Consider the following 216,699-nt stretch of genomic DNA (forward strand, 5'->3'; position numbering starts at 1 on the left):
CAGCATCTCTTCGGCACGTTGCGCTTCCGTTTCGCCGCGCCCCGACAGCAGCACCAGCCGGCGCACACCACACTGCACGGCAAGGCGAGAGAAGACGCCGACCGTGTCGGCCGCGCCGGGCACCGCAAGATCAGGATAGTAGCTGATGTAGACGGCGCCGACACCATCAAGGGCGGGTTCCCAAGTGGCTTTGTTTTCCCAGTCGAAGGGTGGCGTGCCCGAGCGCGAGCCTATCCGTACCGGTAGGCCCCGCGCCGTCAGCCGCTCGGCGAGGCGACGGCCGGTCTTGCCGGTGCCGCCGAGGATCAAAGTTGGTCTCGTTACAGTAGGGTTCATGTCGATTTTCCTCAGTTTGAAATGTGAGTAATCCTCACATTTGCAAAACGTGATAAACCCTCGTATTTTGCGAGTCAAGCCAATTTGTTGATTGTTCGTCGGGAGACAGTGATGGAAGGCTCTGCCGTATCGGATTCACAGGACGGCCAGATCGCATCGCCGCGCCGGGCACCGAGCCAGCAGCGCAGCCGCGAGCGGGTCGAGCGCATGCTGGCCGCCGCCTCGGCGCTGATCGCCGAGCAAGGCAGCGACGCCATGCGCATGGGAGTGGTGGCCGAGAGGGCTGGCGTGTCGATCGGCTCGCTCTACCAGTTCTTCCCGGACAAGCGGGCAATCATCTGGGCGCTGGCCGAGCGCTACACCGCGGAAAGCCAGGCCTGCATTGCCACGGCATTGGCGGAGGTCAGTGACGCCGAAGGCCTGTGGAAGGCGTTTTCGGAACTGGTGGATACCTACTACGGAATGTTCCTGGCGGAGCCGGTGATGCGCGATATCTGGTCGGGCACGCAGGCCGACAAGGCGCTGCGCGAGCTTGAGCTTGCCGACAGCCGGGCCAACGCCGAATTCCTCACTGCGGTGCTGAAAAGGCTGCGGCCGTCTGCCGATCCGGCGGCGCTGGAAGCGACGGCATTTCTCATCTGGCAGCTGGGCGAAGCCGCCATGCGGCTGGCGATCTCGGTCGGGCGAGAAGAAGGCGACAGGCTGGTTGCCGCTTACAAGCGAATGGCGCTGCGCGAGCTGGTGGACGGGTAGGCCGCCGTGCTCGTAGGGACAGGCCGTTAGGTGGTGGCGATCAACTGCGGAAGCGGGGCGCTGGCCCTCATCTGCCTGCCGGCACCTTCTCCTCGTTAGAGACGGGAAGAAGGGGGAACTCCAGCGCCGGCGACCCCTCGCCCCGTTCTTCACGAGGAGAGGGTAAGGGTGAGGGGCAGCGCCAAACCTGAGATGATTGCCGCTGAGGCCCAATCAATAAAAAACCCGCCACGAGGGCGGGTTTCTCGATCAGCGAAACGCCAGTGCTTAGAGGCCGAAACCTTCGAAACGCTTCTTGAACTTCGACAGGCGGCCACCGCGGTCGAGCAGGGTCTGCTGGCCGCCGGTCCAGGCCGGATGAGTGGTCGGGTCGATATCGAGGTTCATCGTATCGCCTTCCTTGCCCCAGGTCGAACGGGTCATGTATTCGGTACCGTCGGTCATGACGACCTTGATGGTGTGATAGTCGGGATGGATGTCGGTCTTCATGGTTCTGTTCCTGGCTGCCGGGTGCTGCCGACGGGCTGAAGCCTGCGTCGATGCGCCCCTTTTTAAAACTCGAAGCCGCAGCTATTGAGGAGCCACGGCTTCTAAAACGGTCGGCGAGCCTATACATCAGCCGGAATTGAATCACAAGGCCGCGGCAAGCGCATATTGATGGCGCAAACCTCAAAGGGCCAAAGGAAACGGGTCATGGCGAACATCAGTGGCGATGCAGACGAGCGCAGGCGCTCGCTGAGGCCGCTGCAGCGCCTGTTTCCCTATATCATGCATTACCGCAAAATGGTCATCGGCGCGATCGCCTCGCTGGCCGTCGCGGCGGCGACGACACTGGCGCTGCCGCTGGCCGTGCGGCGGATGATAGATCACGGCTTTTCCGCTTCCGATTCCAGCTTCATTGCCGAATATTTCGCCATGCTGGTGGTGATGGCCGCCGTGCTGGCGGCGGCGTCTGCCAGCCGCTACTATTTCGTCATCACGCTCGGCGAGCGCGTCGTTGCCGATATCCGCCGCGATGTCTTTGCCCATGTCACCACGTTGTCGCCCTCCTTCTTCGATACGGCCCAGTCGGGCGAGATCGTCTCGCGGCTCGCCGCCGACACGACGCAGGTCAAATCGGCCGTCGGTGCCACCGCCTCGGTGGCTTTGCGCAACGTCATCCTTGGCCTCGGCGCCGTGGCGATGATGGTCTTCACCAGCCCAAAACTGTCCGGCCTGGTTATCGCGGCCATTCCGCTAATCGTGCTGCCGCTGGTCGCCTTCGGCCGCTCGGTGCGGCGCAAGTCACGGCTGGCGCAGGATACTCTGGCCAATGCCACCGCCTACGCCAGCGAGCAGATCGGCGCGGTGCGCACCCTGCAGGCCTTCACCAACGAGAAGCTTGTAACCGGGTATTTTTCATCCGCCGTGGAAGCAGCGTTCGAAGCGGCGCGGGCCTCGATCTTTGCCCGCTCCTTTCTCACCTTCTTCGCCATCTTCATGATCTTTTCGTCGGTCGTGGCGGTGCTGTGGTTCGGTTCGCGCGACGTGCTCGACGGCACGCTGTCGCCGGGCACGCTTGGCCAATTCCTGCTCTATTCGGTGTTCGCCGCCGGCGCGCTCGGCGCCCTGTCGGAAGTCTGGGGCGAACTGTCCCAGGCAGCGGGCGCCGCCGAACGGCTGACCGAGATCCTGGCCGAGAAACCCGCGATCCAGGCGCCCGCCGATCCGAAGCCGCTGCCGGCAAAGGCGAGAGGCGCGGTCAGCTTCGACGATGTCTCCTTCTCCTATCCGGCCCGGCCCGACCGCGCCGCCGTCCATGGCCTGAGCTTTCAGGTCAAACCCGGTGAGACGGTGGCGATCGTCGGGCCATCCGGCGCCGGCAAGAGCACGGTGTTTTCGCTGCTTCTGCGCTTCTACGATCCGGAGGCCGGCAGGATCGTCATCGACGGGGTCGATCTGCGCGAGGCCGATCCGGCCGCGATCCGCGCGCGCATCGCCATCGTGCCGCAGGACGTCACCATTTTTGCGGCGAGCGCGCGCGACAATATCGGCTTTGGCCGGCCCGGTGCTAGCCAGGCCGAGATCGAGGCGGCGGCGAAGGACGCGCTTGCCGACGAGTTCATCCTGAAGCTCGAAAAAGGCTATGACAGCCAGGTCGGCGAGCGCGGCGTGACGCTGTCGGGCGGCCAGCGCCAGCGCGTGGCGATCGCCCGCGCCATTCTGCGCGATGCGCCGATCCTTCTGCTCGACGAGGCGACCTCGGCACTCGATGCCGAAAGCGAGACGCTGGTGCAGACGGCGCTGGACCGGCTGATGCAGGGCCGCACCACGATCGTCATCGCCCATCGGCTGGCAACCGTGCTGAAGGCCGATCGCATCCTGGTCATGGACGGCGGCCGCATCGTCGAGGAAGGCACGCATCAGAGCCTGGTCGCCAAGGGCGGCATCTATGCGCGGCTGGCCAAGCTGCAGTTCGATACCGGTGCGAATGCTTTCAGGGGCGCGGCCGAGTAGGTCTGCCCGCGACGGCCGGGATTCTTCAGCTACCGAAAGCTCGGCGTTTGCCGCGTCGATAGGCGATGAACAGGGGAACGCCGACAAGCAACGACAACAAAAGCATGCTGGCGACGGTCTGTCGCTGCTCCTTTGCCGGATCGCTGAGCTGCACATCGGCGGGCGGCTCTTCATAGGTAAAATCGTACTGCCAGCGAATTTGGTCTGCGACGTCATCGACGGTTTTCAGATAGTCGGCAATCGCCTTGGCCGGCACTTCGCTTGCCAGCGTCTGAAAGTTCCATTCAACTTGAAATTCGGTGGGCGTGTTGGACCAGGACGCCTTGAGAGACAGATAGGGCGTCACGACGTTTTTCATCGATTCGCCGGAAAATCTCGCCTTGAGGTTGCGCACGGTCACCTTGTGGCGGCGGTAGAACTGGGAGCCGAGGGAGACGGGCCCGGTTCGGTCGACGATTGTCGGGGTTGGAAGAGAGTTGTTGCCGAGATCGGCCGCGCGGATCGGGAAATTCTTTGCCAGATCGTTGGCCGCCAGCGCCTCCGCCGGCAAGCGATAACTTTCCTTCACGCTCACTATGTTGCCGTCGCGGCGATCCACGATTTCCGGCTTGGCGATAGTTTGGATGCCTGGATATTGCTTGTTGTAGTATTTCAGGTAGGCGTCCGACACCTCGCTCAGCGACCGGCTGGCGAAATTGCCGCGCATCCAATCGGCATCGGCGTCCTCATATGTCGAGAAGACCGTCAGTACCAGAGGATCGCCCGGTTTGCGCGGAAAGTCGAATTCCTCGGCGATCTGGATCGATGGGCTGGTGAGCACAGGGCTCGGCATCTTCTCCAACCCGCCGGTGCTGGAAAGCGGCAGCGCGAAGCCGTAGTCCGGCTGTGCGAGATTGTGCGCCGTGCCGCCCTGAAGATAGTTCGTGGCGTCCAGCCAATATGTCTTTGCTCCGATCCTTGCCTTGACTATGGCATGGTCGAAATCGCGGAGCGCCGGCAGATGCTGGTCCAGGGCTCGTCCCTCGTCGAGATCGGCCAAGGCGACCTCGGCAGCAATGCCAAGCCGCACAAGCGACGAGACCAGCAGCAGGGCCTTGTCCTTGCAGTCACCGAACCCGCTCAAGATGACCGTCGCGGGATCACGCGGAACGTAGGAACCGGCACCCATCGACAGGCTTACATAGCGGATCTGGTCCTGCACCAACCGCATTGCCTCGACCATTCGGTCCTCCGGCACCGGATGTCGCAGAGCGATGTCGTCGAGCTTTGCGGCAAAAGCCGGGGGGAAAACGGTCGCTGGCTTGTAATAGGGCGCAACGGCATCGACCACACTTTGCCAATTCGCGGTAGACGCGACATCGATGGAGCCCCAGCCTGGATAGGTTACGGGCAGGTTATCCTCGACATTGACCGGTTTCGGGTTTGGAATTTCCCATAGATAAGTGGTGTCCGGCCCAGTCGGGGAGATTGAGGGCTTAAGTCGGGTTCCCCTTGTCTTGATCTGGAGCAGCTGGCCCGAAGGCCAAATGATGCTTGTGCGGATAAGCGCTACCGGCTCTTCCCATTCGGTGGCGAAATTCTTGAAGAAAAGGTCCTTGCCGACCAGCGGTGTTACTTCGTAGGTCGACCCGTAATCGACGATGTCGCCGGCACGCACGTCATCGATGTTGACATGTGCAGTCAGCCAGCCGTCGAAGACGCCTTTCTCGGCGTCTCTTTCCCTGCGGAAGATGTCGAATTCGACGCCTTCCAGCCGGTCCAGAACGGCGCCATCGCGGATGATGTGAAGATGGTTGAGCGTGACCTTGTGCCGGGACGGATCGAACTGCAGATCGATACTCGCGCCACGATCCAGGCCGGGACGGTCGACGATCTTATAGACGGTGCGCGAGTACTCGACATAGCCGCCGGCGCAATGCTTGATCTGGTCGTCCGAGAGCAGCCATGAAACGCCATTCTTGATTTGATCCGATCGGGCGGGATCGGCAGCCGGAATTTCAAGCTGCTCTACCCAGCTTTCTGCCGGACCCTTGAAAACCATGTCGTCGGACATGGCCGGAGAACTCAGACCGACCAATAAGATGAAAATTACCAAGCAGGGCCAGAAAGACTTCATCCTATGAAAACTGTAACAGGCAGACATCTACGCTCGCCCAACTTGGAAGAACTCCTTTTTCAGAGGCTTTCCCACCAAAGTAAAGGCCAGTTTCGCGGATTTCTGCGGTCACCGCGGCAAGAGCCGGGAATAGACGGAACGGCTCACTTCCCGTACCGCTTCTTCAAGTGATCGGTGAAATGTACGGCATTGAGCTTTTCGCCGGTGGCGCGTTCGAGCAGTTCCGGCGTCGACCAGCGCGAGCCTTGCGACCAGATCCTTTTGCGGCGCCAGTCGTTGATCGCGGCGAAATCTCCCTTGGCGAGGTCTTCGTCGGCTGAAGGATGATCCCTTGTCAGCGCCGCCCATTGCTGCGCCGCCATCATGGCGCCGAGCGTGTAGGAGGGGAAATAGCCAAAGGCGGCACCCGGCCAGTGGACGTCCTGCATCGGACCATCAGCCGGATTGTCTGATGTCGACAGCCCGAGATAATCGCGCATCTTGGCATCCCAGGCCTCGGGCAGGTCGGCTGCTTCCAGCCGTCCCGAGACAAGCTCCTGCTCCAGCTCGTAGCGCAGGATGACGTGCAGCGGATAGGTGACCTCGTCGGCATCGACACGGATCAGGCCGCGCTCGACCCGGTGCACATGCGGCAGGATGTCGTCGATCGTCCAGCTCTCGCCAAGGTGTCTTTCGACCACCGGCAGCGCCCAGCGCCAGAATTCTGGATTGCGGCCGATCTGCTTTTCGACGAACAGGCTCTGGCTTTCATGCACCGCCATGCCGCGCGCTTTGCCGAGCGGCCAGTGCGCCCATGCCTTCGGCAGGTTCTGCTCGTACAGCGCATGGCCGGTCTCGTGCAGCACGCCCATCAGCGCCGACAGGAAATCCGAGGTCTTGTAGCGGGTGGTGATGCGCACGTCGCTCGGCACGCCGCCGCAAAACGGATGGTGCGAAACCGACAGCGAGCCGTGGGTGAGGTCGAAGCCGACTGCCGTCATCATGGCGAGGCCGAGCTCGCGCTGCTTGTCCAAGGGGTAGCTGCCGGAAAGTGGCTTCAGCGGATGTTTCGCCAGCCGCTCTTCCTGCACGGCCAGTGCCTCCGGTACGAAGCCTTTCAGGAAGGCCTTCAACTCGGCAAACACAGGCGTGATGTCGGCGGTGCGATTGCCCGGGTCATATTGCTCCATCAGCGCGTCGTAAGGCTCGAGCCCGAGCACCGCGGCGCGAAGTGCCGCCTCCTCGCGGACCAGCGCCACGACGCCTTCCAGCGCCGGCAGGAAGCCGGCCCAGTCGTTCTTGGCGCGCAGGTCGCGCCAGAGCTGCTCGGAGCGCATGCGCGCTGTCGTCTGGCGCTCGACGAATTCGACCGGCAGGCAGGTCAGGTTGGTGTATTGCCGGCGAAATTCCCTGACCGCGGCCTGCTGCTCTTCGTTCAGCGCTTCCTGCTCGGCCGCCGCGATCCAGTCGGCAATCTCCGGCGCAGTCGCCCGGGCATGGTGCATGCCGGCAAGCGCCGACATTGCCTCCGCGCGCTTCTCGCCGCCGCCGACCGCCATATGGGTCGCTTCATCGGCGCCGAGGATGGCGAGGGCGTGTTCCAGTGCTTCGAGTTTGTGGCCGAGGTCGTCGAGTTTTTGAAAGGACATTGTGGGTTCCGCTGATTTGACGGCGAGAAAAGATATCAATGCAAAACTGTTGGCAACCCCGAAAGCCGCCCGCGACCGACGCATTGAATGCCGGCCGCAACGGCCGGTTTTCAGTTCAAAGCCTTCGTCCTGGTCTGCGTCGCCGTCGCCGGCCTTTACGGCGCGGCAACGGCGGGCCGTAAAATCCTGTTCATCCGAACAGTGCCGGCAGTGCTGGCGCTGATTGCGCAGGCGTTGGGCTAGCGCATGATCCCTGAACCGAAAGCTGGACAAGGATCATGCGCAAAATCAATTGCCACAGCGCCGGGCATTGCGGCCGGTTTCAGCCGCCTGGATAGATTGGGCCATAGCCGTTCGGATAGTATCCGCCATCGGCGCCGTTGCCGATGAGGAAGGCACTGCCGGTATCAGCGCGCAGCTTTTGGCTGACATCGTCGAGCTGCGCCAGCAACTGCTGATCTTGCGTGCTCGGCATCGTTCCCTCGCGTGCGGCCCTCTCGGCGGCCTGGTCGAGTTGAGCGACCTGCGTGCGCAAGTCACGCGCCTCGCCCGGCTCGAGCTTGTTCGCCTGGATGGCGCCCTGGATAGCTGTCTCCACGCTCTGGATCTGATTGATCAAGGCCGTCTCGCGTGGGCCGGCGTAAGCGCCGGCAAACGGAACGAGGAGAAGTGTGGCGAGCGCAGCGGTCCTAAGATTCCTGGGAGCGAAGAAGCGCATGGTTGCATCTCCTTTACTGGGGAAGGCGGTGGTTGGGAGGGGGCGCTGCCTTCCGGCCGCGGGCCGTCAGGTTCCGTCGCGTCGCGATCAGCGGTTCCACGCCGGCGGCTCTAGGCCCATGACCAAGGCCAAAAAGGTCACGGCGGCAAAATGTAATTAAAAAAAGGTAATTTTTTCAGCTCTTGCCGCTGCCGCACCAGTGCCCTAAATGCCGCCGACTTGAGCCGGCTCGCCCTGGCGCATGATATAAGCCAAAGGCTTGCAGATCACCGCTCGGTCAGCTTCAACTCGATACGGCGGTTCTTGTTGCGCGCCTCTTCGGTATCGGCGGGGTCGAGCGGCTGGAATTCGCCGAAGCCGGCCGCGACCAGCCGGTTGGCCGGCACGCCGTTCTCGATCAGGAACTTGACCACCGAGGTCGAGCGCGCCGTCGACAATTCCCAATTGTCGCGGTAGCGGCCGGTGCCGGAGAGCGGCTTGTTGTCGGTGTGGCCATCGACGCGCAGCACCCAGTTGATCTCCGGCGGGATTTCCTTTTGCAATTCGATGATGGCATCGGCAAGCTTCTTCATCTCGACCTTGCCAGCATCGTTGATCACTTCAGAGCCGGTCGGGAAAAGCACTTCCGACTGGAAGACGAAGCGGTCGCCGACGATACGGATGTTCTCGCGATCGGCGAGAATTTCACGCAAGCGGCCGAAGAAATCGGACCGGTAGCGGTTCAGCTCCTGCACGCGTTGCGCCAGTGCGACGTTGAGGCGGCGGCCGAGATCGGCGATCTTGGTGTTGGATTCGCGGTCGCGCGTTTCGGACACGTCGAGCGCTTGTTCGAGCGCTGCGATCTGCTTGCGCAGCGCCGAAATCTGCTGGTTGAGGATCTCGACCTGGCTTAGCGCCTGCTGGCTGATCTGGCGCTGGCTGTCGAGTTCGCCGGAAAGGGCCGTTGCGCGCTGGTTGGCGGCATCGCCGGCACCGGCGCCTTGCGCCAGCAATTGCTCGAGCCGGCTTTTTTCGGCCTCCGATGCGGATAGCGATGCCTGCAAATTGGCAAGGGTGTCTTCCTTGTCCTGTGTCGTCGAGCGCTCCAGCGCCAGAAGCTGGGTCAACTCATTGATCTGCGAGTTGAGGCGGTTGAGCACCGTGTCCTTGCCGGAGATCTCGCGGCCGAGCAGGAATTGCGCCAAAACGAAAACCGTGAGCAGGAACATGATCGCCAACAGCAGCGTCGACAGCGCATCGACGAAGCCCGGCCAGTAATCGATGCGGCGGTCGGAGCGCCGGCCTCGCGCCAACGCCACGTCAATGCACTCCGGGCTTCTTCAAGGCGTCGGCGATCTTCTCCAGGGTGTTGCGCATCGCCTTCTGCTCGTCGGACTGGGCCTCGACCCAGTCGCGCATGATCTGCTGTTCCGAGCGCATGTTCTTGACCAGGCCGGAAATGCCGTCGGCGAGATTGGCCATGGCAGTGGCCACGCGCGGATTGGAGCCGCCGCCATTTTCCTGCAGAGTGCGCAGTTTTTCCGACAACAGCCGGATTTCCTCGGAGGGTTCGGTCCTCGCCGCGTCGGCAACGACGATGTCGGAGGACAGGTCGGTGACCGAGGACAGCCAGTTTTCGAGTTCGGTATAGAAGCGCGTCTGGGCGCGGCCGGCCTGCAGGTCGAGGAAGCCGAGCACCAGCGAGCCGGAGAGGCCAAACAGCGAGGACGAGAAGGCGGTGCCCATGCCGGCCAACGGCGCGGAAAGCCCCTGCTTCAGGGATTCGAGCACGGCGGCGGCATCGCCGGTGCCGGGATCGAGCGACTCGATGGTTTCGCGGATCGAGCCGATCGTGTTGAGCAGGCCCCAGAAGGTGCCGAGCAGGCCGAGGAACACCAGCAGTCCGACAAGGTAGCGCGACGTGTCGCGGCTTTCGTCGAGGCGGGTGGCGATCGAATCCAGCATGGTGCGCATCGAACTGGTCGAGAAGGCAATCGTCGAGGAGCGGCCGATCATCGCCTTCATCGGCGCCAGCAGCACCGGTTCGGTGGTCTCGGAACCGGCGCGGAACGAGTTGACCCAGCGCACCTCGCGGAACAGCCGGCCGACCTGGACGAAGGCTAGCAGGATGCCGACCGCAAGCACGCCGATGATCAGGCCGTTGAGACCGGGATTGGTGACGAAGGCGGTCGAGATCTGGCGCGTCAGGATGGCGGCGATAAAGGCCACGATGAACAGAAAGATCACCATGGTCAGCAGAAACACCTGCGGGCTCGACAATTTGTGCGGATCGTAGATCAGAACGTCGGAGCGCCTGCCCATGCCGAAGGATCTGAGAAGAGTCATCCGTGCCCCGTTTCCGATGCCGTCGCCGCCGATCAATTTGTGTTTGCGACTCTAAACGGAATTGTGACGAAATTGAATGGCGCTTGGCAATATTGCCACTGTCCGCGACCGGAGGTCAAAGCCGGTTGATGACCAGGCAGTCGACCATGGCGGCCAGATGCAGGCCGGCGCCGGTGACGACAAAGCCATGCCACAGCGCATTGTGGAAGCGCAGGCCCCTCCAGGCGAAGAAGATCACGCCGCAGGAGTAGACGATGCCGCCGGCAACGATGAGCGCGATCGATGTCGCCGGCAGCGTCCGCACGAGCGGCTCCACCAGAACGAGACCGCTCCAGCCGATGGCTAGATAGAAGACGATCGCCAGCCGGTCGAAACGGCCGGGAAGAAAGACCTTGATGGCGATGCCGACCGCCGCGGCGGTCCAGACCAGGACGATCATCGAAACGGCCAGCGGCGAGCCGCCGAGCTGGGCCAGGAAAGGCGTGTAGGTGGCAGCGATCAGCAGGTAGATCGCGGCATGGTCGAAGCGCCGCAATATCCATTTTGCCGGCGACGACACCGGCCAGACATTATAGGCCAGCGAAATCGACAGCACGGTGAGCAGCGAGACCACATAGAATGCGGCGGCGACATATTCGCCGGGGCCGGTTCGATAGGCGGCCAGTGCCAGCAGCGTCGAGCCGGCAGCGATCGCCAGCACGATGCCCACGGCGTGGACAACGCCGTCGGCGATGATCTCGGCGCGCGAGTAATGCCAGCGCCCCATAAAAGGAATGTCGAGCTGGGAGAATTCGCTCTGGGATTTGGGCCGGCTGTTCGTCATCGATGATCCTGCGTCGCCTTATCTGGGCGGCCGCGGGCGAGTATTTCAAGCTTTGGTTGCGGTTTTGCGACTGCGGCGCTTCAGCGCGGCGCGCCTCTATCAGTTGGCTGAGAGTGGCCTTTTGATGGTCTTCAACAGCGCGCGCTGGATGAGTTCGTTGCCGGCAACCAGCGAACCGGCGTTCAGCACGTCCTGTCCCCCGGCGAAATCGGAGACGAAACCGCCCGCCTCGCGGATCAGCAAGATGCCGGCGGCGACATCCCAGGCCGACAGGCCGGTTTCCCAGAACCCGTCCATGCGGCCGGCGGCGACGTAGGCGAGATCGAGCGAGGCGGAGCCGAGACGGCGGACGCCAGAAACCTCGGCCATGACATTGCGGAGCTCGATGAGGAAATTGCCGTGCTGGCCACGCCCGAGATGTGGCATGCCGCAGCCGATCACCGCATCGACCAGCTTGGTGCGGCCGGCGACGCGCAGCCGGCGGTCGTTCATGAAAGCGCCGCCGCCGCGCTCGGCGGTATAGAGTTCATCCATGGCCGGATTGTAGACGACCCCGGCGACGATCTGGCCCTGGCGCTCCAGCGCGATCGAAACGGCAAAGAGCGGAATGCCGTGCAGGAAATTGGTGGTGCCGTCGAGCGGGTCGACGATCCAGCGGTGCTGGCCGTCGTCGCCCTCGATCACGCCGCGTTCCTCCATCAGGAAGGCGTAGCCGGGCCGCGCCTTCGACAGTTCGGCAAAGACGATGTCTTCGGCCTTGCGGTCGGCCTGGCTGACATAGTCGCCTGGCCCCTTCATCGAGACCTGCAGGTTCTGCACTTCGCCGAAGTCACGCGACAGGGAGCGGCCGGCCTTCATTGCGGCCTGGACCATGACATTGAGGATCGCGGAACGCGCCATTGTGTTTCTTCCTGCTGCCCGCGCTTTAGTCGGCGCGGCGCACGTAAGTGATTTCGTTGGTATCGACGATGATGCGCTCGCCCGAGCCGATGAACGGCGGCACCAGCACGCGGATGCCGTTTTCGAGTATCGCCGGCTTGTAGGACGAGGCTGCCGTCTGGCCCCTCACCACCGGGTCGGCCTCGGTGATGGTCAGCGTCACCTGGTCGGGCAGCGAAATACCGATCGGCCTTTCGTCATAGAGCTGGACCGTCACCATCATGCCGTCCTGCAGGAAGGCGGCGCGATCGCCGACGAACTCCTTTTGCAATTCGAGCTGCTCGTAGCTTTCGGTGTCCATGAACACCAGCGCGTCGCCCTGCTCGTAGAGGAAAGAAAAATCCTTCAGATCGAGCCGGATCTGCTCGACCGTCTCGGCCGAACGGAAGCGCTCGTTGAGCTTGGTGCCGTTGATCAGGTTCTTGAGTTCGACCTGGTTGTAGGCGCCGCCCTTGCCGGGCTTGACGGTGTTGGTCCTGACCGCCACCCAAAGGCCGCCATCGTGCTCGATGACGTTGCCGGGACGGATTTCGTTGCCATTGATCTTGGCCATGGTGAGGTGATCCGGAAATGAGATGATCGCCGCAAAGGGCAATTTGGCGCCTCCAAGACCACAAATCGCCAGCAGAGGCAAGGAGCGCCTTCCGATGAAGCGGGAACGAAGCTGGCCCGGCAGCGCGGCGTGGCGGCCTCAGTCCGTCCTGACAGTCGCGGTGACGGCCTCGGTCACTGCGTCGGCGACCTCTCTCAAAAGATGCAGGTGCGGCGAACGCAGGACGACAATTCGCAGCGACAGCTCGAGGCCGGGAGCGTCGACCAGGGCAATGCCCTGCGGCAGCTTTTCCCGCAGCAGCCGCCTGGGCAGCAGGCCAAGGCCTTGGCCTCGACGAACCCAGTCGATCTGCAGCGCGCTGTCCTGAATCTCGGCGCCGACCATCAACCTGTGGCCGTCCTCGGCCAGGGCAGCCGCCAGCCGCCGGCGCGCGTCGCAGGGTTCAGGGCTGAGGACCCAGGGCGTGGTCTTGACGTCGGCTTGCCGGCTGGTGTTTTCGGCAGCGATGATGCCGAGGGGCTCGGTTCCGACAACGCCGTCTCCAGTTTTGGAATTGCTGCCGTCCAGGATGAAGGCGAGGTCGAGCTGTCCGCGCTTGTGCTGGTCGGCCAGCTCAAGGCTCCAGCCGCTCTTCAGACGCAGCGAGACCTTCGGAAACCGCGCCACGGCATCACCAATGGCGGCGGCCACGGCTTTGTCGCAAAGTCCATGCGCGAGGCCGAGCCGCAGCAGGCCCCCCGGCTCGTCGCCCTTGGCGAATGATCTCAGCGCGTCGACGGCGGCGAGAATGTCCTTGCCGCGTGCCAGCACCTCTACGCCGGCCGGGGTCAGTCGCGACGGCTTTAGCCGGCGGTCGAGCAATTCCGTGCCGAGCATCTCCTCCAGCCGCTGGATCTGGCGGGTGACGGCCGGCTGCGTCAATGGCAGGCGTTGCGCCACCTTCTGAATCGAACCCTCCTCGGCAAAGAGCGCCAGTGTTTTCAGTTCTTCAAGCACGACACACCCGAACATGTCAGATAAGCATAATTATCCTGAACATTATGAATTTGAAATCCGATGGATGGCAAGCGATTTTCCTCTGGCAGGACCCAGCTGAAAAGGAACGACGATGAAAGCGATCGAATTGCAGAGCCCGGGCGGCCTCAAGAGCCTCAGAATGGTCGAGCGGCCGATGCCTGAACCGGGGCGCCAGGAGATGATTGTGAAGGTCAAGGCGACGGCGCTGAACTACCGCGATGCCGAGATCGTCCGCGGCGGCTATCACACGAAGTTTGCATTGCCGCTGGTGCCGCTGTCGGACGGCGTCGGCGAAGTCGTTGCCATCGGCGCCGAGGTCAGCCGGTTCAAGATCGGCGACCGGGTCTGCGGCACGTTCTGGCAACGCTGGGTCGGCGGCAGTTTCGCGATGGCCGAGCCCTCCTATCAACGTGGCGGCCCGATCGACGGGCTGCTCAGCGAATTTGCCCGGCTCGACGAACAGGCGGCGGTGCTGGCGCCGGCCAATCTGAGCGACCTCGAGGCGGCGACGCTGCCATGCGCCGGCGTGACGGCATGGCACGCGCTGTTTACGGAAGGCAGCGTCAAACCCGGCGACACCGTGCTTTGCCTCGGCACCGGCGGCGTTTCGCTGTTTGCGGTGCAGTTCGCCGCCGCTGCCGGGGCGCGCGTCATCGTGACGTCGAGCAGCGATGAGAAGCTTGCGCGGGCAAAGCAACTTGGCGCGCAGGATGGCGTGAACTATCGCAGCGTCCCCGATTGGGCATCGGCCGTGCTGGGATTGACGGATGGCCGCGGCGCCGACCATATCATCGAGGTTGGCGGACCGCAGAGTTTTGCACAATCGCTGAGGGCAACGGCGCGCGGCGCCCAGATCAACGTCATCGGCTATCTCGGCGGCAGTGACGGCGCCATCAACCCGCTCGACATCTTCCGCCGGCAGGTCCGGGCGCGAGGCATACCGGTGGGCTCACGCGAATCCTTCGAGGCGATGAACCGAGCCATTGTCGTCAACCGGTTGAGACCGGTGATCGACCGGGTCGTGCCATGGAGCCGGGCCGCCGAAGCCTTTCGGTACCTTGAACACGGCTCGCCCTTCGGCAAGGTCGTGCTCGATCATACCCAATGAGCCCGCCTGACGAGCCCGGTGCGATGAGTCTCGAGACCGCGGTCAGGGCAGGCGGTTGGCCCGTTGCAGCGCCTGCTGCGTCTGGTCGTCGGTCAGGCCCTGCAGGAAATCGTCCATCTCTTGGTCGATGAGCCCGGCGCGGCGGGCGACAACATACCAGGCGCCGGCGAGGATCAGATCCGGGTCGGTGCCGATGCCGTTCATGTAGAGCTTGGCGAGACGGTTCTGGGCGGCGACATTGCCGCCCTCGGCGGCCTGCTTCATCCAGTTGAAGCCGGATTTCAGGTCGCGGGCGCCGCCGCGCCCCTCGATCATCCAGGTTGCGAGATCGATCTGTGCCGTGTCGTAGTTCTGCCGCGCGGCCTGTGCCAGCAGGCTGCGGGCGCGGACATCGTCGCGCGGCTTGCCGCCGGCGCCATTGGCGTAGACCTGTGCCATCGCATATTGTGCGTCGGCAAGCCCGGTCGCGGCAGCGCGCTCGTAATAGGATACGGCTTTGGCAATACCGGCATCGCCGGGCTCTTGTTCGACCATCAGCTGCGCAAAATTGAACTGCGCCAGGCGGTTGCCGGCCTCGGCGGCGGCCTGCATCAGCGCATAGGCCTCCTTCTCGTCCTTTTTGACGTAGCGGCCGTCGAGCAGCATCAGTGCATACTGGAATTGCGATTCCGGGACGCCCTGCTCGGCGGCAAGCGCATACCACTTCGCCGCCCCTGCCGCGTCGACCGGCACGCCGAGGCCGCGCGACAATATCTCGGCCACCAGCGTCTGTGCCGCCGGATCGCCGTTTTGAGCGCGCGAAAGCGCAAGGTTGTAGGCCGTCTTGTAGAGCCCGCGCTGAAAGGCGCCGTAGGCAGCATCGGACGGCTTTGCGCCGAAGCGGTCGGGGTTGATGGTGTCGGCCGACGGCAACGGGGTGGTGGTGGCGGGCTGCGGCAATTGTGCGGCGATCGGCTTGTCGGCAGGTTCGCTGGAATCCGGCCTGGGCTGCGGCAGCGGAACGGGTTCCGCCGCTATCGCCTGCGTCACGGCCGTTGCAAGAAAGGCGCTGAAAAGGATTTTCCGCGAGAGCACGTCAGTCCTCGAAGCGCGGCGCGGTTTCGTCGAGCAGCGCGTTAGCGGCGGCGACCGCCATCTTCGGATCGACGTCGTCGGCGAAGACGGCGCTGGACAGCGCCACGAATTCAGCGCCGGTGGCGGCGACCGCTTCCACCGAGGCAAGATCGGATCCGGCCATGACGATGCAGGGGATCTGGATGACGTCCGCCCACCATTGCCCGAGCGACAGGTTGCGCGGGTGCGGCTCAGGCTTGTTGTCGTAGCCGAAACGGCCGAAGAAAATGTAATCAGGCCTGACTTCGCCGAGTTCCAGCGCATCGTCGCGGGTCTTGGCGCCGCCGGTGCCGACCATCATCCTGGCCTGGAAGTGTTGGATCGTTTCGGCGAGCTCGTCCTTGCCGACCTCGACATGAATGCCGTCGGCCTGGACGCGGCCGGCGATGCGGGTGTCGCCGGCAATGATGACGGCAATGCCGGCCGCTTGCGCCACCGGCACGATCTGCTCGGCAAAGGCTTGGAAAGAGGCCTCGTCCATACCGTTTTCCGGCAGGATAAGCGAGGCGACGTCACCGCCCTCGAAGGCCGCGGCGATGCGCTCGGCCGGCACGTTCGGCGGCGCGATCAGCACGATACGGCAGCGGTTGGGCGGCGTTGCGTCATTCATTGGTGTTCGATCCCGGTTATCGCCTATGCCGGGCGAAGATGGTTGCATTGCGGCATAGAGCAAAGTGCGGGGATTGAACAGGCGGCAGGGGGATCACGATTGCCGTCAACGATTCCATAGGGCTCGGCGCATGACTGCCGTTGGCCGAAATTCTCCTCGCCTGGTCGCCTGCGGCCCTACGCAGGCACCTTCGATTTCCACAGCGACCAGCCGAGATTCATGCCGGCCGCGGCGACCAGGATGGCGGCGGCGCCGACGATCTGCGCCGGATGCAGCCGATGGCCGAAGGCGACGACATCGACGAGGATGGCGACGACGGGATAGATGAAGGACAGCGATCCCTGCAGATGCGTCGGCAGCTTCTGGATGGCGCCGTACATGAGGATGTACATCAGGCCGGTATGGACGATGCCGAGCGTCGCCAGCATGACCCAGCTCCGCGCATCGGCGGGAAGGTGGGTGAGATTGGCGAAAGGTGCCAGCATGAGAACGCCGACGCAGACCTGGATCAGGGCGATCAGGTGCGGCGGCGTGCCTTTGAGCTTCTTGGTGACGATAGCCGCAACGGCCCAGAAGAAAGCCGCGGCCAGCGCCATCGCAATGCCGGTAAAGTAATCCGTACCATGATCGCCTGCATCGGGCGCGGCCTGCACGATCAGCAGCATGCCGGCAAAGGCGATGCCGAGCCAGGTCAGCTTGGTCACCGTCAGCCGTTCGGAGAAGAAGAGCGCGCCAAAACCTACCAGCATGAAGGGCTGCGTGTTGTAAACGGCCGTGGCGATCGAGATCGACGCGCGGGAAAACGCGCTGAACAGCAACAGCCAGTTGATAACGATGGCAGCACCGCCGAGAGCCGCGATCGCGACGATGCGAAGCGACAGCCTGCCACGCAGCAGTCCCAGCGCCGCGCAGATGATCAGCAGCGTTACCGCCCCGAAAGCACAGCGCCAGAACACCACGTCCATGATGGGCTGGCCGGAAAGCACGACGAACCAGCCGATCGTGCCGAGGATCGCCATCGCCGCCGTCATTTCGATCGTGCCGCGTACCGTGTTGTCCATGGATGCTCCTGAAACCCGTTGAGATTTTATAATCCCACGGCGGATCGGGTATTTCCATGACTTGCAGCTGGTGATATGCAGGACGAACCTCATTTAATTAGGTAGACATCGGCTTTTTCTTGGAATTGTAAAATGCTGGACGAACTCGACAGAAAGCTCCTCGATATCCTGGTCAAGGATTCACGGACCTCGCTGAAGGAACTGGCGCTGCAGGTCGGGTTGTCGTCGCCAAGCGTTTCGGAGCGGCTTCGGCGGCTTGAGGATCGCGGCGTCATCCGCGCGTTCACCATTGACATCGATCCGCAGGCGCTCGGCTACGCCTTGCAGGCGATCGTTCGCATCCGGCCATTGCCGGGCAAGCTGCACATCGTCCAGAAGCTGATCGAGGAAATCCCGGAATTCGGCGAATGCGACAAGGTGACGGGCGATGACTGCTTCGTTGCCCGGCTGTTCGTCCGCTCGATCGGCGAGCTGGACGGGATTCTCGACCGCATTGCCGACAAGGCCGAAACCAGCACCGCCATCATCAAGGCGCAGCCGATCCGGAGACGCCCGCCGCCGCTCGACATGCCAAACATGTGACGGGTTTCGGTGGCGTGGCCCACATATTTGCGGTCGCGGTCTGGCCATTTCTGGTCTATTCCAGAGTTCAACTTTCCCTCCAGCGTCCCTTCCCCATGTCAGGCCTGCTCGTCGATCCCTGGTTCTATGCCGCGGCCATTCCGGCCGTCATCCTCGTCGGCCTGTCGAAAGGCGGCTTCGGCGGCGCCGTCGGCTTTGTCGGCGTGCCGTTGATGGCGCTGACCATGCCGCCGGTTCAGGCTGCCGCAATTCTTCTGCCAATTCTGTGCCTGATGGACATTGTCTCGGTATGGACGTGGTGGGGCATCTTCGACCGCAAGATGCTGGCCGACATGATGCCGGGCGCCGTGATCGGCATCGCCCTTGGCTGGCTGACGGCGGCACTTGTAACCGAAGAGATGGTGCGGCTGATCGTCGGCGCGGTTGCCCTGATCTTCGTGCTGCGCTGGCTCTATTTGCAACTCCGCCACGGTGCCGGCCACGCGGCGGAGCCCAACCGCGTCGCCGCCGGCTTCTGGGGTACTGTTGCCGGGTTCACCAGCTTCGTCGCCCATGTCGGCGGCCCGCCTTTTCAGGTCTATGCGCTGCCGATCAGGCTCGATCCGAAGGTGCTGTCGGGCACCGCGGCGATCTTTTTCGCCGTCACCAATGCGCTGAAGCTCATCCCCTATTTCGCGCTCGGCCAGTTCGACACCACCAATTTGACCGCGTCGGCGGTGCTGATGCCGCTGGCGCCGCTGTCGACCATCGCCGGCGCCTGGCTGGTGCGGCGGATGCGGCCGGAGCTGTTCTATCCCTTCACCTATGCGACCGTGGCGGTCGTCGCGGTCAAGCTTCTGTGGGACGGCATCGCCGGCCTCCTGTAAGACGGCGGCCCCATTCGGCCGCCGCCGGATATCCTTACACCTCAGGCGGCACTCGGCAGCAGCTGCCGCGTCCTGCCAAGCGCCAGGGCAATGCCGGTTGCGAGTACGAGCGCCATGCAGCCCAGAATGGTGATGTCGTGCAGCGTCGGCTTCAGCACCATGTCCGCGATGATCACCAGCATCACCGAATAGTCGAAGCGCGCGGCGCTGAGGACGCGCTGGCCCTGGGCAAGCACTGCCGGCGTCACGCCATCCTTGGCGATCATGCCTGCCATGCGGTCGGCAGTCGGCTTGAAGATGAACATGCCGATGCAGAAGGTCGTCGCATAACCGGCAAGGCCGATCAGCACCCACAGATCGGAAAAGCCGACCCAGAAGCCGCACATGATGAGGCCGAAAAGCAATGTCAGCATCGACATCGGCGCGAAGAACCGGTTGCCGAGCTCGCCGGTGGCGCGCATCGCCTGCAGCATGCCTTCGACGTTCCCGGCGCGGTCGGCGCGTACCGCGAGCAGCATCAGCGTGAAGCCGCCGCCGACCCAGAGGATCGCCGAGACGATATGCAGAAATTTAACGGCCGAGTACCAGTCCATTATTCGCTCCTTGAGAGATTTGATGATTTGCCGGAGCGCAAGGTTTGCTCCGCCTCGTTGCGAGGAGCGGGCGTTTACCGCGGCGCCTGTTTCGGAACGATGTCGCGCGGCGAGCGGATCTGTTTCGATATGTCGGTCACGATCTGGAGGAAACATGGCGCAAGCGCGTCGCCCCGACTTTCCAGCCGGTAGTGGGAACGGGTGCCGTGGCCAGTCAGCTGTGCTGTTACGGCACAGATGCTGGGCGCTTGATCGAAAAATATGCCCTGCGTTAAGGCTTCGTTAAGCTTTACAGGCGTTTACTATGTCCATCCAGTGATCTGGATTCTTACCGAGTGGTTGGAGCCACTTTGTTTGACGCCTCCCTGTTAAACTCCTGAGAGCCGCCTTATCCGCGGCTCTTTTTTTGTCCGCCGGCATGGGCGTCCTTCCGGCTAAATGCGGCCGTTAACCGTTTGTTAAACATGTGCTTGCCTTCGCTGGCAGCGAAGCGCATTTTCAAGCTTCAGTCGTTTAGGCTGCCGGATATGGCGGCCAAGAGCCGAATCGGCCGGCTGTCAGGCAAGTGCAGGGGCGTAGCGATGAACGAGCCTTCGAAGGCGAGCGCGAAAACCATCAAGCTGGCGGAGCGCCGGGTTTTCTCCCAATCCTTCAAGCCGCTCTATCAGGAAGGCATGGGCCTGGTCGAGCAGGCGGCCGAATATCTCGACGGCAAGGGCCGCGCCGAGGCCAAGAAGCTGTCGAGGCTGGCGGCGACGCTTTATGCGGCCGAATCGATGCGGCTGACCACCAGGCTGATGCAGGTCGCCTCGTGGCTGCTTTTGCAGCGGGCGGCGAATTCCGGCGAGATGACCCGCGATCAGGTGGCCTCAGAAAAATCCAAGGTGCGTCTCGACACTGCCTCGGCGCATGACGAGGCGCCCGGCTGGGCCGAGCTGCCGAAGGATTTCATCGACCTCGTCAACCGTTCGCTGCGGCTGCAGGCGTTGGTGCGCCGGATGGACGAGGAGATCTATGGCGGCCTTGCCGAGGTGCCGCCGTCGAGCCGTCGCCTCAATCCGGTCTCCGACCAGATCACGCTGCTCAACACGGCTTTCGCCCGCGGCTGAGAGACCGTTTCATAATTCTACTCCGGCGGCCATCTAGACTAACCGCGAAGGGACGGGCTCGCGATCATCAGGCGGGGAGAATCACGCAGCAGCAGGCGCGATCCGACCTCCACGATAGACCTGATCGCTGGGAGCAGCTCCTGCCCCAATGACGTCAGCTCATACTCCACGGTCGGCGGCGATGTCGGCATCACGTGGCGTGCGAGGACGCCACGCTCCTCGAGATCGCGCAACCTGCCGGTCAGCACCTTCGCCGAAATGGCTGGGATATCGCGGCGCAATTCGGAGAACCGGCGCGGGCCGTCGCTCAAGGACCAGAGCACCTCGGGTGTCCAGCACCCGCCAAGCAGCGCCATGCACCTCGACATGGGGCAGCCGGGAAGCGCCTTCACCTTCGTTCGCATCCTGAGGACCATCGCGCATCTTCCATGAGAGTTTCCAGTTGGTTACCGGAAAATGATGGTAACTACAAGATACGTGGTTTCCGCGGGTAACGAGAGCCGTTATCTGAGGCTCTCAATCCATCCAACCACGAAATGGACAGAACGATGTACGCAATAACTGGAGCAACAGGACAGCTTGGCCGTCTCGTGATCGACGCACTGCTGAAGACAGTTCCGGCCAGCCGGATCGTTGCGGCGGTTCGTGATCCGGCAAAGGCCCGCGATCTTGTCCAACGCGGCGTAGTCGTGCGGGAGGCGGACTATGATCGTCCCGACACGCTCCCGATGGCGCTGGCCGGCGTCGATAGACTGCTGCTGATTTCCTCGACCGAAGTCAGCGGCCGCTTGCCGCAGCATCGGTCAGTGATCAAGGCCGCCCAACGGGTGGGGGTTTCGCTGATCGCTTACACGAGCATGCTGCATGCGGACACGTCTCCCGCGAGGCTCGCGGTCGAACATCGGCAGACGGAGGAGGTCATCGCGGCCTCCGGCCTACCCGCCGTCATCCTGCGCAACGGCTGGTACACCGAGAACCATCTGATGGCGCTCCCGGCGGCTCTGGAGCACGGCGCCTTCATCGGCGCCGCAAATGAGGGGCGCTTCTCGTCCGCGGCGCGGCAGGATTATGCCGAGGCCGCGGCCGTGGTGCTGACAAGCGAGGATCAAGCAGGGAGGATTTACGAGCTCGCCGCGGACCGAGCGTTCACGCTCGCCGAGCTTGCGGCGAAGGTCTCGCGGCAATCGGGCAAGGCGATCGCCTACAACGATCTTGCCGGGGCGGCCTATGAGGGCGTGTTGACAGGCGCCGGGCTGCCCGCCGATCTCGCCGCTATCCTGGCCGATGCCGACATTGCAGCCTCACGCGGAGCGTTGTTCGATGACGGCGGCGCCATGAGCCGGCTGATCGGTCGACCGACAACGCCACTGGAGAGCGTCGTTGCGGCAGCATTGCGCGGTTGAAACCGAGATGGCTGTCACATCCGCCAAAGGATCAGAGGACCGTCTGTCGCTCGCGCCAACAGTTATTCAAACGACAAGACTAGCGCAGCTTTCCGCGCTTCCGGTGCTCGCGTACTTATGTACGCTCCGCTCCGGTCTCGAAAACCACGCTATCTGTCTCGCCAGAGCGATTCTCAAACATTCTCTAAACAGACTCGGCTTGCTGTTTCTGGTTTGTTTCACATTTCGCTGGCATCGCTGTCCCCCGAAGGTAGATTTGACGGATGGGGGAAGCGATTCGCATCATCGGCATCGATCCGGGGCTGAGGCGCACCGGCTGGGGCATCGTCGAGAGCCTCGGCAATTCGCTGCGCTTCGTCGCTTCCGGCACGGTGCGGTCCGACGACAAGGCCGCCCTGGCGGTGCGTCTTTGCCAGTTGTATGACGGGCTCGCCGAGGTCCTGCATGCCGCGATGCCGCAGGAGGCGGCGGTCGAGCAAACTTTCGTCAACAAGGACGCCGCAGCGACGCTGAAACTCGGCCAGGCACGCGGCATCGCCATGCTGGTGCCGGCGCGTGCCGGCCTTGTCGTTGCCGAATATGCGCCAAACGCCGTCAAAAAGGCGGTGATCGGCGTCGGCCATGGCGACAAGAAGCAGATCCACATGATGGTCAAGGTGCTGATGCCGAAGGCGACGTTCGACAGCGATGACGCCGCCGACGCGCTGGCTATCGCCATCTGTCACGCGCATCACCGGCAGAGCATCGCCTACAGGATGGTGGCGCTGGCCGGATAAGGTTGTTCTTGACTTGTTCTCCAGTGGGCAATAAGTAATACCAACGAGGTATTACCATGCGCGTTACCACCAAGGGCCAAGTGACTATCCCGAAGGAAATACGGGATCATCTGGGTATCGGCCCGGGCTCGGAGGTGGAGTTCGTCCCCACCGAGGACGGGGCTCGTGTCATAGCCGTCGACGAAAACATGTCGGAGGAGGAAGCCTCGCGCAGATTCAGCCAGATGCTCGGCCGTATGGCCGGTACGCTGGATCTGGGAGGCATGACGGCGAACGAATATATGGAATGGCTGAGGGGCCCACGTGAAGATCTCGACATTGATTGACACAAATGTCCTGATCGACGTTTGGGGTCCTGCCGGACGGGAGACGAAATGGTCGGCATCCGCGATTACCGCATGCCGGCGCGACGGCGCACTCGTAATCAATGCAATCGTCTGGTCCGAGCTCGCGCCGTTGATTGCGACCGAACAGGCCCTTCGCCAAGCAGTCGACATGCTCAAGATGGATCGCGAATTCCTGCCGTGGGAAGCAGCCTTCCTCGCTGGTGTCACGCATTCCCGCTATCGCCGCCCCGGCGGCATTGGCGAACGAACGCTGCCGGATTTCTTTATCGGCGCCCATGCGGTTGTCGCCGGGCATCGGCTGCTGACGCGCGATGCCGCGCGCTATCGCAGCTACTTCCCGGATCTCGATATCATCTCTCCGGAAACCCACCCGGCATGATCGGCAAGCTCAAATGATCGGCAAGCTAAAAGGCACGCTGGACGAGATCGACGAGGATTTCTGCGTCGTTGACGTGCATGGCGTCGGCTACGTCGCCTATTGCTCGGCGCGCACGCTTGCCGCGTTGCCGCCGCCCGGCGAGGCGGTGGTGCTGTTCATCGAGACCTATGTGCGCGAGGACATGCTGCGGCTCTATGGGTTCCAGTCGGTGCTGGAGCGCGAGTGGTTCCGGCTGCTGATGAACAATGTGCAGGGCGTCGGCGCCAAGGTGGCGCTGGCCATCCTGTCGACGCTGGCGCCGGCCGACCTCGCCAATGCGATTGCGCTGCGCGATATCGCCATGGTCAGCCGCGCGCCCGGCGTCGGCAAGAAGGTCGCCGAGCGCATCGTCACCGAATTGAAGAACAAGGCGCCGGCCTATGCGGGCACTGCCTCCGGCACCATCGGCCTGAAGCAGGAGCTCGGTGAGGGCGTTGCCTCGGCGCCGATTACCGACGCCGTCTCGGCACTGGTCAATCTCGGCTATTCGCGCGACACCGCCGCCAATGCGGTGGCGGCAGCGCTGAAGACGGCAGGCGAGGAGGTGGACGCCTCGAAGCTGATCCGCTTCGGGCTGAAGGAGCTGGCACGGTGAGACGTTGCTTGTCCGGTCCCTTGCCATATGCAAGGAAGGCGGCATGAGCCTTTCGCCACGCCTCATTGCTCCCGACAGACGCGGCGAGGACGCCGAGCAGACCTTGCGGCCGCAGACGCTCGGCGACTTCGTCGGCCAGGCGGCGGTGCGGGCCAATCTCAAAGTGTTCATCGAGGCCGCCAAGGGCCGCAGCGAAGCGCTCGACCATGTGCTGTTCGTCGGCCCGCCCGGCCTCGGCAAGACGACGCTGGCGCAGATCATGGCGCGCGAGCTCGGCGTCAATTTCCGCTCGACCTCGGGTCCGGTCATCGCCAAGGCCGGTGATCTCGCGGCGCTGCTCACCAACCTCGAAGACCGCGACGTGCTGTTCATCGACGAGATCCACCGGCTCAACCCGGCGGTCGAGGAAATCCTCTATCCGGCGATGGAGGATTTCCAGCTCGACCTGATCATCGGCGAGGGGCCGGCGGCGCGCTCGGTCAAGATCGACCTGGCCCGCTTCACGCTTGTCGCCGCCACCACCCGGCTCGGCCTTTTGACCAACCCGCTGCGCGACCGCTTCGGCATTCCGGTGCGGCTCAATTTCTACTCGGTCGAGGAACTCGAGCAGATCGTGCGGCGTGGCGCCCGCATCCTTGCCATGCCGCTCGGCGACGACGGTGCCTTGGAGATCGCCCGGCGGGCGCGCGGCACGCCGCGTATCGCCGGCCGGCTGTTGCGCCGGGTGCGCGACTTCGCCAGCGTTGCCGGCGACGGTCATGTCGACCGCAAGGTCGCCGACGAGGCGCTGACGCGGCTGGAGGTCGACGGGCTCGGCCTCGACGCGCTCGACCGCCGTTATCTGTCGATGATCGCCCGGAATTTCGGCGGCGGGCCGGTCGGCATCGAGACCATCGCGGCCGGGCTTTCCGAGCCACGCGATGCCATCGAGGACATCATCGAACCCTTTCTGATCCAGCAAGGCTTCATCATGCGTACCCCGCGCGGCCGCGTGCTGGCGGCCAATGCCTGGCGGCATCTCGGCCTCGACGCGCCAAAGGACCTGGCGCAGCAGCAGATCAGCCTGTTCCAGGAAGAACCCTAGGTTCCGCTGCTTATGGCTTCGGTGCTGGCAGTCCCCGGCCCAGCCCTCCAGGTCTTGATCATCGCCGGTCTATGCGCAAAACAGGTGTTGCTTGAAACAGGGCCTGTCGGGCCAAAAGGACAGCGCAATGGACGATCACGGTGAATCGGCATTGTCCGCCGGACTTTCCGGCGCGCTGACGGAATTCGGCCATCGACTGATGGCGCGGGTCTATTATGCCGACACCGATTTTTCCGGCGTCGTCTACCACGCGCGCTATCTCGAATTCTTCGAGCGCGGCCGGTCCGACTATCTGCGGCTGGCCGGCGTCCACCACACCGAGCTTGCCGACGGCAAGCATGGCGAGAAAATAGTCTGGGTGGTGCGGCGCATGGAGATCGATTTCCGCGGTTCGGCCCGCATGGATGACATCCTGACCATCGATACGCGCACCGAAGACATTTCCGGCGCCCGCATCGTCATGGCGCAGCAGTTGAAACGCGGCAGCGAAGTGCTGGTCGAGGCGCGGGTCGAAGCGGCGATCGTCGGCGAGAACGGCCGGCCGCGGCGCTTTCCCAAGGATTGGGTGGCAGCCTTCATGCCCGGAACGCGCAAATAAGAGTTCAGAGGCGGAAGATCCGGAGCTCCCGTCCGGGCGAGGATCGCCGGGCTGGTCGTCGGGGCGCGGCAATGCGCCGCGCTGTACGTCCTAACCCATCCTTAACCATAACGGTCCATGAAGGGATTGGTTAAGATTGGAAGAATCCAAGCGCCTTCCTTTCACCAATATTTGCCCCGAAAAGGCCGCCAACGGTGCATTTGGGGTTATTCCGCAAGCTTAACGCGAACGGACCACAAGGGATGCCCATGGGCCAGCCGCCAGCCACGCCCCGAAAATCTTTAAGGACGTAACATGGAAAACATCGCTCTCGCCGACCCGGGCGCGCATTTATCGATTTGGGCCTTGTTCATGCAGGCCGGTTGGGTGGTCAAGCTGGTCATGATCGGCTTGCTCTGCGCCTCGATCTGGACCTGGGCGATCATCGTCGACAAGCTCGTCGCCTATGCCCGCATGCGGCTGGCGCTCAACCGCTTCGAGCAGGTGTTCTGGTCGGGACAATCGCTGGAAGAGCTTTACCGCACGCTCGCCGACCGCAAGACGACCGGCATGAGCGCGATCTTCGTCGCCGCCATGCGCGAATGGAAGAAAAGCTTCGAGAAGGGCGCGAAATCGCCGCTCGGCCTGCAGACCCGCATCGACAAGGCGATGGATCTGGCGTTGACCCGCGAAATGGAAAAGCTGGAAGGGCGGCTCGGGTTTCTCGCCACCACCGGCTCGGCGGCGCCCTTCATCGGCCTGTTCGGCACCGTGATCGGCATCATGACCTCGTTCCAGGCGATCGCCGCCTCGAAGAACACCAGCCTGTCGGTGGTCGCGCCCGGCATCGCCGAAGCGCTGCTGGCGACAGCCATCGGCCTGCTCGCCGCCATCCCGGCCGTCATCGCCTACAACAAGCTGTCGTCGGACGCGAGCAAGATCGCGGTGCGCATGGAAGGGTTTGCGGATGAGTTCTCCGCCATACTCTCGCGCCAAATCGATGAAAAAGTCGCGCAGAAGGCCTGAGGAACGATCATGGGAATGTCCGTAAGCGCAGGTGGCGGAGGACGCGGCGGGCGCGGCCACAGGCGGCGCGGCCGCCATCACGCCTTGATATCGGAGATCAACGTCACGCCGATGGTCGACGTGATGCTGGTGCTGCTGATCATCTTCATGGTCGCAGCACCCTTGCTGACGGTCGGCGTGCCGATCGACCTGCCGGATACGCAGGCCAAGGCGATGAACGCCGATACGCAGCCTATAACCGTGTCCATCAACCCGGCCGGTCAGATTTACCTCCAGGAAACCGAGATCCCTGTCGAGGAGCTGGTGGCGAAGCTGCAGGCGATCTCGAAGACGGGCTATGACGAGCGCATTTTCATCAGGGGTGACAAGGCGACGGATTACGGCACGGCCATGAAGGTGATGGCCCGCATCTCGGCTGCCGGCTACAAGAATATCGGCCTGGTTTCACTGCAGGAACAGGATCAGTAGACGCAAGATGAGGACCGGCCTCACCACATCGGTGATCTTGCATACGGTGGCGATTGCCTTCGGGCTGTTCACCTTGTCCTCGCCGCCCGCGATGCCTGCGTCCGATGCGGAATCGGTGTCGGTCGAGATCGTGCCGATGGAAGCGACGGCACAGGTCCTGCAAGGCGACAAGAAGTCTGTGATGCATGACAAGCCGGCGCCGCTGCCGACACAGCGTCCCGACATCGTTCCCGATGCCCAGAAAGTCGGCGATAACAGCGTCGATACCGACAAGCCGCCGACACCTGAGCCCAAGCCCCAGCCAGTCGACATGACGGCGGCTCCGCCACCCGCGCCGACGCCGGTCGAAAAGCCCAAACCCGAGGACGTGCCGAAGCCGAAGGAAGAGCCGAAGCCTATTCCCGCTACGGAGGTCGCGCCGGTGCCGCAGCCGAAGGAAGAGGTCAAGCCCGAGCCGGTCAAGCAGACCGAGCCCAAGCCGACGCCGGCCACGGAGCCGACGCCCACGCCACCGCAGGACAAGACCGCCGCGATCGATCCGCAGCCCGAGGTCAAGCCGGATGCCGTCGCCGAGGCGATTGCCAAGCAACCGCCGACCGAGGAGGCGCAGCTTCCGGACTCGGCGCCAGCACCCGAGGCTCGGCCGAAGCCGCAGCCGGCCCAGGCCGAAAGCGCCAAGGCGCCCGAGCGCAAGGATGCCGACAAGCCGGTCAAGGAAGCCTCGTCCAGGCCGAAATCTGAAGACAAGCAGTTCAACGCCGACGAGATTTCGGCTCTGCTCGACAAGCGGAAGCCGTCCGGCGGCGGCGCCAAGCGCTCGACCCAGCAAGCATCGCTCGGCGGCGACAAGGATCAGGGCCAGAAGCTTTCGAAATCGGAGCAGGGGGCATTGGAGGCCCAGCTTAGTAATTGCTGGACCCTGCCGGTAGGGCTCGAGGGTTCGGAGAATTTCGTGGCTGTGATCCAGTTCAACCTGGACGCCTCCGGCAAGCTGGATGGCCGGCCTACTGTCGAAAAATCGAGCGGAAACCGCCCGTTTGACGAAAGTGCAGTGCGCGCGGTTCAGAAATGCGACATGGCCGGCCTGCAGGTTCCGGCGGGCAAGCAAGACATCTGGTCCGACGTTCGGGTCACTTTTGACCCTAGGGAGATGCTCGGCCTTTAGGCCCGGCGCTCACAGAATCAGCGAAAGAAGCGAGAAGACATGAAATCCATCCTCAAGCCGCTCCTGACGATCGCAGCGATGGCGCTGGGTATGACCGTTGCCGTCACCCTGCCGGCGCGGGCGCTCGTTGAGCTCAACGTCAATAAGGGCAATGTCGAGCCGTTGCCGATCGCCATCACGGACTTCCAGGGCGGCGATGCGCTCGGCGCCGAGATTTCCGGCATCGTCAGTGCCGACCTGAAACGCTCCGGCCTGTTCGCGCCGATCGACAAAAGCGCTTTCATTGAAAAGATCTCGAGCCCGGATGCCACGCCGCGCTTCGAAGACTGGAAGGTGATCAATGCGCAGGCGCTGGTCACCGGCAGTGTCGGCAAGGAGGCTGACGGCCGCATTCGCGCCCAGTACCGGTTGTGGGACACGTTTGCCGGCCAGCAGATGTCGGGCGAGCAGTTCTTCGCCAACGACGCCAATACCAGGCGCGTCGCCCATATCATCGCCGATGCGATCTACGAGCGGCTGACCGGCGAGAAGGGCTATTTCGACACGCGCGTTGTCTTCATCGACGAGTCCGGTGCCAAGAATGCGCGCAAGAAGCGGCTTGCCATCATGGACCAGGACGGCGCCAACGTCCGCTATCTCTCGAACGGCAAATCGATCGTGCTGACGCCGCGCTTCTCGCCGAACCGGCAGGAAATCACCTACATGTCCTATGAAAGCGGTCAGCCGCGGGTGTACCTGCTGCAGATCGAGACGGGGCAGCGCGAGCTGGTCGGCAATTTCCCCGGCATGACGTTTGCGCCGCGCTTTTCGCCCGACGGCCAGAAGGTGATCATGAGCCTGCTGCGCGATGACGGCAATTCCAACATCTTCGCCATGGACCTGAGAAGCCGCTCGACGACCAGGCTTACCAACTCGACCGCCATCGACACCTCACCGTCCTACTCGCCTGACGGCAGCAAGGTGGTGTTCACCTCGGATCGCGGCGGCCGCGCGCAGATCTATGTGATGGGCGCCGACGGCTCGGGCCAGACCCGCATCTCGTTCGGCGACGGCGTCTATTCGACGCCGGTATGGTCGCCGCGCGGCGATCTCATCGCCTTCACCAAGCAGACCGGCGGCGAATTCCAGATCGGCGTCATGCGCACCGACGGTTCGGGTGAGCGCATCCTGTCTACCGGCTTTCAGCAGGAAGGGCCGACCTGGGCACCCAACGGCCGGGTGCTGATGTTCTTCCGTGATTCCAATGGCGGACCAAAACTTGTTTCGGTCGATCTCACCGGCCGCAACGAACAGCCGATCCCGACGGCGAACTTCGCCTCGGATCCGGCCTGGTCGCCGCTGCTGGAATAGGCGGGAAGAGGAATTGAGGAATTGAAGAACTGACGAACTGACGAGTTGAAGAACTGAAGAGTTGAAGAACTGAAGAATGGAGAAGGCAGAGGTCACATCGAGCACGCGAGGGATTTAGAAGTCTATAAGCGTGCCTATGCGGTTTCCCTTGGGGTACACAGAGCCACGCTTGCCTTTCCGAAAATGGGAGCAATACGCGCTCGCCGATCAACTACGTCGTTCCAGCAAGGCGATCTGCGCCAATTTGGCCGAAGGCTTTGCCAAACAGACCCACTCCAAGCCCGAATTCGCACGGTTCACTTCGATGGCCATAGGATCGTGCAGTGAAGTGGAGACCTGGATTTCGTATGCGTTCGACCTCGAGTACATCACACAGGCGCAACGCGACGATTGGTTGCAATCCTATGCCCGCGTCTATGGAATGCTGGTCAATCTCAGAGAGAAGCTGAGGTGATCTCTTCCTCAATTCCTCAATTCCTCAATTCCTCAACTCCTCAATTCCCTCTTTTCATGTTTTGGCCGCATTTCCGCCTACGGTCCGCGCTCATTGTCGCCCTTGAGTAGCCCTCGGCAGAACGGTTGCGGACGGCAGCCGAAACCAAATTTTAACCGTGTTTCTTGAGCGTCGGTTAACCCAAACGTGGTTACTGGACGATCAATGAAATCACTCGAATTGCGAAGGAGAGGCGGCATGGGCCGTATCGCAGCACTTACCACAAACCCGGTCATGATCGCGCTCGTCGCGATGCTCGCGATCACCGGTTGCGCCTCGAAGAAGACGCCGAACAGCGCCGCCGATCTCGGCCTCAACGGCGCCGGCGCGGCAACGCCCGGGTCGGCCCAGGACTTTACCGTCAATATCGGCGACCGCATCTTCTTCGATACCGATTCTTCCTCGATCCGCGCCGATGCGCAGACGACGCTGTCGCGCCAGGCGCAGTGGCTGAACCAGTACAAGCAGTATGCCATCGTCATCGAAGGCCATGCCGACGAGCGCGGCACGCGCGAATACAATCTGGCGCTCGGCGCCCGCCGTGCTGCCGCCACCCGCGACTTCCTGGTCGCCAAGGGTGTTTCGGCGCAGCGCCTGAAGACCATTTCCTACGGCAAGGAGCGTCCGGTCGCGGTTTGCGACGACATCTCCTGCTGGTCGCAGAACCGCCGCGCCGTGACCACCCTGAGCGGCGCCGGCTCCTGATCGGCAAAAATGCAACACTTAGTGCGAAAGGCGGCCGCAGGGCCGCCTTTTTCGTATCTGCTCGCTCCAAACAAAATTTGGCCGAAGTCTCACGTCCTGTTAAGAGCCGAGAGCGTCTGGCCAGTCCCCAGTTGGCTGGTCTACTTCGAGTGAGAGGCGCGCAACAATGGTTTCACGGCGAGAGGCACATGCATTTCAGATCGGTCTTGAGCGGCACGCTTGCGCTGCTGCTCGTATCAAGTATCGCGGCACTTGCTGACGGTATCGGGGCAAACGCCACCGAGCAGTCATCGGAAAGCGGTTTTTCCTTCCATCTGCCGACGATCAAACTGCCCGCCATTTTCGGCGAAAGGAAAAAGCCGGATCAGGTTCAATTCGCACAACAGGATGGCACCGGCACTCCGGCGCTGGAGGAACAGCTCCGGCAGATGAACGGCAAGATCGAGGAACTCAATTTCCAGGTTCTGCAGATGCAGGAGCAGATCCGCAAGCAGCAGGAAGACAACGAATTCCGTTTCCAGCAGTTGGAAGGCGGTCCGCAAGGCGCGCAGCAGCCGGCCGGACAGAAGAAGTCCGAGGCCGCGCCCAGCAGCGACGGTAACGTGGCGGAGGTCCCGGCAACGCAGGCTCCGGCCGACGCGGGCAAGGCAGCAGACGGCGGCAAAAGCGTCGAAGACGTCATCATCGAATCGCCCAACGGCGATCCCGGCAAGCTGATCCCCGGCGCGCCGCCCAAGACGTTCGGCACCATCACCGTCGACAAAAACGGCAATGTCGTCGAAGCCGATGGCAATGCGCAGGCGAACGCGCCGTCGCAGAATACGGCCCCAGCCAACGGCGCCAGCGCGGCCGGCAACAAGGCCGGTAAATCCGACGACACGGTGGTCGCGGCACTCCCATCGACCAACGACCCGGAGGAGCTTTACCGCAACTCTTACCAGTTCATCCTGTCGGGCGACTACAGCACCGCCGAACAGGGTTTCCGCGATCACATCGCCCGTTTTCCCCGGGACGCCAAAGCGGCGGATGCGCATTACTGGCTCGGTGAATCGCTGCTCGGCCAGCAGAAATACCGCGATGCGGCCGAGATTTTCCTCGCTGCCAGCAAGGACTATCCCAAGGCCAAGAAGGCGCCCGACATGCTGCTGAAGCTCGGCGTTTCACTGGTCGGGCTGAAACAGCGCGACGTGGCCTGTGCCACTTTCAGCGAGATCGGCAAGCGCTACCCTGATATTTCCGGCGCGCTCAAGGAGCGGGTCAAGCAGGAAAGGGCACTCGCGGCGTGCTAGTTTTTCCGTTGCGTGTCGCTGCCGCAAAACCGGGCCCACGCTTGGGCGACATGCATGACGCTCGACACCGGGCCTGACCTTTCGGATTTTTCGCGGATCGACTTTTCCAACGGCGCTGTTGCGGCCGTGTCCGGCGGCAGCGACTCGACCGCCCTTCTCCTCCTCCTCAAAGCCCATCTCGACCGTAACGCCCCGGCAACGAAATTGCTGGCGGTAACGATCGATCATCGATTGCGGCCGCAAGCGGCAGCGGAAGCGCAAGCCGTGGCCAGGCTGTGCGCGGCGCGCGGTATTGCCCATCGCGTTCTCGCCTGGTCGGGGCGCAAACCATCGACCGGCCTCCCCGCCGCCGCGCGCAAAGCCCGACACCGGCTGCTCGCCGAGGCCGCCGAAGCGGCAGGCATCGGCCTGATCCTGACTGGCCACACCGCCGACGACCAGGCCGAGACCGTGCTGATGCGGCAAACGCGGGACGAGTGGGCGCGTGACGAGCGGCCAACTGACGAGCGGCCAAGTGACGAGCGGCCAAGTGATGGCGGGCAAAGCGACGACGGGCGGCGCGAGGAAGGGCGGGGTCTTGCCGGGATGGCGCCGGCAACCCTCTACGACTGGCGGCACTGGATCGTGCGGCCACTGCTCGGCGTAAGGCGTGAGGCACTGCGCGAATTCCTGCGGCGTGAACAGGTTGCCTGGATCGAAGATCCGACCAATGCCGACACCGCTTTCGAGCGGCCGCGCGTCCGCGCAGCACTTGCCGAAGGCGATGGTGCGCCTCGTGTGGCTGAAGCGATAGCGCTGGCCAGAAAGGTGGCGGCCGAGCGTGAGCAACTGGGACGCCGCGCGGCCATGCTGATCCGCAGCTTGGCCTCCAGGCCAGCCGCCGGCCTCGTCCGCCTCGACCGGGATTTTGCGACTGAAAGCGACAGCGGGGCGGCTATTTATGCGCTGCGCATTCTGCTGGCGGCGACCGGCGGCACAGCTTTCCTTCCCGACCAGGCCCGCAGCGAAGCCCTTTTCGGCCGGCTCCGCACCGGGCCGCTTTGTGCCACATTGTCGCGGACCGTGATCGATGCCCGGCGTACCGGTATCTTTTTGCATCGCGAATTGCGCGATCTGCCGCCCGCTGTCGAGGTTTCCGACAATGCCCTTTGGGACGGCCGCAGACGGATCACATTGGGCGACAGTTCAGGTGCATTGTTGATCGCGCCGCTGTTGGTAGCACCGCTCGGGGCGGCTCTTGCCGCAAAGCGGGCAATTGCCGGGCATGGCACGCCGGCAAGCCTTGTACGCGCGGCCCTGGCCGCCGAGCCGGCGCTATGGCGGGATGGCGAATGCCTTGGTCTGCCTGGGGAAGGCCCGGGTTTGCCCGGGGAAGGCCCGATGCCGGCTGCTGTCGCCGCATATCCGGCAGTCGCGCCCTTCGCCCGTTTCCTGCCGTCCTTCGATCTGGCGCCGGCCGATGCCGTCGCCGCCTTGCTTGGCGCGGCGCCGGTTCCAGCCTCGCCATTCGGCGGCCACAGTGCCGGCCTACCACGGGCGAAAGCTTAACCGAGACCTGCTGTTATGCTTGGCAAGGGGAGACGCTCTCCCTATGTTAGGGCCAAGTTTCCTCTCACGACGCGTGTCCGCCCAGCGGCGCCAACGGGACAATTGATGAATCCGAATTATCGCAACCTCGCGCTCTGGGCGATCATAGCGGTCCTGCTCATCGCTCTCTTCAATCTTTTCCAGACGCCGCAGACGCGTGGGGCCTCGAGCGATGTCCCCTATTCGCAGTTCCTGCAGGAAGTCGCCGCCGGACGGATCAAGTCGGTGACCATCGCCGGCGCCCGTATCTCCGGCAATTACACGGACAGCTCCAACGGTTTCCAGACCTATTCGCCTGGGGACCCGTCACTGGTTTCGCGTCTGCAGGACAAGAACGTCACCATCAATGCGCGTCCTGAATCCGACGGCTCCAATTCGCTGTTCGGCACCCTGATCTCCTGGCTGCCGATGATCCTCATCCTCGGCGTCTGGATATTCTTCATGCGCCAGATGCAGTCCGGTTCCGGCCGTGCCATGGGCTTCGGCAAGTCGAAGGCCAAGCTGTTGACCGAAGCGCATGGCCGCGTCACCTTTCAGGACGTCGCTGGCGTCGACGAAGCCAAGCAAGATCTGGAAGAGATCGTCGAGTTCCTGCGCGACCCGCAGAAATTCCAGCGGCTCGGCGGCAAGATCCCGCGCGGCGTGCTGCTCGTCGGTCCTCCCGGAACCGGCAAGACGCTGCTCGCCCGCTCGGTCGCCGGTGAAGCCAACGTGCCGTTCTTCACCATTTCGGGCTCGGACTTTGTCGAGATGTTCGTCGGCGTCGGCGCAAGCCGCGTCCGCGACATGTTCGACCAGGCCAAGAAGAATGCGCCTTGTATCATCTTCATCGACGAAATCGACGCGGTCGGCCGCCATCGCGGTGCCGGCCTCGGCGGAGGCAATGACGAACGCGAGCAGACGCTGAACCAGCTGCTGGTCGAGATGGATGGCTTCGAATCCAACGAAAGCATCATCCTGATCGCCGCCACCAACCGGCCCGACGTACTCGATCCGGCGCTGCTCAGGCCGGGCCGCTTCGATCGCCAGGTGGTGGTGCCGAACCCCGACATCGTCGGCCGCGAAAAGATCCTGAAGGTGCATGTGCGCAACGTGCCGCTGGCGCCCAATGTCGACCTCAAGGTGATCGCGCGCGGCACGCCGGGCTTTTCCGGCGCCGACCTGATGAACCTGGTCAACGAGTCCGCCCTGATGGCGGCACGGCGCAACAAGCGCCTCGTCACCATGGCCGAATTCGAGGACGCCAAGGACAAGATCATGATGGGCGCCGAGCGCCGCTCGTCGGCGATGACGCAGGCCGAGAAGGAGCTGACCGCCTATCACGAGGCCGGCCACGCCATTCTGGCGCTCAACGTGCCGTCCGCCGATCCGCTGCACAAGGCGACCATCATTCCGCGCGGCCGGGCACTCGGCATGGTCATGCAGCTGCCGGAAGGCGACCGCTATTCGATGAGCTACAAATACATGATCTCGCGCCTCGCCATCATGATGGGCGGCCGTGTCGCCGAGGAGTTCAAGTTCGGCAAGGAGAACATCACCTCGGGCGCCTCCTCCGATATCGAGCAGGCGACCAAGCTGGCGCGCGCCATGGTGACGCGCTGGGGCTTCTCCGACAAGCTCGGCCATGTCGCCTATGGCGACAACCAGGAGGAGGTGTTCCTCGGCCATTCGGTGGCGCGCACGCAGAACATCTCGGAAGAGACGGCGCAGATCATCGACGCCGAAGTGCGCCGGCTGATCGACGAGGCTTATTCGACGGCAAGGTCAATCCTGACCAAGAAAAAGAAGGAATGGATCGCGCTGGCGCAAGGCCTGCTCGAATACGAGACGCTGTCGGGCGAGGAGATCAAGCAGCTGATCGCCGGCAATAAGCCCGCACGCGACCTCGGCGATGACACGCCGCCGAGCCGTGGCTCGGCCGTACCAAAGTCCGGCCGCCGCAAGAAGGGTCCCGAGCCCGAAGGTGGCATGGAACCCCAGCCGTCAAGCTAGGCTCCGGCCCGAGACAGATCGACTTTCGAAGCGCCGCGGCCTTGACCGCGGCGTTTTCTTTTGGGGAATGCGAAAGTGAGATGACGGCCAATCCCCCCGCGAAGGAACGTGGCCTTCTATCGTCCTCGATGACGACTTCGGGAAGATCGGCAAGGCGCGGGGGGGGGAAGCAAATCCGTATTTTTGCGAGGGCACCACATTTTGTTCTTGCTTTGTGCCGGCAGCTATGCTACTAATTTGGGTATGGTGGCAATTGGCCCCGAAGACCCGCCCGTCGAGGCGGGTTTTTTCGTTTCAGGCATCTTTCGACTGGGGAGCTATCCGCAACCTTGCGCCAACGTTGGCGATTGGCGAAAGCCGGCATGATGGCTAATCTCCCCCCTTGTGGGGGAGATGTCCGGCAGGACAGAGGGGGGCGCTGTCCCGCCGACCTGCCAACGTATCGCAGACACGCCACAACTGATCTGATCTCAATCAGAGAAAACAAATTTAAAGGTTTGCGATCCTTCGCACTCCCCTCTGCTCTGCCGGGCATCTCCCCCACCAGGGGGGAGATTGGCAGCGTAGTCGACGCTGCCAACCTTCCAACGCCGGGCCTCTCGTTGGAGTCGGCCAACAAAAAGCCCGCGAACCTTGCGGCTCGCGGGCTCCTATCGTCGGATGTTGGCGCCGGTCAGCTCTTCAGCTTGGCGTTGCAGAGGCTGTAGAAGCCGCCGCCCTTCTGGATCCACCTGAGGCCGCCCAGCGTATTGGCGTCCTTGTTGGCGTAATAGAGGTCGAGGCAGGTGTGCATGCGGCCCTTGGCCGGGGTCTCGGTTGCATACTTCTTGGAGATCGCCGTCGGGAATTTCACGCCCTGGGGGGCGGTGATGGTCGGCGGCTGCGGATCGCCGGTATACTTGGCATCAGGAGCCGGCAGGGTGTCGTCGTCGGCTGCGCCGGCGCCGCATTGGCTCTTGCGGAAGTCGTTCCACTTCATGCCGTTCAGCGTGTTGCCGGCCTTGGCAGCCTGATATTTGGCGCTGCAATCCGCCATGCTGAGGCCTTTGCCGGAATCGGTCGCCGCGGCTGTCGCCGCCTCGGCAGGTGCCGCGGCAGGTTGTGCCGCTGCAGTTGCGCCGGCGGCGCATTCACTCTTGCGGAAGTCGTTCCATTTCATGCCGTTGAGCGTGCCGGCAGCCTTGGCGGCCTGGTATTTGGTGCTGCATTCCTTGGCCGTCAGGCCCGGCGCAGCGTCGTCGTCGGCGGCTGCCGCAGCCTTGGTCGTGGCGGCGGGTTGTGCGGCTGCGGTCGCGTCGGCGGCGCACTGGGTCTTGCGGAAATCGTTCCACTTCATGCCGTTCAGCGTGCCGGCGGCTTTTGCCGCCTGGTACTTGGTGCTGCACTCCTTCGCCGTCAGGCCCGGGGCCGCATCGTCGCCGGCGGCTGCCTTGGTGGTGTCAGTGGCCTTGGCCGGGGCGGTGTCGGTCGTAGCGGCGGTGGCAGTGCCGCATTGCGCCTTGCGGAACTGGTTCCAGTTCTGCCCGCCAAGCGTTCCCGCATCCTTCGCCGCGTTGTACTTGGTGCTGCACTCGGCCATGGTCAGCGCATTGGCAGGCGCCGCCAGGAACAAGGTCGCGACGGCAAGACCCGTCAAAGTGGCAAGTCGGTGGATGAGCATGCGTTTTCTCCCTGTGGCAGTTCATGATATGTCCCAGTGCAGCAATAGCGCTCAACGGCTGGTTGCGCCAGATGCTAAGTAGCGTAGAGTCAAATTTAGAAGTGCATTCTTTTCTTTAAGGTGATGAATTCGTTGCCGGGACCGTCTCCCAGCCAAGTTCGTCCGGGTGCATTGCACGGAGAGCGCGCATATGGCTGGGTCCCAGCGAGGCCACTGCGTCACATGACAGCCAGTCAGATCGGCGGGTGCGGAGGACCTGAGCCTACCGCTGTCTGGAGCCGCACGATGCGGACTCGGGTTCAAGGCCACACTGCCACAGACCAAAGGATCCAGAGGAGTTTGAGTTGACGTTTCTGATGCTGCTGCCGCAACAAGGGCTCGGAACTTGAAAATCAACACACTAGCGTGACGCAAAACACACAAAACAACAATTTTCTAAGGATTGGTCGTCCATAATCATACAATGTGATGACGGGGCTTGGGCCATTTTATGGCATGAGATGCTCGGAAAGAACCATCGGGAAGCTGGCGAACATGGCAGGACATTATTTCGGTACGGACGGCATTCGTGGGCGAGCCAACAAGTTTCCAATGACGGCGGAGGTCGCCATGCGGGTCGGCATGGCCGCCGGCCTCTCGTTCCAGCGCGGCAGCCACCGCCACCGCGTCGTGCTCGGCAAGGATACCAGGCTTTCCGGCTACATGATCGAGAACGCGATGGTATCCGGCCTGTGCGCCGCCGGCATGGATGTCTTCCTGCTCGGCCCTATCCCGACGCCCGCTGTTGCCATGCTGGTGCGCTCGCTGCGCGCCGATATCGGGGTGATGATTTCTGCCTCGCACAACCCCTATTACGACAACGGCATCAAGCTGTTCGGCCCCGATGGCTACAAGCTGTCCGATGAGATCGAGGAGCGTATCGAGGGGATGCTCGACAAGGATATCGAATTGGCGCTCGCTGATTCCGATGGGCTCGGCCGCGCCAAACGCGTGGACGGCGTGCATGACCGCTATATCGAATTCGCCAAGCGCACGCTGCCGCGCTCGATGTCGCTGTCGGGCCTGCGCATCGTCGTCGATTGTGCCAATGGCGCCGCCTACAAGGTGGCGCCCGACGCGCTATGGGAACTCGGCGCCGAGGTCGTTGCCATCAATGTCGAGCCCAACGGCTTCAACATCAACAAGGAATGCGGCTCGACTCATCCAGCCGGCTTGCAAAAGAAGGTGCACGAAGTGCGCGCCGATATCGGCATTGCGCTCGACGGCGATGCCGACCGCGTCGTCATCGTCGACGAGAACGGCGCGATCGTCGATGGCGACCAGATCATGGCGCTGATTGCCGAGTCCTGGCACCAGAGCGGGCGGCTGGCCGGCGGCGGTGTCGTCTCGACGGTAATGTCCAATCTCGGCCTCGAACGCTTCCTCGGCGACATGAACCTGCAGTTGCATCGCACCAAGGTCGGCGACCGCTATGTCGTCGAGCACATGCGTGCCCATGGGCTCAATGTCGGCGGCGAACAGTCGGGTCACATCGTGCTGTCCGACTTTTCGACCACCGGCGACGGCCTTGTCTCGGCGCTGCAGGTGCTCGCCTGCATCAAGCGGCAGAACCGGCCGGTGAGCGAACTGTCGAAGAAGTTCGAGCCGGTGCCGCAGCTGTTGAAGAATGTGCATATTTCCGGCGGCAAGCCGCTCGAGGAGGCGCCGGTCAAGGCAGCGATCGAAGATGCGCGCAATCGCCTCGGCAAGGCCGGGCGCCTGGTCATCCGGCCATCCGGCACGGAGCCGCTCATCCGCGTCATGGCGGAAGGCGACGACCCACAACTTGTCGAGTCGGTCGTCAACGACATCGTCGAGGTCATTTCGGAAACGCGCAGCGCCGCCTGATCTCCCTCCAACATCGGTTCAAAGCCCGCCTTGCCGGCGGGCTTTTTATTGAGTCGCCAATTCCGCCTGCAGCAACGGCCGCCAGATTGCTCGACTTTTGGAGATTCGTGGTTAATCAATACGGTTAAACGCCTTTTAACCTTTCCGATTCATTATCCACAACTGAGGTCAATCACGTTTCGGGCGCGTTCGCCGTTCGAGGGTTCTCAGGAGTGATAAGCATGTTCAACACAGCAAGAATGGCCCTCCTGGCCGCGCTGTTTGCCGGCGCCGGGCCGGCATTCGCCGCCGATTTCGTCGAGCCGCCCGTAGTCGAGGAGGCGCCACCACCGGTTGCCTACGAGCAGCCGGCCGAATTCGGCGGCTGGTATATCCGTGGCGACATCGACTATCACTGGTCGAAGTTTCGTGGCGGCGACTACATCACGTACGGTGTAGCGCCCCAGAATCCCGGCAAGTTCGATACAGGCAAGCTGGACGGCGCCTTCTCGGCCGGCGGCGGTGTTGGTTACCAGATCGACGAGCATTTCCGCACCGATCTCACCTTGGACTGGATGAGCAAGTCCAAATTCCGCGGCTCGACCGACGGCTTCTGCGGCCCGCAGCAAACGCCTTGCACGTCCGTCGATACCTCGTCCTATTCGGCGCTGCTGCTCTTGGCCAACGCCTATGTCGACATCGGCACCTGGCATGGGATCACGCCTTATGTCGGCGCCGGCATCGGCGGTGCCTGGGTCAAGTGGGATGAACTGCACAACGTGGACAGCGACGGTTCATTTGATCATAGCGGTGGCAAGGGCTGGCGTTTTGCCTATGCTGCCATGGCGGGCGCATCCTACTGCCTGACCGATCGCGTCAAACTCGATGTCGGCTACCGCTTCAGCCACATCAATGGCGGTAAGATGTTCGACTATGCCTCCCTCCCCAATGTCGGCCCAGGCTATGACAAAGGCATCAACGTGCACGAAGTGCGTGGCGGCCTGCGCTACCAGTTCGGCAGGTCGGACTGCGCGCCGCCGGAGCCCTACGTTCCAGAACCCGAGCCCGTCTACACCAAGTAGTTGTTTCTGAAATCCAGGAATTCGTCGACCGCCCGGCTGATGCCGGGCGGTTTCGTTTTGGCTGCCTAAGATGCTGCGGCGCTCGGGAACACCGCCCAACTTGAGAAGCGAAAGCGGATCAAATCAATTGCTAACGCCTTGTTATCCTTAACCCGCACTTAACCACTATGGTTAACAATGCTGTCTGAAACGGCGCGCGATTGCGAATGCGCCAAGTTCGGGAGCCGAGAACCATGACATCCAAATCGCCTGTAGCACTGGCGCTAGCAGCAGTCGTCGTGTTGCCGCTGACGCCGGCGCTTGGTGCCGATTACGAACCGCCGGTCTATGTCGACCAGGCGCCCGATTATGTACCGGTCGAGGTTGGCTCGGGATGGTATCTGCGCGGCGATGTCTCCTATCTGGTGCAGAAGAGCTTCAGGGATGAGGATTTCGCCTTCACGCCCGCGAGCTTCGACGAAAAGGAAGATCCCATCTTCGCCAGCATTGGCTTCGGCTACCATTTCAACGACTATTTGCGCGCCGATCTCAATGCCGGCTATCTGCCCGGCAACAAGATCGAGGTCGGCTATAACAACGGAACGACCGTGGCATCGGCGACCCTGAAGAACTATGCCTTCTCAGGCATACTCAATGGCTATGTCGACCTTGGCACCTATGTCGGAATCACGCCTTATCTCGGCGCTGGTGTCGGTATCCTCCAGAGCAAGCGCCGCCTGTCGGCGAGCTACTTCACCGCCAACGCCGACCCCACCGACGATTTCGTCCTGCGTGACAACAAGACCCAATACTCCTTCGCCTACACGCTGAATGCCGGCCTTGCCTACCAAGTGTCCAAGAATGTCTCAGTCGATGTGGGGTATCAGTATTTCTCCGCACCCGACGCCGAATATGTGACGGCCGAAAGCCTGACTTCTTATCCGATCCGCAAAGGGATCAATAATCACCAGGTCAAAGTCGGACTGCGATACGACCTCTGGTAGGCTCGATCGAAGCTGAGGCGTGAACAATGGCGGGTCTTTGGCCCGCCGTTTGCGTTGTGGCACTTTTTTTCCAAAGGCAGCCGGTATCCCGACAGCGACAAAAACTTTCCCCTTGACGCCGAAAGCCTGAACGCATATCGCCGTCCGTGGGCCACCCCTCCCCAACGAGGGGCCACTATCTGGAAGGATAGACCACGATGACGACGCATACGAAGCCCGAATTCCGTCCGGCAAATCCCAATTTTTCCTCAGGTCCCTGTGCAAAACGCCCCGGCTGGTCGGTCGAGGCGCTCAAAAATGCCGCGCTCGGGCGCTCGCACCGTGCCAAGATCGGCAAGACCAAGCTTGAACAAGCAATCGAGCTGACGCGGGAAATCCTCCAGGTTCCGGCGGATTACCGCATCGGCATCGTGCCGGCCTCGGATACCGGCGCGGTCGAAATGGCGCTGTGGTCGCTGCTCGGCGAACGCGGCGTCGACATGGTCGCCTGGGAGAGCTTCGGCTCCGGCTGGGTCACCGATGTGGTCAAGCAGCTGAGGCTCGCCGATGTGCGCAGGTTAGAGGCGGACTACGGCGCGCTGCCCGACCTGACCAAAATAGATTTCGACCGCGACGTGGTCTTCACCTGGAACGGCACGACGTCGGGCGTGCGCGTGCCGAACGGCGATTTCATCCCGGCCACCCGCAAGGGCCTGACCATCTGCGACGCCACTTCGGCGGCCTTTGCGCAAAAGCTCGATTTTCAGAAACTCGACGTCGTCACCTTCTCCTGGCAGAAGGTCCTGGGCGGTGAAGGCGCGCACGGTATGCTGATCCTCAGCCCGCGCGCCGTCGAACGGCTGGAAAGCTACAAGCCGGCCTGGCCGCTGCCGAAGATCTTCCGTCTCACCTCGGGCGGCAAGCTGATCGAAGGCATCTTCAAGGGCGAGACCATCAACACGCCGTCAATGCTGTGCGTGGAGGACTATCGCGACGCGCTGCGTTGGGCGCAGTCGATCGGCGGCCTCGACGCGCTGGTCACCAGAGCGGATGCCAATGCCGCTGTTCTGGATCGCTTTGTCGGAAAATCTTCCTGGCTCGGCCATCTTGCCGTCAACCCGGCGACGCGCTCGAACACATCGGTCTGCCTTTCCTTCACCGATCCGGATGTCGCTGCACTCGACGCCGATGGACAGGCTGCGTTCGCCAAGGCAATCGTCTCGGCGCTCGACAAGGAAGGCGTCGCCTACGACATCGGCGCCTACCGCGATGCACCGCCCGGCCTGCGCATCTGGTGCGGCGCGACAGTCGAGACCTCGGATCTCGAAGCGCTGCTGCCCTGGCTCGACTGGGCCTTTGCCGCGCAAAAGGCGTCGCTGAAGGCAGCCGCCTGACTCCCTCTCCCTCGAAGCGAGGGTGGCCCGAAAGGCCGGGTAAGGTCGCCTCCACCCGCTCAATGATCCGCCATCCAGAAAGAAAAAAGATTTGGCCGCATCCGGCCGCAATGACCCCACTTCGGCGCTTCGCGCCGACCCTCCCCTCAAGGGAAGGGACGCCAATCGCAAAGGACCAAGCCAATGCCCCGCGTTCTCGTCTCAGACAAACTTTCCACCACCGCCGTGCAGATCTTCAGGGATCGCGGCATCGAGGTCGACTATTTGCCGGATCTCGGCAAGGACAAGGAAAAACTGCTCGAAGTGATCGGCCAGTATGATGGGCTGGCCATCCGCTCGGCGACAAAGGTCACGGAGAAGCTGATCAACGCCGCGACCAGGCTGAAGGTCGTGGGCCGCGCCGGCATCGGCGTCGACAATGTCGACATCCCGGCGGCGAGCCGCAAGGGCATCATCGTGATGAACACGCCTTTCGGCAATTCGATCACCACCGCCGAGCATGCCGTCGCCATGATCTTCGCGCTGGCCCGCCAGATACCGGAGGCCAACGCCTCAACCCATGCCGGCAAATGGGAAAAGAACCGCTTCATGGGCGTCGAGATCACCGGCAAGACGCTCGGCATCATCGGTTGCGGCAATATCGGCTCGATCGTCGCTACGCGCGGCGTCGGCCTGAAGATGCACGTCGTCGCCTTCGACCCGTTCCTGTCGGACAGCCGCGCCGAGGAACTCGGTGTCGAAAAGGTCGAGCTCGACGAGCTGTTCGCCCGTGCCGACTTCATCACGCTGCACACCCCGCTTACCGACAAGACGCGCAACATCATCGACGCCGCGGCGATCGCAAAGATGAAGACCGGCGTGCGTATCATCAACTGCGCCCGTGGCGGGCTGATCGTCGAGGCCGACCTGATCGCGGCCTTGAAGAGCGGCAAGGTGGCCGGCGCCGGCATCGACGTGTTCGAGGTCGAACCGGCGGAGAACAACGCGCTGTTCGGCATGGAGAATGTGGTGGCGACGCCGCATCTCGGTGCCTCGACGATGGAGGCGCAGGAGAACGTCGCGCTACAGGTCGCCGAGCAGATGTCGGACTATCTGATCAAGGGCGCCGTTTCCAATGCCATCAACATGCCGTCGATCACCGCCGAGGAAGCGCCGCGGCTGAAACCTTTCGTCAAGCTCGCCGAAGTGCTCGGCGCCTTTGTCGGACAGGTCACCGAGGATCCGATCAAGGAGGTCGAGATCCTGTTCGACGGCTCGACCGCGACGATGAATACGCGGGCGCTGATCAGCGCTACTCTTGCCGGGCTGATCCGGCCGCAGGTCGCCGACGTCAACATGGTGTCGGCGCCGATCATGGTGAAGGAGCGCGGCATCATCGTCGCCGAGGTCAAGCGCGACAAGTCGGGCGTGTTCGACGGCTATATCAAGCTAACGGTCAAGACCGAGCACAGGACGCGCTCGATCGCCGGCACCTGTTTTTCGGACGGCAAGCCGCGCTTCATCCAGATCAAGGGCATCAATCTCGACGCCGAGGTCGGTCAGCACATGCTCTACACGACCAATGCCGACGCGCCCGGCATCATCGGCCTGCTCGGCACGGTGTGCGGCGAGAACGGCGTCAACATCGCCAATTTCCAGCTCGGCCGCAACCGGCCGGGCGGCGATGCCATTGCGTTGCTCTATCTCGATGCGCCGTTCCCGGAAGACGTGTTGGCGCAGGTGCGCTCGCACAAATCGATCGACTCGGCCAAGCGGCTGCATTTCGACGTCGGCGCGGCCTGAAATTCGATCACCCCGTGTGCAGCAGCACGCGGGGCGCTTCCATGGTCGTTGACGGACCGCAGTGAACCGTCGCGGCAAGCGACTTCATTGAGCAGCGGATACCGCCATCTTCCGTCCGCTGTATTCGGCGAGGCTGATGCCGCCCAGCACCAGCGCGAGAGCCAGCGCCTGATAAAGCTGGAATGTCTCACCGACAATCAGCACCGACAGCAGCGTACCGAAGATCGGCACCAGATTGATGAACAGGCCGGCCCGGTTGGCGCCGATCAGCTCGTTGCCTCTGATATAGAAGATCTGCGAGATGACCGAAGCACCGATGGCAGTATAGAACGCGACAGCCCAGCCGCGGGCGTCGGGGACGATGACCTTGCCGGCGGCAATCTCCCACAGGAAGAAAGGCAGCGATGTGATGAGTGCGGCAACCGACAGCGCCAGCATCAGGCTCTGCCAGCGGATGACCGGCTTCAGCCGCAACCCCACCGAATAGAAGGAGTAGCAAAGCACGGCGACCAGCATGATCGCGTCGCCGAAGTTGAGATCCAGCTTGAGAAGCTGGCGCAGGTCGCCATGGCTCGCCGTCACCGCGACGCCGATGATGGTCAGCACGACGCCAGCGATCTGCACCCGGTTCACCCGCAGGCGAAACAGCACGAAATTGGCGATGATGATCACGATCGGTATCGCCGCCTGCTCGATCGAGACGTTGATCGCCGTCGTGTAGTTGAGCGCCGTGTAGAAGATCGCATTGAAAAAGGCGAAGCCGCAAGCGCCGAGCCCGCCAAGCAGCAACCAGTGCCGACGCACCACTGGCCAGTCCTGATGCAGCGTTCGCCAGCCGATCGGCAGCAGGATCAGAACGGCCAGAATCCAGCGCAGGAAGACCAGCGTCATCGGTGAAATGTGGTCGACGGCCAGCTTGCCGGCCACGGAGTTGCCGCCCCACAGCAAGGTGGTGAACAGCAGGAATAGGTAGGCGGCTCGATGCATCGTGACATTCCGGCCAGGCAGTGGGAATTCGACGTCGGTGTGGCCCTATTGCGACCGCCAGCCCAAGTAAATGATGTCAAAGGCGAAAATTGTTGTGCCTCGGAGCGTTTTGGGTGGCAAAGAGTGGTCGCGCTCGCCGGGTCTTGACGCTATAGAGCGACGTGCGTGCGATTGGACGCTACAAGTACGCGTCGGAAGGCTCTAATCCTCGCGTCGTGCTTTTCCGAAAATCGATTCCGATTTTGGGGGCCGATGCGATAGAGGCCTGTCGTTTCGAACTGTTTTCAAGCTGCTCGTGCGGCGTCTCAAGGGAAAAGAAATATGGCCAATGTGGTGGTCGTCGGCTCGCAATGGGGCGATGAGGGCAAAGGCAAGATCGTAGACTGGCTGTCGGAGCGCGCCGACGTTGTCGTGCGCTTCCAAGGCGGCCACAATGCCGGCCACACGCTGGTCGTCGACGGCAAGGTCTACAAGCTGTCGCTGCTGCCGTCCGGCGTGGTGCGGCAAGGCAAGCTGTCCATCATCGGCAATGGCGTCGTCTTCGATCCGCACGCTTTCGTCGCGGAGGTTGCGAAATTGAAGGGGCAGGGCGTCGAGGTGACGCCAGACCGCCTGAAAATAGCCGAAAACACCGCGCTTATCCTGTCCTTGCACCGGGAGCTGGACGGATTCCGCGAGGACGCCGCGTCCAATTCCGGAACGAAGATCGGCACGACCCGCCGCGGTATCGGTCCCGCCTACGAAGACAAGGTGGGCCGGCGCGCGGTCAGGGTGATGGATTTGGCGGATTTGGAAACGCTACCCTTGAAGGTCGACAGGCTGCTGACGCACCACAATGCGCTGCGGCGCGGGCTTGGCCATGGCGAAGTCACGCATGAGGCGATCATGAGCGAGCTGATTTCCGTCGCTGACGAGATCCTGCCCTATATGGACCGCGTCTGGAAAATCCTCGACGACAAGCGCCGCGCCGGCGAGCGCATCCTGTTCGAGGGCGCGCAAGGCACGTTGCTCGACATCGATCATGGTACCTATCCGTTCGTCACCTCGTCCAATACCGTTGCCGGCCAGGCCGCTGCCGGGTCCGGTGTCGGCCCGGGCGCCATCGGCTATGTGCTCGGCATCACCAAGGCCTATACCACGCGTGTTGGCGAAGGCCCGTTTCCGACCGAGCAGAAGAACGAGATCGGCGAGTTCCTGGGCACGCGTGGCCATGAATTCGGCGTCGTCACCGGTCGCAAGCGCCGCTGCGGCTGGTTCGATGCCGTGCTGGTCCGCCAGGCTGTCGCCGTCAACGGCATCAAGGGCATTGCGCTGACCAAGCTCGATGTGCTCGATGGGCTGGACGAGATCAAGGTCTGTACCGGCTACCGACTCGACGGCGAGGCGATAGATTACCTGCCGGCCAGCCAAGGTGCGCAGGCCCGCGTCGAACCGGTCTACGAGACGCTGGAAGGGTGGAAAGGCACCACCGCCGGCGCGCGCAGCTGGAACGATCTGCCGGCCCAGGCGGTGAAGTACGTCCGCCACATCGAAGAGCTGATCGGCGCGCCGGTCGCACTCCTTTCCACCAGCCCTGAACGGGATGACACGATACTTGTGACCGATCCGTTTCAAGACTAGTTTCTCAGCCTTTCCGGGCATTGCGGCTGATTTGCGGGGGCCGGCCCAGAAACAAATGCAGGTCGACTGAAGCATGGTAGATTTTGTTGGTGCCCTGAAAAAGACCCTAGACAAGCTTGATAGGCCGTCGGCGGAAGTGCGCGCCAAGGTTTATGACATGGCGCGTTCGATGATCGCGAAGAAAATTGCCGAACGCGATCCGCCGTTTGCGCCGTCGGATGTCGCCAGGCAGAAGCGCGCACTCGAAGACGCCATCGCAAGCGTTGAGCGAGAATATGCTAAACCGGCACCGGCATCCGATCCGCTGGCGGAACTGGAGGACATCTTCTCCTCCATCGACCGCAACAAGAACCAGCCCAGCCATGTCCGGCAGCCGGCAAAGACCGAGCCAGCAACGACCAGGCCAGCAAAGACCGGGCCGGCCCAGACTGGGCCGGCATGGCAGTCCACGCCCGCCAAGGCGGTGCCGAACTGGCAAAAGCCGCAGCCCGTCGCTCTTCCTCAAGAGCGCGCTGGTCCGCCGCCGTCCGATATGGATCTTCCGACGGCCGATGACCAAGACAGCGTTTTTCGGGGCGACGACTTTTCCAACGACGGCGGCCCCGCGGAGGACAGGTTCCAGCGACTCCATCCTGCCGAGCGCAGGCGCAGCTATGGCGGCGTGATCGCCGCCGCCATTGCCCTGCTGGTCATTGCCGGTGGCGGTTATGGCATCTGGCTGAACAAGGATGCGTTCGGCAGCATGCTCGGCCTCGACGAGACCAAAGCCGTCGCCACCGAACCGCTGGTAAAACCAGCCCCGGCCAAGCCGGTGGCCGATGCGGCCGTACCGGCCGCCGCGCCTCCGACGGAGGCCGGCGAGGGCGCGAAGTTTACGCAGCGCCTTACGCCCGAGGGCCACGAAGTCGATCCCGGCCCCGCGGCCGGGCAGGCGGGCATCGGCGAAGGCGAATCCGTCGCCGCACTGACCACGCCGCCATCGGCCGCTCAAGCGCCGACCACCCCGGCACCCGCCGCGCCGGCACCGGCGGCACCCGCCGACACGCAAGCCACGGCCAATGCTCCAGCAGTCAATGGGTCGGCTGCGCCAACGCCCGCAACGCCGCCCGATGCTGCAGCTGCTCCGCCAGCCCCTGCAACGGCCGCCCCACCGCCCGCGACGGCAGCGGCACCGACGGCAGTTCCGCCGCAAGCCGCGTTGGCCGTCGGCCAGAAGGCGATCTTCTACGAGGAGCGCACCAGCACCGCTCAAGGCTCGGCCGAGCCCGGCAACATCGTCTGGTCGCTGGTGCAGGAATCGCCCGGCGGCGACCTGCCGCCCGAGCCGGCGATCCGTGCCGAGGCGACCATTCCAGGCAAGGATATCCAGTTGCGCATGACGATCCGTCGCAACACCGACCAGACTCTGCCGGCCAGCCACATCATCGAGATGATCTTCCTGACGCCTAATGGCTTCGAGGGCGGCGGTGTCGACAACATCTTGCGTGTCGCCATGAAGGGCTCCGAGCAGGATGCCGGCAGCCCGCTGATCGGCATCCCGGCCAAGATCGCCGATGGCTTCTTCCTGGTTGCGCTCAACGACACCAAGGCGGATGAAGACGCCAATCTGACCTTGCTCAGAGGTCAGGACTGGATTGACGTGCCGGTCGTCTACAAGACCGGGCGGCGGGCGCTGCTCACCATGGAAAAGGGAATTCCCGGCGAGAAGGTGTTCGACGAGGCGCTGAAGGCCTGGCAGACAAAGACGGCGGGGTGAGGCCGACAACGCCTCCTTGGCTCAGAAGCCCTGGAACAGCATGTCGAGCGCGCTCACGATGTCTTCGTGATGCCTGGTCAGATTCAGTCGGCTCTCGCCCAGTTCCGTCGCCGCAACCGTGGCGATCAAATGGGTGGTCATGACCAATTTCCGACCATTGATCTCGAAAACGGGATGGAGCCTTCGCATTGGTGATGGCGCCATCGCAACCGGCAGCAGCGGGACGACCACCCGGGTCTTGAAATGGTCGAGCAGATCGGCCTGGACGTCGAGGAGATAGCCGCCTTCGATGCTACCCGCGAAGACGTCGTAGCGCGCCATCAGAATTGCCGATGTTCTGCCAGCGGAATACCGTGTTTTTCGATATATTCGTTCCACGCATCTATCGTCGCGCGGTTCTCAAGCTTCCACAGCCGCGTCTTTTCGGCGGCCACTGCCTCTGCGATGCCGGCTTCAGCGGCGCGCGAGACATTCACATCGAGCCCCTTGGCTTCCTTCATGAGCTTTGAGTCGATCGACAGATTTGCCGGCTGACGAACCGCATTCACAGCTATCTTGCGCATGATCACCTCCGCAGCATGCGCATAATATATGCGCACTCCCGTCCAGTCGCAACGACAAGGTGCTTGAACTCGCGAATTACCCCTCCATTTCCTCGCGCAGCATCTCAAGTTCCAGCCATTCCTCCTCGAGCGCTGCCAGTGTGACGCGCTCCTTGTCGAGCGCGGCAATCGTCTTCTGGAACGAGGCCGGGTCGCGCTCGTAATAGGCCGGATCGGCGATATTGTTCTCCAGCCGCGAGATCGAGGCCGACACCGCCTCGATCTTCCTGGGTAAGGTTTCCAGCGCGAATTTCTGCTTGAACGACAGTTTCTTTGCCGGGCCCTTGGGAGCGGCCGCGTCGCTCCTACGTGCAGCCGTCGCCTCGCCGGTCTCTGCCTTCGGCCGCGCCTTGCGGTCGTCCAGCCTGGTGCCGCCGCGCTGCGCCAGCATGTCGGAATAGCCGCCGGCATATTCGATCCAGCGGCCGTCACCATCCGGCGCGATGATGCTGGTCATGGTGCGGTCGAGGAAATCGCGATCGTGGCTGACCAGGATCACCGTGCCGGCAAAGCCGGCGACCAATTCCTGCAGCAACTCCAGCGTCTCCATGTCGAGGTCGTTGGTCGGCTCGTCGAGCACAAGCAGGTTTGCCGGCCGCGCCAAAACGCGGGCGAGGATCAGCCGTGCCCGCTCGCCGCCCGAAAGCTCGCGCACCGGCGTGCGCGCCTGTTCCGGCTTGAACAGGAAGTCTTTCATGTAAGAGACGACGTGGCGCTGTTCGCCATTGATGACGAGGTTCTCGCCGCGCCCGTCGGTGAGATACTGCGCCAGTGTCTCCTGTGGATCGACGGCCTCGCGCTTCTGGTCGAGCGTGGCGATCTCCAGATTGGTGCCGAGCCGCACCGTGCCTGCGTCCGGCTTCAATTCGCCGATCAGCATCTTCAACAGTGTCGTCTTGCCAGCGCCGTTCGGCCCGACCAAGCCAACGCGATCGCCGCGCTGGATGCGGGTCGAAAATCCCTTGACCACGGTCAGATCGCCAAAGCTCTTCTCGATGTTCTTGGCTTCGATCACCAGCTTGCCGGATTCGGCAGCGTCGCTGGCTGTCATCGTCGCCGCACCCTCGGCGCCGCGATGACCGCGAAAGCGCTGGCGCATGGTCTGCAACTCACCGAGCCGGCGCATGTTGCGCTTGCGCCGCGCTGTCACGCCATAGCGCAGCCAGTGCTCCTCGCGCACGATCTGGCGACCGAGCTTATGCTGCTCGCGCTCTTCCTCCTCCAGCACCGTGTCGCGCCATTCCTCGAAATAGCCAAAGCCCTTGTCGAGACGGCGGGTCTGCCCGCGGTCGAGCCAGATTGTGGCGCGTGACACGCGCTCGAGAAAACGGCGGTCATGCGAGATGACGACCAGTGCCGAGGAGGTGCGGGCAAGCTCCTCCTCCAGCCATTCGATGACCGACAGGTCAAGATGGTTTGTCGGCTCATCGAGGAGGAGAATGTCGGGCTCCGGCGCCATGACGCGGGCGAGTGCCGCACGCCTCGCCTCGCCGCCGGAGAGGTCGTTCGGCCGTTCTTCGCCGGTCAGGCCGAGATGCTCCATCAGATAGGTGGCGCGATAGGGATCGTCGGCGGGCCCGAGCCCCGCCTCGACATAGGCGCGGACGGTCGCAAAACCGTCCATGTCGGGCATTTGCGGCAAGTAGCGCACGGTTGCCGAAGGCTGGCGGAAGACTTCGCCGTCCTGCGGCTCGATCAGCCCGGCGGCGATCTTGAGCAGCGTCGACTTGCCCGAACCGTTGCGGCCGACCAAGGCGATCTTGTCGCCAGCTGAGGCCGTCAGGGCGGCACCGTCGAGCAGCGGCGTGCCGCCAAAGGTCAGCTTTATCCCGTCGAGATTGAGAAGCGGCGGCGCCATGTCAGCTTTCTGGGCTCAGCTTTCCGGAAGAGGGTAGGGATGCGCGAGCAGCAGCGCGCGGCCGCTGGCCAGCGCGATTTCCAACCGGCCCCTGACCTCGTTGGAAATGGTCAGCGACGAGCCGAACGCAACCTCGACATGGTCGAGCGGCCATTTGGCACCGGTGACGCTCAGGCCGGCGAGATCGGAGAAGCCGAGCACCGAAAACAGCGTGCCGTCGGCATAGTCGAAGCCAGTCTTTCCGGGCAGCAAGGGAATGCCTTCCTGTGCGCCGCTGGTCAAAAGCACGTCCGTCCCGCCTTCCGCCAGCCGGACGCTCAGCGCCAGATGCAGGAAGATGTGGTCGGTGCGTTTGCCGCCGAAAGCACCTGCGAGCACAAGGCTGGTCGCACCGCGTTCGAGCGCGGCGGCGATAGCGAGTTCACCGTCGGTCTTGTCCTTTTCGGCGGGAAACACCTGCCGTGGCACGGCGGCCAGATCCTCCGGCAACTCGGCAGGCACGGAATCGAAATCGCCGACCCAGAGTTCCGGCCACAGGCCCAGCATACGGGCATGGCCGATGCCGGCATCGGCAGCGATGACGCGCGAGCCTTCGACCTGGCGGTCGAGCAGCGGCGTGCGGATGAGATCGCCGCCAAGCAGGATGGTGAATTTGCTCATATCTCGTGGCCCTTACCAGCCCTGCCCCAGAAACGGAAGAATGAAACGGAAGATGAAACGGCAGACGACACGGAAGGCTGGGCTTTGGATGCCCGGCAAACTTCCGCTTGCGCAGCACTTCGGCCGGGCCTATGTGTCGCAACGCTCTAACGGGGTGCCGGACGCGATCTTCGCGGACCGGCTGAGAGGCAAGACTGCCAACCCGCTGAACCTGATCCGGTTTGTACCGGCGGAGGGATTAGACGTTTCGGACAGCCCGACGCCTCAATTCCTTTCAACGCGAACGAAGGAGGCGCCGATGCGCAGTTTTTTCCACTCTCTTGTCTCAATTGTCCTGCTTGCGGCATCCGCGCTCGCCCTGCCAGGGCAGGCATCGGCACAGGATAGACTGACGGTCTATACCTATGAAAGCTTCACCGCCGATTGGGGTCCGGGACCGGCAGTGAAGAAGGCCTTCGAGGCCGAATGCAGTTGCGTCGTCGAATTCGTCTCGGTCGCCGACGGCGTGGCGCTGCTCAACCGTGTGAAGCTGGAAGGCGCCGCGACCAAGGCCGATATCGTACTTGGCCTCGATACCAACTTAACCGCCGACGCCAAGGCAACCGGCCTGTTTTCGCCGCACGGCGCCGTCTCGGGCGTCAATGTGCCGGGCGGCTGGAGCGACGATATTTTCGTGCCGTTCGACTATGGCTATTTCGCCGTCGTCTACGATACCGAAAAACTGAAGAGCCCGCCGAAGAGCCTCAGGGAATTGGTCGAGGGCGATGCCGGAGAGAAGATCGTCATCCAGGATCCGCGCACCTCGACGCCGGGCCTTGGCCTGCTGCTGTGGGTCAAGTCGGTCTATGGCGACAAGGCGCCGGAAGCCTGGGCCAAACTCAAGGCGAAGGTGCTGACGGTAACGCCGGGCTGGAGCGAGGCCTACGGCCTGTTCACCAAGGGCGAGGCGCCGATGGTGCTGTCCTACACCACCTCGCCGGCCTACCACATGGTCGCCGAAAACACCGAGCGCTACCAGGCGGCGTCCTTCGAGGAGGGCGAATATCTGCAGATCGAGGTTGCGGGGATCACCACCAAGGGCGCGAAGAACCCGCTGGCGGAAAAGTTCATTGCCTTCATGACCGGACCGAAATTCCAGGATGTCATTCCCGAAACCAACTGGATGTTCCCGGCCGGCAAAACCGACAAGCCGCTCAACCCGGCGTTCGACAAGCTGGTCAAGCCGACCAAGACCTTGCTGTTCAGCCCGGAAGACGTCGCGGCCAACCGCAAGGCCTGGGTCGATGAGTGGCTTGCGGCGATGAGCAGGTAGGGCTCAAGCCTCGTCGGATGTTTGCGCCAAGCCACCCCCCTCCGGCCTGCCGGCCATCTCCCCCTCAAGGGCACGGCTATCGCAGATGGAACGCCGAGGCTTTCGCTCTACGACGTACCCCCACCCCTAACCCCTCCCCACAAGGGGGAGGGAGACTTCCGTTGGCACTGACCTCGGCAAATTGTCTGCCTTTCGGCGCCAAAAGGGGAAGTAAGGGCATGCGGCAGCGTTCCCTCCCCCTTGTGGGGAGGGTTAGGGTGGGGGTCCAACTTCGTAAGAATCCAAATGCGATAGCCCTGCCCTCAAGGGGGAGATCGGCAGCTTTGTCGCCTCTCCTCGTCCTGCCACTTGTGAGATTGGCGAAGGCGGCTGAGTGCGCAATCTCCCCCCTTGAGGGGGAGATGGCCGGCAGGCCAGAGAGGGGTGGGCTCGGCCTTTGCCAGGTATTTCCTTCGATCTACGCCTGTCGTAGTGTCGGGTAGCGCGACATGCCTACGCGTCATCCGGCCGATCCCCGCGTCACTGCCGGCATCGTCGCGCTCGCCGCCATCGCGCTGCTGATCGGCGGTGCATTCGCCGGGCTCGTCGTCGAAGCCACACGCGACCTGTCCGGCGCCGCCGCCGCTTTCGATTCCTATCTCTTGCGCGTCGTCCGTTTCACGCTCTGGCAGGCTCTGCTGTCGACCCTGCTCTCCGTTGCACCGGCCCTGTTCGTCGCGCGTGCCCTGTCGCGGCATCCGCGTTTTTTCGGGCGAGGCTTTATCTTGCAGCTTTTCGCCGTGCCGCTGGCGCTGCCGGCCATTGTTGCCGCCCTCGGTGTCTTGGCGCTCTATGGCCGCGCCGGCTATTTCGCCGGCACGCTGGGCGCGCTAGGCGGCCAGAGCTGGCCCGGCATCTATGGCTTGTCGGGCATACTCGTCGCCCATGTCTTCTTCAACCTGCCGCTGGCGACGCGGCTGTTCCTGGAGGCGTTGCAGACCGTGCCGGCTAACCAATGGCGGCTGGCGAGCCAGCTTGGCATGGGGGCTGCGCCGGCCTTCCGGCTGATCGAATGGCCGCCGCTGCGTGCGGCCTTGCCGGGCGTTGCCGGGCTCGTTTTCATGCTGTGCATCACCTCCTTCACCATCGTGCTTACGCTCGGTGGCGGGCCGCGCGCGACGACGCTCGAGGTTGCCATCTACCAGGCGCTGCGTTTCGACTTCGACCCGGCCCGGGCTGTGACGCTGACCCTGCTGCAGATTGCCCTGACCTTCGTCGTCGTGCTGGCCTTGACGCGGCTCGGCGCCAATATGGTCGGGGATGCCAATCTGCCGGTGGCGCCGCGCCGGTATTTTTCAGCCGGTGCGGCCGAGACCGTGCTGAACGCATTGGCGATCGGGCTCGCACTGTTGTTTGTCGCCGGGCCGATGGCGGCCACGCTGGCAGCCGGGCTTGGCGCCGATCTCGGCCGCCTGGCCGGCGAGAGCGCGGTGCGGCAAGCGACGGCGACCAGTGCCGTGCTCTCCCTCCTGTCGGCGCTGCTCTCTGTGGCGTTGTCGCTGTCGCTGGTCATGGCGCGCCGGGCGCTGGCGCTCACCCGGCGGAGCGGCAGGAGGACGCTGCTCGAACACCTGGCCGACACCGGTGCGGGGTTCGTCCTGGTGGTGCCGCCCATCGTCATCGGTGCCGGCTGGTTCTTGCTCCTGCGCACCGTCGGCGATGTCTTTGCGATCGCCCCTGTCATGGTCGTTGCGGTCAATGCGGTGATGGCGATGCCGTTCGCCATCCGCGCCATCCGCCCTGCCTATGACGCGGCGAGCGAACGCCACGAACGGCTCTGCGCACAGCTTGGCATCTCGGGCTGGAACCGGTTGCGGCTGGTCGACTGGCCGTCGCTGCGGCGGCCGCTCGCCACCGGCTTCGCGTTCGCCATGGCGCTGTCGCTCGGCGATCTCGGCGTCATTGCGCTGTTCGGCAGCGATTCCGTGCAGACCTTGCCCTATCTGTTGCTGGCGCGCATGGGCAGTTACCGCACCGAGGATGCCGCCGGCCTGGCGCTGCTGCTCGGCCTTGTCTGCCTGGCGCTGGTGTTGGCCGCGGACTGGCTGGGAAGGAGGGAGAAATCATGATGCCGATCAGCCCGGAACGGTCCATTTCGGTGGAAAAAGGCGCGGCCGTGCGGCTCGATAATGTCTCGTTCAGCTATGGTGAAACGCCGCTTATGTTCGATGTCGATTTCCGGGCGTCGGAAATCACCGCCATCATGGGGCCGAGCGGTTCGGGAAAGTCGACGCTGCTCAATCTGGTGGCCGGTTTCGAGACGCCGCGGTCGGGCCGCGTGCTGATCGGCGGCGCCGACGTCAGCACTGCGCCGCCATCAGCGCGGCCGGTATCGATGGTGTTCCAGGAAAACAACCTGTTTGCCCATCTGTCGATCGAGCAGAATGTCGGGCTCGGCCGCTCGCCTTCGCTCAGGCTGAGCGAGGCTGACCGCGCCGCAATCGCCGCAGCGCTGAAGCGCGTCGGTCTTGCCGGCAAGGAAAGCCGGCTGCCGCGCGAACTCTCCGGCGGCGAGCGGCAGCGTGTCGCGCTCGCCCGGGTCCTGGTGCGCGACCGGCCGGTGCTGTTGCTCGACGAGCCGTTCGCTTCGCTCGGACCGGCACTGCGCGACGACATGCTCGATCTGGTGGCCGACGTTCATTCGGAGCAGCGCATGACGGTGCTATTCGTCACGCACCAGCCGGACGATGCGCGCCGTATCGGCCAAAACATGGTTTTCCTGGATGGTGGCACGGTTGCCGCGACCGGCACCGCCGCCGATTTTTTCGTCGGGGCTGGACCGGAGGCATTCCGACGCTATATCGGCTCGGGTCCGTTTGCGGCTGGATCACGAGATGTTGCCCGGAAGCGGACATAAATTTATGGTCAAACCGGCGGAAGGCGAAGCGGCGCTTGCTTGCCATGGTCGAGGTAGTGTGGCTAGGTCCGCCAGGAGCTGGTCCGGCCTAGACCGTGATTTGCCCTTGCTGCCTCGTATCTGTCGGACGCACGAAGGACGCCATAGCACTTGACTTTGCGCGTGATGCTTTTCGGAAATCGCGCCCGATTTTCGCGGTCACGTGCCAGGACTTGAAAGGAAGCCGATCTGCCGACCGGCATCGACAATCGGAGGGTGAAACCGCTGGCGCGCTTTCTGGCGCTGGCCGGTCTTGCCGTGGCGCTGGCAAGCTGCCAGATGTTCACGCCTCCCGACGTGCAGGAATCGGGCTTCCAGCCCTCCGACAAGCCGATCACGGTCGACAATGTCGCCGCCAACAGCAAGCTCGCCCAACTGGCGAAGGCGCAACACCCGCGCATCCTCGCCACCTATGGCGGCGAGTATTCCGACCCCAAGCTCGAGCGCATGGTGGCCAAGGTCGTCGGCAGACTGACCGTGGTGTCGGCCAACCCGACCCAGACCTACCGCATCACCATCCTCAACTCGCCCAACGTCAATGCCTTCGCGCTGCCGGGCGGTTATCTCTACATCACCCGCGGGCTGCTGGCGCTGGCCAACGATTCCGCCGAGCTGGCCGCCGTCATTGCGCATGAGATGGGCCACGTTACAGCCAACCACGGCCTGCAGCGCCAGCAGCTGGAAGCCGAGGAGGGGTTGGCGACCAAGGTTGTTTCGGATGTGCTCGGCGACAACCCGACGGCCAAGGCGGCGCTGATCCGCGGCAAGCTGAGGCTGGCCCAGTTCTCGCGCAATCAGGAGCTGGAAGCGGACGCCATCGGCATCAAGTCGATCGGTGAAGCCGGTTTCGACCCCTACGCCGCCGGCCGCTTCCTGCAGTCGATGTCGGCCTATACCGATTTCCGCTCGATCAGCGGCGCCACCGACGCCAGCCTCGACTTCCTGGCGACGCACCCCAACACGCCGCAGCGTATCGATCTCGCGCAGCGCCACGCCCGCCAGTTCGGCGCGCCCGGCGTCGGGTCGCGCGACCGCGATTCATTCCTTGCCGGCGTAGACGGGCTGCTTTACGGCGACACGCCCGAGGAAGGCTATGTGCGCGGCGAAACCTTCCTGCATCCTGGCCTCGGCGTGTCGTTCTCGGTGCCCAACGGCTTCATCATCGACAATTCGGCGGCGGCGGTGACCGCCACAGGCCCGGGCGACATGGCAATCCGCTTCGATGGCGTTTCGATCGACAAGGACCGCTCGCTGACCGACTACATCCGCAGCGGCTGGGTTGCCGGCCTCGACGACAGCAGCGTGCGCCAGGAGACGATCAACGGCAACGAAGCGGCAACCGCGCATGCCGGCGCCGATGGCTGGCAATTCGACATTGCGGTGATCCGCGCCGGCGGCCAGGTCTACCGCTTGCTGACTGCTGCACCGTCGGCCAGCACCTCGCTGAGCACGGTGGCGCGCTCGGTCAGCGGCTCGTTCCGCATCCTGAGTGCTGCCGAGAAGGCAGCACTGAAGCCACTGCGTATCCGCATCGTCACGGTGCAGCCCGGCCAGACGATGGGCTCCCTGGCCGCACAGATGGTCGGCGTCGACCGCAAGCTGGATTTGTTCAGGGTGCTCAACGCGCTGTCGCCGGGCGCCGCGGTTTCGGCCGGCGACAAGGTCAAGATCGTCACCGACAAATAGCAGCCGACGCGATTCAGGCTGCGAGAAATTCCGGATTCTGCTTTACCAGCGCCGCCTTGAGCTTTTCCATGGCGCGCGCCTCGATCTGCCGGACACGTTCCTTGGAGATGCCGAGCGTCTCGCCGAGCGCTTCGAGCGTCGCGCCCTCGTCGCTCAGCCGGCGTTCCTCGATAATCCTGAGCTCGCGCGCATTGAGAGCGCCGAGTGCCGTCTTCAGCCACACCGAGCGGCGTTCGACGTCGATCGTATCGCCGACGACCTCATCGGGCAGCGGGTCATCCGAAACCAGGAACTCCATCCGCTCGGTTGCGCCCGCATCGTCGGCTAGCGGCGTGTTGAGCGAGCTGTCCGGCGCCGAAAGGCGGGAATCCATCATCGCCACATCGGCTTCCGATACCCCGAGAGCCGCCGACACTTCGCGGTAGAGCGTGGCATTCGACGTCTGCTCGGCGCCGTTTGCCAGGCGGGCGCGCAGACGCCGCAGGTTGAAGAACAGCGCCTTTTGCGCCGAGCTGGTGCCGCCGCGCACGATCGACCAGTTGCGCAGGATATAGTCCTGCATCGAGGCGCGAATCCACCAAGTCGCGTAGGTCGAGAACCGCACCTCGCGCTCGGGTTCGAAACGGGCCGCGGCCTCCAGCAGCCCGACATGGCCTTCCTGGATCAGGTCGCCCAGCGGAAGGCCGTAGTGGCGAAACCGCGACGCCATGGAAATGACCAGCCGCATATGCGCGACGGTGATGCGGTGCAGCGCGTGCTGGTCATTGTTTTCCTTCCAGCGCAGCGCCAGGAGATGCTCTTCGTCACGTTCCAGATAAGGGGCTTTCATCGCCGCGCGAACCATGGTCCGTCCTGCACTGTCTTCCATCATGCCGCGCTCCTGCTTCAGGCGTTGCGGTGCGATCGAATCGTGAGTTGGCGCCGATGGTTGAAATGGCGGCGCCGCGCCCTACAACAGCGAAGAACGTGCCATGCGGGGGAATGTTCCCCCGGACTGTCATGTCGATTGCGCTGTTCCAGGCGATTCGCCGCCGGCCTTGACTCAGCCGGATGGCGCCGGGAGATGCTGGTTGAGAATTGGATTTCAAGGGCGCGGGATTTTTGAAATTCAGTTTCTTATTCTGGCATCGCGCATCTGTCATTTTCCGGCACTCGCAATGACGCCGGATACCGGCCAAGGACGGATCACAGAAAAATGAAATGGCTCAAATCGCTCATCATCGCCGGAACGCTGCAGGTTCTGGCCATCGCCGCCGGTCACGCCGGCGCCAATCTCGACCAGATCAAGCAGTCCGGCGTCTTCAAGGTCGGCACAGAAGGAACCTATGCGCCCTTCACCTATCATGATGCTTCCGGCGCGCTGGTCGGCTTCGACGTCGAGATCGCGCGGGCCATCGCCGAGCGCCTCGGCGTCAAAGCCCAGTTCCTCGAAGGCAAATGGGACGGGCTGATCGCCGGTCTCGATGCCAACCGCTACGATGCCGTCATCAACGAGGTCGGCATCACCGAGGCGCGCAAGGCCAAATATGACTTTTCGGATCCCTACATCGCCTCCAAGGCGGTGCTGATCGTGCGCGGCGACAACACCGATATCAAGAGCTTCGCCGATCTCAAGGGCAAGAAGGCGGCGCAATCACTGACTTCGAACTTCGGCAAGCTGGCTGAAACCAACGGAGCCGAACTCGTTGGCACCGACGGCTTCGACCAGTCGATCCAGCTGCTTCTTACGGGCCGCGCCGACGCCACCATCAACGACAGCCTGTCCTTCCTCGACTTCAAGAAGCACAAGCCCGACGCCAATGTGAAGATTGCCGCCCAGGAAGAAAACGCCGACTATTCCGGCGTCATCGTGCGCAAGGGCGATCCGGAACTGGTGGCCGCCATCAATAAGGCGCTGGCCGACATCAAGGCCGACGGCACCTACAAGAAAATCGCCGACACCTATTTCGGCCAGGACGTTTCGAAGTAAAACGGCTTTCTCGTGTGGGCCGAACGCCGGCCCACGTCGTTCATATCGCGGCGAGCTGTCTTTTGACGGCCCGCCGCTTTCGCGTGATATGAGCGACGGCAATCTGGCAAGGAGGAGCCTTCGTGCCGCACTGGCTGCAATTGATGCTGGAATCCCTGCCTACGCTGCTATGGGCTGCACTGATCTTCACCGTGCCGCTGACGCTGCTGTCGTTTGCATTCGTCTTGTACTAGGCCTGGTTGTGGCGCTTGTCCGGCTGTTCGGTCCCAAACCGCTGGTCGCCGTGGTCCGCTTCTACGTCTGGATATTCCGCGGCACGCCGCTTCTCGTGCAACTGTTCCTTATCTTCTACGGCCTGCCATCGGTCGGCATCCTGCTCGACGCCTTTCCGGCAGCACTGATCGGCTTCACCTTGAACATCGGTGCTTATTCGTCGGAAATAATCCGCGCCGTCATCGGTTCGGTGCCCAAGGGCCAGTGGGAAGCGGCCTATTCGATCGGCATGACCTGGGCCCAGGCAATGCGGCGCACCATTCTTCCACAGGCGGGGCGCGTCGCCGTGCCGCCGCTGTCCAACACCTTCATCTCGCTGGTCAAGGACACTTCGCTCGCCGCCGCCATCACGGTGCCGGAGATGTTCCAGGCAGCGCAGCGCATCGTCGCCACCACCTATGAGCCGCTGATCCTCTATGTCGAGGCAGCGGCCCTCTATCTGATCATGAGCTCCGTGCTGTCGGCCTTGCAGGCGCGGCTGGAAACGCGGCTAAACCGTTATGGCGGCTTCCTGGAGGCGCGCGCATGATCGGCCTCACCAACATCGAAAAGCGTTTCGGCGACAATCTTGTGCTGAAGGGCGTGACCGTCACCATCGAGGAAGGCAGCGTTACGGCGCTTGTCGGACCGTCGGGCGGAGGGAAGAGCACGCTTTTGCGCTGCATCAACCTGCTCGAGCTCCCGACTTCAGGCACGGTACGGATCGGCGACGATGCACTTGAATTCCGCCCCGGCGGCAGGGTCTCGACCAGGGATATCCAGCGGCTGCGGCTGCAGACCGGCATGGTGTTCCAGAATTTCCAGCTGTTTCCGCATCGCACCGCGATCGGGAACATCATGGAGGGGCTGGTGACGGTGCTGAAATGGCCCAAGGAGAGGGCGCGCGAACGGGCGCTGGCCCTGCTCGAAAAGGTCGGCATGGCGCACAAGGCCGATGCCTGGCCGGCGACGCTGTCAGGTGGCCAGCAGCAGCGCGTGGCGATTGCCCGGGCTCTGGCGCCTTCGCCGAAAGTCCTGCTCTGCGACGAGCCGACCTCTGCACTCGATCCGGAACTGGCGCAGGAGGTGGTCGACGTGCTCGGCAAGCTCGCCAGCGAGGGCACGACCATGGTGATGGCGACGCATGATCTGCGGCTCGCCTCCAAGATCGCGCGGGAAGTGGTGTTCCTCGATGCCGGCAACATCGTCGAACAAGGCCCGGCCGCGGTGCTGTTCAGCAACCCGGAACGCCAGCGGACCAAGCGGTTCATCGCCACACTGAAGCACGAGGCGGAAAGGGAGGGCGGCGAAGGTTAGATATGCCCGTCGCCGGTCAGCCAAAACAAAAAACCCGGCGCGAGGCCGGGTTTTTCTGAATTCGAAGACGAGAAAAGCTCAGGCGGCTTCTTCCTGCTCGGCTTCCTCGTTGTCGGCCTTAGCGCCGCGCTTCGGGCCCTTGTTGAGGTTCACCTCGATGAGGCGGACCGCTTCGGTCTCCGACATGCGGTTGACGGCCGCGATCTCGCGGGCCATGCGGTCGAGGGCCGCCTCGTAGAGCTGGCGCTCGGAATAGGACTGCTCCGGCTGGTTATCGGCGCGGTAAAGGTCGCGCACCACTTCCGAGATCGAGATCAGATCGCCGGAGTTGATCTTGGCATCATATTCCTGGGCACGGCGTGACCACATGGTGCGCTTGACGCGGGCGCGGCCCTGCACGACCTTCAGCGCGCGCTCGACATAATCCTCTTCCGACAGCTTGCGCATGCCGATCGAGGTCGCCTTGGCGACCGGCACCTTGAGGCGCATCTTGTCCTTCTGGAAGTCGATGACGAACAGCTCCAGCTTGTGGCCCGCGACTTCCTGCTCATCAATCGAGACGATCTGGCCGACACCATGCGCCGGATAAACGATGTATTCGCCGGTCTTGAAACCGTGGCGCGCTGCGGTGGACTTCTTCTGCGGGGTGATCGTTGCCATTACGCCCTGAACTCCTTGTTGTGGTACCGGCATCGTGCCGGCCCGAACTCGTACGACCGGGGTGACCGGTCCTTAGCCACACAACGATGAACTCACCGGAAAGGCCAGGACCGGCAAATCGCAACATTGCGACCGCCTGCCCCAGATCGCTCTGGTCCGGATTGAGAAATTCACCTTTCAGTGATTTGGGGCGTTTGCGCCATAAATCGACGTTGTGTCACCGGCATGTTTGGCTCATATAGCACAAAAAGTCGGAAGAATCAAGGTTTTGCTGCACGCGCGAAGGCCGCGCGCCGTCGCCGCCTGTCAAGGCAGTTAATGTATCACGTCTGTTACGCGGCGTCAGGCCACCGCAGCCGGCAGGCTCGTCAGTCGCCTTCGCCGGGCTCCGGGGAGAAATATTTCTCGAACTTGCCAGTTTCGCCATCGAAATTTTTAGCGTCGGCCGGCGGCTCCTTCTTGGCGGTGATGTTGGGCCATTTCTCGGCATATTCGGTGTTGATCTGCAGCCATTTGTCGAGACCCGACTCGGTGTCGGGCTTGATTGCGTCGGCCGGGCATTCCGGTTCGCAGACGCCGCAATCGATGCACTCGTCCGGGTGGATGACGAGCATGTTCTCACCTTCGTAGAAGCAGTCGACCGGACAGACCTCGATGCAGTCCATGTATTTGCATTTTATGCAATTGTCGGTCACGACATAGGTCATTGGTCGGCTCCGGGACGTCCCATTTTGTTGGGCTTTTTTGGTGAGGTAACGCCTTTGTCCGCTGGTGGCAAGGGCGGCCCCTGTCAGCGGTGCCGCGGTTTCCGGAATGGAATTCCGGAAGGCCGGCAAAGCGGGCGTTCGACCTTGCTCAATCGTCGCCGAGCAGGTGGTCGGTCTGGCGGCGTTCCTTCTTCGTCGGGCGACCGCTGCCGGCCTCGCGCAACGGCGGCACCGCATCCGGAAGCGCCTCGCCCTTGGGCGCGGGGGGCGGCGACATGTCCTCGTAGAGCAGGCGGGCCTCTTCGGCCGGGCCACGCCGTACGCCGGTGCCAAGGACTTTCCAGACGAAGATCCGCCGCTCCAGCGTGATGGTCAAAACGTCGCCCGGCCGGACCGTGTCGGAGGCCTGCGCTGCTTTGTCGCGATTGATGCGGACGCGTCCGGCGACGACCAGCTTGGCTGCCAGCGTGCGCGATTTTACCGCGCGCGAGAAGAACAACCACTTGTCGATGCGCTGGCGGGCATCAGTGACCATTGGACGAGCAGCTTACTTCTTCAGCTGGTCGCGCAACGCGGCGAGCTTGGCGAAGGGCGAGTCCGGGTCGAAGCGGACGGGGCGTTCCTCACGCGGCTTTGGCTGGAAGGCGGGTTTTGCGCCTTGGGCGCCGCCTTTGCCGTCCTGCCGGCCAGCCTTCCAGTCGGGCCGGTTTTCGCGCCGGTCCGGGCGTTCACCTTGCGGCTTGCCGGCGCGCTGCTCTGCCGCCTCGCCTTGCGGCCTGGGCTGGAACTTGCTGCGATCGAAGCGCGGCTTGCCGGCGCCGTCGCGCTGGTCGTGGCGCCCCTGACGGGCGGGCCGGTCGCCCGGCGTCGGTTGCCCGCCGGCATCTACCGGCGCATCGCTGCGGCTGTCCAGCGCAGCTTGACCACTGCGCGCGCGATGGTCCCGATGATTGTCCCGGGGGCGGTTGTCATGCTGGCGATGACGCGGGCGCTGGTCGAAACGACCCTGCCGCCATAACAGGACAGGTTTTGGCTCCTCGGCTTCTGGAGCAGCTTCGCCGGAGACGGCTTCCGTCGTTGCTGCAGGTTCGGCCGGCGATGCTTCCGTAGTGTCGGAAACCGGCGGTTCTGCCGGTGCCGCAGCCTCAGTTTCCGCCCCAGGTTCCGCCCTTGGCTCGGCCGTTGGTTCCGCAGGCGCTTCAGCAGTTGCCTCCGCGGCGGGCCGGGTCTCTTGCGTGACTTCTGCCTCAGCTTCAGGGGCTGGAGCTTCCGCGACAGGCTCTGCCGTCGCTTCGGTCACAGCTTCGGCCGCCGCCTCCGCAACAGGAGCCGCATCCGACACAGGTTCCGAAGCCTCCGCCGGCGGCTCTGCCGCGGCAGATGCTTCCGCCATCCTCGCCTGCTCGACGCGCGCAGTCTCTTCCGCCGCCTGCTTTGCAGCGGCAGCTTCACGCGCGGCATTGTCCTGTGCTTCGAGCCGCGCCTTGACCTCGGCCGCCGGTTTGGCATCGGCGCGATAGCCGAGTCCCTTCAGGATTTCTTCCATGTCGTCGGCGGTGGCGCCGAGAATCGACATCATCGGCGGCGTCACCATGAAGGACTGGCCGTCATAGGCGCCGTCGGGGCGAGGGCCGAGGCCCGGCTTCCAGTTGGTCGCCGGCCGGATCAGGTCGGCCAGCCGTTCGAGAATATCGACGCGTACAGCACGCCGGCCAAGATTGCGGTAGCCGGCAAGCTTGTAGAAGGTCTTGTCGAAGGTCGGATCGATGACCACCGAGGTGCGGCCGGAGGCCAGTGCGTGAACGACATCGCCGAAGCCGGGCTTGTCCTTGCCGTCGTTTCTCAGCGCCCACAGCAGCGTTATCAGCCCGGCCGGCGCCGGTTTGATCAGCGCCGGCACGAAGACATGGTAGGCGCCGAAGCGCACTCCGAGACGGCGAAGCGCCGCGCGGCCTTCCTGGTCGAGCGACTTCATCTCGTCGGCGATGTCGCGACGGTTGATGAGGCCGAAATGCTCGACAAGCTGGAAAGCGATGCCGCGGCCGATGCCGGTGATCTGCTCGGCATTCTTGAGATCGACCAGCGGCTTCAGCAGGGATTCGATCTGGAAGTTGACGAAGCGCTCGGCGCGCGCCGCAACCTTGTCGCGGGCCGGGCCGGTGAGTTGCTCGTCGGCCAGCAGAACCAGACGCGGCTTCAAAGCGTCTTCGCCGGCGACCAGCGTGCCGATCGGCGCGCCGATCCAGCGCAGCGTGCCATCCGAACCCAGCGCGATGTCGCCATTGGCCGAGGCGCCGAAGCGCTCGGCCCGCGCCTCGAACTCGGCGGCAAGCGCCTTCTGCGCCGCCGCCCGCACCGCCTTGGCGTCTTCGCCGCCGGCGCTCTGGTCGGCGGTGAAGCGGAAACCTTGCAACTCGCCGACGTGATGGCCTTCGACGAGGACGGTTCCGGTTGGGCTGATTTCGGCTTCAGGCATCGTGTTTTCTCTAAGGCGCCGCATGAGGACGGAAGTCCTGCGGTCTACAAAACGTTTCGTCAACCGCTCATGCAGCGCATCCGACAATCTGTCTTCGATTTCGCGCGTCTTTTCCTGCCAGTGTGCCCGATCGGCCAGCCAGCCGGGCCGGTTGGAAACGAAGGTCCATGTGCGGATCTGGGCAATCCTGTGCGACAGCGTGTCGATGTCGCCTTCGGTTGTGTCGGCACGGCGCACCTGCTCGGCCATGTAGTTCTCGTCGACATGGCCATGCCTGGCAAGGTCCATGTAGATGGAGGCGATCAAGTCGGCGTGCTGGGCCGGCGCGATCTTCCTGTAGTCGGGCAGCGCGCAGGCTTCCCACAGCAGCGCCACGCGCCTGGCATCGGTGGTGAGTGCCCGGACGTCCTCGTCGCGCGACAGATGCTCGAGCGCCTGTGCGTCTACTGCCGGCAGCGCGCGCGTCAGGCCTTCGACCGGGGCGTTGGTCTCGATCGAGCGCTTCAGCGCATCGAGGCTGGCGAAATCGAAATGCGCGGTACGCCACTGCAGCACTTTCACCGGATCGAAATCATGCGCCTCGATCTTGTTGACCAGTTCATCATCCAGCGGATCGACCTGGCCGGTGACGCCGAAGGTGCCATCGCGCAGATGCCGGCCGGCGCGGCCGGCAATCTGGCCGAGCTCGGCCGCCGTCAGGTTGCGGTACTGGTAGCCGTCGAATTTGCGATTCTGGGCGAAGGCGACGTGGTCGAGGTCGAGGTTGAGGCCCATGCCGATGGCGTCGGTGGCGACGAGGTAGTCGACGTCGCCCGACTGGAACAGCGCTACCTGGGCGTTGCGGGTGCGCGGGCTGAGTGCGCCGAGCACGACGGCGGCACCGCCCTGCTGGCGGCGGATCAGCTCGGCGATGGCATAGACCTCGTCGGCCGAGAAGGCGACGATCGCGGTGCGCCGCGGCAGGCGGGTCAGCTTCTTCGAGCCGGCATAGGCAAGATGCGACAGGCGTGGCCGGGTCACCACCGACACGCCCCGCAGCAGGCGCTGCAGGATGCCGTGCATGGTGGCCGCGCCCAGCAGCAGCGTCTCCTGCCGGCCGCGCAGATGTAGGATGCGATCGGTAAAGATGTGTCCGCGTTCGAGATCGCCGGCGAGCTGGACCTCGTCGATGGCAACGAAGGCGGCGTCGGTCTCGCGCGGCATCGCTTCCACGGTGCAGACCGAGTATTTCGCCCCCGCCGGCTGGATCTTTTCCTCGCCGGTGATGAGCGCCACCTTATGGGCGCCGACCTTCTCGCAGACGCGCGTATAGACCTCGCGGGCAAGCAGCCTGAGCGGCAGGCCGATGACGCCGCTTTCGTGCGCCACCATGCGTTCGATGGCGAGATGGGTCTTGCCGGTGTTGGTCGGGCCGAGCACGGCCGTCACGTCTCGACCCGACAGGATCAGCGGTTCAGTGTGTTTCGGATGGATGTTCATCGGCCTGGAAATAAGGCTCTCTGCCTCGCATTGTCGGGAGCGCGCCCATATTGGCCGCGTATGACAGGCGACACATAGGGATTTCGGGCGCGAAGCGAAAGCGGAATATGCCGAGGGCAGGCCGATTGGTTGGTTCGAAGCCAGAAAATCTGTTCCCAATTAACAGTTGGAACGAGTCTGGAACGAATCAGCGACGAATCACTGACTCGCGCTGATTCAGGGTTTGTTCACGGCTACATCTGGGTTTTCTGTCGGCGTACCTCACCACATGCTGAATCACGGAAACTGGCCCGATTTATGCAAGCGGCATCCAAGCGAGCACTGCGGTTAACCTTTGCCGGTGAATGGTCGTGGCCGGCCAACCTGCTTCGCACAACATTATGAAATTATTGATGTTTCCTAATGCGCTTTAATCAATTCGCGGGTGTTTTCAGCTCTCGCCGTTAACGTTCCGCTCAAAGCCGGAACGAATCGGCGACGAATCAGCGATAGCCGAAGTTTCTTGGTTTGTTCACCGCAACATGTTGTGTCGTGAACAGCTTTTCCACCGAAAACCCACAGACTGCCGGACGGCTTTTGCACAAGCTGCGAGTTTGCCGTTAACCTTTGCGTGCCGGATTGGGGCAGCGTGCTGCATCGAGATCTTGCAACGGGAAGACCGCTATAGAAACGGGCCGTTTTGCAGGCCCGTTCGTCCAAGCGCGTATCTGTCTCAACGTAAAGACAAACGATCAGGCGATGTACTGGCCGCCATTGGCTGATATGGTCGAGCCGGTGATGAAACCGGCATCGTCGGAAGCGAGGAAGACGACGCAGCGCGCGATCTCCTCCGGCTCGCCGAGACGGCCGACCGGGATGTGCGGGATGACCCGCTCGTTGAGGACCTTCTCGTCCATTGCCTTGACCATCTCGGTGGCGATGTAGCCGGGGCAAATGACGTTGACGGTGATGCCGGCGCGCGCGCCTTCCTGGGCCAGTGCCTTGGTGAAGCCGATATCGCCGGCCTTCGAGGCCGAATAATTGACCTGGCCGACCTGGCCTTTCTGGCCGTTGATCGAGGAGATGGTGATGATGCGACCGAACTTGCGGTCGCGCATGCCGCCCCACAATGGATGCGTCATGTTGAAGACGCCGGAAAGGTTGGTGTCGAGGACCTCTTTCCATTGCTCGCGCGTCATCTTGTGGAACATCGCGTCGCGAGTGATGCCGGCATTGTTGACCAGCACCGAGACGGGACCGAGATCGGCCTCTATCTGTTTGATGCCGGCGGCGCAGGCCTCGTAGTCGGCGACGGACCATTTATAGACCGGGATGCCGGTCGCGGCCTTGAACTTTGCCGCCGCTTCTTCATTGCCGGCGTAGTTTGCGGCGACCGAATAGCCGGCGCTTTTCAAGGCGACCGATATCGCCGCGCCGATGCCGCGCGACCCGCCTGTGACGATTGCAACCTTTGTCATATGTCCTCCCGGGAAATGCAGAACTGAGCGTTGAAGCGGTGGGGTTTGCCCTCTATTCCCTACTCGCTTTGCGCCAGCATCCTATTCGTATCGCTTATCTCATCACAATGCTTCCACGCACATGGCAACACCCATGCCGCCGCCGATGCACAGCGTGGCAAGGCCTTTCTTGGCACTTCTGCGGCGCATCTCGTAGACCAGCGTGTTGAAGATGCGGGCGCCCGAGGCGCCGACCGGATGGCCGATGGCGATGGCGCCGCCATTGACGTTGACGATGGCCGGATCCCAGCCCATGTCCTTGTTGACGGCGCAGGCCTGCGCGGCAAAGGCCTCGTTGGCTTCGACCAGATCGAGGTCGCCAACCGACCAGCCGGCCTTGGCCAGCGCCTTGCGCGAGGAGGGGATCGGTCCCGTCCCCATGATCTGCGGGTCGACACCGGCGGTCGCCCAGGAAACGATACGCACCAGCGGTGTGATGCCGCGCCTTGCGGCTTCCGCTTCGGTCATCAGCACCACGGCGGCGGCGCCGTCGTTGATGCCGGAAGCATTGGCAGCCGTCACCGTGCCTTCCTTGTCGAAGGCGGGCTTGAGCTTGGTCATGGCATCGATTGTCGCGCCGTGGCGGATGTATTCATCCTGGTCGACTACGGTGTCGCCCTTCCTGCCCTTGACTGTAAAGGCAACGATCTCGTCCTTGAATTTCCCGGCTTTCTGCGCGGCCTCGGCCTTGTTCTGGGAAGCCAGTGCGAACTGGTCCTGGTCGTCGCGGGTGATCTGAAACTGGCGGGCGACGTTCTCAGCGGTGTTGCCCATATGATAGCCGTAGAAGGCATCGGTCAGGCCGTCCTTGATCATGGTGTCGATCAGCTTGAAGTCGCCCATCTTGACGCCACCGCGCAGATGTTGCGCATGCGGAGCCATCGACATCGATTCCTGGCCGCCGGCAACGATGATTTTTGCATCGCCCTGGGCGATCTGCTGCATGCCGAGCGCGATAGCGCGCAAGCCCGAGCCGCAGAGCTGGTTCAGGCCCCAGGAGGTCGCCTCCTGCGGTACGCCGGCAGCCATTGCCGCCTGCCGCGCCGGGTTCTGCCCTTGAGCCGCGGTCAGAATCTGGCCGAGAATGACCTCGTCCACCTCCTTGCCGTCGACGCCGGCACGGACCAGCGCTTCCCTGACGGCGACGGCACCCAATTCATGGGCTGGGGTGTTGGCGAAGGCGCCGTTGAAGGAGCCGACGGGCGTGCGCGCTGCACTGGCGACAACGATGGCGTTGGAAGCGGACATGTTCTTCTCCAGGCTTTCGGGGAATGATTTCGGGTGCCGTCGGGGACTTTTCTTGCCCTTTCCACAACCCGAGTCAAACCCGAAATGGGCATGGCGTCCCACTCCCGCAAGTATGCCGCCCGTCGCTGCAACGGCGGCCCGTCCGTGCTGCGCAGCATAAAATGTTCCCGCACTGCACAAACTGCTTGGATTCATGACGCTTTTGCGCATATCCTTTAAAAAGGCGCAATCGTTACCGGCGGCTTACTTAAGCTGCCCGGTGTCCGGGGAGGATGCAGATGGCCGCAAAAGACGAACCTATTGTTATCAAGAAATATGCCAATCGCCGTCTCTACAATACGGGCACCAGCACCTATGTGACGCTCGAGGATCTCGCTGAAATGGTCAAAAGAGGCGAGGACTTTACTGTCCAGGACGCCAAGACCGGTGACGACATCACGCATCCGGTACTGACCCAGATCATCTTCGAGCTGGAGAACAAGGACGGGCAGAACATGCTGCCGATCCCGTTCCTGCGTCAGCTCATCGCCTATTACGGCGACCAGATGCAGATGATCGTGCCGAGCTTTCTCGAACAGTCGATGCTGGCCTTCTCGAAGGAGCAGGAGCGCTTTCGCGAGCAGATGAAAGATGCGCTCGGCAAGTCGCCGATGGACATGATGAAGATCGCTACGCCGATCAAGGTGCTGGAGGAGCAGACGCGGCGCAACATGGAAATGTTCCAGAACGCCATGCGGCTGTTCACGCCGTTCCCGCCCGCGGGCTCGGCGCCGGCAGCAGCGCCGGCCGAACCGGCCAGGAAGGAAACGCCGGAAAAATCCGACGACCTTCAGGAGCTGAAGGAGCAGATCGCCGCGATGCAGCGCAAGCTCGACACGATGTCCTGACTGCCGGCTGGCGAAGTGCAGCGTCGGACCTTCCTTCAGGTGCTGCTGAGACTTCGCAAGCAGCGCGGCTAGACTAGAGCTGCTCCGGCAGCGGTCCCTGGTAGCGGGCGCGTGGCCGGATCAGGCCGTTGCTCGTCACCTGCTCCACGGCATGCGCGGCCCAGCCGACGCTGCGGCCGAGCGCGAACAGGCGGAACGGCGCATCGGACGGCAAACGGAGACCGCGCGTCAGCGCGGCCAAAGCGAAATCGACGTTCGGGCGCATGCCCGTTGCCGCAAAGGCCGCATCGCAAAGCCGTAACAGCCCATCATCGACATCTATCGCGGCCAGCAACGGTTCCGCACGCGGATCGCCGTCGGGATAAAGCGGATGGCCAAATCCGGGCAGCGGCCTGTCGTGACCGAGCCAGCGTCCGACAGCCGCGTCCGGCCCCAATCTCTGCGCATCTTCCGCCAGCATCATGACCGCCTCCGCGGCGCCGCCATGACGCGGCCCGGAGAGCGTGGCGAGGCCGGCAAGCAGGCAGGCCGAAACAGGTGCGCCGGTGGACGCGGCGACCCGTGCGGCGAAGGTCGATGCGTTCAATTCGTGATCGGCCAACAGTACCAGTGAGCGGCGGATCAAGTCTGCGCCGGCCGCATCGAGCGACCATCCCCGCGCCAGCCTTTCGTGCACGGCACCAGTTCCGGGAATCGCGCCGAGCGCCTGGGCCAAAGCGGCGATGGCGCCGGCCGCATCGTGGTTGAGCGAAGCCGATCTTCGGCCGAGCGAAGGCCGGCCGTTGGCCGCCAACGCGGCCAATTCCGCGAAGGCAGCCGGCCGGCCAGTTGCGCCGTTGCCATGGCGGCTCGCCGAGACGAACGACACCGGTGCGTCAGATGCCCAAAGCAGGTTTGCCGTCTGCTCCAGCGTGGCAGCCTCGCAGAGAGCAACCGCATCCTGGCCGCGATAGACAAGGCGGCCATGCAAAACGGTCGAGATCGTGGTGGCGATCGCCGGCTCACCCCAGGCAATTGCACTTTCGGCGATTGCCTGCGGATTTCGGCCACGAGCCCGGCGGCTCGCCAGCGCCGCGATGTCGTCGGCGCGATACTGGCTGCGGCGTGGATCCGCCCGGTCCGGCCGCACGCCGATGCGCCCGCGGCTGACATAGGCATAGAGGGTCTGGGCTCGCACCTTGAGACGCTTCAGGGCTTCGTCCCGCGTCAGCCACTCCGTCATGTCAGCCTTGTCATGTTGATTCCATTGATCAAGATTGATGGTCCAGTCACCAACCCTTATCTACCACCCGGAAAGGGTCAAGGAGAAAACCGATGGCGAATGGGCTCGATGATGTTGTGGCGGCGGAAACGGTGCTCTCCGATGTCGACGGTCTTGGTGGCCGCCTGACCATCCGGGGCCATTCGTTGCCCGAACTGGCAGGTCGCTGGAAATACGCCGAGGTGGTTCATCTGCTGTTCGACGGCTTTTTCGACGATCTTCCCGACGGCAGGGCGCTGGCGAACGCGATCGGTCGGGCGCGCAGCGAAGTGTTCGAGCAGATCAAACCCTTGCTGCCGTTTCTCACATCCGTCGATATCTACAGCGCGATGCGCGCCGGTATTGCCCTGCTGCCGGATGGTGACAAATTGTCGGACGCGCTGCGGCTGGTTGCAGCACCTGCCGTGCTGACGCCGGCCTTGCTGCGCTTGCAGCGCGGCGAAAGCCCGATTGCGCCCGATAGCAAGGCCGATCATGCCGCCGACATGCTGCGGATGCTGACCGGCATTGCGGCCTCGCCGAAGTTGGCGAAGGCACTCGATGCCTATCTCGTGACGGTTTGCGACCATGGCCTCAACGCATCGACCTTCGCCACGCGCGTGGTCGCTTCGACGCAGGCCGGGCTTACTTCGGCGGTGCTGGCCGGGCTCGGAGCGCTCAAGGGGCCGCTGCATGGCGGCGCCCCAGGTCCGGTGATCGAGATGCTGGATGCGATCGAGGCGCATGGCGACGCCGCCGGCTGGCTGCGTGACGAGATCGGGCGCGGCCGCCGCATCATGGGCTTCGGGCATCGCATCTACCGCGTGCGCGATCCGCGTGCCGACGTGCTGAAAGCGGTGGTGCGGCAACTCGGCGCCAAGGGCGTAGCCGCCCACCGGCTGGGGTTTGCCGAAAGCGTCGAGCAAGCGGCGCTCGAAGTGCTTCGCATCGCCAAGCCGTCGCGCTCGCTCCAGACCAATGTCGAGTTCTTCACAGCACTTCTGCTGGAAGCGGCGGGCTTTCCGAAAGAGGCGTTCACCAATGTCTTTGCTGCCGGGCGCGTCGCCGGCTGGATTGCCCATGCGCGCGAGCAGCAGACGAGCGGACGGCTGATCCGGCCGCAGTCGCGCTATATCGGGCCGGTCCCAGACCTCGTCGCCTGAGGATTTTTCCCTCGCATACTTGCGGAAACCGGTCGCAATAGCCGGTGCCGGACACCTCTCTCGTCGAGATAAGAGAGGTCCTCATGACAAAAATTTCATGTCATTGCTCCACACATCCGCTGTTCTTGGATGGCAGAGAACCTATATGCTGCAGTGCAACATGGTTCCGCGGGAACCCACTTCAAAGGAATAGCCAGCCTTGACTACCAGAAAAACCGCCATAGTCACGGGTTCTACCTCGGGCATCGGCCTGGCTATTGCCCACGCGCTCGCGGCCGAAGGCTGCAACCTCGTCGTCAATTCCTTTTCCGATACCGCAGACGACCACGCCATCGCAGACGCGATCGCGAAGCACCACAAGGTGAAGACCGCCTATGTCAAAGCCGACATGTCAAAGGCGGCCGAGTGCCGGGCTTTGGTGGCGAAGGCAGCCGAGGCATTCGGCTCGGTCGACATCCTGATCAACAATGCCGGCATCCAGCATGTCGCGCCGGTGGAAAGCTTCCCGATCGAGAAGTGGGATGCGATCATCGCCATCAACCTGTCATCGGCCTTCCACACCATCGCCGCCGCCATCCCGTTGATGAAACAGGCCGGTGGCGGCCGGATCGTCAACGTCGCCTCGGCCCACGGCCTTGTCGCCTCGCCGTTCAAGTCGGCCTATGTCTCGGCCAAGCATGGCATTATGGGCTTGACTAAGACTGTCGCTCTGGAGCTGGCGCGCGACAAGATCACCTGCAATGCCATTTGTCCGGGCTATGTGCTGACGCCGCTGGTCGAGGCGCAGATCCCCGATCAGATGAAGGCCAACAAGATGGACCGCGAGACGGTGGTCCGCGAGGTCATGCTCGAAAAGCAGCCGACCAAGGAGTTCGTTACCGTCGAGCAGGTTGCGGCGGCGGCAGTGTTCCTATGCTCGGATGCGGCGGCGCAGATCAACGGCACGCACATCTCTGTCGATGGCGGCTGGACCGCTCAGTGAGCCATCCAGCGGTCAAGGGCCACGCCATGCCGAAGAACGGCAAGGTGGAAGAGCCAAAGAAGATCAACATCGCGCTGCAAGGCGGCGGCTCGCACGGGGCGTTTTCCTGGGGCGTGCTCGATCGGCTGCTGGAGGACGGGCGCCTCGATATAACGGCGGTTTCGGGCACCAGCGCCGGCGCCATGAATGCCGTGGCGCTGGCCGACGGCTTTGTCCGCGGCGGCGTCGAGGGTGCGCGGCGGAAGCTCGACGATTTCTGGCGTGCGGTGGCGGCAAAGGGCCGCTTCAGCCCGGTGCAGCGCATGCCTTGGGACGTCGCCTGGGGCAATTGGTCGATCGAGAACACACCCGGCTATTTCCTGTTCGATACGATGTCTCGGGTATTTTCGCCCTATGTCGCCAATCCGCTCGCCATCAATCCGCTTCGCGACGTGGTCGAACGTGAGATCGATTTCGACAATGTGCGCGCCTGCAAGTCGATTGAACTGTTCATATCCGCTACCAATGTCGAGACCGGCCAGTTGCGGGTCTTCTCGGACGGCGAGATCGACCTCGACACGGTGATGGCGTCGGCCTGTCTGCCGCAATTGTTCCGTGCCGTCGAGATCAAGGGCGTGCCCTATTGGGATGGCGGTTATGGCGGCAACCCGGCACTGTTCCCGTTTTTCAAGACGGCGGCCACCGAGGACGTGCTTTTGGTTCAGATCAATCCGGTTGTCCGCGAGGGGACGCCGAAGAGCGCCAATGAAATCCAGAATCGCATCGACGAGATCACCTTCAATGCCGGGCTGTTGCGCGAATTCCGCTCGATCGCCTTCGTCAAGGAATTGATCGCCGCCGGCCGACTGCCGCACGGCGAATATCGCGACATACGCATGCACCGCATCGATGCCGACGAAGCGTTCAAGGATTTGTCGGCATCGTCCAAGGTCAATGCTGAATGGGCGTTCCTTGCCTATCTGCGCGACCTCGGCCGCACCGCGGCCAGTGACTGGCTGGAAGAAAATTACGACGCCGTCGGCAAGCGGCCGACGATCGATCTGTCCGGCGAGCTCGATGACGGCCTGAAGCCGGTACGCGGGCCCGCACCGGGCCGCCGGGTCAAGGAGTTTCTTGCGGCGCGCAAGCAGCCCGAGGCCGCCCGCCGTCCGGCCTAGAACGGTTCATCGTTTCGGAAACGCCGAACCGCTCTATCTTTTTGTTTTTGTTTTGACGCAATTCCGGACGGAAACCGTTTCACACTTTTGCTGGAATTGCTCTCGCTCCTCCGCAAAGCAGATGACATCGCAATCTGTCCAATCATCCTGACACTTGCTGCCATACCGCTGTTTTGGCGATCAACAGCCGATGCTGCAGCCGCATCTTTGCGGACAAAGCAACAATCCATCAACTTTTCTGACTATATTGCGCCGCAACTTTGAGGTAGAAGCGCGCTTCGCCGATCACGGCAATTTGAATACGGCCTCGCGCGCACCCATATCGGCGACGCGCCCCAAGTAGAAGATGCGGCTTGGCCGAACCCCGCGCACTGGAAAAATAACGATGCCGAAATTCAGGTTTCACAAGCTTGCTGCCATTGTTGTGCTCATCGGTTTCGCCGGCTGGATGGCGACAGGCGAGTTCTCGTCCGTCGGCAGCGCGTCCGCCGACAACAAGCCCAAGGCAGGAGAGGTCGAGCAGCCCAAGACAGCCGACGCAGGCAAGCCCCAAACTGGCGAACAGGGGGCTGCCAAGCCGGGGACTGCCGAGGCGGAACAGCCCAAGGCGCCGTTACGCACGGTCGCGGTCATAACCCCGCCGCGGCGCACCTATGCACGCGCTATCCGCATTTCCGGACTGACCGAAGCCGACAAGCGCGCCGTCCTGGCGACACGCGTCGCCGGCGTTATCGACAAGCTGCCGGTCAAGCAGGGTCAGCACGTCAAGACCGGCGACCTGATCCTGATGCTTGCCGCCGAGGAAAAAATCTCGGCGGTCGACAATGCCAAGCAGCTTGTCGTGCAGCGGGAGGCAGAGCTGGCTGCTGCCCTGCGGCTGATGAAAACCGGCAATCTGCCCAAGTTGCAGCTCGATACAGCCCGCTCCAACCTGACGCTGGCCAAGTCGCAACTGGACGCAGCGCAAGCCGAACTCGACCGCAATGAGGTGAAGGCGCCCTTCGACGGCGTTATCGACCGGGTGCCGGTGGAGCTTGGCAGTTCCGTGATGCAGGGCGGCGAGGTGGCTACTATTCTCAGCCTCGACCCGGTGATTGCGCGCGGCGAGGTCAGCGAACGCGATCTCGGCTATCTGAAGATCGGTGACAAGGCGAATGTGCGTCTGGTCAGCGGCCAGAACGTCGAGGGCATCGTGCGCTACATCAGCCGGGATGCATCATCGGCAACCCGTACCTTCCGGGTCGAAGTCGCCATCCCGAATGCAGATGGTTCCGTACCGGCCGGCATGACGGCCGAAATCGCGCTCAGCGCCCAGCCGACCGACGCCGTCATGCTGCCGCGCTCGGTGGTGACGCTCGGCGACAAGGGCGACCTCGGCATCCGCGCCGTCGACAAGGACGACAAGGTCGTGTTCTTCCCGATCGACCTGGTCGACGACACGCCGACCGGCCTGGTGCTTGGCGGCATTCCGGCCGACGCCCGCATCATCGTCGCCGGCCAGGAGCTGGTGAAGGAAGGCGAAGTGGTCAAGCCGGTCGAAGCGGACCAGGCGACCATCCAAAAGCTGTTGGGCGAAGCGACGACCGGGACGCAGTAATCATGGACATCGTCAAACTTGCAATCAGCAATGCCCGGCTGACCATATCGGTCCTGGTCTTTCTCATCCTTGCCGGTGCGGTCGCTTACCAGTCGACGCCGAAGGAAGCGGAACCGGACGTTCCGATTCCGATGATGTATATCAGCCTGATCTACCAAGGCATCTCGCCGGAAGATTCCGAGCGCCTCTTGCTGCGGCCGATGGAAGCCAAGCTGAAGAGCCTGAAGGGCCTCAAGGAGATGCGCTCGGCCGCCTTCCAGGGCGGCGGCTATGTGCTGGTCGAATTCCAGCCACAGACGGATCTCGCCACCGCGCTGCAGGACACGCGCAGCAAGGTGCAGGACGGCAAGGCCGACCTGCCGCAAGCGGCCGAGGAGCCCGTGGTCTCAGAGGTCAACATCTCCGAGTTCCCCGTCCTGGTCGTGACGCTGTCGGGCGAGGTGCCCGAGCGCGTGCTGACGGCGGCGGCGCGCGAGTTGCGCGACCGCATCGAGGAAGTGCCTGGTGTGCTCGAGGGCTCGCTGCAGGGTGCGCGCGACGACCTCGTCGAAGTGGTCATCGATCCGATGAAGCTGTCTTCCTACGGGCTGCAGCTCGACCAGTTGATCGGTGCGGTCGGCGCTTCCAACAGTCTTGTCGCCGCCGGCAATATCGAAGGGTCCGAGGGCAAATACGCAGTCAAGGTGCCGTCGCTTATCGAGACGCCAGAGGATGTGGCGGCGCTTCCGGTCGTCGCCGGCCCCAATGCCGTGGTGCAGGCCAAGGATATCGCCACCATCCGCTCGACCTTCAAGGACGCCGAGACGGTTACCCGCCTCGACGGCAAGCCGGCGATTGCCATCGAGGTGAAGAAGCGCATCGGCTCCAACCTGATCGATACGATTGGCAAGGTCAGGGAGGTGTCCGACGCCTTCATCAAGACGATGCCGGAGGGCATGCACGTCACCTACACGCAAGACAAGTCCGTTTTCGTGAACCAGTTGCTCGGCGACCTGCAGAACCACGTGATGATCGCCGTCATCCTGGTGTTCATCGTTATCCTCTACGCGCTGTCCGGCCGTGCCTCGCTGCTGATCGGACTGGCCATCCCCTCATCCTTCCTGATCGGTATCCTGTTGCTGGCAATGATGGGCTACACGATCAACATGATCGTGCTGTTCAGCCTGATCCTGGCGGTCGGCATGCTGGTCGACGACGCCATTATCGTCACCGAATTCGCCGAGCGTCGCATGAGCGAGGGCATGCCGAAGCAAGAGGCGTTCGCGCTTGCCGCCAAGCGCATGGCCGGCCCGGTCATCGCGGCGACGATGACGCGCATTGCCGCCTTCTCGCCGCTGTTGTTCTGGCCGGGAATCATCGGCGACTTCATGAAATATATGCCGATCACGCTGATCGTGACGCTCTCGGCCTCGATGCTCTATGCGCTGGTCTTCGCACCGACGCTGGGCGCGATATTTGCCAAGGCGCCGGCCCATCACCCCGACGACAATCGCGACGGCTGGTACATGGCCGTGGTCAAGCAGGCGGTGCACTATCCCATCACCGTGCTTGTCCTTACTGTGGCGCTGTTGTTCGGCGTCGGCTACGCCTATTCGAAATTCGGCGCCGGCGTCGAATTCTTCCCGAATGTCGAGCCTGACTACGGCCTGCTCTATGTCCACGCCCGCGGCAATCTTTCGCTTGCCGAAATGGACGCGGCCACCAAGACGGCGGAAAATCGGCTGCTCGGTTGGCCGGGCGTGAAGTCCGTCTATACGCGTGTAGGCAAGACGCAGGGCGGCGGCCAGGACGTTCCGGAAGACGTGGTCGGCGTGATCCAGTACGAATTCGTCGACTGGCGCGAGCGCAAATCGGCGAACTCAATCCTGGACGAACTGCGCGGCGTGATGGCCGGCATTCCCGGTGTCGACGTCGAGGTTCGCGTGCCGGAAGCCGGCCCGCCCACCGGCAAGCCGATCCAGATCAGGCTTTCGGCCGTCGATCCGAAGGGCCTTGACGACAAGGCCCGCGCCGTCGCCGCGCGCATTGCCAAGGTGCCCGGCGTCATCGATATTTCCGATGGTCTGGCGCCGCCCGGGGTCGACTGGGCGCTCGAGGTCGATCGCGCCAAGGCGGCGCAGTACGGCATCAGTCCGACCGCGGTCGGGACGGTCGTGCAATTGGTGACCAACGGGCTGAAGCTCAGCGAGTACCGGCCCGCCGGCGCCGACGATGCGGTGGACATCAGGCTGCGCCTGCCCGAGGATCGGCGCACGCTGTCGACGCTCGACGAACTCAGGGTGCAGACCGCGCAAGGCTCGGTGCCGATCTCGAACTTCGTCGTGCGCAAGCCGGAGCCGACGGTCGGTATCCTCAACCGCATCGACGGTGCGCGAACGGTGGTCGTCCAGGCCAACGTCGCAGCCGGCGGCCAGGTGGCTGCCGTCCAGCAGGAGGTCACCAAAGCTGTCGCCGACATGAACCTCGGCAGCGGCATTCGCTGGAAGCTTGCCGGTTCGAATGAGGACAGTGCGGAGGCCGGGGCCTTCCTCAGCAAAGCCTTCGGTGCGGCGATCTTCCTGATCTTCATCGTGCTTCTGGCGCAGTTCAACAAGTTCACCAGCGTCTGGTTGGTGCTGTCCTGCGTGGTCATGGCGACGATCGGCGTGTTCCTCGGGCTGCTGCTGACGGGAGAGGCATTCGGCATCGTCATGTCGGGCATTGGTGTCATCGCGCTGGCCGGCGTGGTGGTGAACAACAACATCGTGCTGATCGACACCTATGACCGGTTGCGCGAAGAGGGCTGGGACAAATACGAAGCCGTTCTGCAGACCTGCCGCGAACGTGCCCGCCCGGTGGTGCTGACGGCAGTGTCGGCGATTCTTGGCGTGCTGCCGATCGCTTTCGGCCTCGGCCTCGAAATCTTCCACCACGAGACGACGATCAACGCGCCGTCGACGCAATGGTGGATTTCGCTGTCCTCGGCGATCGTCTTCGGGCTGTCCTTCGCCACCGTGCTGACGCTGGTGGTAACGCCGTCGATGCTGATGGTGTTCACGCGCGCCAAGGTCAAACCCGGTGCGCGCCGTGGCTGGTTCAGTCGCCTGTTGGGGCGTCGCAAGGCCGAGATCTCCTCGGAAGGCCTGGGGGCCGATCTGGGCGCCGAGCCGGCGATCGCCTTCCCGAAGGCCGCCGAATAGAGTCCGATTGCTGCCCTGATCAAGCAAAGGCCGCCCGGGAACAATGGGCGGCCTTCTGCATTGTTTCGTCATTGCAACCTTAAAGCGAGGATTTTCTGATGACGATCAGCACCATTCTCATCATTATTCTTATTCTTATCCTGATCGGCGCGGTTCCGGCGTGGCCGCATTCTCGGTCCTGGGGTTACGGCCCATCCGGCATCGTCGGCGTCATCCTGATCGTTGTCCTGGTGCTGCTGTTGATGGGCCGGATCTGAGCGCAATCATTGGTCCGGACAAGCGGCGGATGACCGTCAGACCATCCGTCTTTTTCAACTTCCTTATTGGGCAGCTTGCTGCACCGGCTTGGTTGTGGCGATGCCGATATCCTCAAGCGCTTCCGATACTGCATCTTCCAGCGGCGTGTGCGGGATCGTACTGATAATGCCTTCCAGCCGGGCTGAAGCCAGCCGGTGCGGCTCGAAGCGGAGATAGCACATCGAAACGATCTCGCGCCACATCGCCACGAACGGGCTGCCGGCGCGCAGCACCCACCACGGCATCTTCGTCAGCTTCAGCGCGCGTCCGAGCGCCTTCTCCGCGGCTGCCTTGATCTGGAGGTCGGTCACAGCATGGCCGGGAAAATTCAGCGCCTCGTATGAGCCGAGCTTGTCGAGATTGTCAGCCAGCCCGACGAAGGCCTTGGCCAGGTCGGGCAGATAGGCCCATTCATGCACGAGATCGACCGGTCCCGGTGCCGTATAGATACCCTTGGTCATCTTGGCGGCGACAACCAGATCGAACCACGATCCGCTGCCGGTGCCGCCGAAGAAATCACCGGCGCGCAGCAGGATCGTGCGCACCCGACCCGCGTCGGCCTCGCGGCGAAACAGATCTTCCATGGCGACGCGGATGCGGCCCTTTTCCGTCGTTGGGCGAAACGGCGCGTCTTCGGCGATCACCGCCGGCATCGGCGAGCCGTAATTGTAGACGGTGCCCGGGAAGAGATGCAGTGCGCCGTTCGCCCGGCAGGCAGCCATGACGTTCTCCGCCATCGGCAGACACTTGCCCCAGTCGGTGTAGAGCGGGTTGAGGCCGTTGAAGATAATGTCGACGCCTTCGGTGGCGCGGATCAGCGCGTTGCGGTCGAGCGCGTCGCCGGCGATTGCGGCGGCGCCTTTGAGCTCGGCCGGCACCTTGCCGCCGCGGGTGACGGCGCGGACACCGTAGCCGGCATCGAGGAAGGCCTTGGCCACCGCACGGCCGAGCCGGCCGTTGGCGCCGAGAATCGCGATCTTGGTCATTGTTCGTCTCCGTGTTTGTGTTGCGAGCCTGTTGTGGTCTCTTCGCAAGCGAATGAAAATTGACTAAAGCTGGTGATCTGATATTCAATTTTGAATGGATATCGATTGGAACCTGATCAAGAGTTTCGTCACGGTGGCGGAGACCGGCAGCCTGTCTGCCGCCGCGCGAAAACTTGCCGCAAGCCAGCCGACGCTCGGCCGCCACATCGCCGAGCTGGAACAGGCGCTCGGCGTCACCCTGTTCCGGCGTGGGCGGCGTGGCTATGCGCTCACGGAAGCAGGCAGCACGCTCTTTGAACAGGGTCGCGCGGTGAGCGAGCAGGCAAGTGCCTTTTCGCTGCTGGCGCTGGGATCGGTCGAGGCGATAGAGGGTACGGTGCGCATTGCCGCCAGCGAAGTGGTGGCGGCCTATGTGCTGCCAGAAATCACCGCGAGGCTTGGTTTCGAGGAGCCGGGCATCGAGGTCGAGATCGTCGCCTCGAACCAGGTCGAGAATCTGCTGCGTCGCGATGCCGATATCGCCATTCGCATGGTCAAGCCGGCGCAGAATGAACTGGTCGCGCGCAAGGTGACCGACATTCCGCTCCGCGCCTGCGCGGCAAAATCCTATCTCGACCGGCGTGGCCGTCCGCGCGAGGCGCGCGATCTCGCCGGCCATGATCTGGTCGGCTTCGACCGCAGCGATGAGATCATTCGCGGCTTTGCCCAGTTCGGCGTCCCGCTTGCCCGCAATGCCTTCCGCTTCAGGACCGATAATCAGATCGTGCTGTGGGAAGCGGTGCGGGCGGGAAACGGCATCGGCTTTGGCCAGGAGCCGCTCGCCGACCGTGATCCGCTGGTCGAGACAGTGCTGCCGGGTCTCCCGCTGCCGACGCTGCCGGTGTGGCTGGCCATGCACCGCGACGTGCGTACAAGCGTCCGCATCCGCCGCGTCGCGGATTTCCTCTACGAAGAGTTCAAGCGCTATTCAGCCGGTGCTGCCTCGGCTGCGAATTCAGCGCGGTGAGCGAGCCCGGCCATCAACAGCACGACGATCAGCAGCCCGGAAAGAGCGACGAAGATCGGGCCGAAGCTCGAGTGTTCGGCGATGAAGCCGATCGCCGACGGCGCCACCAGAATGCCTGAGTAACCCATTGTGGTGACGACGCTCATGCCGGTGCCGGACGCCATGCCCTCCTGGTTGCCGCCGGCCGAAAAGATGATCGGCACCATGTTGGCAATGCCGAGACCGCAAAAGGCGAAGGCGGCAATGGCGAGCCAGGGCGAGGGAGCCAGCCCGGCCACCAGCATGCCGGCAGCAGCGGCAAGAGCCGAGGCGCGCAACGTCGTAACGGCACCGAAACGGTTGCGGACGCCATCACCAAGGAAGCGCATGACGGCCATGACACCGGAAAAGGCGGCGTAGGCCAGGCCTGCGATGGCAAGATCGGCACCGAGCTCCTGCCTGAGATACAGCGCCGCCCAGTCGAGCACCGCACCTTCGGAGATCATCGTCAGCAGCGCCATCAGCCCAACCAGATAAACCAGCGGGTTTGCCGGCAGCGCGAATTTGTGGTGCTCGGCGACTGGGTGCTTGTCCTCGGCGATCAGGTAGCGGATCGCTACGGCGATGACGGCAAAGGCAAGAGCCGTCACCACCGTCGCATGGGCGAGGTGACCGTAGTTCTGGATGGCGAAACCGCCCAAAGCGCCGCCAGCGAAACCGCCAAGGCTCCAGAAGCCGTGCGAGGACGACATGATGGCACGGGACAGCCGCCGTTCGACTGCCACTGCATTGGCATTCATGGCGACGTCCATGCCGCCGATCGAACCGCCGAAGATGAACATGGCGATTGCCGCCAAGGGCACGTTGGGGGCCAGAGCCACGACCAACAGGCCGAAGCTGCCGGCAAGTCCGAACCAGCGCAGCACCGTGCGCGAGCCATGCTTCGAGATCAGATGGCCGCACCAGGTCATGGCGGTTACGGCCCCGGCCCCGAACAACAGAATCAACAGGCCGAGCGTGAATTTGCTTATGTCCAGCCGGGTGAGGAACACCGGGATCTGCGGCGCCCAGCTCCCGGTCAGGAAGCCATTGGCGAGGAAGATGCCGGCCACTGCCCAGCGTCCACGAATCGCGGTCTGCGTCATTTTCTGCGCGTCCATCGGGTAGAATCCGGTCCGGAAATGGCTTCGCGCGGCAAATTAGATCGATTCAATTCACAGTCAAGCGCTCTTCGCCGAAAGTGCTTGGACCAGGCGCTACGTCCTCTCGCGTCGGCCAACCATCTCGGCGGTCCACTCCGAAATCCTTACGGCTCGGGATAAGGCGCGCCATCCTTGTGCACAAACCGGCCATCAGCGTTGGTGCTCATCATGTCGATGTCGGAGCAGGTGGCGACGTCGTCGGGCCAGCGCGAACCGACTTCGAGATAGATCGCCATCGCGCCCGATTTGTTGATCATGTGATGGCCGTTGCCTGATCCTTTCGGAAAGGCCGCGCAGCCACCGGCGCGCAGCACCGTCTCACCGGCATCTTCGACGAGCGTCAGCTCGCCTTCAAGCACGTAGACGAATTCGTCTTCGTGCGAATGCCAGTGGCGCTGGCTCGACCAGTTGCCCGGCGGCAGGCGCATGAGATTGATACCGAAGTCGGTGAGCCCGCCTGCGTTGCCCAGCCGCTGCCGCACGCGTTCGGCACAGGGTGCATCGAACGGCGGTGGATAGGATGAGCCCTTGCGTCCGGGCACGTCGGCAACGTCAATCTTAGGCACGGCGTCCTCCCTAGTGATCCCTGGGGCGCCTTGCCTCGAACTCGGCCTTCTTGGCATCGGAGGCTTCGATCTGGTTCAGTGCCTGCCACTCGGCATAGGGCATGCCGTAGATGATCTCGCGCGACTGTTCCTTGCTGAGTTCGACACCCTCGGCCTGCGCCGCATCGCGGTACCAGTTGGACAGGCAGTTGCGGCAGAAGCCGGCGAGGTTCATCAGGTCGATGTTCTGCACGTCGGAACGCTCGCGCAGATGCGCGACCAGCCGGCGGAAGGCAGCGGCTTCGAAATCGCGCTTTTGTTCGTCGCTGAGTTCGGTCATGTCTTTGGCGTCCCTTGGGCCTTTCGTCACACCGGTCCGGTGCGCGAGCCGAATATTTTCACCGCATGTATATCGGCACGTCGATCGATCGCGTCAACGATCGGCGCCAGCCGTTCGGCCCAGTCGAGGGCACCCTTAAGGTCGGCGATCAGGTCCTGGCGGATCTCGAGCAGCGCATGGGCAAATCCGTTGACGATGGCGTGCCTGAACATGGTATCGCCGCGTAGTGCGCCGTCATAGGGTTCGTTGTCGCCGACGATGAGGCTCTTGTCCTTGGCGAGCATGTCGATCAGCGGCCGCGCAACGCGATCGTCGAGATCCCATAATATGCCGACGTGCCACGGCCGCACGAAGCCCTGCATGGTCGGCGTGAAGGAATGCACCGAAAAGATGAAAGGTGCCTGCGCGGACGCTTGCGCCACCGAGGCGATCATGGCGCCGACGGCATCATGATAGGGGCGGTAAAAGCGGTCCAGACGTCTTTCGCGTTCCTCCGGCGCCATGGGATAATTTCCCGGGATGATGGTGCCGTCATAGAGCTGGCGAATCAGCGTTGGATCGTCCTCGCCGCGATTGGGATCGATCAGCAGCCGTGAAAAATTGGCAAGCACCGCCGGAACGCCGAGCAGACTTGCGAGTTCGCGGGTTACAGTCTCGACGCCGATGTCGTAGGCGATGTGGCGGTCGAACTCCGCCGCTGGCAGGCCAAGGCTGCCATACTCCTCCGGCAGGTCGCGGCGAGCGTGATCGGCCAAAAGCACCATGCCGCGCTTGCGGTCGCCTTCGACGATGTCGAAAGGCGCGAAAACTGTGGATCGGGTCATCGGCGGGAAAGGTCTGTTCGCGGGCTTCCTGGGAGGGTGGTATCGTCATTCCACGAAGAGAACGCTTGCGCAATGCCGTTGTTTGGCCACGGTTTCTGCCAAAAAACTGAGCAGGGGCGACCGCAAGCGCGCCGGAGCCTTCTAAATCGATTGGAATTGGACAGATCGGCGCGTTGACATGCGTACGGACTTTTCCGAAAAGGGGCGTTGAGAGATGCAAATGTGGTTCTTGAGGGGTTTCAGGATGGGTTTCGCCGGCAGGCTGCGTGTGCGCCATGCCTTGGCCATGCCGCTCCTGATACCGGCAATGGGCCTTTTCGCGGTGATCACGGCCTCGCCGGCACGGGCCGATTTCCGGGTCTGCAACGCCACGCAGAACCTGGTCGGCGTCGGCATCGGCTATCGCGCCAAGGCCGGCTGGATCACCGAAGGCTGGTGGCACATCGAAGGATCGAGCTGCAAGACGCTGATCGAGGGACCGCTGTCATCAAGGTTTTACTATCTTTATGCAGAAGACGCCGAGCGCGGCGGACGCTGGGATGGCCCGATCAACATGTGCGTGGCCGAAAAAGAGTTCAAGATCGCCGGCGTTACCGACTGCGTCGCCCGGGGCTTTCAGCGCGCCGGATTTCAGGAATATGACACGGGCGAGCAGGCAAGCTGGATGGTCCAGCTGACTGACGAGCCCGCAACGGATGGCGCTGCAGCCGCCCCGGGAACAAACAGTCAATGAGACGCAGCCGCAAGGTCAAGATCCTCGCCACCATCGGTCCGGCCTCCTCGTCCGAGGAGATGCTGAAGAAGCTGTTCGAAGCCGGTGCCGACGTGTTCCGGATCAATATGAGCCACACCGACCATGAATTGATGCGGACGCTTGTCGGCCGCATTCGTGCCGTCGAGGAGGCGGTCGGCCGGCCGATCGGCGTTCTTGCCGACCTGCAAGGGCCAAAGCTGCGCGTCGGTAAGTTCGCCAACGGCAAAGAAGTGCTGACCGTCGGCCAGACCTTCACGCTCGACGACAATCCCGAGCCCGGCAATTCGAAGAGGGTCTACCTGCCGCATCCCGAAATCCTGCGTTCGGTCGAGGCCGGTCATCGCCTGCTGATCGACGACGGCAAGCTCGAGCTCAAGGCGGTCAGCAGCAACGGCCAGGCGATCGTCTGCACCGTCGTCGCCGGCACCACCATTTCCGACAAGAAGGGCGTCAGCCTGCCCGACACCGACCTGCCGGTCGGCGCGCTGACGGAAAAGGACCGCCGGGATCTTGACGCAGTTCTGGCGACCGGCGTCGACTGGGTGGCGCTGTCCTTCGTGCAGCGGCCCGAGGACCTGGCCGAAGCGCGCAAGATCGCGCGCGGCCGGGCGCTGATCATGGCCAAGATCGAAAAGCCGCAGGCCGTCGCCCGGCTGGCCGAGATCATCGAGCTTTCGGATGCGCTGATGGTCGCCCGCGGCGATCTCGGCGTCGAGATGCCGCTCGAAGCCGTGCCTGGCATTCAGAAGCAGATCACCCGCGCCGCCCGCCGCGCCGGCAAGCCTGTGGTGGTTGCCACGCAGATGCTGGAATCGATGATCACCGCGCCGGTGCCGACCCGCGCCGAAGTCTCGGACGTCTCGATCGCCGTGTTTGAAGGCGCCGACGCGATCATGCTTTCGGCGGAGTCCGCCGCCGGCGCCTACCCGGTCGAAGCGGTGGCGATGATGAACCGGATCGCCACCAAGGTCGAAACCGACCCGACCTACGCCGGCATCATCAACGCGCAGCGCTCGGAACCGGAAGCGACCGGCGCCGACGCCATTTCGCTTGCTGCCCGCGAGATCGCCGAGACGCTGAAGCTGTCGGCCATCATCACCTACACGGCCTCGGGTACAACCGGCCTGCGCGCCGCGCGTGAGCGGCCGCAAGTGCCGATCGTCGCATTGTCGCCGATCCTCAACACGGCGCGGCGGCTGTCGCTGTTGTGGGGCACGCATTGCGTCGTTTCTCCCGATGCCATCGACCTCGACGATATGGTCGATCGCGCCTGCCGCATCGCCTTCGACGAAGGTTTCGGCAAGCCCGGCGACCGCGTCATCATCACGGCCGGCGTTCCGCTCAGGACGCCCGGTTCGACCAACATGCTGCGCATCGCCTATGTCGGATCGGAAGTCGGACGCTAATGCCGGCGGCGGCTGGCGGATCGGCCGGCTGCATGGCGCGTCGTAAACACGGCGCCAGCCCGGCGCATCGACGGCAGTCGGGTTAGGATCGACGCCGAACTCCGCCAGCTTGCATCGGCCTGCAGCCGGCGGTTCGAAGGTCCTGTTCGACTTGAGCTGGAAGTCAGTTAAGCTAATCTCTCCTGGGAGAAAGAGGAGGGTGATCCAATGTGGATGCGCACTGATCTTCTGGAACTCCTCGGCATTGAGCACCCGATAATCCAGGCGCCGATGAGCGGCGTCACCACACCGGAACTCGCGGCGGCGGTCAGCAATGCCGGGGCACTAGGCTCGCTCGGATGCGGTATTCTGCCTGCTGCGGCTATCCGCGAGCAGCTCACGGCGACACAGCACGCCACCAATCGTCCGGTCAACGTCAACTTCTTTGCGCACCCGGCGCCGGCACGCGATGATGCGGCTGCACAAACTATGCGCGACCGCCTTCGCGGCTGCTATGAGGAGGTCGGCCTCGGACCGGTGCCCGAGCCGGGCGAGCCCTTCCCCACCTTCGATCGTGAGCGTCTCGAAATCGTGCTCGAGCTGCGCCCGAAGGTGGTCAGCTTCCACTTCGGCCTACCCGACACCGCAATTGTGCAGCAGTTGAAAGCGGCCGGCTGTACTGTCTTGTGTTCGGCTACCACCGTCTCGGAAGCGCGCCAGCTTGAGGCAGGAGGGGTGGACGCCATTATCGCCCAGGGATACGAGGCCGGTGGGCATCGCGGCACATTCACTGGCGACCCTGCTATCGGCACAGCCGGCACCATGGCCTTCGTACCGCAGATTGTTGATGCCGTGCGGGTGCCTGTAATTGCCGCCGGCGGTATCTTCGACGGTCGCGGCATTGCCGCCAGCTTTGCACTTGGTGCATCTGGTGTGCAGATCGGCACGGCTTTCCTGGCCTGTCCTGAAGCCAATGTGCAGCCAGTCTATCGCGCAGCATTGCGCTCGGCCAACGACGAGAGCACGTCGGTGACCCGCTGCTTCACTGGCCGCCCAGCGCGCGTGGTGCGCAACCGGTTTGTGATGGAAATGGCTGGTGAGGAAGATGCTGCGCTGGCGTTTCCGCTACAGGCGAGTCTGGTCATGCCGCTTTCGATGGCGAAGGATGAAAGCAAGCGGGCTGACTTCTTGCCCATTTGGGCCGGGCAGGGCGTTGCGAAGCTGCGGCAGATGCCGGCCGCCGCGCTTGTGGAGAAACTCGTCACGGAAGCAAGCGGCGTAGATCGGGCCTATAGGGGAGTAGGGGAGTAGGGGAGTAGGGGAGTAGGGGAGTAGGGGAGTAGGGGGCATGCGTTCCGCAGTGCAATCTACACCTCACATACTGCCTTACTCCCCTATTGCCCTACTGGCTTCAAATGCCTTCGCCGGCAAGCTCCTCGGAAAGTGCGGCGACCTGGTCCTGGGCGCTGCGCATCATCGGGTAGATGCCGAGAACGCGCTGCCAGGCTTCAACTGCCGACTGCTTGTGGCCGGTTTCGGCCATGATCTGAGCCAGGCCGGACAGCGCGCCGAAATGGCGTGGTTCGAGCTGCAGGGTGCGGTCGATGTCCGCCATTGATTTTCCGTAGTTCTTCATCATGAAATGAACAGTGGCGCGGCGGTTCCAGCCTTCCGCATAGGTCGGCTGCAAAGTCACCACCTGATCAAGAAAATCGAGTGCAACATCGAATTTCTGGTTTTCGATTGCCTTCTGCGACCATTGCATCATCAGGTCGATAGAGGCACTGCCCGACTGGGACCACTCGCTGCCGATGCGTCCGGCAATGCGCTCGGCCGCCTTTTCATTGCGTTCGCGCTTGAGATCGGCAAACAGCTGATCGAGCCGCGCCTGTTTCGTCTTGACGACCGGAGGTGCTGTCGGCGGAGTTGTGGTCGGATCTTCAGCCCACGCCGGCAGCGAGACAGCGCCGGAAACGAGGAAAGCCGTGAAAAATGCAAAAAGAATCCGCATCGCGGGAATCTAGCCCCCGACGCCGGATCGTCAAACTGAATTTAGCGTGAGTGTCGTATCATGCGAACGGAGGCGCGCAGCCTCCGTCGAAAACTCAACCCTGGCGCGCCTTGTAGCGCGGCGCGGTCTTGTTGATGATGTAGATGCGGCCCTTGCGACGAACCAGCTGGTTGTCGCGGTGACGCGCCTTCAACGCCTTAAGCGAATTCTTGATTTTCATGGTCTTGCCCGTCGGTCTGGGCCCGGTCACGGGCCGAATTATTAAGGCGCGCCCACAGACGCGCCTTTGAACTGTGCGTGGCTCATAGACGAGGAGCGTTGCCCGTGTCAACCGCAAGCGCGTTGCCTAAACGATACGGACCGTTTCGTATCATCAAATATCCGCCACTGGCGCCTTGCGGCATTGCGCAGGCTTGCGACGGCTGGAATGATGCGGTTGCGAATTGGAGATCGTCATGCGCCGAATTCTTGTGTCCGCCTGTCTTGTCGTCCTCGCGGCAGGCTCTGTTGCCCATGCGCAGGAATGCGACCGCAACGACGACAGCCAGCAGATGATGAACATCTGCGCCGACGCGGACTACAAATCCGCCGACGCCAAGCTCAACAAGGCCTACCAGGATCTCATCGGCGGAAGTGACGCAAAAGCCAGGAAGCTGTTGCAGACGGCGCAGCGCGCCTGGATCGCTTTTCGCGACGCGGAATGCAGCTATCCGCCGCGGACAGCGAAGGCGGCTCGATCTATCCGATGCTGATATCGGAATGCCTGACGCGGCTGACCGACGATCGCACTAAGCAGTTCACCGCCGATTCGACCTGCGCGGAAGGCGATGTGAGCTGCGCCAGCCCCGACGAGGATGAGAGCGGCGACATCCAGTAAGCGTAGGTTCTAACTTTGTGTTTGAGCATGATCTTTTCCGAAACCGGATTCCACTTTTCGCTAGCGCGGACCTTCGGTTCGGGATCATGCTCTAGCTGCGGCGGCTCACGCGCGTAAAATGGCCCATCTTGCGGCCGGGCCGCGCCTCGGCCTTGCCATAGAGGTGCAGCATCAGATCGGGCTCGGCGAGCAGCTCAGCAACGCGCCGGATGTCGTCGCCGATCAGGTTTTCCATGACGCAGTCGAACTGCCGGGCGGGATTTCCCAGCGGCAGGCCGGCGACGGCGCGGATGTGCTGCTCGAATTGCGAGATGGTGCAGGCGGCCTCCGTCCAGTGGCCGGAATTGTGGACGCGCGGCGCTATCTCGTTGACCAACAGTGAACCGTCGGCAAGGACAAAGAATTCGACGCCGATGACGCCGACATAGTCGAGCGCTGCAAGGATCTCTGCCGCCGCCGTTTGAGCCGCAGCAGCCGTCTCGGATTTTACTCCGGCCGGCAGCGTCGAGCTGTGCAGAATACCGTTGCGATGGACATTCCACGCTGGATCGTAGGCGGCGAGCGAGCCGTCGCTGCCGCGCGCGGCGATCACCGAAATCTCGCGCTCGAAGGTGACGAAGGATTCCAGGATCAACGGCACGTTGCCCATCGCCTCGCAAGTGCCGGCAAAGCCGCCTGTTTCCATGTTGCGGAAGACACGCTGGCCCTTGCCGTCATAGCCCATGCGGCGCGTCTTCAATATGCCGCTGCCGTTGAACTGTTTCAGCGCAGCCGTCAGTTCCTCGTCATTGTCGACGGGACTGAAATCCGCGGTCGGTATGCCGATACCGTTGAGGAATTTCTTTTCCGCCAGCCGGTCCTGCGCCACTTCCAGTGCGCGTGCCGGCGGATAGACCGGCACCGTAGAGGCAAGTGCCGCGGCAGCCGCGACCGGAACGTTCTCGAATTCATAAGTAACGACGGCACTGGCCGCAGCCAGCTCGCCAAGCGCGGCCGCGTCGTCGTAGGCGGCGACGATCTGCCGGTTGGCGACCTGTGCCGCCGGGCAATCCGGCTGCGGCTCCAGCACGACGATGCGATAGCCGAGGCGGGCCGCGGCCATCGCCAGCATGCGGCCGAGCTGGCCGCCGCCGATGATGCCGATGCTCGATCCCGCCGGCAGGCTCACGGCGCGTCCGTGGGCTCGGCGGCCACCTTGGCGGTCTGCGCGGCGCGCCAGCTATCCAGCCGGGCGGCGAGCTTTTCGTCGCTCAGCGCCAGCACCGCGGCGGCGAGAAGGGCAGCGTTGGCAGCGCCGGCCTTGCCGATGGCCAAAGTGCCGACCGGAATGCCGGCCGGCATCTGCACGATTGATAGCAGCGAATCCTGGCCCGACAGCGTCTTTGATTCCACCGGCACGCCGAGCACCGGCAGCGGCGTCATCGCCGCCGTCATGCCGGGCAGATGCGCCGCACCCCCGGCACCGGCGATGATCACCTTGTAGCCGGCCGCCTTGGCGCCCTTGGCGAACTCATAGAGCCGGTCGGGCGTGCGGTGGGCCGAGACAATCAGCCGCTTGTGCGAAATGCCAAGCGCCTCAAGCGTTTCGGCGGCGTGGCGCATCGTCGCCCAGTCGGACTGGCTGCCCATGATGATGGCGACGTCGGCGCGGTGATCGTCCAAGCTTCTGCTCTCCGGCGGCAAAGGCGCGCATTAGCGGAAATCGAGGGGAGCCGCAAGGATGGCCGGAAACGGCAAAGCCGCTTGTGCCGTCTGCGTGGCTACGCACATGGACTTGGGCGGTCTGTCATCGGGCGGCCGCTGCTCGGAAGCGGTTGACGAAGTCGTCAAGTTCAGGCCGTTCGGTATCGGAAATCGCCCAGTAGGAAAAGGCGCTGTCGCTCCAGTGGACCAGCGAGAAGCCACCAGCAGAAAGATCGACCGGTCCGGCTGTCGAGCCGGTTTCCTCGGGCGCGGCGACGAGAGTGATCAGGTGCTCGCGGTGCCTGTAGACCAGTGCCGGCACTGGCTGGTCGGCGATCACCTCGACTCGGCCGCCGAGCAACGCGAAGCCGTCACTGGCAAGGTCAGGTGCCGGCGGCGACAGGCCGACCCTGCCATCCAGCCAGGGTTTGACCGTGTGCCGGTCCGACGAGACGACGTCCACCGGGCTGGCTGCCAGCAGGCTGCGACGGTGGCCGCTGGCGACCGCGGCAGCAAAGCTGTCGGGCGCCCTGCTCAGCATCATCCATTGCGTCGCGCCGCTGGCCAGCACGGCGGTAACGACGATCGACGCCGCCAGCGCGCGCCAGTCGAACGCGCCAAATCGGTGCACGGCTCTGTGTGCCGGCGGCACTCGAGCGGCGGGCGCCGGCGCCGGCAGCACTTTCTCCGTACCGGCTGTCCCGATTGCAGCGATGCGAGCCTTGAAATCCTCACGGACATCGAGCCTCGGCAGCCCGCTGACGACCGTCTGCAGCGCAACGATGCGGGCATGCTCGGCGGCGAGCGCCGGGTCGGCCGCGATGCGTCGCTCGACAGCCAATGCTGCTGCTGCGTCGAGCTCGCCATCGACCAAGGCATGGATCATCAGCGCCACGCCCGCCGGGTCATCGGGCAGTCCATCGTTGTGCGCGCTCATGGCGCCCTCCCAAGTTGGGATATCAGCAGACCGCGCGCCCTCGCCAGCCGCGACATCACCGTGCCTAGCGGCACGCCAAGCAGCGTCGCGATCTCGCGATAGCTGAGGCCGTTGACGTCGCGCAGCACCACAGTCTCGCGAAATTGGTGCGGCAGCGCGGCGATCGCCGCCTCGAGTGAGGCCGTGTCGGCCTTGGCGATCAGGCTTGCCTCAGGATTGTCCGTATCCGGCAGGCCGGCGCCATATGCAGCCGTCATGTCATCGAGGTCGCTCAGGTCGCCGACGGCGACGATACTGCGCGGCCGGTTGCGCGCCAGCCAGGAGTAAGAGGCGTTGCGCACGATCGCCAGCAGCCAGGCGCGTGCATTGCCGCCGGCATAGCCGGCGATGCCCGTATGCGCCTTCAAACAGGCCTCCTGCACCACATCCTCCGCATCGGCTGCGTTGCCCGTCAGCCAGCGGGCAAGCGCAAGCGCATCCGCGAGATGGGGCAGAACCACCTCGCGAAAGCGCCCGGTCGCGGCCTCTTGGTTCAACACCGTCGCATCGCCCGGCATCCCGGGCAGAACCTTCCGAAAATCCTCACGGAGCGACGGTGATCCTGCCCTGCATGTGCGGGTGAAGCCCGCAGAAATAGGCATAGTCGCCCACTTTGGTGAAGGTGAAGGCATATGTGTCACCGGTGTCAAGCGCCTTGGAGCGAAACGAGGCATCGTTGGCGACCACCAGATGCGGGATGTCGTCGTCATTCTCGAAGGTTACGGTAGTGCCCTGCTTTATCGTCAGCACCGCCGGTGTGAAGGCAAAGTTCTCGATCTTGACCATTGGCTGGTCTGCTGCGTTCAGTGGCATGGCAACCATTATCAGGATCGCCGCCACACCGAACGTGACAGGGGATACGACCAAGACGCGGGACGGGAAGCAGATCATCGCATTTCCCCTCAAGCCAGCGTGCTGTCGATGATGGCGAGGTCCTGCCCGCCTTGCTTGACTGTCACGCTGCTTGTGCCGAGCAGGCTGCGCAACTGGCCGGCAGGCACCGTCATCGGCCCGGGTGAGGCTGCGGTGCCCGGCGCCGGTTGCGGGAAAGCGGTCGAGCGCGCGGTATGAAAGGTAACGGTGCCTTCGACCTTCTGCATGATCTGGTGGATATGGCCGTTGAGTATGGTGACAGAGCCGAAGCGCTTGAGCAGGGCCAAGGCCTGCGCCGCGTCGTCGGTGCCCCAGCCCCATTCGGGATAAACAGCCCATAGCGGGATGTGGGCAAAGACGACGATTGGCGTCGAGGCGGTGACCGCCTTCAGATCATCGGCCAACCATGCCAACTGGTCGGCGCCGAGATTGCCCAGTCCTCCAGCCTTCAGGTTGACGACGTTGACCAGCCCGATGAAATGGACGCCGTTCTGGTCGAACGAATACCAGCCAGCGCCCTTGGTGCCTTTGCCGTAGCGGTCGAGATAGGCCTGGCCATTGCCGTCATCGATCAGGTCGTGCTCACCGGGCACATAATGTACGTCGAAGCCTGCGCCGCCGATGATCTGGGCAGCGTTGTCGAACTGCGCGGCTTTCGACAAATGGGTGATGTCGCCGGTGTGGATCATGAAAGCGGGCTTTTGCGGCAACGCCTGGATCTTGCCGATGGCCTCCTTCAGCGTGTCGATGGCGTGCGGGTTGGCAGCCTTGTCGAAGCCGATGTGGCTGTCGGAGATCTGAAGGAAAGTGAAGCCGGTGGCCAAGGCCTCTGCGGCTTGCGCCGCGCCGAGCAGGCTCAGCGAAACCGGCACGCCGGCCGAAATCGTCCACAGCACTCCCGTGCCGGCCCAGATCATGCATTCCAGTGCATGACGGCGGCTGATGCCGTCAGCTTCATTGTCGTGGTGGTAGGTCATACCGGTCTCCTGCAACGCCGGAAATGGCGTCTGCTTGGGAGACCAATGGGCGGGGTGGTTTATTCCGCCCGACGACCAAAAAGTCATTCACAGTGCCGTGATGGCGCAATGGCCCGATGCCAAGCCGGCGCTGGAAGGCACTGGCTCGACCACGTTCTGGCGATATCTAGTCCGGCCAGCGCAAGGCCCCGGCGGACTGCTTGCGAGCGGGTTTCATCGCATCCGCGGGCCGATCGGCAGCACTCAGCACCGCCCGCAGGCTTTCGGCGACGATCTCCGCCTCGCCGGGATGAAGATTGCATGGGTCGAGGAAGAAGTGACCGCGCTCGACCTCGTGGTTGCGCACGATGATGGGGGGCGAGCCCGCCGCCAGCGCCGAGGCAAGGCCGGCGGCGGTGAACCTGCTTTCAGGCGTAACAAACACCTGCAGGCGGTCGAGCGGATTGGCGGTCGGATCGGGAATGATATGCGCGGCGATACCAGGCAGTCCTTGCAATGCGTCTTTCCACAGATGCAGGGCGGCTTCCTCCCGCTGACGGATGCCGGCATGGTCGCGCCGCTCCCAGGCTTCCAGGGCCGCCATGGTGCCGGCAATGCTTTCCTTGCCCACCTTCATCGCCCGCGCAACGCCACGATTCTGGAGATAGGCGGCCCGCACCAGATCCTTGCGCCCCGTCACGATGCCGCTTGTCGGTCCGCTGAGGAACTTGTGCCCGCTATAGACGACGATATCGGCGCCGCGTGCGAGAAAGCCGCGCAGGTCGTATTCGGAGGCGGCGTCGACGATCACCGGCACGCCCTTGGCGTGGCAGATCTCGCAGAACTCCTCGAGCGAAAGCATGCCGTATTGCACCGTGTGATGCGCAACTACGTAGAGGCCGGCCGCGGTGCGGTCGCGGATCGCGTCGCGCACATGATAATCCTGCGTCACGCTGACCGTGCCGGCGGGTATCGTCTTCGCCCCGGCCAACCGGATCGACTGGTCGATCGGCGCGCCGTAATTGACGATGTGACCGAGCTGGACGATGACCTCCGACTTGAGGCCCTCAGTGTCGTCCGGCAGCCGCTCGATCGCAAGAAGGCTGGTTCCGGTCATCGCGCCGGCAATCGCCATGGTTATGCCGCTGGCGCAGCACGCGGTGATGAAGCCGGCCTCGCCGCCGGTGAGGCGTGCAATCACAGTACTTGCGGCGCGCTGCAGATCGTCCATCTCGACCCATTGCGAGGCGATTTCCGACATTGCGGCAATCGCTTCTGGCACGATGATCGAAGCGCCGAGCGCCGTCATCGTACCGGAAACGTTGATGATCGGGCGAAGGCCAAGCCGTTCGCGGATTGTCGTGTTGGAACGGTCAGCGGCATAGGTCGTCATCTCTGCAGATCCTGTTCGAACGATTTCAGGCGATCTCGACGACCGCCTCGATTTCAACTGTGATGTTGCCCGGCAGCGAGCCGACACCGATTGCCGAGCGGGCATGTCCGCCGATCTTATCAAAGACGGCCGCGAAAAGATCGGAACAGCCATTCACCACCTTGGGGTGCTCGCTGAATGTCGGCGTCGCATTGACAAAGCCAAGCAGCTTGACGACGCGCACGACGCGGCCGAGGTCGCCGGCCGCCGCATGCATGACCGCGAGCAGGTTCAGGCCGGTCAGACGCGCATGATCATAGGCCTCTTCAACGCTGACGTCGTCGCCGACCTTGCCGGTGCAGAGCGCGCCATCGGCGCGCAACGGCCCCTGGCCGGAGAGGAAGATCAGCCGTCCGCTCTCGGCATAGGTGACGAAGTTGGCGATGGGCTTCGGCGGCTCGGGCAGTGTCAGGCCCAATTCCGCGAGCCGGATGTAAGGCGTCATAAAAGCTCCTTGCGACAGCTTTCGCCGTCCGATGTCAAAAATGCGAGGCGCGAAATCGCGCCAGGAAGCTGCGAAGGCGTTCATTGTCGAAGCCCGCCGCCAGAATCTCGGCGGGTGGTCCGACGGCGCTGACGCCGCCGTCCGCCATGAAAACGATGCGGCTCGATGCATCGCGTGCAAAAGCCATCTCATGCGTGACCATCAGCATCGTCATGCCGTCTTCGGCGAGGCTGCGAACGACCTCGAGCACCTCGCCAACCAGTTCGGGGTCGAGCGCCGAAGTTATCTCGTCGAGAAGCAGTATCTTCGGCTCCATCGCCACGGCGCGGGCGATGCCGACGCGCTGCTGTTGGCCGCCGGACAACTCGGCCGGCAGGCTATCGGCCTTGTGGGCGAGGCCGACCCGGCCGAGCCAGTGCTCGGCAATGGTGCGGGCCTCGGCATTGCTCTTGCCGCGCACCTTGCGCAGGCCAAGCATGATGTTGCCGGCGGCAGTCAAATGCGGAAACAGATTGAAGCTCTGGAACACCATTCCGGTCTCGGCTCGCATCGCCGCCAGGTCGCGCTCGCTGCGTCGCTGGCGTGTTCCCGTCTCGCGATAGCCGACCTCCTTGCCATCGATACGGATCGAGCCGCTGTCGTAGCTCTCCAGGAAGTTGACGCAGCGCAGCAGCGTGGTCTTGCCGCTGCCGGAAGGGCCGATGACAGTCACCACCTCGCCGCGTGTCACCTTGAGACTGACCGAGCGCAGGACCTCGACGGATCCAAAGGCTTTGGAAACGTCGGAGACATCGAGAAGTGCCGGATTCTGGTGCGAGGCATTGGACATCTTGCTATTCCCGGATGAAGGAGAAACGCTGCTCCAGCCGCCGGCTGGCCAAGGAGAGGGCGTAGTTGACGGCGAAGTAGACGAGCGCACCGAGAATGTAGAGCGGCATCGCCTCATAGGTGCGGCCGATGACCTGGTTGATTGCCTGCATCAGGTCGGTGATGCCGAGCAGCGAGACCAGCGCGCTGCCCTTCACCGCGTCGGTCACGCCATTGATCCAGGGTGGCAGGAACCGCCTGAACGCCTGCGGAAAAATGACGTAGGCCAGCCGCTGACGAAAGGTCAGTCCGATCGCCATCGCCGCCTCGGACTGACCCTTGGGAATCGAGCCGACGGCGCCCCTCAGATATTCGACCACTTGTGCGGTCTTGAAGAGGGTGAGGGCGAGTACGGCCGCCCAAAAGGATTCCAGATGCAGCCCCACCGCGGGCAGGCCGTAATAGACGAAGAAGATCAGCACCAGGATCGGAATGCCGCGTATGGTGTCGCTGAAGATGCGCACTGCCCAGCGCAGCGGAGCCGGACCGTAGACAAGGCCGACGCCCATCAGCACGCCGGCGATGAGCGATAGCACCACGACCAGCAGCGACACCCACAAGGTCACGGCAAAGCCTTCGGCGAGGAACGGCAAGGCGTAAATGATCTGGCTCAGCATCTCAGCGCGCCGCCTTGAACCGGCGCTCGACCAGCCGCAACGCGAAAAGCAGCGCATAGCCGGTCAGCAGGTACATCGCCGTCACCACCAGATAGACCTCGACAATGCGGAACGTGTTGAAGTTGATCCACTGGGCGCCGTAGGTGAGCTCGGGTACCGAGATGACCGATGCCACGGACGTGTCCTTGAAGAGCGATATGAATGTGTTGGAAAGCGCCGGCAGGGTTATGCGCAGCATCGTCGGCAGGCGCACGTGGAGCAGCCTTTGCCATGGCGTCAGGCCGATTGCCTTGCCGGCGTCGAGCTGTCCGCGCGGCACCGCCTCGAGCCCCGAGCGAAACACCTCGACCAGGTAGGCGCCGCTGTATAGCGATAGCGTGGCAACAAATGAGGTTTGCGCACTGTAGGCAATGTCGACCACCGTCGGCAGGCCGTAGAAGACCAGATAGACGAGCAGGATCAGCGGCACGTTGCGGATGAACTCGACATAGGCCGCGATGATGGTCCGCACCGCACGTCCGGCCGATACGTACCAGACCGCCAGAACGAGCCCGATGACGATGCCGATCGCGATCGAGATGACGGCCAGTTCGAGGCTTAACAGCAGTCCGCCCCAGAGCTTGTCGAAATGCCGCCAGATCAGGTTGAAGTTGAGGGTATAACCCATGCATCCCCGTCATAGAGGGCTGTGATGAGAGGGGGGCGGAAGGACGTTTGTCCTTCCGCCTGCTTGCATCAGATGACCGGGAAACCGGGATGGCGGGCCGGCGGCTCCTGTCCGAAATAATCCTTGAACGCAGCGTCGTAGAGTGCCGTTTCATGGCCGAACATGGCGATGGTGAAGGTCTGGTTGACGAAGGTCAGCCAGTCGAGGTCGCCCTGCCGCAGTGCGGCGCCATAAAGCATCGAGAACCAGCTCTTGCCGGCATCGAAGTATTTGTCCGGATTGCGCGAGGCGAGCCAGCGGACCGTTGACAGATCAACCGCGGCAGCGTCGACGCGCTTGGATTCCAGGGCCTGCAGCACGTTGGCCTGCGTGTCTATCTGCATCACCTGCGACTCCGGCAGCACGATATGCACATTTGCCTCGGCATCGACGTTTTGCAGGATGGAAATCCGGGTCGCCGAACCGGCGGCAAGCAGCTTGTCGAAGGTCTTGTTTTCGGCGTTCGGAAGGGTCAGCAAGGCGATGCCTTCGACGTAGTAGGGCCTGGAGAAGTGGATCAGCTGCGAGCGCTGGGCGGTCATGGTCATGAACTGGATGGTGATGTCGACCTTGTTGGTGGTCACGTTCGGAATGCGCTGAGCCGGATCCTGCATGACGAATTCGACTTTGGTCGGGTCGTCGAAGAGCCCCTTGGCGAGAATGCGACCCATGGTGATGTCCATGCCCACCAGTTCGCCGGCGTCGTTCTCGAAATGCCAGGGCGCATTGGTGCTGCCGGTGCCGACGATCACCTTGCCGCGCTCGAGGACGGTGCGCAGCAGGCTGTCCGGCGCTGCCTGGGCCGTCGCTTTCTGAACGTCGACCGCGGTAGCGGCGCTCATCACTCCGGCCGTTGCAAGCCCGGCCATTCCCAGTTTCAGAAATTCACGTCTTTTGGATGTGTCGTTCACGGCGACCTCCTTTCGTGTTGTGTTCCCCTTTGGACCAGCGATACAGGCATCGGTTGCAACTGATGTAATTGTCTCTTACAAGAGACGCCTGTACTCTGTACAAGACAGATTAACATCAGGGATCGATAATGCAAGATGGCAATGCATTGGCCGCTCGACCGGACGTCGGACTGGACGAAGACAAGACCTCGGGCTCTCGGGAGAAGGGTCTCAACCGGGTTCTCCAGATTTTGGAGTTTCTCCACACGACCCAGCGCGCGATCGGCGTTGGCGACCTTGCCAAAGGAGTGAACGCGCCGCGTTCGACGACTTATACGCTGGTGCGCTCGCTGGTCGACGCAGGCCTGCTTGAGATGGCCGGAGACGGCAATCGGGTCTATTTCGGAAAGAAGCTTTATCTCTACGGAATGGACTATGTGCGGGGCAACGACCTGCTCAGGCGAGGGCGCCAGGAAGTCGACCATCTGTCGCGCGAGACCGGCGAGACCTCGGAGCTGTGCATGCTGCAAAGCGGCCGCTACACCATCGTCCATTCAAGCCCGGGAACGAGGCCATTCAGGATCAGTTCGGCGACGGGTCTGCAAATACCGCTTCCCTGGACAGCTTCCGGGCGGCTGCTCCTCGCCGGATTCGACAGGGCGGCGATCGAGGATATGGTCTCGGAAGACGATCTCGTGCTGCCGGACGGCCGCAGGTTGCGGCTCGACGATTTCATAGCCGACATCGCCGTCGCCAAGTCGGCCGGCTACTGCGTCACCTCGGGCCTTGTCGATGCCTATACGAAATGCCTGGCCGCGCCGGTTTTTTCAGCGCCGGGCAGGGTCGAGGCGACGATGTGCCTGGTGGTTCCGATCGATACTTCGAGGGAAAAGACCGACGATCTGATAGCGCTGTTGCGCGAGCGCGCCGCACGGCTTTCGATCGCGGCATAGCGCTTTTCCAGCAGGCCGTCGCCGGCATTCGTTCAAGCAATAATGTCTGGAATGATCTTGTCTTCCAGCGCCATCAGCCTGTCCTTCAGGAAAAGCTTCTTTTTCTTCATGCGCTGGATCTGCAGCGGGTCGCAATTCATGGCGATCATCGCATTGATGGCCGCGTCGAAATCGGCGTGTTCCTGCTTCAGCCGGGAATATTCGAGGCGGATATCCGCCTGTTCCTGATCGGACATTTTTACCGTCTGCACGTCTGCGGCGCCCAAACACTGGGCCTGATTGGGCGGGACCGGGGCCTTCTTGCACCGGCGCGCAGCCCATACCACATTTCACATTGTCGTGGAATGCTACCACGCAGCATTCGACATCGGTGCTCGATGGTGGCACACTGTCATTATGCCGTCACAGAAGCGAGCCTGCGGTGGACGTGCCTTGGCGGCTGCAATCGAGGAAACCATGAAAGGGAGAACCAATCATGTCTCTTGCATCCCATCTTGATGAGCTGCAGCGGAAACACGGCGACATCGAACGGGAAATCGACGATGCGATGGCCCATCCATCGGTAGACGACCTCGAAATCGTGAATCTCAAGCGGCGCAAGCTGGCGCTCAAGGACGAGATTGAAAAACTGAAGGCGAAACCGACGACGCACTGAAGCCCTTCCAGGACTAGAAGCGCGCGCCGCCCGGCGCGCGTCTCTTTCCGGTGGCCTATCGCTATGCTGCCGGAAACGCTCGTGGATTTGCGGCAAGCTGCCGTCTTGTCATTTTCCGATTTGCTAGGCCTGCGCGCCAGTCGCCATTGACAAGCCATCTTTGCTCCTCCACCTCATGCCCGGACCTTCAAGATTAAAGGCAGCCGGCATGACCGGATATTTTTCCTCACCCTTCCCACGCCGCAGGTCGGTCGGTGTCGATGTCGGCGGCGTGATTGTCGGCGGCGGCGCGCCGGTCGTCGTCCAGTCAATGACCAACACCGACACGGCCGATGTCGATCAGACGGTCGCACAGGTGGCGGCGCTGCATCGCGCCGGCTCCGAGATCGTGCGCATAACCGTCGATCGCGACGAAAGCGCTGCCGCCGTGCCGGCCATCCGCGAGCGGCTGGAACGACTCGGCATCGACGTGCCGCTGGTCGGCGATTTCCATTATATCGGCCACAAGCTCCTGGCCGACCACCCGGCCTGCGCCGAGGCACTGGCTAAATACCGCATCAATCCCGGCAATGTCGGCTTCAAGGACAAGAAAGACCGGCAGTTCGCCGCGATCGTCGAGATGGCGATCCGATACGACAAACCGGTGCGCATCGGCGTCAATTGGGGTTCGCTCGACCAGGAGCTGCTGACCCGGCTGATGGACGACAACCAGGCCCAGGGCTTTCCGCTGACCGCCCAGGAAGTGACGCGCGAGGCAATCGTGCGGTCGGCAATCCTGTCGGCCGAAACGGCTGAAGAGATCGGCCTTGCCCGCGAGAAAATCATCCTGTCAGCCAAGGTCAGCGGCGTGCAGGATCTGATCGCCGTCTACACCGAGCTTGCCACCCGTTCCGACCATGCGCTGCACCTCGGCTTGACGGAGGCGGGCATGGGCTCGAAAGGCATCGTCGCCTCGTCCGCGGCCATGGGTATCCTGCTTCAGCAGGGCATTGGCGACACCATCCGCATCTCGCTGACGCCGGAGCCAAACGGCGACCGCACGCGCGAGGTGCAGGTGTCGCAGGAGCTGTTGCAGACCATGGGCTTCCGGCAGTTCGTGCCGATCGTCGCCGCCTGCCCGGGCTGCGGGCGCACAACTTCGACCGTGTTCCAGGAGCTTGCCCAGAACATCCAGGCCGACCTGCGCAAGAACATGCCGGTGTGGCGCGAACAATATCCCGGCGTCGAGAACCTCAAGGTCGCGGTGATGGGTTGCATCGTCAACGGTCCGGGCGAATCCAAACACGCCGATATCGGCATTTCGCTGCCCGGCACCGGTGAGACGCCGACCGCCCCGGTGTTCGTCGACGGCAAGAAGGCGGCGACCCTGCGCGGCCCGTCGATCGCCGCGGATTTCGAGAAAATGGTTTCCGACTACATCGAACGGCGGTTTGGGCAACACGGCAAAGCCGCGGCGGAGTAGTTCGATGCGGCGTTTGCTTGGGGCGACGCTGGTTGTCATTTCCGGGCTAGGCTGGGCGGCGGCCGTCCAGGCCGATCCGCCGCGGCCCGCCAAGCAGAAGCTGATCGATCGAGTTTGCGATCTTATCGAGACGCATGCCGACCAGAACGGTCTGCCCCGGGATTTCTTTGCCCGGCTGATCTGGAAGGAGAGTCGTTTCGATCCCAACGCGGTCAGCCCCGTCGGCGCGGAGGGTATCGCCCAATTCATGCCGGGTACCGCCAAGATGCGCGGGCTCGCCAATTCGTTCGATATCGAGCAGGCTATCCCGGCCTCGGCAAAATATCTCGCCGAAATGAAGACCGGCTTTGGCAATCTGGGCCTCGCCGCAGCTGCATACAATGCCGGCGAGAGCCGGGTGACGCGCTGGCTGAATTCCGGCGGATTCCTCCCGATGGAGACCGAAAGCTACGTCCTGGACGTCATGGGCGAGCCGGCCGACAGGTTCACCGATGCCGCCTACGCCGGCGTCATCCGGCCGCTCGACAAGAAGGCGAGTTTCGCTGCCGCTTGCCGCGAGCTGCCGGTGATCATGTCCAGGACCGTGCCGATGTCGTCGATCAACATCAAGCCGTGGGGCGTGCAGGTGGCCGGCAATTTCCGTCGCGCCGCGGCGCTCAATCAGTGGCTGAGAGTGAAAAGCCGGTTCCCGGCACTGCTTGCCGGCCACGATCCGGTGGTCAGCCGGGTGCGTACCCCGATCGGCAGGCGCGGCATCTATGCCGTGCGGATCGGCGCCGATAGCAGAGCCAAGGCCGACACGATTTGCGACAAGCTGCAAAGCGTCGGCGGCGCCTGCATCGTGGTGCGCAACCGGTAAGGCCATATGTCGGTGCGTTTCTCGCCATTGCTGCCATCTTGCTCCCCGTGGGCACTTCGTCCTCGACACGTGAATCATATTTTCGGCGAACCGTTAGCCAGGTCTTGCATCGTCGTCGATGCGGGGTAAGGTCCCCGCGATTTTTCGCGAAAGGGATCAGCATGGCCGGCTTCAAGACACTGGACGACATCGGCAATATCAGCGGCAAGCGTGTGCTGGTGCGTGTCGACCTCAACGTTCCCGTCACCGAGGGCAAGGTCACCGACGCCACCCGTATCGAGCGCATTGCACCGACCATCGCCGAGCTTTCCGGCAAGGGCGCCAAGGTCATCCTGCTTGCCCATTTCGGCCGGCCCAAGGATGGACCGGTGCCCGAATTCTCGCTCGAGCCGATTGCCAGGGCGACGGCGGACGTGCTCGGCCGCCCCGTCGGCTTTGCCGCCGACTGCATCGGCGACAAGGCCGCAAATGCCGTTGCTGCCATGAACGGCGGCGACGTGCTGCTGCTCGAGAACACCCGCTTCCACAAGGGCGAGGAGAAGAACGACCCGGCCTTCACCGAAAAGCTCGCTGCTAACGGCGACATCTTCGTCAACGACGCCTTCTCTGCTGCGCACCGTGCCCATTCGTCGACAGAAGGGCTGGCGCATGTGCTGCCGGCCTTCGCTGGGCGCACCATGCAGGCCGAACTCGATGCGCTGGAAAAGGGGCTTGGCAATCCCGCCCGCCCGGTTGTCGCCATCGTCGGCGGCGCCAAAGTCTCGACCAAGATCGACCTGTTGATGAACCTGGTGAAGAAGGTCGACGCGCTGGTCATCGGCGGCGGCATGGCCAATACGTTTCTAGCGGCGCGCGGCACCGACGTCGGGAAATCCTTGTGCGAGCATGATCTCGCGACCACCGCCAAGCAGATCATGATCGAGGCGGCCGAGGCCGGCTGCGCCATCATCCTGCCCGCCGACGGCGTCGTCGCCAGGGAGTTCAGGGCCGGCGCCGCCAACGAGACCGTCGCCATAGCAGACGTGCCGGCCGACGGCATGATCCTCGATGTCGGCGCAAAAACCGTGAAGACCATTGCCGAATGGATCGACCGCGCCGCGACGCTGGTCTGGAACGGGCCGCTCGGCGCCTTCGAAATCGAGCCATTCGACCACGCAACGGTGGCGACGGCCAGGCACGCGGCAGCGCGCACCAAGGCCGGCAGACTGGTCTCGGTCGCTGGCGGCGGCGACACGGTGGCGGCGCTCAACCATGCCGGCGTCAGCGATGATTTTACTTATGTATCGACGGCCGGCGGCGCTTTCCTCGAATGGATGGAAGGCAAGCCGTTGCCCGGCGTCGACGTCTTGAAGCGCTGAGCGCGACCGCAAGAGCAGGGCGAAGGAGTGCGCCCGCGCCTTTCAATCGATTCGCGCTTGTTTGACGAAATGGTTCGACTTGAACCTGCGTGGCTCTGGTGGTCTGCTGGGCGCGGATCAATTCTTTCAGGAGAAGCACGATGAACGAACGTCTCGAGGACATTGCCGCCGCGATGGTGGCCGACGGCAAAGGCTTGCTGGCGGCCGACGAAAGCTCCGGCACCATCAAGAAACGCTTCGACGTCATCGGCGTCGAGTCGACCGCCGACAGCCGGCGCGACTATCGCGAGATGATGTTCCGCGCCAGCGAGGCAATGACCAAATACATTTCCGGCGTCATCCTCTATGACGAGACCATCCACCAGAAGGCCGCCGACGGCACGCCGCTGGTCGACATCATCAAGGCATCAGGCGCCATCCCCGGCATCAAGGTCGACGCCGGCGCCAAGCCTCTGGCCGGCTTTCCCGGCGACACCATCACCGAAGGCCTGGACGGCCTGCGCGAACGCCTCGCCGACTATTACAAGCTCGGCGCCCGCTTTGCCAAATGGCGCGCGGTGATCGACATCGATGTTTCCAAGGGCGTGCCTTCCGCCACCTCGATCGGCTCGAACGCCCATGCGCTCGCCCGTTACGCCGCACTTTGCCAGGAAGCCGGCATCGTGCCGATCGTCGAGCCGGAGGTGCTGATGGACGGTGCCCACGACATCGACACGTGCTACGAGATCAGCAAGGCGACACTGACAAAGTTGTACACCGAGCTCTATGCGGCCCGCGTCGCGCTCGAAGGCACCATCCTGAAACCGAACATGGTCCTCGCCGGCAAGAAATCGGGCAAGGTCAGCAGCCCGGAGGAAGTTGCCGAAAGGACCATAAAACTGTTCCGCGAGACGGTGCCGGCGGCGATTGGAGGCATCGCCTTCCTTTCGGGCGGACAATCGGACGAGGAGGCGACCGCCAACCTCAATGCCATCAACGCCATCGGCCCGCATCCGTGGAAGCTGACCTTCTCCTATGGCCGCGCCTTGCAGGCCGCTCCGCAGAAGGCCTGGGGCGGCAAGGCAGCGAACGTCGCCGCCGCGCAGGCCGCCTTCGCCCATCGCGCCCACATGAATCATCTGGCAGCGCTTGGACAATGGCAGCCGAAGCTTGAGCAAGCCGCCTGACCGAAGACATCTTGCGTTTCTCCCGACCCGGGCCACGTGCCCGGGTTTTTGTTTGAAAGCAGCAAGGGCTGCAATTTTCCTGCAACTGAAATGCAGCCCGGTGTCGGTATTGCTCGCTGCCGAACGTCCTCCGTGAAAAGAGGAGCAGACCTATGCCAAACAACAAGATCGTTTCGCAGGAAGACTGGTTTCAGGCGCACAAGGCGCATCTGGCGCGCGAAAAGGAATTGACGCGCTTTCGCGATCGTGTCGCCGCCGAACGCCGCGAATTGCCGTGGCTGAAGATCCGCAAGGACTACGTCTTCGAGACCGAGCAAGGGCCAAAGAAACTGCCCGACCTGTTTGGCGGCAACAGCCAGCTGATCGTCTACCATTTCATGTTCGGGCCGGGCGCCGATTATCGCTGCGAAGGCTGCTCATTCCTTGCCGATCATATCGACGGCGCCAACCAGCATCTCAGGCACCACGATGTCTCACTTGTCGTGGTAGCGCGGGCGCCATTGGCCGAATTGCTGCCCTACAAGCAGCGTATGGGATGGAAATTCGACTGGGTGTCGTCCTACGCCTCGGACTTCAACTTCGATATGCAGGTGTCATTCACGGACAAGCAGATCGCGGCCGGCGATACGACCTACAATTTCGAGCGGCGTGCGCGAAACTCGAAAGACCTTCCTGGCGCCAGCGTATTCTATCGCGACGAGAAGGGCGACATCTTCCTGACCTTCGTCTTGCGCTCCCGAGGCGGCGATCCGCTGATCGGCGCCTATCATTATCTCGACCTGACGCCGAAGGGTCGCAACGAAACCGGCCCGCATCATAGCCTCGTCGACTGGGTGCGGCTGCATGACGAGTACGAAGATCAATCCGGGACACATGACTGCTGCCATTGAGGCGACAAGGGTGCCACTGTAAGGTCGTTCACCTCCAATGCAACATGCGCTAAGTGCTGTTCGCTACGCCCTAAAAGGGACTTGCCATGCGGCGCTTTCCGACCCTTCTCACCTGGCTCGCCTTTCCGGTCTATGTCTGGCAAGGACTTGGCGTGCGTCGCCGCACCACCCGCATGCTGCCGGCACAAGGTCCGGTCATGCACGAGACATCTGGCCTGACGCCAGCAATCTCGGTTCTGGTGCTTGGCGATTCCTCCGCCGCCTCGGTAGGCATCGGCAATTCCGAAAACGGATTGGCCGCGCAACTGGCCGTTCTGATTGCGCAACGCACCGGCCGCATCGTGCGCTGGCGGTCAGCCGGCTTCAACTCGGCAACCTCCGGCCAGATCCGCGATCATGTGCTGCCCAATCTATCGGCCGATCCGTGGACGCATATCGTGCTGGCCATCGGCACCAACGACACCAAGAATTTTCATTCGGTACCGCGGTTCAAGCGCGAGTTTGGCGGCCTGCTTTACGCGCTGCGCGCCAAATGGCCGGAGGCGCGCGTCGTGTGGTCGCCGGTGCTGGAGTTCACCCGGGCGCCGGCAATGCCGCCGCTGCTCGGCAAGATTCTCGAAATCCGTGCCGTCGAAATGAACCGGATGGGCGCGCGCCTTTGCCTCGAGCGCGGCGCCATACCGGCGCCCCGCCTGCCGATCACCGATGCCGAGGCCGGCTTTGCGTCGGATGGATTTCATGCTTCGGAAGCCGGCTACCGAGCCTGGGCGGAACATCTGGTCAGCCTGGTGCTCGGCAACGAACCGGGCGTCGCGTAGCGGGCCGCCGGCACTAAAGCGCGTCGCGTTCGATTGGCCTCATCCGACGCGCTTCAGGTACTGTTTCCATGCATGTCGTTGTCGCAAAACCGCTGCACACGTTTGCGCGACATGCATCACGTCCAGTGCCCGAGCACCGCCGTAATCGAAATCGCCGCCATCGCCAGCAGCGCCAGCTTCCAGAAATCGCTGCGCCGCTTCAGTCCGGGCCAGCCGAGCGGCTTGATGAGCTGGATGACCATCATGGCGATGATGACGAGCGCGAGAAGTTTCGACATGCAGCCTTTGATCAGCATCGCGGCTGGCTGTCAAAGCGGCTCCGCGATCGCCGTCTTTCCAGTGCGGCAGGCCTCTTTTCAGCACTGCCTTGTCACTTCGATGGATAAATCGGAACGCCGGTCATGAGAGCCGCACCCTCCTGACAGACTGCTGTCAGCAGGGGTGTGCGATAGTGCCTGCATCGAAAGAGAGGAGACCAGCCATGAACGGCATTACCATTCTGCGTAGCGTGCAGCACTATGTCGGCAAGATCCGGACGATCCGCAATGAGATCCGCACCCAGCGATTCATGAACACCCTGCCGGCGGACATCCGCAAGGATATTGGTTGGCCGGACATGTATGGCGACCGCCGCAATGGCAGCAATTGAGGCAAGCTTTCTGCGTGGCGTTTGGATGCGACCTGGCGACGAGCTGAAATGGGCATGCTGAAGCCTCCTGACAGTATGGTGTCAGGAGGCTCGTGCCATAGTGCGATGGCCGCCGAAGCCGGATGGCCGAGAGGACGATCGATGAAAAGCTGGAACGACAGGCTGAACACGCCTGGCCTCAACGGCATAAGACCGTGGCCACGCACCATCGGCGACGTCGTCGAAGGCCAGCCGATGCTGGTTCCTACAGCTCGCCAGGTCCATGCATTCATCCGCTCCATCCCCGAAGGCATGGACGTGGATATCCGCGCTTTGCGCACCGCTCTCGCCATCGAGCACGATGCCGAGATGGCATGTCCGGTCACCATCGGCTATCATCTGCGCACCGTCGCCGAGGCCGCCAACGAGGATCTTGAGCGTGGTATGGCGCTGGGCGACGTTGCGCCGTTCTGGCGGGTGGTCGACGCAAGCACGCCGACAACGAAGAAACTGTCCTTCGGCGCGGCCTTCGTCGCCGCGCAGCGCAAGCGCGAAGGGCTGGAACGATAGACGCCGAGGGACCATACGATGCGCCGCGCCGACAGGCTCTTCCAGATCGTGCAGCATCTGCGTGGTGGTCGTCTGGTCACCGCCCAGAAGCTGGGCACGTGGCTCGAGGTTTCCGAGCGGACGATCTATCGCGACATCGCAGACCTGCAGTCGACCGGCGTGCCGATCGACGGCGAGGCCGGTGTCGGCTACATGATGAGGGAGGGTTTCGACCTTCCGCCGCTGATGTTCACGCGTGACGAGATCGTCGCGCTGGTCGCCGGCGCCCGCATGGTGCGCGCCTTTGGCGGCGCGGCCATGGCGCGAGCCGCCGACGAGGCGCTGGTCAAGATAGGCGCCGTGTTGCCCGACGCCGAAAAGGACCGCATCGCCCGTACCGAGATCCACACGCCGATGTGGGTGGTAAGCGATGCCGCCCGCGAAGCCATCGACCTGATCGAGCGGTCCATCGAGAAACGTCAGGTGCTGACCATCGACTATTCGGATGAGGCCGGCCGCAGCACCGCGCGCGACATCCGCCCGCTCGGCCTGTGGTTCTGGGGCAAGGTGTGGACCTTGGTCGCCTGGTGTGAGATGCGCGGCGATTTCCGCGCCTTCCGCATCGACCGCATCGCCTCGGTGGTCATCGCCGGCCGCACCTTCAAGCCGGAGCGCGGCAAGCAGCTCGCCGATTTCTATCGCGCGGTGGAGCGCAGCGAGGATTACGGCATGGCGCCGGACCGGGCGGCGCGAAGCTGACACGGAAGATCACAAAAAAGCCCGCTTGAAAGCGGTCTCAGACCGCTGACAAACCCCGCCGATTCGGCCGGCTTGAAAGCGGGCGTTTTGTTTTGGATGCGAAATGCCTACTCCTCTTCGTCGGCATCCTTGTCCTTCGACTTTAGCGCCGAAAGCTTGGCGAAGACGGCGTTGGCGTCGAGTTCCCGGTCCTCGTCTTTCGGCTTTTCCGGCGCCGGCACCAGTCGTTCGGTCAAGGCGGCCGGCAGCAGCGTATCGCCGACCGGCTGCGCCTGCTCACGGCCGCGCGAGGCGCGGTTGATTTCCATATCGAGGTCGATCTGCGACGTCAGGCCGAGTGTCACTGGATCCATCGGCTGGAGATTGGCGGAGTTCCAGTGCTTTCTGTCGCGGATCTGGTCGATCGTCGACTTCGTTGTGCCGACAAGGCGGGCAATCTGCGCATCCTTGAGCTCGGGATGGTTGCGCACCAGCCAGAGGATGGCGTTGGGCCGGTCCTGGCGCTTCGACAGCGGCGTGTAGCGCGGACCCTTGCGTTTGGATTCCGGCACCCGCACCTTGGGATCGGAGAGCTTCAGCCGGTGGTTGGCGTCCTTCTCGGCGCGCGCGATCTCGTCGCGAGTGAGCTGGCCGGTCATGATCGGGTCCATGCCCTTGATGCCTTGCGCCGACTCGCCGTCGGCGATCGCCTTGACCTCAAGCGGATGCAGTCCGCAGAACTGCGCGATCTGCTCGAAGGAAAGCGCTGTGTTGTCAACCAGCCAGACGGCGGTCGCCTTTGGCATCAGCAGCGTATTGGCCATTACAAAAATCCTTCTCGTTCGCCCGCGTTCCCGCGCGGGCGGTGGTTTAGAGCCACCAAATGGGAAAATCGCGGTCTATATAACCGCTCGCTCGCCGTTTCGCAATGTTTTTGGCAGGCGCGCGTCAAGGACGGCACGGCAGCGCGACCAGCAGACCGCGAAGGGTCGGCAGATGACGCCATGCAGTCGAAAGCTTCAAAAAGACAAAGCCCGCCAGACCAAGGTCGGGCGGGCTCGGAACCGGCGACGGAAATCCGTCTGCTGCGGCTCTGGCTTCTAAAGCTTGATCCCGAACCGCGGCTCGGCGTTGCGGAAAAGCAACGCCCGGTCTTCGGGCGGGATCGTGCTCGAGATCAAAGCCCTTGGCGGGCGATTCTCTCGATGTCGCCGCGGTTGATGCCGAGGTCGTTGAGCTGACGAGCGTTCAGCCGGTTCAGTTCGCGCACGGTTTCGTTGTACATGCGCCAGTTACGGAAAGCGCGGATCGGGTTCATGGTAGTCCTCCATCGTTTCGATGCCGCGTAAGTAGGCATCGGCGATGAAAAATTGAACAGACGCTTTTGCATGGCCGCAATGCGTTTGTTGCATTGCACCATTAAGCTTTCGTTCAGTCTGTTTGCCGGTCGTCAGGCGACATCGAGCACAATCTTGCCGATGTGCTCACCCTCCTCCATCCGCTCATGCGCCCGCCAGGCTTCCTTGAGCGGGAAGATCGTGTCCATCACCGGCGCAACCTTGCGCGTGCCGAGCAGCGGCCAAACCTGCGCCTCCAGTGCCGCCGCGACTGCCGCCTTGAACTCCACGGTGCGTGGCCGGAGCAGCGATCCCGTGTGCACGAGCCGCTTTGCCATGATCTTGAAGAAATCGGCGCTCGCCACCGCTCCGCCCTGCGTCGCGATCTGGACGATGCGGCCTTCCATGGCTGCAGCCTCATAGTTCCGCGCCACATAGTCGCCGCCGACCATGTCGAGGATGACATTGGCGCCCTTGCCGCCGGTTGCCTCCTTGACTGCGGCGACGAAGTCCTCCTCGCGGTAGTTGATCGCCCGGTCGGCGCCGAGCTTGAGGCAGGCGTCGCATTTCTCCTTGCTGCCGGCGGTGGTGACGACATAGGCGCCGAAAGCGGCAGCAAGCTGGATCGCCGTGGTGCCGATACCCGACGAGCCGCCATGCACGAGCAGGGTCTCGCCGCTCTTCAGGCCGCCGCGCTCGAAGACATTGTGCCAAACAGTGAAGTAGTTCTCCGGCAACGCCGCCGCTTCGGTGTAGGTAAAGCCGGCGGGCAGCGGCAGCACGCTGCCGGCGTGCACTCTGACATATTCGGCATAGCCGCCGCCCGCCGTCAGCGCACAGACCCGATCGCCGACGCGCCAGCGCGATATCTCATCACCAAGGGCAGCGACTTCGCCTGCTGCTTCCAGGCCCGGCAGATCCGACGCTCCCGGCGGTGGCGGATAGGCGCCCTTGCGCTGTTGCACGTCCGGCCGGTTGACGCCGGCGGCCCGCACCCGGATCAGGATCTCGCCGGGACCGGGAACCGGTACGTCGCGGGTTTCCGCTTTCAGCACCCGCGGCCCGCCCGGTTCCGATATGGCGATCGCCATCATCTTCGCCGGAATTTTCTGTGCGTTCGCCATGAATTTTCCCGTCGTGCTCCGCCGGTTTCTCGTGCCAGCTCTTGCCCGCCATTTGCATCCATACCCTTGCCCTATGTATGCTCATTGGCAAATCAGGCAAATGGGCAATCACGGAGGAGCGACGATGGCGATCTTCGACGACGAACCCAAGAAGAAAGCGCGCCCGCACGAGATCGGGCAGGATCTGTCGCTGCTTTCCGTCGATGAATTGTCCGAACGGATCGGCATCCTGCGCGACGAGATCGCCCGGCTGGAAGCCGAGCTCAAGACCAAGGGCTCGACCAAGTCGGCGGCAGAGGCGCTGTTTCGCCGTGGGTAGTTACTGCGGGTAATTCCAAAAGCTCGGGCACGCCGCCGAAAAGCCCGAATGCCGCTGTCTCCAGACTTGTGCCCTAAACCCCAGCCGGATTGAAAAATGTTCGCAAGCTACAGACCGATCCTCTCGCTGCTGCGCGGCACCGCGTTCCTGTTGGCGGCATCCGGACTGCACGGTCTGCTGTTGCCGCTGCGCGGCCAGGTGGAGGGCTTCTCGACGGCATCGCTCGGCCTGATGGGCACGGCTTGGGCCGGCGGCTTCGTCACCGGCTGCTTCTTTGCGCCACGCATCGTGCGCCGCGCCGGTCATGTCAGGGCTTTCGGCGCCTTTGCCGCATCGGGAGCGATCGTCGCACTGCTCACCGGCCTGATCATCGACGAATATACCTGGATCCTGCTGCGCGCCTTCACCGGCTTCACCATGGCCGGCGCCTTCATGGTCATCGAAAGCTGGCTCAACGAGAAGGCCACCAACGAAAACCGCGGCACCGTCTTCGGCCTCTACATGATGGTCACCTATGCCTCGATCATGGGCGGTCAGATGATCGTTGCCGGCGGCGATGTGAGATCGGCGTCGCTGTTCATGATCACCGGCATTCTGTTCTGCCTGTCGCTGATCCCGACGGCGGTCTCGACGGCGTCTCACCCCAAGCCGCTGCAGGACGTGTCGCTTGACGTCAAGGGGCTCTACGTCAATTCGCCGGTGTCGGCGATCGCTTGCGTGCTGATCGGCATCGCCAACGGCGCCTGGGGTACACTTGGTGCCGTCTATGGAGCGCGCATCGGCATCTCGACAGCCGAGATCGCGCTGATGATGAGCCTCGTGGTCATCGCCGGCGCTGCCATGCAGCTTCCGGCCGGGCGGCTCTCCGACACGACGGACCGTCGTTTCGTGCTGGCGGGCGCGGCCTTCGGCGCTGCGCTGTTTGCCATCGCCATCTTCCTGTTCGAACCGCGCTCCGGCGTCTTCGTCATCGTCTGCACCGCCGCCTACGGCGCCTTCGCCTACACGCTCTATTCGATCGCGGTGGCGCATGCCAATGACCATGCGCGATCGGAGGACTTCGTCAAAGTGTCGGGCGGCCTGCTGCTGCTTTATGGCTTCGGCACGATGATCGGTCCGCTGGTGGCCGCCGGCCTGATGGGCTGGATGCGCCCTGAGGGGCTGTTCCTGGCCACTGCGCTCGCGCATCTCAGCCTGGCTGGCTATACGCTGCTGCGCATCAGCCGTCGCGCGCCGGTGCCGATCGAAGGCCGCGATGCCTTCAAGACCCAGCCCGCCGATCGCTCGGTGACGCCGGAAGCGTTGCGGCTCGACCCGCGCAGAAAAGCTGAAGCCGACAGTTGAGATTCGAGGCGCTTTGCCCCACAAATAAGGCATGATGCTTTCCGACGCCTTCATGGCGATTGCCGATCCCAACCGGCGCCATCTCTTGGAAGAGCTCCGGCGCGGACCGAAGACCGTCAACGAATTGGCATCCGGCTTGCCGGTATCCCGCCCGGCCGTTTCGCAGCACCTGAAGGTGCTGCTTGATGCGGGGTTGGTCAACGCCAAGCCGGAAGGCACCAGGCGCGTCTATACGGTCAGCAATGCCGGCTTCCTGAAGCTCAACATCTGGCTCGACCAGTTCTGGGATGCGGAGCAGCTCGGTTCATCCGGAAGCTGAGGGCGTCGTCAGCACGTCGGCAACTATGCAGCTTCAGGCCTTAATCAATTCCAGGAAAAGTGTGAAACGGTTTTCCGTCCGGAATTGCGCAAAAACAAAGAGATAGAGCGGTCCGGCGTTTCCATGAAACGATGAACCACTCTAGCCATTGTTGTAGGGGAAGAGCTTGAAATAAGGCTGCGCTTCCTCGATCACACGGGCAACCGAGGGGCGTTGCAGCAACCGGTCGTGATAGCGCCTGACCGCAGGATATTCGTCTCCGAACGGCTCGACCTTGTTGGCGTAGAACAGCGCGGGGGCGGCAGCGCAGTCGGCCATGGTGAAGCTCGCGCCCGCCGCCCATATCCTCGACTGCATGTCCTGTTCAATGATGGCGTAGGAGCTGCGCAGCTGGGCGCGGGCCTGCTCGACGCCGAACGGATCGGTCTTGCCCTCCGGCCGCAGCCGGTCGCCAACGATCTTCTGCATCGGTTCCTGGACGTAGAAGTCATAGAAGCGGTCGGCGAGCCGGGTCTGGCGAGCGAGATCAAAATCGGCGGGGATCAGTTCGACCGGTCCAGGATAATACGCGTTGAGATATTCGATGACGATCGTCGATTCCGGCACGGTCCGGTCCAGCGCTTCATCGCGCAGCACCGGCATCTTGCCGAGCGGCCACAATTTCAGAAACGCCGCGCGCGACTGTTCATTGCCGAGATCGACAACGACGGATGTGAATGGCGTGCCGTTCTCATAGAGCGCGATCAGCGGTTTCCAGCAGAAGGAGGCCAGTGGATGAAGGTGCATAATCAGGGACATTGTTTGTCGTTCCTTGGGTGGTCTGTCTCGCGGTGTCGGGGTCGGATAACTATCTGGCCTGGCTGTGGGCGACGATGGCATCGATGATCGCGGCCCAGTCGTCGGGATGCAGCTCGTGGCCGCCGCCCTCGATCCGGAGCAGCCTTGCACCGGCGACCGCGTCGGCAAGAGCGGCGCCATGCTCGACTGGAAAGATGGGATCGTCGGTGCCGTGGATAACAAGGAGTGGGATTTTCATGTCGCGCAGCCGACCCGTCCAGTCCTCGCCGCTCCTATCTTCGCCACTCTTGAGCATGAAATGATTGGTCGCACTTAGAAAACCGCCGGACCGGTCATAATCCTGTTCGACGAAAGCCCGTGTTCGCTGCTCGTCGAAAGAGTGCGCCGCACCGGTGAGCGCATGCGCGTCCTTAACGATGAAATCGACCACTTGGCCCCGGTCCGCGCAGTCGACCTTCGCGCCTTCGGCCGAATGTCTCCTATAGGCCTCGGTGGTTCCGGGCAGATGCGACGTATCGATGCCTAAGGGCGAGCTGCTGATCACCGTCAGCGAAGTGACACGCGACGGGTATTTCAACGCCACGAGCTGCGCGATCATGCCGCCCATCGACATGCCGACCATATGCGCCTTTCGGATTCCATGGTCGTCAAGGACGCGGATAGTATCGTCCGCCATGTCGTCGAATGTATAAGGCGGCTCGCCCGGCGCGTATTTGGTCGAACGGCCGGTATCGCGATTGTCATAGCGGATCACGAAGCGACCCTCGCCGGCCAGCTTCCGGCAAAACGCTTCGGGCCACCAAAGCATGGAAGCCATCGCGCCCATGATCAACAACACCGCCGGATGGGCCGGGTCGCCGAAGGTCTGCGATACGATTTCGGGGTGTCCGGCGCTTTTCATGGTTTTCCTCCGTGGGCTTCCGATCTGATTGCAATTTGCAATCAGTTGCACGATACTAAAACCGATACAATAATGCAACCGGTTTTGGAGATTCGCATGAACATCGATCGTCGGTCCGGATGCCCCATCAACCTGTCGCTCGAAGTGTTCGGCGACCGGTGGAGCCTGATCATCCTTCGCGATATCATCTTCGGCGGCAGACGCCACTTTCGCGAACTGCTCAACGGCTCGATGGAGGGCATCGCCTCCAACATCCTCGCCGACCGACTGAAGCGGCTGATGGAGCTCGGCATGCTGACCAAGACGGGCGATCCCTCCCACAAGCAAAAGGCGATCTACAGCCTGACCGAAATGGCGATTACGCTGGTGCCGATCCTGGCCCATCTCGGCGCCTGGGGCCGCGTCTGGCTGCCGGTCAGCGACGAGCTCTCGATCCGTGCCGAGCTTCTGGAAAAAGGCGGCCCGCCGATGTGGGAGCAGTTCATGAACGAGTTGCGCTACGAGCATCTGGGCACATCTCCCGCGCCAACTGGACCCGCTGTCCGCGCGATCTTGCAGGCCGAATACGATGCGGTGGTCGCCCGCAACGCGGAGCGCGTCGGCTGCGATCCGGCGCCATGACCAACTTATTTTCCCAATTGCGGGCTGGCTCTGCTATCAAGGGACTGAAGATAATTTACGGGATTGGATAACGCTCTTGGTCGAGAACTCTAAGGACACTGCCCGTGCGCGGGCCGATTTGCGTTTCAAGAAACAGGAAGAGGCAGCCACGGTGCGCCAGAAGGCGATGGCGGAATATGTCGCCGAGAGCGACGCCCGCCAAGCCAAAACCAACAAGCTGCGGGCGCTGCGCCTTGCCAAGGAAGCGGAAGACCTGGCCAATGCGCCTCCGGCGCCGGTGAAGAAGCCTCGCGCCAAGAAGAAATAAGCCGGCGCTCCCTGGATCCCACTGCTTCCTTTCGTACGCGAAACAGTTTCACCGCGATCTGTTCTGCCGGTTGATAACTGGCGCGTTTAGGACACGGCCATGACCGCACTGACGCTCGACAAAGCCCTTGAAATCATCGCCGCCGCCTTTGCCAAGGGTGCCGAGCTCAAGCTCAGGCCGCTTGGCGTCTCGGTGCTCGATGCCGGCGCCCATCTGGTCGCGTTCCAGCGTCAGGACGGCGCGTCGTTCCTGCGTCCGCAAATGTCGGCCGGCAAGGCCTATGGCGCGCTCGCTATCGGCATGGGCTCGCGCCGGGTGGAAGCCTTCGCCAAGGAGCGCCCGCATCTGATCGCCGGCGTCTCCGACGTGTCGGGCGGGCGCGTCCTGCCGGTCGTCGGCGGCGTGCTGATCCGCGACGAGGCTGGCACGATCATCGGCGCCGTCGGCATTTCCGGCGACACGTCCGACAATGACGAAACGGCAGCCATCGCCGGCATCGAGGCGGCTGGCTTTCGGGCCGACCCGGGCTGAGCCGAGATCCTTAATTCATGTTGATGTCGCGGCTGGCCGACCGCATCGACACCGAAAAGCCGGCTAGCACGTCGATCAGCGCTATGATCATCAGTGTGAAGAAAACAGAATGGGCGGCGCCCTTCACCAGCAGGAACTCGACCAGATAGGCCACAAAGACGAAGGTCGACAAAAGGTGGTCCATGATCGAGGCATTTGTCGTACGCGTCGACTTCACCACTTCGACGAACAAGAAGATCAGTGCGATCAGCACGATAAGATCGCCGAGGGTCATCGAGAAAACGCCACCCGACATCATCCGGACCGAAAACATTTCGGTCGCCCACGGATCGTCGCCGCTGCCGAATATTCCTAGAAGCCCGAGATTGTAGAGGATGAAAGGCACGATCAGCAGCGGGATGGCACCGAACATGTGGCGGCTCCGGTTGGACTGATCTTTGTAGAGTGCGCCCGGCGTTCGCCGTCAAGAATTTTCGTGCGACCGATAAACACGGACAAAGACGGCGTGAAACAACAATGTCAGGCCCGGCTGATACGATCAGTTGTCGCAAACGCAAAAAGACCGGCCAATGGCCGGTCGTTTCGCAACCTGTAAACCGTCGAAAGCTCTCTCAGCTTTCCTTCGGCTCCAGAACCTGGCGACCGCGATACATGCCGGTCTTTAGGTCGATATGGTGCGGACGGCGCATCTCGCCGGAGTTCTTGTCCTCGACATAGGTCGGGGCCTTCAGTGCGTCGGCGGAACGGCGCATGCCGCGCTTCGACGGAGAGGTTTTTCGTTTCGGAACGGCCATGGATATGCTCCACTACATGGTCAAAACGCCCCGCCGGCCCTCGTGAAAGGGCCACATCAGGGGCCGGAATCTGAGAAAGTCGGCTGCCTATACACGCCCGATGGCGTTTTGGCCAGCGTCGCCGTGTTTTTTTTTGACACTATCGCAGGCAACCGACATAGGCGCCGGCGCGGCCCGCGCGCCGCTCGATCAACGCGGCAAGCCGCCTCAGTCCCGGCCCGGGCTTCGCTGGATTGCGCACGATCGGGTTCGGCAAGGTGACGGCAAGCAGCGCTGCCTGCCGGCGCGACAGCTGTTTTGCCGAGACGCCGAAATGATGCTGGGCGGCGGCCTCGATGCCGTAGACGCCCGGTCCCCATTCGGCGATGTTGAGGTAGATCTCCATGATCCGCCGTTTCGACAGCACCGCATCGAAATAGACGGCCAGCGGCAGTTCGACGACCTTACGGACCGAGCCCAACGGCCGCGACCATAGATAAAGGTTCTTTACCGTCTGCATGGTGATGGTCGAGGCGCCACGTGTCATCTCGCCTGCGAGCGCATCGTCGACGACGCCGCGCAGCTCGCCCAGATCGACGCCGCGATGGAAACAGAACTGCCCGTCCTCCGACATGATGACCGAATATGCCAGCACCGGCGCGACCTCGTCGATGGAAACCCAGCGCCGATCGTAGCCGGAAAACGTCGCCAGGTCCTTCAGCATCAATGTCGACACCGGATGCACGAATGACGGCAGGTACAGGAAGGTCAGCAGCACCGGCACCAACGCCAGCACGACGGCGACGGCGATGCCGCGCCGGACCCAGCGTTGAAGACCGATGCGGCTGCCGCGTCTCGGTCTTGCCATGTCCAACCCTTCGGTTTCGTGATCGACGATCGGTTCCGCCAAGCCACCCAGTCCGCGCTACTCCCTGCCCCCGGCATAATGGCGCTTGGCTTCTTGCGCAACGTCTGAGTGTCGGCTACCGCTCCCGACCATGACGAAAGACGACCAAATGGCGTTCGAAGCCGCACTTATTGCCCGGGCAGTTCCGCTCGAGGCGCTGCTGAGACGGTTGCTCGACGGACGCACGCTTTCGGGCGAGGTCGCGCGGCCCGAACGCCTGATGGCGGCAATGCGACATGGCGTGCTGAACGGCGGCAAACGACTGCGTCCCTTCCTGGTTATGGAAAGTGCTGCACTGTTTTCAGCCGATGGCGAGGCGGCGCTGCGCGTGGCGGCGGCGCTCGAATGCGTGCACTGCTATTCGCTCATCCATGACGATCTGCCGGCCATGGACGACGACGATTTGCGCCGCGGCCAGCCGACCGTGCACAGGGCTTTCGATGAGGCGACCGCCATTCTTGCCGGCGACGCCTTGCTGACACTTACCTTCGACATCCTTGCCGACGAGGCGACAATGCTGCCGGCCGAGCGCAGGGCAGCGCTGGTGCTGGCACTGGCCCGTGCCGCCGGGGCGGGAAGCATGGTCGGCGGCCAGATGCTCGATCTCGAGGCCGAACAAAGCCGGCCGGACGAGGCCGGCATCATCCGGCTTCAGGCGATGAAAACCGGTGCGCTGATCCGCTTTGCCTGCGAAGCGGGCGCCATCCTTGCCGGCGCGCCGTCGGGCGACCGCGAAAGGCTGGCCGAATTTGGTTCGGCGATTGGGCTTGCCTTTCAACTTGCCGACGATCTGCTCGACCTGACCGCCGACGCGCATCAGATGGGCAAGGCCACGGGCAAAGATGCCGCGGCCGGCAAGGCGACGCTGGTCGCGCTGCACGGACCGGGCTGGGCGCGGGATCAGCTCCAGGGCCTCGTCGACCAGGCTCATGCGCTGCTCGAGCCCTATGGCCAACAAGCCGCGCTTCTGAAACAAGCGGCGCAGTTCGTAGCGGCCCGCAACAATTAAAAGCGCTCCCCATGGCGCCGTACAGTCACGGAGAATTGCCGACTGTTCGGGCAGATGCCTTGGAGCAGCCGATCGGGACTCCGGCGATGTCGGACCATATGGCTCGCCACGCCAGTTGCCGGGCCATTCTTCAACCCTCGGCGGCAGGGTTCCGCGGCTAGCGTCGACAGCGGTCAGCCTTCGCCAGTTGTCTTTTCCGCCACGGGCTGCGGAACCGGTTCCAGCTCGGCCGCCGCCTCGACCGCCTGCGCTTCGGCCGGCTTGCGCCGGTTGCGGATGAAGGCGGCGATGCGGTCGCGGATTTCGCCGGCGCTGAGGAACACCGGAACGCGCGCCACCGGCGCGGTCGGCTCGAAGGACAGGCCAAGGCCGGTGATCCTGCCCTTGTCGTCGACGTCGCGAACGATCAACTCGATCGGACCGAGCAGCACGCGGTCGGCGTATTCGGCGTGGCCGCCGAGCCGCGTAGTGACCAGGTCGCCGATGCTGAGCTTGCGTTCCGCCTCGGTCAGGCCCGGCGCATAGGCGGTCTCCAGTTCCTCGGCGGAGCGTGACGGATCGACAGCGAAGGCGCCGAAGAAGTCCGCATCCTCGGGATCGACCACGGCACGGCTGGCGAACAGCTTGTCGAGCAGGCGCGGATAGCGGTCCGGTACGAAGATGTAGACATGGTCGCCGGCCGCCAGGCGGCCCATATCCTGGAAGCGCATCGAGCGTCCGTCGCGCAACACAAGCGATGGCCGCGCCCAGCGCGGAATGCGTTCGCCACGCGCCACCGGGCTGCCGGGTGCCACGCGGTAGGCGAGAAGCTCATGATGGGCGGAGCCCGGCAGTTCCAATTCGACCTTGTCGAGCGGTCCCAGGCGGGCCGGCACGATAAGGCCGAGGCGGCGCGCCAGCGGCCCGACGGTCCATCCCTGGATGATCAGCGAGACCAGCACGATGATGAAGGCGGTGTTGAAGATGAGGCGGCCGTTGTCCAGGCCGCCGAGCAGCGGCGTGATGGCAAGCAGTATCGACACGGCGCCACGCAGGCCAACCCATGAGACAAAGGCGACTTCCGGGCGTGGCAGGCGGAACGGCACCAGGCACAGCCAGACCGCGATTGGCCGTGCCACAAATATCAGGAACAGGCCGAGCAGCACTGCCGGCATCAGGATCGCCGGAAATTGCGAAGGCGTCGCGAACAGGCCGAGGATCAGGAACATGATGATCTGCGCCAGCCACGACATGCCGTCCTGGAAGCGCTTGAGGATGGTGACGGCCCGAATATCGGAATTGCCGGCAATCAGGCCTGCGAGATAGACCGCCAGGAAGCCGGACCCGCCGACGGCGCCGGCGGCAGCAAACACCATCAGCGACAGCGTCAGCACGAAGATCGGCAACAGGCCGTGATCGAGATTGAGGCGATCGACAAGACGCACAATGGCCATGCCGCCGAGAATGCCGATGACCGCACCGAGGCCCATGTTGACCAGGAAACCGACGGCAAGATCGGTAACCAGCACCTTTGCCTCGGGGTGGATGTTGGCGGCGATGACCTCGACCAGCGTGATGGTCAGGAAGATGGCGATCGGGTCATTGGTGCCGGATTCCACCTCGAGCGTGGACCGCACGCGCTCGCGCAAATTGATCTCGCCGGCGCGTAGCAGGAAGAACACCGCCGCAGCGTCGGTCGAGGCGACGGCGGCACCGAGCAGGAAGGATTCCAGCCAGGTCAGGTCGAGCAGATAATAGGCGGCGGCGCCGAACAGGCCGGTGGTCAAAAGGACGCCGAATGTCGCCAGCGACAGCGCCGGCCCGGCCGCCTGCCGTAAGGCGTTGAGCGGCGTACCGAAGCCGGAATCGAAAAGGATGACCGCCAGCGCCAATGAGCCGGCAAAATAAGCAACTCGGGCGTTGTCGAAGTGGATGCCGAGACCGTCGGTTCCGGTAGCGAGGCCGATGCAGAGAAACAGCAGCAGGAGAGGGGCGCCGAAACGGAAGGCGATCAAGCTCGAAAACGCGGCGGCAACGACAAGTGCTGCTCCAACAAGCGTCACCAGATAGATACCATGCTCCATTCGTTGGTCGCCCCTAGTCGATATGCTCCGGCATCACGGGAGAGTGAGGCGAAGACATGGCCGCTGCAAGGCAGCAGCGTGGCTTTTTGCCCCACGCTGCCGATCGTCGAAAGTTTTGGCATCCCCGAGCAGCAGAGCGTGCGTTGGCGGTTCGTGCTGCAACGAAAAACGCCCGGACTGAGCCGGGCGTCTTCCAGGTCGAGAAGCTGGCTCTGCGATCAGGCGATGGTCTTGCCGAAGGCGACGGCGGTATCGCCCATGCGGTTGGAAAAGCCCCACTCATTGTCGTACCACGACAGCACCGAAACGAAGTTGCCGTCCATGACCTTGGTCTGGTCGAGCGCCACGATCGAGGAATGCGGATCATGGTTGAAATCGATCGAAACATTGGGGTGACGGGTAACGGCGAGGATGCCCTTCAGCTTGCCGTTCGAGGCGGCGATCACCGCGTCATTGATCTCCTGGACGGTGGTCGGCCGCTTGGCGATGAACTTGAAATCGACGAGCGAGACGTTCGGGGTCGGCACGCGGATGGAGATGCCGTCGAGCTTGCCCTTGAGTTCGGGCAGTACCAGGCCGATGGCCTTGGCAGCACCGGTCGAGGTCGGAATCTGCGACAGCGCGGCGGCGCGGGCGCGGTAGAGGTCCTTGTGCATGGTGTCCAGCGTCGGCTGGTCGCCGGTGTAGGAATGGATCGTCGTCATCATGCCCTTCTCGATGCCGACCGCCTCATTCAGCACGGCCGCCAGCGGCGCCAGGCAGTTGGTGGTGCAGGAGGCGTTCGAGATGACGATGTGGTCCTTGGTCAGCTTGTCATGATTGATGCCATAGACGACGGTGAGATCGGCGCCCTCTGCCGGAGCGGAGACGAGAACGCGCTTGGCACCGGCGGTCAGATGGGCGACGGCCTTGTCGCGGGCGGTGAAGATGCCGGTGCATTCGAGCGCGATGTCGATGCCAAGCTCCTTCCAGGGCAGTTGTGTCGGATCCTTGATCGCGGTGACCTTGAATTTTTCCTTGCCGACGATGATCTGGTCGCCGTCAACCGTCACCTCATGCGGAAAGCGGCCATGCACGCTGTCGAAGCGCAGCAGATGCGCGTTGGTCTCGACCGGGCCGAGATCGTTGACCGCGACGACGTCGATATCCTTGCGGCCGGATTCATGGATGGCGCGCAGGATGTTGCGGCCGATGCGGCCGAATCCGTTGATGGCAACTCTGACGGTCATTGTTCTCTCCCTGGGAGTTGGAGGCCGAAGATCAAGTCCGCAGCTTCATAACGGCGGACGGGCAAAGAATCCAGCCGCCGAGGCGTGGATTTAAATCGATTAGTGCTCCACCGCCCGGCAAAACCGCTATGCCAGCCTTTGCCGGGCGGGGCTCACTTTCATTTGCCATGCAGACGGGCTTCCGCCGCCTTCACCGTTGCCTCGGCTGTGATGCCGAAATGCGGGTAGAGCTGTTCGATGGTGCCGGAGGCGCCGAAGCCGGTCATGCCGACAAAGATGCCGTCGGTGCCGATGAAGTGATCCCAGCCCTGACGGATGCCGGCTTCGATGGCAATCTTGAGCGGCGCATTGCCGATCGTCCTGCTGCGATAATCGGCGCTCTGCTTGTCGAACAATTCGAAGCACGGCACCGAGACGACGCGGGTCGCGTGGCCGTGCTTTTCCAAGGCCTCGCGGGCGGCCAGCGCGATCTCGACCTCGGAGCCCGAAGCGAAGATCGTCACCGCCGCCTCGCCACTGGCGGCGGCAAGTTCATAGGCGCCGCGGCTGGAGAGGTTTTCCGCAACGAAGTCGTTGCGTACCGTCGGCAGGTTCTGCCGGGTCAGCGCCAATGTCGAAGGCGTCTTTTCCGACTCAATGGCCAACTGCCAGCATTCCGCGGTTTCCACCGCGTCGGCCGGGCGGAAGACATTGTGGTTCGGAATGGCGCGAAGTGCTGCCAGATGCTCGACCGGCTGATGGGTCGGGCCGTCTTCGCCAAGGCCGATGGAATCATGGGTCATGACGAAGATCGAGCGGATGCCCATCAGCGAAGCAAGCCGCATCGCCGGACGGGCATAATCGGAAAAGCACATGAAAGTGCCGCCATAGGCGATAATGCCGCCATGCAATGTCAGCCCGTTGAGCGCGGCCGCCATGCCGTGCTCGCGAACGCCGTAATGAACGTAGCGCTGGCCGTAATCGTCGGCGGTGATGTTCTTGGTCTGGCTGGTCTTGGTGTTGTTGGAGCCGGTCAAATCGGCCGAGCCGCCGATGGTTTCGGGCACGGCGCCGTTGATGACCTCCAGCGCCATTTCCGATGACTTACGGGTGGCGACCTTCGGCTTGTCGGCGGCGAGCTTCTTCTTGTAATCGCCAATGACGGCGTCGAAGTTGGCTGGCAGCGTGCCACTGATGCGGCGTTCGAACTCTGCGCGCAATTTGGCATCGGCCTTGGCAAGCCGGCTCTCCCAGTCGGTGCGCGCCTTGACGCTGGTCCGCCCGGCGGTACGCCATGCGTCGAGGCTGTCGGCCGGGACCTCGAAGGGCGGCGAATCCCAGCCGAAGAATTTTCTGGCGCCGGCGATTTCCTCGGTGCCGAGCGGCGAGCCATGTGCCTTGTTGGTGCCGGCCTTGGTCGGCGCGCCGAAGCCGATCGTCGTCTTGCAGGCAATCATCGTCGGCTTGTCGGAGTGGCGGGCCGCTTCGATGGCATAGGCGATCGCTTCCGGGTCCTGGCCGTCGATATGGCTGGCATTCCAGCCGGACGCCTGGAAGCGGGCGACCTGGTCGGTGTTGTCGGCCAGCGACACCGGGCCATCGATCGAGATGTTGTTGTTGTCCCAGAAGACGATCAGCTTGTTCAGCTTCAGATGTCCGGCAAGCGCAATGGCTTCCTGGGATACGCCTTCCATCAGGCAGCCGTCACCGGCCAGCACATAGGTGTAGTGGTCGACGAGATCATTGCCGAAAGCGGCATTCATGATGCGCTCGCCGAGTGCGAAGCCGACCGAATTGGCAAGGCCCTGGCCGAGTGGGCCTGTCGTCGTCTCGATGCCGGCGGCATGGCCGTATTCCGGGTGGCCCGCGGTCCTCGACCCCAATTGGCGGAACTGCTTGATCTGGTCGATGGTGATGTCTTCGTAGCCGGTCAGATAGAGCAGCGAGTAAAGCAGCATCGAGCCGTGGCCGGCCGACAGGATAAAGCGATCGCGGTCCGGCCAATGCGGGTTCTTCGGATCGTATTTGAGAAAGCGGGTGAACAGCACCGTGGCGATGTCGGCGCAGCCCATGGGCAATCCGGGATGGCCGGAGTTTGCCTTCTCCACAGCGTCCATGGCGAGAAAACGGATCGCATTGGCCATCCGGTCATGTTGTTCGCGCGAAGTCATGCTTCCTCCAAAATGGGGGTTTGGGCCTTGGGAAAGCCCTTGAAAAGGGTGCGCGACACATAGCAGGCGCGGCCTTTTAGTCAACAAATCGGTGTGCTTTTGCCGGTCTTGTGATGGCCATGCGCGACTTACATTAGCGTTAGCAGGGGACAGTCGCGACAGCTTTATTGACGTGCGGTTCACACGATGCGTAATGTTTCAGGGATAACGCGTTCTGAACGTGGATGATTCGGTGATGGGCAGGGCGCAGGACGAAAGCCATGACCGGGGAAACGACCCTCAAGGAAGTCATTGCCAGGCTGGGTAAGGCCATCGACGGGCTGGAAAACGCCGTCGCGGCCAAGCTCGAGCATGAGCGGGACTATTCGGAAGCCGAGGCCGAAGTGCAGCGGATGAACGCCGACCGCTCGCGGCTGGCGCAGGAGCTCGACAATTCCGAAGCTCGCGCCGAACGGCTGGAAGATGCCAACAAAGAAGTGTCGCGAAGGCTGGTGACAGCCATGGAAACCATCCGCGCGGTACTGGACAGGTAGGCTAATGGCACAAGTCACGGTTTCCATCGACGGCAAGCAGTATCGGATGGCCTGCGACGAGGGCCAGGAAGAGCATCTGATCGATCTTGCCGAGCGCTTCGACCGCTATGTTTCGCATCTGAAGGATTCTTTTGGCGAGATTGGCGACCAGCGGCTGACCGTGATGGCCGGCATCATGGTCATGGACGAGCTTTCGGAACTGCAAAAGCGGGTCAAGGGCATGGAAAGCGAAGTGCTGACGCTGCGCAAGACGCGCGACGACGCACTGACCAAGGCCGACAAGAACGATTCCGCGCTGACCGGGGCGCTCGGCGCGCTGGCCCAGCGCATGGAAGACCTGGCGACGACGCTGGCAGTGAACAAGGCCTGAGCCAGCGCAGCGAAAATTCCTGCGGCATTTGCCGAGAAGCAATGAAAATATTTCGCCGCCGGCCTTGATGCCGGCGCAACAGGCATTTGAAGGATGACGCCGGAGTGATAGAAAGGCAAAAGCAGCGCCGGTCAACGCCGGCTGCGATCTGCACTCACAGGGTAGGGACACGCCATGAGCCTTCGTATCAACGATATCGCACCGGACTTCACCGCTGAGACCACGCAAGGACCGATCAGCTTCCATGAATGGATCGGCGACGGCTGGGCAGTATTGTTCAGCCATCCGAAGAACTTTACGCCGGTTTGCACGACCGAACTCGGCACAATGGCCGGGCTCGAAGGCGAGTTCAGGAAGCGCAACGTCAAGATCATCGGCATCTCGGTCGATCCCGTCCAAAGCCATGAAAAGTGGCAGAACGACATCAAGACCGCGACCGGTCATTCGGTGAACTACCCGCTGATCGGCGACAAGGATCTCAAGGTCGCCAAGCTTTACGAGATGCTGCCGGCGGGTGCCGGCGAGAGCTCGGAAGGCCGCACGCCCGCCGACAATGCCACGGTGCGTTCGGTTTACGTCATCGGGCCCGACAAGAAGATCAAGCTGGTTCTCACCTATCCGATGACGACCGGCCGCAACTTCGACGAAATCCTGCGCGCCATCGATTCCATGCAGCTGACCGCCAAGCACCAGGTGGCGACGCCGGCGAACTGGAAGCAGGGCGAGGACGTCATCATCACCGCTGCCGTCTCGAATGAGGATGCCATCAAGCGCTTCGGCGCCTATGAGACGATCCTGCCATATCTCAGGAAGACCAAGCAGCCTTCCGCCTGAGCAGGCAGGGGCGGCACGGAGAAATTTTCGGTTTTCCTGACCCTATGAGCATGGGGTGCTTGACGGCGCCTGGTTGACGGACAACCATGCCTTTCATTTGCCGTGGCAGAGAAAATCCTTCCTGCCGTGGTGAGGGGCGAAGGAGGCTGGGATTGGACGCATTATCGGCCAGGTCGCAGGTCACCGGCTTCTATGACGAGCCGAGCGGGTCCGTCCAGTATGTGGTCGCCGACATGGCGACCCGCAAATGCGCCATCATCGATCCGGTGCTCGACTTCGACGAAAGGTCCGGTGCAACGGCAACGAAGAACGCCGACGCCCTGCTCGACTTCGTCAGGGAAAGCGGGCTGGAGGTCGAGTGGATCCTCGACACGCATCCGCATGCCGATCATTTCTCCGCCGCCCATTATTTGAGGGGGAGAACCGGAGCGCCGACGGCAATCGGCGAAAAGGTCATCGACGTCCAGAAATTGTGGAAGGTGATCTACAACTGGTCGGAATTCTCCCCCGACGGTTCGCAATGGGATAGGCTATTCGCCGACGGCGCAACTTTTTCGGTCGGCGGCCTTCCGGCGAGAGTGCTGTTCTCGCCGGGCCACACACTGGCCTCGATCAGTTACGTCATTGGCGACGCCGCCTTCATCCACGACACGTTGTTCATGCCGGATAGCGGCACCGCCAGGACAGACTTTCCGGGCGGCAGTGCCGAGCGGCTCTGGCGTTCGATCGAGGACATCCTGGCGCTGCCGGACGAGACACGTCTGTTCGTCGGTCACGACTACCAGCCGGGCGGTCGCGAAGCGCGCTGGGAAAGCACGGTCGCGGAGCAGAAAGCCAGCAACATCCATGTTGCCGGCGGCAAGACGGAAGCCGACTTCGTCGCGCTCCGCCAAGCCCGCGACAGGACGTTGCCGATGCCGCGGCTGATCCTGCACGCGCTGCAGGTGAACATGAACGGCGGACGCCTGCCGGAACCGGAATCCAACGGACGGCGCTATCTGAAGTTTCCGCTCGATTGCCTGTGAGGAGATGGGTCGCTGGCACTACAGTGCCATCCAAACTTGGCGCCGCCCTCATCGTTCTGCGACGGTCATTCAAGTTATTGATCCTTATTGATCCTGATTCGATTTTTGCGATGTTTGAATCCGATAGGCCATGCGGGAAGACGGTGGCGGCAGCCGGATGAGGAGCAGCGCAGACCTCAGCCAGGTGTTTACTCGGCGTCAGGGTTTTGTTCGGCGGGCTAAATGTTCATACGTGATTTGCCAAGGGTCGCTCTCGGAAGATCTTTCCTCGCCGATCCAATGGAAGTTGTTGGCAGTGATCTCTGTGAAACGCCAACGAGTTTTCAGGCCGCGCGAGTCATCGCCGAGCTGGACAATGTCCTTACCCTCGGCTCGGCCGATCTGGCGCGAGTGATCCCGGTTGAGCGGGTCGTTCCATATGATGTGCCAGCCATCGATCCCAGGGTCGAAGATGCGCAGGGTCGTGCCGTACATCGTGGACGGCGCAGGGCGCTTGGGCCTGATCCAAACGTCCTGAATCGCGCGGCCTTCGACCACCCAGCCAAAATGGCATTCGCCATCCCATTTCTGGATTGTGCCGTCGTCGAGATAGTGGACCGAGTCCATTTCCCAGCTTCCAATTAGCCATCCATAGAGGGCCATGTCTTTCGCCCGATCGGCTGGGGGACCTTCGGATCCAAGAGCGGTCAGAAACGGGGAAATCGTCATCGTCATACTGCCTTTCGTTTCCAACAGACGAGCTCCAACTGCCTGAGGCAGCCCCACAGGCTAGTTATCGCGCCGCCTGCCGCGAGCGCCGGTTTGTGGAATGCCGCGGTCGGCGCCGGAACATTGCCGCCACAGCTTGCAACGTTACGGTTTTCAGGGCTTGGGGAAAATTGCGGTAATGCCGCTATCAGTGGGATCGTCTGCGGACGCCATGGCAACGCTACTGAGCAGCTATGCCAGCGGATCGGACATCCGCGCGCCGCGGAACCGGCAACCCTCCAGAAAAACGGCGGCGCCAGTTACCTGACGCCGCCGTTTTTTGGTTCTCTTGGAGGCCTTACGCCGCCGGCTGCGCCTCAATCGTGCGCAACGCCTGCGTCTGGCGCTTGGCCGCGGCCTTGACCGCGTCCTGCACCTTCTCGAAGGCACGCACCTCGATCTGCCGCACGCGCTCGCGGCTGATATCGAACTCGGCCGACAGCTCTTCCAGCGTCAACGGCTCATCGGCGAGGCGGCGCGCCTCGAAGATGCGACGTTCGCGGTCGTTGAGCACGGCAAGAGCGCCGGACAGCATGCCGCGCCGGTTTTCCAGCTCGTCCTGCTCGATCAGCATCTCTTCCTGGCTTTCGTGGTCGTCGACCAGCCAGTCCTGCCATTCGCCGGACTCGCCTTCACTGGCCCGGATGGGCGCATTGAGCGAGGCGTCGCCCGACAGACGGCGGTTCATCGACACGACTTCCGCTTCCGAGACGTTCAGCCGGGTGGCAATCTCGGTGATCTGGTCGGGCTTCAAATCGCCTTCATCGAGCGCCTGGATCTTGCCCTTCACCTTGCGCAGGTTGAAGAACAGGCGCTTCTGGTTGGCGGTGGTGCCCATCTTGACCAGACTCCACGAGCGCAGGATGTATTCCTGGATCGAGGCCTTGATCCACCACATCGCATAGGTGGCGAGACGGAAGCCGCGCTCCGGTTCGAATTTCTTGACGGCCTGCATCAGGCCAACATTGCCTTCCGAGATCACCTCGCCAATCGGCAGGCCGTAGCCGCGATAGCCCATGGCGATCTTGGCGACGAGCCGAAGGTGGCTAGTGACGAGCTTGTGCGCAGCCGTGGTGTCCTCATGCTCGGCGTAGCGCTTGGCGAGCATGTACTCTTCCTGCGGCTGAAGCATCGGAAAGCGGCGGATTTCTTCCAGGTAGCGGCTGAGACCGCCTTCGCCGGAAACGATACTGGGTAATGACTGGGCCATGATAGCGCCCCCTCTCTATTGGAGTGATGCCCCCGAAACGCGGCGGGCATGTGGCACGAATGCCAAAGGCACATTCGCGCCAACCGACATATATAGGAACAAAACCAGAAAGACAGGCATTTGTTCAACACGAAACAGTGTGTCACGCTGAAGTGAACAACGCCGGTCAGGTTTTCAGGGTGTTGGTTCAGAGCTTGCGGAAGCCGTCGACGAGTTCCTCCATGTCCCACGGTATCGGTGCTTCGAACCTCATCGTTAGATGGGTATCGGGATGGCGAAATGCAAGGAGGCGGGCGTGCAAAGCTTGTCGCGGAAACGCCTTTACCTTGCTCCTTAGCGGCTCGGGTAACCGGTTGGCCTTGGTGCGGAAAGCCTGGCCGTATTCGGGGTCGCCGATCACCGGATGGCCGATATGGGCCAGGTGGACGCGTATCTGGTGGGTGCGACCGGTCTCCAGCCGGCATTCGACCAGGCTCGCCGTGGCGAATTCCTGCTCCTGCTCGCCAAAGCGCTCGACGACGGTGAAATGCGTTATGGCATGGCGCGCATCGTCGCGGCCTTGCGGCACCACGGCACGGCGTACCCGGTCGGCGGCGCGGCCGAGCGGCGCGTCGACCGTCCCGGTCGGCCTTGCCGGTATGCCCCAGACCAACGCCAGATAGGCGCGCTCGAGATCGCCGGTCAGGCCGTGGTCGGCAAAGGCCTCCGACAACGCCTTATGGGCGCGGTCGGTCTTGGCGACGACCATGACGCCGCTGGTCTCCTTGTCGAGGCGGTGGACGATGCCCGGCCGTCTCACGCCGCCGATGCCGGACAGGCTGTCGCCGCAATGATGGATCAGCGCGTTGACCAGTGTACCGGTCCAGTTGCCGGCGCCGGGATGCACGACCAGCCCGGCCGGCTTGTTGATGACGATTAGCGCGTTGTCCTCGTAGAGGACGTCCAGCGCAATATCTTCGCCTTGCGGCGCCGCCGGTTCAGGCTCCGGCATGTCGACCGACACGCTGTCACCTTGTGCCATCTTGCGCTTCGTCTCTTCGACCTGCCTTCCGCCGATCCTGACCGCGCCTTGCTTTATCAGCATCTGCACCCGGCTGCGCGACATGTCGGGGCCGAGCCTGGCCGCCAGCCATTGGTCGAGCCGCTGGCCGGCGGCATCGGCGCCCGCCTCCAGCACGATCGGTCCGGCCCCTATTAATTGTCTGACCTCTTCGTTATGAGCGCTCATCGAAAACAGTTCCGGAATCTGCTGCCATGGCCCGGCCGCTTGCCGACGAAGACGAGGAAAAGCCACTCGACCCCGAGGTCGAAAAGGTGCGGACGAAGCTCGTTCGCTTCGTCGCCATCAATCTCGGCCTGCTGTTCCTCGCCCTTATGGTGGTGATAGCAGCACTTGTCTACAAAGCGCGCAACGCGCCGCCTGCCGCCCCGCCGTTGACCAGTGACTTCCAGGTGCCGGCAGGCGAGCCGGTCAACGGCGACATCGTGCTGCCGGTCGGCGCCAGGGTGGTCAGCCAATCGCTCTCCGGCAATCACCTTTCGATCGACGCCGAGCTGCCCGACGGCAGCCGCGCCATCTTCGTCTATGACATTACCGAGCGCCGCATCGTCGGCCGTTTTTCGATCAGGAACAAATGACCGGTTTTGCCGAACACCGCAGCATTGCCACGGTCGCGCTTGTCGTCGCAAATTATGACGAGGCGATTTCCTGGTATGTCGACCGGCTGGGTTTTGTGCTCACCGAAGATATCGATCTCGGCGGCGGCAAACGCTGGGTCACGATCACGCCGGGCAAAGGGCAGGGCGCGCGGCTGCTTCTCGCCGAAGCATCCGGCGATGCGCAAAGGCACGCCGTCGGCAACCAGACCGGCGGGCGGGTCTTTTTGTTCCTCGAAACCGACGATTTTGCCCGCGACCATACGCTGATGCTCGAAAAAGGCGTCGAGTTCCGCGAAGCGCCACGCCATGAGGCTTATGGCACGGTCGCGGTCTTCGCCGACCTTTATGGAAATCTCTGGGACCTGATCGAGCCAAAACGATAGGCTTGCAACGGATTTTTCGTCTGTGCGAGCAGTGGCCCTGAGCCTAGTTGCTTTTTCCCAGCCGTCAGCCTATATCGCCGGTTCTTGAACGCGCCCATCGTCTAGCGGTCAGGACACCGCCCTCTCACGGCGGGAACAGGGGTTCGATTCCCCTTGGGCGTACCAAGTCTCTCCAAGCTCGCGGCAAACCATCAATCCGATCCATCGCCTAGGTCGCGGCGGATTTGGCTCATTGCCGCTTCTGACGCAGCGGAGCCGATTGCATTAGTATTGCATCATGGGTCTTGCGGCACAGAATTAGCGGCGCGCAGAACGTCGCGCTGAACAGGGCAGTCGATGCCACGCGGGGAGGAGCCAGATATAGAAACTACAATCGCCAGGCGTCCATCACGCTGGTCGGCACTGCCTGGAGCCGACCTGAGCTACAGCGGCCGGCGGCGGATCGTTTTGGCGAGCTCGGCGAAGGCGCCTCTCCCTTGAAGGGTGGATGCCGGGAATACTCGGCCCTTAGCACCGGCCAGCGAAGCTGCGCGCGACGCGCATGGCTGGGCTCTAAACGCGCCATACTCCAGTTGCAGTATCGTAGTTTCTTTGCCGTTCGAACTTCTCTCATGGTTTCGCACGATACCAAGATGTGCTGCGAACGACACATCCACGGCGCGCTCAACCATTCGATCTATTCCGGCAAGCCGAAAAGTGTTTGCGCGCCTGCTATTCCTCCGAGCGGATGACTGCCCATGGCGATCATCGGCTCGGTAGTTTCTGCTTCGAACACTGTCGACGCGAGCACCGTCCGTCCCAACGGCTTGCACAACCCTTCGATGCGGCTGACAAGATTTACAGCCTTGCCGATCGCGGTGAAGTCCAACCTGCCGGCAGTGCCGATATTCCCCCAGAGTATCTCGCCGACATGCAGGCCAATGCCATATCCGAGCTCAGGGCCGCCATTGCGGCGCCGAGTTTGGTTGAGATGATCTATCCCGGCGCGCGTAGCCTTCACGGCTCGGACCGCAGCGTCACATGCGGCATTTGCATCGCGCTCGCCAATCGGGAAAATCGCGAGGACGCCATCACCTATAAACTTGAGAACCTCACCACCAAATGCGTGCACCGCGCCGGCGACGCAATCGAACCAGGCATCAAGTACCAATACGATCTCGTCTGCATCATAAACCTCGGATAGATCAGTGAAACCTCGAAGGTCCGCGCACAGAAGCGCAGCCCGTATCGTCTCTCCCTTTACTCGACGAGAATGACCGTTGAGTACATGTGCTGCACTGCGCTTTCCCAAATATGCTTCGAGCAATGCGCGTTTCGCGGACCGTTCTGCGAGTGCGGTCATCGGAGCCGCAGCAAACCGGGAGATTTGCCGCAGCAGCTCTGACTGCGCCTCATCCGGAGTATGATCGAAGGCCCACACCAAAGTCGGTGCGACACCGCCCGCTCGCTCGTCGAACATGATCGCCCGCGTCGTGCCAAGCCACTCCCGCAGCACGAGCCGGGGATCGGCATTCTGACGGTCGGCGCCTATTCCCAAAGCCTCGACCACTTCACCCCCAGGCGCTCGCCAGAGCCAGATACGGCGTGAAATGATTGGGTCGGGAGCATCCTGCGCCAGCGCGCCGGCGATGATCGGCAAGCCGTCTTCCATCAAATGCGTTGAGAGCTGCAATAGAAGTCGCCCACCGTCGCCAATATGCGCGGCGTCGTCCAGAAGGAATGAAAGCGACTTTGCGAGAAGCATCGGTAGAAGGTCACTCGGCACCGGCTTATGCTTACGCCTCGAACATCTTCTTGCAACTCCCCATATTCGCTTAAATAGCACGGTATTCGATGCGGATGTGACCTGGAGTGAGCTATGGCGGAATCGGTTTACACAGAGATTGAGGTCGCCGCGCCACAAGCGACCGTGTTCGCGCTTTTGACGGATCTGGACCAGATCGTGCGATGGATCGGGACCGAAGCGAATTTGGATGCAACGCCGGGCGGTCTGTTCCTCGTCAATGTCGGTGGTCGCCATATGGCGCGCGGTGAGTTCACCGAGGTGATCCCGGTCCACCGTCTTGCCTACAGTTTTGGCTGGGAAGACAACGAGACCGTGCCGCCCGGCTCCAGTCATGTCGAGATCGACCTGATCGCGAGGGATGCGGGGACACTGATCCGCTTCACGCACAGCGGACTGCCGAACGCAAAGGAGCGTGACAGCCACCGAAGGGGATGGGAGCACTACCTCTCAAGGCTGAAGATCACTGCCGATGGGGGACATGTCGGCCCCGACGTGCCGATGAAGAATATGTGATTTCATCTAAGGGCCGCGGATGCCCGTAATCCGAACCAGGCGCGGCATGCGTCAACGAGGCCCCTTTGACCTGCAGTCGCCAAACCGGCCGCTCGGGAAACCCAGCGACCTGCGGGCCGCCGCACCATTACAGCTGCCGGCGACGGATCGTTTCAGCGAGCTCGGCGAAGGCGTCCGCGATCCCGGTGCTGCTCTTGGCGCCTGCGTGGAGTTCTTAAAACTCAGCGCTTCTGGCGCAACGCCTCGGATTGAATTAGCATCCGTTCATCAAAGCTCCGGCCGAACTCCTACAGGATGCGGAATGCGGAGCGCAGGCGCGCGAGGCCGGGCGCGGTCACATGCCGGGCGCCGATCCAAGCGCGACTGGGCATCCGAACTTCCGTTCGGCGGCAAGACGGCGTGGCCGGGAGGAGTCAGATGCAGAAGCTGCAGTCACAAGGCGTTCATCACATCACGCTGGTCGGCGCCGGGCGTCAGACCTCGATCGATTTCTGGGAGGGCGTGCTCGGCATGCCTTTCATCTTCGAGCAGCCCAACCTCGACAAAGCCACCGAAAGCCATCTCTATTTCGATCCGGGCGATGGCCGGCTGATCACCGTCTTCACCGACGAGAGCCGCACGCCGGAGAAACGGCGCACGCCGACCGATACGGGCTGCGTGCATCACATCGCGTTTGCGGTGTCGCGCGTCACCTTCCTGCAGGCGGTCGCCCGGCTCGACGAGCGCGGCATCAAGCACAGTGGCGTCAAGGATCGCGGCTTCATGGACTCGATCTATTTCGAGGATCCGCTCGGCCTGCTGATCGAGCTCGCCTCCTACCGCTTCGAGCCGCCGGCCGGCTTCAGCCATGCCGACGTGCTGATGCAGGCGCACAAGCTGCGTGTCGCGCGCGGCGACTACAACATCGCCGAAGTGCACCTTGCCGATGCGATCCAGGCGCTGGTCGAGCGTTCGCGCACGACCTTGTCGGAGGATCGCGCACCGAAAAATCCGTACTGACGGCACGCCGAACAAAGGGAGGATATAATGGCAAAGACAGCAACCATGAGTGCAAAGAAGCCCGCGGCCAAGGCAGCCAGGCCAGGAGCGAAGCCGGCGGCCAAAGCCGCCGCCAAGTCAGCGGCGAAAGTGGCAAAGCCGGCGACGAAAGTCTCCACCAAAAAGACCGCGAAGGCCAAGGCGAAACCGGCGAAAAAGCCGGCGCTCACGCTCAGCATGCTGAAGCCGAGCGTCAACAATATGAGCGTTCGGGTGTTTGCACGCGCCGCCGGGCTCGACCATTCCGAGACCGACGTATGGGGCCTCACGCGCTCGCCCGAATACATGGCGCGAAACCCGGCCCATTTGACGCCGATGATCGAGGACAAGGGCCTGCCGAGAGGTGTCTTGTGGGAAAGCTGCGCCATCATGCAGTACCTCGCCAACAAGCACGGCCTGGAGAAACTATATCCCAAGGCGCCGGCCAAGCGGGCAATGATCGACAGTGCCATGTTCTACCTGATCGGGACGCTCTACCCCTATGTGGCGCGCGCCACCTATCCTGCACTGAATTTCCCGCAATATGCCGGCGAGGTCGGGCACAGCGACGCTCATCCCGACAAGAAGTCGGAAGCCCAGAAGGCCGCTATAGAAGCGATAGCCGAGCCGCTGGAGGTGTTTCACTCCTTCTTCAGGAACGGCAAGCCGTTCATCGGCGGCAAGGACCCGTCGATCGCCGACATCCGTCTGGCGGCGACGCTCGAGTTCCTCGCCGTCATCGACTATGCGTTGCCCCAATGGGCAAAAGACTATATGGCGGCGATCGAGAAGAAGCTCGGCAAGGCCTATGCCGAGCCGGCCGGCGACGTGCGCGGCTATATCGCCTATGTGAGGTCGCAGGCCAACGCCTGAGGCACATGCCAATAGCGGTCGTCCGCACGTCTGCAGGAGCCGGTAATGAATTGGGGATTTTTTTAATCTCCCCTGTTTGCACGATGTGGGGAGCTTAAGGTTTCGTTAACCTAAACCCTTTCTACTGAATCCACCTCCAGCCCGCGACCACGGATGTACTGGCGCGGATGGGAAGCAAAGGTCGGCTGCGCGCCGGCCTTTTGCTTATTTCAGCCCCTGCCGAAGTTGCGCCAGACGGCGTTTCACGACGCCTGCATGGCTGATGAAACGCGTCGCCGCCATCTTGTCATCGCCGCCGTCGGCCCTACCATCGAAGTTCGTCCCGTCCTCGAGGGCGGTTCAAGGACAGAGGCCCTGCCATGAAAAGCATTGCTGGAATGATCGTGATTGCAGGCGCCATGCTGGTGGGCGCAACCGGTCAATCGAATGCAGCGACGCTCAACACCATGCCCGAGGTCGGGGCTGCCATCCAAGCGTGCTGGACCCCTCCGGCGAATGCCGGGAATTCCACCGTCACCCTGAGCTTCAGCTTCAGGCGCGATGGCACGCTGATCGGCCGGCCCAAGCCGACCGCCATCCGCGTCGCCGGCGAGGAGAAGGCGCGCCAAGCTTTTGTCGACGCGGCGGTCGCGGCCGTGGACCATTGCCTGCCGTTGAGCTTTTCACCGGCGCTGGCTCAAGGCATCCCGGGCAAGGTGTTCACTCTGCAATTCAACTCGCCCAAACAAGAACAGGCTGCACCGCGAGTGAAGGCTTCGCCTTGATCTTTTCCAAAAACCGGATTCCACTTTTCGGGATCTAGTGGCGGCTTCGTCTGGCCTCGACATGTCGCGCCAGTTCCGGCATCTCGAAGACATAGTCGCTCCAGGCCGATTCCGGAATCTGGCCGGCGAGATAGCACTCCAGCAAAAGCCTCTGCTCGTGATCGAGTGGCCTTGGTGCGCGTTCATGGTCCAGCCCAAGTGAATGGAACAGATTCCTGGTCAGCCCCGCGACAGTGAAGTGGATCGACATCTTCGGTCTCCTCCTTTGGCCGCTCAACGCCGAACCTGGGGCTAAGGTTTCAGCAACGGCCGGCCGGCAACGCCGGATTGATCGCGGTGCGGAACCAGCCGCGCGCTTCAAATTTCGCCGTGGCGGGCGTCGTTGCTGCCGGTTCGTCTCAATCTTGAAATAAAAATGTAATATTGAATTCACGCGAGTGGATTTACTACACTAGAACTGAAGTCTCCGATGGTGTTGTGGTCTAATTCAATTAGGTATAACTGATTTAGCCAGCACTTATCCATAGTCGACAAAGAAATCCTGTTCTCGGTGCAACAAGGACAATGGTCGTTCCAATGACACGCTTCTGGTTCCTCACGATTCTGATGCTGGTGTCGGCAATAGCCATTGCGCTCGGGACATCCTTCTCCTACGCGGATAGCTGCGGTGCTATCAGGAGCCAATTGTTTTCGGCGGGGCGCAGCGGCGGGACCAGCCCCGAGCTTGCCCGACTGCGCCGGCAACTCGCCGCGCTTCAAAAGCTGGAGAGACAACGCCGATGCACGGCAAAAACGGCCGGCTTCTTCTTCAACCCCTGCGCCGACCTGGTCGCCAGCAAGGCGGAGGTGCAACGCCAGATCGCCAGACTGTCGAATTCGGGCAGGGACACGTCCGGATTGAAGGCCAGGTTTGTCGCGCTGGGCTGCGCCGCCCCCGCTGCCAAGAAACAGCCGGCGCAGCAGCGCACAGCACCCAAACCCCAGTTCGCAGGCACAATAATGGGCGGCAATCGGATGCTGTTTTGCGTTCGCTTGTCGGACGGATATTTCTTCCCCGCGCCAAAATCGCAGTTCGCCAAGAGCGACGATCTGAAGGAAACGGTCGATCAGTGCCGCTATATCTGCGACGATGCCGGCGTCGACCTCTACACGCTGAGCGACGCCACTCGCGAGACTGAAGAGATGGTCGCGCTCCAGTCGGGAAAACCCTATGTGGAGCTACCTGCCGCGTTCCGGTACCGCGACGACGCGAACTTCAAGGCCTGCGACGTCAAGCGCTATTATCGGCGCGTCGCCGAACTCAGGGCACGAACCGTGACACCGGCCAACATGACCAACGCCATCATTCCCTTGCCGACGGCAAAGCCGGATTTTGGCATCGTCGCGGAAATTCCTGAATCCGGGATCGAAACCGCCGGTGCCGTTCCCGCAGAGGCAAAAACGCCTGTTGCCGAGGTGCAAGGCGCCGCCCAGCATCAGCCGATCGAAACGGCGATCGGCGCGCGGCCGGTGAGAGTGGTCGGGCCGGCCTTTTTCCCGGCGGACTGATTCAGGCGGGCGATGTTCCGAGACGGCGAACTTTTGACCGGATAGCCGCTTCGAGGCGTAGGGCCGTCGACCGACGTCGGCTGGTTATTCGCAGACCATGCGGGCACGTTTGCCGGGCTCGCTGACGTTCCTGCAAGTTAGCGCCTTCGTCGGCTCCGGCGACAGCACGGGTGGGTTGTTGGTGGCCCTCCTCCGTGGCGCTGCAACGGAAGCTGCATTCCTGCGCATCGCCGGCCTTTTCGTCGTTTGCGGCGCCACTGGAAAGACGTCGGTCTCCAGTTGCGACTGTTCGGCTTGCGCCTGCGGCGAAGGCCGGTCCCAGAACCGGCGAACATCGAGCGGCTTGGGAATGATCACGGTGCCGTCATAGCTGCGAGCGCAGCCGCTTCCCAGAGGCAGCGCCAGGCACAGGAAGACAGGCAGAATCCGTCGAGACATCAGCAATACCCCTGCAAGCTTATAACGCCGCTTCGGCCTAACCGACAACCGGCGGAATAGGGCGAAGGGAGTAGATACCGTGAAGTAGAAGTCGTCGCGCTTCCCGTCGAAGGCCTTGCTCGAAGATCGAGCGCCGAGTCGGGCGCGAATGGGGATCCAGCGCGAGTTAGAAACTTGCGATTCGTCAACGCTTCCAGCGTAAGGCCATGGTGCGATCGCACCATACCAAAGCCGCGCTCAGTGGCGACAATGGGATGTTCGAAGTTCCGCTCCTCCAGTTACGGGCGGGAGCAGCGACCGCCGGCAAGAAACAGGGTCAGATTTACCCCAACGGACCTGTTTCGGCGATGGCGCGGCCATGACACGTTCTGGCTGCATGCAACGCGCTCCCGTCCGGTTTTTTTCTTTTAAAGCCGGTGGCTGCGATCGCCGAGCCGACGATGCCGGCCGGAAATCACGCAAGCTGCTGATTCCAGCGGCAAACCGCGGCCCATGCCGACAAAGCCCGCGGCCGCTCCTTCTTAACCCGGCTGGACGACGTTACCGGAGCGACATGAAACTGTCATGCGACTGTAATAATCGGGGGCTATTGGCCTCAGCGGGCGCCGGAGGAATGGCGCCGAGAGACCATATTCCGAACAGGAGCAGGCCACATGAGACATTTCATCCGCTCGGCGGCCGTTGCGATTGCAATGGCGGCGACGACCACCCTCACCCTGTCCGCCGCGCTCGCCGCGGACATCTCCGGCGCCGGCGCCACCTTCCCCTACCCGATCTATGCGAAGTGGGCCGACACCTACAAGAAAGACACCGGCGTTGGCCTCAACTACCAGTCGATCGGTTCCGGCGGCGGCATCAAGCAGATCAAGGCCAAGACCGTTACCTTCGGCGCTTCGGATGCGCCGCTCAAGGGCGACGAGCTTGAAGCGTCCGGACTGGCTCAGTTCCCGATGGTGATGGGCGGCATCGTTCCGGTCGTCAACCTCGAAGGCCTCAAGCCGGGCGAGTTGGTTCTCGACGGCCCGACGCTGGCCGACATCTTCCTCGGCAAGATCACGAGCTGGGATGACGAGGCGATCAAGAAGCTCAATCCCGACGTCAAGCTGCCTTCGCAGGCGATCGCGGTCGTTCACCGTTCCGATGGTTCGGGCACGACGTTCAACTTCACATACTACCTCGGCGACGTCAGCGCGGACTGGAAAGAAAAGGTCGGCGTCGACAAGGCCGTGGAATGGCCGGTCGGCATCGGCGCCAAAGGCAATGAGGGCGTTGCCAACAACGTCTCCCAGACCGGCGGCGCGATCGGTTATGTCGAATACGCCTACGCCAAGCAGAACAAGCTCACCCACACCGACATGATCAACAAGGACGGCAAGAAGGTCGAGCCCACCGCAGCCGCGTTCTCGGCGGCAGCGGCCAATGCCGACTGGAGCTCGCAGCCGGGCTATGGGGTGATCCTCGCCAATGAGCCGGGCGCCGAGTCCTGGCCGATGACGGCGGCGACGTGGATCCTCCTGTATAAGAAGCCGGACGACGCCGCGACCACCGGCGAAGCGCTCAAATTCTTCGCCTGGGCGTATGACAAGGGCGACGAGATGGCCGGCGAGCTGGACTACGTTCCGATGCCCGACAAGGTGGTTGAGAGCGTCAAGGCCATGTGGGCCAAGGAAGTCGTCGGCGACGATGGCAAGCCGCTCTACTCGGCTATGTAATCTCCTCCAGGGAGGGCGTCGACGGCGCCCTCCCTGTTGCCTTTAATCGCGAGGACCCAATGACCATCGCTTCCGATGCCATGCCATCATCTGCAGCAGCCCGGGCCAGGGACGCTACGGTGCGGCGCTTCGCGCTCACAGATGCCATATTTCGCGGACTCACCCGCGCTTCCGCAATCCTTGTGCTGGTCATCCTCGGCGGTGTCGCGATCTCGCTGTTTGCCGGCTCATGGCAGGCGCTGTCGTCCTTCGGCTTTTCTTTCCTGACGACTGAGAGCTGGAATCCGGTCACGGAAAAATTTGGCGCACTGGCGCCGATCTACGGCACCCTGGTGACGGCGGCCATCGCCATCCTGATCGCGGTTCCGATCGGCATCGGCATTGCGATCTTTCTCACCGAGCTCTGCCCGCGCCCGCTCAGGCGCCCGATCGGCATAGCGGTCGAGCTATTGGCCGGCATTCCCTCGATCATCTATGGTATCTGGGGCCTGTTCGTGTTCGCGCCATTCCTGCAGACGACGATACAGCCCTTCATCATCAACATCTTCCACGGCGTGCCGGGACTATCCAGCCTTTTCGCCGGCCCTCCTTACGGCATCGGCCTTCTGACCTCGGCGCTGATCCTCGCCATAATGGTGTTGCCCTTCATCACCTCGATCACCAAGGATGTCTTCGATACGGTGCCGGCGGTGCTGAAGGAATCGGCCTACGGCATCGGTTGCACGACCTGGGAAGTGACCCGGCGCGTGGTCATTCCCTATACCCGCATCGGCATCATGGGCGGCGTCATGCTTGGCCTCGGCCGGGCACTCGGCGAAACCATGGCGGTGACTTTCGTCATCGGCAACGCGCATCGCATCAGTGCCTCCCTGTTCGCACCGGGCACGACGATCTCGGCGACCATCGCCAATGAATTTACCGAGGCCGACGGCGACCTCTACACCTCCTCGCTGGTCGCGCTCGGCCTGATCCTGTTCGTCATCACCTTCCTGATCCTTGCCGCCGCCCGCTATATGCTGATGCGGATCGACGCCCGTACGGGAGCCTGACCGATGTCGACATCCTCATCGCTCCACAGCCGCCGCAAAGCCAGGAATTCGGTGATGATGGCGCTTTGCGTCGTCGCCGCCGGCATCGGACTTGCCTGGCTGGCGCTCATTCTCGGTGCGTTGGTCTATAAGGGCACAGCCGGGCTTTCGTTCGCGGTCTTCACCGAGATGACGCCACCACCGGGCGAAGCCGGCGGCCTGCTCAATGCCATCGCGGGCAGCCTGCTGATGACGATCATCGCCGTTGTCGTCGGCACGCCGATCGGCGTGCTGGCGGGAACCTACATGGCCGAGTATGGACGCTTTTCGCGCATCACCACCGTCGTCCGCTTCATCAACGACATCCTGTTGTCGGCGCCGTCGATCATCATCGGCTTGTTCGTCTATGAATTGATGGTGCGGCCAATGGGACATTTCTCGGCCATTGCCGGCGCCGTGGCGCTTGCCATCCTGGTCATTCCGGTGGTCGTGCGCACCACTGAAGACATGCTCAACCTGGTGCCGAACGCGTTGCGTGAAGCCGGTGCCGCGATCGGCGCGCCACGCTGGGTGGTGATCCGTTCGGTCGCCTACCGCGCCGCATTGTCCGGCATCGTCACCGGCATATTGCTGGCGATAGCACGCATTTCCGGCGAGACGGCGCCGCTGCTTTTCACCGCGCTCAACAACCAGTTCTGGAGCAGCAATATCAACGCGCCGATGGCCAGCCTGCCGGTGACCATCTTCCAGTTCGCTCTCAGCCCTTACGAGGAATGGCAGCAACTGGCGTGGACCGGCGCACTCATAATCACCCTGACGGTTCTGGGCTTGAGCATCCTCGCCCGCAGCCTTACCGGACGCAGAGAGGACAGATGACACAGATGTTGTCCCCAGACATGACGATGACCGAAACGGTCACCGAGAAGACGAAGATCGAGGTCAAGAACCTCAACTTCTACTACGGCCAGAGTAAGGCGCTGAAGGACATCAGCCTGTCGCTGCCCGAGCGCAGCGTCACAGCCTTCATCGGCCCTTCGGGTTGCGGGAAATCGACGCTGCTGCGCGTCTTCAACCGCATCTACGAGCTCTACCCGAAACAGACCGCCGAGGGCCAGGTGCTGCTCGACGGCAAGAACATTCTCGACCGGTCGCAGGATCTCAACCTCCTCAGGACAAAGATCGGCATGGTGTTCCAGAAGCCGACGCCGTTCCCGATGTCGATCTACGAGAACATAGCATTCGGCGTCAGGCTCTACGAGAATCTCGGCAAGTCCGAGATGGACGGCCGCGTCGAGCAAGCGTTGAAGCGGGCCGCGCTGTGGAGCGAGGTCAAGGACAAGCTAAACGCCAGCGGGTTGAGCCTGTCCGGTGGCCAGCAGCAGCGGCTCTGCATCGCGCGCACCGTGGCAGTGAAGCCGGAAGTCATTCTGCTCGACGAACCGGCTTCGGCCCTCGACCCGCTGTCGACGGCCAAGATCGAGGAACTGATCGACGAGTTGCAAGCCGACTACACGATCGTCATCGTCACCCACAACATGCAGCAAGCGGCGCGCGTGTCGCGCCAGACCGCCTTCATGTATCTGGGTGAACTGGTCGAGTTCGACCGGACTGAGAAGATCTTCACATCGCCCCGCGAGAAGCGCACGCAGGACTACATCACCGGCCGCTTCGGCTGAGCCGTTCCGATCATGCATATGAGGACAGGACCATGGGCGAACACACAGTCGCTTCTTTCGACGAGGATCTCGAGCAGATCAGTAAGCTGATCCGCGACATGGCCGACCTCGCCGGTTCGATGGTCGGCGGGGCGACCAAGGCCCTGTTGAATTCCGACAACGTGCTGGCGCAGCGCGTCGTCTCCGACGACGCCATCATGGACGCGCGTCAACGCGAACTGGACGATCGCGCCATCACCCTGATCGCCAAGCGCCAGCCAATGGCTCACGATCTGCGCCATGTCGTCGGAGCGATCCGCATGGCCGGCGACCTCGAACGCATCGGCGACCTTGCCAAGAATATCGCCAAGCGTGTGAGCGCGGTCGGCCTCAGCGTCACGCCGCGCGACCTATCGCATTCCATCGATGCGATGGCGCAGCTGGTGCTCATCCAGGTGCAGGGCGTCATCGAGGAATATGCCGCAGGCGATGCGGCCGCGTTGGCCAAGCTGCGCGCCGCCGACGAGCGTATCGACGTCAAATACACGTCCGTGTTCCGCGAGCTGTTAACCTACATGATGGAAGATCCGCGCAACATCACCGCTTGCACGCATCTGCTGTTCTGCGCCAAGAATCTCGAGCGGATCGGCGACCATGTCACCAACATCGCCGAGAATGCGTATTATGTGCTGACCGGCGAGCAATTGCCCGTCAATCGTCCGAAGCAGGACGAAACGACAATGTCCGCGCCGGTGACATGATGGGGGTGCCCAGCCGATGATCGCACCACGCATAATGGTGGTGGAGGACGAGGAGCCGTTGGGCGTGCTGCTCCGCTACAATCTCGAATCCGAAGGCTACCAGGTCGAGGTGGTGACACGCGGCGACGAAGCCGAGATCCGTTTGCAGGAAAATGTGCCCGACCTTCTGGTGCTCGACTGGATGATACCGGCGGTTTCCGGCATCGAGCTCTGCCGCAGGTTGCGCGTGCGCCCCGAAACCGAGCGGCTGCCGATCATCATGCTGACCGCGCGCGGCGAGGAGAGCGACCGGGTGCGCGGTCTTTCGACCGGCGCCGACGACTATCTGGTCAAACCGTTTTCGACGCCGGAATTCATGGCCAGGGTCAAGGCGCTGCTGCGGCGCGCCAAGCCGGAAGTGCTGTCCAGCGTGTTGAAGGTCGGCGACATCGTGCTCGATCGCGAATCGCACAGGGTCTATCGCAAGAAGAGCGAGATCCGGCTCGGGCCGACCGAATTCCGACTGCTCGAGTTCATGATGCGGCATCCGGGCCGCGTCTTCTCGCGTAGCCAGTTGCTCGATAATGTCTGGGGCGAGACGATCTACATCGACGAACGCACCGTCGACGTCCATGTCGGGCGGCTGCGCAAAGCCGTCAATAACGGCCGCATGCCGGATGTCATCCGCACCATCCGCGGTGCCGGCTATGCGATCAGGGAAGATTGACCCGCCTGGTCAGGCGACGTTCTTTCTGACGCCGGGCCTCATTTGCGCGCCCGGCGCGAAAATCTCCTGGTCGACGAAGCTTAACGCCCGCATCGCGCAGCCTTCGCGGATCAGCGGCAATTCGTTCGGCTCGGTATCGAAGGAGATCGAGCCCGAGTGCTGGCCGCCGGCGGTCTGGGCGATTGCCTTGCGCAAGGCCGGCTCGATCAGATCGAAGGCAGCGGCACTGGCGCCGACCATCGCGACCGGTGCCGGATCGATCAGCGCGAACAGCGAGCCGAGACCGAAACCCAGCGCTTCGCCGGCCTTGCGGTAGGCCTCGCGTTCCGGCCCATCCTTCTCGCGCGCGCGGGCGGCCAGCGCGCGCATGTCGGCGTCGCTGACGTCGGCGATAGGTTCGCTGTCTTCGCTCATCTGCCTGGCGTTGCGCCAGATGGCATAGTTGCCGGCATAGGCTTCGATGCAGCCGCGCCGCCCGCAACGGCAGAGCGCGCCGCCCGGACGATGGATCATGTGGCCAAATTCGCCGCCCGAGGAATGCGTCCCGGTGAACAGTTCGCCCTTCAGCACAAGCCCCATACCGATGCCATGCGAAAGCAGGATGGCGATGAAGTCGTCGCGATAGCGATCCGGATTGCGCCAGCGCAAAGCCACCGCCATCATATTGCAGTCGTTCTCCACCGTGGCCGGGATGCCGAATTCGTCCTCCAGCATGTCGGCAAAGGCGATGTCGGTCTGCGGCGTGATCGGCGACCACAGCATGGCGCGTGCAGGGGAGTCGGTAATGCCCTGAATCGCCAGGGCGATGCGGGCGACACTGCGGACGTCAAGGTCTGGGTCCTCAAGCCGGCGCCGGACGATGGCCATGCATTCGCGGATCAGCTCGTCGCGCGGCATGGTCAGCGTGTCCAGCCGGCGCTGTTCCTCGGCGACCACCTGTCCCGCATAGTCGATAATGGCGGCCGACAGGAAATTCAGTGACAACACCACGGTCAGCACCGCCGCCGCTTCCGGGTTGAGGGCGAGGCCGACCTGTGGACGACCGCGTTTCAACGAAACGGGCTCACTTGCCTTGCTCTCGGCGAGGATGCCTTCCCGTATCAGGTCGGAGGAGATCGCCGATATGGTTGAATGACTGAGGCCGGTGGTGGCTGCGATCTCCGTACGCGATGGCTGGCCGGCCCGGCGCACCGCCGAGATCACCATCGCCCGGTTGCGCCGGCGCAAATCGTCATGGCGGATTCCGACCGACATCGTTTTGCTTTCCTCCCGGTTGCCGCGGCCGCTCATGAACCGGAAGCCGTCGGTAATGTCCGACAAATAGTGTCGGATGCGGCAAATAGTGTCAGATGCAGGTGGCGCTGTCATCGTTTATTCCGACGCTCGAAAAAACTCGCACAGTCATCAAAATCCATCAGAATCGATGTTGACAGCAGCCGGAGATCGGGCCAGTATTTTTTCGAGGCTCGAAAAAATTAGAGCTTCTAAGCTGGTCTTTGAGCCAATTGGTCACGCCGTACGCGGCGCAGGGAGGATATGATGAAGAAATTCACGACCGCCATTCTGGCGGGTGTCGCCATGACGCTGGCGCTGGCGTCGGTGGCGCAGGCGAAAGACAAGGTCATCGGCGTTTCCTGGTCGAACTTCCAGGAAGAGCGCTGGAAGACCGACGAGGCCGCAATGAAGGCGGCCATCGAGGCCGCCGGCGACAAGTATATTTCCGCCGACGCACAGTCCAACCCCGGCAAGCAGCTCACCGACGTCGAGAGCCTGATCTCGCAGGGTGCCAATGCGCTGATCATCCTGGCACAGGATGCCTCGGCCATCGGGCCGGCCGTGCAGAAGGCACTGGACGAAGGCATCCCGGTCGTCGGCTATGACCGGCTGATCGAGAACAAGGACGTGTTCTATCTGACCTTCGACAACAAGGAAGTCGGCCGCATGCAGGCCCGCGAAGTCTTCAAGGTGAAGCCGGAAGGCAACTACGTCTTCATCAAGGGTTCGGGTTCCGATCCGAATGCCGATTTCCTGTTTGCCGGTTCGATGGAGGTGCTGAAGGAGGCCATCGACAGCGGCAAGATCAAGAATGTCGGCGAGGCCTATACGGACGGCTGGCTGCCGGCCAACGCTCAGAAGAACATGGAACAGTTCCTGACCGCCAACGACAACAAGGTCGATGCCGTGGTCGCGGCCAATGACGGCACCGCCGGTGGCGTCGTCGCCGCGCTGACGGCGCAAGGGCTGGCCGGATCGGTTCCGGTCTCGGGCCAGGACGGCGACCACGCCGCACTGAACCGCATCGCGCTTGGCACACAGACCGTGTCGGTGTGGAAGGACGCGCGCGAGCTCGGCAAGAACGCCGCCGAGATCGCCTCGCAGCTTGCCGACGGCAAGCAGATGACCGACATTGCCGGCGTGAAGGATTTCACCACGCCCGGCGGCAACACGGTCAAGTCGCTGTTCCTGACTCCGGTCGCCATCACCAAGGATAACCTCAACGTCGTCATCGACGCCGGCTGGATCAAGAAAGAAGAGGTCTGCGCCGGCGTGGCGGCTGGCACTGTTGCGGTCTGCAACTGAGCCGACGTTTCCGAGAAGTCCGAACGCCGCGGCCGCTCGCCGCGGCGTTTTTTCAAAAAGAATTGTTTTTCCGCTTCCGGCGGATAACTTCTAGGCTGCTTCCGGCATCCGCGGCAGACGGCAACCCGGCGGGAGAAACATGATGACCGACACGACTTCCAACACGCCGGTCGACAGCACGGCAGACCGGGCGCGGGAATCCGAGCTCGGCATCGTTGCCCGGTTTCTCAAGGCAACCGAGATCGACACCCGCATGCTCGGCATGGTCGGCGCGCTGTTGGTCATCTGGGTCGGCCTGCATGTCGTTTCCAGCGTACGGCTCGGCGTCAATCCGTTCGACTTCGACAGCCGGACCTTCCTGACGCCACGCAATCTCTGGAACCTCTCGGTGCAGACTTCCGCCGTGGCCATAATGGCCGCCGGAATGGTGCTGGTTATCGTCATGCGCAATATCGACCTGTCGGTCGGTTCCGCCGAAGGCCTGATCGGCGTGGTCATGGGCTTTGCGCAGGTGCATTTCCTGGTGCGAATGATCGGTCTACAACTCGGCAACCCCTGGATCTGGATCCTGGCGCTGGCCATTGGCCTGGCGCTCGGCCTTCTGATCGGAGCGTTCCAGGGATACATCATCGCTTACCTCGAGGTGCCGGCCTTCATCGTGACGCTGGGCGGCCTTCTGGTCTGGCGGGGTGCCGCATGGTGGGTCGCCAGCGGTCAGACGATTGCGCCGCTTGATGCCACTTTCCAGCTGATGGGCGGTGGGCCGGCGGGTTCGATCGGCGCGCGATGGAGCTGGATCGTCGGAATTATCGCGTGCCTGGCGGTTGTGTTCATGCTGCTCAACGGACGGGTGCAGCGCAAGCGGTTCCGCTTTCCGTTGCGCCCGATCTGGGCCGAGACGTTCCTCGGTGTCCTCACCTGCGCTGTCATCATGGGCGCCATATGGCTCGCCAATTCCTATCCTTGGCCGGTCGGCATCGTGAACAGATACGCGGCGGCCAACAATATAACAGTTCCCGAAGGCGGGCTGTTCATCGCCCATGGCATCGCCATACCCGTGCTGATGGCTGTGGCCGTCGGGCTGATCATGACCTTCATCACCAAGCGTACCCGTTTCGGCCGCTATGTCTTCGCCATCGGCGGCAATCCGGAAGCCGCCAACCTTGCCGGTATCAACACGCGTTGGGTGACCATGAAGGTGTTCATGATCATGGGCGTGCTGGCGACGATCGCCGCGGCGATCTCGTCAGCCAGGCAGAACTCGTCGACCAATGCGCTGGGCACGCTAGACGAACTGCTGGTCATCGCCGCCGCGGTCATCGGCGGCACGTCACTTGCAGGCGGCTCCGGCACGGTGCTCGGCGCCATGCTCGGCGCACTTTTGATGCAGTCGCTGCAATCCGGCATGGTGCTGCTCGGCATCGATTCACCGCTGCAGAGCATCGTCGTCGGCGCCGTGCTGGTGCTCGCGGTCTGGCTCGATACCGTCTATCGCAAACGCGTTTAGGGAGGAGGAACGATCATGGCCGACAAGACCGCTCCCACGGGCACGCCGCTGATCGACATGCGCAACATCTCGATCGCCTTCGGCGGCATTCGCGCCGTCGACGATGCCTCGGTCGATCTTTTCCCGGGCGAGGTGATGGCTTTGCTCGGCCACAACGGTGCCGGCAAATCGACGTTGATAAAAATCCTGTCCGGCGCCTATAAGCGCGATGCGGGCCAGATTTTCGTCAACGGCGAGGAGGCTTCGATCTCCAACCCCCGCGACGCCAAGAAGTACGGCATCGAGACGATCTATCAGACGCTTGCGCTGGCCGACAATGTCGATGCGGCCGCCAACCTTTTTCTCGGCCGCGAGCTGATGACCGGCTGGGGTACGCTCGACGACGTCGCCATGGAGGCCGAGGCGCGCAAGGTGATGGGCAGGCTCAATCCGCGTTTCCAACGCTTCAAGGAGCCGGTGGTAAAGCTGTCGGGCGGCCAGCGGCAGTCGGTGGCGATCGCCCGCGCCATCCTGTTCAATGCTCGCATCCTGATCATGGACGAGCCGACGGCGGCACTTGGGCCGCAAGAGACGGCGCAGGTCGGCGAACTGGTCAAGCAGCTCAAGGCCGACGGCATCGGCATCTTCCTGATCAGCCATGATATTCACGACGTGTTCGAGCTTGCCGACCGTGTCTGCGTCATGAAGAACGGTCGGGTTGTCGGCACGGCGCGCACAACCGACGTCACCCAGGACGAAGTGCTCGGTATGATCATCCTCGGCAAGTGCCCACCCGGCGCCATTCCGGGGCCGGGCGCGCTGAAGATCGCCGCATGAACGAGAATTAGCCGGCTAATCACAAGCCGCCAAAATGTGCCAGTCGTCACCATGCTTTGGCCTGGGCATTGTGTTGGCGTCGGGACTTGCCCATAAAGATGCCGAACCGTCCACGGGACGTATCTGCAATTGAAGAAGCTGTTTCCGACCGTCGCTTTTATCGCCGTCGCGCTGATCAGCCTGACGATGGCGGGCTTTGCCTATTTTGCCACCCAGGAGGCGGCCCGCATTAAATTCGAGGCGACGGCGGACGACGCGCTTAACCGGATCGAAAGCCGCATCGACCTGGACCTGTCGCTGCTGCGCGCAACGCGAGCGCTGTTCGACGCGCGCAATGGCGGTATCTCGCAAGGCGAGTTCAAGGCTTTCTTCAACGCGCTCGACATCGACAATAATTTCGCCGGTCTGCGCGGCATCGGTTTCCTCCGCCTGGCGAAAACTGGCAACGAGGCGGCGGTCGAGCGCGACATCCTGCACGATCACGGCGCAAGCCACCCGATCTACCCCGACACGAACTTACCGTGGCGTACGCCCATCGTGCTGTTCGAACCGCTGGATCCGTCCAACAAATCCAGCATCGGCTACGACATGTTCACCGGGCCGGCGCGGCGCGAGGCGATCGAAAAGGCGATGGCCGACGACCAGCAGCACGCCAGCGGGCTCGTGCAGCTCGGCAAGGATACGGGTGCCGCGCAGACCTTTACCGGGTTCCTCGTCTTCGTCCGGCTCAATGTCGAAACCGCGCCGGACGCCGTGAACGCGGCGAGATCCTCGACTGCCGGCCTCCTTTATGCGGCCTTCCGCGCCCGTGACCTGTTCCAGGCTGCGCTCAGTCGGGCACCATTGCTGCCGGTTAACACCGAGATCTATGACGGCACGGTGGACAGCGACAACCTGCTGTTCCAATCGGAAACGCCGCCTGTTTCGAGCCTCGGCGACAGGCTGCTGGTCACCCGCAAGATCACCGTCGCCGGCCGGCCGTGGGTCGTCCTGTTCAGGCCGACAAGTGCTTTCTCGCAACCTTCCTCGCGCGCCATCCCGGTGATGCTCGGATTGTTCGGACTGCTGCTTGCGGGCGCCATCGCGCTGGTGGCCCGCTATCAGGAGCGGGCCTATGAGGCGGTCTCGCTGCTTCACGAAACGACCGAAAAGAGCCTGCTGGAAAAAGACCTGATGCTGCAGGAGATGAAGCATCGCATCAAGAACTCGATCACGCGGGTGCTGGCAATCGCGCGCCAGACAGCATCGCACACCACCGACGTCCAGGAATTCTCGGCTTCTTTCTCGGCCCGGCTGCAGGCGATGGCGGCTTCCCAGGACATGCTGACGCGCTCACGCTGGCAGAAAGCCGATCTCGGCGACCTGCTGCGCATCGAGCTAGGCCAGGTGTTCGGCAGTGAGCTTCCTGAAGGGCTGCTGTCGGGACCGCAGGTTCTTCTCGATGAAAAGACGACGCAGGCACTCGGCCTCGTCTTTCACGAACTGGCGACTAACGCGCTGAAACATGGCGAAGCCGGCAATTCAGTCGGTGCGCTGAAGGTCGACTGGTCGCTCGAAGGAGGTAGCGGCGCCCGGACATTGGCTCTCAACTGGCGCGAGGCCGGTCAGAAGAAGCCCGCGACACCGGCAAAGAGCGGTTTTGGCACCAGACTGATCGATCTCAACATCACACGTGAATTGCGTGGCACAATCAGGCGCGATTTTCGCGAAGATGGCTTGAACGTGGAAATCAAGGTTCCGCTGCCGGCCTGAAACGCCATCTTGTGGGCTGCGTCGCAACAGCGCTTTGAAAGGGCAAACGCGGAGACAGGTGGCCTGCCTCCGCGTTTGCTGTTCGCCTGGAGCTCGAAACTAGTTGCAGCGAGCTGTGTAAATCCGGCCGTGACGATCTCTGTATTGGCAGTAGCCATTTTGCAGACGGCGAACCAGCAGACCGCCAATCGCACCAGCGCCGGCGCCGATCAAAGCGCCCTTGCCGCCGCCGACAGCGCCACCAATGAGCGCGCCGCCCACAGTGCCGATACCCACGTTCTCTTCCGTGGTGGTGCAGCCGCTGACCGCAACCACGGCAACCATGGCAATAATCATCTTCCGCATGGAGTCATCCTCACTTTTGTCCTCACTTTAATAAGCTCCAGCCGCCATTTAGCATGAAAGTTCGGCCTTTGCCCGCACAATTTCATTGTTGATTAAGATAGTCTTTTTCGGGGCGTGCGCCGTTTGATGCTACCACGAACCCGGAAATCTCCAAGGACGGATCGAGCGTGCCGTCGGGACGCACGTTCCAGACCATCCTGTCATAGTCGTCCTCGAGCGCCGGATCGACGGCAAGGCATTTGGCGACGAGATGTTGGGCTTGGCCTTGCAGGTCGGTGACCGCGAATGGGCGCGGCCGAGTACTCGGGCAGTGGTTTCAAAGCGGTCAAGCAGAGGCGAGCTCGATCAGATCAGCTGGGACGCGGCGGTCAGGACGATCGCGACCATAAGCGCGACGGCGGCGAAGCGGAGGGGCGAAGCACGAGGCGCGGGCGCTGCGGACGCTTCAGGATCCTGAAAACCGCCCATCGAGACGCGAGCGGCCTGTTCCAGTCTGTTCAAGTCGGCAGCCGTCAAGGCCCATTCCTTTCATTTTGTGCCAAACTCAATCGATGGATCGACACGTCGGACAGGATCGGACTTTATGGTGAACAGTCGGTTAAAGTTGGCGATGCGCAGAAGCCTTCTCGCGGCGGCCGCCGCTCGTTCAATCCGTCTCGAAATTGCCGTGAGGAACGACAAGGCGGTATTCGAGGCGGTTCCCGGTGATCTCAAGTGTCGCCGTTCCATTCAACGATGTGGGTACGACGCGTTCAAGCGCGACGCTGCCAAAACGCTTCTCATTGCGCTGATTGTCGTTGGCTCCGATCACTTCGGCCCATGTCAGCGACAGCGCAGGCTCGCCAGCGGAAGCTGCCGTCAGATCGGCCGTCACCTCGACGAAACCGTCGCTGCGCGACAGCGCGCCATAGCTGACCGAATTGAGGGCGAGCTCATGCATGGCCAAGCCGATGTGCAAGGCGGCATTGGGGTTGAGATATGGATTTGCGCCGCGGAAACGCAGGCTGTGTACGGGGTCCGCGCCGTACCTGCCGACCTGACCGGAAACCAGCTCGCGCAGCGCTGCGCCCCGCCAGTTGGATGACGTGACCAGGTCCTGCGAGGAGGCCAGCGACTGCAATCGGCCCCGGAAACGCGTCAGGAAATCGTCAATGCTGCCGGAATAACGGCCTGTCTGGGTGGCGATGCTCTGGATGATGGCCAAAAGGTTCTTGGAGCGATGACTGACTTCACGCAGCAGCGCCTTCAGCGTCTGCTCCCGGCGTTTCTGCTCGGTTGTTTCGACCATGGTGGTCACGACGCCCTGCACCGCGCCGGTGTCGCTGCGGTCGGCGTCGATCCACACCTGAAACCAGCGGGCGCCATCATCGGCCGGCACGCTGAGTTCGAGATGTTGAGGATTGCCGGAGACGATGACGTCGTGCTTGGCGGCGCCGATACGCTCTGCCTGCGCCGGCGGCAAGATGCCGTTGTTGTCGGAGGCATCGGAAGTCCATGGTGCGCGCATGTTGCGCGCCCACACAGTTTTCATCTCGCGATCCTGGTATAGAACGGAAATCCCGGTATTGTGCAGTGCATGGAGAAGGGCCCGGCCAAGCTGCATTCCGGGATGCAAAGCGATGATCTCATCACTCCGGCCGCGGTCTTTCATTTTTCCGACTCTGGAACGCATCGGTCAATTTTGCTCAACCCACGTCAGGCTGAACGGCTCACGGAAAAATGGGTTCCAAAAGGAGGAGCTGCGGATCAAGCCCTAAAAGCGGTCCGCCGAGCGGCATCCCGTTGGAGGACACTGCCCGGCGGTGGCTGGAAACCGTTTGAGGGGTGCGGCTTCCAGTGTTCGCTTGAATGGCCGCTGGCATTCACGCCCGTCTGATCAGGCCGGCAATTAGCGATATGATCAGGAAGGCGAGAAAGATGAAGAACAATATCTGCGCTATGCCGGCCGAAGTGCCAGCGATGCCGCCGAAACCAAGCGCACCGGCGATGATCGCCACGACTAGAAATACGAGCGCCCAGTAAAGCATGATCCATCTCCTTCCAATGCTGCGGTGAAAACGTGATTCGCCTCCGTCTGTTCCACCATTTCCCGAAAAAGACGATGCTGAAAATCGTTACGGCCCGAATTGCTGGGATGTGTGCGAAAAGGTCCTCGTCAGGTTCGGCAGCAGTTGGCTGCGTATGTTAAGCCGGCGTCACGCCCCATCTGGTCCAAGAAGAGTGGCTATCCCACACCCTGGCGGCGGCAACTCGGCCGCCCGCTGTTCATGCCGCGGCTTTCGCGTGCCGGTCAAAGAACAGGGCCTGGCTGATAAGAGCCTTGACCATATCCGGGTTGAACGGCTTGGTGACGAGGAAAGCCGGTTCCGGCCGCTCGCCGGTGAGCAGGCGCTCGGGAAAGGCGGTGATGAAGATCACCGGCACCGAGGTGGACGACAGGATCTCATTGACGGCCGCGATGCCCGAACTGCCGTCGGCAAGCTGAATATCGGCAAGCACCATCTTTGGCCGCGTCTTGCCGAACATCGCCACCGCCTCGGCGTGGGTGCGCGCCGTTCCGACGACGCGGTGGCCGAGGCTTTCGACCATTTCCTCGATATCCATGGCGATCAGCGGCTCATCCTCGATGATCAGCACATCGGTTGCCACCTGGCGGGAGATCTCGTTGCTCGCCTGCGCGAGAAGTTCGGAGAATTCCTGTTCGTCGACGTCGAGAATCTCCGCCGCCTCGTCTTCGCTGAAGCCTTCAACCGCGACCAGCAGAAAGGCTTGGCGGGGACGAGGCGCAATTGCATTCAGATTGGCCGCGGCACGCTGTTCCCATGCCGACTGGGCATGCTCCTGCGGAACGCGAATGGCCACTGAGGTGAAGAGCTTGGCAAAGACCTTGTAGAGCGCGATGCGGTCGTTCGATGCGTTCGGAAAGATGTCGACATCGGCAATGATGGCCTCGAGCATTGCGGCGACCAGCGCGTCGCCGCTCTCCTGCGATCCGGATACAGCGCGCGAGAAGCGACGCAGGAACGGCAGGTGCGGAGCGATGGTTGCTGATAGGCTCATATTGGACGTCTCCCTCATATGACGTGATGCATGTTACAGCTAAAAACGGTTCGCAGGGCCCAAGGGTGAAAACGCAGGTTCTGCGAAAAAGTTCCGATCATGCGGAACTAAGTATATGGGCTGGCGTTTAAGGGCGGGTTGGGCAACCAGACGAGGCTGCCGCTTGCCTTGCGTTATGTGTTGAAGGGCGGCTTAAGGCTGGGACAAAAGGGCGAATGAAGAACATGACGAAAGCTACCATGGGTGGCGTTGGCAACGGGCGCCGGGCTGCTTCCCGCGACCCGCTTGGGCCGAACTCGGAAATCGGCCGCAAACTCAAACAATACTACGACGAGCTGGTCTCCGACAATGTGCCGGATCGCTTCGCCCAACTGCTCAGCCAGTTGGAAAAGGCCGAACCTGTACAAAAGAAGGACTGAGGCATGGCGGCCGTCTCCCAGGGCTTCAAGACCGACTTGCTCGGCTCGATCCCGAGCCTGCGGGCTTTTGCCGTGTCGCTGACGCAAAACGCCGACAAGGCCGACGACCTGGTGCAGGAAACATTGGTCAAGGCCTGGGACAAGCATGAAAGCTTCCAGCCCGGCACCAATCTGAAGGCATGGCTGTTCACGATCTTGCGCAACGAATTCTATTCGCAGATGCGCAAGCGCGGCCGCGAGGTGCAGGACAGCGATGGCGTCATGACGGCCAGGCTTGCCGTTCACCCGGCCCAGCACGGCCAGCTTGACCTCGAGGACTTTCGCGGCGCGCTCGAATTGCTGCCAGAAGACCAGCGCGAAGCCATTATCCTCATCGGCGCGTCGGGCTTCTCCTACGAGGAAGCGGCCGAGATCTGCGGCTGCGCCGTCGGAACGATCAAGAGCCGCGTCAGCCGCGCCCGCACACGGCTGCAGGAAATCCTGAAGATCTCCGGTGAAGACGAGTATGGCCCGGACGCAATTTCGGCTCAGGTAACCGGGTCGACGGCTGCGTGAGGCGCGGCGTGTTCGAACCGCTCCGCGCCTCAGCGGAGAGGCGTTCGCCTGCAGGCCGCCGCCACTGCCTCGAGGAGATCGTCTCCCGAATAGGGCTTGGTGACCAGCCTGACGCCGGGAAAGGATTTCTTGATCTCATCGGTATCCGAATAGCCCGAGGCGAAGACGAACGGGATGCCCGCTTCACGCAGCCGCGAAGCAAATTGGAGCGTCGAAACGCCGCTCAGCATGAGGTCGACGATGGCGACATCGAACTGCGCGGCAACGTCTTGCTGTTCGATCTCAGTCAGATCACGGGCGATGACCACATTGAGCGCGCCGTAGTCGCGGCAAAGCTGCTCGATATCCATGGCAATCAGGAACTCATCTTCCAGGATAAGAATCCGCAAACCGTCAAGTGATGCGCGCACGCAGCAATATCTCCTTAAATGCGTATCGTGAAACGAGGGAAGTCATGATCGTTATTTGGCATGCTGTCATTTAAAAAAGACGTGCCGGCGCGGATGCGTCGGACTCGGCCCATGCAAGGCATTTGCAACGCGCGCTGCCGGAGATAGGGTTAGAAGAGGTTCGCGCCGGAACCTTGGGGTCTGTCGGGCGTTTCGACCGAGCAAAATCATGGAGAGTGAAGCAATGGCGACTGCCGCAGGTAAGGCCGGGAACGAAGCCCGCACGAATTCCGATATTGAGGCCGACATCGCACAATTGAAGGCCGACATCGATCAACTTACCAAGCTGTTGGCCAAAACTGGCGAACATGGCTACGGGGCAGCGCGGCGAGCCGCCGCCGAAGGCGTCGAGCAGTTGCGAACCCAAGGCGAGGCAGCCTTCGATAGCTTGCGCGCCAACGCCAGGGACATCGAGGCGCAGATGATAGCGCATATGCGCGAAAAACCGGTGACTTCGCTGGCGATCGCCGCAGGCGTCGGATTCCTCTTCGCGCTTCTCGCGCGCCGCTAGTTCTGCACGCATGGGAATGCTTGCATCGCTGATCTCGGGCCTTGCCTCGGGCGAAACCATTGCGGCGGTGCAACGCGTGCGCGTCGCTGCGATTGTCTATTCGGTCGCAGCGCTCGCGGCGCTGTGCGGCCTCGGGTTCCTCGTCGGGGCGGCCTATATCTGGGCGGCGGCCCGCTATGGGCCGATGGCAGCTTGCCTGAGCTTCGGGATCGGCTTTCTGGCAATCGCCGGTCTCATCCTGCTCGTCTACCGGATGTCGGCCGGCTCGCGCGCCAGGCGCCGGGCGAAGCGACGCAACGCCGACATGAAGGCTATCGGCATCACTGCGGCACTCGCCGTGCTGCCGGCGCTGCTCAAGGGCAAAGGTGGCCTGGCGAAGGGCGGGTTGGGCGCCATTCTCGGCCCGGCGATAGCACTCGCTGCCTACGCCATCTACCGCGAGAATGTGAAGCGCGGCTCGGATAATCCGGATACCGGCAAACCCGAATAGTTCGGAGGGGATAGTTCAGGGCAAACGGTTCTGGCGCCGGTCGCAAAATGCCGGCGTTACAAATCTTCGAGCGGAATCGATATTTCCGCGACCACGCCATCCGGCCGGAATTCATGGGTCACCTCGCTGGAAATGACCTTGGCCAGGCTGCGGCGGATCAGGATCGAGCCGAAGCCATGGCGTTCGGGCGGCGCAACCCGCGGGCCGCCGCTTTCGCGCCAGGCCAGCAACAGACGCCGTGCACCCTTCCTGCCTTGTACCTTCCAATCGAGATCGACCTTTCCGGAAGAAACCGAGAGCGACCCGTATTGCAGTGCGTTGCTTGCCAGTTCATGCAGGATCAGCCCGAGTCCGACTGCCTGGTCGGGTGAGAGCAAGACATCGGCGCCGGAGATCGCCATCCGCGATTGTCCGGCGGCTTGGAACGGCTTTACCTCGATCTGCACCAGCTCGCGGATGCCGATGCCGCGCCACTCGCGGTCCGACAGCAGGCTGTGCGCAACGCCCAGTGCCTGCAGCCTGGCGCTGAAGGCGCCGAGGAATTCGCTTGGCTGGCGGGCATGGCGAACGGTCTGCGTGGCCAGCGCCTGTACAGTTGCCAACGTGTTCTTGACGCGATGATTGAGCTCGCGCAGCAACAGCCGTTGGCGTTCGTCGCCTAGCTTGCGTTCAGTGATGTCGTAATTGACGCCGAAGATCAGCGTCGGCTTGCCCTCGCCGTCGCGCTCTATGACGCGGCCGCGCGTTGCGACCCATCGTGGCGGATCGAGGCCTCTGACACGGTATTCGCCAAAATAGTCATCGCTGCCGGTCAGCGCGTCGCGAAAGCGTGTTTCGGTCTGGTGAACGTCGCGCGGGTCGATGGCGGTCAGGATGTCGCGCGCCCTCAGCCTGTTCGACTTCGGCAGGTTGAACAATTCGGGCAGCAGGACGTCGCAGTCGATCATGTCGCTGCGGATATCCCATGCCCAGCTGGCAAGCGAAGCCGCGTCGAGCGCGATAGCGCGCCGCTTTTCCTCTCGAACCAATGCGGCCTTGGCGATCGCCGCGCTGCGGGTTGCATCCTTCAGCGTGAACAGGCTGGCGGCGAGTCCAGCCAGCGCCGACAACTGGTCGAGCTGGACAGAGGAGGGATGCGCGTGCGGCTTCCGGTCGAGCACGCACAGCGTGCCGATCAGCGCGCCGTCGATCATGATCGGCACGCCTGCGTAAAAGCGGATATGATGCTCGCCGGTGACCAGCGGATTGGCTTTGAACCGCGGATCGGCCGCCGCGTCGGCCACCACCATCGGCACGTTGCCGGCTGCGATGGCATAGGCACAGAACGATGTCTCGGTCGCGGTTTCGGTCTGGTCGAGGCCGATACAGGACTTGAACCACTGCCGCTCGGCGTCGAGCAGCGTGATCAGTGCGACAGGCGTTTGCATCGCCGAAGCGGCAAGACCGCCGATGCGATCGAAATCAGGGTCGGCAGCCCTGTCCAGCGCGTCGAGGCCGTGCAGCACGGCAAGACGGTCCGCGGCGCCCACCACACGGCGAATATCGGCCGGCAGGCCCGGCGTGTTCTGGCTATTGTCGTCCACTATGCCCCCAGTGGCCGGCTCTGATTGATCAGGCCAACCGGCCCGTTTGCCGCCTTGCAGAGCCGGAACTTTCGCTGCGGGGGACCGTTACCAGCCAACGCCCCGCCAGTTACGCCTGCCGGCGCCAAATATGGAGCCAGACAATGCCAAAAACCATTCCTGAAAACAAAGCCCGTCAAGGGCGGCGGGGTCAGCATGTCCTTCGTATCCTGATCGCCGCGCTGTTGCTGGCTTTTATCGCCTGGGGCGTCGCCGAAATCTACGGCTGGATGATCGAGACGCCGAAGACCGAACAGAGCAACACGCCCAGCGGCTAGGTTCTCCCCATCGCTCGTGCCAGCTCGCATCACACAACCCCACATCACGGTACCCCACGTCAGGCAACCTTTGCCTCGGCGGCGCGCGCCGGGACGAGAACATTCAACGCGCGCGGATGGATTTCGACGGTCGTCTCGCGATCGAGCTTTACCAGTTCACCGTCCATGACGGCCTGAACTTTCCTGTTCGTCGAATGGATTTTCAAAACGGCGCGGTTTGCCTGATGGATTTCGACATGCTCGTTGCCGCGCCATTTCCCACGGGCGACGTCAAAGAGGAACCTGATCAATTCGCCGCGCCGCCGTGCCACGGTGACATAGATGCCCAGCACGCCGCCTGCCGGATCATCGGCATAGGGCAGGTGGCCCTCGCCAAACAGATTGTTGGTGATGCCGATACCGGTGATCCGGGTTTTGATCTCGGCCTCGCCGATCGTCAGCGTTACGTTCATCGCCGGCGGGTTGTTGATCGTTGCCCAAGCGGCTCGCACCGAGGCACGCATCTTCCCCAGCCGCGAGCCGAATTCCATCTTCTGGCGCAGTTGCACCATCCTGGCATGCATGCCGATCGAGAATTGATGCACGAAAGGCCGGCCGTTGGCTGTTGCAATGTCAATCGCCATCACCTCGCCGTCGGCAAACGATTTCAGCGCCGCATCGAGGGTCTGCGGAATACCGAGGCCGCGCGCAAAAAGGTTCATTGTGCCAGCCGGCAGAATTGCCAGTGCCTTCTCCCCATTCATCAAACGGCCTGCCGCGGCCGAAATGGTGCCGTCGCCGCCGCCGGCCAGCACGGCGTCGATGCCGCGCCTGGAAGCTACGCCGTCCAGTGTGGCGACGATATCCTTGCCGGCAACGATTTCGATATCGATCGAGTGGCCGGCAGTCTCAAGCGTGCTGCGCATCCGACTGGCGAAGGCCTCAACATCGATGGTGCGCAGGGTGCCGCCGTCCTTGTTCAGCACCGCTGCAAACCGCATGGCCGTTCCATTTTTTCCAGCACCTATCCGGCCGGGACGGGGTCCCAGCCGGGAGTGGAACGGCGCGGCCGAGAAAATGTTCCTTTCGACCAGCGCAGTGAATCCGAGAACCATTGACATCGTACCGGGTGCACCACGGCTTTTTTCGGAACAACAGTGTGGTCACAACGTTGTGAACATGCAGAAGACGCTGCGCCCGCAGTGACGCCAAGCGGGCAGGGCGTGCACGAAATCACCGACGAGGAGACACTAAGATGATCCGCACCCTTTTAACCACGACAGCAGTCGCAACATTGATTGCGACGGGTGCCTTTGCGCAGTCGGCGACGACCCCGGCGCCGGCGCAACCACCCGCAGTAGAGAACCCCGCTCCAGCCGCTCCGGTGCAACGGGCCGAGGGCAGCCTTGCGACCAACATCATCGGCGAATCCGTCTATAACGGCACCGGCGCCGATGCCCAGAATATCGGCAACGTCAGCGACATCGTCTTCGACGAGCGCGGCGAGGTAAAATCCGTCGTCATCGGCGTCGGCGGATTCCTGGGCATCGGAACCAAGAATGTCGCCTTCGACTACGGCAAGATGCAATGGGCAGAAAAGAACGGCGACCGCTGGCTGATAGCTCAGACGACGAAAGATGAGTTGACGGCTCAGCCGGATTTCGACCGGAAGCCTTACGATCCGCCTCCGCCGCCAGCTTCGGCCGATAATGCGGCACCCGCCGCCCCTTCGGCTTCGACCAGCGCGCAGAATACAACGCCAGCGCCTGCCGCGCCGGCTGAGCCAGTGAAGCGCGCCGAAGGCAATCTCGCCACCAATATCATCGGCGAGACCGTCTATAACGGCACCGGCGACGACGCCCAAAACATCGGCGACGTAAACGACATCGTCATCAACAAGGAAGCCAAAGCGCAATCACTGATCATCGGCGTCGGCGGCTTCCTCGGCATCGGCGAAAAGAACGTCGCCTATGATTTCGACAAGGCGCAGTGGGCCGAGAGGAACGGCGATCGCTGGCTGGTCGCGCAAACCACCAAGGAAGAGCTGCAGGCGCAGCCGGACTTCAACCGCAAGGCCTATGATCCGGCGCCAGCATCCACTGCTTCGAACGATGCCAATGCGCCTGCTACCGTCACGCCTACCGTGATGGCCAGCAACACCGCGTCGACCAACAACACTGCGACGACCAATAACGCCGACCAGGCCGGCAAGACGGCTCAAAACGCCCCAGCGCCCGCAACGGCCGACCAGACCAAGACCGGGTCGATCGACAAGTCGACGTTGACTGAAATGCCGATCGGCCAGATCCGGGCCGAGGATCTGGTTGGAACGACCGTTTACGGCGCCAACGATGTCAACGTCGGCGAGATCGGCGATATCGTGCTGGGCGCCGATAAAAAGGTCGATGCAGTCATTATCGATGTTGGCGGGTTCCTCGGTGTCGGCGAGAAGGAGGTGGCGGTCGGCATGGACAACCTGAAATTCATGACCGACAAGAACGGCAAGCGCTATCTCTACACGAACTTCACCAAGGAGCAGCTCGAAGCGCAGGCCCCCTATGACAAGGCCAGCTATGCGCAAAACCGCGACAAACAGCGCATGATCATGCGCTAGCAGCACACAGGTCGACAGAGAAGCCCGCGCCGGCAACGGCGCGGGCTTTGTTTATATCGAGGGAAAGCCGGCGACATGGCCGGCAACGCCATTGTCCGTCAATTCGGCGAGCGCCAGAGATTGGTCGAGATGCTCGGCCCGCCAGGCAAGCAGCCTTTCGGCAAGTTCCAACCGCACCGGTAGATAGGCTGGGTCGTCAGCGACGTTGGCCAGCTCGCCGGCATCTTTTTCCAGGTCGAAGAGCAAGGGCGGCAGGCCGCCCCCGAAATTCACATATTTGAACTTTTGCGTGCGGATGACGGCGAGATTGCACTGACGCGGACCGATACCGAAATAGCGTTCTGCATCACCATCGGCGATCGAGCGGAAATCGAACTCCCAATGTGCCGCATCGCGCCAATCGTCCGGCTCCGTTGCGTCTAGGAAAGGCGCCAGCGAGCGGCCGTCGAGATGCGGCAGCACTTCGCCGCTGGTGAGCTCGAGCAAGGTCGGTGCCAAATCGGCCGCCTCGGTGAAGCGGTCGACGCTGCTGCCGGCAGCCTTGCGGCGGCGCGGATCGCGAATGATCAGCGGAATATGCAAGCTGCAGTCGAAGAAGCCGCCCTTGCCCAGCATTAAATGATCGCCCATCATCTCGGCGTGGTCCGAGGTCAGCACGATGACGGTGTCGTCCCATGCATCGGCCGCCTTGACCGCTTGCCAGACACGGCCAAGCTGCGCGTCGACCTCCGAGATCATGCCGTGATAGAGCGCCCGGATGCGCCGAAAACTATCGTCGCTCCAGTCGCGCACCTTACCCTCCGAGCCGGGGCGGAATTTTCGACCGTTCCTGCCGGTCTAATTCATAGGCGAGATAGGGGTGGCTTGCTGCTTCGGCCTGCCAGCTTTCGGCGCGGTCAAAAGCTGGGCCGACGGCCGGATCGTACATGGTGTTGTAAGGCGCCGGCACGATGAAGGGCGGATGGGGGCTGATGAAGGAAAGGTGCGCGAACCACGGCGCATCGTGCTCCTGCTCGCCGAGCCAGCGGATGAATTCGCCAGCCAGGAAGGCCGACGGCGTCTCGTCCTTCGAAAAGGCTGGCGGGGCGTTGCTGATCTCGCCGTCGTTTTCCAGGATTTCGCCCGCCGGGCGGTGGATGTCGGGGGAGCCGGCGCCGGCATCGACGCCGCGCGCCTTGAGCCATGACAGCCAGGGCCTCTGGTGCTCGGGCAGAAGCTGGCGCACGGTAAAGCCCGGCAGCACGCCTTCATAACTCTTCAGCTGCGGGTCGCCAGGCGCCAGCGTGCGCGGGTCGCGCGCGGTGTCGGTATAACCGAACAGCGTCGGATCGTAGCCGAGGGCGCGCGCCCAGAGCGCTATGTTGCCGTGGCGGGCGTCGAGCGGTGTGCCGTTGCGGCAGACACGATTGTTCATCTGGTAAAGGCCGGTGTAGAGGCAGGCGCGCGCCGGCGAGCAAGGTGCGGCGGCGCCATAGTGCTTCCGGAACAAAACGCCCTCGGCAGCCAGCGCGTCGGCATTCGGCGTCCTTACCACCTTGTGCCCAGCAGCTGACAGACAGCCGCCGCGCCATTGGTCGCAGGTGATCAGGAGAATGTTGGGGCGTTTTCCACTCAACCGCTGTATCCTCATGCTGGCTACATGCGTCGCTCATGGAGCGCAATTTCGGCGAGTATGCAAGCCGGTCCAGTTTGCCAAATGGTGAACAAAACCTGCTTCATCGTTCACTTTAACAGCACAGTCCATTCTGTGTTTGCCGCCTTTGCGGCCAGGAGGCGGATGCTCATATTCGGGTGGACAGCGGCAAGGGCCGCACCGACACAAGGAAAGGAGCAACAGACATGCTCGACCAGGTCAAGGGCCTGCATCACGTCACCTCGATGGCCAGCGATGCGCGCCAGAACAATGAATTCTTCACCGGGACGCTCGGCCTGCGGCGGGTCAAGAAAACCGTCAATTTCGACGCACCCGACGTCTACCACCTCTATTACGGCGACGAGGTCGGCACGCCCGGCTCGGTGATGACCTACTTCCCGTTCCCGAAAATCGGCAAAGGCCGCCATGGAGTCGGCGAAGTCGGCACCACCGCTTATTCGGTGCCCGAGGGCACGCTCGGCTATTGGGAGAAACGGTTTGCCGAGCAAGGTGTCACCGGGCTGTCACGCGAGGAGACGTTCGGCGAGAAGCGTCTTGCGTTTGCCGGTCCCGACGGCGACGGGTTTGCGCTGGTCGAGGACAGAGCGGACAGCCGTGCGCCATGGGCCAAGGGTGGCATCCCCACCGACGAGGCGATCCGCGGCTTCCACTCGGTGTCGCTCAGGCTGAAAGATGGCGGCGCCACCGAAGAGCTGCTGAAATTCATGGGTTATGAGGAGGTCGACAAATCCGGCAACGTCAGGCGGCTGGCGGTGAAGAACGGCAACGGCGCCGATGTGGTCGATATCGAATCGCTGCCAGGGGCCGGCTTCGCCAATCTCGGCGCCGGCTCGGTCCACCATGTCGCTTTCGCCGTCGAGAACCGCGCCAAGCAGCTCGAAGTGCGCAAGGCGCTGCTCGATACAGGTTATCAGGTGACGCCAGTGATCGACCGCGATTATTTCTGGGCGATCTACTTCCGCACACCGGGCGGCGTGCTGTTCGAAGTCGCCACCAACGAGCCGGGCTTCGACCGCGACGAGGATACCGCCCATCTCGGCGAGGCGCTGAAACTGCCGTCGCAACACCAGCATTTGCGGCCCTATCTCGAGCAGCATCTGCAGAAACTGGAAGACTGAGGGCAAGGTTATGAGCAAGGATTCGTATATTCACAAGGTGCTGCCCGGTTCGCCGGGCGGACCGTTGCTCTTCGTCTTCCATGGCACTGGCGGCGACGAGGATCAGCTTCTGTCGCTTGGGCGCGATCTTGCGCCGCAAGCAACGATCGTTGCCCCGCGGGGCGATGTCTCGGAACAAGGCGCCGCACGCTTTTTTCGTCGTACCGGCGAGGGCGTTTACGACATGGGCGACCTCACGCGAGCGACGGACAAGATGGCCGGCTTCGTCAAGGCGCATGTCGAGGCGGCAAAGCCATCTTCGGTGCTAGGCCTCGGTTATTCCAACGGCGCCAACATCCTGGCCTCGGTGCTGTTTGCCGAGCCGTCGCTGTTCGACGCAACGGTGCTGATGCATCCGCTGATCCCGTTCGCGCCGGAGGTCAAGGGCAGCCTTGGCGGCAGCCGCATCCTGGTCACCGCCGGCAGGCGAGACCCGATCTGTCCGCCTAATTTGACGGCGCGGCTCGAAGCCTATTTGCGCGCCGATGGCGCCGATGTCACAGTCGAGTGGCATGACGGCGGCCATGAGGTGCGGCCGGGCGAGATCGAGGCGGCGCGGCAGCTGTTCGCCGTGGCGTCGGATGAAAGGACCGCAAGCCATGTCTGACCTATTGCCGGAGATTGAACTGGAGGACCGCGGCTCGAAGGGCCGCTACTTGCTGCGTGGGCCGGGCGGCGCCGAGGCGGAGATGACCTTCACCAAGATCGGCGAGCACCAGATCATCATCGACCATACAGAAGTGCCGGATGCGTTTCGCGGCCAGGGCGCGGGACTTCGCCTGGTCACCCGTGCCGTCGAGGATGCGCGTGCGGCGGGCAAGACGATCATCCCGCTTTGCCCGTTCGCCAATGCTCAGTTCCGCCGCCATCCGGAATGGGCGGACGTGCTGAAGCGGTAAGAGGCAGCCCCTCGGTGAATGACAGGAGAAAGGGTGCGCGGCTTTACCGCGTGCCCCTTCAACCACTGGCGGCGTACAAACACAAGGCAAACATGCGGGATTTGCGCAGAGCGCCCGTCTTGCCTAAGTATTGGCAACAACCGGCTCGCCTTCTGCGGACCGACCACTTCAACCGAATGGCCCCCATGACCGAATCCGATCTCGTTCCCGTCTTCGACGGCCACAACGACACGCTGCTCAGGCTCTACCAGTCGAAGGATGCGGACGTCGAAAAGCTGTTCGTCGAGGGGACGCCGGGTGGCCATATCGACCTGCCGCGCGCGAAGAAAGGCGGATTTGCCGGCGGCATGTTCGCGATCTTCCCGCCGCCTGCCGAGAAATCCAAACGCGGTACGGTGCCGCTGGCGCCGAGCGACAGCGAGCCCTTGCCGCCCGAGGTTCCGCGCGCCGATGCGCTCAACTCTACCGTAGCGATGGCCTCGATCCTGTTCAGGCTGGAGCGGGCTTCGGCGCTTACCGTCTGCCGCAGCGCCGGCGATGTGAGGAAGGCGATGGCGCAAGGCTCGATTGCGGCGGTGTTTCATATCGAAGGGGTCGAGGCGATCGACCCTGAGCTCACCCTGCTCGACGTTCTCCACGCAGCCGGCCTGCGCTCGCTCGGCATCGTCTGGAGCCGTCCCAACGCCTTCGGCCACGGCGTGCCGTTCCGCTTCCCCTCGTCGCCCGACACAGGGCCGGGGCTGACCGATGCCGGCAAGGCGCTGGTGAAAGCCTGCAACCAGCTGAAGATCATGATCGATCTTTCGCATCTCAACGAAAAAGGTTTCCGCGACGTCGTCGAGATCAGTGACGCACCGCTGGTCGCGACCCATTCAAACGTGCACGCGATCTGCGGCCATTCGCGCAACCTCACCGAATGGCAGCTCGGCGCGATCCGCGAGTCCGGCGGCATGGTCGGGCTGAATTTCGCCACCGGGTTCCTGCGTGAGGACGGCAGGATGAACGCCGACACCAGCCTCGACATCATGGTGCGCCATGTCGATTCGCTGCTGCAGGCGCTGGGCGAAGACGGCGTCGGCCTGGGCTCGGATTTCGACGGCGCCATGATCCCGGCCGTGATAGGCGACGTTGCCGGCCTGCCAAGATTGCTCGACGCTTTCGCGGCGCGCGGCTTCGGGCGCGCGCTGATCGAGAAGATCGCCTATCGCAACTGGCTCGGCATCTTGGAAAAGACCATCGGCTAAGCGGGTGATGCCGGCTTGTCCGGAACACAGTTTGGAGGCGGACTATTCGAACCTCATGCGTTTAAGCCAGTCCTGGCCAATGCCGCGGTCGCGGATGATCGGCAGCGGATCGGTCGAATCCAGCCTCGCACAAATGCGGTAGACCTCCAGCGTTTCAGCGCTCATCTCGCCGCGCTTGTAGAAGAACATGGCCGCGGCATAGCGGGTGCGGCCCGACCATTTTTCGCCGAGCGGCGTGTTGACCAGCTGCCACTGTTCGGCGGCTTCGGCGTCGATTTCGTGACTGTCGATGTCGTCGGCCATATTCAGAAATCCGCAGGCGATTGGCAGTGCGGCGGCCGAGCTTGATGACCAGCCGCGGCACCAGTTTGGCACGCTTCAGCAGCTTTTGATATTGCAGCTCGCGCCTGGCGTAGATCTCGACTCAAGATCCGCTGCAGGCGGACTCGGCGGCGCTGATCTGGTCCGCGTGCCGGGATCGCTGCCTTTCGCCGATGGCGCCTTCGACGTCGTTTTCTATAAGGGTGCAGTCTCGACGAGAACATTCGAATATGGGCAGCCATGCAGAAGGTGCTTGACAGTGCCAAACACCGTCCCACTGATCTTCGCGGCCGAAGCCGGTCGGCTAGCCGGCGATGCTGGAGACCGTTACCCGATGAAGACAACAGAGGCGCGCGAAGCCCTCCTCGAACCGGCGCGAAAAAGCGATTCCGATAAGCGCGGCCGCAAAGCGTCGAAGCAGACAAGGCAGGTTCAACTGATCGAAGCGACTATCGATTCATTGGCCAAGCGCGGCTATTCGGAAACGACTATGGCCGACGTCGCCGACGGCGCCGGCCTGTCGCGCGGCATCGTCAATTTCCATTTCGAGAGCAAGGAGAAGCTGCTCGTCGCCACTTTGCGGTACATGCATGACGAGTATTCGGCGCATTGGCGCAGCGCCTTGCAAAGTGCCGGCGATGATCCCGCCCGCCAGCTGCAGGCATTGGTGGCGGCCGATTTCGACCGCTCGATCTGCAACAAGCGGAAGCTGGCTGCCTGGTGTGCCTTCTGGGGCGAGGCCAAATCGCGACCGAAATATCAGGCGCTGAGCAGCGCACGCGATGCCGTCTACCAGAACATCTTCATCGATCTTTGCGCGGCGCTCAAGCAGAGCGGCTTCTATGCCTATGAGCCGCAAGTCATGGCGCTGGCGCTCAGCGCCATGCTGGATGGTCTGTGGCTGCATTTGATGATGGGCACCGAGGACGCCACACGCGAGACGGCGCTGCAGGCCGCGAACGAGTTCCTGTCTGCGGCATTCCCCAAGCACTATCCGAACTCCGCAGCCCGCGGTGCCAGGCCGGCGTGAACCATCAAAAAGAGGGTGGGACCAGCAATGAAGACAATGATCCGGCCCCTGACATTCGAGAAGATCAAGGCCGGCTAATGAAGTTCAAGATCGAACGAGCCGATGTGGCGATCGTCGGCGCCGGCTTCACCGGCCTGTCGGCCGCGCATGAATTGGACCACGCCGGCATCGATGTCGTGCTGCTCGAGGCCCGCGACCGTGTCGGCGGCCGCGCCGAAGCCGTGCAGAACGGGCTCGGCGAGCGGATCGACAGCGGCGGACAGTTCCTGTGCGAAGACATGCCGGAATTAATGGCGTTGGTGCGAGCGCGCGGCAAGACATTGGTCGAGACCCATGTCGCAGGCGAATTCGTCACGCAGCCGCGAATGAGCGAGGCGCAAGCCGTGCGCACTTACGGCACCGCGATGCGAATGCGCGAGCGGATGAACGCGATCGCACCGACAGACCCGACCATTGCCGGCTTGACGGTCGCGGCATGGCTCGATCGCCAGGCCGATCCCGACGATGCGAAGGCCGCCTTTCGGTCGATGATCGAGGGCCTGTGGTGCCTGGCAATGGAAAGGCTGCCGCTGTGGTACTTGATCGACAATGATCGCCGCATCACCAACGAGGTGTCGGAGCTGCAGTATTTCGTGGGCGAAACCATGCATTCGCTGGCGGATGATCTTGCGCGGGATCTCGGCGATCGACTGCGGCTGAGTACAGCTGTCGAGGCCATTGAGCACGGCCCGGGAGGGGTTCGCGTCGTTTCGCCTGCCGGCGCGATCGAGGCACGAGCGGTACTGGTCGCCGTACCGCCGATGATGGCCTCGAGAGTGGATTTCGTGCCGCCGCTGCCGGCTGTGCTGAAGAGGGCCCTCAGCGTCTGGCAAAGCGGCGCGGTGATCAAGATGCTGCTGCGCTACCCCAAGGCTTTCTGGCGCGACAGGGGCTTGAGCGGCATGGTGATGTGGCGCGACCCGCACGGGCTTTTTGCCTGCGATGCCAGCAGGGACGAGGATCATGCAGCACTTGTCGTCTTCATCGGCGGGCCGCTGGCGCAGCGCTGGCGGGATATGGACGACGCGGCGTTACGCGCAAAGGTGACGTCAAAGCTGGAAGAGGCGCTCGGTATCGAGGCGGCCGGCATTATCGATCTCAGTTATCGCGACTGGACCGGGGATCGCTGGAGCGGCGGCGGTTACAGCGATCTGATCGTCGATGCGACGGCAACTGATGCCGAACGCATTATCCGTGCGGGCGCTCCGCTGGTCCATTTTGCCTCGTCGGAGCTGTCGCCGTCATTTCCGGGCTATGTCGAGGGCGCCATCGTCGCCGGCCGCATTGCTGCCCGAAAAATTATTCAGTCGGCCATCGACAGCAGAGCCTCGGGGCCATAAGCGAGGCGGATCAAGCTGCGGAGCGGGATCGACACGCATTGCCGCGAGCTCGGCCTGCTGGTCAGGCCGCTGATCAATATGTGCGTCATGTCCCGGCGCTGATCATCACGCGCGAGCAGATCGACGACATGGTGTCGATCCTGCGCCAAGGTATTTCGCGCACGATGGACGATCTGCGCCGGGAAGGGGTGTGGCGGGGATAAGCGTTTATGACTGGCGATCTCGCCGGTCGTTTGGGCCATATCGGGTTTCCAGGAGGCGAACTGCCGTCCTGAACTATGCGTGCTGTGCCCGCGTTCTGGCGGCCTTCTGCGCCGCCGCCTTCCTTCCGCTGGCGCCTTTCGTCTCGGCGGCCTTCTTGGCGGCGGCCGAGCGCTCCTCAGCCGTCCGGCGCGAGGCCGCACGCTTGGCCTGCTGCGAGAGCGCCTCGTGCGACGCCGTGCTCTTCGGCTCGTGCTCGAGCACCTTGGAAACGGCCTTCGAGACCCGCGGGCGGCGTTTCGGCGTGCGCTCGCCCTGGCCGGCCTCATAGGCGTATTCGGCGCTCTTGCGCGTGCTCTCCTTCACCTTGGCCTTTTTGGGCGGGGGCAGGTCTACGCCTGCGCGCCTCGCCTCGGAAAGCCCGATGGCGATAGCCTGCTGGGTCGACCGCGCGCCGTGCTCGCCGCGGCGGATTTTATCGATCTCCTCGTGCACGAACTCGCCGGCCTGGGTGCTCGGCGATTTGCCCTCGCGCTTGTCCTTTCGGGCCTTCTCGATGGTTTTCTTGTCCGGCATTGTCTTTCTCCCACATACGGGTTGCGACAGCCTTTCGGGTTGCCGCTGCGCGCGGTCTTATGAGGATCATAACGCGTTGAGGACGCAAATGATCCCGGGACTGGTGATCCAAGCCCCGGCTGTCAGGACGTCGACGCCGATCCGTCCGAAATCAGATGGCGCAAGAACCATTGAGTAGCGAGATCCGCGACTTCGTCCAGGGCGCCGGGCTCCTCGAACAGATGTGTCGCGCCAGGGACGATGGCGAGCTCCTTCTCGCCGCGGAGCGCCACCAGCGCCGAGCGGTTGAGTGCGATCACTTGCGTGTCCGCGCCTCCGACGACGAGCAAGGTCGGCGCCCGGACGCGCGGCAGGGCGAGCGCTGCGAGATCGGGCCGGCCACCACGCGAAACCACGGCCGCGGCCTGGTCGGGCCGCTCGGCCGCCGCCACGAGGGCGGCACCGGCGCCCGTGCTCGCGCCGAAATAGCCAAGACGCAACCCCGACGTGTCCGGCGAGGCGCCGAGCCAATCCGTGACGCCAACCAGCCGATCGGCGAGCAGTCCGATATTGAAGCGCAACTCGGCCGTGACCTGGTCGATCCGCTCCTCTTCGGCCGTCAACAGGTCGACGAGGAAGGTGGCGAGGTTCGCCTCGTTCAGCCTTGCGGCCACGTAGCGGTTGCGCGGGCTGTGGCGGCTGCTGCCGCTGCCATGGGCGAAGAGCACGAGGCCAGGAGCATCCGGGGGCAACGAAAGATTGCCCTCGAGCGTGACAGGCCCCGCGGGAACATGAACGACGTGCTCGCTATGCCGGTCCATATCCACCTCCGCTATGGCGATCTGGTGCCGCGCGCCGGACCCGCGCCCGCGTGCCCAGCCAACTCCTCTTCGGAAGCGGCAGGCTTGTCGGAAGCTGCAGGCTTGGGCACGGACCTGGCGAGCAGCGCGCGGACCTCTTCATCGCTCGTCTGCGAGAAATCCACGTACCAGCGCCCGACACCGAGCAACGGCTCTGGTGTCGTCGCGCAAACGACCTCGTCGGCGTCCGCCCGCATCGCGTCGCAAGTGTCGGGGCTACCGACGGGAACGGCCGCGACGATACGGGCGGCGTGGTTTTTTCGCAGCGCCTTGATTCCGGCCCGCATGGTCGATCCGGTCGCAAGCCCGTCATCCACGAGGATAATGGTCCGTCCATTCAACTGCGGTGGGGGTCGCCCGGCCCTATAGAGGTGCTCGCGGCGCAGAAGCTCTTTTTCCTCCTTTGCAGCGACCGCGTCGATGACATATGGCGGGATCGCGAGACCGCTGACGATTTCGTCGTTCAGGACACGTACGCCGGAGGGCGCGATCGCCCCCATGGCCAGTTCCTCGTGGCCGGGGACGCCGAGCTTGCGCACGACGAAGACGTCGAGCGGTGCCTTGAGTGCCTGCGCGACCTCGTAGCCGACCGGCACGCCGCCTCGGGGCAGCGCCAATACGATCACGTCGTCGCGGCCGGCAAAGCGAACGAGCTCCCCGGCGAGTTGCCGCCCGGCCTCGCGGCGATCTGAAAATATGACGGCCATGACCTTCAATCCGCGTGCATCTGTTTTCCCGGTGGATGTGCTTTCACCAACCTGCGGCTACATCCCGTGGGATGGCTGATCGGCGACAGCAAATAAAACTCGTCCGCCCATGAGGATGTTCCGCACGCCGGCCGGGAAAGGCGGTCCGAAAAACCCCGGAATGCGCATCGGGGAACAACCGGCAGGTAGGACTGTTTGGTCACATCCGCCGTAATCGGATTTGAACGGAAGGAGGATTCGATGAACGCCACTGGACTCGACGTATTCGACAAGACACTGCAGACCACGAACATCTGGCTCGACGAGATCATGGACGAGATTGGACCGGATCGGCAGGTCGCCTGGCACGTTCTCGGAGCGGTGCTACACGCCCTGCGCGACCGTATGCAGCCGGATCTTGCAGCCCACCTCGGCTCGCAGCTGCCGATTCTGGTGCGTGGCGCCTTCTATGACCAATTTCAACCTTCCAAGGCTCCCGAGAAGGTGCGGTCGCTCGACGAGTTTCTGGCCAAGATCAAGGCGGAGCTTGAATTCACCCGTCCGGTCGATTCCAAGGATGCATTCAGGGCCGTGTCCAAGGTGCTTGCCCATCATGTCGGAGAAGGACAGATGCACAAGGTCTGGGAATCCCTGCCAGGAGAGATCAGACGCGTCGCCGAAGCTCAGCAAGCGGCGTGAACGGCGCCGGCGCGGGTTTCTTGGTCGCAATCTTCTTGGGGAAACAGCAATGCCACTCACCCTTATCAGCCCGGCGTTCCCGGCAGGCGGAAAAATTCCCGAAAGGTATACGCGTGACGGCCAGAACGTCTCGCCGCCACTGAAGTGGTCCGGCGTTCCGGATGGTGCCAAGAGCCTTGTTCTTGTCGTGTTGGATCCCGATGCGCCAAGCGGGACTTTCGGGCATTGGGCGGTATTCAACATCCCGCCCGATGCCGGCGAACTCGCCGAGGCAGCAGACGGCAAGCCCGGTCCGTCGGCACTCAGGCAGGGCACCAACGATTTCGGCAATGCCTATTACGATGGCCCGCAGCCGCCCGTAGGGCATGGCGTCCATCATTACCATTTCCGGCTGGCCGCGCTTGATGTGCCGAGCCTCAGCGTACCGGGACAGGCGGGCGTGCATCAGGTCTGGAAGCAAGCCCAGAAACACGCATTGGAGGAGACGGAGTTGGTCGGAACCTACGAACGGCCGGCGTGACGCGGGCGACGTCGGTCGCCGCCTTCACAACGTAATCTGGGCAAGCGGTTTTCGGGCAGGGCCGTGGATGACCGAACCATCGGCCGCGAAGATCGAGCCGTGGCAGGGACAATCCCAGGTGTGGTCCGCAGTGTTCCAGGTTACGGTGCAGCCCTTATGGGTGCAAGTCGCCGAAACCGCCTGTAGTGCGCCTTCGGTGTCTCTCCACGCCGCAATCTTTTCCTCTCCCCTGACGATCACGCCCCCCATACCACGCGCAATGTCGTGGGTGCTCGAGACGATCGATTGACTGCGGCCGTTCTTGTGGAAGTCCTCAGGATAGGGCCGGGCCGGATCGTAGAGTTTTTGCCATGGGCTCGGGCGGCCGCAGATCAGGTCGGCGATCATCGCGCCCACGGCCGTCCCGTTGGTGATGCCCCAGGCGTTGAAGCCGGTGGCAATGTAGAAGCCGGCTGCCTTGGTGGGATCGGGCTCGCCGGCATATGGAATTCTGTCTGCCGTATCATAATCCTCATTGCACCAGCGCCACGCGACGTCGCCGACCGAAAGGTTCTTTCTTGCCCATTTTTCCAGTTCGACAAACCGTTTGGCCACGTCGCCGTCCCAGCCGGTGTTGAACTTGGGGCCGAGCGTGACCAGCAGCGGCCCTTCGGCATCATGGCCCGTGCGGATGGAATGCGTCGGGTCGTCGATGCCGATGAACATGCCGTCGACAGTAAAGGGATCGTCGATCCGAAAGGCCATGGCGGTGTGGCAGCGCGGCTGCGTCCGGTTCGCCATGCCGATGGGGCTCTTCACCGTCATGTTGGTGGCGACGACGACATGCCCGGCATCAACGGCGCCGCCATCGGTGACGATGCGCCAGCGGCTTGCCTCGTCGATCGAGGTGGCGCGGCTGTTTTCGAAGATCCGACCGCCACGGGCCGTCACCGCTTCCGCCAGGCCAACCAGATACATCGCCGGATTGAACTGCGCCTGGTCAGAAAACCGTAGCGCGGCGGCCGTTTCGAAAGGCAGCGGCGCGTGGTCGAGGATCTCGGCCTCCAGCCCGACCTGGCGCGCGGCCTCCGCCTCGGCCGCGACCTCCGCGCGCCGGCTTTCATCGCAGGTGTAGGTGTAGGCGTCCTTGCTCTCGAGATCGCAGGCGATGGCGTACTCGCGAACCCAATCGCGGATCTGTCGGGCGCCGGCGGAATTCGCATCGGCGTAGACCTGCGCCAACTCCCGGCCGACAGTGTCGATGAGATGACGATAGATCAGTGCATGCTGCGTGGTGATCTTGGCCGTCGAGCGGCCGGTCACCTGTCCGCCCGTGCGCAGGCCTTCAACGACGACCACCGACCGGCCTGCCTCGCAAAGGCGAAGCGCCGTCGTCAGCCCGACAATTCCAGCACCCACGACAACGGCGTCCGCACGGATCGAACCTTCGAGCTGGGGATAGTTCGTGGATCTGGCTGCCGCTACCCAACAGCTTCCCGGTTTTCCCAAGAGAATGGCCATTTCAACCGCGCTCCTTGCGTCTTCCATCGACAACCGCGCCGGCAGGGGAACGTTCCCGAGCTTGGTTGCTTCTTTCAGTCATTGTCCCGCCACCCCGGGTCAGAAAAGCACCGGGAAGGCGCGAGGTGCAGGCCATCACCCAGGTGATCGCCTCGCGGTCGTATTCGTCGCCGGAGCGCCAGTCCTCGAAGAAGGCATTCAGCCTATCGACACGCCCCGGCCAGATGCCGGCGGCTTGCAGGCCGAGCGATACGCCGTAATTGGTGAAGGCGAACTTGGTATCGCGCAGCCATGGCGCGCGGCTGAAATAACCGGGCGGGTCGACCCACATCGTTTCCAGGGTTCGCAGCGAACGCCTCGTCTGGGCCTCGGCCCACGGCTCGTCGGGAAAGAAATGGGCGAGCCACAGCATCATGCCGAGGCCGAGGTCCTGGTCGACGTCGAGTGTGCGCCAATCGCGCTCCATCAGGTCACGCATCTGCGCGATCTCGGGCGCCAGTTCCTCTTCGTCGAGCATGCGATAAGAGACGTAGCCGTCATAGGCATCCATGCTGCCGAGGCCGTAGCCGGGGTAAGGACCGCTCAAATCCTCCTGCATCTTCCAGATCACGCCGCGGCCGGGGACCACAAACGCCGGGTGAATGTCCCGCGCCAGCGCAATGCCGCGTTCGCGGTATTCCGCCTTCAGATCGCCGAGACGCGCCAGGGCAAACAGCCACATCGCCAGATAGTGGAAATACTGGCCGTCGCGATCGGCCGCTTCGCCGATCCTCAATCCGCGCCGGCGGCCGAGCACACGCTCGACATCCACCACCAGCCGCTCGGCCTCGTCCAGCCAGCGCTCTTCGCCAAGTTCCGTATAAAGCGAGACGTAGAGCACGACCCCGAATGCATCGGTCCACAGATATCGCAAGCCGTTGGGCCAGATGCCTTCGGCGCGCATCCAGTCGAGTTTTTGCAGGACATAATCGACGTCACGCAGCATTGCGCCAAGCCCCGTATCCACGGCAGACTTTGCCGATGTTCGGCTCCATGCGATTGCGAGCATGCGGAATATCTGCCTCAGGTTGATCTGGCCTGATATCGCCAAACGATCTGATCGGCGGCGGGGTTCCTTGGTCGCTTCCACCGGCCGCGACCGGGAACCCTCGACCTGATCATGAGTTTCGGGTCCAGGCGCTCACAACGGGATGCGGGAGGTTACCAGTCATTTTCGGAGCCTTTCAATCGAGGAGGCAAAGTTGCGACACCGCCAAATCAGAGTTGACGGAATTACTGTCTTCTTTCGCGAGGAAGGGCCGGCCGACGCTCCCGTGCTTCTGCTGCCGCACGGCTATCCCTGTTCCTCCTATCAGTTTCGAAGGCTGATGCCCGGACTGGCTGATCGCTGGCATACGTTCGCCCCGGACTTTCCTGGCTTCGGCTATAGCGCTACGCCCGACATGGCTGCATTCGGCTACGATTTCGAGACCTATGCCGGGTTTTTGGCGGCTTTCGCGGACACGCTCGGCCTGTCCCACTATGCGCTCTGGCTGCACGATTACGGCTCGCAGATCGGATTGCGCCACGCCATCGCCTATCCGGAGCGCATTGCCGCGCTTATCATCCAGAACGGCGACATCTACGAAGACGTGCTCGGCCCGAAATACGCAGCCATCAAGGCGTATTGGAACGACAAGACGCCCGACAAGCATCGCCCGCTGGAAGAAGCGGTGAGCGAGGAGGGCTTCCGGCACGAGTTCATCGGTGAGGTTGGCGAGGCCGTGGCCGAGCGCGTGCCACCGGATCTGTGGAAACTCCATTGGCCTCTGATGGACACGCCGCCCCGTCGGCGGCTCGCGGTCGGCCTGATGGAGAAGCTGGAGGCGAACCTCAACTGGTTCCCGAAATACCAGGCTTATCTGCGCGAACGGCAACCACCGACACTGATCGTCTGGGGTCCTGAGGATGGCTATATGCCGGCCGCATCGGCCCGCGCCTACAAGCGCGACTTGCCGCAAGCAGAGCTCCATCTCCTCGATGGCGCCGGCCACTGGCTATTGGAAACCCATTTCGATGAGGCGCTTGCGTTGGTGCGCGACTTCCTCGCGCGTTCACAGCCGAGCACCGATGCAACCGTCTGGTAACCTGTTGAAAACGTGGTGATCCCGACAGGGATTGAACCTGTGACCTACAGATTAGGAATCTGCCGCTCTATCCTACTGAGCTACGGGACCACGCGGCCCGACACATAACCGCTTCGGATCGTTTCGCCAAGAGGCAGTTAGGCCGCTCGCTTCGGCTCCACCGCGAACGGACTCAGGCCGAGCCAGGTCTGCATTTTGCGCGCGATATCCTGGTCGCCAGTCAAGATGACTTTCGGCCCGGCCTTCTCGACGGTGATCAGTCCCATCCAGATTTCGGTCATGGTGTGCAGGTCGGTCGAGACGTAGAGATCGACATCGAAGCCCGGGTCGTACCAGCAGAGGTCGACCTCGCCGTGCTTCTCGACGATCAGCCACCACGACCGTTTCGAGGCGGGGAGCTCCTGGTACAGAAATTGTATCACCGTGCGGCCATCGGGCAGCGGCGACGCATTGAGGTTGCGCCGCATGTCCCACATCAGCAGCGACGGATCGAGGTTCTTCAGCGACAACCGCGACTCGACCCATTTCTGCCCCCAAAAGCCCATCGCCTCGACAACGGAACGCAGATCCTTGCCTGCCTCGGTCATCCGGTATTCGAAGATGCCTTTCTCGCCGCGCACCTCCTTGCGCTCGACGATCCCGGCCAGCTCGAGCTCCTTGAGGCGTTGCGACAGAAGGGTCGGCGACATTTTGGGGACGCCGCGGCGCAGATCGTTGAAACGGGTCGAGCCCGCCACCAATTCGCGAAGCAGAACCATGGTCCAGCGGGTGCACAGCACCTCCGCGGCCATCGATAACGGGCAGAACTGTTTGTATCCGGACTGGGTCACGATGTTGCCTTCCCCTCAAACTCCGCCGGAACCATAGGCCTTTCCCAGCGACGCGGCGAGTACAGAAACTGTACCACACCAGTACAGATCGCGGACTGGCTGGCGCGACCCTTGCCGTGCGACCCCTCTGCCGCTGCACGGGATACCCCTGTGCACGACCAGGAGACATGACCCATGACCGCTTACGTTATCGCAGACATCAAGGTGAGGGACCCGAAGTGGATGCCGGCCTATGCCGCGTCGGTCCACGACCTCGTTCACAAGCACGGCGGCAGATATCTGTCGCGCAGCGGCAATGTGAAGACACTCGAAGGCAAGCCGCTCGACACGACGCTGATTGCCTTGATGGCGTTCCCGACCGAGGCAGCGGCGCGCGCCTTCACCGACGATCCTGCCTACGCACCGTTCGTTTCGGCCCGTCAGGGCGGCAGCGACAGCCGTTTCCAGCTGATCGACAACTCCGATCTGGCTGGGACGATCCCGTATCTGCCGAAGGGATGATCTTCCCCTGCATTCGTCGCATCGGGATAGGGATCTCCCAGCAACAACAGCCACAGCGCCCACCTGCCGGACCTCCTTACCTCCGGCGGCCAGCCGGGCTGTGCTTTTCAAGAAGAATGGAATGACTATGACAATCAACTTTCGCAATAGACTTCTCGCTGCCGCGGCGCTGCTGTCGGCCTGCACTGCGTTGGCGCAGGCGCATCAGGCAGCGCCCGCGTCCGGTCCCAATCCGCTGGCCGACAAGGTACGCGCCGCCAACAGCCGCTTCGAGAATGTGGCGGCGGCGACCGCCGAGGGCTATGCGCCGATCCCCTGCGCCAGCGGCATCACCGGCGGCGCCATGGGCATCCACTACGTCAATCCCGGCTACCTCAAGGACGACGCTGTCGATGTCGCCAAGCCGGAAGCGGTGATGTACGAGCCGATGGCCGACGGCACGCTAAAACTGATCGCGGTCGAATACATCACCTCGAAAGGCCCGGCCTCGCTCGATGGGCATCTGTTCAACTTCAACAGCGCGCCCAATCGCTATGGCCTCGGTCCGTTCTATGAGCTGCATGTCTGGGCCTGGAAGGGCAACCCGACCGGCGCGTTCGCGGATATGAACCCGAACGTGTCGTGCGAACCGACGACTGCTGTCAGCCAGTAAGCAGCCGAGCCAGGCGGCGCCAACGCCGCCTGGCCGAATGTGGGAGCAGGCCCCAAAGAGGTCGGGATAGCGGAACTTTCGGGACGCCGGCGCGCTTTAGTGTCCCGAAGGAGACACCGCATGAGCGCCACCAAAGAGTTCTTTCAAACGTGGCTGCAGGAGAATGTCGGCAATTTGCCTGCCGAGAGCGAGGTGAGCGTCGCCGTTCTGGCGCAGCAATTCGAGCAGGACGCCGACGCTGCCGGCTATGGCCACGAGGTTCGCGAAGACGAACTCGGCAATATCCAGGAGGCGATCGAGGCAGCCCTGAAGAAGGCGAGGACAGGCGAAGAACCGCAACCCGCCGACGACAACGAGCTGGCGCCGGTCATGGAAGCGCTGGAGGTCGAGGATCCGAAGAGCGGGCCGTAAGCCAATGCCGAACGGCTACGCCGCCAGCGCTGTTTCCGCCAGCTTCACCCAATAGCTCATGCCGTGCGGGATGACCTCGTCGTTGAAGTCGTAGGCTGGGTTGTGCAGGCCGGCGGTATCGCCATTGCCGATGAAGATGAAGGCGCCCGGCCGCGCTTCAAGCATGTAGGAGAAATCCTCGCCGCCCATCACCGGCTGGATCGCGCGGTGCACATAGCTGTCGCCGGCGACGTCGGCCGCGATGTCGCTGGCAAAGACCGTCTCTTCCGGATGGTTGAAGGTGACCGGGTAATTGGCATTGTAATCAACCTCGATTGTCGCGCCGAAGGCAGCGCCCAGGCCTTGGCAAAGCGCGCGGATGCGCTCTTCGGCCTTCTTGGCGACCTCCTTCTTCAGCGTGCGTACGGTGCCGGCGATCTCGGCGGTCTCGGGAATGACGTTATAGGCATCGCCGGCGTGGAATTTCGTCACCGAGACGACCACCGCCTCGACCGGATCGGTGCTGCGCGAGGCGATCGTCTGCAATGCGCCGACGAGTTGGCTGGTGATGACGATCGGATCGATGGTGCCGTGCGGCATCGCCGCGTGGCCGCCCCGGCCCTTGACGGTGATGGTGAATTCGGCGGTCGCCGCCATGATCGGGCCCGGCCTGATGGCGAACTGGCCGACCGGCAGGCCCGGCATGTTGTGCATGCCGAAAACCTTGGAGATACCGAAGCGCTCCATCATACCGTCCTTGACCATCTCGTTGCCGCCGCCGCCGCCCTCTTCGGCCGGCTGGAAGATGACCGCGACGGAGCCGGCGAAATTGCGCGTTTCGGCGAGGTATTTGGCGGCACCCAACAGCATCGCGGTGTGGCCGTCATGACCGCAGGCGTGCATCTTGCCGGGGACGGTCGAGGCATAGGATTTGCCGGTGATCTCGTTGAGCGGCAGGGCATCCATGTCGGCGCGCAGGCCGATGGTCGAGCCTTCGCCGTGGCGGCCGCGGATGATGCCGACGACGCCGGTCTTGCCCAAACCCGTCACGATGTCGTCGCAGCCGAAAGCCTTCAGCTTCTCGGTGACGAAAGTGGCGGTCTTGAAGACGTCGAAATTCAGCTCCGGCGTCTGGTGCAAATGGCGGCGCCAGCCGGCCACCTCGTCCTGCATTTCGGCGGCTCGGTTCAGGATCGGCATGATGGTTCCATTTCGCTGTTGGAGCAGGCGGTCTTGGCCTGCTGCTTTGCAATTGTGCCTGTTGCCTTGCAACCATGCACGCTGCTTTGCATTGTGCTGCTGCTTCCACATTGTGATCGGCAGCACTTTGCCATGTTGACGTCACATAGAGTAAATAGCACCGCGACTGTGGTCCGGGAACAGAGGGCCGGACCATTATCCTGGCGATCGTGTAACGAAATCTTACGGAGCCAGGTGGGACTGCGGCAAGAGGCTATTTCGGTTTTCATGATGCGCTACAGGCATTTCCTCAAACTGTTGGTGGCGGGCACGGTGGCGCTTGCGTCGCTGGCCGGGCCTGCCTTGGCCAATCCGACAATCCTGTTCGACCTGAACAGCGGCAAGATCCTGCAGCACCAGGAGGCGTTCAGGCGCTGGTACCCGGCTTCGCTGACAAAGCTGATGACCGCCTATGTGGCGTTTCGTGCGATTGCCGCGGGTGAGGTCCAGCTCGATTCGCCGATCAAGGTGACGAAACATTCCGCCGGCGAGCCGCCGAGCAAGATGGGCTTCAAGCCGGGCTCGGTGATGCGGTTGGACAATGCGCTGAAGATGATGCTGGTCAAATCGGCCAACGATATCGCCATGGCGGTCGGCGAGAATATCGGCGGTTCGCAAGCGGCTTTCGCCGAACGCATGAACGCCGAAGCGCAGAGGCTCGGCATGAGCGGGTCCCATTTCGTCAATCCGAACGGGCTCTATTCGCCGGACCAGTATACGACAGCGCGCGATCTCGCTTTGCTGGTGATGGCGATTCGCAAGGAATTTCCGCAATATGCCCCCTGGTTCTCGATCGAAGGCCTTGCCGTCGGCAAGAAGGCGATCTCCAACTACAACCTGCTGATCGGCCGCTATCCGGGTGCCGACGGCATGAAGACGGGTTTCGTCTGCTCGTCCGGGTTCAACATGGTCGGCTCGGCGACCCGCAACGGCCGCACCCTGGTCGCCGTGGTGCTCGGCGAGCAATCGGCCGTCACCCGCGCCGAGGCGGCGGCAAAATTGCTCGACCAGGGCTTTGCAACGCCGGCGCCGAGCTGGCTGACGGTAGCGGCGCTGCCCGCCTATGGCGACACCATGTCGGCCAACGACATGAATGACGAAATCTGCAAGAAGAAGCCGGTCGATGAGCAGTCGGAAACCGCACCCGCCGTCGGCGACAAGGGCAAGGACGTGCCGAAATCGCCCTATCAGGAAAAGCTCGACCATGTACCGACGCTGATCGCCGTCGGCCTTGGCGGCGCCACGGGACCGAAGCCGAAGGCGATGCTCGACGCCTCCGGGCAGGAATATGCCGACGTGCCGCTGCCGACATGGCGGCCGGACCGGGCGCCGCCGGCCGGCGCCGAGCCAGTTGTGGCCGGATCCGCCACCGCCGCGCAGGTCCAGCAGCCGGCCAAGGCGCTGAACTAGCCGCATGGCCGGCTTCCCGATCCCCGTTTCGGTGCTCACCGGCTTTCTCGGTGCCGGCAAGACGACGCTGCTCAACCGGCTGCTGCGGGATCCCGCGCTCGCCGACACCGCCGTCATCATCAACGAGTTCGGCGAGGTGGCGATCGACCATCTCCTGGTCGAGCAGGCCTCCGACGGCATCATCCAGCTCTCCGACGGCTGTCTCTGCTGCACGGTGCGGGGCGAGCTGGTCGACACGCTGGCTGACCTCGTCGACCGCCTGCAGACCGGCCGCATCGACCGGCTTGCCCGCGTCGTCGTCGAGACCACCGGGCTCGCCGATCCCGCCCCCGTGCTGCAGTCGATCATGGCGCATCCGGCCCTGGTCCAGGCCTTCCGGCTCGACGGCGTCATCACCCTGGTCGACGCCGTCAACGGCAATGCGGCGCTCGATGCCCATGTCGAGGCGGTGAAGCAGGTGGCGGTCGCCGACCGTATCGTGCTCAGCAAGGCCGACCTGGCCACGGATGCAGGCGATGTCGAGGCGTTGCGGGCGCGGCTCAGGCAGCTCAACCCGGGCGCCGTGGTGCTCGACGCGAGTCAGGCAAGCGCCGCGACTCTGTTCGATTGCGGCCTCTACAATCCGGCCACCAAATCGGTCGATGTGCAGCGTTGGCTGGGCGAAGAAGCCGGCGACGACCATGACCATAGCCGGCATGACCACAGCGGGCATGATGACGACGGGCATCATGACGACGGGCATGACGGTGGCGATCACCATCACCATGATCATGGTCATGGCCATAGGCACGATTCCCGCGTGCGTTCGCATTCGTTGGTTCACGACGGGCCGGTGCCGTTTTCGGCAATCGAGATGTTCCTCGATCTGCTGCGCTCGGCGCATGGCGAGCGCCTGTTGCGGATGAAGGGCGTCATCGAGCTTGCAGAAGACCCGTCGCGGCCGCTGGTTATCCATGGCGTGCAGAAGATCCTGCATCCGCCGGTGCAACTGCCGGCCTGGCCGGACAGCCAGCGCGGCACCAGGCTGGTGCTGATCACGCTCGACATGCCGGAAGACTATGTCCGCCGGCTGTTCGCCGCCTTCACCAACCAGCCGTCGATCGACACGCCGGACCGGGCGGCACTGGAGAGCAATCCGCTGGCCATCGCCGGGCGGTGAAGCGGCTGATCTCCCCCCTCGAGGGGGAGATGGCCGGCAGGCCAGAGGGGGTTGCCGCGCGTGAAGCGCCAACTTTCTCTTTGGTCGTACATGGCGTCGCGCCAGCCGAGGCAACCCCCTCTGTCGCCTTCGGCGACATCTCCCCCTCGAGGGGGGAGATCACGCGCTCAGCCGCGCTCGACCAGGAAGCGGTGGCCGCCTGCCATCGCCGTTGTCTCGACCAGCCGATGGCCGCTCTCGGCGCAGAAGGCGGGAATGTCGATGACGGCGAGCGGGTCGGTGGTTTCGAGCCACAGGCGGCTGCCCGGCTGCATTGCGGCCAGGCGCTTTTTTGCCTTGAGCACGGGCAACGGGCAGTTCAAGCCTTTGAGGTCGTAGACGGCGGCGGGGCTGGTTGAGGGCCTGTCTTCCTGGCCCCCATCTTCCTGTTCAAGCATGAACCTCAGCCGCCAAACATGCCGAGCAGTTTCTTCTTCAGCCTTGTCGCCGTGCTTTCGGCGTCCGCAGCCTGCGTTTCGGCGACCGGAACGGCCTCCGCGGATGGCGCGACGGTTGCGGTCGCGACAGGCGCTTCGGCCGCTGCCTTGGCAGCATCCTTTTCGGCCAATGCTTGCGCCTTGGCGGCTTCCTTCTCGGCCAGGGCTTGCGCCTTGGCTGCCGCTTTCGCTGCCTTCGCCGCTTCTATCGCGGCAAGCCGCTGTTCCTCGGCCTTCTGCTTGGCAGCCTTTTCGGCGTCGAGCGCCGCCATCTTGCGGCCCGCCGGCGAATCGACGCGGCCCATGCGCGCTGTTTCGGTCACAGTGCCGTCCGGGTTGAGCGAGGGCGGCTCGATCGGCACGCGTTCGCCGCGGGCACGCCGTTTCGACCAGTCGGAAACGATGCTGGCTTCCTTGATCCCGGCGATGGTCGGCTTGGGCGCCGGCACGCTGGCCTTTATGGCGCCGTTGAAGGCCGCCTCATAGGTGCTCTGATAGGCGTTGATGGCGCTTTTCAGCGAATCGGGCTGAGTGGTCGGCGGGCAGGGGCCGGTCGGATTGAAGGTCGAGCCGTCGGCTGCAACCTGGTTGAACACGTAGCGCTTCTCGCAGACGTCGACTTTCGGCGGCACCTTGGTGACCTCGAAATTGTCGTAGCCAACCTTCAGCATCTTCCAGAATTCGTAGTTCGGGTCGTTGCGATAGCGCGCCATATTGGCTGCAGTCATGCGGAACGGAAAAGCCTGGATCTGGAACTCGGTCTGGCCGCCCTGGAAGGCGTCGCGTCCGAAAGCGTAGATCTGCTCGATCTGCGCGTCGGTCATCGAATAGCAGCCAGACGACGAGCAGGCGCCATGGACCATCAGGTTGGAACCGGTGCGGCCATTGGCACGGTCATAGGCGTTGGGGTAGCCGATATTGAAGGACAGGTGGTAATTCGACCGCGGGTTCATCTGGGCCGGGCGGACCGTGTAAAAGCCTTCCGGCGCCTGCCGGTCGCCTTCAGTGAATTTCGGCCCGAGCTTGCCCGACCATTTGCAGATGTCGTAGCTCGCGACCAAGTCGTAGCGGCCGTTGGTCTTGGCCTTCCAGATTTCGAGCTTGCCTTCTTCCTTGAAGATGCGGGCCATCACCGAGGAGGTGCGGACCATCCCCTTGGCTTTCATTTCGGCCAGGATCTTGTCCGGCAGCGGCTTGTTGGCTTGCGGCGCAAAATCCTTCATCGAAGCGTCATTGCAGCCGGCGACGCCGATCGCAGCGATTAGGACTCCGGTGCGGGCAAGCTTGGCAAACATGGATATGGCTATCGTCTTCATCTCTGCGCCGCGGATGCCGCAGCTGCTAAACCGACCACTGACGGACTCTAAGCCCGTTAACCTTGAAAATTCCTTACCGCAAGAATGCGGCGCGTCCCCTTACGGCAAGCCCACTGAGCCGAATGCAGCGGCATTTTTGTGGCGAAACTGGTTCGCGCCGCCACATTTCAGGCCTAGTGCCTGGGTTGGTTACAGATTGCGGCCCATCGCCAGGTATTTCTCGCGGCGATGCTCGCGGAAGTCGGTGTTGGCGCCGGAGAATTCCTTCATCGTCCTGGCGATGAGGTCGCCGGTGGCGGCGATCACCGTTTCGGGGGCGCGATGGGCACCGCCGAGCGGCTCCGCGATGATGGCGTCAATGATCTTCAGCTCCAGCAGGTCCTGCGCCGTGATCTTCATATTGGTCGCCGCATCCTTGGACCGCGTGGTGTCGCGCCACAGGATCGAGGCGGCGCCCTCCGGCGAGATCACCGAATAGATGGCGTGTTCGAGCATGTAGACGCGGTTGGCGGTGGCGATCGCTATGGCGCCGCCCGAGCCGCCTTCGCCGATCACCACCGAGATCGACGGCACCTTCAGGCCAAGGCAGGCCGAAGTCGAGCGGGCGATGGCCTCCGCCTGGCCGCGCTCTTCGGCGTTGACGCCGGGATAGGCGCCGGCCGTATCGACCAGCGTCAGCAACGGGATTTGGAAACGGTCGGCGAGTTCCATCAGCCGCACCGCCTTGCGGTAGCCCTCCGGCCGCACCGAGCCGAAATTATGCTTCAGCCGGCTTGCCGTGTCGGAACCCTTCTCCTGGCCGATGATCGCCACCGGCTCGCCACGGAACCGGGCGAAGCCGCCGACGATCGCCTGGTCCTCGCCGAAGTTGCGGTCGCCGGCGAGCGGCGTGAAATCGGTAAGCAGGCCCTTGATGTAGTCGATGCAGTGCGGCCTGTCCGGATGGCGCGCCACCTGCACCTTCTGCCACGGCGTCAGCGCCTTGTAGGCGTCGCGCAGCGCATCGCGCGAGCGCTTCTCGAGACGGGCGATCTCATCGCCGACATCGACCGCCTCGCCGTTCTCGGCAAGCTTCTTCAGCTCGAGGATCTTGCCTTCGAGATCCTGTACAGGCTTTTCGAAATCGAGGTAATTGTACATTCTTGGGCGGACCGGCAAGTCGGAAGGCAATGACTGACGCAAGCCTGAAAATGCAGGCTGGGCGCGGTGGAACGTCGTTCTCACATAGCGACATGACGCCTAGTCGGCAAGCGGATGATGATCGTTGACCAGACGCATCAGCCGCTCCTCCAGCACATGCGTGTAGATCTGCGTCGTTGAAATATCGGCATGGCCGAGCAACTGCTGCACGGCCCTGAGATCAGCGCCGTTCTGCAAGAGATGGCTGGCGAAAGCATGGCGCAGCACATGCGGCGATATCTTCGCCGCGGCAATGCCGGCCCGAGCGCCAAGCCCTTTCAGCTCGCGGGCAAAGACCTGTCTCGAGAGATAGCCGCTGTCGGAGGCAGCCGGAAACAGGAACGGGCTGTCGGCAAGAGCCGGCACCGCCCCCCGTGCGGCAAGCCATGTCCGCATCGCGGTGCGCGCCTTGGCCGACAGCGGCACCATGCGCTCCTTGTTGCCCTTGCCGCGGACCATGAAGAAGCGGTCGTCGCGCTGTGCCACCGTCACGGGAAGGCCGACCAGCTCCGAAACGCGCAAGCCGGTGGCGTAGAGCACCTCGACCAGCGCGTGCAGGCGCAGCGCCGCCAGCCTGTCGCCGTCATGCATGGAGGGGTCCATCGCCTCCTGCGCCGCGCGGTCGAGCAGCCGGCCGGTATCGGCCTCGCTCATCGTCTTAGGCAGCGGCCGGCCTTTCTTCGGACTGTCCAGCGTGCCGGTCGGATCGTCACCGCGCAGGCCTTCGGCGTAGAGGAACTGGAAGAACTGCCGGATCGCCGACAATTTGCGCGCCTGCGAGCTGGCGGCAAAGCCGCGCGCGGCGATGTCGTCGAGATAGGCACGGATGTCGGCGCTGGTGGCAGCGGCAAGCCCACCGCCGATCCCGGCGGAAGCGTCTTCGAGGTCGCGGCGGTAGGAGGAAAGCGTGTTTTCGGCCGCGCCGCGCTCGGCGCTCATCATCTCCAGGAAGGCTTCGATGCGGGCGGCGCTGTTCATTTTTTGGGATTGAGCTTTTCCGGAGGGATACGCACGCTCATTTCCGCCTTTCTCGGCTCGACGAACATGACCAGGGCGAACATCGCGCCATAGACAATGCCGGCCAGAATCGCGAGCGTCACGACAAAGCGAAACAGTGTTGGCATTAATTTTCGCCCGTCGTCTTATTCTGCATTTCCAACCCTGTGCCCTTATGAGACGCCAATCCGGCCAATTCAAGGGTGAAGCCCATAGTCCCGGTTGCGCCGCGCTTGACGCAAACAGGCTTTTGATGTCGATACGCCGCCAAAGAGGCCCTAGAAGCATGAACGCGCTACCAGCAAATCCTCCGGGCGAGAGCCATGCCGCGCTGCTCGGCCGGCTGGGCGGCCGTTCCATCGTCTTTGTCGGGCTGATGGGCGCCGGCAAGACGGCGATCGGCCGCAAGGTGGCGGCGATGCTGGCACTACCCTTCATCGACAGCGACCAGGAGATCGAAACTGTTTCGCGCATGAGCGTCCCGGACCTGTTCGAGCGCTATGGCGAGGCGGAGTTCCGAGCACTGGAGCAGCGCGTCATCCTGCGTGTGCTGGAGCACGGGCCGCAGGTGCTGTCGACCGGCGGCGGCGCCTTCATGAACGCGCAGACGCGCGAGGCGATCGCCAGCCATGGCGTTTCGGTTTGGCTGAAAGCCGAGATCGACCTGTTGATGGAGCGCGTTTCCAAGAAACAGAACCGGCCGCTGCTGAAAAGCGCCGATCCACGCGCCGTGCTGGAACGGCTGATGGCGGAACGCTACCCGGTTTATGCCGCGGCCGATGTCATCGTGCCGACCCGCGACGACCGCAAGGAGATCATTGCCGCCGAAGTGGTGGACGCGCTGCGCGGCCATCTCGGCATTGCCGACATTGACGAGGTGCGGTCGTGAGCGCTGATGCAACGGTCTCTGTCGAAGTCGGGCTTGGCGAGCGTGCCTACGATATTTTGATCGGTCCCGGCCTGCTGTCACGCGCCGGCGCCGAGATTTCGCGCCGTCTGCCGGGGACGCGGGCGGCGGTCGTCACCGACGAAAACGTCGCGGCCGCGCATCTCGCGACGCTTGCGGCCGGCCTGGCAAGCGGTGGCATCCAACATGCCGTCATCACGTTGCCGCCAGGCGAAAAGACCAAGAGCTTTGCGCATCTCGAAGAGGTGGTCGATGGCGTGTTGGCCGCCAAGCTGGAGCGCGGCGACGTCGTCATCGCGCTCGGCGGCGGCGTCATCGGCGACCTGGCCGGCTTTGCCGCCGGCATCGCGCGGCGCGGCATGAATTTCGTGCAGGTTCCGACCTCGCTGCTGGCGCAGGTCGATTCCTCCGTCGGCGGCAAGACCGGCATCAACAGCAAGCGCGGCAAGAACCTCGTCGGGGTGTTCCACCAGCCCAAGCTGGTGCTGGCCGATACCGAAGTGCTCGACACGCTGCCGATCCGCGAGTTTCGCGCCGGCTATGCCGAACTGGCCAAATACGGGCTGATCGACCGGCCGGAGTTCTTCGCCTGGCTGGAAGAAAACTGGCGCCAAGTGTTTGCCGGCGGGCCGGAGCGGGCTGCGGCCATCGCCGAGGCCTGTCGTGCCAAGGCCGACGTCGTTGCCCGCGACGAGTTCGAGACCGGCGACCGCGCCCTGCTCAATCTCGGCCACACCTTCGGCCATGCACTGGAGGCGGCGACCGGCTATGACGGCGCACGGCTCGTGCATGGCGAAGGCGTCGCCATCGGCATGGCGCTGGCGCACCGCTTTTCCTCAAGGCTCAATTTGGCGAGCCCCGACGATGCGGCGCGCGTCGAGGCGCATCTTCGCGCCGTCGGCCTACCCTGGCGCATGGCCGACATTCCGGGCGAATTGCCCGACGCCGAGCAGCTGTTCTCCTTCATCACCCAGGACAAGAAGGTGTCGCGCGGCGCGCTGACCTTCATCCTGACGCGCGGCGTCGGACAGGCCTTCATCGCCAGGGATGTGCCGGCCTCGGAAGTGCTGGCGTTCCTCAGGGAGAACCATCCGGGTCGGCAGGAAAGCCGCCCGGGATGAGTCAGGCCGGCTGGATCGCGGCTGCAGTGCTCGCCGGCCTAGGCCTGCTGGGCTTCGTCCTGCGCCGGCACCTGCTCGCCGCCTTCGGCTATGAGCTGCAGCGCATCGAGCCGCAGCGCTCGGCGCGCGAGGAACTGCGCGGCGCCGTCGACGATTTCCGCCGCGACGGCCAGGTGGTGCGCGAGGACCGCGCCCGCATCGGCGGCCTGTTCGACCTCGAGGAGCTCGAAGTGTCGGACGTCATGGTCCACCGCACCAATATGCGCTCGGTCAATGCCGATGACCCGCCCGAAGCGGTGGTTCGCGAGATCCTGCAGAGCCCGCACACCCGCATGCCGTTGTGGAAGGGTTCGCTCGACAACATTGTTGGCGTGCTGCACGCGAAGGATCTGCTGCGCGCGCTGAACGAGGTCGGCAACGATTTCTCCCGGATCGACGTGATGAAGATCGCATCTAAACCGTGGTTCGTGCCCGACACCACGACGCTGCAGGAGCAGCTCAACGCCTTCCTGCGCCGCAAGGCGCATTTCGCCATCGTCGTCGACGAATATGGCGAGGTCGAAGGGCTGGTGACGCTGGAGGACATCATCGAGGAGATCGTCGGCGAGATCGCCGACGAGCACGATATCGACATCCAGGGTGTCAAGCAGGAGGCCGACGGCTCCGTCGTCGTCGACGGCACGGTGCCGATCCGCGACCTGAACCGGGCGCTCGACTGGCACCTGCCGGACGAGGAAGCCACCACCATTGCCGGCCTCGTTATCCACGAGGCGCAGTCGATCCCGGACGAAAAGCAGGCCTTTACGTTTCACGGCAAGCGCTTCGTCGTCATGAAGCGCGACAAGAACCGAATCGCGCGGCTGAGGATCAAGCCGGTAATGCTTGGCGAATGACAGCGCGCATCTTGCGGCACCTGTGGGCGGTCAGGAGTCTATGACAATCGATCGGCGAAGCCTGCTTCTGGTGTCGATGGCGGCGCTGTTGCCGGGGCAGGCGGCGGCATTGCGGCTGCGTTCGCCGTCGCCCGAAACCTTCGACTATGGGCCGGCCAAGCTCGACATCTATTCCCGCGACGGCGCAAGCGGCCTGCCGGTCGTCTTCTTCGTCCATGGCGGCGCCTGGCGGGTCGGCAGTCGCGGCAACGTCAATGCCAAGCCGCAATTCCTGCTCGACAATGGCTTCTGCTTCGTCTCGATCGACTACCGGATGCTGCCCGAGGCCGACGTCGCCACCCAGGCGGCGGATGTCGAACTGGCCTATCGCTACGTCCGCGCCAACATCGCCAGGCATGGCGGCGATCCGGACCGGATCGTCGCGATGGGCCATTCGGCCGGCTGCCATCTCGTCGCATTGACCGGCCTGCGCGGCGGCCTGCCCGGGGTCGCGGCGCTGGTCCTCGACGACACCAGGGCTTACGACCTGGAGGCATTGGCCAGGAGCGGCGGCATGGCAGGGGTCTATGCCCGCGCCTTTCCCGATCCGGCGCAGTGGCGCGCGCTGTCGCCTGTCACCTATGTGGAAGGCCGCAAGCACCCGCCGACCTTCATCGCCCATTCACGGGCGAAAGCCCGCGCGGCGGACGCGGAGGCCTTCGCCGGGCGTCTGCGCGCCACCGGAACCAGGGTCACGCTGTTCGACGGCAGCGCCTATTCGCACATGTCGATCAATCGCGACTTCGGCACCGAAGGCGATGCATTGACCACAGCGGTGATGGCCTTCTTGAGGTCGAGCGTCGGCTGATCTACCAGCGGGTCTTTTCGCCGGGCGCCGCCGGCTCGATCGCCAGGGCATGCACGCCGGACTTCAACTCCTCGGCCAGCAGATCGTTGACGGCGCGGTGACGCTCGACGCGGCTCATGCCGGCAAAGGCTGGCGCGACGATGCGGATGCGGAAATGCGTCTCGCCGGCGCCGTCGAAGGCAGCGTGATGGCCGGAATCCGCGTGATGATGACCGGCATGGAGATGGCTTTCGTTGATGACGTCCAGCCGTTCCGGCGAAAACGCCTTTTTCAGCTTATCTTCCATCGTTGCCTGTATGGACATCGTCGCTTCCCTTCACCACATCTATGTCATCGCACAAAATTCGCCATTCGCCGGTTTTATGCCGCGATTCAGCGGTTAGGGCGATCATCGCGAAAATGTCAATTCTTGTTTCGCATCCGCGAACGGCCCATAAATGGGTGAGATGAAGCCGTACCCAAAATATTTCGAGAAGATTCGCATCCGCCCGGAGAAGGACGCGGAGCTGAAGTCGCGTTCGCCGATCTGCCAATGGGATGGCTGCAAGGAGGCCGGTACCCACCGCGCGCCGGTCGGGCGGATGAAGGAAGGCGAGTATTTCCAGTTCTGCTTCGACCATGTGCGCGAGTACAACAAGGGCTTCAATTATTTCTCGGGCGTTCCGGATACCGAGATCGCGCGCTTCCAGAAGGAAGCCATGACCGGCCACCGGCCGACCTGGAAAATGGGCGTCAACGGCGCCTCGACACGCTCCTCGCCCGACTTCGCCCAGGCGCGTTCCGGCCGTGCCGGCTACTACAATCGCATGCGCGATCCCTTCGACCTGTTCAAAGGCCCGAAGGACCCGCGCGAAGCACGCGAGCGCAAGGCCAAGCCGCTTGAGGCCAAGGCACTGGAAACGCTTGGCCTTGATACAAAGGCAAGTGGCAAGGATATCAAGGCGCGCTATAAGGAACTTGTGAAACGCCACCATCCGGATGCGAATGGCGGCGACAGAGGTTCGGAAGACCGGTTCCGCGATGTGCTCCAGGCGTATCGCGTGCTCAAGCAGGCAGGTTTGTGCTGAGCGACCTTACGGTTCGTGTCGCTTTCCAACTTTCATAGGGTTGGAAAAGGCTCTAAGACCGCCCCCGAACAAAATCGATTGCCAGCGAAACGCGGCGTTTCGCTTGTGGAGACGTGATAGAGATGAACAAGGTCGATCGCGACATCGCCAACCTGCCCGACACCACGGTGTCGGTGAAGGAGACATTCGGCTTCGACTCCAAGATGGTGGTGCCGGCCTATTCGGTGACGAGCGAGCATGTGCCCGACATCGATCCGGACTACCTGTTCGACAAGAACACGACGATGGCGATCCTCGCCGGCTTTGCCTATAACCGCCGCGTCATGGTGTCGGGCTATCACGGCACCGGCAAGTCGACGCATATCGAGCAGGTCGCCGCCCGCCTCAACTGGCCTTGCGTGCGTGTCAACCTCGACAGCCATGTCAGCCGTATCGATCTCGTCGGCAAGGATGCCATCGTCGTCAAGGAAGGGCTGCAGATCACCGAATTCCGCGACGGCATCCTGCCCTGGGCCTATCAGCACAATGTCGCGCTGTGCTTCGACGAGTACGATGCCGGCCGCCCGGACGTGATGTTCGTCATCCAGCGCGTGCTGGAATCGTCGGGCCGGCTGACGCTGCTCGACCAGAGCCGGGTTATCCGCCCGCATCCGGCCTTCCGGCTGTTTTCAACCGCGAATACGGTCGGGCTCGGCGACACCACAGGCCTCTACCACGGCACCCAGCAGATCAACCAGGCGCAGATGGACCGCTGGTCGATCGTCACTACGCTGAACTATTTGCCGCACGACAATGAAGTGAACATCGTGCTGGCCAAGGCCAAGCATTATCGCGACGGCAAGGGCAAGGAGATCGTCAACAAGATGGTTCGTGTCGCCGACATGACGCGCTCGGCCTTCATCAACGGCGATTTGTCGACGGTTATGAGCCCGCGCACGGTTATCACCTGGGCCGAGAATGCCGAAATCTTCGGCAATATCGGCATGGCGTTCCGGCTGACCTTCCTCAATAAATGCGACGAGCTGGAACGCTCGCTGGTCGCCGAGTTCTACCAGCGCGCCTTCGGCGAAGATTTGCCGGAATCGGCGGCGAATGTGGTGCTGGGCTAAGCAGAGTCTCGATGGCGGGTCCGGGCGACAACACACGAAACAAATCCAAGACCGGCGCTGAGGCCGACAGCTTCAAGCGCGCGGTTACCGTCTGCATGCGCGCCATCGCCGGCGACAAGGATCTCGAGGTCGGTTTCGCCAAGGACCGGCCGGCGCTGGCCGGCAGTCGCGCCCGGCTGCCCGAACTGCCGAAGAAGGCATCGAAGGCGGATATCGCCATTACCCGCGGGCTCGGCGATTCCATGGCGCTGAAGCGCGCCTGCCATGATACGCGCATCCACACCAGGCTGGCGCCGGAAGGCAAACAGGCCCGCGCCATCTACGACGCGGTCGAGCAGGCCCGGGTCGAGGCGATCGGCAGCCGCGCCATGCAGGGCGTTGCCGACAATATCGGCTCGATGCTCGAGGACAAATACGCCAGGGCCAACCTCGCCGACGTCAAGGACAAGGCCGACGCGCCGATCGAGGAGGCGCTGGCGCTGATGGTGCGCGAAAAGCTGACCGGCCGCACTGTGCCGAAGAGCGGCGAACGGCTGGTCGATCTCTGGCGCCCCTGGGTCGAGGAAAAAGCCAGTGCCGATCTGGACGGGCTGTCGGCAAAGCTCGACGACCAGCAGGCGTTCGCCCGCGTCGTGCGCGAGATGCTCGCCTCCATGGAAATGGCGGAGGAGCTCGGCGACGACCAGGAGACGGAAGACTCCGAGGACAACGACGAAAACCAGCCGCAAGGCGAGGAGCAGAGCGAGGAGGGCGGCGAAGACGATTCGGGCTCCGAGCAGTCGCAGTCCGAGGATACCGAGGCATCGTCGGACGACGAGCAATCGGCCGAGACGGAAGCCTCCGACGCCACCGCCGAGGATCTCTCCGACGATGACGACGCCGATGCGGAGACGCCCGGCGAGGCGCGCCGCAACGACAATCCCTTCACCAATCTGCCGAAAGAGATCGACTACAAGGTCTTCACCACGGCCTTCGACGAGACCGTTGGTGCGGAGGAACTGTGCGAGGAGGAGGAGCTCGACCGACTGCGCGCCTTCCTCGACAAGCAGCTCGCCAACCTTTCCGGCGTCGTCGGGCGGCTGGCCAACCGGCTGCAGCGCCGCCTGATGGCGCAGCAGAACCGCTCCTGGGATTTCGACCTCGAAGAAGGCTATCTCGATCCGGCACGGCTGGTGCGCGTCGTCATCGACCCGATGCAGCCTCTGTCCTTCAAGCAGGAGCGCGATACCAAATTCCGCGACACGGTGGTGTCGCTGGTGCTCGACAATTCGGGTTCGATGCGCGGCCGGCCGATCACGGTCGCCGCGACCTGCGCCGACATCCTGGCGCGCACGCTGGAACGCTGCGGCGTCTCGGTCGAAATCCTCGGCTTCACCACCCGCGCCTGGAAGGGCGGGCAGGCGCGCGAGAAATGGCTGAAGGAAGGCAAACCGCCGAACCCCGGCCGGCTCAACGATCTGCGCCACATCATCTACAAATCCGCCGACCACCCGTGGCGGCGGGCGCGCCGCAATCTCGGGCTGATGATGCGCGAGGGCCTGCTCAAGGAAAACATCGACGGCGAGGCGCTGCTGTGGGCGCACAACCGGCTGATCGCGCGGCCGGAGCAGCGCAAGATCCTGATGATGATCTCGGACGGGGCGCCGGTCGACGATTCGACGCTGTCGGTCAATCCGGGCAATTATCTCGAGCGGCATCTGCGCGCCATCATCGAGCTCATCGAGACGCGCTCGCCTGTCGAGCTTTTGGCCATCGGCATCGGCCACGACGTCACCCGCTACTATCGCCGCGCCGTCACCATCGTCGATGCCGAAGAACTGGCCGGCGCCATGACCGAGCAGCTGGCCTCGCTGTTCGCCGAGGAAACCGTGCGGGACACGCGGCGCGGCGGCATGCGGCGCGCCGGATGATTTTTTCCCGCGGCGGCTTTTGGCAGAAGCTTTTGGCCGCCAGTGCGTTGTTAGGCATCAGTTTGGCGCCGGCTATCGCTGCCGGCCTGGCCTCGGTCGAGCCGGCCGAAATCTCGGCACGGCCGATCAGCGAATTCCATATCGGCCGGCCGGACAAACAGTTCGGGCCGCTCGAATTCGTCGGCGGGCTCGAAATGACCTCGTCGACGCGCGATTTCGGCGCGCTCTCGGCGCTTCGGTTCCTCAAGCCCGGCAGCGATTTCATCGGCGTTGCCGACACCGGCTTCTGGTTCTTCGGCACCCTCGTCCACGATGCCGAGAAGCGGCCTTCCGGCATCCAGAATTTTCGCATGCAGCAGATGGTCGATGCGGCCGGCCAGTCGATCGACGAGAAATGGGCGGTCGATGCCGAAGGCCTCGCGGTCAAGGACGGTATTGCCACGGTCGGTTTCGAGGGCGATCACCGTATCGCAGAGTTCAAGATCGATCCGGACGGCATGAAGGTGCCGTTCAGGCAATTGGACTTCCTGATCCCAGCCTGGGAACTTCGCCGCAATCGCGGCTTTGAGACCGTCACCCGCGCCAGTCCCAACGGGCAGCACGCGGGCGGACTGGTCGTGGTGTCGGAAAAGAGCCTCGACAAGGCCGGCAACATCTTTGCCGCGATCATCGAAGGGCCGCACAAGGGCGTCTTCACCGTCAAGCGCAATGGCGATTTCGACATCACCGACGGCGCCTTCCTGCCGGACGGCGACCTGTTGCTTCTGGAGCGCAGTTTTTCGATGGCCGGCGGCGTCAAGATGCGGCTGCGGCGCATCTATGGCGAAGGCGTCGAGAAGGGCGCCGTCGCCGACGGGCCGGTGCTGCTCGAAGCCGACATGGGCTACCAGATCGACAACATGGAAGCGCTCGACGTCTGGACCCGCGACGATGGCGCGCTGATCGTGTCGCTGATGTCCGATGACAACCACTCGATCCTGCAGCGCAATCTTTACCTGGAATTTGTGCTGCACGAGGATTGACGCGCGACCGGCCTGCTGGCTGACAGCATCGCTGGCGTTTCCGCGCCGTTTTGCAGCGCAGGCAATTTCCCTTGCAATTTCCCCTGGCGATTTTCTCTGGCAATGACCCGCGTCGCGGGTTTTCCAGCCGGCTCTCACCATTTGCAAAAATACTTTAGTCGTGACTTGACAGTTGGTGTCATCGGCGAAATACTCAAGTCCATGCTTAAGTATTCCGAGATCGACAGCATCCTGCGGGCTCTTGCCGAGCCGACGCGCCGGGCAATCCTGGAAAGGCTGAGCCGCGGGCCGGCCACCGTCAGCCAGTTGGCGGAGCCGTTCGGCATGACCTTCGCCGCCGTGCTCCAGCACCTCCAGGCGCTGGAAGCGTGCGGGCTGATCCGCAGCGAGAAGGTCGGACGCGTGCGCACCTGCCGGATCGAGCCCGGCGGGCTAGCCCCGCTCGCCGACTGGATCGCCGCGCGCCGTACGCCCGCCGAACGCCAGCTCGACCGTCTCGGCCAGATCCTGGCGGAGACTGACCAACCGAAAGCAACACTCCACGAGCAGGAAAAGGACGACAAGAAATGAACCAGATTGCCCCGGTTAACGACGAGCACTCCGTCATCCATTCGACCTTCACGATCGAGCGGACCTATCCGCAATCGCCCGAGAGCGTCTTCTTCGCCTTTGCCGACAAGGCGACGGTGCGGCGCTGGCGCGTCGAAGGCGACGGGTTCACCATCGCCGAATTCACCTTCGATTTCCGTGTCGGCGGTGGCGAGGTTTCGCGGTTCAGCTACCAGGGCGGCCCGGAGATCAGGCTCGATGCGCAGTTCCAGGACATCGTCCCTGACCGGCGCATCGTATTTTCATACCGGATGGCGGTCGGGGCGCAGCCGCTGTCGGCGTCGCTCACCACGGTCGAGCTTGCACCTTCCGGCGAGGGCACCCGCCTGACCTATACCGAACAGGGTGCGTTCTTCGATGGCGTCGATTCAGCGCAAGGGCGCGAGGAGGGCACACGCGGGCTGCTGCAGGCGCTCGCCGCCGAGCTTCAGAAGGCGAAGTAGAGGTTCGTCGGCGTGGCGGGCGGTGACCACAAGGCCCGCCCGGATTGCGAGGTGGCCTATTGCCCCTTGGTCGCGAGCCAGACGATGTGCCGGGCGCCGCGCTTGCCGTGAGCCCGCACCTTGACCTCCTCGACCGTGAAGCCGCCCTGCTTGAGCCTTCGGGTGAAACCTGCGTCAGGGCCCTGCGACCAGACCGCCAGCACACCGCCGGGCTTGAGAGCTGCTCTCGCGCTGATCAGGCCGGCTGCGCTGTAGAGCGCATCGTTGGCCTTGTAGACGATGCCCTCGGGGCCATTGTCGACATCGAGCAGGATCGCGTCCCAGGTCGATGCTTCCGAACGGATGAGCTGACCGACATCGGCCTCGCGAATGCTGACGCGCCGGTCATCAAGGCAGCCGTCGAAAACCTCGGCCATCGGGCCGCGCGCCCAAATCACGACTGCCGGCACCAGTTCGGCAACGGCGACCTGCGCACCGTCGCCGAGCTCGGCCAGCGCCGCGCGCAAGGTAAAGCCCATGCCGAGGCCGCCGATCAGGATGTTTGGGGTCCGGCGGCCGGCAATCCTTTGGCAGGACAGTTTCGCAAGCGCCTCTTCGGAACCGCTGAGCCGGCTGTTCATCAGCTCGTTCGGGCCAAGCATGATCGAGAATTCGCCGCCGCGCCGCTTCAGGCGGAGTTCCTGTCCGCCGTCAGGCGTTTTTGCCGAGTCCAGTTGAAGCCAGGGGATCATGCTCGATAGTCTTTGAGCATGATCTTGTCCGAAAACCGGTTCCCACTTTTCGGGATCATGCTGCCAGTGCCGGCTGGCTCCAGCGGGCGGCAAGCAGCCGGTAGGGGATCAGCGCCACCACCGCTATGACCAGCTTGACGCTGAGATCGCCGAGCGCCCAGGATACCCAGCGCATCGTCTCGACCGGCAACACACCCATCAGCGGCGCGGTTTCCAACGCAAAGCCGTCGTTCGGTCCGGCGAAGGCGAAAGCCGCCGCAAAGGCGACGGTGAAAAACACCACCGTGTCGAAGACAGAGCCGACCAGCGTGCCGACAATCGGCGCGCGCCACCAACTCTGCCGGCGCAACCGGTTGAACACGGTGACGTCGAGCAACTGCGCGGTGAGGAAGGCGGCGCCCGAGGCCGCGGCAATGCGCACCAGCCGGTCGGCGGCGGTCTCGAATTCGATCAGGCCGTGGCGAAACAGCAGCGGCGGGATGACGATCGAGCAGATCACCGCTGTCATGAAGCCGATAAAGACGATCCTGCGCGCCACCGCCGGCCCATAACGGCGATTGGCGAGATCGGTGACCAGGAATGAGAACGGATAGGTGAAGGCGCCCCAGGTCAGGATGTCGGCCAACGACAATCCGCCGATAGCACCCTGCATCGGGAACTGCACGAGGATGTTCGAGGCCACGACGACGAGCGCCATGGCCGCCACGAAGGGCAGGTACCGCGAGAGGAAGATCATTTTTTTATCCTGGGTAATGGAACCAGCGGAACGCGATCCGGAACCCGGGTCACGCCCTGGAAGGCGGCTGCCGCCGAAAAACTCAGGCGGCCGGCTGTTCGGCGAGCTTCTTGGCGATCTGCTTCTTCAACAGGCGGGCGCGCTGCGACAATTCCTTGGCATCGGCCTTGGCCAGGAAGGCATCGAGACCGCCGCGATGCTCGACCGAACGCAGCGCGTTGGCCGAAATGCGCAGGCGCACATTCTGGTTCAGCGCTTCCGAGATCAGCGTCACATTGACGAGATTGGGCAGGAAGCGACGCTTGGTCTTGTTGTTGGCGTGGCTCACATTGTTGCCGGACATGACTGCCTTGGCAGTGAGTTCGCAAGTGCGGGACATGATACTAACCTTCGGTTCTCGGTCCTGGCCAAACATTCGACCCGCGCCGGGTGGCGCGCGGTTTCGGTCAGGCGGCCTCATGGAAAAAGTTGGCGTTCCATAGTTGCATTTCGCCGAGGCGTCAAGCTTGGGGGTTGCTTCGGGGATGGGGAATCGCACTTTCGGAGTAGGTGTCGTCAGTGAAGCTGCTGATCGCCCTCTTCTGGAGGAGATATTGCTGTCCCGCAGTTCTCTCAAGACCTGGGTTCCTCGCCCACCGCATGATGGTTGCGCTCTCCCCACTTTCGTGGGGCGAGGAGCCCAAGCCGGAGTGAAGCCGCAACCCTTTCCCTCATCCGGGCCGAGGCAGATCCGCAAATTCGTCGATGGCCGCATTTTGTTCTTGCTTTGTGCCGGCAGCTATGCTACTAATTTAGGTATGGTGCTGATTCGCACCGACGACCCGCCCGCCGAGGCGGGTTTTTTTCTGGCCCTGGACCCTCCCCAGCGTTCCCTGCCGACGCCGCCTTTCACATTAAGGCCGGAATTCAGCCTATAAGCGGTCGCACAGGGACATGCCAGACCGGAGCCGCCCGTCCGGTCGACAACCAAGGACCCGCCATGCCTCGTTCTTTCCTCCATGCCCTGGTCGTGCTGATGGCCGTCGCGCTGTCGACGACGGTTTCGGCCGCTGAGCCGCAATCCTTCACGGGCGAGTATTCGGTATCGTTCCTCGGCCTTTCCGTGGCCAAAGCGAAATTCTCCAGCCATTACGAGGGCGACACCTATTCGATCGAGGGCAGCGTCTCCGCTGCCGGCCTCGCCACTTTGTTCGACGATACGCGAGGTACGATCTCGTCGAAGGGCAAGATTTCGGGCAAGCGGTTGCAGCCGCAAGCGTTCCACGCCGACTACACCTCCGGCAAGAAGGCATCGATGATCGACATCCGGTTTGCCAACGGCGTCGTCACCTCGACCAAGGTCGTGCCTGAGCCGAAGAAGCGCAATCCCAACAACTGGATACCGCTGGCCGGCAGCGATCTCGTATCGGTCCTCGACCCCATGGCCGCGACCGTCATCCATGCCGACAGCCTCGACCAGGTCTGCGGGCGCACGGTGAAGCTCTATGACGGCGAAATGCGGGCCGATCTCAAATTGACCTACGAGTCCAAAGGGTCGATTTCGGTGGCCGGCTACAAGGGCGATACGGTCACTTGCAGGCTGGGCTTCGAGCCGGTGGCCGGTTACCGCAAGAACCGCAAAGCGCTGAACTACCTGAAGAAACGCAGCCGCATCATGGTGACGTTTGCACCAGTCGGCCAAAGCGGCGTATATGCGCCGATCCGCGCCACGGTCAGCACGCAAATCGGTCCGTTGACGATCAGCGCGGAGCGGTTCGAAGCAAACGAATAGGCGTGATGGTGCGCCGCCAACGGGGCACGGGGCGACGGGTATGGCGCGCGCAACACTGATCGGCTTCTCCGCGGTCGCCATGTGGGCGCTGCTGGCGCTGCTTACGGATGCTTCGGGCGCCGTGCCGCCGTTCCTGCTTTCGGCAATCACCTTTACGATCGGCACTTGCGTCGGGCTGGTTGCCCGGCTGTTGATGCCGGCAGCCGATGGCGCCGCGAAGATACCGCGCCAGGTCTGGGTGATCGGCATTGCCGGCCTGTTCGGCTACCACTTCTTCTACTTCACCGCGCTGCGCAATGCGCCGGCCGTCGAGGCCAGCCTGATCGCCTATCTGTGGCCGCTGCTGATCGTGCTGGGGTCGGCGCTGATGCCGGGCGAGCGGCTGGCCTGGAATCACGTCGCCGGCGCGCTGCTCGGCCTTGCCGGCACGGTCCTGATCGTCACCAAAGGTGGCGGGCTTGCCTTCGACGCGCGTTATGCCTTCGGCTACGCCATGGCCGGCGTCTGTGCGGTGCTGTGGTCGTCCTATTCGCTGTTGTCGCGGCGCTTCCCGTCGGTGCCGACCAGCATCGTTACCTGGTTCTGCGCCGCCACCGCGGTCCTTTCGCTGGTCTGCCACCTATTGCTTGAACAGACGGTGCTGCCCGCCGGCGCCGGCCAGTGGCTGGCCGTGCTCGGCCTCGGTCTGATGCCGGTGGGGGCGGCGTTCTATGCCTGGGACATCGGCGTCAAGCGCGGCAACATCCAGGTGCTGGGGGCGGCGAGCTATGCCGCGCCGCTGCTGTCCACCCTGGTGCTGATCGCCGCCGGCTTCGCCCAGCCGTCATGGCGCATCCTCGCCGCCTGCGTGCTGATCACCGGCGGCGCGGCACTCGCGGCGAAATCGCTGTTCCTGCGCAAGAGGGCTACGAGCGAGGCAAACGCTTGATGCCGTTTCCCGGCGGCATCGATGCCAATGCCAATGCGACGCTGGTGTTTTCGCTGGCGGCGGCGGTGATTTACGCGTTCAGCCTCGGCATGCCGCCGCGCCTTTCGCGGTCGGCGGCAAGGACGTTGGCGGTGGCGATGCTTGCGGTGCTGGTCGTGCAGCAGGGCGGTCCATGGCTGCTCGTCGCCGCACTCGGCGTCAGCGCCGTCGGCGACGCCCTCCTGTCGCGCGACGGCGAGAAGGCATTTCTTGGCGGCGCAACCAGTTTTCTTGCCGCGCACGTGCTTTACGTCGTGCTGTTCCTGCGTGCCGGCGGCGGCCTCGGGCTGCTTTTGGCCGAGCCGTGGCGAGCAGCGATCGTGCTGGCGATGGCCGTGTTGGTGTTGGCGATGGTTTTCGCGCTCCGGCGCCGCGTCGGCCCCGCCTTGCGTTTGCCGATTGGCGTGCATGCCGCGGCACTGCTTGCCATGGGCATTGCGGCGCTCACCCTGAACAGCGTCGGGGTCATTGGCGGCATCGTCCTGCTCATCCTGTCCGACGGGCTGCATGCCGCGGAAAAGTTCCTGCTGCCCGCCATCTCGCCGCACCGCATTTGGGTGCGCCATGCGGCATGGGCGCTGTATTACGTCGGCCAGCTGGCGATCACGCTGGGTTTCCTGCTGGGCTAGGTGCCTATGGGGTTCCCGGCAGCCAGCCTGGTTCGGCAAGTTCGAAGGCGGCGAAATCGAAACCCGGCGCCACAGTGCAGCCGACCAAGGTCCATTCGCCGAGGCTGCGTGCCGACTGCCACCAGCCTGCCGGCACGACGATCTGCGGCCGCTCGCCTGCAGCGAGCCCGGTACCGAGGATCTCCTCGATGCCGGGACCGCCTTCTCGATGTATCGACAGCGCCAGCGGCGCACCGTCATAGAAATGCCAGACCTCGGCCGCGTCCTTGACCCGGTGCCAAGCCGACAATTGGTCCTTCTCGAGGAGGAAATAGATCGCCGTCGAATGGCCGCGCGTGCCTGCCGAGCCGTCGCGAAAGGTCTCGGCATACCAGCCGCCTTCCGGATGCGGCTTCAGGCCGAGCAGAGCGATGATTTCGGCGGAACTGGTCATGACCCTAGCTCCTGGCGCCGCTCAGAAATTGTCCTTGCGCTTGCGGATCTCGGCGAACACTTCGGCGTCGGAGGCCTTCTCCAGGCCGAGATGTCTGCGGATCGCCGGATCGTGCCAGCGCAGGAACGGATTGGTCGACAGTTCCTCGCCGATCGTCGTCGGCAGCGTCGGCTTGCCGTCGGCGCGCAACGCCTCGACCTTGGCGGCGCGCTCTTTCAGCGCCGAATTGGTCGGGTCGACGGTCAGCGCGAAACGGGCGTTGGCCAGCGTATATTCATGGCCGCAATAGACGACCGTGTGGGCCGGCAGCGCCGCGAGCTTCTTCAGGGATTCGTACATCACCGGCGGCTTGCATTCGAGCAGCCGCCCGCAGCCGAGCGCAAACAGCGTGTCGGCGGCGAAAGCTACTTTCGACGCCGGCAGATGATAGGTGACATGGCCCGCCGTGTGGCCGGGCGTGGCGATGACCTCGATCCGCTCGTCGCCGAGGCGGACAACCGAGCCCTGTTCGACGGTTTCGTCGATGCCGGGAATCTTTGCCTTTTCGGCTTCCGGACCGACAATGCGCAGCTTGAAACGCTCCTTCAGCGCCAGATTGGCCTCGACGTGGTCGAGATGGTGGTGGGTGGTCAGGATCATCGTCGGGGTCCAGCCGGTGCGCTTGATGGCCGCCAGGATGGGCGCCTCCTCGGGCGCATCGATGAGCGCCGTCTGGCCGCTTTTCGGGTCGTGCACCAGCACGCCGAAATTGTCGCTGCGGCACATGAATTGTTCGATCTCGACCGGCATCGCATCTCTCCCTTTATTGCCGCAGACATAGGGCGCCTGCCAGCCGATGTCATCTGCCTTTGTTGAACTTGGACTGCTTCGAAGCTACCGTTCCGCGCATGCATTCAGACATTGTCGATCTCCGTTCGTTTTATTCGACCACGCTCGGCCGCCTGGCCGAACGCTCGATCACTATGGCGCTGTCCTCGATATGGGCCGTAGTGCCCAACGAGCGGCTGGTCGGTCTCGGCTATACCTTGCCGTGGCTGGAACGCTTCGGCAGCGATGCCGAGCGTGTGTTTGCCTTCATGCCGGCAACACAGGGCGCGGTGGTCTGGCCGGCGACGGGGCCGACGGCGACCGCGCTGGTCTTCGACGAGGAACTGCCGCTGGTCGATTCCTGCATCGACCGCATGCTGCTCGTCCATTCGCTCGAACATGTCGAGAACCCGCGCGAGACGCTGAACGAGATCTGGCGGGTGCTGTCGCCGGCCGGCCGTGTCGTCATCGTTGTGCCCAACCGGCGCGGCGTCTGGGCGCGCTTCGAGCATACGCCTTTCGGCAATGGCCGGCCGTTCTCGCGCGGCCAGCTCACTGAATTGCTACGCGAAGCGAATTTCACGCCGGCGGCATGGTCCGATGCGCTGTTCTTCCCGCCGTCGCCGCGACGTTTCATGATGCAGTTCCACAATGTGCTGGAACGCGCCGGCCGGCGCTTCTGGCCGATCTTTTCGGGCGTCATCGTCGTCGAGGCGCAGAAGCGGCTCTATCAAGGCGTGCCGGTTGCCCAGCGCGCGTCCCGCCGCGTCTTCGTGCCGGTTCTCTCGCCGCATGGCGCCCCGACGCTCGGCCGGCTGTCGCGGGCCGAACATCCGGCGCGGGCAGGATGACGCGTTCGTGATCTCGGACAGGCTTTTTCACGCCTATCTGACGCGATCGGGTTTGCTGTCCGATTGAAGGCCGTGCGGCCGATCCCTATGACCGGTTCGGCATCGCTCCGAATGCAAGGATTTAACCAATGGATGATCATCCGGATGTCGAGGCCAGCGCCCAGAAGCTTGCCACCTCGATCGAAGCCAGCAGCCTGGGTGAGCAGCTGGCAACAATCAAGATAGCGCTGACCACCTCGCCGGTGCGAAAGCAATTGTTTTGGGCCGCGATCGGCATCGTCGCCGTCATTGTCGCAACCTCGGTCGGGCAGATTCTGCTCAATCGCTGGAACCAGCCGTTCTTCGACGCGCTGGCGCGGCGCGACATGCCGGCCTTCCTGCATCAGCTTCTGGTCTTTGCGGCAATAGCCGGCGGGCTGCTTCTGTTTAACGTGGGCCAGACCTGGCTCGACCAGATGATCCGCCTGAAGCTGCGCGAGGCGCTGACGCTCGACCTAATCGGCGAGTGGATGCGGCCGGCGCGCGCCTTCCGGCTGGCCCATGCCGGCGCCATCGGCGTCAATCCCGACCAGCGCCTGCAGCAGGATGTCGCGCATCTCTCGGATCTTTCCACCGGCCTCGGCATCGGCCTGCTGCAGTCCTGCATCCTGCTTGCCTCATTCGTCGGCGTCTTGTGGTCGCTGTCTTCCGGCTTCGTCTTCCACATAGGCGGCCATTCGCTGGCCATACCCGGTTACATGGTCTGGGCGGCGATCCTTTATGCGGGCACCGCCTCCTGGTTGAGCTGGTTGGTCGGGCGGCCGCTGATCCGCTTCAACAACGATCGCTATACGCGTGAAGCGGAGCTGCGTTCTTCGGTGGTTCGCGTCAACGAGAATGTCGATGCCATCGCGCTGGCGCATGGCGAGGCCGATGCCAGGCGCCGCCTCGAATTCGATCTCGGCATGGTGCTGGGCGCCATGCGGCACATCTACCGCGCCCAGATCAATCTTTCCTGGGTCACCGACACCTACGGCTGGATCACTGTCGTCGCGCCGATCCTGGTCGCCTCACCGGTCTATTTCGCCGGCGATATCAGCTTTGGCGGTCTGATGATGGCAGTCGGCGCCTTCAACCAGGTCCATTCTTCGCTGCGTTGGTTCATCAACAATATCGGCGGCATCGCCGATTGGCGCGCTACGCTGATGCGGGTCGCCGACTTCCGCATCGCGCTTGGCGACACCGACGCGCTGCACCATACGGAAAGGCGCATTTCGTTCGGCGAAAACCCGGACGGCAGCCTGACGTTCGAGAAACTCGAGGTCGCCTCGCCGGAGGGATGCACCAAGCTTGCCGAGCCGCATGTCGAAATCCGCGCCGGCGACCGCGTCATGATCACCGGAGATCCGGGCGCCGGCAAGACGCTGTTCTTCCGCGCCATTGCCGGTCTGTGGCCATGGGGCAGCGGCCGCATCGGTATGCCGGCCGGAGAAGCGCCGATCTTTGTTCCGCGAACGCCCTATTTCCCGCTCGGCAGGCTGCGCGAGGTGCTCAACCATGCAGACGGCGCGGCGGAGGCGAGCGATGCCGAGATCTCGGAGGTGCTGGCCGATGTCGGGCTGCAGCGCCTGTCGTCCTCGCTCGATCGCTCGGCGCGCTGGGAGCGTGAACTCAGCGACGACGAGCAGCGTCTGCTGGCCTTTGCCAGGCTCGCCTTGCGACGGCCGAAATGGGTGATCATCGACGAGGCGCTGGACGCGTTCGACGGCCCGACGCTGAGGCAAGTGCTGTCGATGCTGGAGAAGCGCCTTCCCGACGCCGCGATCCTCAATATCGGCCGCGGCCAGCACAATGGCCGCTTCTTCCGGCGGGCGTTGACGATCGTCAAGGATGCCGGCCAACCGGCCCTCAAGCCGGCCCGTATCAGGGCAGGGGCCATCGAACCGCCCCCGGCCATCGCCTCGGCTGGCCGAAAGAAATAGAAACCAAGCTTTATTTCGCCGCGATCGCGGCGAAAAACTGTCGCGATCGTTTCAGATGGGAACGTTTCGATCGGCCATGCTTGACGCTCTCGCCCTGCTCGCCTGCCTTGCCTGCGCCCCCGCAGCACCTGCGGCCGCGCCGGCCAATGCACTTGCCGTCGATGTCGAGCTGGTGCTGGCCGTCGACATCTCGCAGTCGATGGATGAAAGGGAGTTTGCCCTGCAGCGCGCCGGCTATGTCGCGGCGCTGCGCCATCCCGACTTCATCAACGCCGTGCGTGCCGGCACCTCCGGCCGCATCGCCATCGCCTATTTCGAATGGGCCGGCACCATCCGCGACGACGCGGTCATTGCCTGGCAGGTCGTCGACAGCAAGGAGAGCGCCAACGCTTTCGCCGACAAGATCGCGGCCCGCCCGTTCAGGAGCTTTCGCGGCACCTCGATTTCCGGTGCAGTGGCTTTCGGCGCCGAGCTTTTCAACGGCACGGCCTTCACGGGCAAACGCCGCGTCATCGACGTTTCGGGCGACGGCCCAAACAACACCGGCTTGCCGGTCACGACGGCACGCGATGCGGCGCTGGCGAAGGGCATCGTCATCAACGGGCTGCCGATCCTGATCAGCCCGTCACCCACCTTCAGCCATCTCGACCGGTACTATGCCGAATGCGTCACCGGCGGGCCGGGCTCGTTCGTGCTGCCGATCTATGCTGCTTCCGAATTCGCCACCGCCACTCGCCGCAAACTGATCCTCGAGGTCAGCGGCATCGAGTATCCCAAGGTGGATCCGAGGACGATCCGCATCGAGGCACCGATCGACTGCCTGCAAGGCGAGCGCGACCGGCGGTTTTTCTCGGACCCATATTTCCCGGAACTTGATCGATAAGGCTGGCCCAGGGGTAGGTTAGGCCGGTGGCAGGCCGAAGGCCGGGAACAGAGATGGCCCGAGCGGCCCTATGAAGATCGTCAAGGAAGCGATCCCGCCCTCGGCTGCGTCGAACACGTGCAGGGAATGGGCCCGCCATTCAGGGCCATCGTGGCTGCGGGAATAAACTCCGACCGTCGGCTGGGCATTGGCCCGAGTGGCCAGCGTGCGGAAGCCGCCAAACCTCGGCCAGACGGTCTCGAAGAAACCGCGGATCGCTTCGCGGCCTTGATACCATTCGCGCCAAGGCGGCATTGTATAGATGGCGTCCTCACGCAGCAGCTCGATCAAGCTGTCGAGATTGGCGGCCTGCCATGCCTGCATGTAGCGTTCGAGCAGCAGGCCTTCTTGGGGGCTGGGCCGTGATCGGCTGGCCGGCCGTCCCTGGGGATAGCGCGCCGCCAGCGTTGCGCGGGCGCGCTGCAACGCGCTGTTGATCGAAGCCGTCGATCCGCCCAGCAAACGCGCCGTCTCGACGGCCGACCATCCCAGGACGTCGGCAAGCAGCAGCGCGGCGCGCTGCCTGGGTGGCAGATCCTGGATCGCTGCGACGAAGGCGAGCTGGACGGCCTCGCGGCTCTCGTAACGGGCTTCCGGACCTGGCTCGCTGCCGGCAATGTCTGGAAGCTCGGCGTCGGGGTAGGGCTCCAGCCAGGCGATGTCGGCTACGGGCCCGCCTATGGCCGCCCCGTGCGAGGGCGGCCGTCCGGGTTCCCGGAGAATGCGATGCGCCCTCGACCTCGCCTTGATGGCGTTGAGGCAAGCGTTGGTCGCGATCATGTAGAGCCAACCACGAACCGAACCTCGCCCGTCGAACTCCGACCTGGCACGCCAGGCGCGAAGCAACGTGTCCTGGACGAGGTCGTCGGCCTCGTGCAGCGAACCCATCATGCGATAGCAATGCAGCTTGAGCTCGCGGCGATGGGCGGCCGTGACCTTCTCGAAGGCCAGCCGATCGAGGATCGGCTGGCGTGCTGGTTCCAGGGGTGGTTGAGCGTCTGTCATGCGGGCTGTGCGGTTACGAGTGAGCTTTGCATTACGCGCGCCTCAGGCGGCCGGTGCAAGCCCGCTACCGCTGACCATGAAGGAACTGCCTTGCGGCTGGCCGGTGGCGAGCGCGACCACCGCCCGTCCGACGTCGGCCGGGGTTTGCATGTCGGTCATGGCGGCGATGAAGTCCGCCGGCTGGATGCCCATATAGGCAGCGACGCTGTCGACGCCGGCCTTGCCCACGCCGGTTTCCGGCATGATGCGCATCGGCGCGAGCGCCATGAAGCGAAGGCCGAGCCCGAGCCGGTCGGCTTCCTTCTGGCTATGACCGGCCAGGAACATCTGCATACGTTTTGCGCCGGCATAGCCGCCGGTATTGGGTGGTCCGCCGGTTAAGGCGGCGCCACTGGAGATCAGAACGATACGGGTTCCCGGCTTGAGCGGACGCCGCAGAGCGGCCCGGCAAAACAGGAACGATGCCTTGACGTCCGTGTCCCAATTTGCCGAGAACGCCTTCCAGTTCTGTTCGTGCACCGGCGCGGAAGGGGCCAGCGCGCCTGCGCAGATTACCAGCACGTCCGGCTCCAGCGCGGCGAAGACCTTATCGGGGGCGGAGTCCACCGTCGCATCGACCGCGAGCGTCGTCACGCCCGAGACCTCCCAGGCAAATTGCGCCAGGGCCTGTTTTCCGCGGGCGACGGCCAGCACCGTCGCTCTCTCCTTGAGGGCGGCCTCCGCGATGGAGCGGCCCACCCCACGGCTGCCTCCGACGACTACAACATTCTGACCTTGCAACGATCCCATGGATCACCTCTCTGTTCCCGGCCGCCGGACCATCCAGGCGCGCTCATCGATAAGGACAGCGCAGGCGTGCGGAAATCATCGGCGCCAGGCGGAAATATTTTTCAGGTGACAGCAGGGCTCGCGCACGGCCCTGTTCGGAGCAGCAACGGCAGAGGCGCGTCGGTTTTGTATTCAGTGTCATTACCTCGGGGGTAATCGACCTGCGTGCAAGGTCTCGGCAAACTGCTCCCATCAAGCCGGTTGTCCGGCTTCGACCACCAGGGAGTACAGCCATGACCGCCTACGCCGTCGCGCATATGCGCCAGGTCACGCCGGGGCCGCAGATCGTCGAGTACCTGCACAAGATCGATGCCACGCTGGAGCCGTTTGGCGGGCGCTTCATCGTGCATGGCAGCGAGGTGGAAGTCGTTGAAAACACCTGGCCGGGCCACCTCGTCATGATCGAATTTCCAGACATGCAGCAGGCGCGCGCATGGTACCGCTCGCCCGCCTATCAGGAGATCTTGCCGCTGCGCACCGAGAATTCTCAGTCCGACGTGGTCCTGGTCGATGGCGTCCAGCACCCGCATAAGGCCACCGACGTTCTCGAATAAGGGGACGATCTGCGACGATTGGCTCTTATCGTTTCAGCAGAAACACCGCCTGCTGGCCGAAAAAATTCCAGAACCACCACGGCATCGAGAAGCCGATCCGCTGGCCATTGGCGTCGAGCGCGGTCGCCTTTTCCACCGTCGCGCCAAGCTCGTCGCACAGATTGACGAAATCGCGAATGGTGCAGAAATGGATGTTGGGGGTGTCATACCAGGAATAGGGCAGGTCCTTGGTCACCGGCATGCGGCCGTTGAACAGTAGCGAAAAGCGCACCCGCCAGTGGCCGAAATTTGGGAATGAGACGATGGCGCGGTTGCCGATCCTGAGCAGTTCGTCGAGCACCAATTTCGGATTGCGGGTCGCCTGCAAGGTCTGCGACAAGACGACGAAGTCGAAGCCCTTATCGGGATAGAATTGGAGATCCTTGTCGGCATCGCCCTGGATGACCGACAGGCCGCGCGCCACGCATTCGTTGACGCCGCGCTGCGACAGTTCCAGCCCGCGACCGTCGACCTTCTTGGTCGCCTGCAGCAATTCGAGCAGCAGGCCGTCGCCGGAACCGACGTCCAGCACCCGCGACTGCGGCGGGATGAGATCGGCGACGACCTCGAGGTCGACGCGCTGGGCGCGGTTGACGCTCATGGGCTCGTCACTTGCCTGGCGCATGAGCCTGATCCGAAAAGCCTGCAACTTTTCGGGGTCATGCGCCGAGCCCTCTGGCCCGCGCCGCCGAGGCGATGAAGCCTTTGATGGCGGCAAACAGTTCCGGCTCGTCGAGCAGGAAGGCGTCGTGGCCACGGTCGGTTTCGATCTCGACGAACGATACCGAGGCGCCGGCCGCGTTCAGCGCGTGCACGACCGAGCGGCTCTCCTCGGTCGGGAACAGCCAGTCGCTGGTGAACGAAACCAGGCAGAAGCGCGTCTTGGTGCCGGCGAAGGCATCGGCCAACCGGCCGCCATGGTCGGCGGCGAGATCGAAATAGTCCATCGCCCGGGTCATGTAGAGATAGGAGTTGGCATCGAAGCGATCGACGAAGGTCATGCCCTGATGGCGCAGGTAGCTCTCGATCTGGAAGTCGGCATCGAAGCCGAAGGTCAGGGCTTCGCGATCCTGAAGGTTGCGGCCGAACTTGCGGTGCAGCGCTGCTTCCGACAGATAGGTGATGTGAGCGGCCATGCGCGCCACCGCCAGCCCCTTTTCCGGCCGCTTGCCGTGCTCGAAGTATTTGCCGCCATGCCAGTCCGGGTCGGCCATCACTGCCTGCCTGCCGACCTCGTGGAAAGCGATGTTCTGCGAAGAATGGCGGGCGCCGGTGGCGATCGGCAGCGCCGAGAAGACGCGCTCGGGATAGCTCGAGGCCCATTGCAGCACCTGCATGCCGCCCATCGAGCCGCCCAGCACGCTGAACAGCTGTTCGATACCGAAATGCTCGACCAGCATCAGCTGCGCGCGCACCATGTCGCGGATGGTGATGATCGGCAGGTCGAGCCCGTAGGGCTTGGCGGTGGCGGGATTGGTCGAGGCGGGGCCGGTGGAGCCGAGACAGCCGCCGATGACGTTGGACGAGATGACGAAGAAACGATCGGTGTCGATGATCTTGCCGGGGCCGATCAGCACTTCCCACCAGCCTGGCTTGCCGGTCACCGGATTGGTGTTGGCGACATGCTGGTCGCCGGTCAGCGCATGGCAGACGAGGATGGCGTTGGAGCGCGCGTCGTTGAGCGTGCCATAGGTCTGGTAGGCAATCTGGAAGGGCGACAGCAGCGTGCCGGCGTCGAGCTTGAGCGGCTTGTCGGCGCCGAAACGCAACACCGGGCTCGACGGCTGGTCGGCCTCGTTGTTGGTTTTTCGCGCGCGCAAAGCGACCATCACATCTCCTTGCCCGGCCTTCAGTTGTCCACCGCCGGTCTGGGCAACAACCAGCCAGGCAACAAAAAACCGGCCATGCCTTCGCAAAGCCGGTTACAAGATGCAAACGGCCCTTTAGCAAGTTGTTTAACGTGGCTGCAAGCCGACCGGCCAAATCACCACGGGACTTTCGCTGCTCTTCTAGGACCGACGCATGGCTTCGTCAACGGCAAGTTCTTGATCCCGAATTGCCGCCCCTCGACATTCCGGGCCACGGCTTGTATTTCCGCTGCGGCCTCCGGATGGAGGCAATCTCGACGGATTTCATGGAATGAGCCAGATACCGGATCAGACACGTCCAAGGCCCCGCGCCGGCATCATGGACATCGAAGCCTATGTGCCCGGCAAGAGCGCGGCGCCTGAAGGTGTCGCCAAGGTCCATAAATTGTCGTCGAACGAGAACCCGCTCGGCCCTTCGCCAAAGGCGATAGAGGCCGCGCGCGCGGTCGCCGACAAGCTCGCGGTCTATCCCGACGGCAGCGCCAGGCGCCTGAGGGAAGCGATCGCCGAGGTGCACGGGCTCAACCCGGCGAACATCGTCTGTTCCAACGGCTCCGACGAGATTCTGGGCCTGCTGGCGCAGACCTACCTCGCACCCGGCGACGAAGCGATCATCACCGAACACGGCTTCATGGTCTACAAGATCTACATACAGTCGGCCGGTGCCGTCCCGGTTACGGTCAAGGAGACCGATGAACGCGCCGATGTCGATGCAATCCTTGCCGCGGTGACGCCGCGTACCAGGATCATCTTCCTTGCCAATCCCAACAATCCAACCGGCACCTACGTGCCGTTCCAGGAGGTGCGCCGCCTGCATGCCGGCCTGCCGCGAAACGTGCTTCTGGTGCTGGATGCCGCTTACGCCGAATATGTCCGGCGCAACGACTATGAAGCCGGCGTCGAGTTGGTGGGCAGCGCGGAAAACGTGGTCATGACCCGCACTTTCTCCAAATTGGGCCTGGGCGGGGCGCGGATCGGCTGGATGTATGCGCCGATGCATATCATCGACGCGATCAACCGCGTGCGCGGGCCTTTCAACGTCAATGCGACTGCTATCGAGGCCGGTATCGCGGCGATCCGCGACCGCGTCCATATCGAGCGCAGCGTGGCGCATAACGAGACCTGGCTGGCATGGCTGACCGAGCAATTAAGCGGGCTCGGGCTGCGGGTGACGCCGAGTGTCGGCAATTTCATCCTTATCCACTTTCCCGAGGAGAAAAAGCATTCGGCGGCGGCCGCCGACGACTACCTCAGTGCGCGCGGCTACATATTGCGGCGCGTTTCCGGCTACGGTTTTCCGAACGCGCTGCGCATGAGCATCGGCACCGAAGAGGCCAACCGCGGCGTTGTCGCCGCACTCGCGACATTCCTGAAAAGCTAGAACGCCATGACCTCACCGATGTTCGAAAAGATCGCGCTGGTCGGCATCGGCCTGATAGGCTCGTCGCTGGCCCGCGTCATCCGCCGCGAGGGGCTCGCCGGCCAAGTCGCGATTTCGACGCGCAGCGAAGCGACGCTGGCGCGGGCGAGCCTACTCGCCCTCGGCGACACCTACACGACGGATGCGAAAGAGGCGGTTCGCGATGCCGATCTGGTCGTCGTTTCGGTGCCGGTAGGCTCTTCGGGTACCGTCGCCGCGGAGATCGCGCCGGCGCTGAGGAAGGGCGCCATCCTCACCGATGTCGGCTCGACCAAGGCATCGGTGATCGCGCAGATGCAGCCGCATGTGCCTGATGGCGTGCACTTCATCCCCGGCCATCCTTTGGCCGGCACCGAAAAGTCGGGACCGGATGCCGGTTTTGCCGAACTGTTCGAGAACCGCTGGTGCATCTTCACACCGCTGCCCGGCACCGATGCCGATGCGCTGGAAAAGCTATCCGAATTCTGGCGCCGCTGCGGCTCCAACATCGACACGATGGACCCCCAGCATCACGACATGACGCTGGCCATCGTTTCGCACCTGCCGCACATCATCGCCTATAACATCGTCGGTACCGCCGACGATCTGGAGTCGGTGACCAAGTCCGAGGTCATCAAATACTCGGCTTCCGGCTTTCGCGACTTCACCCGTCTCGCGGCGTCCGACCCGACCATGTGGCGTGACGTCTGCCTGCACAACAAGGATGCCATCCTCGAAATGCTGGCGCGATTCTCGGAAGATCTGTCCTCGCTGCAGCGGGCGATCCGCTGGGGCGACGGCGAAAAGCTGTTCGACCTGTTCACCCGCACCCGCGCCGTCCGCCGCTCGATCATCGAGGCCGGCCAGGACATCGACGTACCGGATTTCGGTCGCCAGGCAGTCGAACACCCGCCGAAGGGATAAGCCGCGGCAGGCCGATCGCAGGCCAGACAGGCTTGGAGCGGTTTATCGTTTCACGGAAACGCCGAACCGCTCGGTCTCTTTGTTTTTTGCGCAACTCCGGACGGAAGACCGTTCACACTTTTCCTGGAATTACTCTAGTCGAGCGGCTTGATCTTGCCGAGCGGGATGAAGCCGAGCGAGGCCTTGCCCTTGACGATCTTCAGCGGCATCGACGGCTGGTTGCCGAGCATCGCCAGTCCGGCAAAGCCGGTTTGGATCTCTTTCTTCTGCTCGGGGATGGCGGTGGCAAGGATCGCCGCCACGGCCTTTGGATCATTGAGCTTGATCATCAAGTCGGCATTTATGAGACCGTCGCCATCGACCGACAGCGGTCCGGAAAGGGTGATGCGCGCAGTTCCGGACGACAGGTCGAGCTCGTGGATTTCGGCCGTGAGGCCGCGCAGGCTCTTCGGATTTGCCTTGATCAGCGTCACGCCGTTCTTCAGGGTCACATCGCCGCTGCCATCGAGCGGCGGCAAGACGCGCCCGTCGATGGCCGCCGCGTCGATTTCGAGATCGGTGAAATTGCCGGCATAGTCGATGTCCGGACCGTTTGGGCGCAATTGCCCGCTGGCAGTTCCGGCGCTGAACAGCGAGACGGGATCGGTATCGTCTGTCGGATCGGTCTGGCCGGACAGGCCTTCTGCCTGCAGCGAGAGGCGTCTCGGCAGTGGCCAGGACAGCTTCATGTCGGCCCGCAGATCATCCCAGTCGATCCAGAGCGGGGTCATGCCGGGAACGGAGGTCCTGAGTGGCCCCCTGAGCTCGGCGGCAGGCGACAGAAGCCGCGTGATCTGGGTGGCAGCGTTGATCTTGCCTGTCGATGCCGCGACGTTGCGGCTGTCGTCCTCGTAAGCCAGACTGTCGCAGGAAAGGGTGAAGCTGAAGGGATAGCCGCTGACCGCGAGATTGGCACAGTCGGCCTTGATGCCCTTGTCATCGAGATCGGCGACCGCCTTGTCGGCGGCGCTCTCGACCAGATCCGCCATGTAGAACCAGCCCGCGCTGTAGATGCCGAACAGCAAGAGAATGAAAGCGGCAAGCCACAACAGGCGGCGACGCTGGCTGGGCGGCGGGCGCTCGTCACTTGACGTCATGCTGCGGCTTTCGTTAACGCGGGTGGCACGGGCGGGCTGTCGCTTGCGGCAACAACAGGTAGACGGACTGAAACACCACCGGTGGAGTGGTTCGTTACAATCAGGCTTGGCGATATGGGCGATTTTTGGGTTTTTGGCTACGGCTCACTGATCTGGCGGCCGGGATTTGCGCATGTCGAGACGCGGCGTGCCCGCCTGCATGGCTACCGCCGTTCGCTCTGCGTCTATTCTTTCGTGCATCGCGGCACGCGCGAACGGCCGGGCCTGGTGCTCGGCCTCGACCGCGGCGGCTCCTGCATCGGGCTGGCGTTCCGGGTTCCAGGCGAGCTGCGCAACGAGGTCATCACCTATCTGCGCGAACGCGAGCTGGTCACCAACGTCTATCTCGAACGTGTGCTCAGCATTCGCCTCGACAAGAGTGAAACGGATGGGGGCGAGACGGTCGACGCCATCGCCTATGTCGTGGATCGCAGCCATGAACAATATGCCGGTGCGCTCGACCCGGCCGAGGCGGCGTCCGTCGTTCGCGGCGCCGTCGGTCAGTCGGGGAGGAATGAGGATTACGTGCTCAGCACGCTGGAGCACCTCGAAGCACTGGGTATAAGCGATCATTGGCTGGAAGACGTGACGAGACGGGTGGCGACGTAGCGCCTTTTATCGTTATTATGATGTTTTCGGTGCCGTGACGCGGGCTACATCCTGAAAATCTGTTTACCAAGATCGGCGCGATCCAGGCTGTTTGCCACCGCAAGCTTGAACTCGGTCAGCGCGTGGAGACCGCCGACAGGAACGTGGAAGCCCGGCTGGCCAAAGATGTCGATGATCTCGCGTAGGACAGGCCGGTCGGCTTCGGCAGGCGGCGAAAAGAAGTAGCGATAGATATTTGCCCTGATTTCGACGCCGCTCAGCAGCACATCGAAATTGTGCAGTTCGAAGCGCTCAGCACTCATTCCGCCATTGATCACCATCTGCCCGCCGAGCGCCAGGGTGCGGATCAATTCGCCGCTGACAGGTCCGCCGACATTGTCGACAATCCCGTTCAATCCGGCGCCGCCGGTGATATCCATCACCGCTTCCCGGATACTTGCCTTCAAGTCCGAAAGGTCAAGAATGGCAGAGGCGCCAAGCGTCTTCAGGTCGAAGCTCTGGTGCGAGCGCCGCACAAGCGCGATGACGTTGATGCCGCGTCGTTGGGCGAACTGCATCACCATTGTTGAAATCGACGAATAGCCGGCCGTGACCAGCCACTGGCCGGGCTGCACACGGGAATCCGTCAGCAGATCCCACGCGGTAATGGGGTTCACCATCTGCCCGGCGCGTTCGACCGGATAGTCCGCAGGCAACGGGATCAGCCATTCGGCGGGAATGGCCGCGTACTCGGCCCAGCTGCCATAATAGCTGAACGCGACAAGCGTGCCCGGTTCCAGCAAGACATTCGCGCCAACGGCTTCGACGATGCCGGCACCTGGTTTCCCGCGATCTGCCGGGGAAAATGCGGCTTCTTCGGTTCGGGATAGAGGTCCTGGATAAACAGGAAGTCGCCCGGATTGATCGAGGCCGAGACCATCCTGACCAGCACCTCGCCGTCGCCGATGCGCGGCATCGGCAGGTCGTCCATGTAGAGCACGTCGCGCGGCGAACCGATGGCGTCAAATACGATTACTTTCATGCCGTTCTCCATAACAAATGATCCCAGGCCAACAGTCTGCGCCCGGCCCGACCGCGTCGGCGCGGCGGAACCTACGGTCGGCCGGCAAAAGTCAGAATTGGCAGATTTGACAATCTATGTGCCAAACTTGCCAGATCGTTTCTTCAGAGGCTGCTGGTTTGGACATCCGGACCAGCGCCTTGAGGCCGGACACGGCGCGGCGGGTCGCGGCTTTGTGAAGCGCCGGCGGGTTGGCAAAGAAGCTATGCGTTTGACGTTGCCACGGCGCGACATAGGTTAGCCCAGTCGGCGGCTCCCATCCGCCCCAGCATGAATCACCATGGAGATCAGTCTTGCAGAAACGTCGTCTCGGTCGCACCGACCTATCCATCGCGCCATTGGTTCTGGGCGGCAATGTGTTTGGCTGGACCGCTGATGAGAAAACCTCGTTCGACCTGCTCGATGCCTTCATTGAGGCCGGTTTCAACGCCATCGACACGGCGGATTCCTATTCGCGCTGGATTGCCGGCCACCAGGGCGGCGAATCCGAAACCATCATCGGCAGATGGATGAAGAGCCGCGGCAACCGCGAC

At 63.1% G+C, this 216,699-nt stretch carries 232 protein-coding genes, 2 tRNA genes, 4 pseudogenes and 2 riboswitches (2 of these 240 running past the window's edge); of the genes and pseudogenes, 133 read left to right on the top strand and 105 right to left on the bottom strand.

What is annotated here, in order from left to right:
• Positions 1-336, bottom strand: partial view of an NAD(P)H-binding protein gene (locus NKH78_RS18760; RefSeq protein WP_352504929.1) — the start only. The gene continues 498 nt to the left of window position 1, outside the view; the window shows 336 of its 834 coding nt (coding positions 1-336); its start codon is at positions 334-336; its stop codon lies beyond the left edge, outside the window.
• 111 nt (positions 337-447) lie between these two features.
• Between NKH78_RS18760 and NKH78_RS18765 the strand changes: the two genes are divergently transcribed.
• Complete coding sequence (locus tag NKH78_RS18765) at positions 448-1,089, top strand: TetR/AcrR family transcriptional regulator (RefSeq protein WP_352687181.1); 642 nt, start codon at positions 448-450, stop codon at positions 1,087-1,089.
• A 267-nt stretch (positions 1,090-1,356) separates the two neighbouring features.
• Here the strand turns inward: NKH78_RS18765 and rpmE are convergent, their stop codons facing one another.
• Positions 1,357-1,578 carry a 50S ribosomal protein L31 gene (rpmE, locus tag NKH78_RS18770; RefSeq protein WP_006327661.1) on the bottom strand — a complete coding sequence of 74 codons (222 nt, stop codon included), beginning with the start codon at positions 1,576-1,578 and terminating at the stop codon, positions 1,357-1,359.
• 204 nt (positions 1,579-1,782) lie between these two features.
• Between rpmE and NKH78_RS18775 the strand changes: the two genes are divergently transcribed.
• On the top strand, positions 1,783-3,585 hold the full coding sequence (locus tag NKH78_RS18775; RefSeq protein ID WP_352737802.1) for an ABC transporter transmembrane domain-containing protein: 1,803 nt from the start codon (positions 1,783-1,785) through the stop codon (positions 3,583-3,585).
• Between the two features lie 25 nt (positions 3,586-3,610).
• On the opposite strand, the gene NKH78_RS18780 is transcribed toward NKH78_RS18775, so the two are convergent.
• The gene (locus NKH78_RS18780; RefSeq protein ID WP_352883477.1) at positions 3,611-5,638 is read right to left on the bottom strand and encodes a DUF3857 domain-containing protein; all 2,028 of its coding nucleotides are present in this window, start codon (positions 5,636-5,638) and stop codon (positions 3,611-3,613) included.
• Positions 5,639-5,844: 206 nt separating this feature from the next.
• Positions 5,845-7,329, bottom strand: coding sequence for a carboxypeptidase M32 (locus NKH78_RS18785; protein WP_352737799.1), 1,485 nt, complete (start codon positions 7,327-7,329; stop codon positions 5,845-5,847).
• A gap of 102 nt (positions 7,330-7,431) precedes the next feature.
• Here NKH78_RS18785 and NKH78_RS18790 point away from each other — a divergent pair.
• Positions 7,432-7,572: pseudogene (locus tag NKH78_RS18790) on the top strand (DUF1304 family protein); the annotation flags it as partial.
• A gap of 79 nt (positions 7,573-7,651) precedes the next feature.
• On the opposite strand, the gene NKH78_RS18795 reads toward NKH78_RS18790, so the two are convergent.
• The 7 genes from NKH78_RS18795 to NKH78_RS18825 form a co-directional block, all read right to left on the bottom strand.
• Positions 7,652-8,047: a hypothetical protein gene (locus NKH78_RS18795; RefSeq protein WP_352737798.1), complete on the bottom strand. Its 396-nt coding sequence runs from the start codon at positions 8,045-8,047 to the stop codon at positions 7,652-7,654.
• A gap of 266 nt (positions 8,048-8,313) precedes the next feature.
• Complete coding sequence (locus tag NKH78_RS18800) at positions 8,314-9,345, bottom strand: peptidoglycan -binding protein (protein ID WP_352465687.1); 1,032 nt, start codon at positions 9,343-9,345, stop codon at positions 8,314-8,316.
• Between the two features lies 1 nt (position 9,346).
• Positions 9,347-10,372, bottom strand: a complete 1,026-nt coding sequence (locus NKH78_RS18805) for a MotA/TolQ/ExbB proton channel family protein (RefSeq protein ID WP_352476085.1) — start codon at positions 10,370-10,372, stop codon at positions 9,347-9,349.
• A gap of 115 nt (positions 10,373-10,487) precedes the next feature.
• Positions 10,488-11,195 carry a PAQR family membrane homeostasis protein TrhA gene (trhA, locus tag NKH78_RS18810; RefSeq protein ID WP_352737797.1) on the bottom strand — a complete coding sequence of 236 codons (708 nt, stop codon included), beginning with the start codon at positions 11,193-11,195 and terminating at the stop codon, positions 10,488-10,490.
• A 99-nt stretch (positions 11,196-11,294) separates the two neighbouring features.
• On the bottom strand, positions 11,295-12,095 hold the full coding sequence (locus NKH78_RS18815) for an inositol monophosphatase family protein (RefSeq protein WP_352737796.1): 801 nt from the start codon (positions 12,093-12,095) through the stop codon (positions 11,295-11,297).
• 25 nt (positions 12,096-12,120) lie between these two features.
• Positions 12,121-12,687 (bottom strand): elongation factor P, encoded by a 567-nt coding sequence (efp, locus tag NKH78_RS18820; RefSeq protein ID WP_023678016.1) that lies wholly within the window; start codon positions 12,685-12,687, stop codon positions 12,121-12,123.
• Between the two features lie 138 nt (positions 12,688-12,825).
• Positions 12,826-13,683 carry a LysR family transcriptional regulator gene (locus NKH78_RS18825; RefSeq protein ID WP_352737795.1) on the bottom strand — a complete coding sequence of 286 codons (858 nt, stop codon included), beginning with the start codon at positions 13,681-13,683 and terminating at the stop codon, positions 12,826-12,828.
• Positions 13,684-13,795: 112 nt separating this feature from the next.
• On the opposite strand from NKH78_RS18825, the gene NKH78_RS18830 reads away from it, so the two are divergent.
• On the top strand, positions 13,796-14,812 hold the full coding sequence (locus tag NKH78_RS18830) for a zinc-dependent alcohol dehydrogenase family protein (protein ID WP_352737794.1): 1,017 nt from the start codon (positions 13,796-13,798) through the stop codon (positions 14,810-14,812).
• Between the two features lie 42 nt (positions 14,813-14,854).
• On the opposite strand, the gene NKH78_RS18835 is transcribed toward NKH78_RS18830, so the two are convergent.
• From NKH78_RS18835 to NKH78_RS18845, 3 genes are all read right to left on the bottom strand, one after another.
• Positions 14,855-15,886, bottom strand: coding sequence for a tetratricopeptide repeat protein (locus tag NKH78_RS18835; RefSeq protein WP_352683356.1), 1,032 nt, complete (start codon positions 15,884-15,886; stop codon positions 14,855-14,857).
• Between the two features lies 1 nt (position 15,887).
• Entirely contained in the window at positions 15,888-16,535 is a 648-nt protein-coding gene (locus tag NKH78_RS18840) for a thiamine phosphate synthase (protein ID WP_352737793.1), read from the bottom strand.
• A gap of 176 nt (positions 16,536-16,711) precedes the next feature.
• Positions 16,712-17,596, bottom strand: coding sequence for a DMT family transporter (locus NKH78_RS18845; RefSeq protein ID WP_352540309.1), 885 nt, complete (start codon positions 17,594-17,596; stop codon positions 16,712-16,714).
• A gap of 132 nt (positions 17,597-17,728) precedes the next feature.
• On the opposite strand from NKH78_RS18845, the gene NKH78_RS18850 reads away from it, so the two are divergent.
• Positions 17,729-18,178 (top strand): Lrp/AsnC family transcriptional regulator, encoded by a 450-nt coding sequence (locus tag NKH78_RS18850; RefSeq protein WP_023678010.1) that lies wholly within the window; start codon positions 17,729-17,731, stop codon positions 18,176-18,178.
• A gap of 95 nt (positions 18,179-18,273) precedes the next feature.
• The gene (locus NKH78_RS18855) at positions 18,274-19,044 is read left to right on the top strand and encodes a sulfite exporter TauE/SafE family protein (RefSeq protein ID WP_352450835.1); all 771 of its coding nucleotides are present in this window, start codon (positions 18,274-18,276) and stop codon (positions 19,042-19,044) included.
• A gap of 41 nt (positions 19,045-19,085) precedes the next feature.
• On the opposite strand, the gene NKH78_RS18860 is transcribed toward NKH78_RS18855, so the two are convergent.
• On the bottom strand, positions 19,086-19,637 hold the full coding sequence (locus NKH78_RS18860; protein ID WP_352454903.1) for a DUF2269 family protein: 552 nt from the start codon (positions 19,635-19,637) through the stop codon (positions 19,086-19,088).
• Positions 19,638-20,218: 581 nt separating this feature from the next.
• Here NKH78_RS18860 and rcdA point away from each other — a divergent pair.
• Positions 20,219-20,746, top strand: a complete 528-nt coding sequence (gene rcdA / locus NKH78_RS18865) for a protease adaptor protein RcdA (protein ID WP_352450833.1) — start codon at positions 20,219-20,221, stop codon at positions 20,744-20,746.
• 38 nt (positions 20,747-20,784) lie between these two features.
• Here rcdA and NKH78_RS18870 read toward each other — a convergent pair whose 3' ends face one another.
• Positions 20,785-21,102: a winged helix-turn-helix transcriptional regulator gene (locus NKH78_RS18870; RefSeq protein ID WP_245274745.1), complete on the bottom strand. Its 318-nt coding sequence runs from the start codon at positions 21,100-21,102 to the stop codon at positions 20,785-20,787.
• Positions 21,103-21,294: 192 nt separating this feature from the next.
• On the opposite strand from NKH78_RS18870, the gene NKH78_RS18875 reads away from it, so the two are divergent.
• The 16 genes from NKH78_RS18875 (at position 21,295) to ftsH (ending at position 36,021) form a co-directional block, all read left to right on the top strand.
• Positions 21,295-22,149, top strand: coding sequence for an SDR family oxidoreductase (locus tag NKH78_RS18875; RefSeq protein WP_352737792.1), 855 nt, complete (start codon positions 21,295-21,297; stop codon positions 22,147-22,149).
• A 263-nt stretch (positions 22,150-22,412) separates the two neighbouring features.
• On the top strand, positions 22,413-22,925 hold the full coding sequence (ruvC, locus tag NKH78_RS18880; protein WP_352737791.1) for a crossover junction endodeoxyribonuclease RuvC: 513 nt from the start codon (positions 22,413-22,415) through the stop codon (positions 22,923-22,925).
• Between the two features lie 56 nt (positions 22,926-22,981).
• Positions 22,982-23,251: an AbrB/MazE/SpoVT family DNA-binding domain-containing protein gene (locus NKH78_RS18885; RefSeq protein WP_352471202.1), complete on the top strand. Its 270-nt coding sequence runs from the start codon at positions 22,982-22,984 to the stop codon at positions 23,249-23,251.
• Positions 23,229-23,651, top strand: a complete 423-nt coding sequence (locus NKH78_RS18890; RefSeq protein ID WP_352883488.1) for a type II toxin-antitoxin system VapC family toxin — start codon at positions 23,229-23,231, stop codon at positions 23,649-23,651. Before NKH78_RS18885 ends, NKH78_RS18890 begins: the two co-directional genes overlap by 23 nt.
• Before the next feature lie 13 nt (positions 23,652-23,664).
• On the top strand, positions 23,665-24,285 hold the full coding sequence (gene ruvA / locus NKH78_RS18895; RefSeq protein ID WP_352737790.1) for a Holliday junction branch migration protein RuvA: 621 nt from the start codon (positions 23,665-23,667) through the stop codon (positions 24,283-24,285).
• A 43-nt stretch (positions 24,286-24,328) separates the two neighbouring features.
• Entirely contained in the window at positions 24,329-25,369 is a 1,041-nt protein-coding gene (ruvB, locus tag NKH78_RS18900) for a Holliday junction branch migration DNA helicase RuvB (RefSeq protein WP_023677999.1), read from the top strand.
• 127 nt (positions 25,370-25,496) lie between these two features.
• The gene (gene ybgC, locus NKH78_RS18905) at positions 25,497-25,967 is read left to right on the top strand and encodes a tol-pal system-associated acyl-CoA thioesterase (RefSeq protein WP_352471199.1); all 471 of its coding nucleotides are present in this window, start codon (positions 25,497-25,499) and stop codon (positions 25,965-25,967) included.
• A gap of 294 nt (positions 25,968-26,261) precedes the next feature.
• A complete protein-coding gene (gene tolQ, locus NKH78_RS18910; RefSeq protein WP_352489260.1) occupies positions 26,262-26,972 on the top strand; it encodes a protein TolQ in 711 nt (236 codons plus the stop codon).
• 9 nt (positions 26,973-26,981) lie between these two features.
• A complete protein-coding gene (tolR, locus tag NKH78_RS18915; protein ID WP_352504951.1) occupies positions 26,982-27,440 on the top strand; it encodes a protein TolR in 459 nt (152 codons plus the stop codon).
• Between the two features lie 7 nt (positions 27,441-27,447).
• Positions 27,448-28,605, top strand: coding sequence for a cell envelope integrity protein TolA (tolA, locus tag NKH78_RS18920; protein WP_352687204.1), 1,158 nt, complete (start codon positions 27,448-27,450; stop codon positions 28,603-28,605).
• Between the two features lie 78 nt (positions 28,606-28,683).
• Positions 28,684-29,955, top strand: a complete 1,272-nt coding sequence (tolB, locus tag NKH78_RS18925; RefSeq protein WP_502896067.1) for a Tol-Pal system beta propeller repeat protein TolB — start codon at positions 28,684-28,686, stop codon at positions 29,953-29,955.
• Between the two features lie 148 nt (positions 29,956-30,103).
• A complete protein-coding gene (locus tag NKH78_RS18930) occupies positions 30,104-30,409 on the top strand; it encodes a four helix bundle protein (RefSeq protein ID WP_352883492.1) in 306 nt (101 codons plus the stop codon).
• A gap of 237 nt (positions 30,410-30,646) precedes the next feature.
• Positions 30,647-31,153: a peptidoglycan-associated lipoprotein Pal gene (gene pal / locus NKH78_RS18935; RefSeq protein WP_352504953.1), complete on the top strand. Its 507-nt coding sequence runs from the start codon at positions 30,647-30,649 to the stop codon at positions 31,151-31,153.
• Between the two features lie 188 nt (positions 31,154-31,341).
• A complete protein-coding gene (ybgF, locus tag NKH78_RS18940) occupies positions 31,342-32,442 on the top strand; it encodes a tol-pal system protein YbgF (RefSeq protein WP_352504954.1) in 1,101 nt (366 codons plus the stop codon).
• A gap of 54 nt (positions 32,443-32,496) precedes the next feature.
• Positions 32,497-33,990: a tRNA lysidine(34) synthetase TilS gene (gene tilS, locus NKH78_RS18945; RefSeq protein ID WP_352737788.1), complete on the top strand. Its 1,494-nt coding sequence runs from the start codon at positions 32,497-32,499 to the stop codon at positions 33,988-33,990.
• Positions 33,991-34,095: 105 nt separating this feature from the next.
• Positions 34,096-36,021 (top strand): ATP-dependent zinc metalloprotease FtsH, encoded by a 1,926-nt coding sequence (gene ftsH, locus NKH78_RS18950; RefSeq protein ID WP_352476109.1) that lies wholly within the window; start codon positions 34,096-34,098, stop codon positions 36,019-36,021.
• 673 nt (positions 36,022-36,694) lie between these two features.
• On the opposite strand, the gene NKH78_RS18955 is transcribed toward ftsH, so the two are convergent.
• Entirely contained in the window at positions 36,695-37,681 is a 987-nt protein-coding gene (locus NKH78_RS18955; protein ID WP_352883495.1) for a hypothetical protein, read from the bottom strand.
• 534 nt (positions 37,682-38,215) lie between these two features.
• On the opposite strand from NKH78_RS18955, the gene glmM reads away from it, so the two are divergent.
• From glmM to serA, 5 genes are all read left to right on the top strand, one after another.
• Positions 38,216-39,568, top strand: coding sequence for a phosphoglucosamine mutase (gene glmM, locus NKH78_RS18960; RefSeq protein WP_292664754.1), 1,353 nt, complete (start codon positions 38,216-38,218; stop codon positions 39,566-39,568).
• 221 nt (positions 39,569-39,789) lie between these two features.
• Positions 39,790-40,629, top strand: a complete 840-nt coding sequence (locus NKH78_RS18965) for an outer membrane protein (RefSeq protein ID WP_352737786.1) — start codon at positions 39,790-39,792, stop codon at positions 40,627-40,629.
• A gap of 233 nt (positions 40,630-40,862) precedes the next feature.
• Positions 40,863-41,612: an outer membrane protein gene (locus NKH78_RS18970; RefSeq protein ID WP_352504959.1), complete on the top strand. Its 750-nt coding sequence runs from the start codon at positions 40,863-40,865 to the stop codon at positions 41,610-41,612.
• Positions 41,613-41,809: 197 nt separating this feature from the next.
• Complete coding sequence (locus NKH78_RS18975) at positions 41,810-42,985, top strand: phosphoserine transaminase (RefSeq protein WP_352737785.1); 1,176 nt, start codon at positions 41,810-41,812, stop codon at positions 42,983-42,985.
• A 183-nt stretch (positions 42,986-43,168) separates the two neighbouring features.
• Positions 43,169-44,767 carry a phosphoglycerate dehydrogenase gene (serA, locus tag NKH78_RS18980; RefSeq protein WP_352476115.1) on the top strand — a complete coding sequence of 533 codons (1,599 nt, stop codon included), beginning with the start codon at positions 43,169-43,171 and terminating at the stop codon, positions 44,765-44,767.
• A gap of 84 nt (positions 44,768-44,851) precedes the next feature.
• Here serA and NKH78_RS18985 read toward each other — a convergent pair whose 3' ends face one another.
• On the bottom strand, positions 44,852-45,754 hold the full coding sequence (locus NKH78_RS18985; RefSeq protein ID WP_352737784.1) for a DMT family transporter: 903 nt from the start codon (positions 45,752-45,754) through the stop codon (positions 44,852-44,854).
• Positions 45,755-46,075: 321 nt separating this feature from the next.
• On the opposite strand from NKH78_RS18985, the gene NKH78_RS18990 reads away from it, so the two are divergent.
• Positions 46,076-47,374 (top strand): adenylosuccinate synthase, encoded by a 1,299-nt coding sequence (locus NKH78_RS18990; protein WP_254816481.1) that lies wholly within the window; start codon positions 46,076-46,078, stop codon positions 47,372-47,374.
• A gap of 73 nt (positions 47,375-47,447) precedes the next feature.
• A complete protein-coding gene (locus tag NKH78_RS18995) occupies positions 47,448-49,130 on the top strand; it encodes a hypothetical protein (RefSeq protein WP_352751218.1) in 1,683 nt (560 codons plus the stop codon).
• Positions 49,131-49,151: 21 nt separating this feature from the next.
• On the opposite strand, the gene NKH78_RS19000 is transcribed toward NKH78_RS18995, so the two are convergent.
• From NKH78_RS19000 to NKH78_RS19015, 4 genes are all read right to left on the bottom strand, one after another.
• Complete coding sequence (locus NKH78_RS19000; RefSeq protein ID WP_352737782.1) at positions 49,152-49,451, bottom strand: CcdB family protein; 300 nt, start codon at positions 49,449-49,451, stop codon at positions 49,152-49,154.
• Complete coding sequence (locus NKH78_RS19005; RefSeq protein ID WP_097573514.1) at positions 49,451-49,693, bottom strand: type II toxin-antitoxin system CcdA family antitoxin; 243 nt, start codon at positions 49,691-49,693, stop codon at positions 49,451-49,453. The genes NKH78_RS19000 and NKH78_RS19005 overlap by 1 nt, the downstream gene beginning before the upstream one ends.
• Positions 49,694-49,769: 76 nt before the next feature.
• Positions 49,770-51,590 carry an ABC-F family ATP-binding cassette domain-containing protein gene (locus NKH78_RS19010; protein ID WP_352737781.1) on the bottom strand — a complete coding sequence of 607 codons (1,821 nt, stop codon included), beginning with the start codon at positions 51,588-51,590 and terminating at the stop codon, positions 49,770-49,772.
• Positions 51,591-51,605: 15 nt separating this feature from the next.
• Entirely contained in the window at positions 51,606-52,250 is a 645-nt protein-coding gene (locus NKH78_RS19015) for a thiamine diphosphokinase (protein ID WP_352737780.1), read from the bottom strand.
• A 140-nt stretch (positions 52,251-52,390) separates the two neighbouring features.
• A riboswitch (TPP riboswitch) is annotated at positions 52,391-52,505 on the top strand.
• Between the two features lie 43 nt (positions 52,506-52,548).
• Here NKH78_RS19015 and thiB point away from each other — a divergent pair.
• The 4 genes from thiB (at position 52,549) to NKH78_RS19035 (ending at position 58,183) form a co-directional block, all read left to right on the top strand.
• Positions 52,549-53,562 (top strand): thiamine ABC transporter substrate binding subunit, encoded by a 1,014-nt coding sequence (gene thiB, locus NKH78_RS19020; protein WP_352683378.1) that lies wholly within the window; start codon positions 52,549-52,551, stop codon positions 53,560-53,562.
• 488 nt (positions 53,563-54,050) lie between these two features.
• Positions 54,051-55,670: a thiamine/thiamine pyrophosphate ABC transporter permease gene (thiP, locus tag NKH78_RS19025; protein WP_352737779.1), complete on the top strand. Its 1,620-nt coding sequence runs from the start codon at positions 54,051-54,053 to the stop codon at positions 55,668-55,670.
• Positions 55,667-56,458: a thiamine ABC transporter ATP-binding protein gene (gene thiQ, locus NKH78_RS19030; protein ID WP_352737778.1), complete on the top strand. Its 792-nt coding sequence runs from the start codon at positions 55,667-55,669 to the stop codon at positions 56,456-56,458. Before thiP ends, thiQ begins: the two co-directional genes overlap by 4 nt.
• 255 nt (positions 56,459-56,713) lie before the next feature.
• Positions 56,714-58,183, top strand: coding sequence for a M48 family metalloprotease (locus tag NKH78_RS19035; RefSeq protein ID WP_352737777.1), 1,470 nt, complete (start codon positions 56,714-56,716; stop codon positions 58,181-58,183).
• 13 nt (positions 58,184-58,196) lie between these two features.
• On the opposite strand, the gene NKH78_RS19040 is transcribed toward NKH78_RS19035, so the two are convergent.
• A complete protein-coding gene (locus NKH78_RS19040) occupies positions 58,197-59,054 on the bottom strand; it encodes an RNA polymerase factor sigma-32 (RefSeq protein ID WP_254816490.1) in 858 nt (285 codons plus the stop codon).
• Positions 59,055-59,378: 324 nt separating this feature from the next.
• On the opposite strand from NKH78_RS19040, the gene NKH78_RS19045 reads away from it, so the two are divergent.
• The 3 genes and pseudogenes from NKH78_RS19045 (at position 59,379) to NKH78_RS19055 (ending at position 61,721) form a co-directional block, all read left to right on the top strand.
• The gene (locus NKH78_RS19045) at positions 59,379-60,152 is read left to right on the top strand and encodes an amino acid ABC transporter substrate-binding protein (protein WP_352454874.1); all 774 of its coding nucleotides are present in this window, start codon (positions 59,379-59,381) and stop codon (positions 60,150-60,152) included.
• 122 nt (positions 60,153-60,274) lie between these two features.
• Positions 60,275-60,954: pseudogene (locus tag NKH78_RS19050) on the top strand (ABC transporter permease subunit).
• Positions 60,951-61,721, top strand: coding sequence for an amino acid ABC transporter ATP-binding protein (locus NKH78_RS19055; protein WP_352737775.1), 771 nt, complete (start codon positions 60,951-60,953; stop codon positions 61,719-61,721). Before NKH78_RS19050 ends, NKH78_RS19055 begins: the two are co-directional and overlap by 4 nt.
• Positions 61,722-61,799: 78 nt before the next feature.
• Here the strand turns inward: NKH78_RS19055 and NKH78_RS19060 are convergent, their stop codons facing one another.
• The 6 genes from NKH78_RS19060 to NKH78_RS19085 form a co-directional block, all read right to left on the bottom strand.
• Positions 61,800-62,381 (bottom strand): CarD family transcriptional regulator, encoded by a 582-nt coding sequence (locus tag NKH78_RS19060; protein ID WP_006327799.1) that lies wholly within the window; start codon positions 62,379-62,381, stop codon positions 61,800-61,802.
• 368 nt (positions 62,382-62,749) lie between these two features.
• Entirely contained in the window at positions 62,750-63,088 is a 339-nt protein-coding gene (gene fdxA, locus NKH78_RS19065; RefSeq protein WP_292664799.1) for a ferredoxin FdxA, read from the bottom strand.
• 148 nt (positions 63,089-63,236) lie between these two features.
• Positions 63,237-63,623 (bottom strand): RNA-binding S4 domain-containing protein, encoded by a 387-nt coding sequence (locus NKH78_RS19070; RefSeq protein ID WP_023680553.1) that lies wholly within the window; start codon positions 63,621-63,623, stop codon positions 63,237-63,239.
• Between the two features lie 12 nt (positions 63,624-63,635).
• Complete coding sequence (locus NKH78_RS19075) at positions 63,636-67,043, bottom strand: helicase-related protein (protein WP_352883504.1); 3,408 nt, start codon at positions 67,041-67,043, stop codon at positions 63,636-63,638.
• Positions 67,044-67,774: 731 nt separating this feature from the next.
• Positions 67,775-68,500 carry an acetoacetyl-CoA reductase gene (gene phbB / locus NKH78_RS19080; protein WP_023678447.1) on the bottom strand — a complete coding sequence of 242 codons (726 nt, stop codon included), beginning with the start codon at positions 68,498-68,500 and terminating at the stop codon, positions 67,775-67,777.
• A gap of 102 nt (positions 68,501-68,602) precedes the next feature.
• Entirely contained in the window at positions 68,603-69,787 is a 1,185-nt protein-coding gene (locus NKH78_RS19085) for an acetyl-CoA C-acetyltransferase (protein WP_352452508.1), read from the bottom strand.
• A gap of 278 nt (positions 69,788-70,065) precedes the next feature.
• Here NKH78_RS19085 and phaR point away from each other — a divergent pair, with 278 nt between their 5' ends.
• A complete protein-coding gene (gene phaR, locus NKH78_RS19090; protein ID WP_352883507.1) occupies positions 70,066-70,674 on the top strand; it encodes a polyhydroxyalkanoate synthesis repressor PhaR in 609 nt (202 codons plus the stop codon).
• A 73-nt stretch (positions 70,675-70,747) separates the two neighbouring features.
• Here the strand turns inward: phaR and NKH78_RS19095 are convergent, their stop codons facing one another.
• Complete coding sequence (locus tag NKH78_RS19095; protein WP_352452507.1) at positions 70,748-71,896, bottom strand: citrate/2-methylcitrate synthase; 1,149 nt, start codon at positions 71,894-71,896, stop codon at positions 70,748-70,750.
• A 92-nt stretch (positions 71,897-71,988) separates the two neighbouring features.
• Here NKH78_RS19095 and NKH78_RS19100 point away from each other — a divergent pair, with 92 nt between their 5' ends.
• From NKH78_RS19100 to NKH78_RS19125, 6 genes are all read left to right on the top strand, one after another.
• Entirely contained in the window at positions 71,989-73,077 is a 1,089-nt protein-coding gene (locus NKH78_RS19100; protein WP_352883510.1) for a citrate synthase/methylcitrate synthase, read from the top strand.
• 199 nt (positions 73,078-73,276) lie between these two features.
• Positions 73,277-74,059, top strand: coding sequence for a 3-hydroxybutyrate dehydrogenase (locus NKH78_RS19105; RefSeq protein WP_352504979.1), 783 nt, complete (start codon positions 73,277-73,279; stop codon positions 74,057-74,059).
• Positions 74,060-74,085: 26 nt separating this feature from the next.
• Complete coding sequence (locus NKH78_RS19110; RefSeq protein WP_352476433.1) at positions 74,086-75,216, top strand: patatin-like phospholipase family protein; 1,131 nt, start codon at positions 74,086-74,088, stop codon at positions 75,214-75,216.
• Positions 75,217-75,601: 385 nt separating this feature from the next.
• Positions 75,602-76,813 carry an efflux RND transporter periplasmic adaptor subunit gene (locus NKH78_RS19115; RefSeq protein WP_352476139.1) on the top strand — a complete coding sequence of 404 codons (1,212 nt, stop codon included), beginning with the start codon at positions 75,602-75,604 and terminating at the stop codon, positions 76,811-76,813.
• Between the two features lie 2 nt (positions 76,814-76,815).
• Positions 76,816-79,992 carry an efflux RND transporter permease subunit gene (locus NKH78_RS19120; RefSeq protein WP_352504980.1) on the top strand — a complete coding sequence of 1,059 codons (3,177 nt, stop codon included), beginning with the start codon at positions 76,816-76,818 and terminating at the stop codon, positions 79,990-79,992.
• 98 nt (positions 79,993-80,090) lie between these two features.
• The gene (locus NKH78_RS19125; RefSeq protein ID WP_023678456.1) at positions 80,091-80,249 is read left to right on the top strand and encodes a DUF3309 family protein; all 159 of its coding nucleotides are present in this window, start codon (positions 80,091-80,093) and stop codon (positions 80,247-80,249) included.
• Between the two features lie 63 nt (positions 80,250-80,312).
• On the opposite strand, the gene NKH78_RS19130 is transcribed toward NKH78_RS19125, so the two are convergent.
• Positions 80,313-81,275 carry an SDR family oxidoreductase gene (locus NKH78_RS19130; protein ID WP_352504981.1) on the bottom strand — a complete coding sequence of 321 codons (963 nt, stop codon included), beginning with the start codon at positions 81,273-81,275 and terminating at the stop codon, positions 80,313-80,315.
• Between the two features lie 94 nt (positions 81,276-81,369).
• Here NKH78_RS19130 and NKH78_RS19135 point away from each other — a divergent pair, with 94 nt between their 5' ends.
• Positions 81,370-82,281, top strand: coding sequence for a LysR family transcriptional regulator (locus tag NKH78_RS19135; protein WP_352504982.1), 912 nt, complete (start codon positions 81,370-81,372; stop codon positions 82,279-82,281).
• Here the strand turns inward: NKH78_RS19135 and NKH78_RS19140 are convergent.
• The 4 genes from NKH78_RS19140 to NKH78_RS19155 all read right to left on the bottom strand — a co-directional run bounded on the left by NKH78_RS19140 (position 82,239) and on the right by NKH78_RS19155 (position 85,171).
• Complete coding sequence (locus NKH78_RS19140; protein WP_352476143.1) at positions 82,239-83,420, bottom strand: MFS transporter; 1,182 nt, start codon at positions 83,418-83,420, stop codon at positions 82,239-82,241. The two genes, NKH78_RS19135 and NKH78_RS19140, sit on opposite strands and share 43 nt — an antisense overlap.
• Positions 83,421-83,566: 146 nt before the next feature.
• Positions 83,567-84,028, bottom strand: coding sequence for a cupin domain-containing protein (locus NKH78_RS19145; protein WP_352751206.1), 462 nt, complete (start codon positions 84,026-84,028; stop codon positions 83,567-83,569).
• Positions 84,029-84,038: 10 nt separating this feature from the next.
• A complete protein-coding gene (locus NKH78_RS19150; RefSeq protein ID WP_254816513.1) occupies positions 84,039-84,347 on the bottom strand; it encodes a DUF1244 domain-containing protein in 309 nt (102 codons plus the stop codon).
• Positions 84,348-84,373: 26 nt separating this feature from the next.
• Positions 84,374-85,171: an N-formylglutamate amidohydrolase gene (locus NKH78_RS19155; protein WP_254816514.1), complete on the bottom strand. Its 798-nt coding sequence runs from the start codon at positions 85,169-85,171 to the stop codon at positions 84,374-84,376.
• Positions 85,172-85,439: 268 nt separating this feature from the next.
• Here NKH78_RS19155 and NKH78_RS19160 point away from each other — a divergent pair, with 268 nt between their 5' ends.
• The 3 genes from NKH78_RS19160 (at position 85,440) to NKH78_RS19170 (ending at position 88,621) form a co-directional block, all read left to right on the top strand.
• Complete coding sequence (locus NKH78_RS19160; protein WP_502894192.1) at positions 85,440-85,904, top strand: DUF1036 domain-containing protein; 465 nt, start codon at positions 85,440-85,442, stop codon at positions 85,902-85,904.
• Positions 85,901-87,331: a pyruvate kinase gene (pyk, locus tag NKH78_RS19165; RefSeq protein WP_352504984.1), complete on the top strand. Its 1,431-nt coding sequence runs from the start codon at positions 85,901-85,903 to the stop codon at positions 87,329-87,331. Before NKH78_RS19160 ends, pyk begins: the two co-directional genes overlap by 4 nt.
• Before the next feature lie 207 nt (positions 87,332-87,538).
• Positions 87,539-88,621: an NAD(P)H-dependent flavin oxidoreductase gene (locus NKH78_RS19170; protein WP_352883514.1), complete on the top strand. Its 1,083-nt coding sequence runs from the start codon at positions 87,539-87,541 to the stop codon at positions 88,619-88,621.
• Between the two features lie 100 nt (positions 88,622-88,721).
• Here NKH78_RS19170 and NKH78_RS19175 read toward each other — a convergent pair whose 3' ends face one another.
• On the bottom strand, positions 88,722-89,321 hold the full coding sequence (locus NKH78_RS19175) for a tetratricopeptide repeat protein (protein WP_352751202.1): 600 nt from the start codon (positions 89,319-89,321) through the stop codon (positions 88,722-88,724).
• Positions 89,322-89,415: 94 nt separating this feature from the next.
• Positions 89,416-89,541, bottom strand: a complete 126-nt coding sequence (gene ykgO, locus NKH78_RS19180; protein WP_006203764.1) for a type B 50S ribosomal protein L36 — start codon at positions 89,539-89,541, stop codon at positions 89,416-89,418.
• Between the two features lie 235 nt (positions 89,542-89,776).
• Here ykgO and NKH78_RS32635 point away from each other — a divergent pair, with 235 nt between their 5' ends.
• Positions 89,777-90,073, top strand: coding sequence for a lysozyme inhibitor LprI family protein (locus tag NKH78_RS32635; RefSeq protein ID WP_502899820.1), 297 nt, complete (start codon positions 89,777-89,779; stop codon positions 90,071-90,073).
• Complete coding sequence (locus tag NKH78_RS19190; RefSeq protein WP_352739623.1) at positions 90,067-90,198, top strand: hypothetical protein; 132 nt, start codon at positions 90,067-90,069, stop codon at positions 90,196-90,198. Before NKH78_RS32635 ends, NKH78_RS19190 begins: the two co-directional genes overlap by 7 nt.
• A gap of 91 nt (positions 90,199-90,289) precedes the next feature.
• Here the strand turns inward: NKH78_RS19190 and NKH78_RS19195 are convergent, their stop codons facing one another.
• The 12 genes from NKH78_RS19195 to NKH78_RS19250 form a co-directional block, all read right to left on the bottom strand.
• A complete protein-coding gene (locus NKH78_RS19195; RefSeq protein ID WP_352476149.1) occupies positions 90,290-91,366 on the bottom strand; it encodes a 5-(carboxyamino)imidazole ribonucleotide synthase in 1,077 nt (358 codons plus the stop codon).
• Complete coding sequence (gene purE / locus NKH78_RS19200) at positions 91,363-91,860, bottom strand: 5-(carboxyamino)imidazole ribonucleotide mutase (RefSeq protein ID WP_352504988.1); 498 nt, start codon at positions 91,858-91,860, stop codon at positions 91,363-91,365. Before purE ends, NKH78_RS19195 begins: the two co-directional genes overlap by 4 nt.
• 124 nt (positions 91,861-91,984) lie before the next feature.
• The gene (locus NKH78_RS19205; protein ID WP_352739619.1) at positions 91,985-92,818 is read right to left on the bottom strand and encodes an anti-sigma factor family protein; all 834 of its coding nucleotides are present in this window, start codon (positions 92,816-92,818) and stop codon (positions 91,985-91,987) included.
• Entirely contained in the window at positions 92,815-93,354 is a 540-nt protein-coding gene (locus tag NKH78_RS19210; protein WP_352739621.1) for a sigma-70 family RNA polymerase sigma factor, read from the bottom strand. The genes NKH78_RS19205 and NKH78_RS19210 overlap by 4 nt, the downstream gene beginning before the upstream one ends.
• Positions 93,355-93,400: 46 nt before the next feature.
• Positions 93,401-93,748 carry a cupredoxin domain-containing protein gene (locus NKH78_RS19215; RefSeq protein ID WP_352739617.1) on the bottom strand — a complete coding sequence of 116 codons (348 nt, stop codon included), beginning with the start codon at positions 93,746-93,748 and terminating at the stop codon, positions 93,401-93,403.
• 11 nt (positions 93,749-93,759) lie between these two features.
• Positions 93,760-94,707 carry a metallophosphoesterase family protein gene (locus tag NKH78_RS19220; protein WP_352739615.1) on the bottom strand — a complete coding sequence of 316 codons (948 nt, stop codon included), beginning with the start codon at positions 94,705-94,707 and terminating at the stop codon, positions 93,760-93,762.
• A gap of 166 nt (positions 94,708-94,873) precedes the next feature.
• Positions 94,874-96,079: an aminotransferase class V-fold PLP-dependent enzyme gene (locus NKH78_RS19225; RefSeq protein ID WP_352739613.1), complete on the bottom strand. Its 1,206-nt coding sequence runs from the start codon at positions 96,077-96,079 to the stop codon at positions 94,874-94,876.
• A gap of 25 nt (positions 96,080-96,104) precedes the next feature.
• Complete coding sequence (locus NKH78_RS19230) at positions 96,105-96,563, bottom strand: RidA family protein (RefSeq protein ID WP_352704295.1); 459 nt, start codon at positions 96,561-96,563, stop codon at positions 96,105-96,107.
• A 34-nt stretch (positions 96,564-96,597) separates the two neighbouring features.
• A complete protein-coding gene (locus tag NKH78_RS19235; protein ID WP_352739611.1) occupies positions 96,598-97,392 on the bottom strand; it encodes an amino acid ABC transporter ATP-binding protein in 795 nt (264 codons plus the stop codon).
• A 4-nt stretch (positions 97,393-97,396) separates the two neighbouring features.
• Entirely contained in the window at positions 97,397-98,047 is a 651-nt protein-coding gene (locus tag NKH78_RS19240; protein ID WP_254816526.1) for an amino acid ABC transporter permease, read from the bottom strand.
• Position 98,048: 1 nt separating this feature from the next.
• Positions 98,049-98,714: an amino acid ABC transporter permease gene (locus NKH78_RS19245; protein ID WP_254816527.1), complete on the bottom strand. Its 666-nt coding sequence runs from the start codon at positions 98,712-98,714 to the stop codon at positions 98,049-98,051.
• A 68-nt stretch (positions 98,715-98,782) separates the two neighbouring features.
• On the bottom strand, positions 98,783-99,664 hold the full coding sequence (locus NKH78_RS19250) for a transporter substrate-binding protein (protein ID WP_352739609.1): 882 nt from the start codon (positions 99,662-99,664) through the stop codon (positions 98,783-98,785).
• 128 nt (positions 99,665-99,792) lie between these two features.
• On the opposite strand from NKH78_RS19250, the gene NKH78_RS19255 reads away from it, so the two are divergent.
• Complete coding sequence (locus NKH78_RS19255; RefSeq protein WP_352704297.1) at positions 99,793-100,596, top strand: IclR family transcriptional regulator; 804 nt, start codon at positions 99,793-99,795, stop codon at positions 100,594-100,596.
• Between the two features lie 32 nt (positions 100,597-100,628).
• Here NKH78_RS19255 and NKH78_RS19260 read toward each other — a convergent pair whose 3' ends face one another.
• On the bottom strand, positions 100,629-100,832 hold the full coding sequence (locus tag NKH78_RS19260) for a YdcH family protein (protein ID WP_023678480.1): 204 nt from the start codon (positions 100,830-100,832) through the stop codon (positions 100,629-100,631).
• A 239-nt stretch (positions 100,833-101,071) separates the two neighbouring features.
• On the opposite strand from NKH78_RS19260, the gene NKH78_RS19265 reads away from it, so the two are divergent.
• The 7 genes from NKH78_RS19265 to NKH78_RS19295 all read left to right on the top strand — a co-directional run bounded on the left by NKH78_RS19265 (position 101,072) and on the right by NKH78_RS19295 (position 107,804).
• Positions 101,072-101,251, top strand: coding sequence for a YdcH family protein (locus NKH78_RS19265; RefSeq protein ID WP_254816530.1), 180 nt, complete (start codon positions 101,072-101,074; stop codon positions 101,249-101,251).
• 208 nt (positions 101,252-101,459) lie between these two features.
• Entirely contained in the window at positions 101,460-102,713 is a 1,254-nt protein-coding gene (gene ispG / locus NKH78_RS19270; protein ID WP_352739607.1) for a flavodoxin-dependent (E)-4-hydroxy-3-methylbut-2-enyl-diphosphate synthase, read from the top strand.
• A gap of 4 nt (positions 102,714-102,717) precedes the next feature.
• Positions 102,718-103,572, top strand: coding sequence for a transglycosylase SLT domain-containing protein (locus NKH78_RS19275; protein WP_352739605.1), 855 nt, complete (start codon positions 102,718-102,720; stop codon positions 103,570-103,572).
• 161 nt (positions 103,573-103,733) lie between these two features.
• The gene (locus NKH78_RS19280) at positions 103,734-104,930 is read left to right on the top strand and encodes a phosphoglycerate kinase (RefSeq protein WP_352777835.1); all 1,197 of its coding nucleotides are present in this window, start codon (positions 103,734-103,736) and stop codon (positions 104,928-104,930) included.
• Positions 104,931-105,070: 140 nt separating this feature from the next.
• Positions 105,071-106,096 (top strand): class I fructose-bisphosphate aldolase, encoded by a 1,026-nt coding sequence (locus NKH78_RS19285; protein ID WP_352739602.1) that lies wholly within the window; start codon positions 105,071-105,073, stop codon positions 106,094-106,096.
• A 152-nt stretch (positions 106,097-106,248) separates the two neighbouring features.
• Positions 106,249-106,986, top strand: a complete 738-nt coding sequence (locus NKH78_RS19290; protein ID WP_254816535.1) for a DUF899 domain-containing protein — start codon at positions 106,249-106,251, stop codon at positions 106,984-106,986.
• Between the two features lie 86 nt (positions 106,987-107,072).
• A complete protein-coding gene (locus tag NKH78_RS19295) occupies positions 107,073-107,804 on the top strand; it encodes an SGNH/GDSL hydrolase family protein (RefSeq protein WP_352739600.1) in 732 nt (243 codons plus the stop codon).
• A 116-nt stretch (positions 107,805-107,920) separates the two neighbouring features.
• On the opposite strand, the gene NKH78_RS19300 is transcribed toward NKH78_RS19295, so the two are convergent.
• On the bottom strand, positions 107,921-108,082 hold the full coding sequence (locus NKH78_RS19300; protein ID WP_008873884.1) for a hypothetical protein: 162 nt from the start codon (positions 108,080-108,082) through the stop codon (positions 107,921-107,923).
• Between the two features lie 203 nt (positions 108,083-108,285).
• On the opposite strand from NKH78_RS19300, the gene NKH78_RS19305 reads away from it, so the two are divergent.
• From NKH78_RS19305 to NKH78_RS19315, 3 genes are all read left to right on the top strand, one after another.
• Entirely contained in the window at positions 108,286-108,453 is a 168-nt protein-coding gene (locus NKH78_RS19305; protein WP_352505002.1) for a hypothetical protein, read from the top strand.
• A gap of 141 nt (positions 108,454-108,594) precedes the next feature.
• Complete coding sequence (locus NKH78_RS19310) at positions 108,595-109,002, top strand: hypothetical protein (protein WP_352883526.1); 408 nt, start codon at positions 108,595-108,597, stop codon at positions 109,000-109,002.
• Positions 109,003-109,020: 18 nt separating this feature from the next.
• Positions 109,021-109,740 carry a helix-turn-helix transcriptional regulator gene (locus tag NKH78_RS19315; RefSeq protein ID WP_023678491.1) on the top strand — a complete coding sequence of 240 codons (720 nt, stop codon included), beginning with the start codon at positions 109,021-109,023 and terminating at the stop codon, positions 109,738-109,740.
• 107 nt (positions 109,741-109,847) lie between these two features.
• Here the strand turns inward: NKH78_RS19315 and NKH78_RS19320 are convergent, their stop codons facing one another.
• The 3 genes from NKH78_RS19320 to NKH78_RS19330 form a co-directional block, all read right to left on the bottom strand.
• Positions 109,848-110,543, bottom strand: coding sequence for a DUF1013 domain-containing protein (locus tag NKH78_RS19320; protein WP_023678492.1), 696 nt, complete (start codon positions 110,541-110,543; stop codon positions 109,848-109,850).
• A 353-nt stretch (positions 110,544-110,896) separates the two neighbouring features.
• Complete coding sequence (locus NKH78_RS19325) at positions 110,897-111,037, bottom strand: DUF1127 domain-containing protein (protein WP_023720976.1); 141 nt, start codon at positions 111,035-111,037, stop codon at positions 110,897-110,899.
• Positions 111,038-111,169: 132 nt separating this feature from the next.
• Positions 111,170-112,180 carry an NAD(P)H-quinone oxidoreductase gene (locus NKH78_RS19330; RefSeq protein WP_352452476.1) on the bottom strand — a complete coding sequence of 337 codons (1,011 nt, stop codon included), beginning with the start codon at positions 112,178-112,180 and terminating at the stop codon, positions 111,170-111,172.
• A 124-nt stretch (positions 112,181-112,304) separates the two neighbouring features.
• Between NKH78_RS19330 and NKH78_RS19335 the strand changes: the two genes are divergently transcribed.
• From NKH78_RS19335 to NKH78_RS19345, 3 genes are all read left to right on the top strand, one after another.
• Complete coding sequence (locus NKH78_RS19335) at positions 112,305-112,499, top strand: DUF1192 domain-containing protein (protein ID WP_023678495.1); 195 nt, start codon at positions 112,305-112,307, stop codon at positions 112,497-112,499.
• Between the two features lie 96 nt (positions 112,500-112,595).
• Positions 112,596-113,843: an MFS transporter gene (locus tag NKH78_RS19340; protein WP_023678496.1), complete on the top strand. Its 1,248-nt coding sequence runs from the start codon at positions 112,596-112,598 to the stop codon at positions 113,841-113,843.
• A gap of 31 nt (positions 113,844-113,874) precedes the next feature.
• The gene (locus NKH78_RS19345) at positions 113,875-114,162 is read left to right on the top strand and encodes an ArsR/SmtB family transcription factor (protein ID WP_254816544.1); all 288 of its coding nucleotides are present in this window, start codon (positions 113,875-113,877) and stop codon (positions 114,160-114,162) included.
• 141 nt (positions 114,163-114,303) lie between these two features.
• Here the strand turns inward: NKH78_RS19345 and NKH78_RS19350 are convergent, their stop codons facing one another.
• Together NKH78_RS19350 and NKH78_RS19355 are read right to left on the bottom strand one after the other, a co-directional pair.
• Positions 114,304-114,960 (bottom strand): glutathione S-transferase family protein, encoded by a 657-nt coding sequence (locus NKH78_RS19350; protein ID WP_352739598.1) that lies wholly within the window; start codon positions 114,958-114,960, stop codon positions 114,304-114,306.
• A 49-nt stretch (positions 114,961-115,009) separates the two neighbouring features.
• On the bottom strand, positions 115,010-115,861 hold the full coding sequence (locus NKH78_RS19355) for an alpha/beta fold hydrolase (RefSeq protein ID WP_352739597.1): 852 nt from the start codon (positions 115,859-115,861) through the stop codon (positions 115,010-115,012).
• Positions 115,862-115,957: 96 nt separating this feature from the next.
• On the opposite strand from NKH78_RS19355, the gene NKH78_RS19360 reads away from it, so the two are divergent.
• The 3 genes from NKH78_RS19360 to NKH78_RS19370 all read left to right on the top strand — a co-directional run bounded on the left by NKH78_RS19360 (position 115,958) and on the right by NKH78_RS19370 (position 117,320).
• Positions 115,958-116,482: a winged helix-turn-helix transcriptional regulator gene (locus NKH78_RS19360; RefSeq protein WP_352739595.1), complete on the top strand. Its 525-nt coding sequence runs from the start codon at positions 115,958-115,960 to the stop codon at positions 116,480-116,482.
• A 76-nt stretch (positions 116,483-116,558) separates the two neighbouring features.
• A complete protein-coding gene (locus NKH78_RS19365) occupies positions 116,559-116,789 on the top strand; it encodes a hypothetical protein (RefSeq protein ID WP_023678501.1) in 231 nt (76 codons plus the stop codon).
• 99 nt (positions 116,790-116,888) lie between these two features.
• On the top strand, positions 116,889-117,320 hold the full coding sequence (locus NKH78_RS19370; RefSeq protein ID WP_352739594.1) for a GlcG/HbpS family heme-binding protein: 432 nt from the start codon (positions 116,889-116,891) through the stop codon (positions 117,318-117,320).
• Between the two features lie 10 nt (positions 117,321-117,330).
• Here NKH78_RS19370 and NKH78_RS19375 read toward each other — a convergent pair whose 3' ends face one another.
• The 3 genes from NKH78_RS19375 to NKH78_RS19385 all read right to left on the bottom strand — a co-directional run bounded on the left by NKH78_RS19375 (position 117,331) and on the right by NKH78_RS19385 (position 119,012).
• Positions 117,331-117,732, bottom strand: a complete 402-nt coding sequence (locus NKH78_RS19375; protein ID WP_254816550.1) for a hypothetical protein — start codon at positions 117,730-117,732, stop codon at positions 117,331-117,333.
• Between the two features lie 199 nt (positions 117,733-117,931).
• Complete coding sequence (rpmF, locus tag NKH78_RS19380) at positions 117,932-118,114, bottom strand: 50S ribosomal protein L32 (RefSeq protein ID WP_006203806.1); 183 nt, start codon at positions 118,112-118,114, stop codon at positions 117,932-117,934.
• Between the two features lie 139 nt (positions 118,115-118,253).
• Complete coding sequence (locus NKH78_RS19385; protein WP_352505152.1) at positions 118,254-119,012, bottom strand: biosynthetic peptidoglycan transglycosylase; 759 nt, start codon at positions 119,010-119,012, stop codon at positions 118,254-118,256.
• A 79-nt stretch (positions 119,013-119,091) separates the two neighbouring features.
• On the opposite strand from NKH78_RS19385, the gene NKH78_RS19390 reads away from it, so the two are divergent.
• On the top strand, positions 119,092-120,009 hold the full coding sequence (locus NKH78_RS19390) for a polyprenyl synthetase family protein (protein ID WP_352739592.1): 918 nt from the start codon (positions 119,092-119,094) through the stop codon (positions 120,007-120,009).
• 173 nt (positions 120,010-120,182) lie between these two features.
• Here the strand turns inward: NKH78_RS19390 and NKH78_RS19395 are convergent, their stop codons facing one another.
• The 3 genes from NKH78_RS19395 to tkt form a co-directional block, all read right to left on the bottom strand.
• Positions 120,183-122,072, bottom strand: coding sequence for a potassium/proton antiporter (locus NKH78_RS19395; RefSeq protein WP_352739590.1), 1,890 nt, complete (start codon positions 122,070-122,072; stop codon positions 120,183-120,185).
• Positions 122,073-122,290: 218 nt separating this feature from the next.
• The gene (gene gap / locus NKH78_RS19400; RefSeq protein ID WP_023678507.1) at positions 122,291-123,301 is read right to left on the bottom strand and encodes a type I glyceraldehyde-3-phosphate dehydrogenase; all 1,011 of its coding nucleotides are present in this window, start codon (positions 123,299-123,301) and stop codon (positions 122,291-122,293) included.
• A 158-nt stretch (positions 123,302-123,459) separates the two neighbouring features.
• On the bottom strand, positions 123,460-125,451 hold the full coding sequence (gene tkt / locus NKH78_RS19405) for a transketolase (RefSeq protein ID WP_352883534.1): 1,992 nt from the start codon (positions 125,449-125,451) through the stop codon (positions 123,460-123,462).
• 260 nt (positions 125,452-125,711) lie between these two features.
• Between tkt and NKH78_RS19410 the strand changes: the two genes are divergently transcribed.
• The 4 genes from NKH78_RS19410 (at position 125,712) to NKH78_RS19425 (ending at position 128,213) form a co-directional block, all read left to right on the top strand.
• Positions 125,712-125,984, top strand: coding sequence for a DUF4164 domain-containing protein (locus NKH78_RS19410; RefSeq protein WP_023678509.1), 273 nt, complete (start codon positions 125,712-125,714; stop codon positions 125,982-125,984).
• 4 nt (positions 125,985-125,988) lie between these two features.
• Complete coding sequence (locus NKH78_RS19415) at positions 125,989-126,354, top strand: cell division protein ZapA (protein WP_023678510.1); 366 nt, start codon at positions 125,989-125,991, stop codon at positions 126,352-126,354.
• 174 nt (positions 126,355-126,528) lie between these two features.
• Positions 126,529-127,188 carry a peroxiredoxin gene (locus tag NKH78_RS19420; RefSeq protein WP_023678511.1) on the top strand — a complete coding sequence of 220 codons (660 nt, stop codon included), beginning with the start codon at positions 126,529-126,531 and terminating at the stop codon, positions 127,186-127,188.
• A gap of 152 nt (positions 127,189-127,340) precedes the next feature.
• Positions 127,341-128,213 (top strand): MBL fold metallo-hydrolase, encoded by an 873-nt coding sequence (locus NKH78_RS19425; RefSeq protein WP_352739586.1) that lies wholly within the window; start codon positions 127,341-127,343, stop codon positions 128,211-128,213.
• 198 nt (positions 128,214-128,411) lie between these two features.
• Here the strand turns inward: NKH78_RS19425 and NKH78_RS19430 are convergent, their stop codons facing one another.
• The 3 genes from NKH78_RS19430 to NKH78_RS19440 form a co-directional block, all read right to left on the bottom strand.
• Positions 128,412-128,945 (bottom strand): hypothetical protein, encoded by a 534-nt coding sequence (locus tag NKH78_RS19430; protein WP_352777834.1) that lies wholly within the window; start codon positions 128,943-128,945, stop codon positions 128,412-128,414.
• Positions 128,946-129,258: 313 nt separating this feature from the next.
• Positions 129,259-130,170, bottom strand: coding sequence for an RNA polymerase sigma factor RpoH (gene rpoH, locus NKH78_RS19435; RefSeq protein WP_023678514.1), 912 nt, complete (start codon positions 130,168-130,170; stop codon positions 129,259-129,261).
• 187 nt (positions 130,171-130,357) lie between these two features.
• Positions 130,358-131,398 (bottom strand): RluA family pseudouridine synthase, encoded by a 1,041-nt coding sequence (locus NKH78_RS19440; RefSeq protein WP_352739583.1) that lies wholly within the window; start codon positions 131,396-131,398, stop codon positions 130,358-130,360.
• Positions 131,399-131,424: 26 nt separating this feature from the next.
• Here NKH78_RS19440 and NKH78_RS19445 point away from each other — a divergent pair, with 26 nt between their 5' ends.
• From NKH78_RS19445 to NKH78_RS19455, 3 genes are all read left to right on the top strand, one after another.
• Positions 131,425-131,808, top strand: coding sequence for a fimbrial protein (locus tag NKH78_RS19445; protein ID WP_352505016.1), 384 nt, complete (start codon positions 131,425-131,427; stop codon positions 131,806-131,808).
• Positions 131,805-132,212, top strand: a complete 408-nt coding sequence (locus tag NKH78_RS19450; protein WP_352505017.1) for a VOC family protein — start codon at positions 131,805-131,807, stop codon at positions 132,210-132,212. The genes NKH78_RS19445 and NKH78_RS19450 overlap by 4 nt, the downstream gene beginning before the upstream one ends.
• A 90-nt stretch (positions 132,213-132,302) precedes the next feature.
• Positions 132,303-132,377 (top strand) — tRNA-Glu (locus NKH78_RS19455).
• A 511-nt stretch (positions 132,378-132,888) separates the two neighbouring features.
• Here NKH78_RS19455 and NKH78_RS19460 read toward each other — a convergent pair.
• Positions 132,889-133,956, bottom strand: a complete 1,068-nt coding sequence (locus NKH78_RS19460) for an adenylate/guanylate cyclase domain-containing protein (RefSeq protein ID WP_352739581.1) — start codon at positions 133,954-133,956, stop codon at positions 132,889-132,891.
• 114 nt (positions 133,957-134,070) lie between these two features.
• Here NKH78_RS19460 and NKH78_RS19465 point away from each other — a divergent pair, with 114 nt between their 5' ends.
• The 4 genes from NKH78_RS19465 (at position 134,071) to tolA (NKH78_RS19480) (ending at position 137,165) form a co-directional block, all read left to right on the top strand.
• On the top strand, positions 134,071-134,511 hold the full coding sequence (locus NKH78_RS19465) for an SRPBCC family protein (protein ID WP_352739579.1): 441 nt from the start codon (positions 134,071-134,073) through the stop codon (positions 134,509-134,511).
• Positions 134,512-134,928: 417 nt separating this feature from the next.
• Positions 134,929-135,510 (top strand): VOC family protein, encoded by a 582-nt coding sequence (locus tag NKH78_RS19470; protein ID WP_352687308.1) that lies wholly within the window; start codon positions 134,929-134,931, stop codon positions 135,508-135,510.
• 27 nt (positions 135,511-135,537) lie between these two features.
• Positions 135,538-136,401 carry a glutathione S-transferase family protein gene (locus tag NKH78_RS19475; protein ID WP_352687310.1) on the top strand — a complete coding sequence of 288 codons (864 nt, stop codon included), beginning with the start codon at positions 135,538-135,540 and terminating at the stop codon, positions 136,399-136,401.
• A 359-nt stretch (positions 136,402-136,760) separates the two neighbouring features.
• Positions 136,761-137,165, top strand: a complete 405-nt coding sequence (tolA, locus tag NKH78_RS19480) for a cell envelope integrity protein TolA (RefSeq protein ID WP_254816565.1) — start codon at positions 136,761-136,763, stop codon at positions 137,163-137,165.
• A gap of 34 nt (positions 137,166-137,199) precedes the next feature.
• Here tolA (NKH78_RS19480) and NKH78_RS19485 read toward each other — a convergent pair whose 3' ends face one another.
• Positions 137,200-137,415 carry a hypothetical protein gene (locus NKH78_RS19485; RefSeq protein WP_254816566.1) on the bottom strand — a complete coding sequence of 72 codons (216 nt, stop codon included), beginning with the start codon at positions 137,413-137,415 and terminating at the stop codon, positions 137,200-137,202.
• 326 nt (positions 137,416-137,741) lie between these two features.
• On the opposite strand from NKH78_RS19485, the gene NKH78_RS19490 reads away from it, so the two are divergent.
• On the top strand, positions 137,742-138,713 hold the full coding sequence (locus NKH78_RS19490; protein WP_352687312.1) for a DUF2865 domain-containing protein: 972 nt from the start codon (positions 137,742-137,744) through the stop codon (positions 138,711-138,713).
• An 84-nt stretch (positions 138,714-138,797) separates the two neighbouring features.
• Here NKH78_RS19490 and NKH78_RS19495 read toward each other — a convergent pair whose 3' ends face one another.
• A complete protein-coding gene (locus tag NKH78_RS19495; RefSeq protein ID WP_254816568.1) occupies positions 138,798-139,151 on the bottom strand; it encodes a hypothetical protein in 354 nt (117 codons plus the stop codon).
• Between the two features lie 653 nt (positions 139,152-139,804).
• On the opposite strand from NKH78_RS19495, the gene pstS reads away from it, so the two are divergent.
• The 6 genes from pstS to phoB are packed head-to-tail and all read left to right on the top strand — an operon-like array spanning position 139,805 to position 145,013.
• The gene (gene pstS / locus NKH78_RS19500; protein WP_352704327.1) at positions 139,805-140,863 is read left to right on the top strand and encodes a phosphate ABC transporter substrate-binding protein PstS; all 1,059 of its coding nucleotides are present in this window, start codon (positions 139,805-139,807) and stop codon (positions 140,861-140,863) included.
• Between the two features lie 59 nt (positions 140,864-140,922).
• Positions 140,923-141,912 carry a phosphate ABC transporter permease subunit PstC gene (gene pstC, locus NKH78_RS19505; RefSeq protein WP_254816570.1) on the top strand — a complete coding sequence of 330 codons (990 nt, stop codon included), beginning with the start codon at positions 140,923-140,925 and terminating at the stop codon, positions 141,910-141,912.
• Positions 141,913-141,915: 3 nt separating this feature from the next.
• A complete protein-coding gene (gene pstA / locus NKH78_RS19510; protein WP_023720929.1) occupies positions 141,916-142,767 on the top strand; it encodes a phosphate ABC transporter permease PstA in 852 nt (283 codons plus the stop codon).
• Positions 142,764-143,567, top strand: coding sequence for a phosphate ABC transporter ATP-binding protein PstB (pstB, locus tag NKH78_RS19515; RefSeq protein ID WP_254816571.1), 804 nt, complete (start codon positions 142,764-142,766; stop codon positions 143,565-143,567). Before pstA ends, pstB begins: the two co-directional genes overlap by 4 nt.
• Positions 143,568-143,599: 32 nt before the next feature.
• Complete coding sequence (phoU, locus tag NKH78_RS19520) at positions 143,600-144,307, top strand: phosphate signaling complex protein PhoU (protein WP_254816572.1); 708 nt, start codon at positions 143,600-143,602, stop codon at positions 144,305-144,307.
• Positions 144,308-144,323: 16 nt separating this feature from the next.
• Positions 144,324-145,013, top strand: coding sequence for a phosphate regulon transcriptional regulator PhoB (gene phoB / locus NKH78_RS19525; protein ID WP_031212149.1), 690 nt, complete (start codon positions 144,324-144,326; stop codon positions 145,011-145,013).
• A gap of 9 nt (positions 145,014-145,022) precedes the next feature.
• Here the strand turns inward: phoB and NKH78_RS19530 are convergent, their stop codons facing one another.
• Positions 145,023-146,267 carry an ROK family protein gene (locus NKH78_RS19530; protein ID WP_352739577.1) on the bottom strand — a complete coding sequence of 415 codons (1,245 nt, stop codon included), beginning with the start codon at positions 146,265-146,267 and terminating at the stop codon, positions 145,023-145,025.
• Between the two features lie 285 nt (positions 146,268-146,552).
• Here NKH78_RS19530 and xylF point away from each other — a divergent pair, with 285 nt between their 5' ends.
• The 4 genes from xylF (at position 146,553) to NKH78_RS19550 (ending at position 151,668) form a co-directional block, all read left to right on the top strand.
• Complete coding sequence (gene xylF / locus NKH78_RS19535; RefSeq protein WP_352505024.1) at positions 146,553-147,593, top strand: D-xylose ABC transporter substrate-binding protein; 1,041 nt, start codon at positions 146,553-146,555, stop codon at positions 147,591-147,593.
• 142 nt (positions 147,594-147,735) lie between these two features.
• A complete protein-coding gene (locus tag NKH78_RS19540; protein ID WP_352505025.1) occupies positions 147,736-149,100 on the top strand; it encodes a sugar ABC transporter permease in 1,365 nt (454 codons plus the stop codon).
• A gap of 15 nt (positions 149,101-149,115) precedes the next feature.
• Positions 149,116-149,916, top strand: coding sequence for an ATP-binding cassette domain-containing protein (locus NKH78_RS19545; protein ID WP_254816576.1), 801 nt, complete (start codon positions 149,116-149,118; stop codon positions 149,914-149,916).
• Positions 149,917-150,045: 129 nt separating this feature from the next.
• Entirely contained in the window at positions 150,046-151,668 is a 1,623-nt protein-coding gene (locus NKH78_RS19550) for a CHASE domain-containing protein (protein ID WP_352883546.1), read from the top strand.
• A gap of 99 nt (positions 151,669-151,767) precedes the next feature.
• Here the strand turns inward: NKH78_RS19550 and NKH78_RS19555 are convergent, their stop codons facing one another.
• The 5 genes from NKH78_RS19555 to NKH78_RS19580 all read right to left on the bottom strand — a co-directional run bounded on the left by NKH78_RS19555 (position 151,768) and on the right by NKH78_RS19580 (position 155,073).
• The gene (locus NKH78_RS19555) at positions 151,768-152,013 is read right to left on the bottom strand and encodes a YMGG-like glycine zipper-containing protein (protein ID WP_006328050.1); all 246 of its coding nucleotides are present in this window, start codon (positions 152,011-152,013) and stop codon (positions 151,768-151,770) included.
• A gap of 345 nt (positions 152,014-152,358) precedes the next feature.
• Positions 152,359-152,529, bottom strand: a complete 171-nt coding sequence (locus tag NKH78_RS19565; RefSeq protein WP_254816578.1) for a hypothetical protein — start codon at positions 152,527-152,529, stop codon at positions 152,359-152,361.
• 130 nt (positions 152,530-152,659) lie between these two features.
• Positions 152,660-153,685 carry a sensor histidine kinase gene (locus NKH78_RS19570; protein WP_352883549.1) on the bottom strand — a complete coding sequence of 342 codons (1,026 nt, stop codon included), beginning with the start codon at positions 153,683-153,685 and terminating at the stop codon, positions 152,660-152,662.
• Between the two features lie 190 nt (positions 153,686-153,875).
• Entirely contained in the window at positions 153,876-154,040 is a 165-nt protein-coding gene (locus tag NKH78_RS19575; RefSeq protein ID WP_023678541.1) for a DUF1328 domain-containing protein, read from the bottom strand.
• 238 nt (positions 154,041-154,278) lie between these two features.
• A complete protein-coding gene (locus tag NKH78_RS19580; protein ID WP_352476204.1) occupies positions 154,279-155,073 on the bottom strand; it encodes a response regulator in 795 nt (264 codons plus the stop codon).
• 215 nt (positions 155,074-155,288) lie between these two features.
• On the opposite strand from NKH78_RS19580, the gene NKH78_RS19585 reads away from it, so the two are divergent.
• Together NKH78_RS19585 and NKH78_RS19590 are read left to right on the top strand one after the other, a co-directional pair.
• Positions 155,289-155,492, top strand: a complete 204-nt coding sequence (locus tag NKH78_RS19585; RefSeq protein ID WP_023678543.1) for a NepR family anti-sigma factor — start codon at positions 155,289-155,291, stop codon at positions 155,490-155,492.
• A 3-nt stretch (positions 155,493-155,495) separates the two neighbouring features.
• Positions 155,496-156,047: a sigma-70 family RNA polymerase sigma factor gene (locus tag NKH78_RS19590; protein ID WP_023678544.1), complete on the top strand. Its 552-nt coding sequence runs from the start codon at positions 155,496-155,498 to the stop codon at positions 156,045-156,047.
• A gap of 29 nt (positions 156,048-156,076) precedes the next feature.
• On the opposite strand, the gene NKH78_RS19595 is transcribed toward NKH78_RS19590, so the two are convergent.
• Positions 156,077-156,397, bottom strand: coding sequence for a response regulator (locus tag NKH78_RS19595; RefSeq protein WP_502896068.1), 321 nt, complete (start codon positions 156,395-156,397; stop codon positions 156,077-156,079).
• 283 nt (positions 156,398-156,680) lie between these two features.
• Between NKH78_RS19595 and NKH78_RS19600 the strand changes: the two genes are divergently transcribed.
• Both NKH78_RS19600 and NKH78_RS19605 read left to right on the top strand, forming a co-directional pair.
• Positions 156,681-157,007, top strand: a complete 327-nt coding sequence (locus tag NKH78_RS19600; RefSeq protein WP_352505030.1) for an ElaB/YgaM/YqjD family protein — start codon at positions 156,681-156,683, stop codon at positions 157,005-157,007.
• Between the two features lie 10 nt (positions 157,008-157,017).
• The gene (locus NKH78_RS19605) at positions 157,018-157,497 is read left to right on the top strand and encodes a hypothetical protein (RefSeq protein WP_352505031.1); all 480 of its coding nucleotides are present in this window, start codon (positions 157,018-157,020) and stop codon (positions 157,495-157,497) included.
• 56 nt (positions 157,498-157,553) lie between these two features.
• Here the strand turns inward: NKH78_RS19605 and NKH78_RS19610 are convergent, their stop codons facing one another.
• A complete protein-coding gene (locus tag NKH78_RS19610) occupies positions 157,554-159,080 on the bottom strand; it encodes a sensor histidine kinase (RefSeq protein WP_352505032.1) in 1,527 nt (508 codons plus the stop codon).
• A gap of 143 nt (positions 159,081-159,223) precedes the next feature.
• Between NKH78_RS19610 and NKH78_RS19615 the strand changes: the two genes are divergently transcribed.
• Positions 159,224-159,397, top strand: coding sequence for a hypothetical protein (locus NKH78_RS19615; protein ID WP_352880689.1), 174 nt, complete (start codon positions 159,224-159,226; stop codon positions 159,395-159,397).
• Between the two features lie 59 nt (positions 159,398-159,456).
• Here the strand turns inward: NKH78_RS19615 and NKH78_RS19620 are convergent, their stop codons facing one another.
• Positions 159,457-160,377: a diacylglycerol/lipid kinase family protein gene (locus NKH78_RS19620; protein ID WP_352883553.1), complete on the bottom strand. Its 921-nt coding sequence runs from the start codon at positions 160,375-160,377 to the stop codon at positions 159,457-159,459.
• A gap of 254 nt (positions 160,378-160,631) precedes the next feature.
• Here NKH78_RS19620 and NKH78_RS19625 point away from each other — a divergent pair, with 254 nt between their 5' ends.
• On the top strand, positions 160,632-161,990 hold the full coding sequence (locus NKH78_RS19625) for a PRC-barrel domain-containing protein (protein ID WP_352476211.1): 1,359 nt from the start codon (positions 160,632-160,634) through the stop codon (positions 161,988-161,990).
• A 51-nt stretch (positions 161,991-162,041) separates the two neighbouring features.
• On the opposite strand, the pseudogene NKH78_RS19630 reads toward NKH78_RS19625, so the two are convergent.
• Positions 162,042-163,620 (bottom strand): annotated as a pseudogene (locus tag NKH78_RS19630) (alkaline phosphatase family protein).
• Positions 163,621-163,829: 209 nt separating this feature from the next.
• Between NKH78_RS19630 and NKH78_RS19635 the strand changes: the two are divergent.
• From NKH78_RS19635 to NKH78_RS19650, 4 genes are all read left to right on the top strand, one after another.
• Positions 163,830-164,762 carry a VOC family protein gene (locus tag NKH78_RS19635; protein WP_352737989.1) on the top strand — a complete coding sequence of 311 codons (933 nt, stop codon included), beginning with the start codon at positions 163,830-163,832 and terminating at the stop codon, positions 164,760-164,762.
• Between the two features lie 10 nt (positions 164,763-164,772).
• Positions 164,773-165,408, top strand: a complete 636-nt coding sequence (locus tag NKH78_RS19640; RefSeq protein WP_352777830.1) for an alpha/beta hydrolase — start codon at positions 164,773-164,775, stop codon at positions 165,406-165,408.
• Positions 165,401-165,700, top strand: a complete 300-nt coding sequence (locus tag NKH78_RS19645; protein ID WP_352476216.1) for a GNAT family N-acetyltransferase — start codon at positions 165,401-165,403, stop codon at positions 165,698-165,700. The genes NKH78_RS19640 and NKH78_RS19645 overlap by 8 nt, the downstream gene beginning before the upstream one ends.
• A 185-nt stretch (positions 165,701-165,885) precedes the next feature.
• The gene (locus tag NKH78_RS19650) at positions 165,886-166,944 is read left to right on the top strand and encodes a dipeptidase (RefSeq protein ID WP_352737986.1); all 1,059 of its coding nucleotides are present in this window, start codon (positions 165,886-165,888) and stop codon (positions 166,942-166,944) included.
• A gap of 42 nt (positions 166,945-166,986) precedes the next feature.
• Here the strand turns inward: NKH78_RS19650 and NKH78_RS19655 are convergent, their stop codons facing one another.
• Positions 166,987-167,247: a hypothetical protein gene (locus NKH78_RS19655; protein WP_352737984.1), complete on the bottom strand. Its 261-nt coding sequence runs from the start codon at positions 167,245-167,247 to the stop codon at positions 166,987-166,989.
• Between the two features lie 352 nt (positions 167,248-167,599).
• Between NKH78_RS19655 and betI the strand changes: the two genes are divergently transcribed.
• The 3 genes and pseudogenes from betI to NKH78_RS19670 all read left to right on the top strand — a co-directional run.
• On the top strand, positions 167,600-168,295 hold the full coding sequence (gene betI, locus NKH78_RS19660) for a transcriptional regulator BetI (RefSeq protein WP_352737995.1): 696 nt from the start codon (positions 167,600-167,602) through the stop codon (positions 168,293-168,295).
• A 77-nt stretch (positions 168,296-168,372) separates the two neighbouring features.
• A complete protein-coding gene (locus NKH78_RS19665) occupies positions 168,373-169,674 on the top strand; it encodes a flavin monoamine oxidase family protein (protein WP_352883558.1) in 1,302 nt (433 codons plus the stop codon).
• A 27-nt stretch (positions 169,675-169,701) separates the two neighbouring features.
• Positions 169,702-169,877, top strand: a pseudogene (locus NKH78_RS19670) (aspartate aminotransferase family protein); the annotation flags it as partial.
• 73 nt (positions 169,878-169,950) lie between these two features.
• Here the strand turns inward: NKH78_RS19670 and NKH78_RS19675 are convergent.
• The 3 genes from NKH78_RS19675 to NKH78_RS19685 form a co-directional block, all read right to left on the bottom strand.
• Complete coding sequence (locus NKH78_RS19675; RefSeq protein ID WP_352737980.1) at positions 169,951-170,451, bottom strand: DUF6496 domain-containing protein; 501 nt, start codon at positions 170,449-170,451, stop codon at positions 169,951-169,953.
• 122 nt (positions 170,452-170,573) lie between these two features.
• Positions 170,574-171,251 carry a dienelactone hydrolase family protein gene (locus tag NKH78_RS19680; RefSeq protein WP_352737978.1) on the bottom strand — a complete coding sequence of 226 codons (678 nt, stop codon included), beginning with the start codon at positions 171,249-171,251 and terminating at the stop codon, positions 170,574-170,576.
• A gap of 11 nt (positions 171,252-171,262) precedes the next feature.
• Positions 171,263-171,997, bottom strand: a complete 735-nt coding sequence (locus tag NKH78_RS19685) for a phosphoribosyltransferase (RefSeq protein ID WP_352751184.1) — start codon at positions 171,995-171,997, stop codon at positions 171,263-171,265.
• Between the two features lie 240 nt (positions 171,998-172,237).
• Between NKH78_RS19685 and NKH78_RS19690 the strand changes: the two genes are divergently transcribed.
• The gene (locus NKH78_RS19690; RefSeq protein ID WP_352704348.1) at positions 172,238-172,675 is read left to right on the top strand and encodes a DUF2267 domain-containing protein; all 438 of its coding nucleotides are present in this window, start codon (positions 172,238-172,240) and stop codon (positions 172,673-172,675) included.
• Between the two features lie 49 nt (positions 172,676-172,724).
• The gene (locus NKH78_RS19695; RefSeq protein ID WP_352505044.1) at positions 172,725-173,195 is read left to right on the top strand and encodes a YbhB/YbcL family Raf kinase inhibitor-like protein; all 471 of its coding nucleotides are present in this window, start codon (positions 172,725-172,727) and stop codon (positions 173,193-173,195) included.
• Positions 173,196-173,219: 24 nt separating this feature from the next.
• Here NKH78_RS19695 and NKH78_RS19700 read toward each other — a convergent pair whose 3' ends face one another.
• Both NKH78_RS19700 and NKH78_RS19705 read right to left on the bottom strand, forming a co-directional pair.
• Positions 173,220-174,695: an FAD-dependent oxidoreductase gene (locus tag NKH78_RS19700; RefSeq protein WP_352704350.1), complete on the bottom strand. Its 1,476-nt coding sequence runs from the start codon at positions 174,693-174,695 to the stop codon at positions 173,220-173,222.
• A gap of 1 nt (position 174,696) precedes the next feature.
• Entirely contained in the window at positions 174,697-175,743 is a 1,047-nt protein-coding gene (locus NKH78_RS19705) for a hypothetical protein (RefSeq protein ID WP_352704352.1), read from the bottom strand.
• 142 nt (positions 175,744-175,885) lie between these two features.
• Between NKH78_RS19705 and NKH78_RS19710 the strand changes: the two genes are divergently transcribed.
• A complete protein-coding gene (locus NKH78_RS19710; RefSeq protein ID WP_352704354.1) occupies positions 175,886-176,821 on the top strand; it encodes an alpha/beta fold hydrolase in 936 nt (311 codons plus the stop codon).
• Between the two features lie 13 nt (positions 176,822-176,834).
• Here NKH78_RS19710 and NKH78_RS19715 read toward each other — a convergent pair.
• A tRNA-Arg gene (locus NKH78_RS19715) sits at positions 176,835-176,911 on the bottom strand.
• A gap of 47 nt (positions 176,912-176,958) precedes the next feature.
• Positions 176,959-177,651: a winged helix-turn-helix transcriptional regulator gene (locus tag NKH78_RS19720; RefSeq protein ID WP_352505059.1), complete on the bottom strand. Its 693-nt coding sequence runs from the start codon at positions 177,649-177,651 to the stop codon at positions 176,959-176,961.
• 174 nt (positions 177,652-177,825) lie between these two features.
• On the opposite strand from NKH78_RS19720, the gene NKH78_RS19725 reads away from it, so the two are divergent.
• The 3 genes from NKH78_RS19725 (at position 177,826) to NKH78_RS19735 (ending at position 179,215) form a co-directional block, all read left to right on the top strand.
• On the top strand, positions 177,826-178,152 hold the full coding sequence (locus tag NKH78_RS19725; RefSeq protein ID WP_023677873.1) for a DUF1330 domain-containing protein: 327 nt from the start codon (positions 177,826-177,828) through the stop codon (positions 178,150-178,152).
• A gap of 121 nt (positions 178,153-178,273) precedes the next feature.
• On the top strand, positions 178,274-178,804 hold the full coding sequence (locus NKH78_RS19730; protein ID WP_352574899.1) for a hypothetical protein: 531 nt from the start codon (positions 178,274-178,276) through the stop codon (positions 178,802-178,804).
• A gap of 120 nt (positions 178,805-178,924) precedes the next feature.
• Positions 178,925-179,215: a hypothetical protein gene (locus NKH78_RS19735; protein WP_352505060.1), complete on the top strand. Its 291-nt coding sequence runs from the start codon at positions 178,925-178,927 to the stop codon at positions 179,213-179,215.
• 15 nt (positions 179,216-179,230) lie between these two features.
• Here NKH78_RS19735 and NKH78_RS19740 read toward each other — a convergent pair whose 3' ends face one another.
• Positions 179,231-180,394, bottom strand: coding sequence for a M20 aminoacylase family protein (locus tag NKH78_RS19740; RefSeq protein ID WP_352505061.1), 1,164 nt, complete (start codon positions 180,392-180,394; stop codon positions 179,231-179,233).
• A gap of 270 nt (positions 180,395-180,664) precedes the next feature.
• On the opposite strand from NKH78_RS19740, the gene NKH78_RS19745 reads away from it, so the two are divergent.
• Positions 180,665-181,843 (top strand): D-alanyl-D-alanine carboxypeptidase family protein, encoded by a 1,179-nt coding sequence (locus tag NKH78_RS19745; protein WP_352505154.1) that lies wholly within the window; start codon positions 180,665-180,667, stop codon positions 181,841-181,843.
• Between the two features lie 4 nt (positions 181,844-181,847).
• Complete coding sequence (locus tag NKH78_RS19750; RefSeq protein WP_352505062.1) at positions 181,848-183,002, top strand: CobW family GTP-binding protein; 1,155 nt, start codon at positions 181,848-181,850, stop codon at positions 183,000-183,002.
• 167 nt (positions 183,003-183,169) lie between these two features.
• Here NKH78_RS19750 and NKH78_RS19755 read toward each other — a convergent pair whose 3' ends face one another.
• The 5 genes from NKH78_RS19755 to NKH78_RS19775 all read right to left on the bottom strand — a co-directional run bounded on the left by NKH78_RS19755 (position 183,170) and on the right by NKH78_RS19775 (position 187,097).
• Positions 183,170-183,439, bottom strand: coding sequence for a sulfurtransferase TusA family protein (locus NKH78_RS19755; RefSeq protein ID WP_352737949.1), 270 nt, complete (start codon positions 183,437-183,439; stop codon positions 183,170-183,172).
• A gap of 5 nt (positions 183,440-183,444) precedes the next feature.
• Positions 183,445-184,773 carry a L,D-transpeptidase family protein gene (locus NKH78_RS19760; RefSeq protein WP_254817064.1) on the bottom strand — a complete coding sequence of 443 codons (1,329 nt, stop codon included), beginning with the start codon at positions 184,771-184,773 and terminating at the stop codon, positions 183,445-183,447.
• Positions 184,774-184,983: 210 nt separating this feature from the next.
• Positions 184,984-185,934, bottom strand: coding sequence for an acetyl-CoA carboxylase carboxyltransferase subunit alpha (locus NKH78_RS19765; RefSeq protein ID WP_352471457.1), 951 nt, complete (start codon positions 185,932-185,934; stop codon positions 184,984-184,986).
• A 99-nt stretch (positions 185,935-186,033) separates the two neighbouring features.
• Positions 186,034-186,951 (bottom strand): site-specific tyrosine recombinase XerD, encoded by a 918-nt coding sequence (locus NKH78_RS19770; protein WP_352737946.1) that lies wholly within the window; start codon positions 186,949-186,951, stop codon positions 186,034-186,036.
• Positions 186,948-187,097 (bottom strand): hypothetical protein, encoded by a 150-nt coding sequence (locus NKH78_RS19775; protein ID WP_023677884.1) that lies wholly within the window; start codon positions 187,095-187,097, stop codon positions 186,948-186,950. The genes NKH78_RS19770 and NKH78_RS19775 overlap by 4 nt, the downstream gene beginning before the upstream one ends.
• A 158-nt stretch (positions 187,098-187,255) precedes the next feature.
• Between NKH78_RS19775 and NKH78_RS19780 the strand changes: the two genes are divergently transcribed.
• Genes NKH78_RS19780 through NKH78_RS19795 form a run of 4 tightly spaced genes read left to right on the top strand, consistent with a single transcriptional unit; the run spans position 187,256 to position 190,737 of the window.
• A complete protein-coding gene (locus tag NKH78_RS19780) occupies positions 187,256-187,858 on the top strand; it encodes a shikimate kinase (protein ID WP_352505066.1) in 603 nt (200 codons plus the stop codon).
• Positions 187,855-188,997 carry a 3-dehydroquinate synthase gene (gene aroB / locus NKH78_RS19785; RefSeq protein WP_352476243.1) on the top strand — a complete coding sequence of 381 codons (1,143 nt, stop codon included), beginning with the start codon at positions 187,855-187,857 and terminating at the stop codon, positions 188,995-188,997. The genes NKH78_RS19780 and aroB overlap by 4 nt, the downstream gene beginning before the upstream one ends.
• Positions 188,994-189,890, top strand: a complete 897-nt coding sequence (locus NKH78_RS19790; protein WP_352505067.1) for an HlyC/CorC family transporter — start codon at positions 188,994-188,996, stop codon at positions 189,888-189,890. Before aroB ends, NKH78_RS19790 begins: the two co-directional genes overlap by 4 nt.
• Positions 189,891-189,930: 40 nt before the next feature.
• Positions 189,931-190,737: an alpha/beta hydrolase gene (locus tag NKH78_RS19795; RefSeq protein WP_352505068.1), complete on the top strand. Its 807-nt coding sequence runs from the start codon at positions 189,931-189,933 to the stop codon at positions 190,735-190,737.
• 1 nt (position 190,738) lies between these two features.
• Here NKH78_RS19795 and NKH78_RS19800 read toward each other — a convergent pair whose 3' ends face one another.
• Positions 190,739-191,041 (bottom strand): BolA family protein, encoded by a 303-nt coding sequence (locus tag NKH78_RS19800; RefSeq protein ID WP_352687354.1) that lies wholly within the window; start codon positions 191,039-191,041, stop codon positions 190,739-190,741.
• Between the two features lie 133 nt (positions 191,042-191,174).
• Here NKH78_RS19800 and NKH78_RS19805 point away from each other — a divergent pair, with 133 nt between their 5' ends.
• From NKH78_RS19805 to NKH78_RS19830, 6 genes are all read left to right on the top strand, one after another.
• Positions 191,175-191,804 (top strand): J domain-containing protein, encoded by a 630-nt coding sequence (locus tag NKH78_RS19805; RefSeq protein WP_254816626.1) that lies wholly within the window; start codon positions 191,175-191,177, stop codon positions 191,802-191,804.
• A 122-nt stretch (positions 191,805-191,926) separates the two neighbouring features.
• A complete protein-coding gene (gene cobS, locus NKH78_RS19810) occupies positions 191,927-192,913 on the top strand; it encodes a cobaltochelatase subunit CobS (protein WP_352505069.1) in 987 nt (328 codons plus the stop codon).
• Positions 192,914-192,924: 11 nt separating this feature from the next.
• Positions 192,925-194,823: a cobaltochelatase subunit CobT gene (gene cobT / locus NKH78_RS19815; RefSeq protein WP_352505070.1), complete on the top strand. Its 1,899-nt coding sequence runs from the start codon at positions 192,925-192,927 to the stop codon at positions 194,821-194,823.
• The gene (locus tag NKH78_RS19820; protein WP_352687356.1) at positions 194,820-195,845 is read left to right on the top strand and encodes an esterase-like activity of phytase family protein; all 1,026 of its coding nucleotides are present in this window, start codon (positions 194,820-194,822) and stop codon (positions 195,843-195,845) included. The genes cobT and NKH78_RS19820 overlap by 4 nt, the downstream gene beginning before the upstream one ends.
• A 201-nt stretch (positions 195,846-196,046) precedes the next feature.
• Positions 196,047-196,415 carry an ArsR/SmtB family transcription factor gene (locus tag NKH78_RS19825; protein ID WP_352687410.1) on the top strand — a complete coding sequence of 123 codons (369 nt, stop codon included), beginning with the start codon at positions 196,047-196,049 and terminating at the stop codon, positions 196,413-196,415.
• A complete protein-coding gene (locus NKH78_RS19830) occupies positions 196,412-196,897 on the top strand; it encodes an SRPBCC family protein (RefSeq protein WP_352687358.1) in 486 nt (161 codons plus the stop codon). The genes NKH78_RS19825 and NKH78_RS19830 overlap by 4 nt, the downstream gene beginning before the upstream one ends.
• Positions 196,898-196,953: 56 nt before the next feature.
• Here the strand turns inward: NKH78_RS19830 and NKH78_RS19835 are convergent, their stop codons facing one another.
• The 3 genes from NKH78_RS19835 to rpmB all read right to left on the bottom strand — a co-directional run bounded on the left by NKH78_RS19835 (position 196,954) and on the right by rpmB (position 198,743).
• Positions 196,954-197,628, bottom strand: coding sequence for a polyamine aminopropyltransferase (locus NKH78_RS19835; RefSeq protein ID WP_352687360.1), 675 nt, complete (start codon positions 197,626-197,628; stop codon positions 196,954-196,956).
• A 55-nt stretch (positions 197,629-197,683) separates the two neighbouring features.
• The gene (locus tag NKH78_RS19840) at positions 197,684-198,364 is read right to left on the bottom strand and encodes a queuosine precursor transporter (RefSeq protein ID WP_254816630.1); all 681 of its coding nucleotides are present in this window, start codon (positions 198,362-198,364) and stop codon (positions 197,684-197,686) included.
• 82 nt (positions 198,365-198,446) lie between these two features.
• Positions 198,447-198,743: a 50S ribosomal protein L28 gene (gene rpmB, locus NKH78_RS19845; RefSeq protein WP_006328411.1), complete on the bottom strand. Its 297-nt coding sequence runs from the start codon at positions 198,741-198,743 to the stop codon at positions 198,447-198,449.
• Between the two features lie 310 nt (positions 198,744-199,053).
• On the opposite strand from rpmB, the gene NKH78_RS19850 reads away from it, so the two are divergent.
• The 4 genes from NKH78_RS19850 (at position 199,054) to NKH78_RS19865 (ending at position 201,731) form a co-directional block, all read left to right on the top strand.
• Positions 199,054-199,281 (top strand): hypothetical protein, encoded by a 228-nt coding sequence (locus NKH78_RS19850; protein WP_352687362.1) that lies wholly within the window; start codon positions 199,054-199,056, stop codon positions 199,279-199,281.
• A 62-nt stretch (positions 199,282-199,343) separates the two neighbouring features.
• Positions 199,344-200,135, top strand: a complete 792-nt coding sequence (locus tag NKH78_RS19855) for a DUF3108 domain-containing protein (RefSeq protein WP_352649297.1) — start codon at positions 199,344-199,346, stop codon at positions 200,133-200,135.
• A 40-nt stretch (positions 200,136-200,175) separates the two neighbouring features.
• Positions 200,176-201,063, top strand: coding sequence for an aromatic amino acid exporter YddG (gene yddG, locus NKH78_RS19860; protein WP_254816632.1), 888 nt, complete (start codon positions 200,176-200,178; stop codon positions 201,061-201,063).
• The gene (locus tag NKH78_RS19865) at positions 201,063-201,731 is read left to right on the top strand and encodes a lysoplasmalogenase family protein (protein ID WP_352737943.1); all 669 of its coding nucleotides are present in this window, start codon (positions 201,063-201,065) and stop codon (positions 201,729-201,731) included. Before yddG ends, NKH78_RS19865 begins: the two co-directional genes overlap by 1 nt.
• 4 nt (positions 201,732-201,735) lie before the next feature.
• On the opposite strand, the gene NKH78_RS19870 is transcribed toward NKH78_RS19865, so the two are convergent.
• Both NKH78_RS19870 and gloB read right to left on the bottom strand, forming a co-directional pair.
• Complete coding sequence (locus NKH78_RS19870; protein WP_352737942.1) at positions 201,736-202,164, bottom strand: cupin domain-containing protein; 429 nt, start codon at positions 202,162-202,164, stop codon at positions 201,736-201,738.
• A 21-nt stretch (positions 202,165-202,185) separates the two neighbouring features.
• A complete protein-coding gene (gloB, locus tag NKH78_RS19875) occupies positions 202,186-202,953 on the bottom strand; it encodes a hydroxyacylglutathione hydrolase (protein ID WP_352737940.1) in 768 nt (255 codons plus the stop codon).
• Between the two features lie 98 nt (positions 202,954-203,051).
• On the opposite strand from gloB, the gene NKH78_RS19880 reads away from it, so the two are divergent.
• The 3 genes from NKH78_RS19880 to NKH78_RS19890 all read left to right on the top strand — a co-directional run bounded on the left by NKH78_RS19880 (position 203,052) and on the right by NKH78_RS19890 (position 206,666).
• Entirely contained in the window at positions 203,052-203,822 is a 771-nt protein-coding gene (locus NKH78_RS19880) for a class I SAM-dependent methyltransferase (protein WP_352737939.1), read from the top strand.
• A 128-nt stretch (positions 203,823-203,950) separates the two neighbouring features.
• Complete coding sequence (locus NKH78_RS19885; protein ID WP_352737938.1) at positions 203,951-205,783, top strand: ABC transporter ATP-binding protein/permease; 1,833 nt, start codon at positions 203,951-203,953, stop codon at positions 205,781-205,783.
• 76 nt (positions 205,784-205,859) lie between these two features.
• Positions 205,860-206,666 carry a DUF1194 domain-containing protein gene (locus NKH78_RS19890; RefSeq protein ID WP_352737937.1) on the top strand — a complete coding sequence of 269 codons (807 nt, stop codon included), beginning with the start codon at positions 205,860-205,862 and terminating at the stop codon, positions 206,664-206,666.
• Positions 206,667-206,684: 18 nt separating this feature from the next.
• On the opposite strand, the gene NKH78_RS19895 is transcribed toward NKH78_RS19890, so the two are convergent.
• Positions 206,685-207,710, bottom strand: a complete 1,026-nt coding sequence (locus tag NKH78_RS19895; RefSeq protein ID WP_352737936.1) for an RNA polymerase subunit sigma-70 — start codon at positions 207,708-207,710, stop codon at positions 206,685-206,687.
• Between the two features lie 42 nt (positions 207,711-207,752).
• Complete coding sequence (locus NKH78_RS19900) at positions 207,753-208,499, bottom strand: SDR family NAD(P)-dependent oxidoreductase (protein ID WP_352649305.1); 747 nt, start codon at positions 208,497-208,499, stop codon at positions 207,753-207,755.
• Positions 208,500-208,771: 272 nt separating this feature from the next.
• Between NKH78_RS19900 and NKH78_RS19905 the strand changes: the two genes are divergently transcribed.
• Complete coding sequence (locus tag NKH78_RS19905; protein ID WP_352649306.1) at positions 208,772-209,092, top strand: DUF1330 domain-containing protein; 321 nt, start codon at positions 208,772-208,774, stop codon at positions 209,090-209,092.
• Between the two features lie 25 nt (positions 209,093-209,117).
• Here the strand turns inward: NKH78_RS19905 and metW are convergent, their stop codons facing one another.
• Together metW and metX are read right to left on the bottom strand one after the other, a co-directional pair.
• The gene (metW, locus tag NKH78_RS19910; protein WP_254817066.1) at positions 209,118-209,732 is read right to left on the bottom strand and encodes a methionine biosynthesis protein MetW; all 615 of its coding nucleotides are present in this window, start codon (positions 209,730-209,732) and stop codon (positions 209,118-209,120) included.
• 58 nt (positions 209,733-209,790) lie between these two features.
• Positions 209,791-210,960, bottom strand: a complete 1,170-nt coding sequence (gene metX / locus NKH78_RS19915; RefSeq protein ID WP_292661143.1) for a homoserine O-acetyltransferase MetX — start codon at positions 210,958-210,960, stop codon at positions 209,791-209,793.
• A gap of 94 nt (positions 210,961-211,054) precedes the next feature.
• Positions 211,055-211,132: riboswitch (SAM riboswitch) on the bottom strand.
• 138 nt (positions 211,133-211,270) lie between these two features.
• Here metX and hisC point away from each other — a divergent pair.
• Together hisC and NKH78_RS19925 are read left to right on the top strand one after the other, a co-directional pair.
• Complete coding sequence (gene hisC, locus NKH78_RS19920) at positions 211,271-212,380, top strand: histidinol-phosphate transaminase (RefSeq protein WP_352737934.1); 1,110 nt, start codon at positions 211,271-211,273, stop codon at positions 212,378-212,380.
• 6 nt (positions 212,381-212,386) lie between these two features.
• Positions 212,387-213,322: a prephenate/arogenate dehydrogenase family protein gene (locus NKH78_RS19925; RefSeq protein WP_352737933.1), complete on the top strand. Its 936-nt coding sequence runs from the start codon at positions 212,387-212,389 to the stop codon at positions 213,320-213,322.
• A 134-nt stretch (positions 213,323-213,456) separates the two neighbouring features.
• Here the strand turns inward: NKH78_RS19925 and NKH78_RS19930 are convergent, their stop codons facing one another.
• Positions 213,457-214,458: a DUF2125 domain-containing protein gene (locus NKH78_RS19930; RefSeq protein WP_352883575.1), complete on the bottom strand. Its 1,002-nt coding sequence runs from the start codon at positions 214,456-214,458 to the stop codon at positions 213,457-213,459.
• A 114-nt stretch (positions 214,459-214,572) separates the two neighbouring features.
• On the opposite strand from NKH78_RS19930, the gene NKH78_RS19935 reads away from it, so the two are divergent.
• The gene (locus NKH78_RS19935) at positions 214,573-215,106 is read left to right on the top strand and encodes a gamma-glutamylcyclotransferase (protein ID WP_352737931.1); all 534 of its coding nucleotides are present in this window, start codon (positions 214,573-214,575) and stop codon (positions 215,104-215,106) included.
• A 44-nt stretch (positions 215,107-215,150) separates the two neighbouring features.
• On the opposite strand, the gene NKH78_RS19940 is transcribed toward NKH78_RS19935, so the two are convergent.
• Both NKH78_RS19940 and NKH78_RS19945 read right to left on the bottom strand, forming a co-directional pair.
• Complete coding sequence (locus NKH78_RS19940; RefSeq protein ID WP_352883579.1) at positions 215,151-215,888, bottom strand: zinc-binding dehydrogenase; 738 nt, start codon at positions 215,886-215,888, stop codon at positions 215,151-215,153.
• On the bottom strand, positions 215,807-216,127 hold the full coding sequence (locus tag NKH78_RS19945) for a hypothetical protein (protein ID WP_352737928.1): 321 nt from the start codon (positions 216,125-216,127) through the stop codon (positions 215,807-215,809). The genes NKH78_RS19940 and NKH78_RS19945 overlap by 82 nt, the downstream gene beginning before the upstream one ends.
• 332 nt (positions 216,128-216,459) lie before the next feature.
• Between NKH78_RS19945 and NKH78_RS19950 the strand changes: the two genes are divergently transcribed.
• Positions 216,460-216,699: the 5' portion of an aldo/keto reductase gene (locus tag NKH78_RS19950; protein ID WP_352737927.1), read on the top strand. The gene runs 708 nt beyond the window's last position; 240 of the gene's 948 nt are visible here — the first part of the coding sequence; the start codon lies at positions 216,460-216,462; the stop codon falls past the right edge of the window.

The sequence above is a fragment of the Mesorhizobium sp. M0910 genome, assembly GCF_040319465.1.
In the GTDB taxonomy this organism is placed as follows: Bacteria; Pseudomonadota; Alphaproteobacteria; order Rhizobiales; family Rhizobiaceae; genus Mesorhizobium.

What these genes read in the sequence shown, in the direction of transcription:
- NKH78_RS19650 (WP_352737986.1), top strand. Translation starts at nt 165,886, where the DNA reads ATGACCGAATCCGATCTCGTTCCCGTCTTCGACGGCCACAACGACACG.
- NKH78_RS19890 (WP_352737937.1), top strand. Translation starts at nt 205,860, where the DNA reads ATGCTTGACGCTCTCGCCCTGCTCGCCTGCCTTGCCTGCGCCCCCGCA.
- NKH78_RS19150 (WP_254816513.1), bottom strand. Translation starts at nt 84,347, where the DNA reads ATGACCGAACTCAGCGACGAACAAAAGCGCGATTTCGAAGCCGCTGCC.
- phoU (WP_254816572.1), top strand. Translation starts at nt 143,600, where the DNA reads ATGGGCGAACACACAGTCGCTTCTTTCGACGAGGATCTCGAGCAGATC.
- NKH78_RS19175 (WP_352751202.1), bottom strand. Translation starts at nt 89,321, where the DNA reads ATGCGGATTCTTTTTGCATTTTTCACGGCTTTCCTCGTTTCCGGCGCT.
- NKH78_RS19155 (WP_254816514.1), bottom strand. Translation starts at nt 85,171, where the DNA reads ATGACCCGATCCACAGTTTTCGCGCCTTTCGACATCGTCGAAGGCGAC.
- NKH78_RS19710 (WP_352704354.1), top strand. Translation starts at nt 175,886, where the DNA reads ATGCGGGAGGTTACCAGTCATTTTCGGAGCCTTTCAATCGAGGAGGCA.
- NKH78_RS18990 (WP_254816481.1), top strand. Translation starts at nt 46,076, where the DNA reads ATGGCCAATGTGGTGGTCGTCGGCTCGCAATGGGGCGATGAGGGCAAA.
- NKH78_RS19605 (WP_352505031.1), top strand. Translation starts at nt 157,018, where the DNA reads ATGGGAATGCTTGCATCGCTGATCTCGGGCCTTGCCTCGGGCGAAACC.
- NKH78_RS19295 (WP_352739600.1), top strand. Translation starts at nt 107,073, where the DNA reads ATGCGGCGCTTTCCGACCCTTCTCACCTGGCTCGCCTTTCCGGTCTAT.
- NKH78_RS19625 (WP_352476211.1), top strand. Translation starts at nt 160,632, where the DNA reads ATGATCCGCACCCTTTTAACCACGACAGCAGTCGCAACATTGATTGCG.
- NKH78_RS19125 (WP_023678456.1), top strand. Translation starts at nt 80,091, where the DNA reads ATGACGATCAGCACCATTCTCATCATTATTCTTATTCTTATCCTGATC.
- tilS (WP_352737788.1), top strand. Translation starts at nt 32,497, where the DNA reads ATGACGCTCGACACCGGGCCTGACCTTTCGGATTTTTCGCGGATCGAC.
- NKH78_RS19930 (WP_352883575.1), bottom strand. Translation starts at nt 214,458, where the DNA reads ATGACGTCAAGTGACGAGCGCCCGCCGCCCAGCCAGCGTCGCCGCCTG.
- NKH78_RS18850 (WP_023678010.1), top strand. Translation starts at nt 17,729, where the DNA reads ATGCTGGACGAACTCGACAGAAAGCTCCTCGATATCCTGGTCAAGGAT.
- rpmB (WP_006328411.1), bottom strand. Translation starts at nt 198,743, where the DNA reads ATGTCCCGCACTTGCGAACTCACTGCCAAGGCAGTCATGTCCGGCAAC.
- NKH78_RS19450 (WP_352505017.1), top strand. Translation starts at nt 131,805, where the DNA reads ATGACCGGTTTTGCCGAACACCGCAGCATTGCCACGGTCGCGCTTGTC.
- NKH78_RS19780 (WP_352505066.1), top strand. Translation starts at nt 187,256, where the DNA reads ATGAACGCGCTACCAGCAAATCCTCCGGGCGAGAGCCATGCCGCGCTG.
- thiB (WP_352683378.1), top strand. Translation starts at nt 52,549, where the DNA reads ATGCGCAGTTTTTTCCACTCTCTTGTCTCAATTGTCCTGCTTGCGGCA.
- NKH78_RS19005 (WP_097573514.1), bottom strand. Translation starts at nt 49,693, where the DNA reads ATGCGCAAGATAGCTGTGAATGCGGTTCGTCAGCCGGCAAATCTGTCG.
- NKH78_RS19760 (WP_254817064.1), bottom strand. Translation starts at nt 184,773, where the DNA reads ATGTTTGCCAAGCTTGCCCGCACCGGAGTCCTAATCGCTGCGATCGGC.
- NKH78_RS18965 (WP_352737786.1), top strand. Translation starts at nt 39,790, where the DNA reads ATGTTCAACACAGCAAGAATGGCCCTCCTGGCCGCGCTGTTTGCCGGC.
- NKH78_RS19585 (WP_023678543.1), top strand. Translation starts at nt 155,289, where the DNA reads ATGAAGAACATGACGAAAGCTACCATGGGTGGCGTTGGCAACGGGCGC.
- pstC (WP_254816570.1), top strand. Translation starts at nt 140,923, where the DNA reads ATGACCATCGCTTCCGATGCCATGCCATCATCTGCAGCAGCCCGGGCC.
- ftsH (WP_352476109.1), top strand. Translation starts at nt 34,096, where the DNA reads ATGAATCCGAATTATCGCAACCTCGCGCTCTGGGCGATCATAGCGGTC.
- NKH78_RS19190 (WP_352739623.1), top strand. Translation starts at nt 90,067, where the DNA reads ATGCTGATATCGGAATGCCTGACGCGGCTGACCGACGATCGCACTAAG.
- NKH78_RS19390 (WP_352739592.1), top strand. Translation starts at nt 119,092, where the DNA reads ATGACGAAAGACGACCAAATGGCGTTCGAAGCCGCACTTATTGCCCGG.
- NKH78_RS19040 (WP_254816490.1), bottom strand. Translation starts at nt 59,054, where the DNA reads ATGATGGAAGACAGTGCAGGACGGACCATGGTTCGCGCGGCGATGAAA.
- thiQ (WP_352737778.1), top strand. Translation starts at nt 55,667, where the DNA reads ATGATGCCGATCAGCCCGGAACGGTCCATTTCGGTGGAAAAAGGCGCG.
- NKH78_RS19640 (WP_352777830.1), top strand. Translation starts at nt 164,773, where the DNA reads ATGAGCAAGGATTCGTATATTCACAAGGTGCTGCCCGGTTCGCCGGGC.
- NKH78_RS19315 (WP_023678491.1), top strand. Translation starts at nt 109,021, where the DNA reads ATGCGCCGCGCCGACAGGCTCTTCCAGATCGTGCAGCATCTGCGTGGT.
- NKH78_RS19350 (WP_352739598.1), bottom strand. Translation starts at nt 114,960, where the DNA reads ATGTCCCTGATTATGCACCTTCATCCACTGGCCTCCTTCTGCTGGAAA.
- NKH78_RS18765 (WP_352687181.1), top strand. Translation starts at nt 448, where the DNA reads ATGGAAGGCTCTGCCGTATCGGATTCACAGGACGGCCAGATCGCATCG.
- NKH78_RS19300 (WP_008873884.1), bottom strand. Translation starts at nt 108,082, where the DNA reads ATGTCGAAACTTCTCGCGCTCGTCATCATCGCCATGATGGTCATCCAG.
- NKH78_RS19590 (WP_023678544.1), top strand. Translation starts at nt 155,496, where the DNA reads ATGGCGGCCGTCTCCCAGGGCTTCAAGACCGACTTGCTCGGCTCGATC.
- NKH78_RS19220 (WP_352739615.1), bottom strand. Translation starts at nt 94,707, where the DNA reads ATGACCTACCACCACGACAATGAAGCTGACGGCATCAGCCGCCGTCAT.
- NKH78_RS19465 (WP_352739579.1), top strand. Translation starts at nt 134,071, where the DNA reads ATGGCGGAATCGGTTTACACAGAGATTGAGGTCGCCGCGCCACAAGCG.
- NKH78_RS19775 (WP_023677884.1), bottom strand. Translation starts at nt 187,097, where the DNA reads ATGCCAACACTGTTTCGCTTTGTCGTGACGCTCGCGATTCTGGCCGGC.
- NKH78_RS19595 (WP_502896068.1), bottom strand. Translation starts at nt 156,397, where the DNA reads ATGGATATCGAGCAGCTTTGCCGCGACTACGGCGCGCTCAATGTGGTC.
- rpmE (WP_006327661.1), bottom strand. Translation starts at nt 1,578, where the DNA reads ATGAAGACCGACATCCATCCCGACTATCACACCATCAAGGTCGTCATG.
- NKH78_RS19360 (WP_352739595.1), top strand. Translation starts at nt 115,958, where the DNA reads ATGAACATCGATCGTCGGTCCGGATGCCCCATCAACCTGTCGCTCGAA.
- thiP (WP_352737779.1), top strand. Translation starts at nt 54,051, where the DNA reads ATGCCTACGCGTCATCCGGCCGATCCCCGCGTCACTGCCGGCATCGTC.
- NKH78_RS18785 (WP_352737799.1), bottom strand. Translation starts at nt 7,329, where the DNA reads ATGTCCTTTCAAAAACTCGACGACCTCGGCCACAAACTCGAAGCACTG.
- NKH78_RS19420 (WP_023678511.1), top strand. Translation starts at nt 126,529, where the DNA reads ATGAGCCTTCGTATCAACGATATCGCACCGGACTTCACCGCTGAGACC.
- metW (WP_254817066.1), bottom strand. Translation starts at nt 209,732, where the DNA reads ATGAGCGTCAACCGCGCCCAGCGCGTCGACCTCGAGGTCGTCGCCGAT.
- pstA (WP_023720929.1), top strand. Translation starts at nt 141,916, where the DNA reads ATGTCGACATCCTCATCGCTCCACAGCCGCCGCAAAGCCAGGAATTCG.
- NKH78_RS19335 (WP_023678495.1), top strand. Translation starts at nt 112,305, where the DNA reads ATGGCGATCTTCGACGACGAACCCAAGAAGAAAGCGCGCCCGCACGAG.
- NKH78_RS19085 (WP_352452508.1), bottom strand. Translation starts at nt 69,787, where the DNA reads ATGTCCGCTTCCAACGCCATCGTTGTCGCCAGTGCAGCGCGCACGCCC.
- NKH78_RS19235 (WP_352739611.1), bottom strand. Translation starts at nt 97,392, where the DNA reads ATGTCCAATGCCTCGCACCAGAATCCGGCACTTCTCGATGTCTCCGAC.
- NKH78_RS19705 (WP_352704352.1), bottom strand. Translation starts at nt 175,743, where the DNA reads ATGCTCGCAATCGCATGGAGCCGAACATCGGCAAAGTCTGCCGTGGAT.
- NKH78_RS19215 (WP_352739617.1), bottom strand. Translation starts at nt 93,748, where the DNA reads ATGATCTGCTTCCCGTCCCGCGTCTTGGTCGTATCCCCTGTCACGTTC.
- NKH78_RS19600 (WP_352505030.1), top strand. Translation starts at nt 156,681, where the DNA reads ATGGCGACTGCCGCAGGTAAGGCCGGGAACGAAGCCCGCACGAATTCC.
- NKH78_RS19305 (WP_352505002.1), top strand. Translation starts at nt 108,286, where the DNA reads ATGAACGGCATTACCATTCTGCGTAGCGTGCAGCACTATGTCGGCAAG.
- NKH78_RS19285 (WP_352739602.1), top strand. Translation starts at nt 105,071, where the DNA reads ATGAACGAACGTCTCGAGGACATTGCCGCCGCGATGGTGGCCGACGGC.
- NKH78_RS19740 (WP_352505061.1), bottom strand. Translation starts at nt 180,394, where the DNA reads ATGCCGATCCTGAACCGAGCCGCCGAAATGCAGGACGAGGTGGCCGGC.
- NKH78_RS19100 (WP_352883510.1), top strand. Translation starts at nt 71,989, where the DNA reads ATGGCGAATGGGCTCGATGATGTTGTGGCGGCGGAAACGGTGCTCTCC.
- efp (WP_023678016.1), bottom strand. Translation starts at nt 12,687, where the DNA reads ATGGCCAAGATCAATGGCAACGAAATCCGTCCCGGCAACGTCATCGAG.
- NKH78_RS19800 (WP_352687354.1), bottom strand. Translation starts at nt 191,041, where the DNA reads ATGTCCATACAGGCAACGATGGAAGATAAGCTGAAAAAGGCGTTTTCG.
- NKH78_RS19320 (WP_023678492.1), bottom strand. Translation starts at nt 110,543, where the DNA reads ATGGCCAATACGCTGCTGATGCCAAAGGCGACCGCCGTCTGGCTGGTT.
- NKH78_RS19370 (WP_352739594.1), top strand. Translation starts at nt 116,889, where the DNA reads ATGACCGCACTGACGCTCGACAAAGCCCTTGAAATCATCGCCGCCGCC.
- NKH78_RS19735 (WP_352505060.1), top strand. Translation starts at nt 178,925, where the DNA reads ATGAGCGCCACCAAAGAGTTCTTTCAAACGTGGCTGCAGGAGAATGTC.
- NKH78_RS19885 (WP_352737938.1), top strand. Translation starts at nt 203,951, where the DNA reads ATGGATGATCATCCGGATGTCGAGGCCAGCGCCCAGAAGCTTGCCACC.
- tolQ (WP_352489260.1), top strand. Translation starts at nt 26,262, where the DNA reads ATGGAAAACATCGCTCTCGCCGACCCGGGCGCGCATTTATCGATTTGG.
- NKH78_RS19410 (WP_023678509.1), top strand. Translation starts at nt 125,712, where the DNA reads ATGACCGGGGAAACGACCCTCAAGGAAGTCATTGCCAGGCTGGGTAAG.
- NKH78_RS19685 (WP_352751184.1), bottom strand. Translation starts at nt 171,997, where the DNA reads ATGGCCGTCATATTTTCAGATCGCCGCGAGGCCGGGCGGCAACTCGCC.
- NKH78_RS19340 (WP_023678496.1), top strand. Translation starts at nt 112,596, where the DNA reads ATGTTCGCAAGCTACAGACCGATCCTCTCGCTGCTGCGCGGCACCGCG.
- hisC (WP_352737934.1), top strand. Translation starts at nt 211,271, where the DNA reads ATGAGCCAGATACCGGATCAGACACGTCCAAGGCCCCGCGCCGGCATC.
- NKH78_RS19750 (WP_352505062.1), top strand. Translation starts at nt 181,848, where the DNA reads ATGGCCGGCTTCCCGATCCCCGTTTCGGTGCTCACCGGCTTTCTCGGT.
- NKH78_RS18780 (WP_352883477.1), bottom strand. Translation starts at nt 5,638, where the DNA reads ATGTCCGACGACATGGTTTTCAAGGGTCCGGCAGAAAGCTGGGTAGAG.
- NKH78_RS18830 (WP_352737794.1), top strand. Translation starts at nt 13,796, where the DNA reads ATGAAAGCGATCGAATTGCAGAGCCCGGGCGGCCTCAAGAGCCTCAGA.
- NKH78_RS19770 (WP_352737946.1), bottom strand. Translation starts at nt 186,951, where the DNA reads ATGAACAGCGCCGCCCGCATCGAAGCCTTCCTGGAGATGATGAGCGCC.
- NKH78_RS18860 (WP_352454903.1), bottom strand. Translation starts at nt 19,637, where the DNA reads ATGGACTGGTACTCGGCCGTTAAATTTCTGCATATCGTCTCGGCGATC.
- NKH78_RS19690 (WP_352704348.1), top strand. Translation starts at nt 172,238, where the DNA reads ATGAACGCCACTGGACTCGACGTATTCGACAAGACACTGCAGACCACG.
- NKH78_RS19345 (WP_254816544.1), top strand. Translation starts at nt 113,875, where the DNA reads ATGATGCTTTCCGACGCCTTCATGGCGATTGCCGATCCCAACCGGCGC.
- NKH78_RS18955 (WP_352883495.1), bottom strand. Translation starts at nt 37,681, where the DNA reads ATGCTCATCCACCGACTTGCCACTTTGACGGGTCTTGCCGTCGCGACC.
- yddG (WP_254816632.1), top strand. Translation starts at nt 200,176, where the DNA reads ATGGCGCGCGCAACACTGATCGGCTTCTCCGCGGTCGCCATGTGGGCG.
- rcdA (WP_352450833.1), top strand. Translation starts at nt 20,219, where the DNA reads ATGAACGAGCCTTCGAAGGCGAGCGCGAAAACCATCAAGCTGGCGGAG.
- NKH78_RS19445 (WP_352505016.1), top strand. Translation starts at nt 131,425, where the DNA reads ATGGCCCGGCCGCTTGCCGACGAAGACGAGGAAAAGCCACTCGACCCC.
- glmM (WP_292664754.1), top strand. Translation starts at nt 38,216, where the DNA reads ATGGCAGGACATTATTTCGGTACGGACGGCATTCGTGGGCGAGCCAAC.
- NKH78_RS19730 (WP_352574899.1), top strand. Translation starts at nt 178,274, where the DNA reads ATGACTATGACAATCAACTTTCGCAATAGACTTCTCGCTGCCGCGGCG.
- NKH78_RS18885 (WP_352471202.1), top strand. Translation starts at nt 22,982, where the DNA reads ATGCGCGTTACCACCAAGGGCCAAGTGACTATCCCGAAGGAAATACGG.
- cobT (WP_352505070.1), top strand. Translation starts at nt 192,925, where the DNA reads ATGGCGGGTCCGGGCGACAACACACGAAACAAATCCAAGACCGGCGCT.
- NKH78_RS19620 (WP_352883553.1), bottom strand. Translation starts at nt 160,377, where the DNA reads ATGCGGTTTGCAGCGGTGCTGAACAAGGACGGCGGCACCCTGCGCACC.
- phbB (WP_023678447.1), bottom strand. Translation starts at nt 68,500, where the DNA reads ATGACAAAGGTTGCAATCGTCACAGGCGGGTCGCGCGGCATCGGCGCG.
- NKH78_RS19675 (WP_352737980.1), bottom strand. Translation starts at nt 170,451, where the DNA reads ATGCCGGACAAGAAAACCATCGAGAAGGCCCGAAAGGACAAGCGCGAG.
- NKH78_RS19900 (WP_352649305.1), bottom strand. Translation starts at nt 208,499, where the DNA reads ATGGGATCGTTGCAAGGTCAGAATGTTGTAGTCGTCGGAGGCAGCCGT.
- xylF (WP_352505024.1), top strand. Translation starts at nt 146,553, where the DNA reads ATGAAGAAATTCACGACCGCCATTCTGGCGGGTGTCGCCATGACGCTG.
- NKH78_RS19725 (WP_023677873.1), top strand. Translation starts at nt 177,826, where the DNA reads ATGACCGCTTACGTTATCGCAGACATCAAGGTGAGGGACCCGAAGTGG.
- NKH78_RS19075 (WP_352883504.1), bottom strand. Translation starts at nt 67,043, where the DNA reads ATGAACATCCATCCGAAACACACTGAACCGCTGATCCTGTCGGGTCGA.
- NKH78_RS18845 (WP_352540309.1), bottom strand. Translation starts at nt 17,596, where the DNA reads ATGGACAACACGGTACGCGGCACGATCGAAATGACGGCGGCGATGGCG.
- NKH78_RS19835 (WP_352687360.1), bottom strand. Translation starts at nt 197,628, where the DNA reads ATGATCCCCTGGCTTCAACTGGACTCGGCAAAAACGCCTGACGGCGGA.
- NKH78_RS19240 (WP_254816526.1), bottom strand. Translation starts at nt 98,047, where the DNA reads ATGCTGAGCCAGATCATTTACGCCTTGCCGTTCCTCGCCGAAGGCTTT.
- rpmF (WP_006203806.1), bottom strand. Translation starts at nt 118,114, where the DNA reads ATGGCCGTTCCGAAACGAAAAACCTCTCCGTCGAAGCGCGGCATGCGC.
- ispG (WP_352739607.1), top strand. Translation starts at nt 101,460, where the DNA reads ATGACCGGATATTTTTCCTCACCCTTCCCACGCCGCAGGTCGGTCGGT.
- NKH78_RS19745 (WP_352505154.1), top strand. Translation starts at nt 180,665, where the DNA reads ATGCGCTACAGGCATTTCCTCAAACTGTTGGTGGCGGGCACGGTGGCG.
- NKH78_RS19495 (WP_254816568.1), bottom strand. Translation starts at nt 139,151, where the DNA reads ATGTCTCGACGGATTCTGCCTGTCTTCCTGTGCCTGGCGCTGCCTCTG.
- NKH78_RS19230 (WP_352704295.1), bottom strand. Translation starts at nt 96,563, where the DNA reads ATGACGCCTTACATCCGGCTCGCGGAATTGGGCCTGACACTGCCCGAG.
- NKH78_RS18815 (WP_352737796.1), bottom strand. Translation starts at nt 12,095, where the DNA reads ATGGCGCGTTCCGCGATCCTCAATGTCATGGTCCAGGCCGCAATGAAG.
- NKH78_RS18875 (WP_352737792.1), top strand. Translation starts at nt 21,295, where the DNA reads ATGTACGCAATAACTGGAGCAACAGGACAGCTTGGCCGTCTCGTGATC.
- cobS (WP_352505069.1), top strand. Translation starts at nt 191,927, where the DNA reads ATGAACAAGGTCGATCGCGACATCGCCAACCTGCCCGACACCACGGTG.
- tkt (WP_352883534.1), bottom strand. Translation starts at nt 125,451, where the DNA reads ATGACTTCGCGCGAACAACATGACCGGATGGCCAATGCGATCCGTTTT.
- ruvC (WP_352737791.1), top strand. Translation starts at nt 22,413, where the DNA reads ATGGGGGAAGCGATTCGCATCATCGGCATCGATCCGGGGCTGAGGCGC.
- gloB (WP_352737940.1), bottom strand. Translation starts at nt 202,953, where the DNA reads ATGCCGGTCGAGATCGAACAATTCATGTGCCGCAGCGACAATTTCGGC.
- NKH78_RS19795 (WP_352505068.1), top strand. Translation starts at nt 189,931, where the DNA reads ATGACAATCGATCGGCGAAGCCTGCTTCTGGTGTCGATGGCGGCGCTG.
- NKH78_RS19475 (WP_352687310.1), top strand. Translation starts at nt 135,538, where the DNA reads ATGGCAAAGACAGCAACCATGAGTGCAAAGAAGCCCGCGGCCAAGGCA.
- NKH78_RS18985 (WP_352737784.1), bottom strand. Translation starts at nt 45,754, where the DNA reads ATGCATCGAGCCGCCTACCTATTCCTGCTGTTCACCACCTTGCTGTGG.
- ruvA (WP_352737790.1), top strand. Translation starts at nt 23,665, where the DNA reads ATGATCGGCAAGCTAAAAGGCACGCTGGACGAGATCGACGAGGATTTC.
- tolA (WP_352687204.1), top strand. Translation starts at nt 27,448, where the DNA reads ATGAGGACCGGCCTCACCACATCGGTGATCTTGCATACGGTGGCGATT.
- tolA (WP_254816565.1), top strand. Translation starts at nt 136,761, where the DNA reads ATGAAAAGCATTGCTGGAATGATCGTGATTGCAGGCGCCATGCTGGTG.
- NKH78_RS19015 (WP_352737780.1), bottom strand. Translation starts at nt 52,250, where the DNA reads ATGAGCAAATTCACCATCCTGCTTGGCGGCGATCTCATCCGCACGCCG.
- NKH78_RS19115 (WP_352476139.1), top strand. Translation starts at nt 75,602, where the DNA reads ATGCCGAAATTCAGGTTTCACAAGCTTGCTGCCATTGTTGTGCTCATC.
- ykgO (WP_006203764.1), bottom strand. Translation starts at nt 89,541, where the DNA reads ATGAAAATCAAGAATTCGCTTAAGGCGTTGAAGGCGCGTCACCGCGAC.
- phoB (WP_031212149.1), top strand. Translation starts at nt 144,324, where the DNA reads ATGATCGCACCACGCATAATGGTGGTGGAGGACGAGGAGCCGTTGGGC.
- pal (WP_352504953.1), top strand. Translation starts at nt 30,647, where the DNA reads ATGGGCCGTATCGCAGCACTTACCACAAACCCGGTCATGATCGCGCTC.
- NKH78_RS19645 (WP_352476216.1), top strand. Translation starts at nt 165,401, where the DNA reads ATGTCTGACCTATTGCCGGAGATTGAACTGGAGGACCGCGGCTCGAAG.
- NKH78_RS19805 (WP_254816626.1), top strand. Translation starts at nt 191,175, where the DNA reads ATGGGTGAGATGAAGCCGTACCCAAAATATTTCGAGAAGATTCGCATC.
- NKH78_RS19070 (WP_023680553.1), bottom strand. Translation starts at nt 63,623, where the DNA reads ATGGTCACTGATGCCCGCCAGCGCATCGACAAGTGGTTGTTCTTCTCG.
- NKH78_RS19140 (WP_352476143.1), bottom strand. Translation starts at nt 83,420, where the DNA reads ATGGACGCGCAGAAAATGACGCAGACCGCGATTCGTGGACGCTGGGCA.
- NKH78_RS19945 (WP_352737928.1), bottom strand. Translation starts at nt 216,127, where the DNA reads ATGAAAGTAATCGTATTTGACGCCATCGGTTCGCCGCGCGACGTGCTC.
- NKH78_RS19225 (WP_352739613.1), bottom strand. Translation starts at nt 96,079, where the DNA reads ATGACGACCTATGCCGCTGACCGTTCCAACACGACAATCCGCGAACGG.
- phaR (WP_352883507.1), top strand. Translation starts at nt 70,066, where the DNA reads ATGGCCGCAAAAGACGAACCTATTGTTATCAAGAAATATGCCAATCGC.
- NKH78_RS19135 (WP_352504982.1), top strand. Translation starts at nt 81,370, where the DNA reads ATGGATATCGATTGGAACCTGATCAAGAGTTTCGTCACGGTGGCGGAG.
- NKH78_RS19905 (WP_352649306.1), top strand. Translation starts at nt 208,772, where the DNA reads ATGACCGCCTACGCCGTCGCGCATATGCGCCAGGTCACGCCGGGGCCG.
- NKH78_RS19635 (WP_352737989.1), top strand. Translation starts at nt 163,830, where the DNA reads ATGCTCGACCAGGTCAAGGGCCTGCATCACGTCACCTCGATGGCCAGC.
- NKH78_RS19840 (WP_254816630.1), bottom strand. Translation starts at nt 198,364, where the DNA reads ATGATCTTCCTCTCGCGGTACCTGCCCTTCGTGGCGGCCATGGCGCTC.
- NKH78_RS19415 (WP_023678510.1), top strand. Translation starts at nt 125,989, where the DNA reads ATGGCACAAGTCACGGTTTCCATCGACGGCAAGCAGTATCGGATGGCC.
- NKH78_RS19870 (WP_352737942.1), bottom strand. Translation starts at nt 202,164, where the DNA reads ATGACCAGTTCCGCCGAAATCATCGCTCTGCTCGGCCTGAAGCCGCAT.
- fdxA (WP_292664799.1), bottom strand. Translation starts at nt 63,088, where the DNA reads ATGACCTATGTCGTGACCGACAATTGCATAAAATGCAAATACATGGAC.
- ruvB (WP_023677999.1), top strand. Translation starts at nt 24,329, where the DNA reads ATGAGCCTTTCGCCACGCCTCATTGCTCCCGACAGACGCGGCGAGGAC.
- NKH78_RS19010 (WP_352737781.1), bottom strand. Translation starts at nt 51,590, where the DNA reads ATGGCGCCGCCGCTTCTCAATCTCGACGGGATAAAGCTGACCTTTGGC.
- NKH78_RS19580 (WP_352476204.1), bottom strand. Translation starts at nt 155,073, where the DNA reads ATGAGCCTATCAGCAACCATCGCTCCGCACCTGCCGTTCCTGCGTCGC.
- NKH78_RS19245 (WP_254816527.1), bottom strand. Translation starts at nt 98,714, where the DNA reads ATGGGTTATACCCTCAACTTCAACCTGATCTGGCGGCATTTCGACAAG.
- NKH78_RS19130 (WP_352504981.1), bottom strand. Translation starts at nt 81,275, where the DNA reads ATGACCAAGATCGCGATTCTCGGCGCCAACGGCCGGCTCGGCCGTGCG.
- NKH78_RS19055 (WP_352737775.1), top strand. Translation starts at nt 60,951, where the DNA reads ATGATCGGCCTCACCAACATCGAAAAGCGTTTCGGCGACAATCTTGTG.
- NKH78_RS18795 (WP_352737798.1), bottom strand. Translation starts at nt 8,047, where the DNA reads ATGCGCTTCTTCGCTCCCAGGAATCTTAGGACCGCTGCGCTCGCCACA.
- NKH78_RS19865 (WP_352737943.1), top strand. Translation starts at nt 201,063, where the DNA reads ATGCCGTTTCCCGGCGGCATCGATGCCAATGCCAATGCGACGCTGGTG.
- NKH78_RS19765 (WP_352471457.1), bottom strand. Translation starts at nt 185,934, where the DNA reads ATGTACAATTACCTCGATTTCGAAAAGCCTGTACAGGATCTCGAAGGC.
- NKH78_RS19265 (WP_254816530.1), top strand. Translation starts at nt 101,072, where the DNA reads ATGTCTCTTGCATCCCATCTTGATGAGCTGCAGCGGAAACACGGCGAC.
- NKH78_RS19290 (WP_254816535.1), top strand. Translation starts at nt 106,249, where the DNA reads ATGCCAAACAACAAGATCGTTTCGCAGGAAGACTGGTTTCAGGCGCAC.
- NKH78_RS19355 (WP_352739597.1), bottom strand. Translation starts at nt 115,861, where the DNA reads ATGAAAAGCGCCGGACACCCCGAAATCGTATCGCAGACCTTCGGCGAC.
- NKH78_RS19060 (WP_006327799.1), bottom strand. Translation starts at nt 62,381, where the DNA reads ATGGCAACGATCACCCCGCAGAAGAAGTCCACCGCAGCGCGCCACGGT.
- serA (WP_352476115.1), top strand. Translation starts at nt 43,169, where the DNA reads ATGCCCCGCGTTCTCGTCTCAGACAAACTTTCCACCACCGCCGTGCAG.
- NKH78_RS19545 (WP_254816576.1), top strand. Translation starts at nt 149,116, where the DNA reads ATGGCCGACAAGACCGCTCCCACGGGCACGCCGCTGATCGACATGCGC.
- NKH78_RS18975 (WP_352737785.1), top strand. Translation starts at nt 41,810, where the DNA reads ATGACGACGCATACGAAGCCCGAATTCCGTCCGGCAAATCCCAATTTT.
- NKH78_RS19000 (WP_352737782.1), bottom strand. Translation starts at nt 49,451, where the DNA reads ATGGCGCGCTACGACGTCTTCGCGGGTAGCATCGAAGGCGGCTATCTC.
- rpoH (WP_023678514.1), bottom strand. Translation starts at nt 130,170, where the DNA reads ATGGCCCAGTCATTACCCAGTATCGTTTCCGGCGAAGGCGGTCTCAGC.
- NKH78_RS19095 (WP_352452507.1), bottom strand. Translation starts at nt 71,896, where the DNA reads ATGACGGAGTGGCTGACGCGGGACGAAGCCCTGAAGCGTCTCAAGGTG.
- NKH78_RS19655 (WP_352737984.1), bottom strand. Translation starts at nt 167,247, where the DNA reads ATGGCCGACGACATCGACAGTCACGAAATCGACGCCGAAGCCGCCGAA.
- NKH78_RS19855 (WP_352649297.1), top strand. Translation starts at nt 199,344, where the DNA reads ATGCCTCGTTCTTTCCTCCATGCCCTGGTCGTGCTGATGGCCGTCGCG.
- NKH78_RS18775 (WP_352737802.1), top strand. Translation starts at nt 1,783, where the DNA reads ATGGCGAACATCAGTGGCGATGCAGACGAGCGCAGGCGCTCGCTGAGG.
- NKH78_RS19540 (WP_352505025.1), top strand. Translation starts at nt 147,736, where the DNA reads ATGACCGACACGACTTCCAACACGCCGGTCGACAGCACGGCAGACCGG.
- NKH78_RS19485 (WP_254816566.1), bottom strand. Translation starts at nt 137,415, where the DNA reads ATGTCGATCCACTTCACTGTCGCGGGGCTGACCAGGAATCTGTTCCAT.
- NKH78_RS18995 (WP_352751218.1), top strand. Translation starts at nt 47,448, where the DNA reads ATGGTAGATTTTGTTGGTGCCCTGAAAAAGACCCTAGACAAGCTTGAT.
- trhA (WP_352737797.1), bottom strand. Translation starts at nt 11,195, where the DNA reads ATGACGAACAGCCGGCCCAAATCCCAGAGCGAATTCTCCCAGCTCGAC.
- NKH78_RS19555 (WP_006328050.1), bottom strand. Translation starts at nt 152,013, where the DNA reads ATGCGGAAGATGATTATTGCCATGGTTGCCGTGGTTGCGGTCAGCGGC.
- NKH78_RS19110 (WP_352476433.1), top strand. Translation starts at nt 74,086, where the DNA reads ATGCCGAAGAACGGCAAGGTGGAAGAGCCAAAGAAGATCAACATCGCG.
- NKH78_RS19880 (WP_352737939.1), top strand. Translation starts at nt 203,052, where the DNA reads ATGCATTCAGACATTGTCGATCTCCGTTCGTTTTATTCGACCACGCTC.
- NKH78_RS19680 (WP_352737978.1), bottom strand. Translation starts at nt 171,251, where the DNA reads ATGGACCGGCATAGCGAGCACGTCGTTCATGTTCCCGCGGGGCCTGTC.
- NKH78_RS19615 (WP_352880689.1), top strand. Translation starts at nt 159,224, where the DNA reads ATGCCAAAAACCATTCCTGAAAACAAAGCCCGTCAAGGGCGGCGGGGT.
- NKH78_RS19825 (WP_352687410.1), top strand. Translation starts at nt 196,047, where the DNA reads ATGCTTAAGTATTCCGAGATCGACAGCATCCTGCGGGCTCTTGCCGAG.
- pyk (WP_352504984.1), top strand. Translation starts at nt 85,901, where the DNA reads ATGAGACGCAGCCGCAAGGTCAAGATCCTCGCCACCATCGGTCCGGCC.
- NKH78_RS19460 (WP_352739581.1), bottom strand. Translation starts at nt 133,956, where the DNA reads ATGCTTCTCGCAAAGTCGCTTTCATTCCTTCTGGACGACGCCGCGCAT.
- NKH78_RS19895 (WP_352737936.1), bottom strand. Translation starts at nt 207,710, where the DNA reads ATGACAGACGCTCAACCACCCCTGGAACCAGCACGCCAGCCGATCCTC.
- NKH78_RS19375 (WP_254816550.1), bottom strand. Translation starts at nt 117,732, where the DNA reads ATGTTCGGTGCCATCCCGCTGCTGATCGTGCCTTTCATCCTCTACAAT.
- NKH78_RS19530 (WP_352739577.1), bottom strand. Translation starts at nt 146,267, where the DNA reads ATGTCGGTCGGAATCCGCCATGACGATTTGCGCCGGCGCAACCGGGCG.
- NKH78_RS19255 (WP_352704297.1), top strand. Translation starts at nt 99,793, where the DNA reads ATGCAAGATGGCAATGCATTGGCCGCTCGACCGGACGTCGGACTGGAC.
- NKH78_RS19755 (WP_352737949.1), bottom strand. Translation starts at nt 183,439, where the DNA reads ATGCTTGAACAGGAAGATGGGGGCCAGGAAGACAGGCCCTCAACCAGC.
- NKH78_RS19665 (WP_352883558.1), top strand. Translation starts at nt 168,373, where the DNA reads ATGAAGTTCAAGATCGAACGAGCCGATGTGGCGATCGTCGGCGCCGGC.
- NKH78_RS19395 (WP_352739590.1), bottom strand. Translation starts at nt 122,072, where the DNA reads ATGGAGCATGGTATCTATCTGGTGACGCTTGTTGGAGCAGCACTTGTC.
- betI (WP_352737995.1), top strand. Translation starts at nt 167,600, where the DNA reads ATGAAGACAACAGAGGCGCGCGAAGCCCTCCTCGAACCGGCGCGAAAA.
- pstS (WP_352704327.1), top strand. Translation starts at nt 139,805, where the DNA reads ATGAGACATTTCATCCGCTCGGCGGCCGTTGCGATTGCAATGGCGGCG.
- gap (WP_023678507.1), bottom strand. Translation starts at nt 123,301, where the DNA reads ATGACCGTCAGAGTTGCCATCAACGGATTCGGCCGCATCGGCCGCAAC.
- NKH78_RS18840 (WP_352737793.1), bottom strand. Translation starts at nt 16,535, where the DNA reads ATGAATGACGCAACGCCGCCCAACCGCTGCCGTATCGTGCTGATCGCG.
- NKH78_RS18855 (WP_352450835.1), top strand. Translation starts at nt 18,274, where the DNA reads ATGTCAGGCCTGCTCGTCGATCCCTGGTTCTATGCCGCGGCCATTCCG.
- NKH78_RS18970 (WP_352504959.1), top strand. Translation starts at nt 40,863, where the DNA reads ATGACATCCAAATCGCCTGTAGCACTGGCGCTAGCAGCAGTCGTCGTG.
- NKH78_RS19275 (WP_352739605.1), top strand. Translation starts at nt 102,718, where the DNA reads ATGCGGCGTTTGCTTGGGGCGACGCTGGTTGTCATTTCCGGGCTAGGC.
- NKH78_RS18805 (WP_352476085.1), bottom strand. Translation starts at nt 10,372, where the DNA reads ATGACTCTTCTCAGATCCTTCGGCATGGGCAGGCGCTCCGACGTTCTG.
- NKH78_RS19790 (WP_352505067.1), top strand. Translation starts at nt 188,994, where the DNA reads ATGAGTCAGGCCGGCTGGATCGCGGCTGCAGTGCTCGCCGGCCTAGGC.
- ybgF (WP_352504954.1), top strand. Translation starts at nt 31,342, where the DNA reads ATGCATTTCAGATCGGTCTTGAGCGGCACGCTTGCGCTGCTGCTCGTA.
- NKH78_RS18870 (WP_245274745.1), bottom strand. Translation starts at nt 21,102, where the DNA reads ATGGCGCTGCTTGGCGGGTGCTGGACACCCGAGGTGCTCTGGTCCTTG.
- ybgC (WP_352471199.1), top strand. Translation starts at nt 25,497, where the DNA reads ATGGACGATCACGGTGAATCGGCATTGTCCGCCGGACTTTCCGGCGCG.
- tolR (WP_352504951.1), top strand. Translation starts at nt 26,982, where the DNA reads ATGGGAATGTCCGTAAGCGCAGGTGGCGGAGGACGCGGCGGGCGCGGC.
- metX (WP_292661143.1), bottom strand. Translation starts at nt 210,960, where the DNA reads ATGGTCGCTTTGCGCGCGCGAAAAACCAACAACGAGGCCGACCAGCCG.
- NKH78_RS19325 (WP_023720976.1), bottom strand. Translation starts at nt 111,037, where the DNA reads ATGAACCCGATCCGCGCTTTCCGTAACTGGCGCATGTACAACGAAACC.
- NKH78_RS19820 (WP_352687356.1), top strand. Translation starts at nt 194,820, where the DNA reads ATGATTTTTTCCCGCGGCGGCTTTTGGCAGAAGCTTTTGGCCGCCAGT.
- NKH78_RS19935 (WP_352737931.1), top strand. Translation starts at nt 214,573, where the DNA reads ATGGGCGATTTTTGGGTTTTTGGCTACGGCTCACTGATCTGGCGGCCG.
- NKH78_RS32635 (WP_502899820.1), top strand. Translation starts at nt 89,777, where the DNA reads ATGCGCCGAATTCTTGTGTCCGCCTGTCTTGTCGTCCTCGCGGCAGGC.
- NKH78_RS19330 (WP_352452476.1), bottom strand. Translation starts at nt 112,180, where the DNA reads ATGGCGAACGCACAGAAAATTCCGGCGAAGATGATGGCGATCGCCATA.
- NKH78_RS19700 (WP_352704350.1), bottom strand. Translation starts at nt 174,695, where the DNA reads ATGGCCATTCTCTTGGGAAAACCGGGAAGCTGTTGGGTAGCGGCAGCC.
- NKH78_RS19925 (WP_352737933.1), top strand. Translation starts at nt 212,387, where the DNA reads ATGACCTCACCGATGTTCGAAAAGATCGCGCTGGTCGGCATCGGCCTG.
- tolB (WP_502896067.1), top strand. Translation starts at nt 28,684, where the DNA reads ATGGCGCTGGGTATGACCGTTGCCGTCACCCTGCCGGCGCGGGCGCTC.
- NKH78_RS19830 (WP_352687358.1), top strand. Translation starts at nt 196,412, where the DNA reads ATGAACCAGATTGCCCCGGTTAACGACGAGCACTCCGTCATCCATTCG.
- NKH78_RS19045 (WP_352454874.1), top strand. Translation starts at nt 59,379, where the DNA reads ATGAAATGGCTCAAATCGCTCATCATCGCCGGAACGCTGCAGGTTCTG.
- NKH78_RS19570 (WP_352883549.1), bottom strand. Translation starts at nt 153,685, where the DNA reads ATGCGTTCCAGAGTCGGAAAAATGAAAGACCGCGGCCGGAGTGATGAG.
- NKH78_RS19470 (WP_352687308.1), top strand. Translation starts at nt 134,929, where the DNA reads ATGCAGAAGCTGCAGTCACAAGGCGTTCATCACATCACGCTGGTCGGC.
- NKH78_RS19440 (WP_352739583.1), bottom strand. Translation starts at nt 131,398, where the DNA reads ATGAGCGCTCATAACGAAGAGGTCAGACAATTAATAGGGGCCGGACCG.
- NKH78_RS19205 (WP_352739619.1), bottom strand. Translation starts at nt 92,818, where the DNA reads ATGAGCGCGCACAACGATGGACTGCCCGATGACCCGGCGGGCGTGGCG.
- NKH78_RS19170 (WP_352883514.1), top strand. Translation starts at nt 87,539, where the DNA reads ATGTGGATGCGCACTGATCTTCTGGAACTCCTCGGCATTGAGCACCCG.
- NKH78_RS19695 (WP_352505044.1), top strand. Translation starts at nt 172,725, where the DNA reads ATGCCACTCACCCTTATCAGCCCGGCGTTCCCGGCAGGCGGAAAAATT.
- NKH78_RS19490 (WP_352687312.1), top strand. Translation starts at nt 137,742, where the DNA reads ATGACACGCTTCTGGTTCCTCACGATTCTGATGCTGGTGTCGGCAATA.
- NKH78_RS19260 (WP_023678480.1), bottom strand. Translation starts at nt 100,832, where the DNA reads ATGTCCGATCAGGAACAGGCGGATATCCGCCTCGAATATTCCCGGCTG.
- NKH78_RS19310 (WP_352883526.1), top strand. Translation starts at nt 108,595, where the DNA reads ATGAAAAGCTGGAACGACAGGCTGAACACGCCTGGCCTCAACGGCATA.
- NKH78_RS19120 (WP_352504980.1), top strand. Translation starts at nt 76,816, where the DNA reads ATGGACATCGTCAAACTTGCAATCAGCAATGCCCGGCTGACCATATCG.
- pstB (WP_254816571.1), top strand. Translation starts at nt 142,764, where the DNA reads ATGACACAGATGTTGTCCCCAGACATGACGATGACCGAAACGGTCACC.
- NKH78_RS19575 (WP_023678541.1), bottom strand. Translation starts at nt 154,040, where the DNA reads ATGCTTTACTGGGCGCTCGTATTTCTAGTCGTGGCGATCATCGCCGGT.
- NKH78_RS19280 (WP_352777835.1), top strand. Translation starts at nt 103,734, where the DNA reads ATGGCCGGCTTCAAGACACTGGACGACATCGGCAATATCAGCGGCAAG.